The sequence below is a fragment of the Streptomyces sp. MMBL 11-1 genome (assembly GCF_028622875.1).
In the GTDB taxonomy this organism is placed as follows: Bacteria; Actinomycetota; Actinomycetes; order Streptomycetales; family Streptomycetaceae; genus Streptomyces.
In genome coordinates, this window is sequence record NZ_CP117709.1 from 4158752 (window position 1) to 4389437 (window position 230686).

Here is a 230686-nt window from a genome sequence, read left to right on the forward strand (position 1 = left end):
CCCACGGCCAGTTCCCAGCAGAGCTCGTCCCTGCCCAGTTCGGCGGCCTGCCGCACCCCTGCCACCAGGGCGACGCGTTCCGCGTCCAGCAGTTCCATCGGCGGCACGGAGGGCGGCAGGCTCGCCTCCACCACTGCCGGCTGCCACCGGTCGGCGTCCCGCTGGAACATGTTCTGCCCCATGTGGTCGCGGTCGGCGATGTCGGTGAAGGCCAGGAGCGCGCTGAGGACGCGGACGACGGACCCGTCCCGGGCCTCCACCGGCTCCTCCGCCTCCGCGCGTTCCCGGGCGTACGCGCGGATCAGGTCGTGGAACCCGTAACGCGCCTGGCCGTTCGGCGCCCCGGTGACGTCGAGCAGGTGGACGTCGACCAGCTCGTCGAGGAGCTCCCGGGCCGCCCGCAGCCCGGTGTCGAGAGCGGCAGCGGCCGCCCAGAGCGGGAAATCGGGCGCCTCCAGCAGCCCGAGGAGCCGGAACAGCCGCCGAGCCCCGGGCCGGAGCCCCTCGTAGCTCAGCCCGAAACTGGCCCGTACTTCGAGATCGCGGTAGCGCAGGGCGTCCAGCCGGTGCTGCTCGTCGGCCAGCCGTGACACGAGATCCGCCGGCCGCCAGTGCGGCCGGGACACCAGGAGCGCCCCGGCGATCCGCAGCGCGAGCGGCAGCCGCGCACACAGCCGTACCAGGTCGGACAGGTCCGCCGGGGCGGCCGAGGCCAGCCGGCCGCCCGTGCTGCCGCGCAGCATGGCCAGGCTGTCGGCCTCGGACATCTCGCGCAGCTCGACCCGGTGCGCGCCGCCGAGACCGGCCAGCCGTACGCGGCCGGTGGCGATCACGCCACACGTACCGCTCGTCGGCAGCAGAGGCGCCAGCTGCTCCTCGTCGTACGCGTCGTCGAGCACCACCAGGATCCGCCGCTCCGCCAGCAGGCCCCGGTAGAGATCCGTGCGCTCCTGGGGGTCGTCCGGCACCGCGGTGGCGGGCACGCCCAGCGCACGCAGGAAGCGGCCGAGGACCGTGGCCGGTGCGACCCGCTGCGTACGCGCGCCGTCCAGCGCCGCGAACAGCTGACCGTCGGGGTACGCGGACCTCAGCCGATGCGAGGCCTGCACCGCGAGGGCCGTCTTGCCGACCCCGCCGGGGCCCGAGACCGTCACCGTCGCGGCCGGTTCGTCTGCGGCGCGGTCCGTGCGGAGCCGGGCCTCGATCTCCGCCAACTCCGCCCGCTGCCCGCTGAAGTCGCCGAGCGCCGGAGGCAGCATCCGGGCGACCGCGGTGCTCCGCCGGCCCTGTTCCCCGTCCCCGGCCTCCCGGTCCAGCGCGGGGTCCTCGCCGAGAACGGCCCGGTGGAGTTCCCGCAACGGGCGCCCGGGTTCCAGACCGGTCTCCTCGGCGAGGACCTGGCGGACCTGGAGGTAGGCCAGCAGCGCGTCCGCCCGACGGCCGCAGCGGTACAGCGCGAGCATGAGCTGGGCCCACATCCGCTCGCGGAACGGGTGCTCCATCGTCAGCGCCGTCAGCTCGCCGAGAAGCTCGCCGTGCCGGCCGAGCCGGAGATCGACGTCGATGCGCTCCTCGAGTACGCCGAGCCGCAGTTCGTCGAGGCGTGTGGCCTCCGGGCCCAGCGCCGGGAGATCGGCGATCCCGGCGAACGCGGGGCCCCGCCAGAGGCCGAGGGCCTCCGCGAACAGCCGCCGCGACCGCTCGCGTTCACCGGCCGCCAGCGCCGCCCGGGCCGCGGCCGCCAGGTCCTCGAAGTGTGCCGCGTCCACCTCGGCACGGTCGGCCCGCAGCACGTAGCCACGGCCCTCACGGGCGATGCGTCGCGGGTCGCCCAGGCGGTGCCGGAGCCGGTGGACGTAGGTCTGTACGTTCTTGGCGGCGCTCTTCGGCCGGTCCTCGCCCCAGACCGCTTCCACCAGCGCGTCGTCGGAGACCGGCCGGCCCGGCCGGCTCAGGAGGACCGCCAGCAGGACCCGCGCTTTCGGCGTGCCCAGTTCCAGTTCCCGTGGCAGGCCGGCCTGCCGCACGGTCAGCGGACCCAGTACCCCGAAGTCCACAGCTGCCCCCCGCCTTCGACGGCCACTGTAACGGCCACGGGCTGCGGCCGGCAGCGACCAGCGACGATCGGCAGTGACGGGCAATGACGGGCGGTGACCAGCAGCGACCGGCCGGGCGGAGTCGCCGGGCGGTACGGGCGGGCGGTTCGGGCCGGCCGTCCGTCGTGGGGTGGGGCTGATGCTCCGGGACCCGCGCCCGCCAGTAGAGTTCGATGCTTGTTCGATTCGACACGAGGTGGGGGGACGGATGGCGGGCGCACAACTGAGAGACACCGCAGAGGAGTTGGCGACGGTGTTGTGGCGGGAGCACACCGTGTACCGGGAGCGGTCCGGGGGGATGGTCATCCGGGGCGAGCACGTACGGCGGTGGATCAGCCTCGCCCCGGCGGGCGGCCGGGACGAGATCCTCGTACGCGCGGGGCGCATCCTGGACGGCGGAACCACCGCGCCGGCGCGTTCGGAGGCCGTGGTGCCCCTCTCCGCCGGTACGGGCGCGCTCGCCACGACCTGTCGGCGCCTGCTGGCCGACGCGGCCGCCGACGCGTCGCGGCCCGCGCCGGACCGGACGGACACGGGGCGGCCCGGGAAGTCCCGTCAGCCCCGTCGGTCCCGTAGGTCCCGCCGGTCCGCGCGGCGGAACGGCGGCGGCAGGCACACGAGTTTCAGCTCATGGGTGATCCTCGTGTGCGTCGCCGCCGTGATCGCCTTGTTCGCGTACAGCTCCGCGACGCACGGCTGACCGGCATCCGGACCGCGCGGGGCGTCGGCCGGCGGTGACGGGCCCGCCCTGTGGCGGGCCGGTGCCGGCGGCACCGGCCCGGGAGCGCGGTCAGGCGGAGGAGCCGCCGTCGATGACCAGATCGCTGCCGACCACCGAAGCGGCGTCCGGCGAGGCCAGATACAGCACGGCCGCCGCGACCTCGGCGGTGGAGGAGACCCGGCCCAGCGGGGACGCGCCCTTCATCCGGGCGGCCCGGTCGGCTTCGGTCTCGCCCGGCTGCAGCGACATGGTGGTGGCGGTCGCGCCGGGGCTGACGACGTTGATCCGTATCCCGTCGGCGATGTGGTCCAGGGCGGCGGCCCGGGTCAGGGCGGAGACGGCCGCCTTGGTGGCGATGTAGCCGGCCACGCCCGGGATGCGGCTGTGCGCGCCGAGGTTGGAGGCGATGTTGACGATCGCCCCGCCGTGGGGCTGGTCGCGCATCCGGGCGATCTCGGCCTGAAGGCTGAGGAACACACCGGTGACGTTGATGTCGAGCAGGGTGCGCCAGTCCTTTTCGGAGAGGTCGGCCAGGGCAGCGCCGCCCCGGAAGACGCCCGCGTTGTTGACGGCGACATCGAGGCTTCCGAAGTGTTCGACGGTGCGGTGGACCATCGTCCTGACGTCCTCGGTGCGGCTCACGTCCGCGGTGACAGCGACCGCCGACCCACCCTCCTTCCCGATCAGGGCGACCGTCTCGTCGAGCGAAGCGGCGGTACGGCCGGCCGCGACCACCGAGGCCCCTTCGGCGGCGAAGGCGAGCGCGACGGCCCGGCCGATGCCTGATCCCGCGCCGGTGACGAGGACGGCTTTTCCGGTGAAGCGTGCGGACATGGTGATGACTCCCTTGGACGGCGCGTGGTGCGCGGTTACGTGGTCACTCGGCAATGTGGTCACTGGGCAACGGGGTGGCTTTGTTGCTCGGGTACTCGGTGCGGAGGCTGATGGCCGCGGCGACGGTGAGAAGGACTGCCGTCGCGGCGAGTGAAGTGCTGTCGGAGCCGAGCGTGAGCAGGCCGGGGAGAAGCCCGTTCGCGTAGGAGTGGTGGGGTTCCAGCCCTGTGAACGCGATCAGCGCGAGGCCCGTGGCGGCCCCTGCCGGTCCGGCGGTGAGGGCGCGACGCCCACCGAAACGGTCGGCGACACGACCGCCGAAGAGCAGGAGCCCGGAGAAGGCCAGTCCGTAGGCGGAGGTGAGGAGGATCAAGTCGGTCCGGTCGAGCGAGAATGCACGGCCTATCCGGGGCAGCGGCACGACGAGCGAGGTGAGCGTGAAGAGCAGCGACATCTGGACGATGCCGAGCAGCGCGAAGGCAGGGCCGGGTGCGGGCCCGGACGGGGACGCGGGCCCGGCCCCGGGTGCGTCCCCGGCCGGGCCGGCCGCGATCGTGGCGTTGCAGCTCTGCGGCTCGGTCACTTCTCCCCCGATACTTGACTGAACGTTCTGTTATGCGGCCATGAAGGCACCTCCCGCAGGGGGGTGCTGTCCGGAGTGCTGCCCGGGAGTGCTGTCAGAAGGCGCTGTCAGGGGGTGCTGCCCGGAAGCGCTGTTCGGCCGCCCTCCCGCGAGAGACGGTGTTCAGTCGAGCAGGCTCAGCGCCTGCTCGGCGGCGTCCCGCGCCCGGCCGGGCCCTGTCGACGCCTTGCCGACGACCCGCAGCCCCTGCATCAGCACCAGGAGCATCCGTGCGAGCGCCTGCGGATCGCGGTCCGCGGGCAGCTCGCCCTGCGCCTGTGCCCGGGTCAGCGCCGAGTGCAGCAGTGTCTCGAAGTGGTCCCAGCTCGCCTCGACCCGACGGGCCGCCGCCGGATCGTGGGGGCCCAGCTCGGCGGCCGTGTTGGTGATGAAACACCCTTTGGCGCGATGGGCGTCGGCGTTCGCCTCGGCCGCGAATCGCCGCACCGCCGTGCGTACGGCGGGCAGCGCGGGCCCCGGCTGGGAGAGTTCGCGCAGCAGGTCCGCGTCGCCGTTCTCGCGGTAGCGGTCCAGGGCCTTCAGGTACAGCTCGTGCTTGTTGCCGAAGGTGGCGTAGATGCTGGCGCGCCCGATGCCGAGGTGTTCGACGAGGTCCGCCATCGAGGTCGCCTCGTAGCCGCGCCGCCAGAACAGCTCAAGGGCTGACTGCAGCGCGGCTTCGGGGTCGAATTCCTTGGTTCTGGCCACGGTCGAACCCTAGGCGATAGTGAAACGATCGGTCAAATATTATCTCGGTGGTGGCGATGGGTACCCGGCGGAGGGGGCAGCACAGCTGCACCGCAGCACCACAGCACAGCAACAGAGCAACAGAGCAACAGAGCAACAGAGCAGTGTCAGTGAGGCATGGCACCGTGGCGTCCATGACCGCGATCGCACATGAAGCCGTCCGTGAGACCATCCGCGATGCCGGGCGGGCCCTTGGCGTCCCCGGACCGGTCGCCGAGGCGTTCGTCCGCCTTCTGCGCCCCTGCGTCTACCTCTGCCCCTTCGAGCAACTGCCGGAGGAATTGCGGAACAGCGCCCGTCCGGCCGCCCGGGCAGGCGGCTCCGCCCACCTGCCGGAGGGTGTGGACGTGCCCGCGTACGTGCCGCACCTGGTGACCGTCGACTGCGCGGCCATACCCACCGGCGTCCTCGACATCGACTTTCCCGACGACGGCCAGGTGGCTGTCCTCGCCGAAGTCACGGACCAGGACGAAGGCTTCGTCATTTACGTGCCCACGGGGACCGAAACCGTCGAACGTCACCCAAGAGAAGCGGAGCAGGACGCCCCGAAGTCCAGCGAATCGTTCCCGCTCTACGCGGTGGCCGGGACCACCATGCCCGGCGCGCTCCACCGGTCGCATGTGGCGGAAGCGGTCGACTACGCCGAGGGGGACGCCGAACGGGCCCGCCGTGTGGACAACCTGATAGATGAGATGGGGGCGATCCTTGCCGTGCGCTGGGGTTACGGCATTCAGCTCGGTGGCTTCGCCCGCGCCTGGCACGACCCATTGGAGGACCGCGGGAACGTACTGTTCCTGTCCATACCGGAGAGCGCGGTCTTCGGCGGGGACTGCATCACCTTCGTCTCCGGTTCTCGGGAGCAGATCGCGGAGCGCCGCTACGACGAACTCGAATTCGATGTCGAGTCCTGACCCGAAGCCGCGGTTCGGGCGCCGCGGCGGCGGCTCAGAGGTGACCGTCCAGGAACTCCCGTACCTCGTCGATGGTCATGGGCCCCGTGCCGTGCGCCACTGCCTCCCCTTCCTTCAGCAGAACGCAGGACGGGGCGCCGGTGATCCCGTATCGCTCGGTCGCCGCCGGGCAGCGCGTGATGTCGGTGCGGACGACCGTCAGGCGGCCCACGCGGTCGTCGGCGATGTCGCCCATGACGAGGTCCATCACCCGGCAGGGCTCGATGGCCTTGGGCCATGCCCCGGTGAAGTACGCGAGGACCGGGATCCTGCTTTTCCCGAGAATGAAGTCGAACTCCGCGTCCTCGCGAGGGCGGTGAACCAGCTGTGCCACGGAAGCTCCTGACCTCACGTTTCGTACGGCATCCCATCATCCCTCGCGCGGTGCGCCGGGCCGGTCGGCCCCGGTGGGTCTCCGGACGGCGGTAGGCGGAGGGCGGGCGGCGGATGCCGGGTGACGGGTGGCGAATGACGGGTTACGGGTGCCGGGTTACGGGTGCCGGGTTACGGGTGCCGAGTCAGGGGTGCCGGGTGGCGGGTCAGCTGCCCCGGAGGCCGACCGCCAGCGTCAGTTCAAGGACCCGGTGTGGTGACGCGAGATCGGGGAACAGCTCCCGCAGCTGCGCCATCCGGTACCGGACGGTCTGCGGGTGGACGAACAATGCCGACGCCACCGCGTCCCGCCTGCCCTGGTGCAGCAGCCACGCCCGCAAGGTCTCCTCCAGCCGTCGCGCGGTTGCGGCGGGCAAGGTCCGCAACGGTGCGAGGGCTCGGGCGCGCAGGTCTGCGAACGCGTCCGCGTCGGCGCTGAGCACCAGGTCGGGCAGGTGGTCCTCGGTGTCCCGGATGTCGGAGGAGAGGGAGCGCGCGCGTACGGCTCGTGCGTACGACGCGGACGCACGGGTCCATGGCCGGGCCGGGCCGACCACGGCGGCGCGGTCGGTCAGCTGCCGCAGGAGACGTGGCCGGTCGGCGTCGGGGACCAGGAGCACACCGGTGGCATCCGGCAGATCGTCGAGGACGAGGGTGCTCGGGTCGAGTGTCCGGTAGGCCGGGCGGGCCTGGGCGGCGGGCAGCAGGACGGCGGTCAGCGACACCGGAGGCTGCCACCTGGCCCGTTGACCGGAGGCCAGCAACACGTCCGGGCTCGCGCCGGCGAGGAGGTCGCGGGCCAGGTGCTCCAGGTGGCGCTCGTGGGCCCTGCCCCGGGCGGCCAGCCCGTCGGCGTGACCCGCGGCGCTCGCGGCGGAGAGCTCGTCGATGTAGGCGAAGGTCAGCTCGGCGAACTTGGCGACCTCGGCGGCGGGCAGGCCGGCGGGCACGGCACCCGCCGCGAGGCATCGCCAGGCGACGCGGGCGCCGACGCGGTAGGCGCTGAGCAGGGCGTCCATCGAACGGCCGTCGCGTACCTCGCCGCGGCCCAGCTCGTAGGCGGCGTCACCGGCGTCGCCCCCGGTGGCTTTCCCGCTCGCGAGGTCCAGATAGTGCCCCAGGGCGGTGCGGACGGCTCTGCGGATGGTGGCGCCCATGCGACCCGCTAGGGCATTGGCGTACGGAGGGACCTCGTCGATGATCGCCTGGACGACTTCGTCGGCGGTGGTCCTCAGTGCGGCCCGGAGCGCGGTGACCGTTGCTTCGTCCAGGGTCAGCTCGCTGGCCCTCCGGATGGCATAGCTCATTTTCCGTTCCCTGCGGACTTTGTTCCCTGCGAACAATTCGGTTGACCAGTTTTACGTCCTGTGGTTAGGACTTTACGCCGTGAGGCGCAGCAAGCTGGAGTCATGACGAGTGCAGCCCTCCGTAGCAGGGCGTGGAAACTGCTGGAGATGGTCACGACGCCGCTCCTGCCGTCGGACTACCTCGACCTGGTCAGCCCGCTGCGTGCGGGCGCGGACCTGTGCGGGCGCATCGAGGCCGTGCACTCCGAGACGGGTGACGCCGCGACCGTCGTGATCAGGCCGGGGCGGGGCTGGCGCGGCCACACGGCCGGTCAGTACGTGAGGATCGGGGTCGACGTCGACGGCGTGCGCCTGTGGCGTGCCTACTCCCTCACCTCGCCGACAGACCGCCGGGACGGCCGGATCACGATCACCGTGAAGGCGGTCCCGGACGGCAAGGTCAGCAACCACCTGGTCCGCAGGGCGAAACCGGGCACGCTGATCCGGCTCGACCAGCCGACCGGTGACTTCGTACTGCCGCGGGCCAGGCCCGCCAAGGTGCTCTACCTGACGGCCGGCAGCGGCATCACGCCCGTGATGGGCATGCTGCGCGACACCGAGCTCGACGACGTCGTCATGGTCCACTGCGCGCCACAGCCTCACGACGTGATCTTCCGCAGCGAACTGCACGGCCTGGTCGCGGACAAGAGGCTCCGGCTCACCGAGGTGCACACCGACACCGACGGCAGGCTCGACATCGCGCGTCTCGACGACCTCGTGCCCGACTGGGCCGAGCGCGAGACCTGGGCCTGCGGGCCCGGGGGCCTGCTCGACGCCGCCGAGGAGCACTGGGCCGAGCACGGCGTCCGAGAACGCCTGCACACCGAACGGTTCCAACCCGGCATCCTCGTCGCCGGTGACGGCGGTGACGGCGGTGAGGTCACGTTCAGCACCACCGGCAGGACCGTCGACGCGGACGGCGTCACGCCGTTGCTGGACGTCGGCGAGGAGGCCGGCGTGCTCATGCCCTCCGGGTGCCGCATGGGCATCTGCTTCGGCTGCGTCACACCACTCAAGGCGGGCGCCGTCCGCGACCTGCGCACCGGCGAGATCACCGAGGCCGAGCCCGGCGTCCTCATCCAGACCTGCGTGTCCGCCGCGGCGGGCCCCTGTGACATCGAACGGTAGGAGCACCTTGACCGCCATCGACCCCACCGCCCACCTGACCGCGGAGCAGATCGAGGAGCTGGGCCGCGAGCTGGACGCGATCCGTGACGAGGTGATCGCCGGCCGCGGCGAGAAGGACGCCGACTACATCCGTAAGGTCATCTCGGCGCAGCGCAAGCTTGAGCTGGTCAGCAGGGGTGTGCTGCTGTTCTCGATCTTCCCGCCCGCGTGGCTTCTCGGCACCGCCGGGCTGTCCGTGGCGAAGATCATGGACAACATGGAGATCGGCCACAACGTCCTGCACGGTCAGTGGGACTGGATGCGGGACCCGAAGATCCACTCCACCACCTGGGAGTGGGACCACGTCTCGCCGTCCGATCAGTGGAAGCACTCGCACAACGAGCTGCACCACACGTACACCAACGTGATCGGCAAGGACAACGACCTCGGCTACGGCATCATGCGCGTCGACGAGGACCAGAAGTGGCACCCCTTCCACCTCGGCCAGCCGCTGTGGAACTTCCTCAACGCCTGCTTCTTCGAGTACGGCATCGCAGCGTACGACCTGGAGCTCGGCAAGAACCTCCCCAAGGAGCGCCGCAGGAGCCCGGAGTTCCGCGCGCGGGCCAAGGCGGTGGGACGCAAGATCCGCAAGCAGGTGCTCAAGGACTACGTGATCCACCCGCTGCTGTCGGGCCCGTCGTTCCTCCCCACCCTCGCCGCCACGTTCACCGCGAACCTGGTCCGCAACGTCTGGACCCACTCGGTGATCATGTGCGGGCACTTCCCCGAGGGCGTACAGGTCTTCGAGCGCCGGTCGATCGAAGGAGAGACGCGCGGCCAGTGGTACCTGCGCCAGATGATGGGCTCGGCGAACATCAGCGGCGGCAAGGCCATGCACTTCATGACCGGCAACCTGTCGCACCAGATCGAGCACCACCTGTTCCCGGACCTGCCGAGCAACCGGTACGCCGAGGTCGCGGTGAAGGTGCGCGCGCTGTTCGAGAAGTACGAGCTGGAGTACGTCACCGGCCCGCTGCCCAAGCAGGTGTTCTCCGCGTGGCACAAGGTCTTCCGGCTCGCACTGCCGAACAGGCGGCCCAGGGTCGAAACGCCGGACCGCGAGCGGGATCTCGTCGCCGTCTGAACGCCGGCACCGGTCGGGACTCTTCGACAGGTCGGACTCTTCGGCAGATCCGCGGGGCGGGCACGGGCTTGCGCACCACCCGGCCCGATCCCGGCCGGCACCGCTCCTCGACGGGCGGGCCCGCCAAGGAGGCAGGTCATGAGCGGGGCGCCGTCGCCGGGGCCGGAAACACGAGGATGCCCGGGGCCCCCGCGCCACTGATCGCCACCGGTCAGGTCCCCGGCCACCGGGGGACGCTTTGCGCCATGTGGCGTTGAAGTGGCGTGAACAGATATTGCCCGTCCCGCCACGCCATGCGCACTGTGGAAGCGCGGGAGCGCTCCCACACCTCGTCCCCCGCCGGGTTCCCCGGCCCCCCACCGAAGGAAGAGATCATGAATTGTCATGTACGCGACACTAAAATGTGGCGCATTCCCACGCTCGTCCTGACCACGGTCGCGGCGGTGCTTCTCAGCATGACCGCCTGGAGCGGCACAGCCGCGGCTCACGGGTCGGTCATCGACCCGGCCTCACGCGCCTACGACTGCTGGCAGCGCTGGGGCAGCGATTTCCAGAACCCGGACATGGCGCAGCAGGACCCGATGTGCTGGCAGGCGTGGCAGGCCAACCCGAACGCCATGTGGAACTGGAACGGCCTGTACCGCAACGGCTCCGGGGGCAACTTCCAGGCGGTCGTACCGGACGGCCAGCTGTGCAGCGGCGGCCGGACCGAGGGCGGTCGCTACAACGCGCTGGACACCGTGGGCGCGTGGAAGACCACCGACATCACCGATGACTTCACCGTCGAGCTGTACGACCAGGCCAGCCACGGCGCGGACTACTTCAAGGTCTACGTCAGCCGGCAAGGCTTCGACCCCACCACCCAGGCGCTGGGCTGGAATGACCTCGAACTGGTCGCGGAGACCGGCAGGTACGGGCCGAGCCAGAACTACTCGATCCCCGTGAGCACGTCCGGCTACACCGGTCACCACGTCGTCTACACGATCTGGCAGGCATCGCACATGGACCAGACGTACTTCCTGTGCAGCGATGTGAACTTCGGCTGACCTCAGCGCACACCGGGTGATCCCGCCGGTCGGCACGCGCCCGGTGGGACTGCCGCACACCGGGTGATCCCGCCGGTCGGCACGCGCCCGGTGGGACTGCCGCACACCGGGTGGTCCCACCGGTCGGCACACGTCCGGTGGGACTGCCGCACACCGGGTGATCCCGCCGGACGACACACGCCCGGCGGGACTCCTCGTGTCCCGCGCCCTTCCCTATACCGACGCCACCGCCGCATACCGACGCCACCGCCGCGCAAGCGTCCTCGACTCCGGAGCCGACATGTCGCGACACCGCTGGACCGGGCAGATCCTGCTGGCCCTCCTGCTGACCGCTATCACCGCACTGCCCGCCGCCGCCCAGTCGCTCGCGGCGCCCCCTCCCGCGACGGCGGCCGCCACACCGGCCGACGCGGCGGCGAACTCCTCCACCGTCCCCCTTCCGTCGCTCCGCGCGACCACCACCCAGGTCGCGCACGGACTGAGACGGCCGACCGCCGTCGTCGCACCCGACGACGGCACGGACCGCTTGTTCATCACCGAGAAGTCCGGAACCGTACGGGCCTACCACCCCCGTACCGGCCTGAACCCGGAGCCGCTCATCGACATCACGTCGGCCGTGGACGAATCGGGCAACGAGCGCGGCCTGCTCGGCATCGCCGTCCCGCCCGACTTCGACGACAGCCGCAGCGTGTACCTCGCGTACACGGCACTGCCCGACGGTGCGGTGACCGTCGCCCGCTACCGGCTCGACGATTCCCGCCTGGAGGTCCTGCTCTCCCAGCCGCACTCCGAGTTCAGCAACCACAACGGTGGCCAGCTGGCGTTCGGCCCGGACGGCCACCTGTACTGGAGCATCGGTGACGGCGGCGGTTCCGCGGACCCCCTCCGGGCCGGGCAGCGACTGGACACCCTGCTGGGCAAGATCGTGCGCATCGACGTAAGCCGCAGTTGCGGCGGGCTCCCCTACTGCGTTCCCGCGGACAACCCCTTCGTGGACACCCCCGGCGCCCGCGCGGAGATCTGGCTGTACGGGCTGCGCAACCCGTGGCGCTTCTCCTTCGACAGCGTCGACGGCTCGATGTGGATCGGCGACGTCGGCCAGGGCCGGTGGGAGGAGGTCGATCACATCGGGCCCGGACAGGGAGGCCTGAACCTCGGCTGGTCCTGCTACGAGGGACTGGAGAGGTTCAGCGGCGGCGACTGCGACCCCGGCGAAACGTACACCGCGCCGGTCTTCACCTACTCCCCGTACACCGGCGGCTGTTCGGTCATCGGCGGTCACGTCTACCGGGGCCAGGAGCACGCCGGCATCGTCGGCGGCACGTACATCGCCACCGACTACTGCTCGTCCACCGTCTGGGCGCTGCGCCCCGATGGCGAAGGCGGCTACGAGCAGGCCGAGATAGGGGAGATGCCCACCCAGGTGACGGCGATCGGCACGACCGTCGACGGCGAGTTCTACGTGGTCAACGACCTGCCGGGCGGCCTGCACCGCGTGTCCTTCACCCAGGAGGAACCCACCTGCCGAGTGGACAGCACAGTGCGGGCATGGGGCACCGGTACGACGGTCGACCTGACGGTCACCAACACCGGCAGCACTCCGGTGAACGGCTGGACACTGGAGTTCCCGCTGGCTCTCGGGCAGACCGTCACCTCCGACTGGAACACCGACCTCACCCAGGGAAGCAACACGATCAAGGCCGCCAGCACCTCGCACAACGCCACGATCGCTCCCGGCGCGAGCATCACCCTCGGCTATCTCGCCACCCATACCGGCGATGCGTCGTCCCCGCCGCGGTTCATGCTCAACGGGGACGCCTGCGCGGTCGGCCGCTGAGATCAGCCGCCGCGACCGGATCTCGTCGGCGCGGCCCTGGAGGATCAGGAGCGGCTCGGCTCGGAGCCCAGGGACTCCAGGGCCTGCCGCTTCGTCCTGAAGCGGTGAGTGGAGCCGTGCCGGTGCGAACAACTGGACACAGACGTCGCCACGGCTGCGGACCACGCAAGCAGAGGACGAGAACATCACGATAGGGACCCCGCTTCTCGGCCGACCGCCCGACCAGCCGGCCGGCCGGCCGCGTCGCGGGGCCCTGTCGTGTGTCGTGACGGCTCGCTCGGGCCGGAGCGTGCGCCCGGCCGCCGGGGGTGTCTGCGCCCACCACCCCGAAGTGAGCGGTGGGGGCCTATGGGTCTTGCAGCAGGGTGTGCAGCGGATGAGCGGCCGCGTGCGCGGGGGGACGTGACAGGTGCAGGGCCGTGTGGAAGTGGCCGTCGGTCTCCTTGCCTCGGGGGTCGTTGCCGGCCGCGGACGCCGCGGCGATGGCGTAGCGCTGTTCGTCGGCGTCGGTGAAGCGCCGCTGTGGGTAGGTGCGGGACGTGTCCTTCTGCGTGGTCAGGCCGAACTCGGTCAGGGCGTCGGAGGTGTCCTTGTAGGGAACGGTCCGCAGGACGAGGGCGGCCACCCAGGGTGGTTCCTGCCTGCCCTTCAGGAGCGCCCGATAGGTGAGGGCCGACAGGAAGGTCGCCCCGCCGGTCACGGTGATCAGGCGGGTGTCGCGCGTGGCCTGGTGCAGGGCCGGGCTGGGCGGACCGGTTTCCAGGTTCTCGGCGAACCCGTCATCGAGCAGGCCGACCGAGCGGGCGTAGGCGATGGCCGGCGCGGAGATGTCGAGACCGATGACGGGCACGGCGTCGGTGCGGCGTCGTGCCGCGTAGAACTCGCGGTCCTCCTTGATCAGTTCGTCGGTCGTCAACTGGGCGACCTGCGGCGAGGTGTAGTGGTCGTACAACTCCCGAAGCGTCACGTGATAGTTGAGCAGAGCCGCGTTGATGCCGTACGAGCAGCAGATGTCCAACACCGTGGCCCCCGGCACGCCGTCCCGGCCGGCCCGGCGAGCGTGGTCCTCGGGAAAGCCGGCGAAAGGCAGAAGGCGGCGGAAGAGACGCTGGGCGTGATGGGGTGCCTGATAGTCCAGTGGTCCCAGGGTCGCGAAGTACGAGCGTGGGTCCGGCCGGCCGTAGATGTCGTCGAAGTGGGTCATCTGCGCGGGTGTACCCGATGCGTGAGGTTTCCGAGCCGTGGTCACCAGGGCCTCCTTAGGCGATCAGGCAGGCATAGCGCATCGCGCCGCCGGCAGGGAAGAGCGCCCGGCTCCGGCCGCTCGGCTTCAGCCACATCGGTGCAGCCTGACCGGCGAGACCGACGACCGGGCTGCCCTGGGCGGGGCCCGGGCCGGCCCGTGCGCGAGGCCACCCCGGCGTCTCGCGGCCACAGGCGGCCGATCGGTCACACGACCCGAGTCCAGGTCCAGCCGAACGCCATTCCCGGCGACGAGGTTGGAGAGGTGCTGAGCCGCGCTGTTACGTCGGTCGCCGGATGGACATGGTCTGCGGAAGCCGTACCTGACCGCTATTGTCCAGCTCCGCTGGGCACGGATGGGGCATGAGCGGGAAGGCTGGGCGCCAGCACCGTAGATGCCCGGCTTTCGGCCGGTGGGAGCCGAATCCGCAGCCGGCCTTCACGGCATCACAACGGCTGGTCCTCGGAGCAATGGTGTGCCGCGCATTGGTGCGGTTCTGCGTCGTACCCCGGACGCTGATGTCGCATCTGGCTGGGCTACGGCTTTCGTCGCATAGCCGGAGACGCTGTCTGTGAGCTTGCGCGCCTCCGCGGCTTGATCGCTGGAGAGCGTGACGGTGACGCGGGTCGTTGAGGATATCGGACAGAGGATCTCAGTTCGGCGCATCGGAGAAGGGGTGGGCAGTTCCTCCCCAAGTGAATGTGAACTGGCGTTCCGCGACCTCATACCTGACGGTAGCGCCTGAACTTTCCATATCAAATCGCTCATGAAGCCACCCGTCCATGGCCAAAGCCGCCGCCTCGGCCTGGTAGTCGCTCAGGGGGTAATCGAGTGAAGATACGTGAATGAAAATTCCATCGGGCAGGAGTTCGCTCAGGGCGTGAGCATTTAGGGAAACCCCGAACGCCAGCCAGGCGGCGTCTTTCCAGTGCAGGCCGGATGCGGGTAGGCTGAGCCAGACTTTTTTATAGATCTGCATGCTGTGTGGTGGGATCCCGTCGACCAGTGTGGCGGCTTCTGCCTTTAGGTTGACTGCGATCCCACCTGCTGGACCTCGGAAGCGGAACTTGAATACTTCGGTCATGATTTCCTTCAGTCGCCGAAATTGAGAAGATCGAAAATTCGCCTGTGGAAGTAGTGTTCGTCGCCCATCCCTGTGTGGCCGCGGATATAGTCGAAGTCGTGAGGCTTTCCGTCTCCGTATAGGCGACTGTACCGGTCCATGAACGCCTCTGCCTCAGCAGGAGACATCTCCACGACATCGGCTTTATGTAGCGACGAGAAATCTGAGTCGGATATTCTGAATCTCAGAACTTCGACGTCGGCTCCACGGCCGCGGAGCCGTTCCGCGTAGCGAGCTGCTTCCTCCGCTGACCCCCATGAGTAGACACCTTCTCCGTATTGTCCACGAATATCTTCTGTCGGCCAGGGTGTTCCGTCTCCTCGCAGACGAGTCGCGTTGGCAGCATCCTGGACCGAGTAGAACTCGTGATATTCGGGAGCGAGTCCGAGTGGGTCCGCCCAGGTGTGAGGGTTGTGGACATAGGTGGACGGATTCGGAGCGGGAGTCAGCCCCAGAGGGTCCGGCGTGAGGTAGCGAGCGGTCTCGGGATCATAGTGACGGTGGTGGTTGTAATGCAGGCCGGTTTCGGGATCGAAATACTGCCCCGGGAACCGTAGCGGAGTGTAGGTGGTGCTGCCCTTGGCCCAGGCTGTCGTACCCCACAAGGCCGTGCGACTGCGCCAGGCAAGGGTGCCCGCCTCGTCAACGAGTTCGGTGGGACTGCCCACAAGGTCGGTGGCGATGGCGAAGAAGCGTTCGTCGATCGCTTCCTGGGATGCCTCCGCGTCCAGGAGACGTTCCGTCTGTGCCAAGGGGCGGGTGCCCTGATGGTCCCAGGTCAGGGTGACGGTGTGAGGCAGATCGGCCGATTCGGTGGACTGTTCGCAGAGGGTGGTGCCGTCCCAGGTGAAACGGGTCTCCTCCAGCACCGTCTCGCCGTCCTGGGAGAGACGCTGCTTTGCTGTGCGGCGCCCCAAGGGGTCGTACCGGTAGCGCCAACGGGTGCCGTCGGGCGTGACGGTGGAGACCAAGCGGTTCTCCGCGTCCCATGCGTAACGCCAGGTGTCGGGTTTCCGGGAGAGCCGGGCTATCTGGCGCAGGACGATACGCCCGGCTGCGTCGTGTTCGTAGCGCACCTTGCCGGCCTTAACGAGGGTCGTGCCCGTGTATTCGCGCGCGCCGGCCGCATCGCTGCCGGGGTGGTACGAGGGCCAAGAGGCTGAGGTCTGATTGCCCGCGGTGTCGTACGCGTATGTCTCGGTCCAGTTGGCGGCGGTGACCTCGGTGACTCGGCCTGCCTCATCGAGGCCAAAGCGGTGAAGGCCGCGCGAGGCGTCGTCCATCGCCTCGAGATGGCCATCGGCCCGGTAGCTGTAGGAGCGGCGGTTCACCAAGCGGTCGCCCGCCAGCAGGTGCTGCGCGGACAGGCGGCCTGCCTCGTCCCAGGCCGAGGTCAGGGTGACCGTGTCACCAAAGGCGCGTTGTACCTCGCGACCGGTGGCGTTGTAGGCGAAGGTGACGCGGTGGTCGCCGCTGTTCAGGCCGGTGAGACGTCCGGCCGAATCGTACTCGCGGGTGGTGCGCTTCCCGGTGGGAGTGGTCCGGTGGGTACGGCGGCCCAAGGCGTCGTGCGCGAAGGTGAGCACACGACCGTCGGCCAGTTCCGTCTTGACGTGCCCCCCGCGGCCATACTGGTACATGAGGTCGCCGTCCGGCCCGGAAGCCTCCACCAGACGTCCAGCCCGGTCATAGGTATACGCGGTGACCCGGCCCGCAACGTCTTTTCCCACCACCCGGCCGAGTGAGTCGTGCGTGTAGGTGATGGTCTCGCCAAGCGGATTGGTGCGCGCGCTGATCTGTCCGGCGGAGTTCCGGTGGTAGACGTGGACACGCCCGTCGAAGTCCGACTCGGAGACGAGCCGCCCGGCATCGTCATAGGTGTACGACCAGTTCAGGCCCTGCGGATTGGTGACCTGGGTCAGCCGCAGCTCCGCGTCGTGGGTGAACTCGTAGCGCGCGCCGTCCGGGCCCGTGCGTGCCTTGAGCAGGTCGAAGTGGGTGTATTCGAAACGGGTGACACCGCCGACCGGGTCGGTATGGGTGAGGCGGTTTCCTTCACCGTCGTATGTCCAGGTCTCCGTTGTGCCGTCGGGTCCAGTGCGTTGCGCGAGATGGCCGTCGGCAGACCATGTGAAGACGGTGACCGTCCCCACCGGGTTCGTCACGCGCACGGTGCGGCCCAGGGAGTCCCGCTCGTGGCGGGTCACTCCACCCAGGGGGTCGGTGACCTCCAGTGGCAGCCCGGCCGGATCGCAGCTCACCTTGGTGACATGTCCCAGCGGGTCGCTGACCGAGACGAGACGGCCCTGTGCGTCGAAGCCGTAGCGAGTGCTCTGCCCGGCGGGGTCGGTCACAGCGACGCGATTGCCCCGGTCGTCGAACTCCTGCTCCCAGCGGGCGCCGTCGGGCCCGGTGAACCGGCTGGGTAGACCGAGCTGGTTGCGGTCCGTGCGCTGTTCGCTGCCGTCGGGTCGGATGATCGAGGTGAGTCTGCCCGCCGCATCGTAGGCGAAGGCGGTGGTGTGCCCGACGGGGTCGGTACGGGTCAGTTGACGGCCCGAGTCATCGTAGGAGAAGTGTGTGGTGTTGCCCAACGGATCGGTGGTGGCCAGGATGCGGCACGCGCCATCGATCAGGTGCTTCGTACTGCGCCCGTCGGCCGTGGTCAGCGTGGTGAGCCGTCGACCGGTTGAGGGATCCGGCTCGCCATGGGTGAGAGTGAGCTGGAAGTGCCCTGCCTCGCCCCCTTCGGCGACCACCCGGTCTTGGTCGTCGTAGGCGTACGCGTAGCGCGAGCCGTTGGAGTCGGTCCACGAAGTGACCCGGCGGCGGCCATCGTAGGTGAACGTGAGTGACGCGCCCGACGGCTTAGTGACGGTGACGAGGTTGCCATCCGCGTAGCCGTACCCCATGAGGCGCTTCGGCGCGTCACCGTCGACGTGGTCGCTCGCCGTGCGCGGTGAACCGACGAGGTCGAGCGCGGTGACGAGTCCGGAGGCCGTCGTGGTCCGGATCTGGTATCCCGCCGCATGCACGAGCGCCAGGGGGGTGCCGTCCTCGGTGCGGTCGATGGAGATGGTCTGCCCGTTCCGGTCGGTGATCTGGACGAGCCAGGCAGCACCGTCTCCACCGGGTTCGCATCCGGGCGGAGCGGCGAAGTGGCGTACGAGACCGGTTGAGGGATCGGCGACGGTGTAGTCGCCGTCTACGTCGCGGCCCAGGACGCCCCGCGTGGTCCCGGAGCCCGGGAGCGTGGGTAGCCCTGGCACGGGATGGGGGTAGGTGATCAGCAGTCCGTCGTCGGTGACGTGGATGACGCCGGCCGCGTCGATCTCCAGGCGTTCGTCGACGGTGGAAGACCAGGAGGGGCCGAAGAACCGGCCCGCGGTGTAGCTCGATTCCACCCGGCGGGTGAAGGAGAGGGGCAGCACGCCGGGCAGGACAACGTCGGTCTGGGGCAGGAACATGCGCCCGGAGGCGAGGTCGACCGGGTCGGTGCCCTGGATAGTGCGAATGCCGTCAGGGCGGTTGTGGGTGCCGTCGGGTGCGGCGCGCTCCAGTCTGCGTGCGTCGGAGGCGAGGTCGGCAGCTTCCTTCACCACCCGAGCGCCCTTGACACCGGCCCCGGCACCGCCGGTCGCGGCGGTGAGGGCCAGGTCGGGCAGGAGCCTTCCGAACCCTTCGGCGGGGTCCTTCATGAACCCGTCGATCATTTGCTTGCCGGTTCCCCAGGGGTCGTTGGCGACCCGGACGAGCCCGGCGGCGGTGTTGTTGAGCGCGAGCGCGTACTCCGCTGGATGCGTGATGTTGTACGGATCGGTCGGGTTGACGCTCCGCGCGAAGTTCAGGATGCCCGCCGCGCCCTTGACGACGCCGCCCGCGATATGGGTCTTGATCACCTGGTATTCGGCGAGCCCGTCCATGGCCTGCTCGGCGTACCGGGGCTTCGGCGGCGCGGTGTCACGGGCCGCGGTGACGGCATTGCGCGCGGTCTCAGCTGCCGTGTTGCGCTGCTTACGAGCCTCCGCGAGGAGTTCCTGGGCCTCCTCCATCCGGGCGGTGCCCGGGTCACTGAACGCGCCGGGCTTGGGCGGCAGCGAGGAGGGATCACGCTGGTCGGAGGGCTTGGCGTTGTAGGCGTCGACGGCCGTGTTGTACGTGGTCGTCTTCTCGTTGTACGCGTCCCTGGCGTCCTCGGACGCCTTGGTTCCGGCCTTCCACTTGTCGATCGCGGTCTGCGCCTGCCCCTGCGCCCACTCCACGGTCCCCGCGAACGAGTCGAGTGCGCCCGCGGCCTTCTCGAAGGCGTCGGCGGCCTTGAACCACTTGGGCGGCTCGATGGACACGGAGTCCCGGAAGGCGTCGGCGGCCTGCCCCTTGATCGCGGAGGAGTCGACTCCCTTGAGACCACCACCCACCTGGTCGAACGACTCCTGCAACTTCCTCAGATGGGTGGCGGAGGCCCGAATCTTGGACGGACTCCCGTAGATGAGCTTGGTCTTGTCCTCGGTCTGCCCGAGGTCCATCTCGTCGACCTCGGCGCCCATCCGGTTCGCGACGGAGCGGGACTTCTCCCGGACCCAGTCCGCCCCGGACTCCCAGCCGGCGTCATCCAGCCGGTCACCGGCCCAGTTCCCGGCGTCCTCGACCCGGTCACCGGCCCACTCGACACCGTCCTCGACCGCGTCCTCGACGACATCGGGCGTGATGTCGCTGACGAAATCCTTGAACCCCATGCCCTAGTTCCCCCCGCCGCCCTGCTGCTCCTGCTGCTGCCGGGCCCGCTCCTCGGGCGATGGCCCGAACACGTCGTCCACGGACCGGTCGAACGCCTGTTGATCCACGCCGAACAGTTCGTTCAGCTGCTCCGCCCGACGCCCACCGTTCCCTTCCGTGACGAGGGCCCGTCCGGTGTCCTTCCAGGTCTGCCCGGCCTCGTCCGACGTTCGCTCGAACGACTCACGGCTGTAGTCGGGGCTCAGATAGTCCGGGGTGAGCACATCGCCCCACCCCTGCTGGACGATCTCGTCCTCCGACGCATGCGGGTTCCCGACGCCCGCGTTCACGGCGATCTTCAGCGTGCCCTGGACGTACTGGTCCTCCTCCCACACGATCCCCGCCGCCAACCCCAGTTTCGCCGCTATCGCGTTGGCGTCCTGGACCAGCGCCCGCACCCCCCACTCCCACCGCTCGCAGAAGTCCTCGAAGTCCACGGACAGCCCGTGATGCCCGGCTTCCATGCCCGTCATCGACAGGTCCGAGAGCCCCTTGCCGAGCACGGCCCCCGTACCGGTGCCGATCTCCTTCAACTCGGCCACGGCCCCACGCAGTCCGCTGGTGATCTGCTGAACACTGACCGGATCGACGTTGAGGTCTTCAGCACCCGTACCGCTCACAGCCCCCGCCCCCCGCTGGGTACGTCGGCATTGGCATCGGCATCGACGGCGACGGCATCCGGCACGATCCCCACCACCGGCGGGAACAACATCGCCCCGTCCGGATCAGCTACGTTCACCGCGACCCCGGCCGGCACCCCCATCGCCGGAATGACCTCATCCAGCAACCGCGCCCCACGAAACACGGCGTACTCCCAACTCCTGGAGGCGGCCCCGGCCGTCCCCTCCACCACGGCCCGCTCCTCGGCGAACCGGGCCAGAGCGGCCTCGTCGGTGAACCCGCACACCCACCGGATCCCCCCGAACTCGGCGGTCCACAGCCCACCCCGGTCGTACGGCACGAGCACGAGGGCCCGCCGCAGCTCACCCAACAAGGCCCCGGGGTCACCCACCCCGGCCCGCCGCTCGGCTATCCGATCCGCCAGCGCTGCCCCGTCACCCACTGGAAGCCCTTCCCGTACGTGGCCTGTCGCCCTTCACCACTGCACACGCTAGGACACCACGCATGCCCACACCCACGTGGTTCCGGCCGTCCCCACAGCCTCCACACCATGGGTCGGCACCGAACACAAGAAGGGCCCCGGTCTCCGACCGGGGCCCTTCTGAAAGAGCGGGTGACGAGAATCGAACTCGCGCTCTGAGCTTGGGAATCAGCGGTGCTTGAGTCACCGGAAGGGCTCTGACCTGCACTTCCCTGCGCGGAAGCTGGGGTCGCCATGGCCTCTGGAGGCTGTATTTGACCGCTGTTGTCCGATCTGCTGGGCACGGATGGGGCACGGGGGCGATACAGCTGATCCTGCCAGGGGGCGTGCTCGGCGTGGGCCGGCGCGTCAGAGAGGGATGATGCGGACCTGGTTTCCGCAGACTCCGGTCATGTCGTCGCTGTCGGAGGTGAGGAGGGCGACGGGTTTCGGCTGGCGCAGGGCGACCTCGGCGACCGTGGCGTCGATGGCGTACTTGTGTCCGTGCAGTCCGGCGTCTTTGAGAAGCTCAGCCGCCGCCTTCGCCGCCTGTTCAGTGACTGGCTCCACCTTGACGCCGGACAGAGCCCAGTTCGGCTCCCATGTCGTGGAAGACCCGCAGCATCGCGAGGAGCTTGCGCGCCCAGCAGTCATCCCGGTGAACGTCCGTGGTGGGGGCCCGATACCGGCCTCCGCGAGGTTGCAGTCCGGCGCACGGGAACAGCGCGGCCCGGCGACGGGCTGTGGGGGGCGCGGTCGTGGCGGCGGGCCGTGCGGCCGGGGTCTGCTGGTGCTGATCCTGCCGCTGCTAGACGGCCACGTTCCGCTTGCGGGTGGAGATGGAGGTGGTGACCGTCCGGCGGTCGGTGAGGCGCACGAACGGCTGGGTCGGGGCCGCAGACCACGGTGTTGCCGAGGAGCTGAGGGAACCGCTTCGGCGCGAGGGGCGAAGGACAGGTGAAAGCCCAGTAGTCGAGCATCGTCCCTGGGACGAGAGGAGCCCCGATGGCCATCGGAGCAGGTGTCTGCATCGGCACCGCGCGTGCCGATGCAGAGAGCGACGCCTCAGTGATCGCGCGGTCCCGGGATGAGCCCGAGGTGTTTGCCGTGCTCTTCGACCGGCATTTCGACGCCGTGCACCGCTACACGGCCCGCCGCCTTGGCAACGAGGTCGCCGATGACGTCGTGGCGGAGACCTTCACCACCGCATTCCAGCAGCGCCATCGCTACGACCCGGCCCGCGGCACTGGCACCGATGCCCAGCCCTGGCTGTTCGGCATAGCTACGAACCTGATCAGCCGGCACCGGCGGGCCGAGGCTCGCCGGTTCAAGGCCATGGCCCGGGTCCCGGCCCTCACCGATCACGACGAGCCGCTGGCCGACCGTGCCGCGGACCGGGTGATGGCGCGGGCCGTACGCCGCGAGCTGGCTGCGGCGCTTGCCGCGCTGCCCGCTCGCCACCGGGACGTGCTGCTGCTGGTCGCCTGGGGCGGTCTCAGCTACGAGGAAACTGCCCAGGCCCTCGGCATCCCCGTGGGTACGGTCAGATCACGGCTACACCGGGCTCGAGGCAAGCTGCGCGAAGCATTGGGCGGATCAAACCCGACGGCACTGCGAGAGGTATCCGACCATGAATGACGAACTCGAACTCGTGAGGGAGTGGGACGCGGACGCGACCCCGCTCAACGGCCCGGCCAAGGCTCTGGCCCGGCACCGGCTGCTCAACGCGGTGGCCCACGCGGACGAGCGCACCGGCACCGGCCTCGGTCGCCGCAATGCACTGCGCTTTGTGGCAGCTGCGGTGGTCGCCACGGCGGTCACGGGGACGGCAGTGCTGATCGGCACGGACGGCTCCGACGAGGGCGGCGCACCGGCTGCGAGCACCCCACGGTTGGAGTACGCCGCCGTCACGGTGCTGAACGGGGCGGCGGCGTCGGAGCGAGAGCAGGAGAGGGAGCCGGTGGCGCCGCGCGACGACCAGTTCGTCTACTCAAAGCGGATCATCAAGGAGACGGAGCAGAGGACCGGAAAGGTGCGGACCTACACCGACGAGATGTGGGACTCGGTGGGTGGCTCCAAGCCCTCCCTGTCCATGGAACTGGGCCGCGAGATGTGGGAGGAGCCCGCAGGAAAGGGCAACGGGGTGTGGCCGCCCCGGAAGTGGAGGGAGCTGAAGAAGCTGCCTCAAGACCCTGAAAGGCTCGTCCTGGCCATCCTCGCCTCCGGCTCCCGCCCCGACGGCCGGTCGATCAGCGATCTCGACGAACCCCATCGGTATGAGGCCTACTGGCTGCTCGGCGAGCTCCTGAAGAACCCGGTACTGCCCCAGGGGCTGCGCCCCGCGGCATACGAGGCTCTGGCCCACGTGCCCGGCGTCAAGACGATCCCGGGAGTGAAGGACTCCGCGGGGCGGACCGGCGTGGGGATCGCCCACACCGGGCACGGGTCCTACAAGGGCAAGTACCTGATCTTCGACCCGGTGTCGTACGAGTTCCTGGGCTTCCGCGACGAGCGGACCTCGGCCTCGGGGAAGGAGACATACACCCAGCTGTCGCATGTAGTTGAGTGGGGGATCGTCGACCGGTTGAGGCAGCGACCGTAGCCCTCTGTCACGGGGCGGGGACCCGCAGGACCGCGCGCGCTGGTCACTTCCTGACTGCTCCGACAGGCTCGCACTTGGGCGTCGGGATCCGTGGTGCGGGACCCGGCACCGGGGGCAGGGCCGCCACCGGCACCAGGGACCCAACCGTAGGCAAGGAGCCCCGGACCTCGCCCGCCCACTCATACGGCGCGGTCTGCACCAGACCCTGTTCCCGCGTTCTCACACCAGGGGACCTTGCAGTCCGGTCACGGTCGGTTGAGCACGCGGTCCGGGCGGCACTTCGGTCAGGGAGGCGCACCTAGACAGGTCCAGACAACAAACAAGGCCCGGGTCGATGACCTGGGCCTTAGTCGTGGAGCGGGTGACGAGAATCGAACTCGCGCTCTGAGCTTGGGAATCAGCGGTGCTTGGATTGGCGAAGCACCCCTGACCTGCATGTTTAACCGGTCCAGGTGAGGTCGGCGTGGTCTAGGGGCGCCGTGCTTGACCGCTGTTGTCCGCTCCGAAGGGCACGGATGGGGCACGACGGCCGAGAGGCAATCAGTCCCTCTCGCGAACTGCGGCCTGTCGTGTAGTGGGCATGCGGTCAGGCCATCAGTCCTCGTGCGGGGATCCGAGCTCGTGAAGTCGTCCCCCGATGTCGTCGGCCCAAGTCTGTCCCCCCTGAGGCAGCCAGCTGATTGTCACCTCGTCGAGTCCGCAGGCGGCGAACTCCGTATCGTCGCCGGAGCCTCCTAAATTCACCCGGTGCGACTCGTGACGGACGGTGCTCCAGGCCGAGCCACCCTCGCGGGCTCATCGTGCGGGAGCATGCTCATTTGGTCGATTAGCGGCACAACGGCAGAGTGGAGGTCGTCTCCTGCGGGGTTCGGCACTCCGGCATGACGCTCCGCTACCGCGTACCCGGCCCCGGACAACAAGTCCGCGAGCTGCAGTGACGGATGCTCCACAGACTTCCCTCGCCGGAGATGGCCCAGATGCAAGCCGCGGGACAGGTAGCGGAACTCCGGATGTCCGCGGTCGCGTATATCCGTCTCGATGTCGTCGAGATTCACATCGGTCAGAGCCCTCTGGTCATCGACCAACATGTTCACCCTGCCTAGCTTCCGCGACCAGATTTCGGTGACCGCACGGACGGTCGGGATGAGCGGCTCGAGTGCTTGCGGGAGCGTGCCATGGGGCTCGAAGGCGTCTCGGACGTACTCCGTTGCTTCCTGTCTGGTGGTGCGTAGCAGGGCCAGCGTATCTGTGACGTTGCGTCGGTGAGAGCGGGTCCACGCTTGCTCGATGACGTCGAAGAAGTCGTCGGGCGTCACCCGCTGGTCCCGGTTCTTCTGGGAGGTGAAGGCCACGGTCGATGCCAGCAGGCGGTCGAAGAGTGGCGCCCCCAAAGCGCGCGGCCCTTCGGTGAACAGGCTGCGGGCCATCTTCCGAGCCTGGCCTGAGCCACGGATGTCACGGCCCTGCTTGTAGAGCTTCTCCTCGACGAACAGGTCGATCAGTTTGGCAACGACGAAGTAGTGCTTGTCGATGAGATAGACCGAGGCCCGGCCATGCAGAGCACCGCCCGGCGCCAGCAGGCTGGAGAGAATCGGACGGCGCGTGCCATTTTTCGAGCCGGCGAACGCTCCGGAGAACTTCAGCTCCGGAGCCTGCAAGCGAGTGGCCTTGCGGATCTCTTCCACGATGGACTCGGCATCGGCGTCGCTGATGGCCACCGATCCGACCGAGAGGTAACGGCTGCGCGGCGCTCCGTGCAGCTGATCACCATCCCAGCCCGATTCGTCCGCAGCCACCCACCGCCCGTCTTCGGCTGCATCAGCGGTGGGATTGATCTGGTTGCGGCGGGCGTACCTTGGCCCCCGCAGGCCGGTGCCTGGGTTGGGTTGGCGATCGTATTCATTCATACGGCGAATAGTGCGGCACGCCACTTCTCACCGGCAAGGTGCAGGCAACGCTCAGGCCGGGATGCTCGGAATCGAAGTGCCGCCGGCGCTTCAGGCCGCTGCGCACGGTTCGTGCGCTCCGCCATGACTCTCAACCTCCCTGCTGTCACTGAACTCAGGCGGAGGGGGGCTTAATTCCCTCTGGCGAGTACTGAACGTCTACAATACTGACGTCACCTACCCATTCTTTGAGAGTCTCCAAAGCGCTGGAGGAAAGATGAGTTGTAAACAGGAGGACGAGATCTTTTTGAGCGCGCGAGCATGCTACATAGAACAGGTTGCGCGATCTTTCGAAGCGCCTTCTGCCCTGCGCGCTCAATGAATCCCGCTGAGAGAAGTTAGCCAACATGTCCGGAAAGTTGTACTGGGTCCAGCCGCCACCAAAAACGGCTAGAACGCGCGGATACTCGGCTCCCTTGACACCGTGCTGGGTGGAAAAAGGCGTGTTCTCTTCAACATAATCGCGCAGCGCGATAACCTCGCGATAGTCGACGCTTCTGAACTTTCCATAGCTCGCCAGGCGACGAGGTTCAGTAATTTCTTGCCCATCCTCGAGGTCCCGTAGGGCAAGTTCCCAATTGCGGTGCCTGTTGGTGACTGATTGCGGGAGAGAAAAATATTTCTGTTGAAGGAGAATGTTCAAGACGTCTCCGACGGTTCCTTTCGCTCTAGCAGCATTGATCGTTTTGAAAAGATCCGTCCAGCCGGTCTTATCGCTACGTTGTACCATGCGAGGTCTGGAGCGTTTCAAGAGATCGAACATGGGGCCGTACTGCTTGCTATTGAAGAAGTCGCAACAGGGTTCGATGACGTCCAGCAGAAATGCCACGACGTCATCGTTCTTCCGTACGAAATCCTCGTTGCGACTAAAAGACCGATCGATATTGATGAAGCCTAGCTCGGAGGCAATCGAGGAGTGAGTCAGCATCAGCACCTTGGGGTGCCCATCGGCGTCCCAACTCTTCTGCCGATGCAGCCGATCCTCTGTAATCCAGCGAAGTGTTTCTTTAAGGACGTCGTCCGGGATTTGCCCCTTCTTTGAGTGGGTGCCTCGTGGCCCAGTCCAACTATTTGTGTGATATACGGTTACGGATCCAGGCTCGGCATCGCTCACCGCCGCCTGGGGCAACTCCGGGCGCATATGGTTGAGGACGTCGACGACGGCTTGACTGGATCGCCAGTTCGCACGCTTCTGAATCAACGCTACAGGTAGATGATCAATCGATCCACAGGTCTTATCGTAAATCTGCTGCCAATGATCGCCGAAGAATCCGTAGGAGGATCCGAACGAGGAGAGCGCATGCTCTCCAATCATGACCTCGGCCAATCCGGAGGGAGTGTCCTGATATTCATCCACAAGAATGATGGGAAATCTGTCGGATACCAGGTCCCGAAACTTTTGGTTGACGAAAAGACGTATAGCGAGGGCAGGAATGTCATCGTGATGGAGTCGAACAGTATTCTCGTGTATTCCTCGGAATCCAAGGTCGTAGGAGATGTCACACGCCTCCAGGCTGGCCTGTCCCTCCAAGATTCTATCCCAGCCGGACAAATGTGGGATTTCGCGCAGCAGTGACTTCCTGAAAGGAGAGATGATTTCCCAGAGGAATCCGTGAATGGTTTCGGCGAAGATGTGAGGGCTGCCATCGGTGCGACGAATAATTTCGTTCCGGGCAACGTTTGTGTATGTAATACAGGCTACACGCTGCCCCTGGCGCGGAAGAAACCGGCGTCGATTTATCAAAATGTGTCGGAGGGCATCGACTAGGGAGTGGGTTTTTCCCGCCCCGGCTCCGGCCTCCAACTTGAAGTTGCGCCCGTCACTCAATGCCGCAAGGATGCTCTGCAGCGTTTCCTTGCTCTCCTCCTCGGCCGTCGTGACGCTGACACCCATCTGACTCATCGGACCGCCACCTGACCGACCGAAGGAACCTCGCCGAGGGATGCCGTGTCCTCATCGTTTTCCGGTGCGGCCGCCTGATCGAGTAGCCATTCGAGACCACGCTGGATGTAGCGTGGTACCTTCCAATCTTTCTGTTCAATGGCGAAGGTGAGAGCGAAGTCGCTTTTTTTGTACTTCCTCGCCTCTTCGCGAGCGTCCAGTTCGATCTGGGAAGTGGGTTTACTTTCGGCGCTCGGCAGGTTGAATTTTGTCGGGTTAGCCAAAATGAAGGCGTCTTCGAACGTGCGCCCACACGGACCGTCGATGGTGGTTTCGGGGATCTGATAGGCAAGGCCGCGCCTGCCGATGACTGGAGTACCGTGCTCGGCGTTCTTGAGCAGGTCGGCAGGGGATAGTTCGGAATATTCGAACCATTTTTTAATGGCTTGATTAGTTGTCGCTGTACCCTCATGGACGCAGCAAGCCTCGAGGCGCTGCGAGCTGGATCCTACCTTCGCTGGATCCAGGTCAGTGATGACGAGCGTCTGCAAACCGAGGAAATCAAGGAACGGGTAGAAGATGTGCGCGTGTGCGCCGCCTACCTCCATAACGCTCACGTATTGACTCGAAAGACTAATACTTCCATTCTCCTGTTTGGCGTCGTCGAAGTCGGCAATCGCAGCAGGGATAAAAATGCGTTCGGTCGTTCCTTCGATGAGGATTGCCTTATCAGCGAAGAAAAGGTCAGCGCGAGTGAGCGTCAGGTACTTGTGCAGGAAGTCCTTATCAACTCCCGGAGCCTCTGCTAGATTGAGGATTGTTGAGCTGCTTGCCTCGTGCACATCTTCACTCTCACACAAGCGAAAATACCTAATGGCAGGGAATCCGGCTCTATTGGCAATGTGCGCAGAGTGCGTCGTTACTAGGAACTGGGCGTTCCAGCTCTGATCTTCCCCATCCGCAGTCGGAAACTTATTCTTGAAGACGCCCAATTGATGAATGAAGATTTCTTGCATCTGCGGATGGAGGTGCGCCTCAGGCTCCTCGATAAACACCAAATGTACGGACGATTTGCTACCCCGAGCCGAGTACTCCCGATAGTAACTGAAGAGTGTTAGGAGGATCATCAAAAGGTTACGCGACCCGAGCCCGCTGTATGACTCGGGGAGCTCCACGCCGGCCGAACCGGGATACTTGATGCTGGTGAAGTTCGACAGAAGACGCTTGGGGTCGAGAGTGGTCCGCGTTGAAAAGTTTTTGTTTCCCAAGCCTGGATAGCCGAATTCAGAGACAGTCGGTGCCATCCTGCTGTACATCTCCTGCAAGTGAGTGTTTAGCTTTTCGACGATCTCTTCCAAGGCGTTTTCGGTACTATTTGCGAAATCCTTCAGGATGGATCCATCGTCGGCCTTGGCGGCTACCATAAATAGCGATTCAAGAATCTTGCCGATCTGGTCCTTGGGGCGTTCCTTTTCGTCATCGAGACCCCGCTGTGCCTTTACGAAATCGACCTTGATGGCACGGGCGACGTCTGTCATCGAAATGTCGCGAAAATTGGTCATGTCGGTCGGGTCGATGGCAATCGCTGTGCGCTCGTAGAGGTGGGGAATCCGTGGGCCGACGAGGGATAGTAGCAGGGATTCGCTCCATTCTCCTGTCAGCGTTTTTGGTGCATCACGGAAGAAGTCCTTCATCGCTCCAGGCTTGAGTGCGTAGCGAATGGCGATAATGGCCTGAGTGCAATCCGGGTCAAGGTCGACGATGAGAGGACCCAGATCTCCGTATTCGCCCGCACTGTTGTCGTAATCCAGGAAGACTTTTGTAGAGATTTCGGGTAGCAGTGTCCTGGCCTCGGCCTCGTCGCCTTTAGAGAACCTTCGATACGCTTCGGCGAACTCTATATATGATTCTGCGGAGAAGTCCTCTAGGCGTAGGCTAATTTCACCGGGACGCAAAAACCTGCTGAGCACCTCGGCGAGGGAAGTCTTCCCTGTATTGTTTCTGCCCACGCATACAGTAACGTCCTCATCGAAAGTCACGCTCACCTCCCGTAGTAGGCGAAAATTCTTGACTTCGACCCTGGTTACGGCTGGTGGCCGCTCGTGCTGCTGAGGCTGTGCTGGCTGACCTACGCTCACCGATCGCTCCTGACGTGCACATGCTTCCGTCCGCGGTCGCACGTGTTCGCACGTGGTGAAGCCGTGGGCGCAGAGAAAGGCTTGTAAGCAGATAACTTGCGTTACCGATGGGGCAGTTTGTCACGGTGGGCGATGTGCGACTGGCTCTTTGCCACAAGACGTGGGATCGAGCTGCGAACTATGGCGCGCGGCGACCACTTAGCCTTCGCGGGGCTGGCCGTCCGGTCATGGAGGGAGTAGCCAGCCATCAACCCGATCAGGCATGCAGCCGGCGGATGGGCTTGCAGCGGGGCGGAGACAGGAGCCCAGGCCCGGGGGGCGCCGCACGGGCTGTACCGCCGCGCGGCGGGTGCCTTGACGCAGTAGATAGATCGTGCTCGGAGTGAGGGCTTGACATACCTATCCACGCGATGGCGGCCCTAAGTTACGGCCGCCGACCGCACCTCATGGGGCGCGGCCGGCGGTGCGTTCAGCGGGCGTCAGACTGCGCCAGCAGCCTCGCGCCCTCTACGAGTCCTGCGGTGGAGGATCTCGTCGAAGGTGGCGCGAACACCCGTGGAATCGATGTAGTGCATTGCCAGGAGGGCGGCGATGACGGCGCCGACCAGGTCGTTCTGGACCTCGGACCAGTCGTGGTCGTCGCCGCAGGTGGTGAGGCCCTTCAGGCCGTGGAGGGCGTGCATGGCCTCGCCGGCTTCCTCGGCGACCTTGCCGACCTGGAGGGCTTTCAGCTCCTCGTCGGGGAGGTGGGCGCCGGCCGCTCGGCAGACGGCGGAGAGCTTCTCGATGTTGTCCCACAGGGTGTCCACGTCGGACCTCCGATCGATGGGTTCGGCTATTCCTGTGCGGGTCGTCCGAGCTGGCGTACGGTCCATCCGGCCATGCGCCAGGCGTCGGCGTCGATGAGGTTGCGGAGGTCGACGAGGACCTGGTCCGCGACCAGTGGGGCGAGGGCCTTGGGGTCGGCCTCGCGGAAGTGGGGCCATTCGGTGGCCAGGACGATCAGCTCGGCCGCCTCGACGGAGTCTTCGAGGGTTTCGCAGTAGTCGAGTTCGGGGTGGCGGCGCAGTGCTGTGGGCACGGCGTGCGGGTCGTGGACGGTGACGGTCGCGCCGCGCTGGTGCATCAGTGCGGCGATCGCCAGGGCCGGGGATTCGCGGACGTCGTCGGTACCGGCCTTGAAGGAAGCGCCCCAGACCGTGATGCGTACGCCGTCGACGGGGCGGCCGAGCGTCTGCTCGATGAGCCTCAGCGCGGCGTTGGGTCGGGATTCGTTGACCTCCTCCGCCGCGCGCAGCATGGTCGCTGCCTCGGCGGCGCCCAGGGTGCGGGCGGAGGCGGTGAAGGCGCGGACGTCCTTCGGGAGGCAGCCGCCGCCGTAGCCGGGGCCGGCGTTCAGGCCGCCGCGGCCGATGCGGGGGTCCAGGCCGATGGCCTCGGTGAGCTGCTGGACGTCGGCTCCAGCGGCGGTACACATGTCGGCGACGCCGTTGATGAAGGAGATCTTCATGCCGAGGTAGGCGTTGGCGGCGCCCTTGATGAGTTCGGCGGTGGCGGGGTCGGTGACGAACAGAGGGATGCCGTTCGCCAGGAGGGGTGCGTAGACCTGGCGTACCGCGTCCTCGGCGCGGGCCGAGGGCACGCCCACAACGATCCGGTCGGGTCGCAGGGTGTCGTCGATGGCGTGGCCTTCGCGCAGGAACTCGGGGTTCCAGACGACCTCCACGTCCTCACCGGCCGGAGAGAGGCGGGCGAGGAGAGCGCCGAGGTCGCGGGAGGTGCCGACGGTGACCGTGGACTTCCCGACGATGACGGTCGGGCGGGTCAGGTGCGGGGCGAGGGCGCGGGCGGCGCCGAAGACCTGCCCGGTGTCGTAGCTCCGCCCGTCCGCGTCGATCGGCGTGCCCACGGCGAGGAAGTGGATGTCGGCGAACTCGGCTGCCTCGGCGAGGCTGGTGGTGAACCGCAGGCGGCCGGTGGCGGTGTGGGTGCTGAGGAGTTTGGGCAGGCCGTCCTCGTAGATGGGGCACTCGCCGGCGTTGAGGCGGTCGATCTTCGCCTGGTCCAGGTCCACGCCGATGACCTCGTGGCCGATCTCGGCCATGGCAGCGGCGTGGGGAATGCCCAGGTGACCACAGCCGATGACGGATACGCGCATGGGTCGACGCTCCTTTCTTTGCCTCTCGCCCGCCCAGGGGAGTCCGGGCCGGCCGGGTGCGTCACGCTAGCGCCAACACCCGGCGCGGCCCTCTTCGTGCAGGTGGCTCAACCTCGCTTCTGCTTCAGGACGTTGACGAGAGCGGGCAGCGCTTCGGCGGCGGTGGCCCGGCACACCAGGTCACCGTCCTGGGGCCCTTCCAGCGGGTACGGCATGAACTGGCCGTCGCGCCAGAAGCCCTCCGGGTCCAGGTAGACGACCTGCATGCCGCGAGCGCGGGCGCGTGCCTGGACCTTGCGGCGGTCGGCGTGCAGGCCGACGACGAGGAGAGCCTTGGCGCCGTCCACCCACTCGACGTCGGGTACGGCCTGGTCGTAGCGGCGCATGAAGCACTCGTCGAGCCCGGCGCGCGCCGCGAGCACGTCGAAGTTGTTGGTGATGACCGGGCCGACGAGGTGACCGGCGTCCTTCAGTTCCTTGAGCGCCCACATGGCCGGAGTTGGTTCGGCCAGGAAGCAGGCACGGAACATCTCCACGAACTCCGCCGTCTTCTCCTCCGGCTCCGTCAGCACCTCGTGGAGGAGCGTGTCCGCGGTCGGGGAGAGGGTGAAGCTGTGCTCCCTCGGCTCGTGACCCTGGCGGTCGGTCACTCGATAGATCTCGTGGAGCCGGTGCAGGGGCGGGATGCCCGCCTCGACCGACGTACCGCATCCGATCTCCACCTGGAACGGCAGCAGGTCCGCGAGGACGGACAGGTCCGGGACGCGGGTCGGCGTACCGGGGCGGTCCTTGCACCTGATCCCGGTGGACAGGACGTTCCACGGCAGTTGCCGGACAGCGGGCGGCGGCGCGTAGGACACCGAGGCGATCTGCACGTCCAGGCTCCGGTAGCCGACGGGGAGGGTACGGCCCGCCGCCGCGTCCTGGGGGTGGGCGTCGTGCTCGGTGATCCGGCACTTCAGATCCCGGCGTGTCCATAAGAATCCGCCGGGAGCCTCCTTCCAGCCGCCGGTGGCGAGCGAGTCCCACAGGGCGTCGTGGTGCGCGTCGATCTCATCCGCTGGAGCGGTAGCGGAGTGGTAGAGGTACAGGTCGGTCAGGCCGATGGCCGGCGCGGCGGTGGTGGGGACCAGGCCGTACCGGTAGCGGTAGTGGATGATCCGCCGCCGGGCGTCGTCGGCGGCCGTCCAGCCGCTCTGGTCAGCCGTGGCCTTCTCCTGCGTACGGCGCCAGATGCCTTCCTCGATGTAGCGGGGTCGGTCGGCGTCGCCGAAGTAGGTCTTCCAGACCTGCTGTTGGTCGGGGGTGAGCTGGTCGATGACGATGTACGGGATGTCCACGATCTCTCCCTGGAGAAACACGCCTGGATGTTCCGGGTGCATGGCAGGTCCCGTTGGCCGGGAAGGTGGGGTGAACGACCCGGACAGCGGAGTTGTGTCAGTGGTCGGAGGGCGGGCTCGCGTCCGTTGAGATGGCGGCGGGCTGGTGACCGAGGCTGTTGAGGAGCGGGGCAGCCTGCTCACGCAGTGCCCAGGCCGGTCCCGCCGGGCCAGCGACCGCCAGGAGCGTGAGCGCGATGCCTCCGTTTTTGGGGCGTACGGAGCGCGGCGCGGCCTTTCGGGCGTGGCGTCGCCGAGGCTCGGTCACGGGGTGCCGCCGAGGGCGCGTTCGTGTGCGTCGACGAGGCGGCTGGTCTGCTGGTGCAGCCACACCACCTCGGCAGAGGTGAGGATGAGCGCGCCATCAAGGGTCGAGCCGTCATCCAGGTGGAACTCGATGGGAACCGATCCCTGTCGAGCCCTCGGGTCATAGACCGCGTCCCGTCCGGCCGAGAGCGTGGCGTGGGTTGCCCTCACCGGCACGGAACTGAGCGTAGTTCCGGCGGCGGGCGCGGACCAGGGGGCCCCGCCCCCGGGCGGACGCAGGTGGTACGTCGTAGCGGAGCCCTCACCGGGGAGAGCGACCACGACCCCGACACGGCCATCGTGAGCGCTGTCCGTGGCGAGGTCGCCGAGCCGTGGAACGAACGGTGCTGCCGTACCTAACTCGGCACCCTGCGAGCGGAGATGAGAAGAGCGTCGTCGCGTCATGCCCCGAAGTTAGGGACACGACGAGCCTCGAATATGAGCCGGAGGAATACGACCCCTATCCGTCCAGGTGAAAGCGGTCGGACATGTGCCGCAGCTTCTCCCTTGTGGCTGCTCGTTCCGCGTAGACGATGCTGCGGAGCGTTGAACGGGCGATGGGGTGGTTCCGTACGAGCTGCGGCGCGATCCGCTCAGCCGTCTCCAGCTCGGTGAGGGCCTTTGCTCGGTTCCCGTCCCACAGCCAGGCCCGCGCCACGTCCATGTGGTGGTGTCCCTGACGGGAGTTGGGGAGTGCCCCGACCAGGCTCGGGCTGGTGCGGCGGTTTATCTCCAGAGCTTTGCCCTGCTTGCCCATCTCCAGGGCCACGCTGATCGCGTGGATCTGCACGTTCCCGGCGGAGAACGTCAGCGAATGCCGGTCGTACACCGGTGCGCCGACGTACGCGTCCATGCGTTCCGCCGCGTCCTTCGCGTGTCCGATCCGGTCCTCCGCTTCCGATGGGCGGTTGGCCCGAGCGGCGGAGATGGCCGCCCGAAGCTGAAGCGTGCCCCAAGCCCGTACGGCCAGCGGATCACCATGCTGGCTGTTGCACCGAGGCGATCGCCTTGTCCGAGAGGGTCAGAGCGTCGGTCCAGTCAGCCGTCGCCCACATGTCCCAGACGCGCATCCAGTCGGCGACGGCAGGCAGCACCGGATCTCCCGACAACCTGGCAGACCACGCGGCCCGTTCGCACGCCATGGCCACAAGCTCCGGGTGCCCGAGGGCGTGCGCGGCGGTGTGCGCGAACTTGCAGCACACGGCGTAGACGGCGTACGCCTCTTCCCGCTCGTGGCCGTCCGAGTCCTCCGCCAGAGCCCGCGCTTCCCGGAACAGATCTGGGAGAACTCGGAGGATCGCTACGTTGGAGGCGGTGTCCCGCAGGCGGTGCAGCCGGGTCACCTCACGCCATAGCTGTGAGGCCGGTCGGGGGACCCCGTCGAAGACGGGGACGAGGTCGTAGCGGCGCAGCTCGCGCAGGATCGACGAGGCGGCGATCTGCCACTGGCTGTCGTCGGGGGAGCTGCTGTACGGGCGTCCGATCAGGTCGTTGGGATGGACGTGTAGTTCCGCGGCCACCTGGTTGAGCAGCCCGACCCGGTCCAGCTCGATCAGGCCACGCTCCATCTTCGACACCCAGCCCTGCGACTTTCCGAGGGCCGTCGCCAGGTCGGCCTGCGGCATGCCCAGTCGCAGCCTCGCCCTGCGAGCGCGCTTGCCGATCTCCTCGGCTTCCTCCAGCATCAGGACACCTTCCGGCCGCCGGACGATCCGGCGCGGCCGGTGGTCTGTCCGTACAGAGTTCGTCTCCTGCACGGTACCCATGACGCGGCTTCAGGTTGAGACGAGCTGCAAGGACCGTCGGGGCCGCAGCCCGTGTACCGCTGTCCCGTCCTGAACGGCGAGTTCGAGACCGGAGGCACTTCTGTCCGCCATCAGTGCCCAGACGGCCATCAGGCATTGATTCCGAAGCCGCCGGTGCCGAGCGACAGCGGATCATGGAGATCAGGAACACTCCACGTCGCGCACCGCCGGAGCAGCCAGTGATCACCGTGACCGTCCTCCACCCTGGAACCATGGGCGCGGCGATCACCGCCGAGCTCGTGGCCGGCGGCCATGAGGTGCTGTCGGTGACCAAGGGCCGCAGTGAGGACACCTGGCTACGCGGGAGGGAAGCCGGTGCCACGGCGTACGACTCGCTCGCGGGAGCGCTGTCCCGAAGCGCCGTCGTTCTTTCAGTCTGCCCACCACAGGCGGCGGAGGACGTCGCGGCGGCGGTGGCCGCGCACGGTTTCGCGGGGGTGTACGCCGATGTGAACGCCATCAGCCCTCAACGCGTACGGCGCATCGCCGACGAGATCCGCCCCGGCTCCGCAGTTGTCGACGGTGCCGTTTTCGGTCAGCCGCCAGGTGAGGGGCGTGCCACACGGCTCTATCTCGCAGGGGCCGACTCCGCCGTCGAGCTGGTGGCGTCGTTGTTCACGGACTCTGTGCTGCACGTGTGCCGGGTCGGGGACACACCCGGCTCCGCTTCCGCTCTGAAGATGGCCTTCTCCAGCTACCAGAAGGCCGCTCGTACCCTCGCCGGCATCGCTCACGCGCTCGCCGACGCCCATGGAGTCGGTGATCAGCTCACGGCCGAAGCCGAGATCATGATTTCCGCGATCCTCTCCGATCCGGAGTATCTACCGAGCGTGGCAGCCCGAGCCTGGCGCTGGGCACCCGAGATGGAGGAGATCGCCGACACCCTCCGCGCGGCCGACCTGCCCCCGGACATGGCCGAGGCCACGGCTCGGGTACTCGCCTTCTGGGAGCAGGACAAGGACCAGTACGACTTGCCGGTCGCGCACGCCCTCGCTCAGCTTCGGTCAGGGAGGCGCACCTAGACAGGTCCAGACAACAAACAAGGCCCGGGTCGATGACCTGGGCCTTAGTCGTGGAGCGGGTGACGAGAATCGAACTCGCGCTCTGAGCTTGGGAAGCTCATGTTCTACCATTAAACTACACCCGCGAAGCGTGCCGATCACCGGCGCTGCATCGTTCCACACTCTACCCCATGCCAGGCCCCCGGCGGATGAGCCGTGGGGCCTCCGTGTTGTGTGTCCGGTGGGAGGGGGAGAGTGGACGGGGGTGTGATGGGCGGGAGTTGGGGGCGTAGCGTGGGTGGTCGGAGTGCCGCGTGGAGTGGCGTCCTGTTCATCCCCTAATGTGGCTTTCTCGTCCATGTGTGGTTGGGGAAGGGACTTGATGGAGTCGATGGAGCGCACCGTCGTCCGTTGTGCCGAAGGGCATGTTTTCGCTACCTCGTCGTTCCCGATGCAGCAGCTCGGGGCCGGCCGGATCGGGCCCGGGCGGTTGATCCGGTGTCCCCGGTGTGCGCGGTTGCGGCAGGCCGTGCCGGTGGCGTTCGAGAAGCGGTAGCAAGCGGCCGCGGGAGAGAGGAAGCGGGCGGAGGTGTTCCGCAGGCGCGCGGGTGGTCCGGTTGGGGCGGGCTCGCGCGTTCTGCGTATCCTCGGGACGTGCTTCTCTCAGACAAGGACATCCGGGCCGAGATCGACGCCGGCCGAGTCCGTATTGATCCGTACGACCCTTCGATGGTGCAGCCGTCGAGCATCGACGTGCGGCTGGACCGCTACTTCCGGGTGTTCGAGAACCACCGGTACCCGCACATCGATCCGGCCGTCGAACAGCCCGATCTGACGCGTACGGTCGAGCCGGAGGGCGACGAGGCGTTCATCCTGCACCCCGGGGAGTTCGTGCTGGCGTCCACGTACGAGGTGATCTCGCTGCCCGACGATCTGGCCTCGCGGCTGGAGGGCAAGAGCTCGCTCGGGCGGCTCGGGCTGGTGACCCATTCGACGGCCGGGTTCATCGACCCCGGGTTCTCCGGACATGTGACCCTGGAGCTGTCGAATCTCGCGACCCTGCCGATAAAGCTCTGGCCGGGTATGAAGATCGGGCAGCTCTGCCTGTTCAAGCTGACCTCGTCCTCCGAGTTCCCGTACGGCTCCGAGCGGTACGAGTCGCGGTACCAGGGGCAGCGGGGCCCGACGGCCTCGCGGTCGTTCCAGAACTTCCATCGGACCCAGGTGTGATCAACCATGGCGAGTGACGTGCGGGAAAACCTTACGTACGAGGGCTTCGGGCGGGCGGTGCGCGAGCTGGCGCAGGCCGTCGCCGACGACGGGTACGAGCCCGATGTCGTGCTCAGCATCGCTCGGGGTGGTGTGTTCGTCGCCGGTGGGCTTGCCTACGCGCTCGACTGCAAGAACATCCATCTGGTGAATGTGGAGTTCTACACCGGGGTCGGGACGACCCTGGAGATGCCCGTCATGCTGGCGCCCGTGCCCAACGCGATCGACTTCTCGGACAAGAAGGTTCTGATCGCGGACGATGTCGCTGATACGGGCAAGACGCTCAAGCTCGTCCACGACTTCTGCGTCGACCATGTCGCCGAGGTGCGCAGCGCCGTCATCTACGAGAAGTCCCACTCGCTCGTGAAGTGCGAGTACGTGTGGAAGAAGACCGATCAATGGATCAACTTCCCGTGGAGTGTGGAGAAGCCCGTCGTGCGGCGGGACGGGCAGGTTCTCGACTCCTGACCTCGCTTACCCGCGCAGCGCCGTCAGCCGTGAGCAGTGCGCCGTGCGCCGAGTCCGTATGTGAGAAGGCCCCCGGGAGCGTGTTCTGTGCTCCCGGGGGCCCTCCGTTCGCGTGGTTCCTCAGATCGTGCCCAGCTTGATGATCGACAGCAGCGCGATCAGCTGGATCGCCGATGCTCCCAGCGCCTTCGGCCACGGCAGGTCGTGCGACTTGCTGACCATGGACGTGAACAGTGCGCCGGCCGCCAGCCAGGTCAGCCAGCCCACGATCTGGACCAGCGAGTTCTCGCCGCCCAGGAAGACGGCGAAGAGGAGGCGCGGGGCGTCGGTCATCGACATGATCAGCATCGACAGGCCCACCGTCGGCTGCCACGAGCCCGTGCCGCCGAGCTGGCGGGCCAGGGTGTGGGTCACCGCGCCGAGGACCAGGCCGCCGAGGACGAAGCCGACGCCGGTGAACAGGACGTACGGGATGGCCGTCGAGATCGTCGCGTTGATCGCTTCGTCGCGCGCCTGGTCGAAGCCGAACAGGGCGAGCAGGCCGTAGAGGAATGTGACGACCAGCGCCGGGCCCCAGACCGGGTAGTCCCGCATCTGCCAGAACGTCGGCCCCGGGCGCGCCACGATCCCGGTCAGCAGCTCCTTCCAGCGCAGGCGCGGGCCTGCCGGCTGGGCGGGCGCGGAACCGGCCTGGTAGGTGTTGCCGCCGCCGTAGAGGTCGTCGTCGACGCGGAACGCCTGCGTGTGACCCGGGTTGTTGGCGTACGGGTCATGGGGCGCGGGGTCCGCGTACGGGTCGCCGAAATACTCCGGTTCGCCGTGACCGCCGTGACCGCCGTGACCGCCGTGACCGTGAGGGCCTTGGCCGTGTCCGCCGTGTCCGCCTGGCCCGGGGCCCGCGTAGCCGCCGCCGGTGTTGTACGGGGCGCCCTGCGGGGGGCCGTACGGCGGTGGTGCTCCGCCGTTGCCCGGACCTCCTGCCGTCGGCCACGGCTGTGCACCGTACGGCGGCTGTGGTGCCTGCCCTCCGTACGGCTGCTGCCGCTGCTGCTGCGGTTGTTGCGGGGTGCGGTTGTCCCGGCCGCGTCCGATCCTGAATCCAGCCACCCGTCGAACGTACCTGGTCCCCGGGGGCGGGGAGTGGGGGCCGGGGGAACCCGCCCGCCATTGCGGCCGACCTGTGACATCCCCTAGGGCTCCTCGGGGCCCCGGGGGAGGGGCAGCTCAGGGGAAGCTCAGGGAGAGTTCAGGGGAGTTCGGGGGAGTTCAGGGAGGAGCAGCGTTGCGGAGAGGGTGAGGAGCGGGCGGTCTGTCCGTGCTGCCACTCCCGGGTCGATGAAGCCGACCGGGGAAGACGGGTCAATGAAGCCGACCGGGGAAGACGGGCCGGGGACGCCGACCGGGGAAGACGGGCCGGGGAAGCCGAACCGGGGAGCCGGGTACGGAAAAGCGGCCGGTCCTGCCCCCGAGGCAGGTCCGGCCGCTCATCGCGTCGACGCGTTACGTCACTTTGCCGGTTCCGGCTCCGGCGCGTCCACCTGTTCCGGCTCGCCCGCCGGATCGGCCGGGGTCTTCACGGACTCCAGGAGGAGCTGGGAGACGTCCACGACCTGGATGGACTCCTTTGCCTGGCCGTCGTTCTTCTTGCCGTTGACCGAGTCGGTCAGCATGACGAGGCAGAACGGGCAGGCGGTGGAGACGATGTCCGGGTTGAGGGAGAGGGCTTCCTCGACGCGCTCGTTGTTCACGCGCTTGCCGATCCGCTCCTCCATCCACATCCGCGCGCCACCGGCGCCACAGCAGAAGCCGCGCTCCTTGTGGCGGTGCATCTCCTCGTTCCGCAGCCCCGGGACCTTCGCGATGATCTCGCGCGGCGGGGTGTAGATCTTGTTGTGGCGGCCCAGGTAGCACGGGTCGTGGTACGTGATCAGGCCCTCGACCGGGGTCACCGGGATCAGCTTGCCCTCGTCGATGAGGTGCTGGAGCAGCTGCGTGTGGTGGATGACCTCGTACTCGCCGCCGAGCTGCGGGTACTCGTTCGCGATGGTGTTGAAGCAGTGCGGGCAGGTCGCGACGATCTTCTTCGACGACTTGGGCTTCTTCGTCGTCGTGTCTTCATCGTCCTCGCCGTACGCCATGTTCAGCATGGCCACGTTCTCCTGGCCGAGCTGCTGGAACAGCGGCTCGTTGCCCAGGCGGCGGGCGGAGTCACCGGTGCACTTCTCGTCGCCGCCCATGATCGCGAACTTGACGCCCGCGATGTGCAGCAGCTCCGCGAAGGCCTTCGTGGTCTTCTTGGCCCGGTCCTCCAGGGCGCCCGCGCAGCCGACCCAGTACAGGTAGTCGACCTCGGTGAGGTCCTCGACGTCCTTCCCGACGATCGGGACCTCGAAGTCGACCTCCTTGGTCCACTCGACGCGCGCCTTCTTGGCCAGCCCCCAGGGGTTGCCCTTCTTCTCCAGGTTCTTGAGCATCGTGCCCGCCTCGGACGGGAACGAGGACTCGATCATCACCTGGTAACGGCGCATGTCGACGATGTGGTCGATGTGCTCGATGTCGACCGGGCACTGCTCGACGCAGGCGCCGCAGGTGGTGCAGGACCAGAGGACGTCCGGGTCGATGACGCCGTTCTCCTCGGCGGTGCCGATGAGGGGGCGCTCGGCCTCGGCGAGGGCGGCCGCGGGTACGTCCTTGAGCTGCTCCTCCGTGGCCTTCTCGTTGCCCTCCATGTCCTTGCCGCCGCCGGCCAGGAGGTAGGGCGCCTTGGCGTGCGCGTGGTCGCGCAGCGACATGATCAGGAGCTTGGGGGAGAGGGGCTTGCCGGTGTTCCAGGCGGGGCACTGGGACTGGCAGCGGCCGCACTCGGTGCAGGTGGAGAAGTCGAGGATGCCCTTCCAGGAGAACTGCTCGACCTGGGAGACGCCGAAGACCGCGTCCTCGGCCGGGTCCTCCCAGTCGATCTCCTTGCCGCCCGACGTCATCGGCTGGAGCGCGCCGAGCGCGACGTCGCCGTCGGCGTTCCGCTTGAACCAGATGTTCGGGAAGCCGAGGAAACGGTGCCAGGCGACACCCATGTTGGTGTTGAGCGAGACCGTGATCATCCAGATCAGCGAGGTGCCGATCTTGATCATCGCGGTGAAGTAGATGAGCGTCTGGAGCGTGCTGAGGCTCAGCCCCTTGAAGGCGAGGACCAGCGGGTACGACACGAAGTACGCGGCGTCGTAGCTCTCGACGTGGTGGATCGCGCCCTCAAGGCCGCGCAGCACCAGGATCGCGAGGCCGATGATCAGGATGATGTACTCGACGAAGTACGCCTGCCAGGCCTTCGAGCCCGCGAAGCGCGACTTGCGGCCGGCCCGGGAGGGCAGGTTCAGCAGCCGGATCGCCATCAGGGCCACGATGCCGACGACCGTCATCAGGCCGATGAACTCGATGTACATCTCGAACGGCAGCCACCCGCCGATGACCGGCAGCACCCAGTCGGCCTGGAAGAGCTGCCCGTACGCCTGGAGCAGCGTGGGCGGCAGTGTCAGGAAGCCGATGGCGACGAACCAGTGGGCGAAGCCGACGATCCCCCACCGGTTCATCCGGGTGTGGCCGAGGAACTCCTTGACCAGGGTGATCGTCCGCTGCTTGGGGTCGTCGGTGCGGCTGCCTGCTGGTACCGGTTGTCCGAGACGGACGAAGCGGTAGATCTGCGCGACGGCTCGGGTGATGAGCGCAACGCCGACGACCGTCAGCACCAGCGACACAATGATCGCGGCGAGTTGCATTTCGGGGCTCCTCGGGCCTGCGAGAGCGGGGTCCAGTTGCTACTACCCACTACTACTAAGCAGTAACTTAATTAGTCTGTGCTGACACTATCCACTTATTCCACCGTGCTGTAGCCGGGGCGTCGGTGATCTGCGTCGCTCAGGTGTGCCTTGGTTCGGCGGGCCCTCCGGAGCCGCGTCCGCAGGGGGGCGCGTACGGCTTCGGCGAGGATCGCCAGGTCGAGCACTACTCCATGGTGCTCCGCGTAGTGCTGGTCCAGCAGGGCGGGGTCGTCCCACGGCATGCCGGAGCGGGCGCGCACCTGTGCCAGCCCGGTCAGTCCCGGCCGCAGTTCCTGCCGCCACTGCCGGGCGCCGGGCCGCGCGGCCCGTGGGTCGCCCGGGGCCAGGGGGGCGGGTCCGACCAGGGAGAGTTCGCCGCGTACGACGTGGGGCAGGCGGGAGCACAGGTCCAGCCGGAGCCTGCGGGTGCGCAGGGTGCGCAGCTCGAAGACCCGGCCGCCGAGACCGGTCCGGAGCCGGCTGTCCCAGGCGCCGCCCGGAGTGTGGCGCGCGCCCAGGGCGAGGGCCGCGACGGCGACGGCGGGGGCGGTAAGGACCAGCAGGACGGTGCCGAGAGCCAGGTCCAGGACCCGTTCGGCCGGTGCGCGGGGGAGGAAGCGGTCCGCGAACCGTCCGGCCCGGTCGGTGAGGCCGGCCAGGCGTGCAGCGGGGCGCGAGGGGAACTGGCCCCTGACCGTTCCCGCCACTGGCCTGTACGGGTATGGGGACGGGCGTGAGCGCGGGGGTGGGGGCGGGGTCTTCTGGCTTCTCTGGTTCTTCTTTCGCCGTACGCGCGGCTTCCTCGCGTTCTGCATCGCGCCCGCCCGGGGTTCGAGGTCCGATGGTGTGACGATCCACGGTGAAACCTGCCGGTCGGTGACGGTTGTGACCGCCTCACGGCATTTTGTGACAGAACGATCCCATGGTGAGACCGTGGGTCGGGTGGTGTGTGAGGGGCGTGGCGTGCGCGGGTGCGGCGAGGGGTGCCCAAGGAGGGCGGAAGCGCCTTGGGTGTGTTCTCCGTGTGCACTTAAGTTGAGCGTAAGGGACTCAGGTCTGTTGACTCTGGAGGGGGCGTCGTGCATCCTTGAGTCAGATCCGCTCAAGTAGTCAGTTGGAGGAATTGAAATGGCACGTGCGGTCGGCATCGACCTGGGCACGACTAACTCCGTCGTCAGCGTTCTCGAAGGCGGCGAGCCCACCGTCATCACCAACGCCGAAGGCGCCAGGACCACGCCGTCCGTCGTCGCCTTCGCCAAGAACGGCGAGGTGCTCGTCGGCGAGGTCGCGAAGCGCCAGGCGGTCACCAACGTCGACAGGACCATCCGCTCCGTCAAGCGCCACATGGGCACTGACTGGAAGATCGACCTGGACGGCAAGAGCTTCAACCCGCAGCAGATGAGCGCCTTCATCCTGCAGAAGCTGAAGCGCGACGCCGAGTCCTACCTGGGCGAGAAGGTGACCGACGCGGTCATCACCGTCCCGGCGTACTTCAACGACTCCGAGCGTCAGGCGACGAAGGAGGCCGGCGAGATCGCGGGCCTGAACGTCCTGCGCATCGTCAACGAGCCGACCGCCGCCGCCCTGGCGTACGGCCTCGACAAGGACGACCAGACGATCCTCGTCTTCGACCTCGGTGGCGGCACCTTCGACGTGTCCCTCCTGGAGATCGGCGACGGCGTCGTCGAGGTGAAGGCCACCAATGGTGACAACCACCTCGGTGGTGACGACTGGGACCAGCGCGTCGTCGACTACCTGGTGAAGCAGTTCGCCAACGGGCACGGCGTGGACCTGTCCAAGGACAAGATGGCTCTCCAGCGTCTCCGCGAGGCCGCGGAGAAGGCGAAGATCGAGCTCTCGTCCTCGACCGAGACCACGATCAACCTGCCCTACATCACGGCGTCCGCCGAGGGCCCGCTGCACCTGGACGAGAAGCTCACGCGCTCGCAGTTCCAGCAGCTGACCGCGGACCTCCTGGACCGCTGCAAGACCCCGTTCCACAACGTCATCAAGGACGCGGGCATCCAGCTCTCCGAGATCGACCACGTCGTTCTCGTCGGTGGCTCCACCCGTATGCCCGCCGTCGCCGAGCTCGTCAAGGAGCTGACCGGCGGCCAGGACGCCAACAAGGGCGTGAACCCGGACGAGGTCGTCGCCATCGGCGCCGTGCTCCAGGCCGGTGTCCTCAAGGGCGAGGTCAAGGACGTCCTGCTCCTCGACGTCACCCCGCTGTCCCTCGGCATCGAGACCAAGGGAGGGATCATGACCAAGCTCATCGAGCGCAACACCACGATCCCGACCAAGCGCTCCGAGATCTTCACGACGGCCGAGGACAACCAGCCGTCCGTGCAGATCCAGGTCTACCAGGGCGAGCGCGAGATCGCGGCGTACAACAAGAAGCTCGGGATGTTCGAGCTGACCGGTCTGCCGCCGGCCCCGCGTGGTGTCCCGCAGATCGAGGTCGCCTTCGACATCGACGCCAACGGCATCATGCACGTCACGGCCAAGGACCTCGGCACCGGCAAGGAGCAGAAGATGACCGTCACCGGCGGCTCCTCGCTGCCGAAGGACGAGGTCAACCGGATGCGCGAAGAGGCCGAGAAGTACGCGGAGGAGGACCACGCCCGCCGCGAGGCCGCCGAGTCGCGCAACCAGGGCGAGCAGCTCGTCTACCAGACGGAGAAGTTCCTCAAGGACAACGAGGAGAAGGTCCCGGCCGACGTGAAGACGGAGGTGGAGACCGCCGTCGGTGAGCTGAAGGAGAAGCTCAAGGGCGAGGACTCCGCCGAGATCCGCACGGCCACCGAGAAGGTCGCGGCCGTCTCCCAGAAGCTCGGCCAGGCGATGTACGCCAACGCCCAGGGCGAGGGCGCGACCCCGGGCGCCGACGCCCCGGGCGACGGTCAGGCCAAGGCCGACGACGACGTCGTCGACGCCGAGATCGTGGACGACGAGAAGGACACCAAGGGCGGTGCGGCGTGACCGAGGAGACTCCGGGCTTCGAGGAGAAGTCCGACGTCCCCTCCGGCGCCGCCCCTGATGACGCCGAGCCGAAGGCTGCCGACTCCTCCGAGGAGGAGACGGCGGCCCCGGCCGGGGACCTCGACCCGACCGTCGGTCTGACCGCACAGCTGGACCAGGCACGCACCGCGCTCGGTGAGCGCACCGCGGACCTCCAGCGGCTCCAGGCCGAGTACCAGAACTACCGTCGCCGCGTCGAGCGGGACCGGGTCACGGTCAAGGAGATCGCTGTCGCGAACCTCCTGTCCGAGCTCCTGCCCGTCCTCGACGACGTCGGCCGCGCGCGGGAACACGGCGAGCTGGTCGGCGGCTTCAAGTCGGTGGCCGAATCGCTGGAGACCACCGTCGCGAAGCTGGGCCTCCAGCAGTTCGGCAAGGAGGGCGAGCCCTTCGACCCGACGATCCACGAGGCCCTGATGCACAGCTACGCGCCGGACGTCACCGAGACGACCTGCGTGGCGATCCTCCAGCCGGGGTATCGCATCGGCGAGCGCACCATCCGCCCCGCGCGGGTGGCCGTCGCCGAGCCGCAGCCGGGCGCCACGCCCGCCGCGGCCAAGGAAGAGAAGACAGACGACGAGGAGAGCGGTGGCACCGAGGAGGTCTGACGGCAACGCGTCTGACCACCAGGGTGCACACCGACCGGCCCGGCGGCCGGCCCACGGGCCGGCCGCTCGGCCGATCGTCCGGAAGGAGGGACGTCGATGAGCACGAAGGACTTCGTCGAGAAGGACTACTACAAGGTTCTCGGCGTCCCCAAGGACGCCACCGACGCCGAGGTCAAGAAGGCGTACCGGAAGCTCGCCCGCGAGTTCCACCCGGACGCCAACAAGGGTGACGCCAAGGCGGAGGAGCGCTTCAAGGAGATCTCCGAGGCGAACGACATCCTCGGTGACCCCAAGAAGCGCAAGGAGTACGACGAGGCGCGCGCCCTCTTCGGCAACGGCGGCTTCCGCGCCGGCCCCGGTGGTGCCGGCGGCAACTTCAACTTCGACCTGGGCGACCTCTTCGGAGGCGGCGCCCCGGGTGGCGGCGGACAGGGCGGCGGCTTCGGCGGCGGCGGCGGGGGCGGTCTCGGCGACGTCTTCGGCGGGCTGTTCAACCGTGGCGGCGCGGGCACCCGCGTTCAGCCGCGGCGCGGCCAGGACGTCGAGTCCGAGGTGACGCTCAGCTTCACCGAGGCGGTCGACGGGGCCACGGTCCCGCTGCGGATGTCCAGCCAGGCGCCTTGCAAGGCGTGCTCCGGCACCGGCGACAAGAACGGCACCCCCAGGGTCTGCCCGACCTGTGTCGGCACGGGCCAGGTCTCGCGCGGCAGCGGCGGCGGCTTCTCGCTCACCGACCCCTGTGTGGACTGCAAGGGCCGGGGCCTCATCGCCCAGGACCCCTGCGACGTCTGCAAGGGGAGCGGCCGGGCGAAGTCGGCGCACACCATGCAGGTGAGGATTCCGGCGGGCGTCACCGACGGCCAGCGGATCCGGCTGCGCGGCAAGGGCGGTGCGGGCGAACGCGGCGGCCCGGCCGGCGACCTCTACGTCGTCGTCCACGTCGACGCCCACCCGGTCTTCGGCCGCAAGGGCGACAACCTCACGGTCACCGTGCCCGTCACCTATCCGGAGGCGACGCTCGGCGGCGAGGTCAAGGTCCCCACGCTCGGCGGCCCCCCGGTCACCCTGAAGCTTCCCGCCGGCACCCCCAACGGGCGTACGATGCGCGCCCGGGGCAAGGGCGCGGTGCGCAAGGACGGCACCCGCGGAGACCTGCTGGTCACCGTGGAGGTCGCGGTCCCCAGGGACCTGGGCCAGGAGGCCCGGGACGCCCTGGAGGCCTATCGGAAGGCGACCGCGGACGAGGACCCGCGGGTGGAACTGTTCCAGGCTGCGAAGGGAGCTTGAGATGGACGGCCGTCGACGCAATCCGTACCAGCTGACCGATGAGACACCGGTGTACGTGATCTCGATCGCGGCCCAGCTCTCGGGCCTCCATCCGCAGACACTGCGCCAGTACGACCGTCTCGGCCTGGTCTCCCCGGACCGTACGGCCGGGCGCGGCCGGCGCTACTCGGCCCGCGACATCGAGCTGCTGCGCACCGTGCAGCAGCTGTCGCAGGACGAGGGCATCAACCTGGCGGGCATCAAGCGGATCATCGAGCTGGAGAACCAGGTCGCGGCGCTCCAGCAGCGCGTCGCCGAGCTCTCGGCGGCGGTGGACGGCGCGGCGGTCGCCATGCGGCAGCGCGAGGCGCAGGTGCACGCCTCGTACCGCCGGGACCTGGTGCCGTACCAGGACATGCAACAGACCAGCGCGCTGGTGGTCTGGCGTCCGAAGCAGAAGCGGCCGATGGACTGACCGGCACGGCCGGCGTGAGCCCCGGGGCCGGGAGAGCGGATGACGCTCTCCCGGCCCCGTCGTCGTGTGTCCCCCCGGTGCCCGACGTGGCCCGGTCGCCGTACATCCAGTGGCCGAAAATCTCCGGGGTGTTCCGGCGGAATACGGTTGGCACCAAGTAGCCCGCCGCATGCAGCAAGTTGACAGTGATCACCCCTGGTACGGGCACGTGTCAGTGGCAAGCTTGTGGGCGTCGGCGAGGGAAGCCGGCGAGCCACATGACGTACGGGGAGGAACACATGGGCGTCTGCGCGTTCACCAGGAGGATGGTCGGTACCGGGGGGATGATCCTGGGGCTGGTCGTCGGGGCGGCCGCCGTCCCGGCCCACGCCAGTGCCGGGACGGGTGTCGTGTCCGGGCACGGCGGGGCGGCCACGCTGCCGTGGGGGGTCTCGCACGCCGTGTCGGAGAGGACCGCCGCGGTCTCCGGGTTCCTCTGCGGCCTACCGCTGCCGAAGACTCTCGGAGCGGACAGGGGCAAGGTCCAGTGCGTCAACGGCTGGCAGTAGACGGTCCGGTCGAGGCCGAGGTCGTGGCCGAGGTAGTAGCCGAGGTCGTGGTTGTGGTGGTCCGGGCCGCCGTGCCCGCCGTGCCCGCCGCGCCCGCCGGGACCGCGGTGCTCCGGCTCCTCGGGATGCTGCCCGCGCACTGGGAGTGCGCCCAGCGCATCGAGGAGGACCGGATCACGGTCCTGGTCCGGGGCGGCGGGCGGCAGGACGTGCGGGAGCGCTGCGCCGAGGCGCTGAAGGACCGGACGCTGGAGGGCTGGGCGCTGGAGGACGGCCGGCGGGCCCCTTAGGCCGTGTCCGCACAGTCTCGTCCGGCCCGAGGCCGGACGACGATGCCTTGCGGACGCTTCCCAGGGCGACGGGACGGGCCCTCGCCCGTGTGGTGCCGGGGCTCAGATCCAGCCCCTCTCACGGGCCAGCAGGGCCGCGTGCGGGCGGCTGGTCGCGTTCAGGGTGCGGAGGACGTCAGCGACGTGGCGGCGGTACGTCCGTACCGAGATGTCCAGGTTACGGGCGCCCGTCTCGTCCTTCGTGACCCGGCACATCTCCTCCATGACACGCTGCTCCATCTCCGAGAGCACGCCCGTCGGCGCGGGATCGGTGTCGATCAGGGCCGCGAGGTCCGTGGCCCCGGCCCAGATCTTCTCGAACAGGGCCAGGATGTTGGAGACCAGGCCGGCCTGCTGGGTGACCAGTGCGCCGCTCGACGTGTCCGCCGGGTCCACGGGCACCAGGGCCGTCCGGCGGTCGTAGACGAGGATGCGCTCGGACAGGTCGTCCGCGGCCCGGATCGACGCGCCCTGTGCCCTGAGCTCGCGGAGGTAGGCGACGGTGGGCGGGTGGTCGAGCGCCTCCCGCAGCACCACGCTGCGGATCCGCACGCCCCGGCGCAGACACCGGGTGTCGAGCGGGCGCGCGTGCGCGATGTTCTCGGGGGTGAGGGTGGTGTACGGCTCGACGGAGAGGATCTCCTGCCGGGCGAAGAAGGCCAGGTCGTCGATCCGGTCGCGGATGTGCCGCAGGACTTCGAGCCGCTCCACGCCCTGCGTGGCGAGGGGGCGGGCCTGTTGTTCGGCGGTCAGGTCGGCCACCAGATGCCGGGACCTGGTGACCTGGTGGAGCTGTTCGTGCAGCTCGCGCAGCCGCATCTCCGTGAGCCGCTCGATCGCGGTCTCCGGATCGGTCGCCGTCGCCGCGCCGTGTTCGTCGGTACGCAGGAGGCACAGCTCGTCGAGCCGGGCGAGGGCCTTCTCCACGTCCTCGCGCGGGCGGTGGAGGAGGATGTCGATGTCCTCGGTGCTCGTCCCGGGATTGCGCAGGAAGTACCGATAGACGCGTTCCTCCGTAGCGTCGATACCGAGTATCGACAGACTTCCGTCGTTCACCGCTGCCGCCCCCCGCGTGCCGCACAACAACTGCCGGCGCGTCGGCATGGGTCAGATGCCGCGCGCCCGTCGAACTGACGGCTGGGGCATGGGTCAGATGCCACGCAGCCGTCGAACTGATGAGGGAAAGGGTAATCGAAGGGTAAAGGCGCAGGTGGTCCCGGCCGGTCGAGGAACGGACGCGGGACGGACAACAGACGACAACAGTGGATGATCACAACTAGGGGGCCGCTGTGACGGCGATGACCGACCGACAGGTACTGGATTTCACCACGCTCACGGAACGCGAGCGCGAAGTGCTCGCGCTGCTGGCCGGCGGCGAGCAGAACCGCTGGCTCGCCCGGAGACTCGGCATCACGGAACGTACGGTCCGGGCGCATACGTCGAGCATCGTGCGGAAGCTGAACCTGAAGTCCCGGTTCGAGGCAGCGATCGTGTCGAACCTGTACGCGGAGGACATCAGGGGCCTGCGCCCGTGACCTGACCTTCTCCCGGGCCGGCCTCCGGGTGCGGCGCGACAGCCGAAGTCCCCTGCGGGAATCCCTTCCAGCAGGGGACTTCACGTGTGGCCGCCGGCCGTGTGCTCAGCCGGGCAGCGCTGTGCTGATCGCGTCGACCAGCATCATCCACATCGGCTGGCCTCCGGTGCCGAACGCCGCGGACAGCGCGTAGCCGACGGCCGCGTCGAGCGGTTCTATGGGCCCGGCGTCCTCCCGCCACTCGGCGATCACCCGGCGGTCGCCGTCCGACGAGAAGTCCCCGAGGTGCTTCCCGTCCCGGGTCAGCCGGCTGCAGGGGATCGAGTCGGGGACGAGCCGGTAGCGCGTGCCCGCGCAGACGACGTCGACCCGGTAGGACTGCCTTCGCAGCCTGCCCTTGGCGGGCTTGATCGTCGCGGCCTCGCCGTCCACCGTGATCGTGAGGTGCCGGGGGTCCCGGGTGCCGATGACGATGTGGTCGTCGATCTCGGCCTCGGGCGCGCGGACGATGGTGATCGTGGGAATCCGCTCGCCGCTCACGACGAGCTTCTCCCGCTGCTCGCCGAGGAGTTCGACGGCGATGTCGCCGTAGTGGTCGTCCTCGGTCGCGGCGGGCAGAGGCAGGGGAGTGGTGTCGGTCATCTGGATCCTTGAACCCTTCGGTCGTGCTGAGGGGGGTGTTCAGCGAGAGAGTTGTTCGACGAGCGGATATGCGGTTCCGGCGGTCCCGGCGGTCCCGGCGGTTCCGGCGCACGGAATTCTCGCAGGGCGCGGCAGCCGCCCGGACGCTCAGTGAGGCGCCGACGATCCGGCGGGGGTCAACTGCGTGGCGGTGAGGTCCTGATAGAGGGCGCTGCGCTCCAGCAGCTCCTCGTGCCGTCCGTGATCGCTGACCCGGCCGTTCTCGAACAGGACCAGCCGGTCCGCCGAGGTGACCGTCGAGAGCCGGTGGGCGATGAGCAGCACCGTGCAGTCCCGCGCCGCCTCCTCCACGGTCCTGCGCAGCGCGGTCTCGCTGAGCCCGTCGAGATGGGCGGTGACCTCGTCCAGGAGCAGGACCTGGGGGCGGCGCAGCAACGCGCGGGCGATGGCCAGCCGTTGGCGCTCGCCGCCGGAGAGCGCCAGGCCGCGGGAGCCGACAGCCGTGTCGAGACCGTCCGGGAGCGAGGAGACGAAGTCGTCGAGCAGGGTCCTGCGGAGCACGTCGGCGACGGCCTCGTCGGTCGCGTCGGGCGCGGAGTAGAGGAGGTTCTCCCGGAGCGTGCCGGCCAGCATGGGGGAGTCCTGCTCGACATAGGCGATACGCCGCCGGAGCTCGGCCCGGCCGAGGGTGCGGATGTCGGTGCCGTCCAGCAGGATGCGCCCGGCCTCGCTGTCGTAGAACCGCTGGATCAGGGAGAACACCGTCGTCTTGCCGCTGCCGGACGGGCCGACGATCGCGGTGACCTTCCCCGCCGGTGCGACGAAGGTGGTGTCGTCCAGGACGGGAGTGCGCCCCTCGTAGGCGAAGGTCAGGCCGTCGACCGTGACCCGGGGCGGCGGGCCGGACGGCACCGGCGGCGTACCGTCCACGTCGTCCTCCGCCGCCATGGACCGCACCTCCTCGATCCTGGCCAGGGCGCCGAGCCCCTGCTGGAGGGCCGTGGTCCCGCCCACGAGCGAGAGGACCGGGCCGCCCAGGTTGAAGAGGTAGAGCAGGAAGCCGATCAGCGCGGCCAGTTCGAGGGTGCCCATGGCGACCAGTGCGCCGCCGAAGCCGATGACGGCGAGGAAGGACGCCTGGACGATCAGCCCGGCGAGCACGGCGATCAGCGCGTGATAGCGGGCCCCCTTGAGGCCGGCCCGGTAGGCGCGTTCGGCGGCGTCGGTCGCCCGCTCGGTCTCCTTCGCCTCGGCCCCGTTGGCCTTCACGGTCCGGGCCGCGCCGAGCGACCGGTCGAGCGCGGCGCCGATCTCGCCGACGGAGGTCTGGGCCTCGGTGGTCACCCTCTTGATCCGGGGCATCACGACGCCCATCGCGATGCCCACGACCACCAGCACGGCGGACGTGATGCCGAGCAGCGGCAGGCTGACGATGCCCATCAGCACGATCGTGGCCAGGAGGTGGATCGATCCGTCCACGAGCTGGATGAGACCGCCCGTCGCCGCGTGCTGGACGAGCGTGCTGTCGGACGTGACGCGAGTGGTCAGGCCGCCCGGTTCGACGCGGTCCAACTCCGCCGTGCGCAGGCGTATCAGGCGCGCTATGAGGCCGCGGCGGACCTGGAGCACGACCCGCTCGGCGGTCCGCTCGCTGAGCCAGGCCTGCACCCAGGTCAGCCCGATGGAGGCGACCAGCAGGCCGAACAGCAGGAGGAGGTCGTCCCGCAACCCCTCGCCCGTCATGAGCTTCGCCAGGACCGACTGGATGACCAGCGGCTGCGCGAGACCGGCGGCACTGCCCAGAAGGGTCAGTGCCAGAACGGTGAGGAGGACGCCGCGGTGCGGACGCGCGTACGAGAGCAGCGCCCGCAGCGCGGGCCGCTCTGCCGGAGACTGTTCTGCTGCGTCAGGTGTGTTCACCCTCGTAGTTCTATCCCCTTCTTCGTGTGCGGGGGAACTGTCGCTTGCGGCAATGCCGCAAGAGTCAATGGTGCGGGCGATGCGTCGCGGGTCATCATTCTTTCTGTCCGCAACGGACGCCGGGCATCGAAGAGATGACCGGCCGTCATATCCCATTCATGGAGAGAAACCTGATGCAGAACGTCACCGAGCAGGACCTGTTCGACGGCTACACCGCCTACACCTCCGCCGAGGAACTGGGCCTGCACGACGGCAAGGACGCCGCGCCGGCGTTCAGCCCCACCATTCCGTGGGCGATCCGCGCCACGATCATCAGCGCGCGTTCCTCGCAGCAGTGCGCCGCCGCTCTCGGCTCGCTCGCCGCGAAGACCGTCGAGAACAAGTGCTGACCAGGCTCTCTTCGTAGTGAGCCGCGGGGTCCGGCCGGAGTGCACACTCCGGCCGGGCCCCGGCCCCAACGCGCACAGGAGGCGTCGTGGAGGAACAGCAACGGGACTTCGAGCGCATTCTCGTCGTGGGGACGGGAGCCCTCGGCGTCGCCTTCCTGCCGTTCTGGATCAACTGGCTCGGGAACTCCTTTCCCGATGTGGAGAAGCGGGTGGCGCTGACGCGCTCCGCGTGCCGGTTCGTCTCACGGGACGCGGTGGCCGTGCTCTCCGGAAAAGAAGTGCTCATCGACGACTGGAACACTTTCTCCGGCGTCGACGTGCCCCATGTCGAACTCGCGGAATGGGCGGACCTGATTCTCGTCCATCCCGCCACACTGAATTTCGTCGGCCGGTACGCGCTCGGCGTCGCCGACACACCGCTGATGGTCGCGCTGCACACCACCCGGGCCTTGGTGGGTGTCGCGCCGTCGCTGCCGCCCGGTGCGCTCGGAAGCCCGGTCGTCCGCGAACACCTGGCGGTGCTGCGCGAGCGGCCCGGTGTGGTGCTCGCGCCGACGATCCCCGCGCGGAGCGCGCGCACGGGTGAGGTGGCGGACGGCGGCTCCGCCCCGCTGAACGAGCTGTACGACCTCTGCGTCGCGCGCCGGAAGGAGAGCGGGGGCGGCGGCGCTCCGAGAGCCGCGTGCGGCGACGGGACCGGGACCGGACCGGCGCCGGGCCGCCCCGACGCGGCCGGGGACCGGGAGCGTGACCGGGACCGGGAGCGGGAGCGGGACCGGGAGCGGGAGCGGGCGGCGTGACCGGAACGGACCCCCTGGCCGGGATGGACCCCCTGACCGGAGCGGGCCCCCTGACCGGAGCGGCCGTCCTCGTGGCGGAGCACGGTACGGGCCTCCAGGCCACCCGGGTGTACGAGGAACCGGACGGCGGCTTCCTGTGGTGGCACGGCCCGGGGCACCGTTACGCCGGGCCCCTGCGTGCGCCCGGCCGGCTGGTCGCGCTCGTCCCCGGCGAGGAAGCCGTCGTGGGCGGCGCGCTGCTGTCCACCGGGCAGACGCACGGATCCGGGCTGCTCCACCGGGCCGCCGGCTCCGCCTCGGCCGCCGCCTGGCTGCGGGACCCCCGCCCGCAGGCCGGGCGGCTCGTCGCCCACTCCCTCACCGCCGCCGCCCGGGCTCTGCGAGCCCTGCACGGCGTCCCCCTGCCCCAGGGCCCCGCACCGGCCCCGCCGCCGGGCCTGCGGCGGCTGCGGGAGTGGGCGAGCGGGACGGTTCCGCTGGCCCCCGCCGCTGAGCGGCTCCGGCGACACGCGCTGGAGGTGTGGGGCGGCGCCCGCACGGCGCGGCTCCTCGACTGGGCGGACGACGCCGAACGGCCCACGGGCGTGGGGGCGTCGGCCGTGCTCCTCCACGGCTGGGCCTCGACCGGTGCGCTCGTGCCGCCGAGGAGCCGCGGCAGGGTGGCGCTGCTGACCGGCCACGACCTCGGCGCCGGGCGCCGGGAGCTGGACCTGGGCTGGATGCTCGGCGACCTCGTCGAGCTGGCATGGTCGTCACCGCTCTACCGCGCCGCGCACGACGGCGCCGGGGCTCCGGGCGAGGGCGCCGGGCTGCCGTCCGCTGCCGTCCTCCAGCACGTGTTCCTGGGCGTGTACGGCGAGGGCACCGGGAGCACCGGGAGCTCCGGGGGCGGCGGCGACGGCGACGGCTGCGGACGCGGCGACCGCGCCGGCGGCCGGGGCCCGGTGTACGACCCGGCGGCCGTGGGGCGCTGCGCCGTGCTCCGCGTCGTCACGCACATGCGGGACTTCGCCACGTACTGCGAGTGGAGCGACGAATTGCTGGACTACCTCGCCTTCACCGCCGAGTTGATCGATGAGGAGGGCCGCCGGGCGGTCCCCCGAGGAGTGTCATGACGACCACGACGAACCAAGAGCCGGCGCTGATCCGCTACCGGCCGACCGGCCTCGACGCCGCACCGGAGGTGAACGCGCTGCTGGAGCGGCTGGGCCTCGGCCCCTTCGCGCCGGAGGGGCTGACCGCCTTCGGCGGCCGCAACGACAACTGGGCCGGGACGACGACCCGCGGTCACCGGGTCTTCGTCAAGACGGTCGCCCGGTCTTCCGACGGCAGCCGCCCCGAGATCGACCGCGCGCTCGCCTTCGAGGCGTCGGCCGCACGTCTCCCGGCCGGTTCGCCGCTGCGTACGCCCGAACACCTCGGGACCGATCGGGCCGCCGCCGTCAGTGCCTTCCGGCTGCTCCCCGGGGCCCGTTCGGGCTCGGAGGTCGCGCTGGACGGCGACTTCGACGAGGAGCTGTGCCGGGAGGCGGGGCGTGCCGTCGCCACCCTGCACGCCATGGAGCCGGTGGGCGGCCCGGCGAGCACGGGACAGGCCCCGGCCGTCGGCGCGGCGGAGGTGGTGATCGACACGGGTGAGGCTCCCCTGCCGCCGATGCGCTGGCTGCGGGCCTTTCCGTGGAGCGAGGTCCAGGACCGCAGCATGGCGCAGATCGCCGCCTGGAAGCTGGTCCAGGACGACACCGAGGTCGTCGCCGCGCTCCACCGGCTGCGCGAGCGGGAGCGGACGGCGCCGCACACCCCGGCCCACTGCGACCTGCGTTTCGACCAGTTCATCGTCCACGGGGGCTCGCTCTACCTCTGCGACTGGGAGGAGTTCAGGTGGGCCGATCCGGCCCGGGACGTCGGAGCGTTCGTCGGCGAGTGGCTCTTCCAGGCCACCTACTCCGTCTTCGCGCCGACGGGCGAGGCCGCCGCCGGGGACACCGTCGCGCTCGGCTTCGACCTCACCCACCAGGAGATCGTCGAACGCGGCACCGCCGGGCTGCGCCGCCACATCCCCCGGATCGCCGCCTTCTGGGAGGGCTACACCAGCTGCCGGACCCCGGACCGGGAACTGGCGGAGCGGGCCGTCGGGTTCGCGGGATGGCACCTGTTCGACCGGCTCATCGCCACCGCGCAGGCGCACGCCGTCCTCAACCCGGTCGCGCGCGCCGCCGCCGGGATCGGACGGACCCTGCTGCTGAATCCGGCCGGGGCCGTGTCCACCCTCCGTCTGACCGCACCCGCCGCCGTGCCGCGCCGCACCGCCGCCATGTCCGGGAGCCCCCGATGACCCTCGACCGTCCGCCGCTGCCCCTCTCCGCCGAGCCGTCCCCGGCACCGCGTCTCACCGCCGCGCTCGACCTCGTGTCCGTACGGGCCGACGGTCTCGCGGCGGAGGTCGCCGGGCGGAAGCTGACCGCTGACAGCCCGCGCGACCTGCGCGGCCGGCTCACCAACGCGCTGTACGAGGAGTTCCACGCCGGGAACGGAGCGCACCGCAGGGACGCGGACGCCCCGCCCCGCAGGTCGCTGCGCGACTCCGCGCTGGAGCGCCGGCTCACCGAGGCCGTGCCGCACGCCAGGACCCCGGTCACGGGGCGGCTGGTCGAGGTCACGGACGCCGGCGAACTGGTCGTACGGCTGCCGGAGATCACCGCCCGGATCGGCGCCGACCGGCTCGTCACCCCCGGTACGCCCGCCCCCGGCGAGCTGGTCGAGGTCGCGCTGGAGGCGGCGCGCCCCGCTCTCTCACCCGGCTTCTTCTACGTCATGGGATCGCGGGCCCTGCCGTCCCCCGCGGGCCCGGTCCGCCGCCTCTTCCTGCACGCCCGCGACGCGGACGGGGCCGTCGCGCTGTGGGCCGCGGCGCTGGCCGCGCTGGAGGGGGCCGGGGCGCGCTACCACGCCAAGGTCCTCTCCGACGAGGACGACTACCCGCGCCGCGACAGCGTCGTCGTCTATCTGCACGGCGACCACGCACCGGCGGAACGGGCCGTGGTGGCCGCCGTCCGGGACCTGCCGGGGCTGGGCGCCGACACCTCGCTCTTCACCGCGCGGCTCGCCCCCGGTGTCGCCGCCGCGTGGGACCCGCGGGACCCGCGCCCCGGGCACGACGGCATGAGCTTCGGGCAGCACCGCAGCTTCGCGTTGGCCACCGCGCTCGTCGACCACGCCCTGGAGGGGGCCGACGACCTCGCCCGCCACGTCGTACGGGCCTTCCGCGCGGCGGGCATCGACCCCGCGCACCCCGAGAACAACCTCACCGCGAACCCCGAGCGCCCCGAGCGCCCCGAAAGCAACCTCACCGCGAACCCCGAGCGTCCCGAGACCGACCTCGCCGCGGACACCATGACCACGACCGCTGGAGTGTGAGCCCGATGACCACCGTCGACAGCACGGACACGACGACCGCCGCCGACAGCACGGACACCATGACCGCCGCCGACGCGTCGGACGCGACGACCACCGCCGGGACCACGGCGACCGGGGACGCGTCGGAGGCGGCCGAGGACGCGGGAGCCCCCGCCGGGGCAGGCGGCTTCGGTGCGGCGATCACCACCGCCTACAGCGACGCCCTCGCCGGGGTGTACGACGAGATCTACCCGAGCACACCCGACCTCGACGACATCGGCACCTACCTGCTCACCCTCACCTCGCCCGGCGCGAGCGTCCTCGAACTCGGCGTCGGCACCGGCCGGGTGGCGCTCCCGCTCGCGGAGCGCGGCTTCGACGTCCACGGCGTCGAGACCTCGGAGGGGATGCTGGCCCGCCTCGCGGAGAAGGACCCGGAGGGGCGGGTGACCCCGGTCCACGGCGACTTCTCCGGTCTCGATCTCGGTCGCACCTTCGACGTGGTCCTCGCCCCCTTCAACGTGCTGTGCTGCGCGATGGCGGTCGACGAACAGATCGCGCTGACGCACGCGATGGCGCGGCACGTGGCGGCGGACGGGCACGTGGTCATCGAGACGTTCGACCCGAGCGACTACCACGTACAGAAGAAGAACGAGGTCAACACGTATCCGATCGGCGCGCGCGGGGCGCTCATCGAGTCCGTGGGCGTCCTGCCCGCCTCGCAGAACATGATGCTGCAGAGCACGCTCTTCCTGGACGGCGACGCACCCCGGTCCGCCACCACCGTGATGCGCTACGTGTGGCCGGGAGAGCTCGACCTGCTGGGCGCCATCGCCGGTCTGGAGCTCGTCGGCCGGTACGCGGGCTGGCGCGAGCAGCCCTTCGACGGGGGCGACAGCCGGAAGATGTGCGTGTCCGTGTTCCGGCCGCTGGCATGAGCCCGCACGCGACCGCCGCCGCCGCCCCGGACGCGGCCGCGGGGCGGGTGAGCGTGCTCGCCAACGGACTGCGGGTGTGCGCGGAGGCGGTCCCGCAGTACGGGCGCGGCCTCGCCGCCGTCGCCCTGACCGTGGCGGCCGGAGGGGACGACGACCCCGCCGGGCGGCACGGCACGGCGCATCTCGTCGAGCACCTGATGTTCCCCCGCTCCGGCCCGGGCGCCGGCGACGGGGGAGGCCACGCGGCCCTGGTCGAGGGCGCGGGCGGGGTCTGCAACGCCGAGACCCACCGCGACCACACCGTCTTCCACACCACGGTCCCCGCCGGTCTCCTGCCGGCCGTCCTGGCGGCGGAGGCGCGCCGCCTGCTCGGCTTCGCGCCCACCCGGGACGTGATCCGCACCGAGACCGCCGTCATCGCCGAGGAGATCCGCGGGGCGGGGCCCGGCGGCCGGTACTGGGAGGCGGCGCTGGACGGGCTCTACCCGGGAAGCAGGGACAGCTTCGGTACGGCCGCCGAGCTGGACGGCATCGGCGCCGACGAGGCCGAACGCTTCCAGCGCACCCACTACACGCCCCGGCGGATGGTCCTGTCGGTCGTCGGGGACATCGATCCCGCGCGCGTCACAGCGGCGGCGCACGAACTCTTCGCCCCGCTCGGCCCCCCGGCCGCGCACGGCTCCGGGGGGTCGCCCGTACGGTCCCGGCCGCCCGCCCCGGCCCCCGGTCCGCTCCTTGAGATCCGTACCGCGCCCGTGCCCGGCCCCACGCCAGGCGTGGTGATCGGACACCGTCTGCCCGCCCCGGTCGCCGAACGCCCCGCGTACCTCGCCCAGGTCGTTCTGGCGCAGGTGCTCGGCCGGTCCCGGCTGCCGGCGGTGGCGCGGTCGGCGCGGGACGGGCATCGCCTTACTTTCGCGACCGTCACCTGCGGCTACCACGGCCAGTGGCTCGCCTCGGCCGCCCCCGATCTGACCCTCGCGGTGCTCGGCCGCGCGCCCGGCACCGGCGTCGACGCGGCGGCCGGCGTCTGGCGGTCCGTCCTGCGGACGCTCGCGGACCGGCCGCCTTCCGAGGCCGAGCACCGGCGGGCGGTGAACTCCCTGCTGGTCGCCGTCCACCGGCAGACCGACTCGCTCCCCGCCCGCGCCGTCGCCCTCGGCCGCGCCGCCCTGCTCCTGCCGGGGTCCGCCGGGCCCGACGGGCTCCCCGAGGAGCTGCGGGCCACCACCCCCGCGCAGGTGGCGGACGCGGCCCGCGCCCTGCTGGACGGGCCCACCACCGTGACCGAACTCGTCGCCCGGGAAGGCGCCGCCGGATGAACCGCACCACCGCCGCCGTCCTGCCCACCGGGCTGCGCGTCCTCGCGACGCACGCCCCCGGCGCCCCCCTCGCGGAGCTGCGCCTCGTCATCCCCTACGCGCGCACCGAACCGGGCCTCGCCGCCGCCCAGGAGCTCCTCGCGGCCTGTCTCGGGACGGGCAGCCGGGACCGTGACCGTCAGGAGATCGCCGACCGCGCCGCCGACCTCGGCGCCGAGATCAGCACCGTCGTCACCGCCGAGTCCCTGATCCTCTCGGTCAGCGTGCTCGCGCCGGGCCTCCCCGGTGCGCTCGACCTGCTGGCCGAGCTGCTCGTACGGCCGCGGTACGAGGCGGGGGAGGTGGCCCTCGCCCAGCGCCGGGCGGCCGCCGCTCCCCGGGCCCCCGCGCGCCGCGTACGGCTGCGTCGTGCCGCGCTCGCGCACGGCTTCGGGCCGCACCCGCTGTCCTCCCGCTCCGGTGGTACGGCACCGCTTCTGGACGTGGTCTCCCTGGCGCCCGATGACCTCGGGGCCCTTCACGCGCGCGCCGTCGTGCCCGGCGGGTCGTCACTCGTCGTCCTGGCGGGCGCCGAGCCGGACACCGTGCTGCGCCTGGCGGGCGAGCGGCTCGCGCCCTGGACGGGCGGCCCGTCGGGTCTGACCCTCCCGCGCTTCACGCGTCAGGACCCCCGGCCGGGGCGGGTCCGGCTCGACGTCGTCGAGGGCGGTGACGGGAGCGGCATTGACGCGAGCGGCTGCGACGGGAGCGGCCGGAGCGGCGGCACCGGCGGCACCGGCGGGGGCCGTACGGCCGGGCCCGGTGACCAGGCTCTCGTCCTGGCCGTTGGTCCCTCCGTCCCCACCGCCGACCCGGAGCACGCCCCGTTCCACCTGGCTCAGCTGCTGCTGGGCGGTTACGCCTCCGGCCGCCTCGGCCGTCGGATCCGGGACCGGCACGGGCTCGCGTACGCGGTCTCCGCCCGGCTCCGCGAGAACGGGGCGGGCGGCTGGCTGGAGATCGAGTGCGCGGGCGCACCGGGCAGCGCGGACCGGATCTCCGGTGAGATCACCCGGTGCCTCCGGGAGCTCGCCGCCCGGGGCCCGTCCCCGGCGGAGGTGGACCGCGCCCGCGCCTACGCGACCGGCTTCACCCGCTTCGCCCTGGCGACCCGCGCCGAGGAGGCGAGCGCGCTGGCGGGCTTCGCCGCGGCGGGGCTGGAGCCGGACTGGCTCGACGGCTATCGGGACCGTCTCGCGGCCGTCACCCCCGCCCAGGTGGTGGCTGCCGCGCGCCGGCTGGACCCCGGCCGGGCCGTCATGGCGACATACGAGCCGGCCTCCGCCCCGGCCCCGGACCGGCCCCCGCACGGCCTGTCCGCCTCCGCCCCGGCCCCGGACCGGCCCCCGCACGGCCTGTCCGCCTCGGCCCCGGGCCGGTCCGCCGGAACCGGCGGCCCCGCGCTGCCCGGGGGTTCCGGCGGGCCTCTTGAACTCCGCGATCAGAAGGGTGACCACCGGTGAACCCGGCCGTTCTCTACCCGCTCCAGCCCGACCACCCCGAACTGGTCGCCCCCTTCGCGGCGCTCGTCGGGCGCTCGGAGGCCCGGCGCCTGTGGATGTGCCAGTCCTTCCGGGCCGAGACCCACCAGACGCTCGCCTATCTGGCGGGCGCGGGGCACACGGTCCCGGTCGGGATGAGTGTGACGCTGCTCCCGCTGCGTCACCCCTACGAGGCGGCGCTCCAGGCCCGGTCGCTGGCGCTGCTCACCGGCGAACCGGTCGTCGCGGGTTTCGGCATCGGCAACCCGGACTTCGTGGCCGGGCTGGCCGGGCGCCCCTACGCCAGCCCGCGCACCGCGGTCCGCGACTATCTGAGGTCGGTACGCGCCCTCCTGGACGGCGAGCCGGTGGCGGCCAGCGGCCCGTACCACCACCTCCACGGCACGTTGCCGGAGCTTCCGCACGCGCCGCGGGTCGAGGTGGGCGCGGGGGTGCTCCGGCCCGGCATGGCGCGTACCGCCGGTGAGGTGGCGGATGTCGCCGTCACGTGGATGACGCCACCCGCCTACGTGGCGGGCACGCTGCTCCCGGCGCTCCAGGAGGGCGCGGCGGAAGCGGGCAGGCCACGGCCGCCCCGCCTCGCGACCTCCGTCCACGTCGTCGTCGACCGTCCCGGCCGTGACGTCCGGGGCATGGCGTACGCCGCGACCGCCGGCCATGTGGCGACGCCGCACTACGCGGCGATGCTCCGTGCCGCCGGACTGGACCTGGATCCGCACGACCCGGCGGGCACCGTGGACGCCCTGCTGCGCGACCGGGTGGTGGTGGCGGGGAGCCCCGAGGAGATCGCCGGCACGCTCGACGAGTACCGGCGGGCCGGGGTGGACGAGGTGCTGCTCAACCCCACCGGGGTCCTGCTCGGAGAGGGTGTGCACGCGGCCGTGGCGGATCTTGAGGAGATCGTCGGAGCCTGTCGCAGCTTCCTGCCGGACCACCAGCAGGAAGCTGCGTCCGCCGGGCCGCCGGAGCGGCCCGGCGGCTGATTGGCTGAAGTCCCCCAGCGGTGACCCAGCAGGCGCGGTGCGCGGCCTGCGGCCGTGGCGACGGACAGCCGCGCCCGCGGCCGTGCGGCGCGTGGCCGTGCGCTCCGTGGGAGCCGAGCCCGTGGCCGTCCGGCCCGTGGCGGTCGCGCTCGTGGCCGCCGCGCTCGTGGCCGCGGCGCTCCGTGGCCGCGTCATCCGCAGGAGCCCCCTTCCCTCTCCCCACGACGACGGAACCCCCATGACCGAACAGCAGGACAGGACAGAACACGTGCGACCAGAACATCCGCCCCGGGCAGGCGGCAGCGTCGTCTTCTCCAACGTGACGAAGACGTTCGGCGGCCAGAAGGCACTCGACGACGTCAGCTTCGCGCTGCGGCCGGGCAAGGTCACCGGTCTGCTCGGCCCCAACGGCGCGGGCAAGAGCACGCTGCTGCGGATCCTGCTCGGGCTGGCCCGCCCCGACGCGGGGACCGCGCAGGTCCTGGGCGGGGAGCCGCTGTCCGTTCCGGAGCAGGCGCGGCGGGTCGGCGTGGTCATGGACGCGATCGGCTTCCACCCGCGCGTGACGGTCCGCCGTCAGCTGGAGATCTCGGCCCGTTCCCTGGGGCTGCCGTCCTCGCGCATCGCCGAGGTGATCGACCAGGTCGGTCTCGACGGTGCGGAGCGCAAGCGGGTGAAGGCGTGCTCCACCGGCATGCGACAGCGGCTCGCGCTCGCCGTCGCCCTGCTTCCCGATCCCGGACTGCTCATCCTGGACGAGCCGTTGAACGGTCTCGATCCCGACGGGATCCGCTGGATGCGCCGCCTCGTCGAGCGCTCCGCCGCCGATGGGCGGACCGTGCTGATCGCCAGTCATCTGCTCTCCGAGGTCGAGCAGAGCGTCGATGACGTGGTCGTGCTGCGTCGCTCGGTGCTGTTCACGGGTTCCCTCCAGGAGCTGGTGCGACGCGGCGGGGGACGCCTGGAGGACGCCTACTTCGCACTCGTCGAGGGTGCGTCCGCCGCGTCCCGTACGGAGGTCACCCATGCCTGAGATCCTGCGCAACCAGCTCTCCGCGGAACTGCTCAAGCTCCGCTCGGGCGTGGCGCTCCCCGTGCTGCTCCTGGTCGCCCTGGCCTTCTGCGCGCTGGGGCAGTTCGGCCTCGTGTACGCGGAGTCCGACCCCGCGTCCGCCGGGGCCGGGCTCACCGGGAACATCGTCGGCCTCGGCGCGTCCGCCGCCCTCTTCGGCGGGCTCTTCGGCGCCCTGCACGTGACCAACGAGTTCAGCTCCGGTTCGATCGGCCGCACGGTCCTGTACGCGCCCGGACGTTCCTCGGTCGTCGCCGCCAAGCTGCTGACCGCGGCCCTGTCCGGCCTGCTCTTCGGCATCGCGGCGGTCGTGAGCTCCTTCGCCGTCGGCTTCACCGCCCTCGCGGCCAGGGACGCCGAGCTCGCCGTGGACGGGGCCACCTGGACGACCGCCGCCGCCGTCCTGACGATCTGTACCCTGGCCGGCCCGTGGGGCGCGGCGATCGGGTTCGTCGTGCGCAGCCGCCTCGGCGCGGTTCTCGGCCTGGTCGTGTGGGGCACCCTCGGCCAGGTGCTGGTCCTCGGTCAGCTCCCGGAGGTGGGCCGGTTCCTTCCCGAGGGAGCGCAGTACGCCCTGCTCGGTGACACGTCGGCCTTCCCGGAAGCCCTGGCAGCCCCGTACGGCCTGCTGCTGATCGTGGGGTGGGCGGTGGCCGCGTCCCTCGCGGGCGGCCGTCTCTTCGTCCGGCGCGACATCTGAGTCATCTGAGGCATCTGAGGCGTCTGAGACATCTGAGAACCCGGCACCCGTACCTGTAGCTGTACCCGTACCCGTACACGTACCCGTACGTCCGGACGTACCCCTGGCTGTGCCTCCCCCTTCCTCTTCCCCTCCCCCTCCCCCCGGGCCGTTGCCGTGGACGTCGTCACGTCCCGGCGCCCGGGGGGATCGCGTGTTCGGGGCCCGATTCCAGGATTCCCGAACGTGCGATCAGATAGCCGAGCTGGGCGCGGCTGCTGCTGCCCAGAGCGGCGGAGAGTTTGGCCACGTGCGCACGGCAGGTCCGGACGTTCATGCCGAGCCGGCGGGCGATGGAATCGTCGACGTGCCCCTCGACGAGGAGTTGGGCGATGGAACGCTGAACGCCACTGATTCCCTGGGGCATGGGGTCGTACTTGACCTCTTCGAGGAGAGGCGCGGCACGGGTCCAGAGTTGTTCGAAGACCTTCACGAGGTATTCGACGAGGCCGGGGTGGCGCAGTTCGAGGGCGACCTGGCGGTCGTCCTGCGCGGGAATGAAAGCGACCGTGCGGTCGAAGACGATCAGGCGCTCGATGAGTTCTTCGAGCGTCCGGATCTCCACGTTGTCGTTGGCTATGCGCTCGGCGTAGGCCAGGGTGCTGGGGCTGTGGCGCACCGTGTGCTGGTAGAGGGTGCGGATGCGTACCCCGCGGTGGACGACCGACAGCCCGCGCTCCAGCGACTTGCTGAGCTGGTCCTCGTTCCGGCCGCCGCCCGGCTGGACGGTGAGCACCTCGGCCCGGCACTCCGTGGTCGCGAGGTCGAGGGCCGCGTTGATCCGGTTGACGCCCTCCAGCACGGTGATGGCGTGCGTCGTGGGCGGGCCCTGGGCGCTGATGTCCATGAAAGGCTCGAAGCACTCGGTCAGTTCCACCGAATGCCGTCGGCGTTCCTGTATCTCGCGTTCTATGGGATGCAGGTGCTGGGCCAGCGCCGCCGACGGCGGCACCGGCCGGAGCCAGCCCGGGTCGTCCGGATCGGGATGGAGCAGGGCGAATTCCATCAGGCACGGAGCGGGTTCCAGCTCGCATCGGGCGATGCGGCCGGACCGGAGTGCGGTGGCGTAAAGACGTCCCCCCGCTTCGCACAGTTCGGTGATCCCGTGAGGATGTGTCGCATTTGTGTGGCTTGTGGTCATTTCTCCACCCCCCAGGTTCCTGAACATTCAGGAACATGATGCATCGACCCGGTGGTGTTCGCGTGCCCAGGTGGGACATCGTCTTAGGTGCGGGGGAGAAGAATCCACAAGTGAGGACGAAGCCGACTATGTACAAGCGAATGCTTCGCTCGGCGCTTGCCGCCTCGTTCGTCGCGGCCCTTGGACTCGGGCTGACGGGCGTCGGCGTCATGGGCGGCAGCGGCGAGCAGAAGGCTGTTCAGGCTGCAGCACCCGGTGACATCGGCTGGAACGCGCACGCCGCGGCTCCGGGTGACATCGGCTGGGCCGCACCTGCCGCAACCCCGGGTGACATCGGCTGGTTCGCGCCCGCCGCCGCCCCGGGTGACATCGGCTGGGTCGCTCCGGCCCGTACGGTCGCATGACCACCCCGCCGGACGACCGCACCTTCCGGCGCGAGATGGCAACCGCCTATCGCTCAGGGTGGCATTTCATCGATCTGCTCACGGCCCTCCCCCGCCGTGGCGACTCGTTGATGGTCACCCTGTTCGGAGAGCCGATCGTCGTGGTGATGGAAGAGGACGAGGACGTCCGCGCCTATCGCTGTCTCCGCCGGCCGCGCGGTGCGCCGCAGCCGGTCCGCTGTGCCGTCAGGTACGGCATGATCTTCGTCAATCTCGATCAGCGGGACCACGAGCTGTTCGACGCAGAACCCCTTTCCGCCACCCCCCGCAGTGCCTGAGCGATTCCCCCGTCGTCACCTATCGCTCCGGCGCTTCCCCCACACAGCGGCGTCACCGTGACCTGAACACGGTGGCGCCGTTGTGCTGTTCCCGTACGGGCGCTGTGCTCTTCTCCGGCACGGGGTGGCGTCCGGGGGCGCGTCAGGCCTTGCCGAGCGCCCGGTCGAGGGTGATCTCGATGACGACCCGGGTGGGGTTGATCCGCGGGGGGCGTCCGTAGCGCGCCTCGTGGCGGGCCTCCGCGTCCGCGACGGCCTCCGGCTCCGTGCGGATGACCGCGACGCCCTCCAGGGTCGCCCAGCGGGCCCTGTCGATCTGGCAGACGGCCACGCGCGCCCCGCCGGGACCCGCGGCCCGGATGTTGGCGACCTTGCGGCTGCCCCCGTCGGTGATCACGCGCGCCACCTTGGCCTCCGGGTCGTACGTCACGCACACCGGCACCACGTGCGGCGTGCCGTCCGGGCGGGGCGTCGTCAGGGTGGACAGGTGGCTCTCGCGCCAGAACGCGACGTATGCGGGAGCGGGGTCGTGTACGTCTGCCATGGGGGCAGCGTACGAGGGCGGCTCCGGAGCGCCCGCGGCGCGTCTGCGTAACGGGGAAACCCGGCGCCTGCGCCCGCAGCGGATGCGCGCCCGGCCTTGAGTGGAATAGACTCAACTTTGTGTACGTTGTTGAGGTCAACGCTTCAGTCACCAGCTGCGAGGAGGAGTAACCACACGTGGACGCCGAGCTGACCAACAAGAGCCGGGACGCCATCAACGCGGCCACCACCAGGGCCGTGAAGGACGGGCACGCCGATCTCACGCCGGGGCACCTGCTCCTCGCGCTGCTGGAGGGCCAGGACAACGAGAACGTCATCGACCTGCTCGCCGCTGTCGAGGCCGACCAGGCGGCGGTGCGGAGCGGGACCGAGCGGCTGCTCGGGGGCCTGCCCAGCGTCACCGGTTCCACCGTCGCCCCGCCGGGGCCCGACCGCGAGCTGCTCGCCGTCATCCAGGACGCCGCCCAGCGGGCCAAGGAGCTGGGTGACGACTACATCTCCACCGAACACCTGCTGATCGGCATCGCGGCCAAGGGCGGCCGGGCCGGTGAGATCCTCGACGGGCAGGGCGCCAGTGCCAGGAAGCTGCTGGCCGCATTCGAGACGAGCAGGGGAGGGCGCCGGGTGACCACACCCGACCCGGAGGGCCAGTACAAGGCCCTGGAGAAGTTCGGCACCGACTTCACGGCCGCCGCGCGCGAGGGCAAGCTGGACCCGGTCATCGGCCGCGACCAGGAGATCCGCCGCGTCGTGCAGGTGCTGTCGCGCCGGACGAAGAACAACCCCGTCCTGATCGGTGAGCCCGGCGTCGGCAAGACCGCCGTCGTCGAAGGGCTCGCCCAGCGCATCGTCAAGGGCGACGTGCCCGAGAGCCTGAAGAACAAGCGGCTCGTCTCGCTGGACCTCGGCGCGATGGTCGCCGGCGCGAAGTACCGCGGCGAGTTCGAGGAGCGCCTGAAGACCGTCCTCTCCGAGATCAAGGAGAGCGACGGCCGGATCATCACGTTCATCGACGAACTGCACACCGTCGTCGGCGCGGGCGCCGGCGGCGACTCCGCCATGGACGCGGGCAACATGCTCAAGCCGATGCTGGCCCGCGGCGAGCTGCGCATGGTCGGCGCGACGACGCTCGACGAGTACCGCGAGCGCATCGAGAAGGACCCCGCCCTGGAGCGGCGCTTCCAGCAGGTGCTGGTCGCCGAGCCCTCCGTGGAGGACACCATCGCGATCCTGCGCGGGCTCAAGGGCCGTTACGAGGCCCACCACAAGGTCCAGATCGCGGACTCGGCGCTGGTGGCCGCGTCCACCCTCTCCGACCGCTACATCACCTCCCGTTTCCTCCCCGACAAGGCCATCGACCTGGTCGACGAGGCTGCCTCCCGGCTCCGTATGGAGATCGACTCCTCGCCCTTGGAGATCGACGAACTCCAGCGCTCCGTCGACCGGTTGCGCATGGAGGAGCTGGCGCTCAAGAACGAGTCCGACCCCGCCTCCAAGGAGCGTCTGGAGAAGCTGCGCCGCGACCTCGCCGACAAGGAGGAGGAGCTGCGCGGCCTCAACGCCCGCTGGGAGAAGGAGAAGCAGGGCCTCAACCGGGTCGGTGAGCTGAAGGAGCGCCTCGACGAGCTGCGCGGTCAGGCCGAACGCGCCCAGCGTGACGGCGACTTCGACGCCGCCTCCAAGCTGCTGTACGGGGAGATCCCGGGCCTGGAGCGGGAGTTGGAGGAGGCCGCGGAGGCGGAGCAGGAGGCCTCCAAGGACACCATGGTCAAGGAGGAGGTCGGCCCGGACGACATCGCGGACGTGGTCGGCGCCTGGACCGGCATCCCGGCCGGACGGCTGCTGGAGGGCGAGACCCAGAAGCTGCTGCGGATGGAGTCCGAGCTGGGCAAGCGGCTGATCGGGCAGAGCGAGGCCGTGCAGGCCGTCTCCGACGCCGTACGCCGCACGAGGGCCGGCATCGCGGACCCCGACCGGCCCACCGGGTCGTTCCTCTTCCTCGGGCCCACCGGCGTCGGCAAGACCGAGCTGGCCAAGGCGCTCGCGGACTTCCTGTTCGACGACGAGCGGGCCATGATCCGCATCGACATGAGCGAGTACGGCGAGAAGCACAGCGTCGCCCGTCTCGTCGGGGCCCCGCCCGGCTACGTCGGCTACGAGGAGGGCGGCCAGCTCACCGAGGCCGTCCGCCGCCGCCCGTACAGCGTCGTACTGCTGGACGAGGTCGAGAAGGCCCACCCCGAGGTCTTCGACGTCCTGCTCCAGGTCCTCGACGACGGCCGGCTCACCGACGGCCAGGGCCGCACGGTCGACTTCCGCAACACCATCCTCGTCCTCACCTCCAACCTCGGCTCCCAGTTCCTGATGGACCCCCTGGTCAAGCCCGAGGTCAAGAAGCAGCAGGTGCTGGAGGTGGTGCGGGCCTCCTTCAAGCCGGAGTTCATCAACCGGCTCGACGACCTGGTGGTCTTCTCCGCCCTGTCCGGCGACGAGCTCGCGCACATCGCCGGGCTCCAGATCGACCGGCTGGCGGCCCGGCTGGCCGACCGGCGGCTCACCCTGGAGGTCTCCCCCGAGGCGCTGGCCTGGCTCGCCGAGGAGGGCAACGACCCGGCGTACGGGGCACGGCCGCTGCGCCGGCTGATCCAGAGCGCGATCGGCGACCGGCTGGCCAAGGAGATCCTGTCCGGCGAGGTCCGCGACGGTGACACCGTACGGGTGGAGCGGGCCGAGGACGGGCTGACCGTCGGGCCCGCCTCGTAACCACCGGTCATGAGGCGTCGCGGTCTGTCGTCGCACGTCCGCGACGCCGTCCGGGCCGGTGCCCGGCGGCTCCCGTCCCCCGCGCTGTCTGTCAGCTTGTGGCGGATCGGGGCCGTCCGGGCTTGCCATGCCCCGCCCGCCATGGGAGAGGATGGCCGTACTCGTCACGAAGGGAAATAACGGTGAGCATCGATCCGTCCTCGATTCCTAATTTCGGGGGCCAGCCCGAACCGCAGGCGGCAGGACCGGAGGGCCCCGTCGTCCCTGACCAGGACCTCGTCAAGCAGCTCCTGGACCAGATGGAGCTGAAGTACGTCGTCGACGACGAGGGCGACCTCGCGGCGCCGTGGGAAGAGTTCCGGACGTACTTCATGTTCCGGGGCGAGGACGAGCAGCAGGTCTTCTCGGTCCGTACGTTCTACGACCGCCCCCACGCGCTCGACCAGCGTCCGGTCCTGCTGGACGCCATCGACGACTGGAACCGCCGCACGCTGTGGCCCAAGGTCTACACCCACGCCCACGAGGGCGAGGAGGGCGAGGCGGGTTCCGTCCGGCTGATCGGTGAGGCGCAGATGCTCATCGGCACCGGCGTCAGCCTGGAGCACTTCGTCTCCTCGACGGTGAGCTGGGTCCGCGCCTCGATCGAGTTCGACAAGTGGCTCGTCGAGCGCCTCGGCATCCAGCCCGCCGAGGGCGGGACGGAGGGCGAGGCGCCCGCGGGCGCCTGACCCCACGGTCCACGGCAGCGGCCCGGGCGGCGGTCACCACGACCGCCGCCCGGGCCGTCCGCGTACTCAGCCCAGCCGTGCCAGCCGCTCCACCGCCTCCTCCAGGACCTCGTCCTTCTTGCAGAAGGTGAAGCGGACCTGGCTGCGGCCCGCCTCCGGGTCGTCGTAGAAGACCGAGTTCGGCACGGCGGCCACCCCGCAGCGCTCCGGGAGCGCGCGGCAGAAGGCGCCCGCGTCCTCGTCGCCGAACGGGGAGATGTCGGTGGTGATGAAGTACGTCCCCTCCGGTTCGTACACGCGGAAGCCCGCGGCGCGCAGTCCCTTCGCCAGCAGGTCCCGCTTGCGGCGCATGTCCTCCCGGAACGCGGTGAAGAAGGCGTCGGGCAGGGCGAGCGCCTCGGCGATCGCGTACTGGAACGGCCCCCCGCTCACGAAGGTCAGATACTGCTTCGCCGCGCGCACGGCGGCCACCAGCGGCGCGTCCCCGGTGACCCAGCCGATCTTCCACCCGGTGTACGAGAACGTCTTGCCCGACGAGGAGATTGACACCGTGCGCCCGCGCATCCCGGGGAGCGCGGCGATCGGGTGGTGCGCCCCCGCGAAGACCAGGTGTTCGTACACCTCGTCCGTGACGACCAGCAGGTCGTGCTCCACCGCGAGGGCCGCGATCCCGGCCAGCTCGTCGGGGGTGAGCACCGCGCCGGTCGGGTTGTGCGGGGTGTTCAGGAGCAGGAGGCGGGTGCGCGGGGTGATGAGGGTGCGCAGCTCGTCGAGGTCCGGCCGGAAGTCCGGGGCGCGCAGGGTGAGGGGGACGCGCTGCGCGCCCGCCATGGCGATGCAGGCGGCGTACGAGTCGTAGTACGGCTCGAAGGCGATGACCTCGTCGCCCGGTTCGAGCAGGGCGAGCAGGGAGGCGGCGATCGCCTCGGTGGCCCCGGTCGTCACCAGGACCTCCGTCTCCGGGGACCAGGTCAGGCCGTAGAAGCGTTCCTGGTGGGCGGCGACGGCGGTGCGCAGCTCCGGGACGCCGGGGCCCGGCGGGTACTGGTTGCCGTGCCCGGTGCGCAGCGCCCGGACCGCCGCCTCCCGGATCTCCTCGGGTCCTTCGGTGTCGGGGAAGCCCTGGCCGAGGTTGATGGAGCCGGTCCGCACGGCCAGCGCGGACATCTCCGCGAAGATCGTCGTGCCGAACGCGGCGAGGCGGCGGTTGAGCAGTGGCCGCCCGTCCGCCGGGGTTCCCTGGGTCGCTCGTCCCTGTGTCATGGGCGCCATCCTGGGCCGAAGCTCTGGAGTTGCTCAAGTCCGCTTTGGCGCGCGGAGGACCTGGGAATCCCCCTGTCACAACAACGGGGAAGCGGTGGGGGACCTCGCTTCGGGGGAAAGAAAGGCGAGTGGGGAACATGAACGTCTTCATCGCTGTGCTGGTTTCGGTGGTCGTCATCGGAGCGCTGCTGGCCGGTCTGCGGGTCACCGGCGGGCGTGGGCCGGCCGCGCCGCGCGCCGGGCGCCGGCGCTCCGCGAGCGGGGCCTCCGCCGATGGCGGGGGCTCCGGTGGCGGCTGGTGGGCGGGTGGCACCGACTCCGGCACCGACTCCGGCAGTGGCGGCGGGCACTCCTGCGGCGGGGGTTCGTCGTGCGGGGGCGGCGGCGGGGGCGGTTGCGGCGGGGGCGGCAGCTGACCCGGCAGCCACCGGCGCGCAGTCACCGAACGTGACATGACTTCGGGCGTCCGGAGGGTGAACTCCCTACGGACGCTCTTTTGTTGAGCGACGCGGACGTTTTTGGTTGAACAAGTGAACCGGTGGGCCCCCGGGGGGATGGAAACCACGGCAAGTTGGGCGAAAACGCTGTGAGTGGTCGTACTTCGTGATTCCCTCGTTGAAGAGAACAATCAGCCCTCGGACCCCAGTCGGACCAGATCGGGCGCTCCCCACCTCCCACGTGCGGCAACCCGGGGCGTCCTGCTGTCCATGTGTCCATGTGTGTTTGCGGAGCCCACCCATGCTCACCACCCTCCAGACGGCCTACTCCGACACCCGCGCCGCCGACCTGGCCTGGATGCTGGGACGGGAGCCGCTGCCTGCCCTGGCGGTCCTCGATCTCCAGCTCGGCGGCGCCGAACTCCAGTTGAGGCTGCTCGGCGCCTCTCATCAGGTCCTCCTCCAGGAGGACCGCGGCGTCTGCTCCGAGACCGTGGCCTGTATGCCCGGCAGCAGCACCCCCCTGCCCCTCGGCGTCGCGAAGCGGCTCGGGGACTGGGAGTACGAATTCGCGGCACGTGTCGAGACCCTGACGCAGGGACAGTTCGCCGGGCGGGCACAGGAGTTGCTCGCCCTGGTGAGCGACCACCCGCACGGTCTGGCGGGCACTTTTCCCGGCAGCCCGTACGCCTTCACCGCGATGCTCGCCCAGCGCACCGAGGGCCAGGTGCGGTGGCGCACCTGGCACGCGTACCCGCAGGAAGGGCAGTTGGTGGTGACCCGGACCAGGGTGGGGGTGCGCATTCCCGCGCCCGCGGCCTGACCGGCGGCGGCACTTGCACCCGTGTGGGTGACAGGCCGCGACGATGCGGTGACGTAGCGTTCGCATCATGATCGACCAGCAGATATCGCCGCGAGGGGGCGCGGCGCGGCTTCCCGTACGGCCGAGGACCGGTCGGTTCCTCGTGCTGGCCGCGGTCTTCGTCTGCGCCGCCTGCGGCCTCGTCTACGAGCTCGAACTGGTCGCGCTCGCCTCCTACCTGATCGGTGATTCGGTCACCCAGGCCTCCGTCGTGCTCTCCGTGATGGTGTTCGCGATGGGCATCGGCTCCCTTCTCGCGAAACGTTTGCGCTGCCATGCCGCCGTCGGTTTCGGGATGGTCGAGGCGGCCCTCGCGCTGATCGGCGGCTCCTCCGCGCTGGTGCTCTACGCCTCGTTCGCCTGGCTCGGCGACTCGCAGTACGCCCTGGTGGGGTTCTCGCTGGCGATCGGGGTGCTGATCGGCGCGGAGATCCCGCTGCTGATGACGCTGATCCAGCGCGTCGACCGGCAGGACGCCGGCGGGGCCGTCGCCGACCTCTTCGCCGCCGACTACGTGGGCGCGCTGGTCGGCGGGCTCGCGTTCCCGTTCCTGCTGCTGCCGGTGCTGGGGCAGTTGACCGGTGCGCTGTTCACCGGCGCGGTCAACGCGGCGGCGGGCGGCGCCCTGGTCCTGTGGGTGTTCCGGCGCGACCTCAGCTCCCGCTCCCGGTGGCTCCTCGTCCTGGTCAACGTCCTGGTGATCGCGGTCCTGGCCACCGCCACGGTGCTGGTCGACGACTTCGAGCGGGCGGCGCGGCGGGCGGTCTACGGGGACCAGGTGCGGGTCGCCGTGCAGAGCGGGGTGCAGGAGGTCGTCCTGACCGGCGCCGACCGCGCTTCCCTCGACCTCTATCTGGACGGCAGGCTGCGGGTCAGCGCCCGCGACGAGTACCGCTACCACGAGGCGCTGGTGCACCCCGCGATGAACGGGCCCCGCGCCCGCGTGCTCGTCCTGGGCGGCGGCGACGGGCTCGCCGCCCGCGAGGTGCTGCGCTACCGGGACGTCCGCTCGGTCACCGTCGTCGAGCTGGACCCGGCGGTCACCCGACTGGCCCGCACGGACCCCGCCCTCTCCGAGCTGAACGGCCACGCCTTCCGTGACCCCCGCGTCACGGTGGTCGGGGCGGACGCGTTCCCCTGGCTCCGGTCCGACCGGGGGCGCTACGACGTGGTGATCTCCGACCTTCCGGACCCGGGCATCACCGCCAGTACGAAGCTGTACTCCGCGGAGTTCTACGGGCTGGTCGCGGAGGCCCTGGCCCCGGACGGGCGGCTCGTGGTGCACGCCGGGCCGCTGGGGACCCGGCCGCGGACCTTCTGGACGGTGGAGGCCTCGGTGCGCGCCGGCGGACTCGCGACCTGCCCGTACCGCGTCACCGGCCGGTACGCGGGCCTCGCCGCGAGCCCGGACCGGGGCGGCGGCGAGGACCTGGAGCGGGAGGACTGGGGCTTCCTCCTCGCCGGACCGGGCGCCGCGCCGCAGCCCGCGCTGGCCGACGGAGGGCCCGTACCGCGGTCGCTGGGCGGCGGGGAGCTGCGCGAGGGGGCGCGCGCGGCGGACGACGCCCGGCTGCCGGGGCTGATTCCGTCGACGCTGATCCACCCCCGGTACTGGGAAGAGGTGTGAGCCCGTCCGGGGTGCCGGGCGGGGTGCGGTCGGTGGCCGACCAGGCGGCCGGCCCGACGGCCGCCCCGGTGGCCGTCCCGGCGAGCGGACCGGCTTTCGGCGGGCGGAAGCGCTGACGTCCGGGCCGGGGCCGATTAGGCTCGGTTTCCATGGAGCATGAGGTGTTCGTTCCGGTTCCCGTCCCGACCCTGCTGCGCGCGCTGGGCGACCCCGCCCGGGTCGCCCGCTGCGTCCCCGGCCTCCAGCAGGACGCCGACGCGTCGGCGTCGCCCCTGGTGGGCCGGCTGAAGCTGCGGGCCGGCGGTCACACCATCACCTACCGGGGCGAGCTGCGGCTCACCGGCCCGGAGGGCCCCGGCGGTCCGGAAGGGCAGCGCTTCTCGGTGACCGGGCAGGGCGTGGAGGCCCGGGGCGCCGGTGCGGTCGAGCTGGCCCTGACCATCGGCCTCACGGAGGCGGACGGCGGGACGGCGCTCGCCTACAGCGGCACGGCGAGCGGGGACGGGCGGCTGGCCGAGCTGGAGGAGGGCGCGGCGCTCGCGGCCGCCCACCGGCTCCTGGACCGCTTCACCCAGCAGCTGGTGACGGAGTCGCTGGCGGTACGGGACGAAGGCGCGGGCGAGGACGCGGGCGTGGACGCGGGCGTGGAGAGCGGCGGCGACGACGCGGACGGCACGGTGGTCGCCGAGGGGCTTGAGGGCGACGAGGACACGGCCGATGACGCCGGGAGCGATGACGCCGGGGGCGAGGGTGCCCGGGGCGGAGGTGCCGGGGGCGAGGGTGCCCGGGGCGAAGGCGTCGGTGCTGTGGTCGGCGACGCCGATGCGGAGGAGCCCGGGGCCGTGTTCGACGCGCCCGTGCCGCCGCCCTCGCTCGACCCGGTCGCCGGCGTGGAGTTCACCGTTCCGGACGAACCGCCCGCCGAGGCCGCGCACGCCCGCCGCACCATGATCGGGCGCAGCGCCGAGGAGGTCGACCACGCGCCCCCACGGGGCCGCTACGCCCCCGTGCCCTCCCCGGAGGCGGGCGGTGCGAGCACCGCCCTGCGGTGGGTCGCCCCCGCCGCCGCCCTCGCGCTCGCGTCCGCCGTGGTGCTGAGCCGGGCGTTGCGACGCCGGAGGTGACGGGCGTCGGAGGCGGCGGGCACGAGAGGCACCGCGCGCCGGAGGCGGGCGCGGGCCAGTAGGGTCGTCGGGTGAGCAGGAGCGAAGAGAACGTCAGACTGACCGTCGGCGACGCCGAGTTGACCGTCGACCCCGTGCACGGCTGCCGGATCAGCAGCCTGCGGATCGGGGGCGCCGAAGTGCTCCGCCAGGGCGAGCGGTACGGCTGCTTCCCGATGGTGCCCTGGTGCGGGCGCACCGGGAACGGCGAGTTCCGCAACGGCGACGAGCTCCACCGGCTGCCGCTGAACTCCCCGCCGCACGCCATCCACGGCACCGGCCGCGACACCTCCTGGCAGCCGGCGTTCACGGCCGCCGAGCTGGAGGAGGGGCGGGCCGCGTTCTACTACGACCTCGCCGAGCCCTGGCCGTACCGGGGCCGGGTGACGCAGACCTTCGAGCTGACCGGGGACGCGCTGACGCTGGGCCTCGCCGTCGAGACGTCACGCGACTCCTTCCCGGCCCAGGCCGGCTGGCACCCCTGGTTCCACCGCACCCTCGACGGCGTGGACGTCGAGCTGTCCTTCGACGCCGCCTGGCAGGAGGAGCGCGGCGCGGACCATCTGCCCACCGGCCGACGCATCGACCCCCTGCCCGGTCCGTGGGACGACTGCTTCGGCATGCCCGACGGCGTGGACGTGAAGCTCACCTGGCCGGAGCGGCTGGAGCTGACGGTGAAGAGCCGCAGCGAATGGGTGGTCGTCTACGACGAGCAGGACGAGGCCGTCTGCGTCGAGCCGCAGTCCGGGCCGCCGAACGGGCTGAACACCGCGCCCCGGCTGGTGACCCCGATCGACCCGCTGGAGATCACGACGACCTGGAGCTGGGCGCGGCCCGGCGCCGGTCCCCGGCCGTAGGCCCGGCCCGTACCGCTTACCCTCGTGGACATGACTGACGTACGCGCTGACCTGCTCCAGCAGATCAAGGACAAGGCCGTGGTGCACGGCAAGGTGACCCTCTCCTCGGGTCTGGAAGCCGACTGGTACATCGACCTGCGCCGGATCACGCTGGACGGCAAGGCCGCGCCGCTGGTCGGTCAGGTCATGCTCGACGCCACCGCCGAGCTGGACTACGACTGCGTCGGCGGGCTGACCCTGGGCGCCGACCCGGTCGCCACCTCGATGCTGCACGCCTCCGCCGCCCGCGGTGCGAGCCTGGACGCGTTCGTCGTCCGCAAGGCGCAGAAGGCGCACGGGATGCAGCGCCGTATCGAGGGCACCGACGTGAAGGGCCGCCGCTGCCTGGTCGTCGAGGACACCTCGACGACGGGTGGTTCGCCGCTGACCGCCGTCGAGGCGGTGCGCGAGGCGGGCGGCGAGGTCGTCGCCGTCGCCGTGATCGTCGAGCGCGGTGCCGCCCCGGCCATCGCCGAGGCCGGTCTGCCCTACGTGCACGTCTACTCGGTGGCCGACCTCGACCTGGGCTGAGCCCGGGGCGGACCCTGTTTCACGTGAAACAGGGTCCGCCGGGTGGAGCCGGATGAGGAGTCTGGGAAGATGGGGGCGACGATGACGTCGCCCCCAGGTCAGGGACTCACAGCCTGCACACCCGCACATCCCAAGGAGCGGTCAGATGCCCATCGCAACCCCCGAGGCGTACGCCGAGATGCTCGACCGGGCAAAGGCGGGCAAGTTCGCCTACCCGGCCATCAACGTCACCTCGTCCCAGACCCTGCACGCCGCCCTGCGCGGCTTCGCGGAGGCCGAGAGCGACGGCATCATCCAGATCTCCACCGGCGGTGCGGAGTTCCTGGGCGGCCAGCACAACAAGGACATGGTCACGGGTGCGGTCGCCCTGGCCGAGTTCGCGCACATCGTCGCCGCGAAGTACGACGTCACCATCGCGCTGCACACCGACCACTGCCCCAAGGACAAGCTGGACGGTTACGTACGTCCGCTGCTCGACGTCTCCGCGGAGCGCGTCGCCAAGGGTCTGAACCCGCTGTTCCAGTCCCACATGTGGGACGGTTCGGCCGAGACCCTCGCCGACAACCTGGCCATCGGCCAGGAGCTGCTGGCCAAGGCCGCCGCCGCCAAGATCATCCTTGAGGTCGAGATCACCCCGACCGGCGGTGAGGAGGACGGCGTCACGCACGAGATCAACGACGAGCTGTACACGACCGTCGACGACGCGCTGCGCACCGCCGAGGCGCTCGGTCTGGGCGAGAAGGGCCGCTACCTGCTGGCCGCCTCCTTCGGCAACGTCCACGGCGTCTACAAGCCGGGCAACGTCGTGCTCCGCCCCGAGCTGCTGAAGGACCTCCAGGCGGGCGTCTCCGAGAAGTACGGCAAGCCGGCCGGCAGCCAGCCGTTCGACTTCGTCTTCCACGGCGGCTCGGGCTCCACCGCCGAGGAGATCGCCACCGCGCTGGAGAACGGCGTCGTGAAGATGAACCTCGACACCGACACCCAGTACGCCTTCACCCGCCCGGTCGTGGACCACATGTTCCGCAACTACGACGGTGTCCTGAAGGTCGACGGCGAGGTCGGCAACAAGAAGACCTACGACCCCCGCACCTGGGGCAAGGCCGCCGAGGCGGGCATGGCCAAGCGCGTCACCGAGGCCTGCGGCCACCTGCGCTCCACGGGTACGAAGCTGAAGTAACCACCCGTCCGCACGGACGTACGGTGTCGGGCCCGGTCCTCCTTCAGGGGGCCGGGCCCGTTGCCGTACCGGGAGAGAGAGAAGAGGCCCCGTTGTGGGTGCGACTTACGATTTCGACGCCGTCGTCGACCGCCGGGGCACCTGGTGCGTCCAGTGGGACGGGGTCGCTGACCGGTTCGGGGCCGACGGGCTGCTGCCGTTCACCATCTCCGACATGGACTTCGCCACGGCCCCCGAGGTCCTGGCCGCGCTCCGGGCCCGCCTGGAGCACGGGGTGTTCGGCTACACCACCTGGCAGCAGGACGACTTCCGCTCGGCGATAGCCCACTGGTACGCCACCCGGTACGGCACCACGATCGACACCGGGCAGCTGGTCTACGGGCCGTCCGTGCTCAACCAGCTCTCCCAGCTGCTCCGGATGTGGACGGGGGAGGGGGACGGCGTCGTCGTCCACACCCCCACGTACGACGGCTTCCGCAAGGCGGTCACCGGGCTCGGGCGCGAGCTGCGGGGGGTGCCGGTGGGGGACGAGGAGGCGCTGGAGCGCGAGCTGTCGCGGGCGGACGCGAAGGTGCTGGTGCTGTGCTCGCCGCACAACCCGACGGGCCGGGTGTGGACGGCCGACGAGCTGGCCCGGACGGCCGCGCTGGCCGAGCGGCACGGGGTCGCGGTGATCAGCGACGAGATCCACGCGGACTTCGTGCACGACGGCGGAGTGGGGCGCGTCCATGTGCCGTGGACGCGGGTGGCGGGCGCCGGGCGCTGGGCGCTCGTCTCCTCCGGTTCGAAGGCGTTCAACTTTCCGGCGCTGACCGGTTCGTACGGGCTGATCGGCGACCCGGCCGACCGGGCGGAGTTCGTGCGCCGGATGGAGACGGGGGAGGGCCTGGCGTCGCCGGCCGTCCTGTCGTTGACCGCGCACATCGCGGCGTACCGGGAGGGGGCGGCGTGGCTGGACGCGGTACGGGCGTACGTGGCGGGGAACCTGGATCACGTCGCGGAGCGGCTGGGGGCCGCCTTCCCCGAGCTGGGGTGGGAGCCGCCGCAGGCCGGGTACCTGGCCTGGATCGACCTGCGGCCGCTGGGGGTGGACGACGAGGCGTTGCAGCGGGAGCTGGTGGAGCGGGAGAAGGTGGCGATCATGGGCGGCTCCGTCTACGGGGCGCCCGGGTTCGTCCGGCTGAACGTGGGGTGCCCTCGGGAGAAGGCGGTGCGGGGGGTGTCGGCGTTGGTGCGGGCGGTGGAGGCCGTGCGGTAGGGGTGGCCCCGGGGGCGTTGCCCCCCCGGGGACCCGTTGCGGGGGCGTTGCTCCCCGGCCCCCGTTGCGGGAGCGTGCCCCCCGGCCCCCGTTGCGGGGGCGCTGCCCCCGCGCCCCCGCTCCTCAATCGCCGGAGGGGCTGGATGTGTGCCCCCGGTCCGTCCAGTGCGGGCCCAGAGGTGGTGAATGGTTCGGTCACGGGCTTGATGAGCGGGGCAGGGCAAGTCGGGGCAAGCTGCTTCCATGGCTGATGCCCCCGCGCCCGGAGAGATCCGGGTCGTCTCGCCCGTCGGGCGGTGGGTCGTCCTGACCACCGTGCTCGGCTCCAGCATGGCGATGCTGGACTCCACGGTCATCAACGTGGCCCTGCCCCGCATCGGCGAGGACCTCGGCACCGGCATGGCCGCGCTCCAGTGGACCGCCAACGCGTACATGCTCACGCTCGCCGGGCTGATCCTCCTCGGCGGTGCGCTCGGGGACCGGTACGGGCGGCGGCGGGTGTTCGTCGTGGGGGTGGTGTGGTTCGCGGCGGCCTCCCTGCTCTGCGGGCTCGCGCCGAACGCGGCGGTTCTCGTCGCCGCCAGGGCCCTGCAAGGAGTGGGGGGCGCGCTGCTCACCCCGGGGTCCCTCGCGCTCATCCAGGCCAGTTTCCATCCGGACGACCGGGCCCGGGCCGTCGGGCTGTGGTCCGGGTTCGGCGGAGTCGGGGCGGCCGTGGGCCCCTTTCTGGGCGGGTGGCTCGTCGACGGGCCCGGATGGCGGTGGGTGTTCCTGCTCAACCTGCCGCTCGCCGCCCTCTGCGTGCCCGTCGCGCTCCGGCACGTACCGGAGTCGCGGGATCCGGCGGCGCACGGCCGGTTCGACGTGCTGGGGGCGGCCCTCGGGGCGCTGGCGCTCGCCGGGGTGACGTACGCCCTGATCGAGGCCCCGGGGCGGGGCGCGTCGCCGGCGGTGCTCGGGACGGCCCTCGGCGGCCTCGCCGTCGGAGTGGCGTTCGTCCTGGTCGAGCGGCGGCGGGCGGATCCCATGCTGCCGCCGTCGATCTTCCGCTCCCGCCTGTTCACCTCGGTCAACCTGGTGACCTTCTGCGTCTACGCGGCCCTCGGCGGCTTCTTCTTCCTCTCCGCGATCCAGCTCCAGGTGGTCGCCGGGTACTCGGCGCTGGGGGCCGGTACCGCGCTGCTGCCGACCACGGTCCTGATGCTGCTGTTCTCCGCCCGGTCGGGGGAGCTGGGGCGACGGATCGGGCCGCGCATCCCGCTCACCGCGGGGCCGCTGCTGGCCGCCGCCGGGATGCTCCTGATGCTGCGGGTGGGGCCGGGCACCCCGTCCGTCGGTTCGTACGTCCGTGAGGTGCTGCCGGCCGTATCGGTGCTCGGCGCCGGGCTCGTCGTGGTCGTCGCGCCGCTCACCGCGACCGTCCTGGCCGCCGTGGACGCCGGGCGGGAGGGGCTGGCCAGCGGCATCAACAACGCCGCCGCGCGGGCCGCGGGGCTCATCGCGGTGGCCGCCCTCCCGCTGGTCGCCGGGATGGGGCCCGAGGCGTACCGGGACGCGGGCGAGTTCGCCACGGCCTTCCGGCGGGCGATGCCGATGTGCGCCGGGCTGCTGGTGGCCGGTGCGGCCCTCGCCTGGTGGACGGTGCGCACTCCGGCCGCCGCCGTCCGCGGCGGTGAGCGGCCCGCGTGCGCGGTGCACTGCGGGGTCGCCGCCCCGCCGCTGGAGCCGGAGCGCGCTCCGGACACCGAGCGGTGACCCGGGCCCCCGGGCCTGCGCACGCCGAGCGGTGACCCGTTCCTGGCGGGCGGCCCGGGCCCTCGCGCGACCGGGCCCGGCCGGGGCGCGATGTGTCAGGGGCAGGTGCCGGGGCGTGGTGCCGCCGGGCCGTCGCGGCAGGCACACTTGAGCCATGTCCATCCACGAGAACCTGCTCGGCGGCCCCGCCCCGACCCACCTCCCCGACGACCCCGAGCCGCGCGAGCTGCTCGCCGCCGGCACCCCGCCCGCCGAGGTCGCCGCGAAGTACCCCACCTCCTCGCTCGCCTGGGCGCAGCTCGCCGACGAGGCGTTCGAGGGCGGCCGGGTCGTCGAGTCGTACGCGTACGCCCGTACCGGCTACCATCGCGGCCTCGACTCGCTGCGCCGGGCCGGGTGGAAGGGCCACGGCCCCGTCCCGTTCGAGCACGAGCCGAACCGCGGCTTCCTGCGCGCGCTGCACGCCCTGGCGCGGGCCGCCGGGTCGATCGGCGAGACCGAGGAGCACGAGCGCTGCTCGGCGTTCCTGCGGGACTCCTCGCCGACCGCCGCCGACATCCTGAGCTGACTCCCGGGCGTCTCCCCGCCCGGGCGGGCCGGGCGGGGAGCCGCTTAGTATGCGAGCAGGGGACCGGAGCTCCATCACCTCACGGAAGGGGCGGACCGCTACCCGGAAGCTCGTGTCGAGGAGACAGAAATGTCGACGAATCACCCCGACCCCGAAGCCACCGGTGCGGAGACCCCGCACCTGGACTTCGCGGGAACGACTCCGTACGAGGACTATGTCCAGGCGGATGTCCTGACCCACCTCCAGCACCTCCGCTCGGACGATCCCGGCGAGATGGTCTTCCTGGTCACCACCCAGGTCATGGAGCTGTGGTTCACGGTCATCGTCCACGAGTGGGTGACCGCGACCCGTGCCCTGCGCGAGGACCGCATACCCGTCGCGCGCGACGCCCTGAAGCGTTCGCTGCGTGAGCTGGAGGCGCTCAACGAGTCCTGGCGGCCGCTGGCCGGACTCACCCCCGCCCAGTTCAACTCCTACCGGGGGGCCCTCGGCGAGGGCTCCGGGTTCCAGTCGGCGATGTACCGGCGGATGGAGTTCCTGCTCGGCGACAAGTCCGCCTCCATGCTGGTACCGCACCGGGGCGCGCCCCGTGTGTACGCCGAGCTGGAGAAGGCGCTCGGGGAGCCCAGCCTGTACGACGAGACGCTCGCCCTGCTGGCCCGGCGCGGGTACGCGATTCCCGAGGCGGTCACCGGCCGGGACCTGACCCAGCGGTACGAGCCGTCGCCCGAGGTCGAGGCCGTCTGGGCGGAGATCTACGCCTCCGACGACCAGAACGACGAGCTGGTGCGCCTCGGCGAGCTGCTCACCGATGTCGGCGAGCTCGTCTGGCGCTGGCGCAACGACCACCTCGTCGCCACCCGGCGCGCGATGGGCTCCAAGACCGGCACCGGCGGCTCCGCCGGGGTGGCCTGGCTGGAGAAGCGCGCCACGAAGAACGTGTTCCCCGAGCTGTGGACGGCGCGCAGCCATGTCTGAGACCACCCGCGCCGTTCCGCGCGCCGACCTCCGGGAGCATGCGGACCCCCGGGAGCGAGCGGACCTCCGGGAGCGAGCGCTCGTCCTCGACGCCGCCGATCCGCTCGCCTCGCGGCGGGAGCTCTTCGCGCTCGACGACGGCGTCTACCTCGACGGCAACTCGCTGGGCGCGCTGCCCGTCCACGTACCCGCCCGGGTCAGGGACGTCCTCACCCGCCAGTGGGGTGAGCTGCGCATCCGGTCCTGGGACGAGAGCGGCTGGTGGACCGCGCCCGAGCGGATCGGCGACCGGATCGCCCCGCTCGTCGGGGCCGCCCCGGGCCAGACCGTCGTCGGGGACTCGACCAGTGTGAACGTCTTCAAGGCCGTCGTCGCCGCCGCCCGGCTCGCGGGCGAGGGACGCGACGAGATCCTGGTTGACGCCACGACCTTTCCCACGGACGGGTACATCGCCTCCTCCGCCGCCCGGCTCACCGGTCACCGGATCGTGCCGGTCGCGCCCGCCGATGTCCCGGCCGCGCTCGGACCCCGCACCGCCGCCGTGCTGCTCAACCACGTCGACTACCGCTCCGGGCGGCTGCACGACCTGCCCGGACTGACCGCCGCCGCCCACGAGGCGGGAGCGGTCGCGGTGTGGGACCTCTGCCACAGCGCCGGCGCGCTGCCCGTCGGGCTGGACGAGCACGGGGTGGACCTGGCGGTCGGCTGCACCTACAAGTACCTGAACGGCGGCCCCGGTTCGCCCGCGTACCTGTACGTCGCCGCGCGTCACCAGGCCGCGTTCGACTCGCCGCTGCCGGGCTGGAACTCGCACGCCGACCCGTTCGGCATGACCCCCGACTACGCCCCCGCGGACGGTTCCGCACGGGGCCGGGTCGGCACGCCCGACATCGTCTCCATGCTGACGCTGGAAGCGGCGCTGGACGTGTGGGACGGGGTCTCCGTCGACGTGGTGCGGGCCAAGTCCCTCGCCCTGACGGACTTCTTCCTGGAGTGCGTCGAGGCGTACGTCCCGGCGGGCCGGGTCACCTCCGTCACCCCGGCCGCGCACGCCGAACGCGGCAGCCAGGTCGCCCTGCGCTGCGACGGGGCGGAGCCCGTGATGCGCCGGCTGATCGAGCGGGGCGTCGTCGGTGATCTGCGGCGGCCGGACGTGCTGCGGTTCGGCTTCACCCCGCTGTACGTGGGATTCGCCGACGCGGAACGGGCGGCGCGGATCCTCGCCGAGGTGCTCGCCGAGGTGTCCGACGGGGACACCGTCGGCTGACGGGTCGTCACCGTCCGTCCGGCCGGGCGGGGACGGTGCCGAGTGCTGGTACCGTCCCCGCAGGTCAGCCCAGTTGGGCGAGAACACAGGCACTGGACACAGGCATAGGACGGTTGAGCAGCATGTCGGATTCTGCCGCGCGTGATCGGGACGTCGCCGAGACGGAGTCGGCGTTCGCGCATCCGGAGGTCGCGCCCGACCGGTCCGCCGCCTACGGGGACCACCCCGACCAGGTCGTCGACTTCTACGCCCCGCGCGACGGCCGCACCGGCGCCCCGCTCGTCGTCCTCCTGCACGGCGGCGCCTGGCGGGCCCCGTACGACCGGGCCCATGTCTCCCCGCTCGCGGACTTCCTGGCCCGCCGGGGCTTCGCCGTGGCGAGCGTGGAGTACCGGCGCGGCGGGGACGACATCCCGCGGCAGCGCGGCGGGGAGAGCGCCCGGCCGGGTGGCGGCGACCCCGTGGCGGGGCGCTGGCCGGAGACCTTCGACGACGTGGCGGCGGCGATGGACGCGATGCCCGTGCTGGCCGCCCGCGAGCTGCCGGGGGCCGATGTGCGGCGGATCGTGGTCACGGGGCACTCGGCGGGCGGGCACCTCGCCCTGTGGGCGGCGGCGCGGCACGTCCTGCCCGAGGGCTCGCCGTGGCGGCTGCCCGCCCCGCCGCCGCTGCGCGGGGTCGTCGCCCTGGCCCCCATCGCGGACTTCACGGCGGCGGCCGAGCTGGGGGTGTGCGGCGGTGCGGTCGCTCAACTCCTGGGCGAGGAAGCCGATGCCGAGGCCCGGGCGGCGCAGGCCGACCCCGTGCTGCTGCTGCCGACCGGCATCGCCACCGCGATCGTGCACGGCGTCGAGGACGTCGTTGTCCCGCGTGCCGTCTCCGAGGCGTACGTCGACGCGGCGGCCCGGTCCGGCGAGATGGTGGGGATGACACTGCTCGGCGGCGTCGGCCACTTCCCGCTGATCGATCCGGCCGCCGACGCCTGCGCCGTCGTGGCCGAGGAGATCACCCAGCTCGCCTGGTGAGCCGGTGCCGGCGCCGGTGACGTTGCGGGTGCCGGTTGTCGGATGGCCGGGGGCCGGGGGCCGGGTGGCCGGATGGCCGGATGGCCGAGTTGCGGACGGAACGTGTCCGCAAGGGTCTCTACGTTGGTCCTGTTGCCGCTCACACGGAGCCGGAACCGACGAAGGAGACCTCATGACGATCCTGGTGACCGGAGCCACGGGAACGGTCGGCCGCCGCGTGGTCGAGCAGCTGCTGGAGCGCGGCGAGCACGTCCGGGCCCTGACCCGCGACCCGGCGCGGGCGGATTTCCCGGACGGGGTCGACGTCATGCGCGGCGACCTCACGGACCCGGCGTCGCTGCGCCCCGCGCTGGACGGGGCGAGCGGGCTGCACCTCATCACCTTCGGCGGTGAGTTCTTCGCCCCGCTGGAGACCGGGGAGGAGATCCTCGACCTGGCCCGGAAGGCCGGTGTGCGCCGCGTGACCGTGCTCCACGGCGGCGGGGAGAGCCCGATGGAGGCGGCGGTGCGCGCGAGCGGACTCGCCTGGACCGTCGTGATGCCGGTGGAGTTCATGGCGAACGCCCTGGAGTGGGCGCCCGGCATCAGGAGCGAGGGCGTGGTGCGCGAGCCCTTCGTCGACCGGCTGAGCGCGATGGTCCACGAGGCGGACATCGGCGCGGTGGCGGCCGCCGCACTCACCGAAGACGGTCACGGCGGCCAGGAGTACCTGATCACCGGACCGCAGGCGCTGACCGTCGGCGACAAGGTGGCGGCCGTCGCCGCGGCGCGCGGCGCGGACGTCGAGCTGGTCGAGCTGACCGAGGAGCAGGCGCTGGAGACCTGGCGGGGCCAGGGCATGCCGGAGGACGTGATCGCCTTCCTGATCGACGTCTACCGGGACACCCCGCCGGAGGGCCGGACCGTGACCGACACGGTGGAGAAGGTCACCGGGCGGCTGGCGCGAACCTTCGCCCAGTGGGCCGGGGAGCACGCGGACCATTTCCGCGCGCAGGCCTGAAAGGGCCGCTGAGCAGGGGGTTCTCCGGTCCCTGGCGCGGTACGGCGGAGGCGGGTAGTCCTTGAGACGGACGCCCCGGAATCCGTAGCGATGGTGACGACCCGCCGTGCGCCGCCGCCTACCGTGGAAGCGTGACCGAGACCCAGACAAAGACCAGCAGCCCGGAGTTCCGGGCAGCCGCAGGGGCGATAGACGGCCTGCGGGAGGACCTCCTGCGCCAGGTGTTCGCCTACCGGCCCCTGCCGCCGCTGAACCCCGACGGACGGCTGATCCGGCGGCTGCCGGAGGGCATGCGCAGGCTCGTGGTCTGGATCCCGCACGCCCTGGTGCTGTTCGCCGCCTTCCTGGTGATGATGGCCGGGTTCGCGGAGTGGGACTACCGCTTCCTGATGGGCGTGGTGCCCGCGATCCCGGTCGCGATGACCCTGATCCGCCCGGTCGCCGCGTTCTGGGGATCGATGCTGGCGACCGTCTTCTGCGGGGTTCTGGGCGGCGATCTGTGGAATCCGAGCTCCTTCATGGCCCAGGTGGTGGTCATGGTGGTCGTGGCCGCCCGGACCCGGCCCCGTACGGCCGCGTGGATGTGGCTCCTGACCCTGCTGTTCGGGGTGCTGGTGGAGGCCGGGGACCCGTCGGTCACCGCGCCCCTGGCGACCCTCTCCGCCTTCGCGCTGCTCGTCGTCGCCGTGGTCCAGATCCGGCGCGACGCCGAGCGCGAGGTCACCGTGCAGCGCACCGTCACCGCCGTCGAGCGCGACCGGCGCACCCTGCTGGAGGAGCGCACCACCATCGCCCGGGAGCTGCACGACGTGGTGGCCCACCACATGTCGGTCGTCGCGATCCAGGCCGAGGCCGCCCCCTACCGGGTCGAGAACCCGCCGCCGGAGCTGGAGCAGGCCTTCGTCACCATCCGGGAGAACGCGGTGGCCGCCCTCACCGAGCTGCGCCGTGTCCTCGGCGTCGTACGGGCGGAGGACTACGAGGCCCCCGACGCCCCGCAGCCCACCCTCGCCGCGCTCGACGGGCTCCTGGACAACGTCCGCGAGACGGGCCTGGAGACGGAGAAGGTGATCACCGGGGCCGTCCGCGACCTGCCGCAGGGCGTCGAGCTGTCGGCGTACCGGATCGTCCAGGAGGCCCTGAGCAACAGCCTGCGGCACGCGCCGGGCGCCTCCGCCCGGGTCGAGCTCGGCTATGTCCTGGGCGGGCTCGGGCTGCGTGTGGTCAACGGGCCCCCGCGCGGTCTGGTCAAGCCCTCGCCGGGGGCCGGGCACGGGATCACCGGGATGCGGGAGCGGGTCGCGATGCTGAACGGCGAGATGACGGCCGGGGCCACGGAGGACGGCGGATACGAGATCGCCGTGTTCCTCCCCGTACCGCTGTCGGACGGGCCGGAGCCGCGGGAGACGGCCGGCGGCACGGCGGAGACGACGGGCGACGCGGACACGGTCGTCGTCGAACGGGGCGGCGGCGCATGAGCGGCACCGACATCCGCGTCCTGATCGTCGACGACCAGATGATGGTCCGCGAGGGCTTCTCGGTCCTGCTCAACGCGATGCCGGGGATCACCGTCGTCGGCGAGGCGGTCGACGGACGTCAGGCCCTCGCCCAGGTCACCGCGCTGCGCCCGGACGTGGTGCTGATGGACATCCGCATGCCGGAGATGAACGGCATCGAGGCGACCCGCGAGATCGTCGCGCGGGACGCCGACGCGAAGGTGCTGGTGCTGACGACCTTCGACCTCGACGAGTACGTCTACCAGGCGCTGCGGGCCGGGGCCTCGGGCTTCCTCCTCAAGGACGCCTCCGCCCGGCAGCTCGCCGACGGGGTACGGGTGGTGGCCTCGGGCGAGGCGCTGCTCGCCCCGACGGTGACCCGGCGGCTGATCACCGAGTTCTCCAAGCTCGCGGAGACGCCGCGTCCGCCCGCCCTGGCCCGGATCGGCGATCTCACCGAACGCGAGACGGAGGTGCTCGTCCTGATCGCGCAGGGGCTCTCCAACGCGGAGATCGCCTCGCACCTGATCGTCGCCGAGTCCACGATCAAGACGCACGTCAGCCGCATCCTGGTGAAGCTGGGGCTGCGCGACCGGACCCAGGCGGCGGTGTTCGCGTACGAGGCGCGGCTGGTCACGCCGGGGTAGCAGGACGTGCGAGGCGGGCGTTCAGGTGGGTGACATGCACGTGTCCTTCGACCGTTCCTGACCAGAGCACATCAGTGGGTCTTGGGTCCACTGATGTGCTCTGGGCGCATCCCGAACGGTTTTGGGTGCGCTGGGTTGCCGCTTTCGCGTCCCGTTCGGCGGCACGTCTCTGTGGGCGTGGTCCGTTGCGGGTGGGCGGGTTCCCTCGCGCTCTTGTGCACCTGGTGCGGCCTGGGCGGTCCGATGCCCCACATGATCACTCCGGTCGTGTGGGGGCGGTGCCGTCCGACGCCGGATCGGGTGTCCGAGGGCGCGTCTCCCGATGGCGATACCGGCGGCATCGTGACGGGACATCTTTCGTCGGGGTGTGGTCAGCGGTTTCTGCCAGTGCTGGCCGCCCCACTTGGAGGTGTAGGCGGGATCGACAGCGATGATCGCCATACCCTGTTCCGCGGCCATCGATACCAGCCGTGCCTTGAGTCTGCTGGTGGGGATGCCGGAGACCAACTGCCGGAACCTTTTGCGGCGGCCGTGCTTCTCCCGGGTCTTCTCCGCGCTGAAGTCGAGGTCCTCGATACCGATCCCGGTGACGCCGGTCTGTTTGGCCCAGTGCAGGAGCGGGGTCAGGGCGTGGCGTATCTGCGCATCACGGTGGTGGCTGGTGCCGGAGAGGTCGTAGGCGAAGTGGTGTGGTTCGCCGACGGGGTTGCCGTGCTGGTCGAGGTGGTAGGCGGCGAAGTGGTCGGCGTTGGTGTCGACACCGATCACACTCCCGGCCCGGGCAGTCTCCCACGGGATGTTCTGCACGAGAGGGCGTTGCCAGGACGCGGTCAGATACCAGCGGCCCCGGGCGGTGTCTAGGTGGACCCGGTAGGCGACAGCCCGGTTCGCCTGGATGCGGTCGGCCCATTCCACACCCCGGTGTGCGAAAGCCACTGTCGGTGCGAGGGTGTAGCGCCGGTGCTTGGTGTTGGCCAGGTGGGCCAAGGCGGCGGGCAGTATGATGCTGACTTGGCCGTCGGGGGTGACGCGGATGGTCTCGTTCCCGAATCGCTTTCCCGACTCACCGTTCGCAGTCAGGGACCAGCGTTCCGCCTCCCACCGCTCCCGCCATCGTTCCTCGGTGAGCCCGGCGTCCGCGAGGTGGTGGCGGGTGTTGAGGAGGCGTTTGCCGCCGCGCACGACCCGCACCCGACCCGTACGCCAGTCCGCCACAGTGGCAGCATGCTGTGTCTCCAGGTCCGCGAGCCGGCGGGACTTGCGGAACCACTCGCCCTTGGAGCGGTATCCGCCCGCCGCACGCTTGGTGCCCTTCGCCCCGATCGGGAGTGACAACCGGTACTTCAGCGTCCGGATCCCGTCCTCCATCGACCGGATGTGCGCGGCCTGACAGCGACGGGCGAGCGCCCACTGATCGTTACTGGTCTGGGTGATCACCCCGGCGATCCGCGACGACGTCACCTTCGTCAGCTCCCGCTTACGCGACGCCCAGGTACCAGCACCATGTTCCAGGCCGTCCGCGCAGCGAATCTTCAGGTCACGCGAAGCGAGCGCGCCTTGGTGCTCACCGACCGCCCGCAGCACCCGCTCATCCTCGGCAGTGAGGAGCTTCAGGCGGTCCCGCACCGCCACCCCCGAAGGACTCGATACCACAAACGGCGCCGCCAACGCGCGCACACCCACCATCACACCTCCGCCCCAACGCCGGACAACCCGTCACCCAACCCAACGAGCAACCCTCGTCGAGGTCACCCATTCGGCTTCAGAACTCCTGTTCCTAGCTGTGCGCCCGGGCGCTACAACAGACTCATGCACACCAAACCGGCAGCAGCCTTCGATCCCTGGTCGCCCGCGTTCGTCGCCGATCCCTACCCCGCCTACACCGCGCTGCGCGCCGCCGGCCGGGCGCACTGGTTCGAGCCGACGGGGCAGTGGCTGATCCCGCACCACTCCGACGTATCGGCCCTGCTGCGCGACCGGCGTCTCGGCCGGACGTATCTGCACCGCTTCAGCCACGAGGAGTTCGGCCGGACCCCGCCGCCCGCCGCGCACGAGCCGTTCACCACGCTCAACGGGCAGGGAATCCTCGACCTGGAGGCCCCGGACCATCCCCGGATCCGGCGGCTGATCTCCAAGGCGTTCACCCCGCGTACGGTCGAGAACCTCGCCCCGACCGTACGGCGGCTGGCGGCCGGGCTGGTCGACGCCTTCGTGGCGAAGGGCGGCGGGGACCTTCTCGCGGAGGTCGCGGAGCCGCTGCCGGTCGCCGTGATCGCGGAGATGCTGGGGGTCCCGGAGGCGGACCGGGGCCTGCTGCGGCCCTGGTCGGCGGCGATCTGCGGGATGTTCGAGCTCAACCCGTCGGAGGAGACGGCCGAGGCCGCAGTCCGGGCCTCCGTCGACTTCTCCGCGTATCTGCGCGGGCTCATCGCCGAGCGGCGCGCCGACCCCGGCGAGGACCTGATCTCGGCCCTCATCGCCGCCCACGACGAGGGCGAGCGGCTGACCGAGCAGGAGATGATCTCGACCTGTGTGCTGCTGCTGAACGCGGGCCACGAGGCGACGGTGAACACCACGGTCAACGGCTGGCGCACGCTCTTCCACCACCCGGAACAGCTGGCCGCCCTGCGCGCCGACCCCGCGCTGCTGCCGCGCGCGATCGAAGAACTCCTGCGCTACGACACCCCGTTGCAGATGTTCGAGCGCTGGGTGCTGGACGACATCGAGATCGACGGTCAGGTGATCCGGCGGGGCGCGGAGGTGGCGCTGCTGTTCGGCTCGGCCAACCGGGACCCGGAGCGGTTCGCGCGCCCGGACACGCTGGACCTGACCCGGGAGGACAACCCGCACATCACCTTCGGCGCGGGCATCCACTTCTGTCTGGGCGCCCCACTGGCCCGGCTGGAGCTGGCCGCCTCCTTCGGGGAACTGCTCAGCAAGGCGCCGGCCCTGCGGATGACGGCCGAGCCCGCGTGGCAGCCGGGGTATGTGATCCGGGGACTGAAGGAGCTGCGGGCGGAGGTGTAGTGCGCCCGGGGTTCCTCGACCCCGGTCTCAGCAGGGCGAGCCGCAGTCCCGCACCGCCTGCGTGCCGGCCAGAACGTCGAAGACGTACCCGAAGGCGGCGATCCCCGCGACGGCCGCCACCAGCCCGAGCGCCGGGCGCCACCGGCCCCGCACGAGGGCGAAGGCGGCCAGGGCGGCGGCGGCCCCGCCCACGGCCATGACGGGCAGGCCCAGCCAGAAGACGTCCGGGTTGGTCTCGCTCTCGAAGCTGCCGAAGAGGCCTCTCCTGCCGTACGGGAGCCAGACCGCGATGCCGGCGAGGGTGCCGAGCACGGCGGTCAGACAGCCGGCGGTTCCGACGACGGCTTCCCGCCGTGAGTTCTGGATCTCCATGCCCGGGGGGACGCGCCGGGGCGAGGGCGCGGTTCCGCCTCCGGAGGAACCGCCCCGGGCGCGCCCGGCCCCACCGGCGATCGAGGAGCGGGGCGGGGAGGAACCCGGGCCCTACGTCAGCGGGTACGACGACCTGCCCGACGCCTCGTCGATCTCGTCGTGCGCCTTGGTCAGCAGTTTCATCGCCAGTTCGTTGAGCGCCCTGGCCCCCGCGATCTCCTCGCCGACCCGCTGCTGGTCGGCGTCCGAGGGATGGCGGCTGGCGTAGCCGTGGGCGCGTACCTCTGTTCCGTCGGAGAGTCGGACGAGCGCCGCCGCGCGGGTGCGGTGGGTGTCCTCCTCGAATTCGAGGTCGATGTGCCATCCGACAGCGATCCTGGTCATGACGGTCACCTCCGGGACGTCTCGGGCCGTCTTCTACCAGCGTGCGCCCGCGCTCCCGCCCGCGCTCGCCGGGCCCGGCAGCATCAGCCCCCAGGCGCCCGCCCTCACCGTCCAGGTCCGGGTGCGGACCGGCCCCCCGGTCTGTATGTCCGCCCGGTAGCGGAAGTCCGCGCCGGAGACCGTGACGGCCTTGGCCTCCGCCGTCACGTCCTCGCCCGAGGAGGTGCGGACGACGACGTCGGCGAGGCCCCCGCCGCCCTGGGACGTCACCGAGACGCCCCGTACCGGCATGTCCAGGTCGCTCAGCAGCACCCCGTCCGCCTCGACGCGCAGGCGGTGCGTGCCCGGGTGCGTGCCGGCCGCGACCGGGGCCGGGCGGACCAGGGAGGTCATCAGCGAGCGGCAGGTGTCCCAGACGGCCGTGACGCCCGAGTGCGGGCCTCCGGGGCCGGGCGGCGGCGGGGCCGGGGCGGGGATGCGCAGGTGGCCGAGGACGACGCCGTCACTGTCGTCGACCAGCAGGTCCAGGCGCCGCACCGCACCGTCCAGCGCGGTCCGCGCCGCCGCCACCGCGCCCCGGGGGACGCCGAGCGCGTGGGCCACCTCCAGGGCGTGCGCCGCGCCGACCGGGATCAGGGAGAGGACGCCGGTGGCCAGCTCCCGTTCGCGGTGGAGCTGGGCCACCGCGCGCAGCAGCGCGTGGTCGTCGCCGACCACCACGGGGCGGCGGGAACCCCGCCGGGACAGGGCCCGCGCGAACTCCTCGGGGGTGTCCGGAAGACAGATCTTGGCGTGCGAGCCGGCGCTCAGCACGTCCTTGGCGATACGGACGGACTCGCCGTCGGTCCGGCGGGCGACCGGGTCGATGACCACCAGGAGCTGGTCGTCGCCGTCGCCGGGGGGCTCTGCAGCCGACACCTCGGTCCTTCCTCGGGTAGCATCTTGGTGCAAGAGCCCCTTGCGCTATTGCGCCAGGGGCTTCGTCTATTCCGGGGCACCCGGTTCGACGGCTCAGGCTTTGCCGTACATCGTCGTACGGCAGGTACGACCTTGACGTACGCCCCCTGGCCTTGGACATGCCCCGCCCGGAAGGGGTGTACGCCTGTGCCCGCACTTGTGCTGCTCGGTGCTCAGTGGGGTGACGAGGGCAAGGGGAAGGCCACCGATCTCCTCGGTGGATCCGTGGACTATGTCGTGCGATACCAAGGCGGTAACAACGCCGGTCACACGGTCGTCGTGGGCGACCAGAAGTACGCACTGCATCTCCTCCCCTCCGGAATCCTGTCGCCGGGTTGTACCCCGGTCATCGGGAACGGTGTCGTGGTCGACCCGGCGGTCCTGCTCTCCGAGCTGAGCGGTCTGAACGAGCGAGGCGTCGACACGTCCAAGCTTCTGATCAGCGGCAACGCTCATTTGATCACTCCGTACAACGTCACGCTCGACAAGGTGACCGAGCGCTTCCTGGGGAAGCGCAAGATCGGCACGACGGGCCGGGGCATCGGCCCGACGTACGCCGACAAGATCAACCGGGTGGGGATCCGCGTCCAGGACCTCTACGACGAGTCGATCCTGGAGCAGAAGGTGGAGGCGGCCCTGGAGCAGAAGAACCAGCTCCTGGCCAAGGTCTTCAACCGCCGGGCCATCGAGGCCGGCAAGGTCGTCGAGGACATGCTCCAGTACGCGGAGCAGATCAAGCCGTTCGTCGCCGACACGACCCTGATCCTGAACGATGCCATCGACGAGGGCAAGGTCGTGCTCTTCGAGGGCGGCCAGGGCACCCTGCTCGACGTCGACCACGGCACGTACCCCTTCGTCACCTCGTCGAACCCGACGGCGGGCGGCGCCTGCACCGGTGCCGGTGTCGGCCCGACGAAGATCAGCCGCGTCATCGGCATCCTCAAGGCCTATACGACGCGGGTCGGCGCCGGTCCGTTCCCGACGGAGCTGCACGACGAGGACGGCGAGGCGCTGCGGCGCATCGGCGGCGAGCGCGGTGTCACCACCGGCCGTGACCGCCGCTGCGGCTGGTTCGACGCCCCGATCGCGCGGTACGCGACCCGGGTCAACGGCCTGACCGACTTCTTCCTCACCAAGCTCGACGTCCTCACCGGCTGGGAGCAGATCCCGGTCTGCGTGGCGTACGAGATCGACGGCAAGCGCGTCGAGGAACTCCCGTACAACCAGACCGACTTCCACCACGCGAAGCCGATCTACGAGAACCTGCCGGGCTGGTCCGAGGACATCACGAAGGCCAAGACCTTCTCCGACCTGCCGAAGAACGCGCAGGGTTACGTGAAGGCCCTGGAGGAGATGTCGGGCGCACCGATCTCCGCGATCGGCGTCGGCCCCGGCCGGACCGAGACCATCGAGATCAACTCGTTCCTGTAGGAACGACTCCCGGGAGCGGCCGGGCGGCATCGCGGCGGCGGACGACGGGCATGACCCGTCGACCGCCGCCGCACCCGTCGGGGCGGCGGCGATTTCTTTTCCGCGTGCTCTCCGCGACGGGCATCATGGAACATCATTCCGGGGTCCGCTTGCCGCTCCCCGGAATCCGGCCCGCCCGCATCACGTGCGACGCCCCGCATTTCCGGTTGCTGTTTTGCCCAGCTGCCGGAATGCGGTGCGGAATTCGCATTCCGCTTGTTGTCGAAATGCGCTCCACGGCTCGCGGCAGGAGCCGGCCCGGGTCGGACGAATTCTTCTACACCGGTTTCAGTGACGGCTCTCGCGCGGCGGAATCCGGCTGTGCGGCGCTGTCCTTGGCGAGAAGTACGGCGATGAGTACGGCGCCGAGAACGAGCAGCCCTGCGGCGATGGTGAGCGTCAGCGAAAAACCCTCTGTCGCCGCGCGCAACGGGCCGACGGAATCGGTCAGATCCTCGCTGCGCCGGGTGGCCACGGAGACCAGGACGGCCAGGCCCACGGCGCCGCCGATCTGCTGCACCGAGCTGAGGATCGCCGAGCCGAGTCCGGCGTTCTCCTCGTCGGTGCCCCAGACCCCGGCGATGGCGAGGGCGGGGAAGCCGAGGCCGGAGCCGAAGCTCACCACGAGCATGCCGGGCAGCACGCCGAGCGCGTAACTGTCGTTCGGCGACACCCCGGAGAGCAGCAGGAGTCCGCCCGCGCTGATCAGGAACGCCAGCACCAGGGTCCACCGCAGCCCGAGTCTGACCACGACGCGGGAGGAGCACCAGACTCCGGTGAGGATGCCCGCGCCGTAGGGCAGATAGCCGAGTCCGGCCTTGAGCGGGCCGTATCCCAGCACCGTCTGCAGGTGCAGCATCAGCAGGAAGGAGAGGGAGAAGAAGGCGGCGGTGAAGAGCAGGCCCGCGGTGTTGGAGACCGCGCGGATCCTGACGGAGAGGAACGACAGGGGGATCAGCGGATCCGCCGTGCGTGCCTCGACCACCACGAAGAGGGCCCCCAGGGCGACGCCGAGCAGCAGCGGCGCCAGGACCGACAGGTCGCTCCAGCCCGCCTCCTCGGTCTGGAGCAGGGCGTAGACCAGGGAGACGATGGCACCGGTGCCCAGCAGCGCTCCCGGGACGTCCAGCCGGGTGGGGCGGTCGGTGCGGCTCTCGCCGACCAGGCGCGGCAGGATCGCCAGGGCCAGGACGGCCACCGGCAGATTGATCAGGAAGATCCAGCGCCAGGACGCCAGGCCGGTGAGCGCGCCCGAGATCACCACCCCGGTCGTCCCGCCCAGGCCGGCGATGGCGCCCCAGATGCTGAGCGCCTTCGCGCGCTCCTTGCGGCCGGGGAAGAGCAGGGTGATCAGCGCCAGGGCCGCCGGGCTTGCCATGGCCGCGCCCGCGCCCTGGGCGAAGCGTCCGGCCACCAGTTGCCAGGGCTCCTGGGCGAGTCCGCAGAGCAGGCTCGCGGCGCCGAACAGGGTGACGCCCCAGAGGAAGACCCGGCGGCGGCCGATCAGGTCGCCGAGGCGGCCGAAGAGCAGCAGCAGCCCGCCGAAGGCGAGGAAGTACGCGTTGGCGACCCAGGTCAGGTCCGTGGTGCTGAAGCCGAGGTCGCTCCTGATGCTGGGGAGCGCGACGTTCACGACGGTGTCGTCCAGCACCAGCATGAACTGGACGAAGCAGAGAACGACGAGTGCGGCCTGCCGACGGCCGGGTGCGGCGGGGGTGGAGACCGCTGTCATACGGAGTCGTCCCTACGACGCCTGGGTGGGGTGGGCGCGTTCGTGCGGCCGGGGCTTCTGTGGCGGGGGCGCTTGGTCATCACCCGACGACGCTATGGAGGAGGCGTTGCCGACCGCAATACGATACCCAGCCAAACATACCCGGTGCGGGTATCTGGCCTGGGGAGCTGAACGGTTCGGGAGCGCGGTGGCGACGGGGCCTGACGTCGGCGGGGAGGTGGCGTCGGCGGCCGGCGAATCCATCCGGCGATGGCATCGGTTTTCAGCCATTCTGGGGTTTCGCGAGCGTGGCTGTGAGGTGTTTCCGGCACCGGAGAGCGGTATCCCGCGGGAATGTTCCTGTGTTCTGTGCCGGTGTGCGAAGCGGTGCTTCATGATTCACCTGCTTTGCGGTCAGGTGATGTCGGTGAGATCTTGACCTGTTCGGTAGGGCGGCATAATCTTTCTACTCGTGTAATTGATTCAAAATCTTCGCGAGATGAGGTTTGGTTGGGCGGATGTGCTGCGGCAGGAACTTCGACTCCGGATGTCAAGAGGCCGACCGTATGTCAACGGTTGCCCCATCTGGTTAATGAGTGCTCATTAATACGGATCAGCTTCATCTGCTGGTCAAGCCCTGCGGTGCTTCTCGCATTAAGGATCTCTCGATGACGGCGATGCAGCTCAGTACACGGCAAATAGAAATCCTTTCCCTCATCGCGGCGGGCTACCGCGACAAACAGATAGCCCAGCGCCTGGGCATGTCGGTCCGGACCGTCGACTCGCACCTGCAGCGTCTGTACGACCGGTACGGAGTCCGGAGCAGGGCCGGGATCGTCGCCAAGTGGCTTCTGGAGGGCGGGGTCCGGGGCCTGAAGCAGGCGGGGGCGACCTCGCTCATGGAGGCCTGCGCGTGCGACGAGCGCAAGCGGCGTCAGTGCGGTGAGCGGCGTGGGGGCGAGTCCGAGCCCGTCGCCGGCGGTCAGCTGGTGGAGGGGTCGCTGTCGCTCCGGTGACCGGACGGCGCCTTCGCCCGCGCGGCGGTGCGCAGCCCGTCGGCGCGGTGACCCCGCGCGGTGTTCCTACTATGGGTGCGGAGTCGACAGAAGGGACCTCCGCCCATGAGCACGCGGGACACCAGGGCAAGCACCAGGGGCTCACGTCCGCGGCGCATGGGCCGGCCGCCCATGGCCGACCGGGAGGCCATCATCGCCGCGGCGCTCGGGATCGGGTTCGCCCGCCTGACGATGCCGGCCGTCGCCGAGCGGATGGGTATCTCCCACTCGACGCTCTACCGGTACTTCCCGAGCCGCGACGCGCTCGCCGCGGCCGCCGCCGACCACGCCGTCGACGCGATCGCGTGGCCCGAGCCCGAGGACGACTGGCGCGCCTTCCTCACGGCGACCGCGTGGGCCCACTGGCAGTTGTTCGCCACCCGGCCCGGCCTGGCGCAGGAGATCACCGCGCTCCGGCTCACCGGCCCCGGGCTGGTGGGGCGCGAGAACCGGACCGGGGTCGCGCTGCTCGGCTACGGGTTCTCCGCCGAGGACTCTGTTCTCATCATGGACATGCTTGCGGAGCTGGTCACTCAGGCGTTCCTCGCCGTGCTGCCGCAGGGCAGCGACGACTCCGAGCCCGGCGACGACTCCGAGCCCGGCGGCGGCCCCGACGAGGGGGCGGCGGCGATCGAGGCGGTCCGCCGCCGCCGCCGTGAGCTGATCGGTCCGTGGATGCACACCTTCGACCCGCGGCTGCGCGGTGTGCTGGCCGACGCCGTCGCGGGCTCGCCCGCGGCCTGGTTCGAGCGCAAGCTCGACCTCTTCCTGGACGGGGTCGCCGGCCGCCGCCACTGAGCCGGTTCCGCGACGGGGCCGCCCGCCGCCGTCACTGAGCCGGATCTGCGGGCGGGGCCGCCGGGCCCCGTCACCGCGCTGTTCAGCACACCCTCAACTCCCTTGTGAAACAGGGCTCGGCAACTTTCCGACACTGTGTTATAAAGTAAGTGTCATACGGTGCTCGGCCCGTACCTCCAGGTGCGGGCCGACTGCCGACCACTTGCCTGCACAGGGCCCGGCCCGCCGCTCCGCGGCCTGCCGGAACGGAACGCCACGTCTCACCGGGAGCGCTGACAGCGCATCAGCGGCTCCCCGGTGAACCCGCGCTTCGGGCCGACGTGCCTCCCGAGCCTCTTGCCGGGAGTCTCCATCCGGCGTGCCCGGCGCCAGCCGCTCAGACACGCTGCCAACTCAAGCGAGGACCGATGTCAGACTCGGATGTCCGCGAATCCGGAGCAGAACGACCGGTGGCCGACGGGGGTGACCCCCGGCGCTGGCGCGCGCTGTGGATCATCGTCGCGGCCCAACTACTGGTCGTACTCGACGCCTCGGTGGTGAACATCGCCCTGCCGTCGGCCCAGTCGGCGCTGGAGATGTCGGACTCCAGCCGCCAATGGGTGGTCACCGCCTACTCCCTGACCTTCGGCGGGTTCCTCCTGCTCGGCGGGCGGGTGGGCGACCTCAAGGGGCGCAAGAAGCTCTTCATCGCGGGCCTGATCGGCTTCGCGGTGGCGTCGGCCGTCGGCGGCTTCGCCGTGAACGAGGCGATGCTGCTGCTGGCCCGAGCGGCCCAGGGTGTGTCCGCCGCCTTCCTGGCGCCGGCCGCGCTGGCCCTGCTGACCACGCTCTTCACCTCGCCCGCGGAGCGCGCCAAGGCCTTCGGTATCTTCGGCGCGGCGGTCGGTACGGGCGGCGTCGTGGGCATGATCCTGGGCGGAGTGCTCACCGAGTACCTGTCGTGGCGCTGGTGCCTCTGGTTCAACGTTCCGGTGGTCCTGCTGCTTCTCGGTCCGGCGATGCGCGGACTCACCGAGAGCAAGGGGGCCGAGTCCTCCAGGCTCGACGTGCCCGGGACCCTGACCGCGACGCTCGGCGTCGGTTCGCTGATCTACGGCATCTCCGAGGCCGTCGAGGTCGGCTGGCTCGGCACCAGCACCCTGGTGTTCGGCGGTGCGGGTCTGCTGATCCTCGCCCTCTTCGTCGTGATCGAGCACCGGTCGGCGGAGCCGATGATGCCGCTGCGGATCGTGCTGCACCGGGTGCGCGGCGGCGGCTACCTCGTGGTGGTCCTCATCGCGAGCGGTCTCTACGCGTACTACCTGTTCCTCACCTACTTCCTCCAACTGGTCAAGGACTACTCGGCGTTGATGACCGGCATGGCCTTCGTGCCGATCGGTGCCGGCATCCTCTTCGGCTCCATCGCGACCGGCAAGATGCTCGCCGGGGTGAGCGCGCGCGCCGTCATGATCGGCGGGCTTCTGCTCGGCGCGGCCGGGTGTGCCCTGACCGGCACCATCCAGCCGGACACCGGTTTCTGGACCGTCCTGCTCCCCTCGCAGCTCCTGATCGGCCTCGGTATCGGTGCGGCGTTGACGACCGTCATGCGGCTCACGCTGGACGGGGTGGCGCCGGAGGAGAGCGGGGTGGCCAGTGCCCTGACGAACGCGACCCGGGAGATCGGCGGCGCGATCGGCATCTCGGCGCTCAACGTGGTCGCGATCTCCGTCGCCAACGGGGACCGCGGGAAGGACGCCATCACCGACGGTTACGCGGCGGCGTTCCTGGGCGGTGCCGGGCTGTTGCTGCTGGCGACCCTGATCGTCGTCGTCATGGGCAGGACCCGGCCCGCCGCCACCGCGTAGGCGCGGGACGGGGAGGCACGGGACGAGGAGGCGGCCGGATGGCGACGAGCGGGGAGACCATGGAGAGTGAGGACCGGGCGGCGGGCGGACGGCCCGCCGGAGCCCTCGGGGAACTGCTGGGGCCGGTGCGCGGGCGGCTGATCCTCGGCGTCGCGCTGCAGGCCGTCGCCTCGGTCAGCTCCCTGGGGTCGTTCATCGCGATCTATCCGCTGGCCACGGCGCTGCTGGCACAGGACGACGACCGGGCGTGGCGGGTGGTGCTGTTCGCCGCCGTCACCCTGATGGTGCGGTTCGTGGCCCAGTCCCTGAGCTACCTCCTCATGCACGACGCGGACATGGAGTTCCAGCTCCGGCTGAGGCGGCGGCTCGCCCGCCGCCTCAGCCGGCTGCCGCTGGGCTGGTTCTCCTCCCGCAACAGCGCTGCGGTCAAGAAGACCCTCGCCGACGACGTCGAGGCGCTGCACTACCTCGTCGCGCACTCGCTGCCGGATCTGACGATGGCGATCGTGGCCCCGGTCGCCTCCCTGGTCTATCTCCTGTCCCTGGACTGGCGGTTGACCCTGTTCACCCTGGTCACCATGCCGGTCTTCGGGGTGCTGTTCCGGGTGACGGGGCGGCGCAGCGGACGGCAGGGCGAGCGGCTGGGCCGGGCGATCGTCGGCGTCAACGCGGCGGTCATCGAGTTCGTGCAGGGCATCACCGTGATCAAGGCGTTCGGTCAGCGGGGCCGGGCGGACGTCCGGTACACCGCGGCGGTCGACGACTACATGGCCACGCTGAGCGCGGTGAAGGGGCCGATCCTCCGGCTGAGTTCGATCGCGTACGCCGTGGTCAGTCCGGCCACGATGCTGCTGGCCTCCCTCGGCGGCGGCACGCTCTTCGTCGCCGCGGGCTGGACCCGGCCGGTCGATGTGCTGCCCTTCGTCCTGCTGGGGCTGGCGATCGCCGCGCCGCTGGTCGTGGTGACCTACGCGCCGCAGGCCGTCAACCAGGCGAGGCAGGCCGCGACCCGGGTCTCGGAGTTGCTGAACACCCCGGTCCTGGCCGAGCCGGAGCGGCCGGCCCTGCCGTCCGGGAACCGGGTGCAGTTCACCGACGTGACGTTCGGCTACACCGCCGACAAGCCCGTTCTGCGGGGGTTCGGTCTCACCCTGGAGCCCGGCACCGTCACCGCGCTGGTGGGCCCCTCCGGCGCGGGCAAGTCGACCGTGGCCGCGCTGCTGCCCCGGTTCTTCGACCCGGAGCACGGGGCGGTGTCCATCGGCGGCGTCGACGTACGCGAGATGACCTCGCAGGAGCTGTACCGCCGGGTGAGCTTCGTCTTCCAGGACGTCCGGCTGCTGCGGGCCACCGTCGCCGACAACATCAGGATGGCCCGCCCCGACGCGCCGATCGCCGATGTGGAGGCGGCGGCCCGGGCCGCCCGCTGTCACGACCGCATCATGGAACTGCCCCGGGGCTACGACTCGGTGGTCGGTGAGGACGCCCGGCTCTCCGGCGGCGAGGCCCAGCGCGTTTCCATCGCCCGCGCGCTGCTCGCCGACACTCCCGTCCTGGTGCTCGACGAGGCCACCGCGTTCGTCGACCCGGAGGCCGAGGCGAGCATCTACGACGCACTGTCGGTCCTGGTCGCCGGCCGCACCGTGCTCTTCGTCGCGCACCGGCTGCACACCATCGTGGAGGCCGACCAGATCGTCGTCCTGGACAAGGGGCGCGTCGTGCAACGCGGCACGCACACCGAACTGGTCGCCCGCGAGGGCCCGTACCAGGGGCTGTGGGACGCCTACACGGCGTCCGGCGCCGATCTGGCCGCGTACCCGAACCGCTGACCCGGAGGGAGCACCGTGCACAGCCAACTCGTCCGAGTCCTCGGCTCGGAACAACTGCGCCCGATCAGGAAGCACCTGATCGCCGTGATCGTCTACGCGGTACTGCAGGGGGTCGCGTTCGCCCTGCTCGTACCGGTACTGAGCGCCCTGCTGGACGGTGACGCCGGGCGGGCGGGGGCCTGGCTGGGGCTGCTCGCCCTGGTCACCGCGGCGGCCGGCGCCGCCTACTACGTCCAGGCGCTGCTCGGCTTCACGACCGCCGTGTCCACCACGGGCCTCCTCTACCACCGGCTGGGCGAGCGGCTGGGCCGGCTCGGCGTCGGCTGGTTCTCGCGGGCCAGGCTCGGGCCCCTGACCCGGCTCGCCACGGGCGGGGTCGGCGAGGTCACCCAGCTCTTCGCCCATCTGCTGGCGCCCCTGATCATCTCCATCGTCAGCCCGCTGACCGTGCTCGCCGTCATGGTCTTCCTCGACTGGCGACTGGCCGCGGCGATGGCCGCGGCCGGGCCGCTGCTCTTCCTGGCCTACCGCTGGTCGGCGTCGGCGATCGGCCGTACCGACGCGGTCGTCGACGACGCCATGGCACGGGCCAACGACCGGATCTTCGAGTTCGCCCAAGCGCAGCCCGTCATCCGGGCCTTCGGCCGCGGGGACACCCGGAACGACCGGCTCGACCAGGAGATGGAGCGCCAGCACGACATCGGGCTCAGCCGGCTGCGGAGGGCGTCCCTGGCGCGGGGCGCCTTCGGCGCGACGGTCCAGCTCGTGGTGACAGCACTGCTCGCCCTCGCCACCGCACTGGCCCTCAACGGTTCCGTCGGCGCGGCCGAGCTGATCGCCCTCGCGGTGCTCCTCGTACGCTTCAGCGAGCCGGTCGGTGCGCTCAGCGACGCCGGGGGAGCCCTGCGGGCGGTACGGAACCGGCTGGACCAGCTGGACGAGATCTTCCGCACGCCGCCGCTGCCGGAGCCGGACGAACCGCTGCACCCGGCCGACGCGACGATCGAGCTGTCCGACGTCCGGTTCCGCTACCCCGGCTCCCCGGGGACCGAACCGGTACTGGACGGGGTGGACGCCCTGCTGCCCGCCAACACCATGACCGCGCTGGTCGGCCCCTCCGGGTCGGGCAAGACCACGGTCACCCGGCTGATCGCCCGCTTCTGGGACGTGGACGGCGGCTCGGTGCGGATGGGCGGAGTGGACGTCCGGGACATCGACGCCACCACCCTGGCCGCCCATGTCGCGATGGTGTTCCAGGACGTCTACCTCTTCGAGGGCACCATCGAGGACAACGTGCGCGTCGGCCGCCTCGACGCGACCGCGGACGAACTGGCGGACGCGGCCCGGCTGGCCCGGGTGGACGAGATCGTCGAGCGGCTGCCCGACGGCTGGAACACGGCCGTCGGAGAGGGCGGGGCCTCCCTCTCCGGTGGCGAACGGCAGCGGATCTCGCTGGCCAGGGCGCTGCTCAAGCGGGCGCCCGTCCTGATCCTCGACGAGGCCACCTCAGCACTCGACCCGGTCAACGAGATGGCGATCTCCGACACCCTGCGCACCCTGGCCGGGCGCTGCACCCTGCTGGTCATCGCGCACCGGCTGCCGACGGTGGTGGCCGCCGACCGGATCCTCGTCCTCCACGAGGGGAGGGTCGCCGAATCGGGGACGCACACGGATCTGCTGGCCGGGGACGGGATCTACCGGCGCTTCTGGCAGGAGCGCAGCCGGGTCCAGGGGTGGCGGCTCCGCTCCGGCGCGGACCGGGCGGGGGCGTAACCGTGCCGGGCCGCCGCAACGGGCAGCCGGCGCCGGAGCGGTCAGGACGAGGGCGCCGGGGTGCGGGGGCGCCGCGCCGTCGTGACCTCGTCCGCCAGGAAACCGGCCACCGCCTCCAGGGTCTCGCCGGGCCGCTCCAGATGGGGGGAGTGCCCGCAGCCCGCCGGCTCGATCAGGCGGACGGGCCCGGCGACGCCCTGCTCGATGGCGAGCAGCTGGCGGACGGTCCCGTACTGGTCGCGCTCGCCCTGGACCAGCAGGACCGGGTCCACGACCCCGCGCAGCTCGCCCTCGATGTTCCAGTCGCGGAACGCGGGGGAGAGCCAGACGTCCGCCCAGGTGTGGAAGACGGTGTCCGGATCGTCGTGGAAGCCGGCCAGCCGGCCCGCCAGCGGCCCGTTCCGGTACGACTCCCGGGCGGCCACGATCCCGGCCAGGGTCTCCGGTTCGACGAAGACGTGCGGCGCGATCAGCACCAGACCCGCCACCGGATGCCCGGCCGCGTGCAGCAGGGCGATGGACGCCCCGTCACTGTGCCCGACGAGGACGGGGCGTTCCAGGCCGAGGCGGTCCAGCAGTTCCGGCAGGACGTCCGTGGCCTCCTCCCGCAGGTAGGAGACCGGGCGCGGGGTCCGTGCCGGGCCCGAACCGCCGTACCCGTGGCGGGAGTAGATCACCGCGGGCCGGCCGCTCGCCCGCGCGAGGGCGTCGGGGAACCGGCCCCACATCGCGACGCAGCCGAGCCCTTCGTGCAGGAACACCAGCGGGGCGAGGTCGTCCCGCCCCGCGATCCGCCGGTACTCGACGGGGCCGCGCTTCAGCTCGATCTCCGGCACAGCGGGTCCTCCTCCTCACGGTCGGCGTTCTGGCCGCCGGCCGACGGTCTGACGGTCGGCGTTCTGGCCACCGGCCGACGGTCTGACGGTCGGCGTTCTGGCTACCAGTCGAAGTTCTGGGCGTTGAACATGTTGAAGCCGAGCGTCGACTTGCCCACGTACTCCAGGCACTCGTCGGGCTTCGCGGGCATCACGGCACAGAACGCCGCCTCCCGCAGGAGCCGTTCCAGCGGTCCGCTGGTGCGCAGCGCGCCCGCTCCGCAGATCCGGGCGGCGCCGAGCGCGAGCCGGGGGGCGAGTTCGCCGATGCAGTACTTCGCCGCGTGCACGGCGGTGTTGGCCTCCAGGCTTCCGCGTCCCTCGTCGACCTGTCGTGCGGCGGAGTGGACCAGGGCCCGCGCGGCCCGCAGCTCCACGGCGAGGCGGCCCACCTCGGCCTGGACGACGGGGGAGGTGCGGCGGCCCTCGTTGTCCCGGAGGAGCCGGACCATGTGCTGCAGGATCGATTCGGCGATGCCCAGGTACGCGCCCATGTAGCCGGAGACCATCCAGTGCGGCTCCCGTACGAGCTTGAACAGGGAGAGCCCCTCGACACCGAGGAACAGCCGGTGCCGGGGGACCTCGACCTCGTTCATCGTCATGGTCGCCGTCTGGGTCCCGCGGAGCGCGGCGCCGTCCCAGACGCCGGAGAAGGCGACGCCGGGATCGTCCCTGGAGACCACGAAGTGCGACACCTCGTCCGCCTCCGACGTGCCGTCCTCACGGGCGGCGACGACATAGTGGTCGGCGATGCCGGCCAGCGAGACGAACGCCTTGGTGCCCTTCAGGATGTAGCCGTCGCCGGACGCCCGGTAGGTGGCCTGGAGACGGCGGAGCTTCGCCCCGGAACCCGTCTCGGAGGTCGCCGAAGCGAACATCCGCCCGTGCTCGACGACTTCGCCGAACACCCAGTCCCGGAACCGGGAGGCGCTCTCGGGAAGGCCGGTGCCGCCGGTCTCGCAGAGGGCGCCGATGGCCACGTTGTGCATGTTGAAGCCCAGGGCCGTGGCGCCGTCGCCGGTGGCGAGGGTCTCCAGGACCTTGGTGTAGTCGAGGAACGAGAGGCCCGCGCCGCCGTGCTCCCGGGGGACCAGGAGGGTCAGCAGGCCTGCCTCCCGCACCAGCCGGTAGCTGTGGTGCGGGGTGAGGGTCCCCCGGTCGACCTTCGCCGAGAGGAGCCTCAGCTCCTCGGCGGTGCTCCGTACCCGGTCGAGGAGGGGTTCCGCGGGTGGGGTGTCCGTGGCGTGCATGTGATCCTTTCTGTCCGATCCTGGCAGGTCTGTCCGGGGCTGCCGGGCCTGTCGGTGGCTGCCGGGCCTGTTCGGGGCTGTCCGTCCGGGCGGGAGGTCAGTTCTCCACGGGCAGCCCCAACTCGCGCGCCACGGTGATGCGCAGCAGGTCGTTCGGGCCCGCGTAGGTCGACGCCGCCATGGGGCTGGTCAGGTCGGCGGTGAGCCCCGAGTCCTCGATGAAGGAACGCACTCCGCCGAGCCGGGCCGCCTGCTGGCTGAACAGCAGGTAGTCCTCGGCCACGGAGATCTTGGTCAGGGCGGCGTCGGCCGCGAGCTGACGCGGTCGTTCTCCGGCGTCCAGGCGCGCGGCCATGCGGTAGACGAGCTCCCGGGAGCGGTACAGGGCGAGCGCCATGTCCGCCACGCGGGCCGCCACGATGTGGCTCGCTCCCATGCGGCGTCCGAAGTGCTTCCGGGTCGTGCTCCACTCCACGGTGCGGTCGAGCACCCGGCGCATGGGGCCGAGTGCGTAGGAGAGCAGCAGGGCCCGTTCCCACGCGGTGGTGAGCGTCAGCAGCCCCAGGCCCGCCCCCTCCTCGCCGACCATGCGGTCGGGGCCCAGCCGTACCCCGTGGAACGTGAGGGACCCCATGGGTACTTCGGTGAGGGCGGTCTTGGGGAACGGGGCGCTCTGTTCGACGCCGGGGGAGCGCAGGTCGACCAGGAAGGCGGAGAGCGCGAAGGGGCTGCGTTCGGCGGCCGTCCGGGCGAAGACGAGCGCGACGTCGGCCACCGGGGCCGCCGTGACGAACGACTTCGTCCCGGTGAGCAGATAGCCGCCGTCCTTCTGCGGTTCGGCCCGGGTCGACATCGACAGGGGATCGCTGCCCCCGCCCTCCTCGGTCAGGGCGTGGCAGAGCAGTACGTCTCCGCTCTCCGTGTCGCCGAGGCGGCGCTGCCCGTCCTCCCCGAGGACGGACCGCAGGGGGAACTGGATGCCGAACCGCTGGGAGGCCATGGCGTAGCAGAGTCCGGCGGCCGTTCCGGCCCGGCCGATCCCCTCGACCGTGGCCACGGACCTGGTCACCGGGCCGAGCCGGCCGGCCCCGGCGTCCGGGGCCGGGGCCGCGTCCCAGACGCCCCGGGCCGCGAACGCCTTCCACCGGGTACGGAAGTCGGCGCCGCCCGCGTCGGCCAGGGCGGATTCGGCCAGCCGGGCCGCGTGGGCGACGGTGTCCTCGATGTCCGTACGGAGGGCTCCTGGTGTCATGTCACCGGGCTCCCGTCGCCGGCGGCGGCCCGAGCCTTCTCGACGGCCGCCCAGAGGGAGTCGGGTGTACGGAAGTTGGCCGCCACGAGCGAGGTCTCCGGGAAGGAGATACCGGTGCTCGCCTCGACCCGCGCCACGATCCGCATGATGGTCAGGGAGTCCAGGAGCCCCGACACGAGCAGAGGTGTGTCGGGCTCCACCTTCTCGTCCAGAGCGCCGTGGGATTCCGAGACGATCTCCTGGACCAGGCCGCACAGTTCATTGACGTCTTCCATGATCCCTTTCCTGGGTCGGCGCCGCCGAAGCCAGCGCTTCGCGGTCGATCTTTCCTCGGCCGGTGAGTGCCAACCGGTCGACGAGATGGATGGCGTCGGGCACCATGTGCCGCGGCAGCGCCGCCGCGACGGCCTGACGCAGACGGGTCTCCGTCATGCTGTCGGCGACCGCGTAGAGGGCGATGCGTCCCTCGCCCGGGGCGGGCTCCGTCCACACCGCCGCGCAGTTGTGCACCGCCGGGAACTCCCGCACCACGCTCTCGATGTCGAACAGGTCGATGCGGTAGCCCCGGCGCTTCACCTGGTGGTCGCGGCGTCCGCGCAGGTGGATCTTTCCGTCGGCGCCGTAGTGGCCGAGGTCGCCGGTGAGATAGGCGGGGGAGCCGTCGCCGGGGGTGATGCGGGTGGTGAGCGGGCGCAGCTCACCGCCGATGAGATAGCCGAGGAAGACCGTCGGGCCGGACACGGCGATCTCGCCCTCGTCCCGGGTGACCCGGCCCGCCGCGTCGACGAGTTCGACGCGGACGCCCTCGATCGCCCGGCCGATGGAGAGGCCGTCCCGGGGGTCCCAGCAGTGGTCCACCTGCTCGAACGTGCAGACGTTGGTCTCGGTGGGGCCGTAGAGGTTGTAGAACTCGGCGCCGGTGAACAGTTCGGTGTACCGCTTGAGGTCGCCGGCGGGGAAGGGCTCCCCGGCGAAGGCGATGATCCGCAGGCCGGGCAGTTCCGCGCCGGTGGCTCCGCCCTTGTGCAGCATCGACTGGTACAGCGTCGGTACGGCGTAGAACACCGATATCCGCTCGGTCCGCAGCCACTCCACCACATCGCGCGGGAAGCCCTTGAGCACATCGGGCAGCAGCACCAGACAGGCGCCGGACAGCGCGCTGCCGAAGAGGTCGAAGGTGCTGAGGTCGAAGGTCAGCGACGACTGGGAGCCGATCCGGTCGGCCGGGGTGACGCCGAACCGCTCGACGGTCCACCGGACGAAGTGGAGGACGTTCTCGTGGGAGAGGAGCACCCCCTTGGGCCAGCCCGTGCTGCCCGAGGTGAAGAGCACGTACCCCGCGCCGGCCGCGCCGTCGAGCGGGGCCGACGGGCAGTCGACGGGGACGACGCCCAGGTGCCGCCCGAGAGGCCGGAGGTCCGCCGGAGCGCCGTCGGCGCACTCCTTCACCAGCTGGACGGTGGCGGTGTTCGACACCGAGGTGACGAGGAAGGTGATGCCCGCGTTCTTCACCATCCTGGCGGCCCGCTCCGGGGGCACCGCCATGTCGAGCGGAGCCGCGACAGCGCCGGAGCGCAGGACCGCGTAGATGCCGAGGACGGCCTCGATGCTCTTGGGCAGATGGATGCCGACGCGGTCGCCGGGACGGACCCCGGCGGCGGTGAGGGCGTCGGCCAGTTCGGTGACGGCCCGCTCCAGTTCCGCGTAGGTCAGGGTCCGTCCGCCCGCCGTGACGGCGGGCCGGTCCGGGTGGTCGCGTGCCGCGTCCGCCAGGAGCCGGTCGAGGCGGTTCGCGGCGGGGGAGGGGTTCATCCGGCCGACCCGTCCCGGAGCGAGGCGGCCAGCACCTTCTTGTCGATCTTCCCGACGGGGGTCAGCGGCATCGCGTCGAGCGTCCGCACTTCGGCGGGCGCCTTGTAGGCGGCCAGCCCCCGGTCGGCGAGGAAGGCCGACAGCTCCCCGCGGTCCGGCGCGCTCTCGCCGGCCGGCACGATGAAGGCGACGGGCCGCTCACCGAAGTCGGGGTCGGGTGCGGCCACCAGGGCGACGGACCGGATCCCGGGGTGGGCCAGCAGATGGTCCTCGACCTCCGTGGCCGGGATCTTCTCGCCGCCCCGGTTGATCTGGTCCTTCGACCGTCCCACCACGATGAGATGACCGGACGGCAGCTGCCGGACCAGATCGCCGCTGCGGTAGAACCCGTCCGGGGTGAAGCTCTTGGCGTTGTGCTCCGCCGCCCGGTAGTAGCCACGCAGGGTGTACGGGCCACGGGTGAGGAGTTCGCCCTCCTCGCCCTCGCCCACCTCCCGGTCGTCGGGGCCGACCACCCGCACCTCGTCGGCCGGGGAGATCGGCCGGCCCTGGACGGTGTTGATGATCTCCGGAGGATCGGTGAGCCGGGTCAGACAGAGCAGGCCCTCGGCCATCCCGAACACCTGCTGGATGGTGCAGCCGAACCCGTTGGACATCCGCTCGGCCTGCTCGTCGGCCAGCCGGGCGCTGCCGATCTGGAGGACCCGCAGCGTGGACAGGTCGGCGTGGGTCATCGACGCCTCGTCCAGCCAGACGGGCGCCATCTGCGGGTTGATGGCGGCGATGGTGACGCCTTCGTCCTCGATCAGGTCGAAGCAGTAGTCCGGGTCCGGGTTGCTCGCCAGGACGACCTTCCCGCCGACCCCGAGTGTCCCCAGCACGCCCGGACAGTTCATCGTGTAGTTGAACGCCACCGGCAGCGCCGCGAGATAGACGGACCGGCTGGTCAGCTCGCAGACCTCGGCCGCCGCACGCCCGTTGTAGAGGTAGTCGTCGTGGGTACGGGGGATGAGCTTGGGCAGCCCGGTGGTGCCCCCGGAGAGCAGCAGGAGCGCCATGTCCTCGCCCCGGGCGCGGGACTTCGGCGTCCGGGCCGCGGGCCGGTCCGTCAACAGGTCGGTGAAGGGGGTGAATCCGGTGCCGTGCCCCGGGTCGCCGACCACGACGACGTGTTTCAGGGCCGGGCTGTCGTTCCGTACGGCCTGGGCCAGCAGCCGGTGGTCGAAGCCGGCGTGCTGGTCGGGGATGACATAGGCCACCGCCTCGGAGAGCCGCGCCAGATGGGTGATCTCGCTGCTGCGATGGCCCGGCTGGGTGTGGACCGGCACCGCGCCGGTCTTCATCAGCCCGAACCAGAGGAGCAGGAACTCCACGCGGTTGGGGAGCTGGACCAGCACCCGGTCCCCGGCGGCGATCCCGAGGTCCGCGAGCCCTCGCGCCACCCGGTCGGAGCGCTCGTCCAGCTCGGCGTAGCTGAGCCGGATCCGGTCGTCGACGACGGCGATCCGGTCGCCGTACGCCCGGGTCCGGGCGCTCAGGAAGTGGGCGAAGGACTCCCCTCGCCAGTATCCGGCGCGCCGATATTTCTCGGCATCCGCGGCCGGCCAGCCAACCACATCGACGGTCATGAATGAGGCTCCTTTCGGCGACACCATTCAGGCGGCGCAACGTTCGTGGGCGAATCCGCCATGGAACGGAATGTGATGCCACGCAATTATCGGCGCCGGGTGCGTGGAATGCGGATGCAGCAGTGCTTGTGCGTCCCGCTGTTTCGCCGGATGAACGTAGCGCACGCCTCAATCCGAGGTCAACGGCGTATGTGCGCCGCCGGCTCGGTGGTGGCCCGGGGCCTGCGGGTGCCGGAAAAATACTGCAGAGAAATCCCTGTCGCACAAATACCTAGGGGAAATTTCCTCATGTGTTTCTACAGGCTTGCGGGTACTCGTTGACATCGAGAAAGGCCCTGTCGTACGGTCAAGCGGCCGGACCACCCGTAATTCCGCCAGGGAAATCTGCCGCTCTCCGGCAGGGGCGGGAATTACCGACAGCGGTGGCCCGTCCATTCAGCTCCAAATTTCGGGCCTCTGTGCCCAAGCTCCGGGAACGCCGTGCCAAACGTGGAGGGATCCGTGGGAGACGTCGTGTTGGGTCAAGAAGATGTCCGTGCCCTGGTGGCCGGCGAACTGGATGTGGACCCGGCAGCGATCGGACCGGACGACGACCTGGTCACTCTGGGGCTCCACTCCATGCGGATGATCAGGATCGCCGCGAGTCTGCGGCGGCGGGGTGTCCGGGTGAACTTCTCCGACCTCGCCCTGCGGCCCACGGTCCTGGCCTGGTCCGAACTGATCGAGGAACGCCTCCGTACGGAGAAACCCCGGCCGTCCCGGCCGGCGCGGCCCGCGGAACAGGAGAGCGCCGCCGGGGAGCCGTTCGGGCTGGCGACCATGCAGCACGGCTACTGGATCGGCCGCGCCGACGGCCAGGCCCTCGGCGGTGTCGCGGCCCACCTGTACGCCGAGTTCGACGGACAGGGGGTCGAGCCGCGGCGGCTGGAGCGCGCGGTGGTGGATCTGGTGAACCGGCACGGCATGCTGCGCAGCCAGTTCCTCGACGACGGGACCCAGCGGGTCCTGGACCAGCCGGGCCACCCGGTCTGGACCCTGACCGATCTCCGCGAGGTGCCCGAGGCGGAGGTGGAGGGCCGGCTGGAGGAGATCCGGCGGCAGAAGACGCACCAGCGCATGCGGGCCGATCTGGGGCAGGTCCTCGACGTCTCGCTGACCCTGCTGCGCGACGGGCGGACCAGGCTGCATGTGGATGTGGACATGCTCGCCGCCGATGCCCTGAGCTACCGGCTGATGCTGGCGGACCTCGCCGCCTTCTACCGCGACGGCGGGAGCGGCCTCGCCCCGCTCTCCTACGACTACCGCAGCTATCTCGCCGACTACGACGCGATGAACGCCACGGCGCGCGAGGAGCAGCGGGCCTGGTGGCAGGAGGTCCTGCCCGAACTGCCGGACGCGCCCGCGCTGCCCCTGGTGCCCGAATCGGAACGCGAGGACCCGCTCCGTACGGTCCGCTACGAGCACTGGCTCGACCCCGAGCACAAGCGCCGGCTCATCGACCGCGCCCACGAGCGGGGTGTCACGCCTGCCACGGTCCTGGCCTCCGTCTTCGCCGATGTCGTCGGCACCTGGTCGAGCGAACAGAAGTTCCTGCTCAATCTGCCGCTGTTCAACCGGGAGCCCCTGCACCCCGATGTGGAGCGGCTCGTCGGTGACTTCAGCAGCTCGGTGCTGCTCGACGTGGACGTCACCGAGTCGCTCTCCGTACTCGAACGCGCCCGGCGCTTCCAGCGGAACCTGCACACCAAGGCCTCGCACGTCGCCTGCCCGGGCCTCGATGTGCTGCGGGACCTGGGACGGCTGCGGGGCGAGCCGGTCCTGGCGAACGTCGTCTACACCAGCGGTCTGAATCTGGGCGAGCTCTTCCAGGACACCGTCATCGACACCTTCGGCGAGCCGGTGTGGATCATCTCGCAGGGCCCGCAGGTCGTCCTGGACGCCCAGGTCGTGGAGTTGCGCGGCGGCCTGCTCTTCAACTGGGACGTACGGGAGCAGGCGTTCCCCGCCGGAATGATGGACACGATGTTCCGGCGCAACCGCGAACTGCTGGAGGAGCTGCTCGCCGACGAGGCCGACTGGGGTCTCGTGGCGTCCAGGGGCCTGCCCCCGGCCCAGGCCGCGACGCGCGAGAAGGCCAACGCCACGGACCGCCCGGTCTCGGGACGGCTGCTGCACGAGGGGTTCTTCGAACACGCCCGGTCGACGCCTCAGCTGCCCGCCGTGGTGTGGGGCACCGACGGGGAGCTGACCTACGGCCGGCTGCGGGAACGCGCCCTGCGCGTCGCCGGCGCACTCGTCGCCCAGGGCGTACGGGCCGGTGACGCGGTCTCCATCCAGCTGCCCAAGGGCCCCGACCAGGTCGTCGCCGCGCTCGGGGTGCTCGCCGCGGGAGCCTCGTACGTCCCGATCGGGGTCGAGCAGCCCGACGCCCGGCGCGACCGGATCGAGCGGACCGGGGACGTGGTCCTCGCCCTGCGCGGCGCCGGGAGCGCCCCGGCGGCGGGCGGGGTGCCGTCCCTCGACATCGGTACGGCGATGAACTGTGCCGAGCCGCTGGAGAATCCGGTCCCCGTGGACCCGGAGAGCATCGCCTACGTCATCTTCACCTCCGGTTCGACCGGGCTGCCCAAGGGCGTCGAGGTGGCGCACGCCGCCGCGATGAACACGGTCGACTGTCTGAACGAGCGCTTCGGGATCTCGACCGGAGACCGGTCGCTCGGGGTGTCACCGTTCGAGTTCGACCTCTCCGTGTACGACATCTTCGGCCTGCTCTCCGTCGGCGGCTGCGTGGTGCTCCCGGACGACGAGAGCCGCCGTGACGGCCAGCGGGCCGCCGGGCTCGTCCGCACGCACGGGGTCACCGTCCTCAACTGTGTGCCGAGCCTGCTCGACGCGATCCTCGCGGGCGGTGAGGCGGCGGGGCTCGGGACGAGCCTGCGGGTGGTGGTCCTCGGCGGCGACTGGGTCGGCGTCGATCTGCCCGAGCGGCTGCGGCGGCTGGTGCCCGGGTGCCGGTTCGCCGGGCTCGGCGGCACGACGGAGGCGGCGATCCACTCCACGGTCTGCGAGGTGACCGGAGCCGTCCCGTCGCACTGGAAGGCCGTGCCGTACGGTGTTCCGCTCGGCAACGTCCGCTGCCGGGTGGTCAACGCGGCCGGGGCGGACTGCCCCGACTGGGTCCCCGGTGAACTCTGGATCGGCGGCCGGGGCGTCGCGCACGGCTACCGCAACGACCCCGAGCGGACCGCGGACCGGTTCGTCCTCCACGAGGGGCAGCGCTGGTACCGCACCGGTGACATGGCCCGCTACTGGCCGGACGGCACGCTGGAGTTCCTCGGCAGGAGCGACAGCCAGGTCAAGGTCCGCGGCTATCGCATCGAACTGGGCGAGGTGGAGGCGGCGTTGCGCGCCCTGCCCTCCGTGCACCGGGCCGTGGCCGACGTGGTGGGGGAGACCACCCGCAAGCTGGTCGCCACCGTCACGCTCACGGACGCCCCGGCCGACGCGTCCGAAGCGTCCGACGCGTCCGAGGCGTCCGAGGCGGTCGAGGCGGGTCTGCGGGAGGCCCTGGAGGGGCTGCTGCCCCCGCACATGATCCCGGAGCGGATCACGGTCCTCGACGCCTTCCCCCTGACCCCCAACGGGAAGCTCGACCGGAAGGCGGTCCGGGCGATGCTGGACGCCGGGGCGCCCGGTGAGCGGCCCCACACGGAGCCCAGCGGCGACCTGGAGACCGTCCTCGCGGACATCGTGGGCTCCGTGCTCGGCGCCGGCCGGGTGAGCGTCGAGGGCGACTTCTTCGCCCTGGGCGGCGACTCGGTCCTGGCGACCAAGGTGATCGCCCAGATCCGGCAGTGGCTGGACACCTCCGAGCCCACGGTGACGGACCTCTTCGCCGCCCGCACGGTCCGGGAACTGGCCGTCCGCCTGGCGAAGCGGCAGAGCTCACCGGGCCGTATCGAACTGGCCGCGGGGATCTACCGCGAGGTCGCCGCGATGAGTCTCGCGCAACTCGCCGAGTCCTGACGGCCCGCGCGGCCCCAGACCCCGGCCCTCTCCCCCTTCCCCTTCCTCTCCTCCCTCTCCTCCCTCTCCATCTCCCTCCCGACTGGAAAGGACCTGTGCAGGTGACTGCTCCGTCTCTTCTTCGCTCCCTCCCTGGCATCGACCCCAACGAGATCGTGAAGGAGTTCGCCGCCAACCGGGCGTTCCGGGCCGCGGAATGGGAAGAGCTGACGACCGAGGACAACCCCTACCGGCGGCCGGTCCGCCCCGACGACCTGGCCTGGCTCGACTACTCGGGCCCGATGCCGGCCGCCAAGGCCCTCAAGCTGAGCGCGCTCCTCGGGCATCGCATGCTGCGGAACGTCTACGACCTCGACGCCCTCTATCTGCCCCCGGCGCGGACCCCGGCCGTCGCGCAGGACCAGAAGGCGTTCTACTCGCACGACAACCGGATGCTGAGCGCCCTGGCCAAGCCCATCCTGGAGAACCACCTCTTCTCCTTCCTGGCGGAGGGGCGCACACCGCTTGACCGTCCCGACGTCGCCACCGCCACCCGCCATGTCGTCGACGCCTTCGAGCAGCGCAAGGCGTCGGGGAACAAGGCGATCGACGCCGTCGAGCGGACCGTGGGAAAGCGTGACGCGGGCACCTTCCTGATGCTTCAGCTGAGCGCTTTCCTGCCCGCCATGAACGCGGCGGTCGGCCGCGCCGCGCTGGGTGAGTACGATCTCGCCTGCGATTCCCTGCGGCCGTTCCTGGTCGACGAGTACCGGTCCTGGGTGAATTCCTCGTCCGCGTACGGAAAACTGCTCGACGGCGGCGGTCTGAAGACGCCCGCCGCGGCCTACTGGCAGCTGTATCTGACGACTTCGCTGGCGCGGGGAAATCATCTTCACCATCTCGCGGTGAACCGGGAGAACCTGTTCGCGTTCCTCGGCGCCCTCGTCCACAAGAAGATGGACGAGAGCCTCACCCGTGACCGGTTCGCGGATGCCTTCGCCACCTGTCTGACCGCCGACACCGACTACTTCGGCACCGCCCCCGCCCTCACCGAGGACGGTCTGCGGGCGCTGGTCGGCCGGCTGCTCACCCCGCTGGTCGCCCGGTACGGGGACGAGGTCGTCGAGGGCTTCCACCAGGGGTTCGAGGACGCCGCGCGCTTCGCCGGCCTCTGGGAGGCCGACATGGTGGAGCAGGTGACCTGGGCGGACAGCATCCAGGAGTACCAGGACAAGGCGATCCGGATCGACAAGTACCTCAGCGACAACAACATCGTGGTCGATCTCGACACCTTCGTGGAGTCGAACGAGGAGACCTCGACCACGCATGTCCACAACGAGCACCGGCTCGTCATGATCGAGGCCGGGCAGATGCACTTCTGGAACAACGTGACGCACAAGATCGAACTGAACCAGGGCGACAAGATCCTTATCCCGGTCTCCCGGCTGCACGGATCCACGGTGCTGTCCGGGGAGTGCACCTATCACCAGCCGATCATTCCTGACGACATGCTCAAGCAGATCTTTTGAGTTCGTCGAGTCGAACGTCGGGCGAGAGAGGGAGCATGCGTATGTTGTCGGCGAACACCCTGCCGTCCCCCGGGGGTTTCACCTCCCAGGTGATCGGCGAAATTCCCGCATGGGGAATGTCCAGCGTGACGGAGCTGATGGAGAGACTGACCTCCTCCACCGCGCCGTTCCCCTGCACTTTCGCGGTCTCCGCGGCGAAGAAGTCCTCGCTGCGATTCGGCTTCATCGAAGATCTCGACGACCAGGAGACCTGGGCGGCGCTGCCCGGGATCATCACGTCCTACCTGGAGACCTACCAGCAGATCGCCCGGGAGACCTCCCTCATCGCTCTCTTCCGCCCCGAGCGGGAGACGGGCGACGTCGCGTACTACTACCGGAAGTTCTGGGACATCCTGCAGTACCTGCACCAGCACGACCCCGAGTCCTGGCCGGACGGCATACCCGAGGACCCCGAGGACGGCCGCTGGGAGTTCAGCTTCGCCGGCACCCCCATCTTCGTCGTCTGCAACACCCCCGCGCACAAGCGCCGGGCGAGCCGGTCGAACCCCGCCTTCATGATCACCTTCCAGCCGCGCTGGGTGTTCGAGGAGCTGGACTCCACCTCACCGCGGGGTATCGCGGCCCGGCGCGTCATCCGCAAGCGGCTGCGCGCCTACGACAGCGAACAGCCCTCGCCGGAGCTGGGGAGTTACGGAGACCCGGAGAACCGGGAATGGCGGCAGTACTTCCTCCCCGACGACAACGCGGAGAAGCCCGGTCGCTGCCCCTTCCGCCACGGCGCGCACGGCGGCACCCCCGCGGCACAGGGTGAGGGCTCCGGTGGCTGAGGAGATCCCGACCCGGGACGGGGCGGATCCCGGGCGGCCCGAGGACGCGGCGACGGTCCGGCAGCAACGTATCCGGCGCATGCTCGCCGAGCGGGGCTACGGACCCGCGGGCGGCGCCACCGCGCCGAGCGGCTTCTCCCGGCTCGGCCCCGGCCCCCATCCGCTCTCCGCGGCCCAGCGGCGGATGTGGTTCGCCCAGCAGCGCGATCCGCGCAGCGCCGCGTACAACATCTGCGCCGGCTTCGTCATCAGCGGCGAGCTGGATCCGGAGCGGCTGCGCCGTGCCTTCGAGGCGGTCATGGCGCGCCAGGACATCCTGCGCACGGTCTACCGTACGGACGAGGACAGCATGCCCGTGCAGCTCGTCCTCCCCTCGGTCGAGCTGCCGTGGAGGACCGCGGACTGCCAGGACGCCTCCTACGGCGACTGCCGGGGGGCCGTTCCGGACGGCCGCGCCCTGGACGAGGTCGACCGGCTGGCGTCCGCGTTCGGCCGGGAGCCCTTCGACCTCGCGGCCGACTGTCCGCTGCGGCTGCTGCTCGTCCGGGTCGCCCCGGACGAACACGTCCTGGTGCTCGTCGTCCATCACATAGCCGTCGACGATCTGAGCTGGGCGCCGCTCTTCCACGAGGTCTCCGCCCACTACCGTGCGGAGACCGAGGGCCTCGCGCCCGACCCGGGTGCCCCGCTGTCGGTGCGGTACGCGGAGTTCGCCCGGTGGGACCAGGAGCGCGCCTCGTCCGGGCACTTCGCCGAATCGCTGGAGCACTGGCGGCGGGCGCTCACCCCGTGGCCGCCGCCGGTCGGTCTGCCGGCCGAGAGCGAGGCGGCGGGGAGCGGCCCGGACGGGGAAGGCGTACGGCGCAGGGTGCTGCTCTCCTCCGGGACCAGCACGGGCATCGCCGACCTGGCGAAAAGCTCCGGGGCGTCCCTGTTCATGACGACCCTGGCCTGTGTGACCGCGGTGCTCGGCCGGTACTCGGGGGCCGAGGACATCACCGTCGGCACGGTCACCGTGAACCGCTCGCGGCCCGAACTGGAGCCGCTGATCGGTAACTTCGGCAACACCGTCATGCTGCGGACCGCCATCGGGGACAACCCTCGCTTCCTCGATCTGCTGACCGCGGTGCGCGAGGTGTGCGTCGACGCCTTCGGACAGCAGGAGGTCCCCTTCGACCAGGTCGTGGAGGCGGGCCGGCCACCGCGCCGGCGGGACGGCGCGGGGCTGTTCAACGTGATGTTCACCCAGCGGGGGCAGACCCTGCCCTGCGATGTGGACTTCCCCGGCCAGCGGTGGCGGGAGTACCCGGTCTTCAACGGCAGCACGCGCTTCGACCTCGCCGTCGAGGTCGTCTCGGGCGCCGACGGGCGGCTCACCGTCACCGCGACCGGATCGCACCGGATCTTCGACGCCGAGGGTCTCGACCGGCTGCTGGGCCATGTGTCCACGCTGATGGACGGGGTGGTGGCCGATCCGTCGCGGCGGCTGGCCGACCTGCCGCTGATGCCCGCCGCCGAGTACGAGCGCGTGGTCCACGACTGGAACGCGACCGACAGGGCGGAGTATCTGCCCCGCACCACCCTGTCCGGGCTCTTCGACGAACAGGTCCGCACCCGGCCGGACGCCTGCGCGCTCGTCGATGGCGACCGGCGGCTCGACTATCGCGAACTCGACGGCAGGGCAAACCAGTTGGCCCGACGGCTGGCCGGGGCCGGTGTCGGCCCGGGCGACTTCGTCGGGGTGCTCCTGGAACGCTCGGCGGAGCTGGTCGTCGCCATGCTCGCGGCACTCAAGGCGGGCGCCGCGTTCGTCCCGCTGGATCCCGCCTGGCCCGCTCTGCGCAAGGGGGAGCTGATCGCGGCCGCCGGCCTCGCCGCCTGCGTCACCACCGGGGCGATGCTGTCGAAGAGCGAGCTGGCGGCCATGTCGGCGGACGCCGCGCATGTGGACCTGGCCGCCGAGGCCACCACGATCGCGGGCCTGGACCGGAGCCCGCTGGGCGTCGAGGCCGCGCTGGACGACATCGCGTACGTCATCTACACCTCCGGCTCCACGGGCGTCCCCAAGGGGGCGATGATCACCCACCAGGGCATCGTCAACCGGCTTCCCTGGCAGGCCGACCTGCTGAAGCTCTCCGGGTCGGACGCGGTCCTGCACAAGGCCCCGGTCAGCTTCGACATCTCCATCAACGAGATCTTCCTGCCGCTGACCAGCGGCGCCCGGCTCGTCCTGGCCAAGCCCGGCGGGGAGGGCGACGTCTCCTACCTGCTCTCGGCCATCGCCGAACACGAGGTGACCTTCGTCTACCTCGTCTCCTCCATGCTCGACCTGATGGTCGAGCGGGACGACGCGGAGGCCGCGCTGCGCGGCCTGCGGCACGTCTGGTGCGGCGGGGAGGTGCTCACCGCGGACCTGTACGGCCGGTTCCGGCAGCGCTCCGACGCCCGGATGTACCACGGCTACGGGCCCGCGGAGGCCACCATCGGGGTCACCTGCCGGGTCTACGAGAGCGCCGACCACGTCCGGGACATCACCATCGGCAGGCCGAACCCGAACACCCGCATCCATCTGCTGGACCGGTACGGGAACCCGGTGCCGCCCGGGGTCGCCGGGGAGATCCACATCGGCGGGCTGCCGCTGGCCCGGGGGTACCTCAACGACCCGGACCGCACCGCCGAGGTCTTCGTGACGGACCCGTTCCGGGCCGGCGAGCGGCTCTACCGGACCGGTGACCTGGCCCGCTACCGCCGGGACGGCCAGATCGAGTTCGTCGGCAGGACGGACAACCAGGTCAAGATCAACGGCCGGCGCATCGAGCTGGAGGAGATCGAATCCAAGATCGCCGCCCACCCCCTGGTCCGGCAGGCCGCCGTGCTGACCCGGTCCGAGGGGCCCCGGGGCGACCAGCTGGTGGCCTTCGTCGCCGCCCCGGAGACCGGTCTCTCCCCGGACACCCTGCGGGCCTGGCTGGGCGAACGCCTCCCGGCCGCCCTGGTCCCGCCCACGGTCGTCCAGCTGCCGGAACTGCCCCTGCTCAGCTCCGGGAAGCTCGACCGCAAGGCCCTGGCGGCGGCCCCGGTTCCCACGGCCCCCCGCAGGACCGCGGCCGACGTACCGCCCGAAGGGACGCTCCAGCGGTCGATCGCCGCCATCTGGGCGCGGACCCTCGGCGTGGAACAGGTGGGCGCCGAGGAGAACTTCTTCGATCTGGGCGGGCACTCCCTCCTGGTCGTGAAGGTGCAGAACGAGATTCTCCGCGAACTGGGGCACGACATCGCCGTCGTCGCCCTGTTCGAGAACCCCACGGTCGCGTCCGTGGCCCGCTTCCTCGAAGCGAGTCCGGCCGCCGCCGACGACGAGGAGGCACGGCAACTGGCACGGGTCCGTGAACGGGCCGACCGGCAGCGACGCGTCCGGGCCGGGCGCGGCCGGGCGAACCAGGCGAGGGAGGCCACATGAGCGCCGACACGGGCGTCGACAGCGCCGAGTCCGACATCGCGGTGATCGCCATGGAGGGCCGGTTCCCCGGGGCTCCCTCGCTGCGGGATTTCTGGGAGCTGCTGCGCGAGGGGCGGGACTCCATCCGGCCGGTGGCCGACAGGGACTTCCTCGCGGCCGGGGGAGCCGAGAGCCGGCTGGGCGATCCGAACCATGTCAGGGTCGAATGCACCCTGGACGACCCCGACCTGTTCGACGCGGAGTTCTTCGGCATCAAACCCGCCGAGGCCGAGCTGCTCGACCCGCAGCACCGGGTCTTCATCGAATGCGCCTACCACGTGCTGGAACAGGCCGGGTGGGTGCCCGGACGGCAGGAGGGCGCGGTCGGCGTCTACGCCGGGGCGTCCACGAGCCAGTACTACCTGGACCATGTGTACCCCTCGATCGCCCGCAGGCCCGGGACCGTCGACGGGTTCATCGGATCGGTGGCCAACGCCGGAAGCGCGCTCGCCACCCGGGTGTCGTACCTGCTGAACCTGACCGGTCCGAGCGTCGCCGTGCAGACGGCCTGCTCCACCTCGCTGGTCGCGGTCCACCTGGCCTGCCAGGATCTGCTGAACTACCAGTGCGACATGGCGCTGGCGGGCGGTTCGACCGTCAACCCGGCCGCGCGGCTGGGCTACCAGTTCGTGCCCGGCGGGCCGTTCTCCCCGGACGGCCACTGCCGTCCGTACTCCTCGGACGGGGCGGGCATGTCCCCGGGCGACGGGGTCGGTGTGGTGCTGCTGAAGCGGCTCTCCGACGCGCTCGCCGACGGCGACCACATCCGCGCCGTCATCAAGGGGTCGGCGGTCAACAACGACGGAGCCAGGAAGATCGGCTTCACCGCGCCCAGCGTCCAGGGCCAGCGCGACGTCATCGTCGCGGCCCAGGCGACGGCCGGGGTGACGGCGGACGCCATCGGCTACGTCGAGGGGCACGGAACCGCCACCCCGGTGGGCGACCCGATCGAGGTGAGCGCGCTGACCAAGGCGTTCGCGTCCACCACCGACCGCACGGGGTTCTGCGTCCTGGGCTCGGTCAAGTCCAACCTCGGGCACCTCGACGCCGCGGCCGGGATCGCCGGGCTGATCAAGACCGTGCTGGCGCTGGAGAACGAGCTGATCCCGGCGACGCTCCACTACGCCGGGCCGAACCCGCTGATCGACTTCGACGCTTCCCCGTTCGTGGTGTCCGGCGAGGCCCGCCCGTGGCCGAGGTCCGGCACGCCCCGGCTGGCGGGCGTGAGTTCCTTCGGTGTGGGCGGCACCAACGCGCACGTCGTGCTCGCCGAGGCGCCTCCCCGTACGGCCCCGCTGCCGACGGGACGGCCGGAGGCGGTCCTGCTGTCGGCGGCCACCCCCGGCGCGCTCGCCGAACTCGGCGACGAACTGAGGGCGGACGTCTCCCGGAACACCGCCGTCGACGTCGGCGACATCGCGCACACCCTGCAGCAGGGCCGGCGGCCCTCGCGGGCCCGGCGGGCCCTCGTCGTGTCCAGTACCGGCGAACTCGCCGAGGCGCTCGGGCACCCCGCGTCCGGGGTCCACGGCGACACCGGGGGAACCCCGCGCGACGCCGCCTTCCTGTACCCCGGCGCCGGCAGCCAGTACCAGCGCATGGGACAGCGGCTGTACGAGACCCATCCGGTCTACCGGCGCGAGATGGACCGCTGCGCGCGGATCGTCGCGTCCGCCGGCGATGTGGACCTGCTCGGCGTGCTCTACCCGCCGGGGGACGCCGCCCCGAACCGGGAGAACATCGATGTCCCCGACGGCCGGTACGCCACGATCCTCGCCACCGAGTGGTCCCTGACCGCGCTGCTGGCCTCCTGGGGCATCCGCCCCTCCGCCATGATCGGGCACAGTCTCGGCGAGTACACCGCCGCCTGCGTCGCCGGGGTGATGGAGCTGGAGGAGGCGCTTCCGCTCGTCATGACACGGGAACGGCTGATCCGGAAGGCCGGCGGCCTGACGCTCAGCGTGCTGCTGGACGAGGCGGACGTCGTCGGGCACCTGCTGCCGGGGACCTCCCTGGCGGGCGTCAACGCACCCGGCATGTGCATCGTCTCCGGCCGCGCCGACGCGATTCTCCAGCTGGAGAAGAACCTCATCGAGGAGGGCGTCGACCAGCACCGGCTCCGTACGCCCGGGGCCGTCCACTCGGAGGCGCTCGACCCGGTGCTCGACGAACTCCGGGAGGCGGTGGGGCGGGTGACCCTGCGGGAGCCGTCCGTTCCGATCCTCTCCGGTCTCACCGGCCGGCAGCTCACCGCCGAGGAGGCGCGGGACCCCGAGTACTGGGTCCGGCACACCCGGGAGCCCGTACGGTTCCGGGCCTGCCTGGAGGCGCTGCCGACGGACCGGCCGCCCGTCCTCCTGGAGGCCGGGCCCAGCGGCGGGCTGGTGAAGCTGGCCCAGTACACGCTGGGCGACGCGGCGGTCACCGCCTCCGCCGTCCGGCACGCCTTCGCCGAGGAGCACGACCCCCGTGTGCTCCTCAACGCGGTGGCCCGGATGTGGGTCCACGGAGTGGAGGTCGACTGGGAGGCGGTACGGGAGGGCCGCCCCGGCCGTACGGTCCCGCTGCCCGGCTATCCGTTCCAGCGCCGGCCCTTCTGGGTGGAGCGGGTGGATCCGCTGATGCCGCCCGAGCCGGAACGGGTCGAGGACGTCGCGCTGAGCGCACGGGTCTGGAGCGGCTCCGGCCTGCCCCGCCCCCCGGCCGGTACGTCCCCGGGCTCCGGGGCGCAGGCGGGCTCCCGTACGTCCCCGGGCTCCGGGGCGCCGACGGGTTCCCGTACGTCCCCGGACACGGTCCTGGTCGTGCTGGGCCGTTCGGAGCTCCAGGACCCGCCCGCCGGACTGCTCGGCGCGGACGGCGGACGTCTCGTCACCCTTCGGTTCGCGGACGGGTTCTCCTCCCCGGGGCCGGACTCCTACCGGCTCGACCCGGCCCGCCCGGACGACGTCCGGGCCCTCGTGGCGAAGCTCTGGCCCGGGGGAGCCGCCGACGCCGGGGTGCGGGTGCTCGATGTCGGCTCCGCCGCCGAACCGGCCGACCCGCTGCGGGAAGCGACCGAGTCCGGGCTGTTCGCCGACGCTCTGGTCACCGCGCTCGGCGAGGGAGCCGAGCCGCCCAGGACCGTCGTGGTCAGTCAGGGCGCCTTCGCCCTGACGGGCGAGGACTCCCCGCCGGAGCGCCGACTGGTCCACGGACCGGCCGGCCGCCGGCCGGAGGGGGACACGCGGAGCGCGGTCACGGCCGTGGACCTCGGCGAACCGCTCCGCGGGCGCGTCGACGACGCGCTGTGGCAGCTGCTCCTCGGTGAACTGCGGGCCGCCGAGCCCGCGTCGACGGTCGCCTTCCGGGGCGGACGCCGATGGGTCGCGGGCACCGTGCCGGTGACGGAACCCTCCGCCGGGACGGGGGCGCTGCCGCGTGGCTGGGTCGTCCCCGGCGCGCTGCGGGCGCCGATGCTGCCCTACGCGTCCTTCCTGTCCGGCGTCTTCGACGGCGCGGTGACCATCAGCGAGTCGGCCGTCGCGACCGACGGGCCCCGCCCCGGGTTGCTCCGATCGCTCGGCGGGGGAGCGGCCCAGGACCCGTCGGAAACCCTGGCCGGGCTCGGGGAACTGTGGCGGCAGCGCGCGGCCGAGCCGTTCGGCGCGGTCGTACTCATCGACCCTCCGGAGGACCGGCCGTCGGTGGAACGTTCCCTGGTGAGTGCCTTCGCCGAGGCGTGTGTGGAGGCCGCGGCGGCCGAGGGGCTGCCCTGGCGGCTGCTGCGCTGGCGGACCCGCCCGCCGGGGAGCACGCCGGTCGACGGTTCGGAGGAGGCCGTCCTCCGCCGGGGCGCCGACGCCCTCGCGGCGGCGCTGGGCGCCACCGGGCACCCCGTTCTCACCGTCACCGTTCCGGGCACGGAGACGACGGACCCGGCCGCCCCGGAGCGGGTCGCCGCCGGCCCCGTACCGCCGGGGACGGACGGGGGGAGTCTCCCGTCCCGGCCGTCCCCGGACAACGGGCGGGCGCGCCCCCCGCTCAGCACTCCGTACGCCAAGCCGCGCAACGACGTGGAACGGCGGGTGACCGAGATCTGGCGCGAGGCGCTGGGCCTCGACGACATCGGGGTGGACGACAACTTCTTCGAACTCGGGGGTGAGTCCCTGCTCCTCATGCGCATCGTCGCGCAACTGCGGGAGCAGTTCGCCGTGAACATGTCCATCCGACAGCTCTACATCAACGACCGCCTGACTGTTTCCGGGATAGCCACCGTGCTGGAGGAGAAAACACCGTGACCTCGTCGAATGCCGCTGACCCCGTTCCGGCCACGCTGCGTGTGCGTGAGCTGATGACCGCCGGTCTGCTGTCGCACGCCATCGGCGTGCTGTGCGACCTGGGGGTGCCCGACATCCTCGACGCCCCGCTGACGCACGAGGACATAGCCAAGGAGGTCGACGCCCACCCCGAGGGGCTGCTGTCGTTCCTGCGGGCCGCCGCCGCGGCGGGAGTCCTCGCCGAGTCGAAGCCGAGGACGTTCGAACTGACCGAGCTGGGGCAGGTGCTGCGCGCCGACGACCCGCGCAGCATCAAGGCCATGTGTTCGCTGACCTGCCGGGACGAGTTCAGCCGCACCTGGTCGGACTCCCTCCACACGGCCCGCACGGGTGAGCCGAGCTTCGCCATCGGGCACGGCACGTCCTTCTTCGAGTACATGGCGTCGAACCGGGAGTTCGCGACCCTGTTCGACAGGGCGATGCAGTCCTCCGCCGCCGTGGACAACCTGCTGGCCGGGTACGACTTCTCCGGGGCCGGCCATGTCGTCGACGTCGGCGGCGGCCGGGGGACGATGCTGGCGGCCGTCCTCAAGCGCTACCCCACCCTGCGGGGCACGCTGGTGGACCTGCCGCATGTCGTGGGCAACGCGCAGAAGACGTTCGCCGACGCGGGCGTGGCCGACCGCGTCACGCTCGTGCCGGGCAGCTTCTTCGAGCCGGTCCCCGAGGGCGGGGACGTCTATCTGCTCTCCCGGGTGATCGGGAACTGGAACGACGAGGACTCGCTGCGCATCCTGCGGACGGTGCGCGCCGCGATGCGCGCGGACAGTGAGCTGGTCGTGGTGGGGATGATGCCGAGCGGGAACGACCGCACGTACTACCCCCAGCAGCTCGACCTGTACATGTTCGCCCTGCTGGGCGCGCGGCTGCGCTCGTACGAGGAGTACCAGGACCTGTTCGCGCAGGTGGACATGGAGGCGACGGGCTGGACCAACTACCCCGACAGCGAATCGGTGTTGCGGGCCCGCGTGCTGTGAGGCGGCTGCGGGGGCCGGCGGGCGCGCCACTCCCGGGTGGTGGGTCCGCCGGCCCCCGCGCCCCTGTCCCCGACCGGCCCGCGAACGTGAGGAGTCACCTGCCGTGAGCCCCGACCCCCAGCCCGCCGCCCGTTCCGCTTCCGCCCGTCCAGCCCCCGTTCGCCCCGGACCCGCGCGCTCCGCCCCCGCCCGGCCGGCCTCCGCCGGGCCCGCCCCCGTCCGTCGGGCGCCCGACATCCGGCCGCTGATGGCGGAGTTCCCCAGCGGGGTCAGCGTGGTCACCGCGATCGCCGGGGACGGCGCGCCCCGGGGCATGACGTGCACCTCGCTGTGCAGCGTCTCGCTCGACCCGCCGATCGTGCTGGTCTGCCTGGGGAGTGGCAGCAACACCCTGAAGGCGGTCCGGGAGAGCGGGTCCTTCGCCATCAACCTGCTGCACGCGCAGGGCCGTTCGACCGCCGAACTGTTCGCGTCCGGTGCGCTCGACCGCTTCGACCGCGTCGCCTGGCGGGCCGAGGCCGGTGACGCGGGGCCGCATCTGACGGAGGACGCCCACATCATCGCGGACTGCTCGGTCGTCGGCGACCAGGTCGTCGGGGACCACGCGGTGCTCATGGGCGAGGTCCGGGCGGCCGTCCCGGTACGCCGGGAACCGCCTCTGCTCTACGGGCTGCGTCGGTTCTCGGTCTGGCCGCACCCCGTGGACGCGTCCCAGGCGGTCCGCGACACCGTCGGCTGACGCGGCTGTCGCGGCTGACGTGGCTGACGTGGCTGTCGCGGCTGTCGGCAGCGTCGGTGTGGCGGGCGGGGCCGGTGGGGCGACGGGGCCCGGACTCCTGGTCGCGACCGCCGGGACGGCCGCCCGGAACCGTCCGCATGCTGGGCGGGCCGGAAGATTTTACCTTCGGTTCCGCGCCCGGCCGCAGAGGGCCCGGACGGAAACCTCCCGGAATAGCGGCTGTTGAGCGCCCTCTTGACACGATCACCCAGGGCGGCGGCGGCCGGAACCGGTGGAACCGGCACCTTCTTCGAGGATGGTCTAGACCTTGACAGGTCCAGACCATCCTCGCTTGAGTGTCGGCACCCCCCACGGCGGCGCAGGCCGGACGTCGCGCCGCGTCTAAGGAGTGTGATCACGTGATCCGACGTGTCATGAGTCTGCTGGTCGCGCTCGGCGCGCTCGTCGCGGCGCTCGTCGTCCTTCCCGCCGCCACCGCGCAGGCCGCGACCTGCGCCACGGCCTGGAGCTCCTCCTCCGTCTACACGAACGGTGGCACGGTCTCCTACAACGGCCGCAACTACACCGCGAAGTGGTGGACCCAGAACGAGCGTCCGGGCACCTCGGACGTCTGGGCCGACAAGGGGGCCTGCGGCACCGGCGGCGAGAACCCGGGCGAGAACGGCTTCGTCGTCAGCGAGGCGCAGTTCAACCAGATGTTCCCGAACCGGAACTCCTTCTACACGTACCAGGGTCTGACCGACGCCCTGAGCGCCTTCCCGGCCTTCGCCAACACCGGCAGCGACGAGGTGAAGAAGCGCGAGGCCGCGGCCTTCCTCGCCAACGTCAGCCACGAGACGGGCGGGCTGTACTACATCAAGGAAGTCAACGAGGCGAACTACCCGCACTACTGCGACACCACGCAGTCCTACGGCTGCCCGGCCGGCCAGGCCGCCTACTACGGCCGCGGCCCGATCCAGCTGAGCTGGAACTTCAACTACAAGGCCGCCGGTGACGCCCTGGGCATCAACCTGCTCGCCAACCCGTACCTGGTGGAGCAGAACGCCGCCGTGGCGTGGAAGACCGGCCTCTGGTACTGGAACACCCAGAACGGCCCCGGCACCATGACGCCGCACAACGCCATCGTCAACAACGCCGGCTTCGGCGAGACGATCCGCTCGATCAACGGCGCCCTGGAGTGCAACGGCGGCAACCCGGCGCAGGTCCAGAGCCGCATCAACAAGTTCACGCAGTTCACGCAGATCCTCGGCACCACCACCGGTCCGAACCTGAGCTGCTGACCGCGCACCGCACCCGGAACGGGGGTGCGTCCGGCTCACTGCCGGACGCACCCCCGTTCCGGCGTTCCCGCGCCCCCGGTTCCTGGGTACTCCCGTTCCGGGGCACGGTCACACCAACTGAGGCTTCACCGACATCAACAGGTGCCGGTGGACGTCCGTGCCGGCCTCGTCCGTGAACAGCGCGCGCTGTCCGGCCCCCAGGAGCAGGACCCGCAGGGACGGCTCCGTGAAGGAGGCCAGGGCGTCCGCCAGATAGCCGGGGTTGAACGCCACGGTCAGCTCCTCCGCTCCCTCCAGGGCGGCCGACAGCCGCTGGGACGCCACGTCGTCCTCGTACCCCGCGCGGAGCGTTACGGAGGCGTCGGCGCGGGAGAAGGCCATCTGCACCGGGCTGTCCCCGTCGGCGACGACGGAGACCCGCTTGACGGCTTCGGCCAGCCGGGCCCGGTCCACCACCGCGACCGCCGGGTCCGCCATCGCGAACAGCTTCTCGTGGCGCGGCAGGCGGCCGTCCAGCAGACGCACCGTCGTCCGCATCCCGGCATGCTCGAAGCCCGCCGAACCGGCGTCCAGGGCGACGCTCACCAGCCCGGACCGGCCCAGGGAGCGGGCGATCTCGGTGAGGCGGCGGGCGGAGACGATGACATCGGCGGCCTCGCCGGGGGCGGCGGCCTTCCACGGGAGGGTCCGTACGGCGAAGCGGTAGCGGTCGGTCGCGGCGAGCGTCATCGTGTCGCCGTCGAGCTCCAGCCGGATTCCGGTGAGCGCGGGCAGCGTGTCGTCGCGCCCCGCGGCCACCGCCACCTCGGCCACGGCCGCCGCGAACAGCTCCGCGTCCACCGCGCCCCGGACCCGCGGGAGCGGGGGCAGCGCCGGGTAGTCGTCCAGCGGCAGCACGGAGAGGCCGAAGCGGGCCCCGTCGCCCGACACCGTGAACCGCGAGCCCTCCACGGCGCACTCCACGGGCCCGTCGGGCAGCACCTTGCAGATGTCCAGCAGCCGCCGCCCCATGACGAGCACCTTTCCGGGCCGCGCGACCTCGGCGTCCACGTCGATGCGCGCGGACGCCTCGTAGTCGAGCCCGGAGATCCGCAGGGGCCCGGGGCCGCCGCCCCCGCCCTCGGTGTCCAGCAGCAGCCCGCCCAGCACGGGGACGGGCGACCGCACGGGCAGGACACGCGCCGCCCAGGACACGGCGTCGGTCAGGGCACTGCGTTCGATACGGAACTCCATGGGCGGGGACCTCTCCTGGCTCGTCGAAAGCCGAAAGCCGAAAGCCGAAAGCCGGAGCCCGGCTCCCGGCCCGGCTCCCATGACCTCGACGATAGGAGGCACCACTGACAGTCAGCGCCGGACGGAGCGGGAGCGAGCGGGCCGGGCCGGGGCGGACCGGGCGAGCCGGGAAAGGGCGGGCGACCCGGGAAAGGGCGGGAAGGGGCGGGAACCGACGACAGCGACCACCCCCGTGAGCCGCTGCCGCCCCGTTCCCCCGTGTCCCGCGTCCCTCTGTTCCACAGCCGTCCCCCGACGGACTGGAACACGTTCGGACGATAGAACGCAGGGTAGGGAGACGGGAGATTCAATGCGCCCAGTGGGGCGGCCCCGGGGGTATCGGTCCGCACAGTCACTCGTGCGGGGCGGTCCACCGGCGCTACGGCCGTGTCCGGGGCGGGAACGGGGAGACAGGTGCGAGCACGGGAGCGCGCGGACGACCTTCTGCTGATGCACCGGCTGGCCCGCACGGGCGGAACCGCCGAGCTGCTGCGCTGGCTGGCCGGACGGGCCGGGGGCTGGGCCGGGCTCGTCGGCCCGGACGGGACGGTGCTGCACGCGGCGGCCCGTACCGCGCGGACGGTGGTCCCCGACGTCGCGGGGCTCGTCGCCGAGGGCGCGAGGGCCCTCGTCGAGCGCGGGGCCCGGGCGTACTCCCTCGACACCGGCGGGCACACCGCCCTGCTGTTCCCCCTGAGCGCCGACGACCGCACCGCCCCCGTGCTCGCCGTCGTCACCCCCCGGCCCGTGGCCGCCGGGCTCGCCACGCTGCTCGCCGATGTGGTCCTGCCGTTGTCCGTGTGCCGGCAGGCCGAGACCCTGGAGCGCAGACGCCGCCGGGTGGACATCGCCGAGTTCCGTGGCCGCGAGGCGGTGCTGCACCTGCTGATGACGGGCCAGCTCTCCATCGCCCAGCAGGTCGCCGGCGCGCTGCGCCCCCGGCTGCCCGATCCGGTACGGGTGTGTGTCGTGGAGTGCTCGGGCGACGGCCGCGACGAGGTGGCCCGGGTCTGCGCGGACGCGGACGGCGGCCGGTCCTGGATCGTGCGCTGCCCGGTCTACGCCCGCCATCTCATCCTGGTGATGCCCGCCCGGGAGCCGGGGGAGGCGGAGCCGGCTGCCGCCCCGACCGACGAGACCGTCGCCGCCCGGGTCGGCGACTGCGTCGTGGGCGTCAGCGAAGCCGTGCCGCTGGCCGACACCGCGACCGGCTACCGCCAGGCCTTCCACGCCCTGGCCGTCGCCCGCGAACTGCCGTCCCGGCACGCCCGGTTCGGCGTCTCACCGGACCCCGCACTCGTCGTCGGACCGGCCGGACGGCAGTGGGCGAACGACCTGCTGACCCCGCTCCTGACCCATGTCCCGCGCCGCGCGCAGGACCCCGGCGCCCAGGAGCTGGTGGCCACGGCCGGCTCCTGGCTGGCGTTCTCGTCGCACGCGACCGACCACCTCAAGGTCCACCGCAACACCCTGGCCGCCCGGCTGCGGCTCATCGGCGAGCTGCTCGCCCTCGACCTGCACCGGCTGGCCGACCAGGCCGCCCTCGACCTGGCGCTGCGCGTCCGCGCCGCCCCCGCCCCGGCGTGCGCCCCCGAGCCCGCCCCGTACGCCCCCTCCGGATCCGGTACGCGAGAGGCGGCGCGGGGACTCGACGAGATCCTGCGCCGCCCTGCCGTACGGGACTGGGCCGACCAGCAACTGGCCCCCGTCCTCGGCTCCGAGGAGACCCTGCGCACCTGGCTGCGCTGCGAGGGCCGCCTGGGGCCGGCCGCCGTCGAGCTGGGCATCAGCGTGCCCGGCGCCCGCAAGCGCCTCACCCGGCTGGAAACGGCCCTCCAGCGCTCGCTGCTCCGGCCTCCGAGCGCCCGCTACGACCTGTGGCTGGCGCTGAGGTCCCGGGACCTGGCCGCCGCCTAGAGGTGTCCTCGGCGGGCGGTAGGCCGAGCGGCGGGCGTGCAGCGGTAGGTCGAGCGGCGTGCGGTCGGCCGTGCGGCCGGATCGGTCCTCGCGTGGTCGGGAGGCGGCGTCACCCACCGCCGTACGACGAGCCGCGCCGCCGCCCCTGCGCCACCTCACGCCCGAGCGGGGTCAGGGCGTGCACCACTTCGCATCCCCTGCGCGTACTGGTGATGAGCCTCGCGTTGCGCAGCACCGACGCGTGCTTGCTCGCGCTCGCGATCGACACGCCGATCCGCAGGGCCAGTTCGCCCGTCGAGCAGGGCGAGGCCAGAGCGCACAAGGCCATGGCCCGGGTGCGGCCGAGCAGTTCGGGCAGGCCGTCGTGAGTCTCCGTACTGCCGGAGCGACGGTTCGCGGGGTAGACCAGAACCGGTGGCAGGCCGGGGTCGATGAGCGTGATGGCACGCCCCGTGCAGAAGAAGGACGGGATGAGCGAGATACCGCGACCGCGCAGGTGGAGGTCGCCGTCGCGTGGATAGTCGGCGACCAGCGTCGGCGGCTCCCAGCGGATGGCGGGAGACAGCGTGCTCAGCAGCCGTTCGGCGCCCCCTTCCAGCAGATCCCGGCTGCGGTACGCGCGGTCGCTGTGCACCATGTCGTCGATCAGCTGCCGCTGCGGGAGGAGGAGTTCGCGGAAGTAGACGGCGAGGGCGGCGTCGAGCTCCTGCCGGGCGGCGCGGTCGCCTTCGGCGAGCCGCCGGAGCCCGTCGGACGGCGTCCGCTGCGAGCAGCACGCGGCCAGTTCGGCGCGCACACGGTCCGTCGGTGTGGCGAGAATCAGGTCACGGGCGACCTCCATTCCGCCTCGGTGGGGTGGCGTCAGGAAGTCGGGGAACTTGCCCCGGGCCGGCACCAGCGTGGTGAGCAGGCGGATCGGCTCTCTCAGGTCGCTCCTGGCCAGCCGTCTGCGGACGTGCGCCAGCCATGGCGCGTGTTCGGGGGTGGCCCGGGGGGCCTGGAGTGCGTGGAGGCTGTTGACCAGCTCCCACATGGGGTCGGGGCGGGGAGCCACCGTGATGCGTGTCAGGTCGTCTGCGGTGAAATGGATACGGAGTTCCATGGATCCCCCGAATGAACACGTCCGTTTGCCGTGCGATGAAAACCCTTGGACCCGTATTCACGGGCCTCTTCATCATCGTTGGAGAAGCTCCCAAAGGAGCGATGAAGGACCCAAGACCGACCAGATGGGGGAAAACGCGCATGCGTCAGTTTCGGAGGACCATCAAGAGGACAGCGATGACCGCCACGGCGCTCGCCACCGGCGCCGTGCTCACGTTGGGCGGATCGGCCACCGCGGTGGAGTCGGCAGCCACGATCCACGGCTGCCCGTCCGGGGCCGTCTGCCTGTATCCGAACGCGAGCTGGAACGGCGACAGGCCGAGCCACGCGTTCTACTCGTACGGGGTCCACAGGATCTACGACCAGTACGGCATGAAGCGCTGGTTCAACAACCAGACCGGCGGAGCCAAGGCCTACCGGTGCACGGGCTCCAACGGCACTGGCTGCGGGGGCAACCAGGCGGCCGGCACGTACTACGACTACGACTTCACGCCGATCAACTCCGTGAAGCTGGCTCCCTGACGGAGTCGCGCCTTCCGTAATCGGCCTGCCTCCTGGCGTCGTGGTGACGCGCGCCAGGAGGCAGGCCGCCGTGACGATGGGGCCGGGCTGTCAGCCCGTCCAGCCGAGGAACGCGGACCAGGCGTCCGGGGCGACGGCGAAGGCGGGCCCGTCGGGCACCTTCGAGTCACGGACGTGGACGGCGTGGGGGCAGGCGGCCACCTCGACGCAGTCGCCACCGCTGGAGCTGCTGTAGGAGGACGTGTGCCAGGCGAAGGCGACCTCGATGCAGTTGCCGCCGCTGTCGCTGCTGTAGCTCGACGTGAACCATCGGAGGGTGCTGCTCATTCCGCTACTCCTGCCAACCGCTTGATGAGGTCCAGCGATTCACGAGGACCCAGGGCCTGTGACCGGATCTTCGCATAGCGCTGAGCGTACGTGCTCACCTTTGCCGGGTCACTGATCAGCAGGCTCTCGTCCTGCGGCTCCAGATAGACGAGATGCTCGTGCGCCGGAGTCTCCACCAAGTTCATCTCGCCACGGGCTCCTGCGTACTCCCCGTACTTCCCGGCGTCCAGCGGCAGCACCAGAAGCGTGACATTGCGGCGGCGGGCGCACTCCACGAGATGGAGCAACTGCTCCCGCATGACCTCCTCGCTGCCGATGGTCCGGCGCAGGACGGCCTCGTCGATGATGATCTCGATCATCGGGAGCGGATCGCGGTCGAAGAGGGCCTTGCGCTCCATCCGCAGCTGGACCAGCTCCTCCACCCGCTGGTCGGAGAGCGGCGGGTAGCCGCCGCCGATCAGCGCTCGCGCGTACGCCTCCGTCTGGAACAGCCCGTGGATGACGTTCGTCGCGAACAGCTGGAGGCTGACCGCTCCCTGCTCCAGCAAGGCGTAATCCTGGAACTGGCGCGGGTACTTCTCCATCCGCATGAACCGCCGCGCGGTCTCGAACACGCCGGTCCCGTTGCCGAGTACGCGTTCGAGCTCCACCAGCATCGCGTCGCTCGCGGGCTGTGCGCACGTCTCCATGGCGCTCACGGCCGCTGCCGAGTAGCCAATCTCATGGCCGAGCTGTTCCTGTGTCCACCCCCGCTGGATACGCAGTGTGCGGGCCACTTCGGCGACCATGAGGGCCATCGGGCTCGCGGTCTGCTTGTTCTCAGCACTGGCCATTACGCGATCTCTTTTCGACTCAACCGAACTCAACCGGTCATTACTCGAAGTCGTTGAAATCCACCCCACTTCAGAGAAGTTCGAGCAGGTCAACGGCTGTACGACGCACCTCGGCAGGTACGGAGAACGCTAGGTGATCGGGGTCACAATCGTCTCGTGAACGCACTTAATGACGGGCTGAGGTCCGAGTGGATTCCGGAGTCCGGATTTCACCTTCGCAAGGCGGGCGTGCAATTCGACGCCGTCCGCGTGGACGGCGACGACGGGCGGCGGCTGGCCGACCTGATGGAGGAGTTGGTCGGCGGCGAGCCGGGACCCGTCGTCACCGAGTCGAACGGCCGGCGCGGGGTGTACTTCCTCGTCCCGGCGGGCTCGACGGCCGGGCGGCCGTGGCCGCGTGCGGTGACGCAGCTCAACGCGGCGACGGGCCGCATCAGTTACGTCCCCGTACCGGCGCTCGGTGGTGACACCTGGCCGCTAATGTGGCGGTACCCGCCCACGCGGCCGGGGCGGTTCGTGCACACGCTGATCCTGTTCAACGCGGCATACGCGTTACTGAGTTGAGCGGCCCAGATACGTCACGGGGCCCGCGTCCGGAACCGCGATCTCGTGGAAGCCGAGGCGGTCGTAGAAGGCGCGGGCCCGGGTGTTGGCGGTCAGCATGGCCAAGTGAACGGCCTTGACGCCCTGTTCGTCCAGCGCGGCGAGGAAGGCCTCCATGAGCCGTCGCCCGTGCCCGGACCGCTGGTGGGTCGGGAGCAGGTCGATGTGCAGGTGGGCCGGATAGTCGGCCAGCTCCGGCACGATCATGCGCTCGGGGTCGTGCATCAGGGCGGTCATCCGCTCGGTGGGGGAAGCGGGTTCGCGTACGGGGGCCGGGTAGCGCTCCGCGAGGCCGGGAAGCCATTCGGCGCGGTAGCGGTCGACGAAGGACGCGGTGTCCGCCGTACCGAGGATGTAGCCGACCGCGCGCCCGCCGTCCTCGACCACGAACGTCAGCCCGGGCTCCAGGACGGCGTAGGGCGCGGCGAAGATGTTCGGCAGCAGGGCGGGGTCCGGGTAGAGGTGACGGGCGTCCCCGCCCTCGTGCCCCGTGCGTACGCAGATGTCGAAGAGGGCCTCGCGGTCCTCGGGTCGGTACGGACGCAGCACGGGCGACGGAGGAGTCATGCGGGGATCCTTCAGGTGCGGGAGCGCTCCCGCAAGGGTTTGAGCGGCACGGGGGCGCGTGATCGCGCACTGGCCCGGGGTGTCGCCGTCGGCGGGCGTGAGGGCAACGCCAGTGCGCACGCTCGTGGTTGACAGTAGTTACTTGCACATGCAAGATTTGGTTCCGCAGGGCAAACCGCCAACGGGGCACTGCGGCAGTCAATCGCTTGCATGTGCAGGCAAATAGCAAGGAGAAGGCCAGTGCGCGGCAACTCGGGAGGGCGAACTGCTGATGGGTGGGCGGCGATCACACAAGCGCCCTCGCTCTGAGCACCTCCCCGCGCTGGCAGCCGGACTGTCGGCTCGCCCCGCTCGCCCTGCTCGCCCCGTTTCCCTGTCCCCCCATTCCCTGTCCCCCCATTCCCTGTTCATCCCGCCCGTTCACCGTACGGAAGGACCTCTCATGCACTGGCTCCATCTCGCCATCGCCGTCGCCTTCGAAATCCTGGTCGCCATCGCCGCCGGAAAGGCCGAGGGCTTCAAGAACCGCAAGTGGACCGGCATCACTCTGGCCAGCGGCGCAGCCGCGACCTTCTTCCTCAGCAAGGCGCTGCTGACCTTCGACGTCGGCGTCGGCTACGCCCTGTGGACGTCCGTCGCGGGCGTCGGCATCACCGTCCTCGGCGCGCTGTTCTTCGGTCAGCGCCTGAACGCGAACAAGGCGATCGGCATCCTCCTCGTCATCGGTGGGGTCGTCGGCCTGCAACTGAGCGGCTCCGCCTGAGCTTTCGGAGCCCCGAAGCCCCGAAGCTTCTGAGCCGCTGAGCCCCTCAGCCCTTGAGGGTGACTACTCCCGACCTTGCGCAACCCGCTCGTCCGCTCGTCCGCTCGTCCGCTCGTCCGCACGTCCGCACGTCCCGCCCCCATCGCGCCTCGCGCGTCCCCCTGACGGCATCCCTGAGAGAGGACCCACCTCCCATGTCCAACGCAGCCAAGAACTCCACCAACGCCTGGCTCTCGCTCCTCCTCGCCGGAGTCTTCGAGATCGGGTACGCGCTCGCCGTCGGCGGCAGCGAAGGCTTCACCGTCCTGACCTGGTCCCTGGTCGCGGTGGTGTTCTTCCTGCTGACCCTGTACGCGCTGAGCCTCGCCCTCCGGACGATCGACGTGAGCATCGGCTATGCCGTCTGGGCGGGGATCGGCGCGGTCGGCGCCGCAGTGCTCGGCCCGCTCTTCTTCGACGAGACCCTCACCCTGGCCAAGGGCGTCTGGCTGGCCGTCATCATCGTCGGGGTCATCTGGCTCAAGCTCGCCGACCGCACGAAGCCCGAGGCGGTCGCCGCCCCCCGCCCCGAGCCGGTCGCGGACTGCCCCGGCGCGCTCCAGGTCTGAAGCTCCCCCCCCTCCGCCGTACGCCGCAGGCGCCCGCCGCCCCTTCACGAGGGGGCCACGGGCGCCTGCGGCGTACCGGTCGGATCGGCGAGGCGCTGCTGGATCGGCCTGGCCGCCGAAGCCGGCCGGGTCGCCTGAGTGGGCTGCCCAAGTAGGTCATCGTCTGTCCTATAGGGCCTCTAGTCTGCGGTTTATGCAGAAATACGAGGACGGCGTCGAGATCCTTGTCCCCGCGAGCCCGGCCCACCTGGAGGCCTGGCTCGACATGCATCACAGGGAACGGACCGCGCTCTGGGTGAAGATCGCCAAGAAGCACACCGGCATCCCGTCGCTCACTTGGGAAGAGTTGGTCGACACGGTGCTCTGCTTCGGCTGGATCGACGGTCAGCGGCGGGGCTTCGACGACTCGTACTTTCTGCAGCGCACGACACCCCGCAGGCCCCGCTCCGCCTGGTCGCAGGTGAACGTCGACAAGGCCGAGGCGCTGATCGCGGCGGGCCGGATGCGCCCCCGCGGCCTTGCCGAGGTCGAGGCGGCGCGGGCAGACGGCCGCCTGGCGAGGGCATACGCCTCGCCGAAGAACGCCACCGCACCACCGGATCTCGTCGAAGCCCTCGATGCGAACCCGGCAGCGCGGGCGTTCTACGACACGCTCGGCAAGACCGACCAGTTCGCGTTGTACTTCGGTCTGGTCACCGCCCGTACCGAGAAGACGCGGCTGGCCCGCCTGGAGCGGATGGTGGCCTCGATGGCACGGTCCGAGCGGCCGTCGTGATCGACCACTCGGTCGACGCGTTTCGCGTCTCAGTGAGGGAACTTCGCCTCATCCCCATCACCCCGAAAGCAACAGGGAAGCACGATGATCAATTCTAACGATTTCCCGGAGCCCGCCATAATTTCGGTCAACGGCGTGGAACTCGAAGTCTTCGAAACGGGACGAGAAAACAAGGGAAAGCCCATCGTGCTCTGCCACGGCTGGCCTGAGCTCGCGTACTCCTGGCGTCACCTGATGCCCGCCCTCGTCGAATCCGGCTACCACGTCATCGCACCGAACCAGCGGGGTTTCGGTAACTCATCCTGCCCGGCCGAAGTGACGGAATACGACATCGAGCACCTGTCGGGCGACCTCGTCGCGCTCCTTGACCACTACGGATACGACGACGCCACCTTCGTCGGCCATGACTGGGGTGCGTTCGTCGTCTGGTCGCTGGCCCTGCTGCACCCCGACCGTGTGAACAAGGTGATCAACCTGTCCTTGCCTTACCAGGTGCGCGGTGAAACGCCGTGGGTCGAGGTCATGGAACAGTTCCTCGGCGGCGACTTCTACTTCGTCCACTTCAATCGGCAGCCGGGCATTGCGGACGCCGTGTTCGATGCGAACACACGCCAGTTCATCCGCAACCTTTATCGGAAGAGCGTGCCTCCGGCACCCCCTGAGCCGGGCATGGCGTTTATCAACCTCGCCCTGGCGGAAGCGCCGCTCGGTGACCCTGTCATGAGCGACAGCGACCTGGCCGTCTACATCTCCGGGTTCGAAACGTCGGGATTCACAGGCGGCATCAACTGGTACCGGAACCTCGACCGTAACTGGCACCTGCTGGCGGACGTGGACCCGATCATCAAGCAGCCCGCCCTCATGATCTACGGCGACCGGGACTTGGCGGTCCCGAGGTCCGAGTCCCTGACAGAGTTCGTGCCCGATGTGGAAGTGGTCGGCCTGGACTGCGGTCACTGGATTCAGGAGGAGATGCCGGAGGAGACAAAGCAAGTGATTTCAAAGTGGCTGGAACAGCAGGATGCCATCAGTCTGCACTGAGAGGGCTCGCTGGACGTCGGAGACGTCGGACAACAAGGGCAGCGTCAAGGTGCCTTGAGGAGATCGCGGAGTCCGGCGATGTAGGCACCGATGTCGGGAGCGTGGGGAACCTGGCCGGTGTCGACGGGCTCTTCGGCGGTGCTGGAGGTGTGGGCGGTGCGGCAGGGGCGGCAGAGGCCGTCGGGGAGGGCTTCGGGGCGGCCGGGGGCACCGCATTCCGCGCATTCCACCAGGATGCGGCGGGTGGGGGTGCCGGGTGCGGCGGGCTCGGCAGGCAGCCGGGGCGGGATCTTGTCGGTGAGGCGGCGGCGGACGAAGCCGACCGGGGAGTCGACGTGCGCGGGGAGCCCTGCGGTGAGGGCGGCGGTCAGGTAGTCGGCGTCGACGCCCCGGGCGAGCCATTCGGCCGCCTGGGCCTCCAGGGCTGCGCAGTCGTCGGCGGAGAGGCCCAGGCGGTGGTCCGCGCGGCCGAGCCGGGCGAGGGCGAGGTAGGCGGGGGAGTGGGACGCGGTCGGCCCCGGTGTCGGAGTGGCCGCCGGAGCGGTGCCCCGGGCCGGGCCCGGCGCGGGCGCCCTGTCCGAGAGGCCGGCCGGGGTGCGCTGGTGCGGTACGGGGACGAGGGCCGAGGGCTTCGCGGGTTCTGTGTCCTCTGCGGGCTCCGGGGCGGCGTCCGTGCGAGGGAACTGCGGGGCCTGCCGGGCGGGTTCGCCTCGGGGAGCCTCCGGCAGTGAGGGCGGGGGCGGGTTCTCCGCCGGGGCCGCCTCCGGGGGTGAGGGCGGCGGCGGGTTCTCGGCCGGGGCCCAGGGAGGCGGAGGGGCGGCGGCGGAGGAGGCCGTGACGTCCGGTGCGGGGGCGGTGTCCCGGGCGCTCTCGGCGGCGAGGTAGGTGTTCCACCACTCGTTGTCGCGGGCGGTGCGGGACCAGAAGGTGCGGAAGGCCCAGCGGGTCGTCTCGCCCTGGCCGACCGCGCACCGTACGCGCCGCAGGTGCCCGGCGACGGAGAGGGCGGTCAGGGCGGTGGAGATGGCCTGCTGCCCGTAGAGGGGGAGTTGCTTGGCGAGGGTCTTGACGCTCATGGCCGCGCCCTCGGGGAGGTGGTCGACGAACCCGGCGACGTACCGCTCGCGGGTCGGCAGTAAGGCGAAGTCATCGGTGCGTCGCGGGAGTTGCCCGGGAGCGGACCGCTTGCCGTAACCGGGCGTCGCCATCGGGTACGGGGGCGAGGATGCGGGGGCGTGCGGGGCAGGGCTAATGTGCTGGGTAGCCATGAGATCGGCTTTCTGGGTTGGGATCTTGTGGTGAGACCCCGGCCTGGTGCGTAAACACCGTGCCGGGGTCGTTTGGTTCTCGCACCGTAAGCAGTCGCGACGGCGCGCCGCAAGCTGTCACGATTAGTCATACTTGCTGGCCGTGACGGGGTCGGGAGGGTGGGGAGGTTTCCCCAACCTCCCTCTTTTTCCTACCGGTTACAGAGGAGGCTCGAAGCCCGGACCTCGCGTCCCGACACCCGCGACCCGGACCCCGAGCTTCGGGCCCGGACCTCGTCCAGATACCCCCGCACGAGTGAACGCCCCGCTCCGGCGCTCGCGTCCTGGACGCCGAGCTCCGAGCGCCGGGTGCCTGTGCGGGGAGGTCCTGGTCGCGGTGCCACACCGGAAGTTTCACCGTGCTGCCGTGCACACGTCGGGCGTTGGCGAAGCTGTCGGCGGCGGGCCCCTGGTGGTCAGCGTAGCCAGGTAGGAGGGTCCCGGGGGTGTGGTCGCAGGGGACCCGGGTCCTGGAAAGGAACCCCGAACATGCAAAGAGCGGCGGGAGGCCCGGTCCGCCCGGACGCGTCCCGCCGTCAGTCGTGGTCGTGTCAGGCGGCGCTGCGCAGCGCCTGCACCGCGCGGGCGAGCTGGTCGTCGGAGCTCGCGGTGTTGAGGGCCGAGCTGAGGACTTCGGCGTAGGTGGCGCGGGCGTCCTGGTAGTGCTTGCGGCCCGCGTCGGTGATGACGGCGTAGACGCCGCGCTTGTCGTCGGCGCAGGTGTCCTTGTACGCGTAGCCGGCGCTCTCCAGCCGCCCCACCAGGCGGGTCACGGAGCTCTGGCCCAGCCCGATGCGGTCCGCGAGCTCCTGCATGCGGCGTTCGCTGTTCTCGGCCTGGGCGAGAACCTCCAGGGCGCGGTACTCGGAGAGGCCGACGCCGAAGCGGCGCTGCAGGGTGTGCGCGAGCTGACGTTCCACGAAGGCGTGCAGACCGAGAACGGCCTCCCACATGGTCTGGTCGGAGGCGGCGCGCGGCTGCTTGTGGATCGTCATGGAACGGCTCCCCTTCTCGACTGCGATGCCTACCAAGGTACATGCCCATGCAATTATCTGAAGGGGGTGACGTGAGGGTGACGCCGTGGTCGAGCTTCCTGCGGGGCGCCGGCGACCGAGGTGCGGTGATTGTAAGTGCAAGTAAAGAGGGGCGGATGAGTCAGGGTCGGTGGCGCATGCCCATCAGGGTGCCGCAGCTGTCCGGGTCGCCGGGGCCGACGCCGTGATCCGCGCGATCGCCTCGACCGTCAGGGCGCGCTCGTGGGGCTCGGTCTCCAGGGCGCGGTGGATCGACAGTCCTTCGATGAGCGCATCGAGCTGACGGGCGGTGGCCGGGTCGAAGTGCCATTCCAGGGCGCGGCGACTGCGGCCCATCCAGGTGCGGGTGAGCTCGCGGTAGGCGGGCCTGCGCGCGGCGAGGGTGTAGAGCTCATGGGTGAGGATGAGCTCGCGCTGGTTGCCGCCGGAGAGGTGGTGGACGAGATCGGCGACGGCCTCGCGCGCCTCGTCGGGGGTGCTCGCGGCGCCGAGGCGGTCCTCGAAGACGGCGACGATCGTGCCGGAGAACCGGGTGAACGCCTCGTGCAGCAGCTCGTCCATGCCGGAGAAGTGGTACGTCATCGAGCCGAGCGGCACGCCAGCGCGGGCGGCGACCTTGCGGTGCGAGACACCCGCGACGCCCTCGTCGACGATGAGGTCCAGCGCGGCGTCGATGATGCGGTCCCGTCGTTCGGGGTCGGTGCGCCCTGTCGCCACGCGGGGCCTCCTCGGTGGGCTCGGTCCTTCTCGCAGCATAGAGCGCGGGGGAGGGGTGGAGGCGGGGCCGGGAGGGCGACCGGGAGAGGGGCCGGGAAGGGAGTGTACGAACGTACGCCTTGGGCGTACGCTCGTACGCCTGCACACCCGTACGTCTGCGCACCCGTAGACCCGTATGCCTGCACGCCCGTAGACCCGTACGCCTGCACACCCGTACGCCCAGGGCTCGCCCTCTCCTCCCGTACCCGTCGATCTGCCGAGGCCCGACTCCCATGAAGAACCCGCCCGTCATGGACGCCACCACCCGCCGCTGGCGCGCGGCGCTCTTCCTTTTCATGCTCGCCACCGGGGTGAGCATGGCGTCCTGGGTCGCCCGCACCCCGGCTGTCCGGGACGCGCTGGACGTGACGACCGGAGCGATGGGCCTGGTGCTGTTCGGGCTCTCCGTCGGGTCGATGGCCGGGGTGCTGGTCTCCGGCGGGCTGGTGCGCAGGCACGGCGGGCGGCCGGTGATGGCCGTCGGGGCGGGGCTGCTCGTGGCGGGGCTGCTGGTGATCGCCGGGGGTGCGTCGCTGGAGGTGTCGGCCGGGGTGTTCTGCGGACTCGCGCTGTTCGGCGCCGGGATGGGTCTGGCGGAGGTGGCGTTCAACATCGAGGGCGCGGCCGTCGAACGGGTCCTGGGCCGCCCGGTGCTGCCGGTGCTGCACGGCTGCTTCAGCCTGGGGACCGTGGTCGGCGCGCTGCTCGGGATGGGGCTGACGGCGGTCAGGTTCCCGGTCGGCTGGCACCTGGCGGCGGTCGCCGTCGCCGTCGCGGCGGCCGGTGCGTGGACCGTACGGGCGGTGCCGGCGGGCACGGGGCAGGAGGGGCCGGACCCCGAGAGCTCGGCGGACCCCGAGGGCGCGGTGGGCTCCGCCGCTGGAGCCGCTGGAGCCGCTGGAGCCGCTGGAGCCGCTGGAGCTGCCGGAGCTGCTGGAGTCGCTGGAGCTACCGGAGCCGCCGACTCCGAGGCCGGTGGCGGGGCGCGGCGGCCGGGCGGAATCCGTGGGCAGCTGGAGGTCTGGCGGGACCGGCGGCTGGTGCTGATCGGCCTGATCGTGCTGGCCATGGCCTTCGCGGAGGGTTCCGCCAACGACTGGCTGCCGCTGCTGATGGTGGACGGCCACGGGACGAGTGCGACGGCCGGTTCGCTGACGTTCATGCTGTTCGCCGTCGCGATGACGACCGGCCGGTTCACGGGCGGGCCCCTGCTCGTGCGCTACGGCCCGGCGGCCGTGGTCCGGGCCAGCGCGCTGGTGGCGGCGGCCGGTGTGGCCCTGGTGGTCTTCTCCGAGAACGCGCTGCTCGCCGGGGCGGCGGTGGTGCTGTGGGGCCTCGGAGCCTCGCTCGGTTTCCCGGTCACGATCTCGGCGGCGGGCGAGGGCGTGCGGAACGCTTCGGCCCGGGTCGCGGCGGTCTCGACGGCGGGCTACGCGGCGTTCTTGGTCGGCCCGCCCTCGCTGGGCTTCCTGGCCGACCACGTGGGGCTGCGGAACGCCATGGTGGTGGTCCTTGTGCTGCTGGGCGGCGCGGCGCTGATCACCCGGGCTCTGCGGACACCGTCCCCCGGGGCGGACGCGGAGCCGCCCGGCACACCGGCTCGTGGAGCCTGTCAGTCGGACTTGGTGTAGATCAGGCTCTCGCCCGTCCCGGCCGTCGACCGGCGCAGGTCCCCGCCCGGGAGCAGGGTCAGTTCGGTGGGCTTCCCGGGCGTGCAGGAGGAGGCCGGGCGGCCGGAGGACACCGTGGAGGGGCCGATGCGGACCGGGCCGTCCCCGGTCGGCGGGCTGGAGAGGGCGGCGGTGAACACGCAGTGGTAGGTGGATCCGGAGGCGAGGGGCCCCTCGGCGGTGAGGACGAGGACCTCGTCGCCCACCTTGCCCTGCCGGATGGTCAACTTCCTTGAGGAGGGGCCCTGTTCGCCGGGTATGGAGCCGGTCCAGGTGCCCAGGAAGCCCTTCGGGACGGCTCCGCCGCCGCCCTGCTCCCCACCGCCGGAGCCGCCGGAGCCGCCCGGGCCGCCCGAGTCACCGGAGCCGGCGGAGCCCGACGGGCCGGGGGAGGCGGTCTTGCCCGGAGTGCCGCCGTTCATGAACGCGTACACCGATCCGCCCGCCCCGATCGCCACGACCACGGCGACGGCGATGAGCGCGACGGTGGCTCCGGCGGAGCGGCGTTCCCGGGCGGGCGGGGGAGGGGTGGGGGCGAAGTAGGAAGGGGGGAAAGGCTGTTCGGCGGTACGGCCGGGGGCCGGGGCGGCGGGGCCGCCGTACGGGGCGTACTGCCCCCCGTACGGGTGGGGCCCCGGCGGTATGGGGGTGGCGGGTGGCCGTACAGGGCTTTCCGGTGGCTCCGGGCTCGTCCGGAAGGCCTGCGGGTGCTGTGGGTGCAGCGGCTGCTGTGGGTGCTGTTGGGCGGGGGGATGCTGCGGATGCCGGGCGGGCCGGGGGCCGGGCGGGGCTTCCTGGCCGCGTAGGTCCGCCGGGGCCGCCGGGGCCGCCGGGGCCGCCGGGGCCGCCGTGGCATCCGAGGCCTCCGAGCCCTCCGGTTCCTCCGGGTCCTCCGCGTCGAGCAACCCCACGGCGTGGCGGCCGAGTTGGGCGATGAGGGTGGCGGGCAGCCAAGGTTCGTCCGCCCCCGCCTCGCCCAGGCGGGCCAGGATCTCGCCGGTGCCGGGGCGGGCCGCCGGTTCCTTGGCCAGACAGTCCCGGACGACGTCGGCCAGGTCCTCCGGAATCCCGGTCAGGTCCGGGTCCTCCTGGGCGATCCGGAACATCAGGGCGTGGACCCCGCCGCTCTCCGTCGTACCGAACGGCAGCCGGCCCGAAGCGGCGTACGCGAGGACGGACCCGAGACAGAACACGTCGCACGCGGTGGTCACGCGCTCGCCGCGTACCTGCTCCGGGGCCATGAAGCCGGGTGAGCCGACCAGGGCGCCGGTGCGGGTCAGGTCGCCGTCGGGCACGGAATCCAGGGCGCGAGCGATGCCGAAGTCGATGACCCGGGGCCCGTCGATGGTCAGCAGGACGTTGGAGGGCTTCAGGTCCCGGTGTATGAGCCCGGCCCCGTGGATGTGCTGGAGGGCGTGGGCGAGCCCGGAGCCCAGGAACCGTACGGAACGCAGGGGCAGCGGCCCGTACGCTCCCGAGTCCGTGACCGGGGCGCCGGGGCGGCCCGAGACGATGCGCTGGAGGGAGGGGCCGGCGACGTAACCGGTGGCGACCCAGGGGACGGGGGCCTCGGTGTCGGAGTCCAGCACCGGTGCGGTCCACGTACCGCCGACCCGGTGCGCGGCACGGACCTCCTGGCGGAAACGGGCCCGGAACTCGGGCCGCTCGGCCAGCTCCTGGCGGACGAGCTTGAGGGCGACGGTGCGGCCTCGGTCGGAGCGGGCGAGGAAGACCTGGCCCATGCCGCCCTCGCCGAGGCGGCCGAGGAGACGGTACGCACCGATGCGGTGCGGGTCGTCGGACCCGAGCTTGTCCATGGTGCGCTCCTCCCGGTGCGGCGGCCCGCACGAGGATAACGCCGCCACCCGGCGCCGCCCCCGGGCTCCCGGTCTAGGACACGACGCGCCCGCCTTGCGGTTCCCCCGCGCCGCCGGCCTGTTCGACGTCCGCCGGCCGGTCGGGCGACGCGGACGCTCCGGCCCGCCCGGCGCGCGAGGGCGGACCCGTCGACCGGACGGGCGCGGGCGCGCACCCCGGCCCGTCCGGGGTTCGAGGACGGAACCCTTGATCGGCCAGGCGCGACGCACGCGACAACACACCGGTGCCCGGAGGTGCCGGCCAGGCAAGGCCGGGCCCCGACACCGGGGCGGGTTCCGACCTCTCGGGCGCCGTAGGGGCTTGAATCGGCTCGGAAGGTGGCGAAGCTCCCGGACAACTGCTGTCAGGGGCGTTGGGCGGAGGGGTGCCGGGCGAGGGGGTAGCCGATGTCGAAGGTGTCGGCTGACATGCGGGTGTCGTTGATTTCGAGGACGGCGCCGTCGGGGCCGGTGGTGGTGCGGGTGATGCGCAGGAGCGGGACGCCTTTGGGGAGGCGCAGGCGGGCGCTTTCACTGGGGGTGGGCATGCGGGCGCTGACGGCTTCCTCCCAGGACAACGGGGCGTGGCCCATCTGTTCGAGGAGGTCGTAGATACCTCCGGGGCCCGTGTCCTGCTGGGCGAGCCGGGTGCCGCGGGCGAGGGATGCGGGCAGGTAGCTGGTAGCCAGCTGGAGCGGTTCCCTGGTGGCGGCTTCTCCCATGACGCGGTCGCGCACCAGCACCTCCTGCTGCCCCCCGCCTTCGGGGAGCCCGAGGAGGGTGGCGATGTCGCGCGGCGCGGGTGCCCAGGTGATGGCGGGTGGTTCGAGGGCGATCCAGGGCTGGGCCGAGGCGTCGAAGTAGTAGCCACGTTCGTCGCGGAGGACCTGACGGCCGCGCGTGAGGCGTCGCCGGACGGGCTGGGCGCGGACGACGGTTCCGCGACGGCGGGTGACGTCGACCAGGCCTTCGGCTTCGAGCTCGGTCACGGCTTCGCGGGCGGTCTGTTTGGCAACCCCGTACTGCTGGGCAAGGTCGATGATCTTCGGCAGGGTGCCGCCTGCGGGATAGGTCCCGTCCTCGATGGCGGCGCGCAGTTCAGCGGCCATCTGCCGGTAGGCGGGGCTGCTCATCCGTACCTCCTGCTTTCCTTCGGATCCGGACAATCTCACTCGATAGTCCTAGCTCTATTGACGCTCTATCGAGTGCTGCCGAAGATAGTCCTAGTTCTGACGCGACGTCAGTGGCGTGGTGCATCCCGCTGCGGACCGCCTCTGGTCCCCGTCGTCTCACCTGGGGGTGACGCATGCTCCTCGCTGTCGTACGCCATGCCGAGTCGATCGAGAACGCGAATGTACTCCTCGCGGTACCGGCGAGCCCTGGGCGCCACGGTGCCGGCGCTGCCTGGGCAGGCCGACGGGCCAGGGTTCGCCGGATGCCGAACGCGGGGGTTCTGGTCCACGAGCGGCGCGGACGTCGCTTCCGCGGGGTCGGCGTCGCCGAGCCCGGCTGCTGAGGGGAGAACGCGTGATGAACAGCGTCGTCTACTTCAACGGGCCAGTGCAGAACGGTGACTTCACCTTCGCTGAGCGACCGGGCAAGGCTGCGGGGATACGGATTGCTGAGGCGCTGAACGCCCTGCTCGGTCTGGTGCCGGTGCCGCACCTGTGGAACACCGTCACGCTCGCCGGGGACGTGCGCCACCGCTGCGCAGCAGACCGGGACACGGTGGGCAGGCAGCAGCGTGAGCAGGAGGCACTCCTGGCGAAGTACGCACCCGGCCCGATGCCGACGGGGGGCCTGCGCACCGACGCCGATCATCAAGTGGCCGGTCTGGCACTGGACATGACCAGAAATCTGCTGGCCGACGGAACGCTGACCGTGCGGGACCTGCCGGTCCGGCTCTGCACTCGCTGCGGGTACATGGCCGGCGGGGGTGCGGCAGGCGACTGCCGCTCCTGCGGCCACGGTGGCGGCCGGGTGACGCGCCGTCCGCTGCTGGTCTTCGACCGTACCGCGTACGGCCCCGTCCTCGGGCGGGACGACGTACACGCGGCTGGGGCCCGAACCCCGTCGCACCTGTTCACCATCGCCCACCACGCACCTCAGCTGCTCGTGCTCTCCCGCACCCGGGATCACGGAGTGGATCTGTCACCGCTCGGGCTGGAGGGCATGGTGCTGGACCCACGGGCCGGGCTGCACGTCGCGGTGCTGGCCGCCGCAGGCGCGTTCGGTGCCGTGCGGCCGGTGATGACGGTGACCGAGAACGCCGCGGCCCACGTGGCGGCCTACGGTGCCCCGTTCCGCCGGCACGGGCCGGTCAGGCTGCGGTACGCGCTGCACGGAAAGATCCCCTACGAGGCCGCGGCGAGCGCCCAGCTGTACGAGGTGCACCGTGCCCAGGAGGTACAGGACCTCTTCACCGACTGGTACCTGCCGCTGTGCGCCGCTCGCGAGCGGGCCGGTATCAGCGCCGCCCGGATCCCCGCCCTGCTGAAGCTCCTGCGCCGGGCCCACCTCGCCCGACCGGCGACTCCCCCGGGTGACCTCCTCGCCGACCTGCGGCACTGCGCCGCGGCAGGTGATATGCGCTGGGTGACGGGCGCTCGGGCGCTGGCCTGCGCCCTGTCCGACCGAGAGGACACACGCGGTCCGATGGGCCCGACGAGAGGAGCACCCTGATGGATCTGGCCGACTGGCGGTTCGTCAAGACGCGCACAGCCGATGCCGACGGGGTGGTCTACGTCTCGGCCGACGGCACCCGATATCGGAGGACCGGCGGTACGGCGCTGCGGCGCGAGGCGGCGTTCCAGCAGATGGCCGCCGCTCTGGGCTACCCGGTACCGCAGGTGCTTGACCACGGCGAGACGAGCACCGGCACGTTCTTCGTCGACGAGGAATCCCTGGGCGGGCAGTCGCTGCACGAGAAGGCGCTGGCGTCCCTGGACGGCGGACGGGAGCTGTCCGACCAGGTGGTCGACCAGCTCGCCGAAGTCTCCTCCCGACTGCTTGCCGCCCAGGCCGCACACCCCGTCGACCGGGGACCCGACGCTCTACGACGGTGGGTCGAACAGGCGGGTTGGACGCGCAACGTCTTCACCGAGAACCCCGACCTCGGCACCCACCGCACCCGGGCGGCCCTCACCCGGGTGACGGACGAGCTCGCCGGCACACCCATGGTGTGGGGCCACCTCGACTACGGCCTGCCGAATGTCCTGCCCGCAGGGGTCATCGACTGGCAGCACCACGGCGTGACGCCCCCGGGATACGACGTCGTCCTGGCCCTGGAGGTCATCCCCTTCAAGGGGGGCGCCAAAGGCTACGCCGCCACCCCACAGCAGCGCGAGCGGTACCTGGGCGTTCTCGATTCGGCAGCCCGGGCCGCCGGCCACCCGCCGGTCAGTCCGCACCAGGGGGCCTTTCTCCTGATCAAGAGCCTGTTCTTCCTGGCGCTGATGCGCCCGACCGATCCCGCCCGGGCCGACAAGCACCAGAAGTGGCAGTACCGGCGTCACCTCTTCCTGAAGGGACTCGAGCAGTATGAGCGCACCGGGAACATCGATACCGCCCTCTTCCCGACCCTCGACAGTTTCGCCACTGGGCAGGGCCCTGCCGTTCGTCCGTGACCGGGACTACCTGCTGGACCGGTCCGGCGTCATCTTCAAGGTGATCGGCGACGTCCATCCGGGCTCGCACTGGCTGGGATACGTGAAGTACTACCCCGACGAGCGCGGTGACCGGACGCTGTTCGGAAGGACCTACCGGCAGAACACGGTGGTCTCCAAGGCGTTCGGGATCCTGGCCGACCGCCCCGAGTGCTATGTCTACTCGCCCGCGATCGGATGTGTGATCACCGGCGTGCCCCGCGAGGACGTGGTGATGCACTACTCGTGCCGACAAGCCCTGGCCGCTCTGCACGAGACGCCGGACCTGCTGGACGGCTCCGCGGTGAGTGAGGATCTGCTCGCCGTCATCGGCTGGATCGTGGACCACGAGGTCGACCACGTCATCGGCGTCACGGGCTCTTTCCTCGTCGGTGTGGCGGGCGCACGCTCGGACATCGACCTGGTCTGCTACGGGCCCCGTGGCTACGAGGCAGCCCAGAACCTGTTCACCGAGCGGTCACTGATCCGCCCGTACGAGGGTGAGGCCCTGACCCGGCTGTACCTGCGCCGTGCGAAGTACATGGCCGGATCGTCCTTCGACATGCTGCTGCGACAGGAAGCCCGGAAACTGCAAGGACTGACCACCGGTGCCGGGGCCCACATCAACTGCGAACCGCTGCGCGCCGACGGCGACCGGACCTTCCACGACGTGACCGCGTGGGAGGTCGGGCACATCAGCGTGCTCGCCCGGATCACCGACCACCAGGAAGGCCTCGCGACACCGGCGCTCTACGGCATCGCCGTCGAAACCGTGATGGCCTCCACGATCGACGAAGCCGAAGTCTTCGCCCGCCGCATCACCCAGCTGCGCAGCTACCTCGGCGCCTACACCGGCGCGTTCCGCGAGGGCGACACCGTCCACCTGTCCGGGCGCCTCGTCCACATCCAGGGCCCTACCGGCACCGGTGGATTCGGCATCGAGCTGACCCCCTGGAGCGCCACCGAGAGCTACCTCGCCAACCTTGCCCGCTGACCCCAGCCCCGCGCCTTCCCGTCCCGCCGTTCCCGCCCGCCCGGCGCCCGCCTTCCTCTTCCGGCCCGCCCGGCGCGCGAGGGCGGACCCGTCGACCGTACGGGCGCGGGCGCGCACCCCGGCCCGTCCGGGGTTCGAGGACGGAACCCTGATCGGCCAGGCGCGACGCACGCGACAACGCCGGTGCCCGGAGGTGTCGGCCCGGTAGGACCGAGGCCCGAGACCGGGAGGGTTCCGCCCTCAATGGGTGGTGAGGGGGCCCGCCGCCGCCCCGGACCCGACACCCTGCCGATCCTTCCGCTCCAGGCCGTACAAGGTGGCCATTGGGGCCGCCGCCACCAGCGCCTACGCTCGCCGCATGACCCCTCATGCCCCTCATGCCCCGTCCGCCGACCCCGCGGCCGGTGCGGCCGTGAAGGCCGCGGACCGCGCGCACGTGTTCCACTCCTGGTCCGCCCAGGGCCTCATCGACCCGCTCGCCGTCGCCGGCGCCGAGGGGTCCTACTTCTGGGACTACGACGGCAACCGCTACCTCGACTTCACCAGCGGGCTCGTCTACACCAACATCGGCTACCAGCACCCCACCGTGATCGCCGCGATCCAGGAGCAGGCGGGCAGGCTCGCCACCTTCGCTCCCGCGTTCGCGATCGAGGCGCGCTCCGAGGCCGCACGCCTCATCGCCGAGCGCACCCCCGGTGACCTGGACAAGATCTTCTTCACCAACGGCGGGGCGGAGGCCGTCGAGAACGCCGTCCGCATGGCCCGGCTGCACACCGGCCGCACGAAGGTGCTCTCCGCCTACCGCTCGTACCACGGGGCCACCTCCACCGCGATCAACCTCACCGGGGACCCGCGCCGCTGGCCCTCCGACAACGGCTCGGCGGGCGTCGTCCGCTTCTGGGCCCCGTTCCTCTACCGCTCCCCGTTCCACGCGGCGAACGAGGCCGAGGAGTGCGCCCGCGCCCTCCAGCACCTGGAGGACACCCTCGCCTTCGAGGGCCCGGCCACCATCGCCGCGATCGTCCTGGAGACCATCCCGGGCACGGCGGGCATCATGACCCCGCCGCCGGGCTATCTGGCGGGCGTCCGCGAGATCTGCGACCGGTACGGGATCGTCTTCGTGCTCGACGAGGTGATGGCCGGATTCGGCCGCACCGGCGCCTGGTTCGCCGCCGACCACTTCGACGTCGTGCCGGACCTGCTGACCTTCGCCAAGGGCGTCAACTCCGGTTACGTACCGCTGGGCGGCGTCGCCATCAGCGCCGAGATCGCCGCGACCTTCGAGACCCGCCCCTACCCCGGCGGCCTCACCTACTCCGGACACCCGCTGGCCTGCGCCGCCGCCGTCGCCACCATCGGCGTGATGGAGGACGAGAAGGTCGTCGAGCACGCGGCCCGGATCGGCGAGACCGTCCTCGGCCCCGGCCTGCGCGAACTCGCCGACCGCCACCCCTCGGTGGGCGAGGTGCGCGGCCTCGGCGCGTTCTGGGCACTGGAGCTGGTCCGTGACCGGGAGACCCGCGAGCCGCTCGTCCCGTACAACGCGACGGGCGAGGCCAACGCCCCGATGGCGGCCTTCGGGGCGGCGGCGAAGAAGCAGGGTCTGTGGCCGTTCATCAACATGAACCGAACCCACGCCGTCCCCGCTTGCAACGTCTCCGAGGCCGAGGCCAAGGAAGGGCTCGCGGCCCTGGACGTCGCTCTCTCCGTCGCCGACTCGTACACGGTCCAGGGCGCGTAACGCCGCTCCCGGCCCGTACGCCGGGTGACCGGACGAACCGCTTCCCTGCGCGATCGACGCTGTGCCCATCCCCGCCGTGCCCGGAATCGGGCACGGCGGCGGCCCTGGCTTAAGGTGACCCGAGCCAGTGGTGACCCCCGCCGGAAACGGTCGGCGAACGGGGACGGAGAGGTACGGACGGATGGGGGCCGGTATGAGTCCGAGCGGAGGTGTGACGCGCAACACCCTGCGCCAGCAGATCGCCGACGCGCTGCGTGACGAGGTGCTGGCAGGGCGTCTTCCGCCGGGCCGGGAGTTCACCGTCAAGCAGATCGCCGAGCAGTACGGGGTCTCCGCGACGCCCGTCCGCGAGGCGCTCTTCGACCTCTCCGCGCAGGGGCTCCTCGTCTCCGACCAGCACCGCGGCTTCCAGGTGCGCGAGTTCACCGTCGCCGACTTCCGCGCGATGGCCGAGGCCCGCGCCCTCGTCGTCGAGGGCCTCTTCCGCGCCCCCGCCGAGAGGGTCGCCGTCCGGCCCGAGACTCTCGCCTCGATCCGCCGCCGGGCCGCGGAGGCGGTCCGCGCGGCGAAGGGCGGCGACCTCGACGTGCTGATCGGGTACGACCTGCGGTTCTGGCGGGAGCTGGGGCAGTTCATCCTCAACCCGTACGTCACCGACTTCCTCGCCCGTCTCCGCGTCCAGGCCTGGGTGTTCGCCGTGCACCGGCTGCGCCGCGACGGCATGGACGAGGACGTGCTGTGGTTCGGCCACGAGGACCTCGTCGAGGCCATCTCCCGGGGCGACCACGAGCAGGTCCACGCCGCCATGCACTCCTACTACGCGCACGCGCTGGCCTGGGCGGACCGGCTGGAGGCGCGGGCGGCGGGGGGAGACGCGCCGGTGCCGCCGGAGTCCCCGCAGGCCCCGGGGCACTGTGCGTGAGGTTCGCCCCGCATTACGCTGTCCCGACGATCGCCCGAACCTGTTGGAGAGCGAGACTTCGTGGCCTGTGACCTGTGGCTGGTCCCCCTCGTCGATGTGCTGTGCCACAGCGCCGACAATCCGTTCGCCGAAGAGATCGCCGTCTACGACAAGGCGCTGAACGACGCCGGGCTGCCGCCCGTTCCCGTCTACGCCTACATGCCGGGCCTCAACGGCGAGGTCGCCCCCGTGGCCGGCTTCGACTACGACGCCCTGCACTTCCTGCGCCGCGCCTACCTGCTCCAGTTGAGCGGCCTCGCCGTCACCCCCGTCGCCGGTCTCGACGGCGACTACGAGCAGCTCCTGGAGATGTTCGAACAAGGCGCCCAGCAGTCGCACCTGGTGTGGCACTACGACCACGCGGGGGCGTACGTCCCGGTGGACTTCCCGGTGCCGCTCTCCGACGACGCGCTGCTGGCGGGCGGCGGGCCGCTGGGCTCCTCGCACGGGCTGCTGCGCGAGCTGCAGTTCGTCGCCCCGTCCATCGGCATCGACCCGGCCAACCCGCCGGCCGCCCCGCAACCGCCCTCCGGCCCCACGGCCCTGGAGGAACCGGCGGAGGCGCCCCCCTACGACGACAGCCCGTTCGCCCGGGAACGCCACGTCTGGCTGGGTCTCCACGCGGCGGCGACCCGCAGCCTGGCCCAGGGCTCGATGATCATCTTCAGCTAGGCCGTGTCCGGCACGGCACACGTTGCATTCAAGCCCGTCCGGCGATGGAGGACCGGGGGTCCGGGGGCAGCGCCCCCGAGGAGCCACCCCGCACCCCCGGCACCCACCGCCCCGCACCACCAGCACCCCCCTGCCCCGGCCCCCGGCACCCGTCGCCCCGCCCCGGGCCCGGGGTCCTCACCGCGGTGACTCCGGCGGCCGCTGCCGCGGCATGTTCGGCCGCGCCGCCACCGACGGCATCGAGAACCGCCCCGGCGCCGCCCCCGACTCGCCGCGCCCTCCGGCGCTCCCCGTCGCCAGGGCCTGCGTGCCCATCGGCGCCGGGCCCGCCCGGAACTCCACCATCCAGTCCGCCGTCTCCGACCGCACCAGCTCGGTGATGTCCTCGGAGAACCTCCGCAGCACCCCCAGGCACCGTTCGGCCGCCTCGCTGGCCGTGCCCTCGGTCGGCCCGAGCGTCTCCCGTACGCACTCCGAGGCCCAGTCGAACTGGAGCACCTGGAGCCGCCGCTGCACTGCCTGGGCCGTGGCGAGATTCCTTATCCACCCGGAGGTGAGACCGAAATACCGGTCGCCGGCCATGCAGGCGGCCCCCAGCAGCAGGGACAGATAGCCCCAGCCCGCCGACCCGCTCAGGACGCCGGTCAGGTCGAGCAGCGGCAGGGCGGCCCCGGCGACCCCCCCGATGGCGGTACCCATCCGCAGGGCCCTGGCGGCCCGGCGCTTGCGGACCCGGTCGTTGAGATACCAGTCGGCCGTGTCCAGCGCGCCGGTCTCGACCCAGCGGTAGAGCTCGTCGAGCCGCTCGGCCGGCTCGCCCCAGTCGCCGAGGGGAAACGGGCGCCCGGTCAGATCGCGCCCGGCGGGGCGCCCCCTGGCCGGGCCGGAAGCGGAATGCTCAGCTCCGTTCTCACCGGATCCCGCATCGGTCTCTTTGCGGGGCGGCCCCTCGGGCTGCATCTCCGGCTGACTCACCGGGGCACTCCTCTGCACTCTGACGGACGGGACGACGCGTAGGGCCTCCCGGAACCGGACCCGGCCGGCCCGGAGAGGGCGGGGCGGTCCGCGCGACCGAAAACCCCTGAGGGGTAACTCTGCGTCACCGCACATGCACGCTCGTGTTTCGATGTGCATGCCCTTCCTACCGCCGAATGGTGGGCCGTGGGGTCGGAATCGCGGGATTCCCGCCTGCGCACGGCCGCTGGTCAGGTATAGGAGCACTCACGCCGGTTCCTGAATCTCACCCGAAAGAGTTGGTCCCTGGTGGGTGGAGCGCGGTGACCGGGGAGCACGTAGGCTCGGCTTACCGAAACATTTGTCGTCGAAATGCCAGGAGTGACCGTGATTCCCGGTGGTGGCCAGCCCAATATGCAGCAGTTGCTCCAGCAGGCCCAGAAGATGCAGCAGGATCTCGCCACGGCCCAGGAGGAACTGGCCAGGACCGAGGTCGACGGACAGGCGGGTGGCGGTCTCGTGAAGGCCACGGTGACCGGCTCCGGCGAGCTCCGCGCCCTGGTGATCGACCCGAAGGCGGTGGACCCGGAGGACACCGAGACGCTCGCCGACCTCGTCGTCGCGGCCGTCCAGGCGGCCAACGAGAACGCGCAGGCGCTCCAGCAGGAGAAGCTCGGCCCGCTGGCGCAGGGCCTGGGCGGCGGGGGCGGCATCCCCGGCCTGCCGTTCTGACCGGCCCCCAGGCCTGACCGGCCCAGTCCCGTTTACCGCCCGGCCCGGTCCGGTCCCGTACCGCCGGCCCGGTCCCGGGCGGGTCCGCGGGCCTACTGGTACCGACCCGTACCCACTACGGTACGGAGCAGGAAGCAAAGAAAGGCGTTCCGTTGTACGAAGGCGTTGTTCAGGACCTCATCGACGAACTGGGCAGGCTGCCCGGCGTCGGTCCCAAGAGCGCGCAGCGGATCGCCTTCCACGTGCTGCAGGCCGAGCCCACCGACGTACGCCGGCTCGCGCACGCCCTCCTGGAGGTCAAGGACAAGGTCCGGTTCTGCGAGGTGTGCGGCAATGTCGCGCAGCAGGAGCAGTGCGGGATCTGCCGGGACGCGCGCCGCGACCGGAGCGTCATCTGCGTGGTCGAGGAGCCCAAGGACGTCGTGGCGATCGAGCGGACGCGTGAGTTCCGGGGCCGCTACCACGTCCTGGGCGGGGCGATCAGTCCGATCGAGGGCGTCGGCCCGGACGATCTGCGCATCCGCGAGCTGCTGGCGCGGCTCGCGGACGGCTCCATCACGGAGCTGATCCTCGCGACCGACCCCAATCTGGAGGGCGAGGCCACCGCGACGTACCTGGCGCGGATGGTCAAGCCGATGGGCCTCAGAGTGACCCGGCTGGCCAGCGGTCTGCCGGTCGGCGGCGACCTGGAGTACGCCGACGAGGTCACCCTGGGCCGCGCCTTCGAGGGAAGGCGGCTGCTGGATGTCTGACACCACCGCAGTACGCCCCCGTCACGCATCGCGGCCCGCTCTGTCGCCCGCTCCGTCGCCGCTGTCCCCTTCGCCGTCGCCTTCGCTGTTCCCTCCGCAGTCCCCTTCGTCGTCCGCTTCACCGTCTGTGACCGCGCCCACGGGAGGTCCCCTCGATGTCTGACGCCACGCTGAACTCCGTCACGCAGGACCCGGGCGACTTCGCCGTCCAGATCGCGGACCAGATCAAGACGTTCATCGTCGCGGTCACCGAGGTGTCCAAGGTCGACGAGCCGGAAGAGGCCGTCCCGGTCCTGCTCCTCCAGGTCTCGCAGCTCCTGCTCGCGGGCGGCCGCCTCGGCGCGTACGAGGACGTCCTGCCCGACGAGCGGTACGAACCGGACCTCGGCGCCGAGCCGGACGCGGACGGCCTGCGCGAGCGGTTCGCGGCGCTGCTGGAGCCGATCGACGTCTACTCCGAGGTCTTCGACCCGTACGAGCCCCGCAAGGCCCCGGTCCCGCACCGGATCTCCGACGACCTGGCCGACCTGGTCACCGACCTCGGCCACGGCCTCGCGCACTACGAAGCCGAGCGCACCGCCGAGGCGCTGTGGTGGTGGCAGTTCTCGTACTTCTCCAACTGGGGCTCCACCGCCTCCGCCGCCCTCCGCGCCCTCCAGTCCCTGGTCGCCCACATCCGCCTCGGCCAGCCCCTGGAGGAGCTGGACGGCCTGGACACCGACCAGGACCCGGGCGAGGAGGACCTCGCCGAGGCGGCGGGCCGCGTGATGATCGAGGAGATCGCGGGCCCGCTGGGCCTGCGCCCGGTGAAGTAGCGCCCGCTGCCCACCGGAACGCGCCCGCTGTCCACCGGAACGCGCGGGCGGTTACCGGAACGCCGGGCGGCTACCGGAACGCGCGGGCGGTCACCGGAACGCGTCGGCGTTCTCCTCGGCCCAGCGGCGGTAGGGGCGGGCGGGCGAGCCGGTGACCCGGGCCACGGTGTCGTGCACGGCCAGCAGCGCGTCGTTGACGTCGCCGCCCATCAGGTCGAGGACGCTGTCCGCGACCTCGGCCCCCATCGTCGCGGCCATCGGCGGGTAGGCCTCCTCCCGGGTGACCCCGACGCAGGCCACCTTCCGGCCCAGCACCCGCCCCAGTTCGCCGGCCTGCTGCCGCGGGCTGATCCGCTGCGGCCCGGTGAGCGGGTAGGTCCGCCCCCGGTGACCCGGCCCGGCCAGCGCCGCACGGGCCACCGAGGCGATGTCGGCGGGGTGGACGGTCGGCAGCCCGACATCCGCGTACGGCACGCGCACCACGGATTCGTCGCGCACGGACTGCGCCCACCAGAGGGTGTTGGAGGCGAACTGCGTCGGCCGCAGGACGGTCCACTCCATCCCGCTCTCCCGCAGCCGGCGTTCGACGGCGAGATTCGCCCGCGCCGGGCCGAGGTGCGGATGGGTCATGACGGTGATGGAGGAGACCAGCACCACGTGCTCCACCCCCGCGTCCCGGGCGGCGTCGAGCACTCCGGCGTCGTCGCCGACGCCCGGGATCAGGAACAGTGAACGCACCCCTCCCAGCGCGGACTTCAGCGACTCGGCCCGCCCCAGGTCACCCTCCGCGACCTCGACCCCGTCGGGCACCGCGGCCCCGGCCCGCGCCGCGTCCCGGCTGAGCGCCCGGACGCCGATTCCGTGCCCGGCCGCGTGCAACTGCCGCACCAGCTCGCTGCCGACGTTCCCGGTCGCACCGGTCACCAAAATCATCGCTGAGCGCTCCTCTGTCCGGTCATGGCCTGTTCGATGAGGGGAACGCTAGGACCTCAACCGGCCTTGAGATCAAGCCGGTTGGTCGGTTCCTGGGTGAGCGCGCTGAACCGGGCAGGTGTACGAGCTGGGGATGTTCTGGACCGACGGCGACGGTCGCCGGACGTTCCGCTTCACGGAACTGCTGCCGTGCCCGGCGGTCATCCACCGGCTGTCCGTCAGGGAAGGGGACGCCTGCATGCTGTACGACCGGCACCCCGCCGCGCACTCCTGGGACGTGAGGGATCCGCTCGCCGATCTGATGACGGAGCGGATCCGGGAGGACGTACGACGCGACCGCGACCGCGACCGCGACCGCGACGGCGGCGGGATGGCGTCCTGACGCCCCGTGTCCCGCCCGGGCGCGATCCCGCAGGTCCGCCCGAAGCTCAAGCCCCGAGTCGCGAGCACCGGGCTTCGAGCTCTCTCTGTAGGAAGGGGTGGTGGGGTTCAACCCACCCACCCTCCCTACCCACTCCCCGACAAGGTTCCGAACTGCCCTGTGGGCTGCGCGAATTCGACCAGAAGTGACGGTTGGTGACCGGGTTGCGCCGGAGCGTACGCACGCTCTAGGTTCACGATCAGCAACCCACTATCCGTAAAACGGACAACCCCGGTGGTGCTACCAACACCGACCGGGGTCTGACCGTAAGAGATCGAACCCCTTAGAAAGACGATCCCCATGGCTTCCGCCAACCTTAGTGCCGCCCTGCGCGCGCCCGCCCACCCCATGGCGAAAGCCGGGTACGGGAAGCGTCACGCCCCCGACCAGGACCCGCCCCGCGCCCACGACTTCGCCGGTCTGGAGCCGCGTGAGGCGGCCATCGCCGCGTACATCGACCGGCTCCCCGAAGGCGCGGGATCGGCTACAAGGTTCTTGCCGAGGAGCTGCCGGACTACGGGCAGCAGGCGTGCCGCAGCGCGCTCGACCGGCTGACCCGGGCCGGGCACCTCCGGCGCATCAGGGTCCATGTCGCCGTGGCCGACGGCCAGATGCGCTGGGTGACGCGCACGTACTTCTCCCGGACCGCCCGCGACGCCGACTGGTGGGCCGCCCATGTGCGGTTCGTCCGGGGCCTGGACGCGCCCGGCCAGCCCCCGGCCCCCGCTGCCCCCGCTGCCGCCGAAACGGTCGAGGAGCCCGAGCCCGGCGTCCGGGCCGCGCGCTCGGAGGCGTACGACGTCCTCGCCGGGCTCGGCCGCCGCGAGCCCCGGCTCCAGCTCTCCGAGGGCGACTGCGTGGAGCTGGAACACCTGGTCGGCGAGTGGCTGGCGCGCGGCGTCGGCCGCGAACAGATCACCCAGGCCCTGACCTCGGGCCTGCCGGCGTCCGTGCACTCCGCCGGACCCCTCCTCCGTACACGACTGGAGACCAAGATGCCGCCGAGCCCCGCACCCCGGCCGGAGAAGGACCACCCGGGCGAGCAGATCGTGCGCATGGTGATGATGTGCCTCTTCTGCGACGAGGACGAGACGACGACCAATCTGGACCACGGCGTGTGCTCCGACTGCCGCGCCCAGGTCGCCCGCGACGAGGCGGCCGGTCTGACCGGCGACGTCCCCGACACCTTCCTGGCCCGCCCGCGCGCCGAGGTCGACGTCGCCGCCCGCATGGCCGAACTCCGCTCGGCCACCGTCCGTCCGGTCCTCCCGGCTCCGAGGCCGCGCCGGTGAACGTGCGGGAGATCCCGGTCGGGGCACCATGGAGGCAAGGAGGCGACCCCATGGCCCCCAGGACCACCGCCCAGCCGCAGATGAGTGTCGAGGAGTTCGAGGAACTCGCCCGCCGAGCCCCCGAACTGGTGCGGCTGGAGTTCATCAACGGAAAGGTCCAGGTAAAGCCCGCGCCTGACGGCAATCACGGGGCGATCGTCATGTGGCTGCTGAGGCAGTGCATGCAGCGGCGTCCGGAACTGTCGCTCTTCCCTGACCAGGGCCTCGCGATCGAGGCGTACCGCGGGGGCCGGGCCCGCCCCGACGGCGTTCTCGCACCTGACGAGCACTTCGCCGGGGCGGGGGAGTGGGCCGACCCCACCGGCGTACTGATGACCGTGGAGGTCACCTCCCGTGACGCCGACACCAACCGGCGCGACCGGGTCGAGAAGCCCGACGGCTACGCGGCGGCCGGTATTCCGGTCTACCTGCTCGTCGACCGCGAGGCGTGTTCGGTCACCGTCTTCACCGAGCCGGAGAAGGGCGCGTACCGCTCCGCCACCACCCGGCCCTTCGGCGCGGTCGTCGAGCTGCCCGGGCCGGTCGGCTTCCCGCTCGACACCGAGAAGCTCAAGGAGTACGCCGACTGAAGGTGCGCATCATGGCCGCGCAGAACCCCAGGTCGTCGTGGAGACGCTGACGACGGGCTGAGCCGGTTGTTCCGGCGTGCAGATATTCCAGTGGCGGTGTCGCGTCCGGTTGTTAGCCTCGCTCAGCTCTTGATCTCCGATCTTCAAGGGCAGAACCGGGGAGGGAACGCGCATGACAGGACGTACAGGACAGGGACGAGCGAGACGAGTGAGACGGGCGGCCGTGGCGGCCGTGCTCGCCGCCGGGACGGTGCTGGCGACGCCGGGCACCGTTCTGGCAGCGGCCGGAGGACTTCCGCCGACGCAGCCGCGGACCGCCGATCTGGCGACGGAGTACTCGGCGTGCGTATCCGGCGGGGAACGGCCGTACGTGGGGTCCGTGCCGCGGCTGACGGCGCGGCTGTACGGGCCCGGCGGCGGGCAGCCCGGTGAAGAGAGCAAGGTCCGGGGCGAGTTCGAGGCGTGGTGGCAGGGCGAGGGCGGCGTCGAGGAGCGCGTGACCACGACCACCAGCACGCTGCTCGACACCGCTCCGTTCAGCTGGCAGCTGCCGGACACCATCCCCGACGAGACCGTCGTGTCCTGGCGGGTGCGGGCCGTCAACGACGCGGGTGCCTCCGCCTGGAGCAGCGAAGCGCCGGGCGCGCCCTGCGAGTTCGTGTACGACCGCACCCACCCCGACGCCCCGGTCGTCACCTCCTCCGACTATCCGGACGACAACACCTGGACGCCCGGCGCCGGAGTCCGGGGGACCTTCCGCTTCGCGGCGCGGGCCGAGGACGTCGTCGCCTTCGCCTACGAGTTCATGGGTGAGCCGCCGCACACGGCCGACGTCCGGCCCGACGGTTCGGCCGAGATCAGCTTCGTGCCGAAGAAGTCCGGCCGCCAGGTCCTCGCCGTTCAGGCGCAGGACCGGGCGGGCAACCGCGGCCCGCGCACCAGCTACACCTTCCTGATCGGGGAGGGGCCCGCCCCGGTGGCCCGGTGGAAGCTCGCCGACGCGACGGGGGCCCGTTCGGCCGCCGCCGAGAACGGCACCGCGGCCCGGGCCGGTGCGGGGGTCGCGTTCGGCGCGCCCGCGCCCTCCGGTACCCCGCTCACCTCCACCGCCTCGCTCGACGGATCGGGCCACGGCTTCCTGACCCCGGGCGCCCCGGCCGTCGTCGACACCGCGAAGGACTTCGCGGTGGGCGGCTGGGTGCGGCCGGCGCGCGTCGACGGCACCCGTACGGTCCTCTCGCAGGACGCGGGCACGGGGCGAGCGTTCACCCTGGGGCTGACCCAGGCGGGCTCCGCCCCCGCCTGGTCGTTCGCCGTCGGCGGGGCGCGGGTCACGGGCGGGCTGCCCGAGACCGGCGACTGGGCGTACGTGCTCGGCCAGTACGACGCCGGGACCGGCACGGCCCGGCTGTACGTGAACGGCCGCGCGGTCGGCGAGGAGGCCGCCGCCGTCCCCGCGGCGGGCGAGGGCGCCTTCCAGATCGGCCGGGCGCGCGGGGCGCTGGGCTACCGGGACCGCTGGCAGGGGGAGATCGGTGACGTTCGGGCGTACGACCGGATCGTGGTGCCGGAGGAGCTGACGGCCCTCGCGACCCGTGCCGCGCGGCGGGCCGGCCACTGGGCGCTGGACACCGCGCCCGACGGCCTCGCCCCGGAGACGGGCGGGGGCGCACCCGTGAAGCTGGGCGCGGGCGCCTCGGTCTACCGCCTCGACCACCCCTGCGACGTCTTCGACCCGGACTGCGTCCAGGACTGGCCGCTGGAGGGCGACGGGCACCTCCGTCTCGACGGCGTCTCGGGCCACGCGGCCACGGACGCGCCGGTGGTCGACACCTCGGGGAGCTTCACCGTGAGCGCCCGCGTCCGGCTCACCGACGACGCTCCGGCGGGGCCGATGACGGCGATCTCCCAGGGCGGGGAGCACGGCGACGCCTTCAAGGTGCGCTTCGACCCGGAGAACTCCAGCTGGGACCTGGTGCTGGCGCACGCCGACGAGCCGGGTGCGCCGGAGACCGTGCTCCGCCGGATCGAGTGGCCCGACGGTGACATCGGCGCGGGGCACCGGGTGACCGTCGTCCACGACGCCTCGGCGAACCAGATGTCCTTCTACGTGGAGGGGTGGAAGGAGTCCGAGGGCGGCACCGCGGCCTTCGACACCGCCTGGAGGAGCACCGGTGGGCTCCAGCTCGGCCGGGCCCGCACCGCCGACGGCTGGGGCGAGCACCTGAAGGGCGTCGTGGACAGCGTGTACGCCTACGAGGGCGTGCTGTCCGAGACGGAGATACAGCGGCTGCCGTAAGCCGCGGCGGACGCGCCCGCCGGACGGGTGAGACGCGCCCGCCGGACGGGTGAGGGGGCCCGCCCCTCATCCGTCCGACGGGTCCCGACTCGCGCGTTTCCCGCCGACGGTGTGGGCTGGGACACAAACGGGAGTGCTCCCGCGCTGCGTGGGCAACAGCCCCGTACGAGCGGTTCGGGCGACACGCCGTACCGGCTGGTGAGCGGGACATCTCATCAGCTGATATGAGCGGGTCGATTCCGGGCTGCTCGTTAGACTGAGCCGACCGCAGTAATGACTGAGCGAGGAGCGCACGTGGGCCTTGTCGTGCAGAAGTACGGAGGCTCCTCCGTAGCCGATGCCGAGGGCATCAAGCGGGTTGCCAAGCGAGTCGTCGACGCCAAGAAGAACGGCAACCAAGTGGTTGTTGTGGTGTCCGCGATGGGCGACACGACGGACGAGTTGATAGACCTCGCCGAGCAGGTGTCTCCGATGCCTACCGGCCGTGAATTCGACATGCTGCTGACCGCCGGCGAGCGGATCTCCATGGCCCTCCTGGCGATGGCGATCAAAAACCTGGGCCACGAGGCCCAGTCGTTCACGGGCAGCCAGGCCGGTGTCATCACCGACTCGGTCCACAACAAAGCGCGCATCATCGATGTCACGCCGGGCCGCATCCGGACCTCGATCGACGAGGGCAACATCGCCATCGTCGCCGGGTTCCAGGGCGTGAGCCAGGAGGGCAAGAACATCACGACCCTCGGCCGCGGCGGGTCGGACACGACCGCCGTCGCGCTGGCCGCCGCGCTGGACGCCGAGGTCTGTGAGATCTACACCGACGTCGACGGCGTCTTCACCGCGGACCCCCGGGTCGTGAAGAAGGCGAAGAAGATCGACTGGATCTCCTTCGAGGACATGCTGGAGCTGGCCGCGTCCGGTTCCAAGGTGCTGCTGCACCGCTGCGTCGAGTACGCACGCCGTTACAACATCCCGATCCACGTCCGCTCGTCCTTCTCCGGACTGCGCGGCACCTGGGTCAGCAACGAGCCGCAAGGGGACCAGCAGGTGGAGCACGCGATCATCTCCGGAGTCGCCCACGACGTCTCGGAGGCCAAGGTCACCGTCGTCGGCGTCCCGGACAAGCCCGGCGAGGCCGCCGCGATCTTCCGGGCCATCGCCAACGCCGAGGTCAACATCGACATGGTGGTGCAGAACGTCTCCGCCGCGACGACCGGCCTGACGGACATCTCCTTCACCCTGCCCAAGGCGGAGGGCCGCAAGGCCATCGACGCCCTGGAGCGGACCCGGAGCACCATCGGTTTCGAATCGCTCCGCTACGACGACCAGATCGCGAAGATCTCCCTGGTCGGCGCCGGTATGAAGACCAACCCGGGCGTCACGGCCGGGTTCTTCGAGGCGCTGTCCGACGCGGGCGTGAACATCGAGCTGATCTCGACATCCGAGATCCGCATCTCGGTGGTCACCCGCGCCGACGACGTCAACGAGGCCGTGCGCGCCGTGCACACCGCCTTCGGGCTCGACAGCGACTCCGACGAGGCCGTCGTCTACGGAGGCACCGGCCGATGACCGGACACCGCCCTTCGCTCGCGGTCGTCGGCGCGACCGGGGCGATCGGCGGTGTCATGCTCCGGATCCTCTCGCAGCACGCGGATGTCTGGGGCGAGGTCAGACTCGTCGCCTCGCCGCGCTCGGCCGGCCGCAAGCTGGCCGTGCGCGGCGAGGAGAGCGAGGTCCTCGCGCTCGCCGAGGACGTGTTCGACGGCATCGACGTGGCCCTCTTCCTGGTGCCGGAGGAGGTCTCCGCCCGCTGGGCCCCGATCGCCGCCGCCAAGGGTGTCGTCGTCATCGACGACTCGGCGGCCTTCCGCCTCGACGACGACGTGCCGCTGGTCGTCCCGGAGATCAACCCCCATGCCGCCCGGCTCCGGCCGCGTGGCATCGTCGCGTCCCCGAACTGCACCACGCTGTCGCTGATCGTCGCGGTCGGCGCCCTGCACGCCGAGTTCGGGCTGCGCGAGCTGATCGTCTCCTCCTACCAGGCGGTCAGCGGCGCCGGCCGGGACGGCGTCGCGGCCCTGCGCGAGCAGCTGGCGCTGGTGGCCGGCACGGAGCTCGGCACCCACCCCGGGGACGTACGCCGGGCCCTGGGGGACGGTACGGAAGCGACGGCGAGCCCGTTCGCCGCACCCGTCGCCCTGAACGTCGTGCCCTGGGCGGGCACGGACGCCGGGGACGGCTGGTCCTCCGAGGAGATCGCCATCCGCGAGGAATGCCGCAAGGTGCTGGGACTGCCGGATCTCAGGACCACCGCGACCTGCGTGTACGTCCCCGTCATCGCCACGCACTCGATGTCCGTCCACGCCCGCTTCGAGAACGAGGTCGCCGTCGACAGGGCGCACGAGATCCTGGCGACCGCCCCCGGCGTGGTGCTCTTCGACAGCCCGGCGTCCGGAGATTTCCCCACCCCGTCCGATGTGGTGGGCACCGACCCGACGTGGGTGGGCCGCGTCCGGCGTTCGATGGACGATCCGCATGCCCTGGAAATGTTCCTTTGCGGTGACAATCTCCGAAAAGGTGCGGCTTTGAACGTGGCACAGATCGCCGAAACGGTCGCCGCCGAATTTCCCCGCACATGATCGAACCTGTTTTGTAGGATCTGTGAACGCCCTATGAGCAATTTGCTGGTCTGAACCCCTTGAGCTGGGGCGTTGTCATATCCGACGATGAACTCCCGGCCATCTGCAACCGCACCTCGGCCGGGCTGCGTCTATGCGGTCACTTCTTGCGTGGCCAGACGCGATGACGGGGCATTTGGGGAAGAGCAGGTACGTATGAGGGCATGTCGCACAGCGTCGAACGTGGCGCCGTACGCGTACAACCCTGACGGGGGGCAGCGTGTCCAACAGGCGTGGCAGCAGAGGTTCTCGACATCACAGTGGTGGGCCCGTTGCGAGGCGCGCCGGCGCGTCCGCTCCGGCGGCCCCGTGCGCCCGGCGGCATGCCGGTGATCGCGCCCATGTCCGCCGCCCGTGCGGCACAGTTGCCCTCGCAGCGCGGGGGCGCTGAGGAGACGGTGGCAGCGGGAACCACGGTCGACCATCTCACCGAGACCTATCGCGCCCATTACCGCTCCCTGCTCGGCCTCGCGGCCCTGCTGCTGGACGACACCGCGTCCTGCGAGGACGTGGTGCAGGAGGCGTTCATCCGCGTGCACTCCGCGCGGAGCCGGGTCCGCGAACCGGAGAAGACCCTCGCGTATCTCCGGCAGACGGTGGTCAACCTCTCGCGCTCCGCACTGCGCCGCCGCATCCTCGGGCTGAAGCTGCTCTCGAAGCCGATGCCGGACATGGCGAGCGCGGAGGAGGGCGCCTACGACCAGCTGGAGCGGGACGCGCTGATCAAGGCGATGAAGGGGCTCCAGCGACGCCAGCGCGAGGTGCTGGTGCTGCGCTACTTCGCGGACATGACGGAGGCCCAGGTCGCCGAGACGCTGGGTGTCTCGCTGGGCTCGGTCAAGGCGTACGGTTCCCGGGGTATCGCGGCGCTGCGCGTCGTGATGGAGGCCCAGGCATGAGCGGGCCCGAGCAGCGCGACGAGCACAGGCACGAGGATGACCCGACGGGAAACGGAACTGTGAACCACGGGCCGGAGCAGACTCCGCACACCGATCCGGACCGCCCGCACGGGAGCGCGGGGCCCGAGCCGGACGCGACCCCCGAAGCCGTGCCGCCCGCTGTGGCGGACAGCGAGGCCGCCGAGGACCCCGACGAGCGGGACCCGGGGGCGGCGGAAGCAGCGACGGACACGCACACGGGTACGGCGACGGGTACGGCGACGGATTCGGATACGGGCCCGGTTACGGGGACCGCCGTGAGCGCCGAGACCGACGCCGACGCCGGCGAGACCGGCTCCAGCACGGACACCGTCAACGCTTCGGGCTCCGGCAGGACTTCGGGCTCCGGCAACGCTTCCGGCTCCCGTGAGGTCCCCCGTTCCGGTGAGGTTTCCGGCTCCGGCAGCTCCTCCGAGGGGCCGGACGACACCCTCGTCGGCACGCTCACCGACCTCTTCGGCCGTGACCGGGGCGCGCCCGCCTCCGACGAGCTGGACGAGGTGGCCCTGCGCCGCATGCTGCACGGCGCGGTGCGGGAGCTGGCCCCCTCCGAGGGCACCCTCGACCACCTCCACCGCGCCGTCCCCGCCCGCCGGGCCAGGCGACGGCAGGCCGTCGTCGGGGTGGCCGCGGCGGCCCTGCTGATCGGCACCGCCGTCCCCGCCTTCGTCCACGTCGCGACCTCGGACGGCCCGTCCAACGCCCGCCCCGCCATCGCCGGACACGGCGAGCAGGCCCAGGGCGGCAACGGGGACGAGACCGGCCCCGAGGCACCCGGCCGGCGGACCGTGGAACCCACCGAGCGGGAGAGCGAGGGCAGCGCCGGCGAGGCCGCCCCGGCGCCCAGCCCCACCCGGGGCGAGGGCAGTGACCCCGACGGCGCGGTGACGGGCGAGGAGACCGGCTCCCCGAGCGCGGATCTCGCCTCCCTGCCGGTCTGCGACCCGAGCCAGCTCGGCGTCGCGTCCGCCGGTACCGACGCACCGGGAGCCGACGGCACGGTCTACGGCAGCTTCAGGATCGCCAACGTGTCCGGCACGGACTGCACGGTCAGCAGCAACGGCACGGTCGGCTTCACCGCCATCGGCGCGGCCGACCCGCTCAAGATCGGCGTGGTCCAGCACGCGGCGGGCGACGCGGCCCCCGGGCTGCCCGACCCCTCGCAGGAGCCGGGCACGGTGCTGTTGAAGCCGACCATGGCGTACGAGGTGCGGTTCGCCTGGGTGCCGACCGACACCTGCCCGACCGTGGGACCCTCGCCGAGCCCGACCCCGTCGGCGGACGGGGCCGGAGGATCGGTCGGCGAGGGCGGGACCGATCAGCCCTCCGGCGTCGACACGCAGGCGCTGAACGAGGACGGCGGGGGCACGGCGGAGGGCAGCGTCGCGGTGACGCACACCCCGGAGACGGGAGCGCCCACCGCGGAGACGAAGATCCCCAACGCCTGCTCCGGCACGATCTACCGTACGGGCGTGCTCGCCACGTCGTAGTCCGGCGAGCCCGGCCCGCCGGTGCGGCAGGGGGCCCTCCCGGGGCCGCGGGGATCTCGGAGGCCGCCCGGGCGGGCCGACAGGCCCTTCGGGCCGCCGGGTCCTACGGGGCCGCAGGGGCCTTCCGGGCCGCCTCGGCATCCGTGGCTCCCGGGCCTTCCGGGGCGGCCGGGTTCTCCGGTACGAGGCCGAGCGCGATGTCACGCTCGGCCTCGGCCTCGCGGCGCACCAGCCGGAACCACATGAAGAGCACGAAGCCCGCGAAGACGAACCACTCGCCCGTGTACCCGAGGTTCTGGAAGGCCTTCAGATCGAGGCCGCTGCCCTCGGGGGCCGCCGCGGGCACCGGCTTCATCGCACCGCCCGTACCGCCCGCCTCGGCCTCGGGAAGCGTCACCCAGGCGTCGTACACGTCGTACGGCACGAGGTTCACCAGGGTCGCGGCGCTGATCATGCCGACCTGGCCCCCGGGCAGCCCGCCCCGGGCGTTCACGCCCTTGCTGCGGGCGTTCTCGGAGGCCTGGAGGTCGCCGGTCACCGTGACCTCGCCCTCCGGCGCGGCGGGCACCCGGGCGCCGCTCGCGGACCCGGGCAGCCAGCCCCGTACCACCGGCAGGGCCTTGCCGCTGTCCGTACGCAGCATGTTCAGGACGTAGAAGCCCCGGCGGTCGTCCAGCTCGCGGCCGGGCACCAGGAACTGGTCGGCGTACGTGCCCGTGGCGACGGCCGGGCGGCCGGACGTCACCTTGTCGACGGGCAGCAGCTCGTCCAGGGGCTTCGCGGCCCGGGTGCCGGGATCGGGTTGCTTCTCCGCCTGTTCGTGCGACTGCACGCGGTCCTCGAAGCGGCCGAGCTGCCAGGTGCCCATGAACACGCAGAACGGGATGGCCAGCACGACGAAGAGGTTGATCCCCCACCATCGCGGGGTCAGCAGGAACCGGTACACCCCTCAAAGGTACGGTTCCCCGCCCCGGACTCCCGGAGCGGGGTCCGCCATTTATTCGGCCCTTACGCCCGCCTCGGGGCCCGGGGAGGCGGCGACGACGCCTCCCCCCAGGTGCTTGAGGGCGAACTCCAACTCCAGCCGCACCTGCTTGATCCGCTCCTCCACCACCAGCGAGCCGTGCCCGGCGTCGTACCGGTACACCTCGTGGACCGCGCCGCGCGCCGCCAGCCGGTCCACGTAGTTCTCCACCTGACGGATGGGGCAGCGCGGATCGTTGACGCCCGCCGAGATGTAGAGGGGGGCGCGCACCGCGTCGACGTACGTCAGCGGCGACGAGGCCGCGAAACGCTCGGGAACCTCCTCCGGCGTGCCGCCCAGCAGCGTGCGGTCCATCGCCTTCAGGGCCTCCATCTCGTCGTGGTAGGCCGTGACGTAGTCCGCGACGGGTACGGCCGCCAGCCCCAGCGCCCAGGAGTCCGGCTGGGTGCCGAGCCCGAGCAGGGTCAGATAGCCGCCCCAGGACCCGCCCGCCAGGACCAGGCGCTCCGGGTCCGCGAGCCCCGAGGCCACCGCCCACTCCCGTACGGCGGCGATGTCCTCCAGCTCGATCAGGCCGACCCGGTGCTTCAGCGCGTCCGTCCAGGCGCGGCCGTAGCCGGTCGAGCCCCGGTAGTTGACCCGGACGACCGCGAAGCCGTGGTCCACCCAGGCGGCGGGGCCGGAGGCGAACGCGTCGCTGTCGTGCCAGGTCGGCCCGCCGTGGATCTCGAAGACCGTGGGGAAGGGCCCCTCGCCGGCGGCGGGCTTCTGCACGAGGGCGTGGATCCGGCCCCCCGGCCCCTCCACCCACGCGTCCTCGACGGGCACCGAGGGCGGGGCCTTCGCGCCGGGCGGGTCCAGGACCACCGCGCCGCTCGTCGACCGGACCGCGGGCGGCTGCTCGGCCGAGGACCACAGGTACTCCACCGTGCCGTCCGGGCGGGCCGTGGCGCCCGACACCGTGCCGGCGGGCGTCTCCACGCGCACGGGCTCCGCGGCCCCCGGCTCGTACCGCCACAGCTCGCTGCGGGCCTCGAAGCCGTGCTCGATCAGCAGCGCGGAGCCGTCCGGATACCACTCGGCCCCCACATCGCCCGGCAGGTCGACCGGCAGCGCGGTCTCCGTGCCCGCGACCGGGTCCCAGATCATCGGCTCCCAGCGGCCCCGGCGCTGGTGCCCGACGAGGAGCCGGGTGTCGCCGGCCACCGGGGCGAAGCCCAGAACGGCGAGCCCCAGCTCCTTCGTGCCGCCCTCGGTGTCGTCCAGCTCGGCCACCGTGGAGCCGTCGGGGCGCACCACGCGCAGCGCCGAGTGCATCGCGTCGCCGTGCTCGGTGTGCTCCAGCGCGATCAGGGTCCCGTCGTGGGAGAGGTCCCCGACCCCCGCGGACTCCCGGTGCCGGTAGATCTCGACGGGCTCGGCGCCCGGCGCCCGCACCAGGTGGACCGTCGTGCCGTCCTCGTCGGTCGAGCGGCCGATCACCGCCGAACCGTCCCGTCCGATGGCCAGGCCCGCCGGGTAGGAGGGGGCGAGGCCCGGGGCGGCCGGCTCGTCCTCCCCGCCGTCGAACGGCTGGCGCATCCACACCCCGAACTCGTCGCCGTCGGTGTCGCTGAACCACCAGATCGCTTCGCCGTCCGGCGTCAGCACGCCGTCCGTCGTGCCGTTCGGCCGGTCCGTGACCTGGCGCTGCCGCCCGCTCGCCCGGTCCCACGCGTACAGCTCGTAGGTCCCGGTGGCGTTGGAGACGAACAGCGCGCGGTCGGGGGCGTCCTCGGCCCAGTCGGGCAGGGAGACGCGCGGCGCACGGAACCGCATCTCCCAGTCGGGCACAGCTGCTGCATCAGTCGTCATGCCCCCATCCAACCCGATGCCGCGGCAGGCCCGTGACGGGATTCGGACGACGTGAAGCCGAGGTAAAGCAGACGTGTGGTCGCCGTAGTGCGCCTGGATTCCCACGCGGCCCGCACGTACGGACCGAAAGGAAAGCGAAGTCGTCCTTCCGGGCGCCCGTGCCATCGCCGGTGGACGCGTTCACCGGGGAAATCGAGAGCGGCTTCTTTCGCGCGGGACGGAAAACGAGAACGAGCAATTCCGGCATGGCCGGCCCAGGTGGACGGGCGGTCGGCCGGACCGGGACCGAGCGCTGGCGAGCGCCGGATATCCACTCGCGCCCTCCCCGGGCCAGTGGGTAGCTTCCGGACATGTACTCTCCGACTCCGGACGACTGGCGCGACACGAACCGCGCGCGCTGGGACGAACGCGTGCCGATCCACGTGGCGAGCGACTACTACGAGCTGGACGCGTTCCTGGCGGGCAAGGACGTGCTGCGCGCCTTCGAGCTGGCCGAGGTCGGCGACGTGACGGGGAAGACCCTGCTGCACCTCCAGTGCCATTTCGGCCTGGACACCCTCTCCTGGGCGCGGCGCGGCGCCGCGCGGGTGGTGGGCCTCGACTTCTCCGAGCCCGCCGTCGAGACCGCCCGGGGCCTGGCCAGGTCGCTGGAACTGGGCCCGGACCGGGCGTCGTTCGTCGTGGCCGACGTGTACGACGCACCGGCCGCCGTCCCCGACTCCGCGTACGACATCGTCTACACGGGCATCGGCGCGCTGGGCTGGCTGCCCGACCTCGACCGCTGGGCCGAGACGGCGGCTTCGCTGGTCGCGCCCGGCGGATTCCTCTACCTCGCGGAGTTCCATCCGCTGACCGACTCGATGGACGAGACCGGATCGGTCGTCACCGACGACTACTTCAGCCGCGACGCCTGGGTGGACGAGACGCCGGGCACGTACGCCGACCTCGACGCGCCGACCGTGCACAACCGCAGCGTCGAGTGGCAGCACCCGGTGGGCCGGGTGGTCACGGCGCTCGCCGCGGCCGGCCTGCGGATCGAACTCCTCCATGAGCACGATTCCTCGCTCGTCCAGCGGTTCGGCACGCTGGAGCGCCACGCGGACGGCCACTACCGCTTTCCGGCGGACCGTCCGAGAATCCCGCTGATGTACTCGATCAAGGCGTCGCGCCCCGCGCGGTATCAGGGATAGCCGCGGGCGGCGTCGGTCCTCGGGGCTTCTCCGGCCGATTGTCAGTGGCGGGGTACAGACTCTTTTCCATGACCGACATGACAGGCGGAACGGCGGGCGGAGCCATGCCCGGGACGGCTTCCGGCAGCACGGGCGGGGCGGCTTCCAGCACCGCGCCCGGGGCGGCTTCCGGCAGCACGCGCGGGACGACGACGGCCGCCCTGCGCGGGACGGTCGAGGCGTACTGGTCGGCGGCCGAGGCACGCGACTGGGGCGCGTTCGGGGCGACCCTCGCCGACGACGTGGTGTACGACCTGCCGCAGACACGGGAGCGGATCCTCGGCAAGGAGCGGTATCTCCGGTTCAACCAGGAGTATCCGGGCGACTGGCACGTCCGGGTCGAGCGGATCGTCGCCGACGCGGAGGGCCGGCAGGCCGCCGCCCGGACCGGGTTCACGGTGACGGGGAATCAGCCGGGGGAAGCGCCGGAGGAGATGGACGCCATCCACTTCTTCACGTTCGACGAGAAGGGGCTGATCACAGGGGTGACGGACTTCTGGCCCGAGTCGTACGAGCCTCCGGCCGGCCGCGAGCACCTGGTCGAGCGCTACTGAGCCGAGAACGGCGGCCCACCGGCCACCCGGTGAACCGCCGCCCCGTACGAAGAACTGAACCGCCGCGCTGCACAGAGGCGCTACACCGCCGCGCTACACCGCCGGGCTACACCGCCGAGCGGAAGGCGGGGAGATAGCCGCCCGACTGCCCCGCGGCCTTGGGGTGGTACGAGTTGTGGATCGGCACCGTGACGCTGTGGAGCCAGGCGTCCCCGGAGCACAGCTCGTGCCCGGTGAATTCGTCCACCACGCCGGAGAAGGTGAACCCGGCGTCGGCGGACCGCTTGGCGAGGACGTCGTTCAGTACGTCCGACGCGTTGTTGATCGCGGCCCGTTCCTTCTCGGTGAGCCCGGCGAAGCAACTGCCGGAGAGCCGGTAGAAGCGCGGGTAGCCGAGGACCACGACCTGGGCCTGCGGGGCGCGGGCCCGGATGCCGTCGTAGAGCGCATCGAGGCGGCCGGGCAGGGAGTTGTTCATCTGCGCGATGGCGTTGTTCACGCTGTTGACGCAGGTGGCCTCGCTCGACAGCACGCAGTCCTGCATGACGGCGGCGAACCCGACGTCATTGCCTCCGGCGGTGACGCTGACCAGGGAGGTGGACCGGTTGAGCACGCCCAGCTGGCTGCTCGCCACGGACGAGGTGGTCGCCCCCGAACAGGCGACGAAGTCGAACGAGGCGGGGGAGTTCGCCGCCTGCCACAGATACGGGTAGGCGTTGGCGCTGCGCCGGCAGTCGCCGCTGTCGGAGAGGTAGTTGCCGGCGCCGACACCCGAGGAGTAGGAGTCGCCGAGCGCGACATAGCCGCCCGCGGCGGCCGAGTCGGTCGCGGAAGCCGGTCCCGCGACGCCGAGAGCGGCCACGGCGGCGAGCGCCAGCGTGATGACCGATGCGCGAATTCTGCGTACTGACATGGCTGCCAGCCCTTCGAAGTGTGGGGGGATGAGGGGGAGGACGAGCTGTGGGGGACGGGTGGGGGGTTGGGGGAGCGATGCAGTTTCTAGCAGCTCGCGGTACCCGCCGGTAATGCCCGCGCGAGAAGTCGTCTGATATGCCCGGATGATCGTTCGGTGGCCCATGCTCCGCGCGTAGATAAACCCTCAACTCGCGGCAGGAAGCGGCAAGTTCAGGCTATTTCAGGCGCCCCGGCGAGGTCGGGAGTGCGGGAACGCGCGGTGCGGGAGGAGCCTTGCCCGGCCCGTCCGCGTCGCGCGGTTTCATCCGTACGGGGCAACCGGTGCTCGGCTCCCGTCGACGGCTCACCACACGGGCCGGATCAGGGGCCGTACGGGCCCCGCTCGGAGATACTGGTGGCCCACCAGATGTGAAGCGTTGGAGCAGGGGGCGTAAACGTGCTGGAAGGAAGAGCCGAAGAAGGCGTGACCCGAGCAGGCGCGCGGATACGCGTGCTTCTGGCCGAGGACGTTCCTTTGATCCGTCAGGCGCTGACCGCGTTGTTGTCCCAGGAACCCGACATCGACATCGTGGAAGCGGTCGACAACGGCGACCTCATCGTTCCCGTCGCTCTGCGCACGCTGCCGGATGTGGCGGTTCTCGACATCGACCTCCCCGGTACGGACGGGATCACCGCCGCGCAGGACCTGCGGCGCGACTTACCGTCCTGCCGGACCCTCCTGCTGACCAGCGTGGCGCGGCCGGAACACCTGCGCCGCGCGTTGGCGGCGAAGGTCTTCGGGATCATCCGCAAGGACGCGCCGACCTCGCGGCTCGCCGAGGACATCCGACAGGTGGCGCAGGGGCGTCGCGTGCTGGACCCCGAGCTGGCGATCGCGTCGGCCTCGGTGATGGACAACCCGCTGACGCCGCGTGAGGTGGCGGTGCTGCGGCTGACGGCGCGGGGGGAGTCGACGCGGGACGTGGCCGCGCAGCTCTACATCTCGGTCGGGACGGTGCGCAATCATCTGGCGTCCGTCGTGGCCAAGACGCAGGCGCGCAGCCGGGTCGACGCGGTCAGGATCGCGACCGAGGCAGGGTGGCTCTGACCCTGTCATCGCTCCAGTGGCCCACCAGGTCGCGGTAGAGGTGCGACTGTTCCAGGACTTCGTCATGTGTGCCGATGACCACCCGGCTGCCGTCCATGAGAAGGATCCGCTGCGCGCGGAGTGCGGAGCTGATGCGGTGGGCGACCACGACGAGTGACCCGGGGCGCCGGGCGAACGCCTCTTCCGCACGCGCCTCGGAGGCGGGATCGAGGTGACAGGTCGCCTCGTCCAACAGGACCAGGGGGGCCGGCGCGAGATAGGCGCGGGCGAGCGCGATCTGCTGTCGCTCGCCCGCCGAGAGGGCGACGGGATCGATGTCGGCGCCGAGTCCGCCGAGAGCGGCGACCAGCGGTCCCGCGCCCACCGCGTCGGCGGCGGCGGTCACGTCCTGCTCGGAGGCGTCGGGGCGCAGGTAGCGCAGGTTCTCCCTGAGCGTGCCCGAGAACACGTACGCCTCCTGCGGTACGAGGACGCGCCGTGCGGACAGGTCGGCCGGGGCGAGGGAGGCGGGGGGCGTGCCGCCGAGCCCGACCCGGCCGCTGCCGGGTTCCAGGACCCCGCTGATCAGGCCGGACAGAGTGGACTTGCCGATTCCGCTCGGGCCGACCACCACGAGGTGCCCCCCTTCCTCCAGTACGAGGTCGAGGTCACGGAAGACGGGATCCGCGTGCGGGCCGTAGCCGAAGGTGACGGCGGTGAGCTCGATGTCGTACGCGACGCCGTACGGGAAGGCGCGCGTGGGGGAGACAGGGGAGACGAGGGAGGCGGGGGAGGCCGGGGGGACGGGGGAGGCCTTATGCGGTGGCCGCCGCCCGTCGGCGGTCGCGCGGAGCTCCTGCCCGGTGGGCGCGGCCGGCCGTGGCGACGCCTCGTGGATCCGGCGCAGGGCCACCGCCAGACGCAGGCCGCTGCCGCCCAGCCCCTGGATGAGCGAGCGGACCGCGGGTTGCAGCCCGCCGGTCACGTAGGTCGCCGCGCCCAGGATCGCGCCGGTGGTCAGCCCGTCCGCGCGGAGACCGGGCGCCGCCGCCAGGAGCAGGATCAGGGGGAGCCAGCCCGCGACGGCCAGGCACAGCACCCGTACCGGCATCAGGGCGGCGAGGCGCCGGGCGGCGGACTCCTGGGCGCCGAGGCGGTCCATCAGTTCCGCCCGTACTCCGTCCTCGGCGCCGCAGGCCACGATGTCCCGGCCGGCCGCGTGCGCGGCGCCCGCCGCCTCCGCGATGTGTTCGTCCGCGACGATGACATCCCGCTGGGCCGAGGCCATCCGGCGCAGCAGCACCAGGAAGAGACCGAGCCCGGCGAGGAACGGCGGCACGACGAAGAGCAGGGCGGGCGGAGCGAGGAACACCAGGCCGAACAGGGCTCCGCCCACCGTCAGGAGGAACCCGCGGACGACCATGAGGACGCCCGCGTACGCCTCGCGCACCATTTCGACCTGGAGGGTGAGGCGGGAGACGCCCGACGCGTCGACGGGCCGGCCCGACACCGCCTGGTCCAGGGAGCTTTCGGTGACCTGGCGCACCAGGTCGTCCCGGAACGGTTCGACCACGTCGGCGAGGAGCGGGTACGCCTGCCGGGTTCCCCACGCGCCGACGAAGATGCCGACCCCCATCAGCGCGAGCCAGGCGAGACCGGTCAGCGGGGCTTCCGCGGCGAAGCCCTGGTCGACCGCCCGGGCCACGAGGTGACCGGCGAGCAGGGCCGGAGCGGCTTCCACCAAGGACCACAGGACCAGTCCGACCAGGAGCCCCGGGCGGGCCGTGAGGGGGGCCACGAGGAGCGGGAGCAGCGCCTCACGCCGGGTCCGGTTCCTCGCATCCCCCCGCGGCTCCCGTCTCACGTGGGCACTTCCTCGGCCGCGGTGGCGCACCCGAAGACCTGCCGGTAGTCCGGTTCCGTGCGCCAGAGTTCGCGATGCGGCCCGGTCCGGCGGACCCGGCCGCCGTCGAGCCACGCGACGGTGTCCGCGCGGGCCGCGGTCGCCGCGCGGTGAGCGACGACGATCCGGGTCCGGTCCCGCAGGGTTTCGGTGATCACTGTGCCGACGCGGTGCTCGGTGACCGTGTCCAGGCTGGATGTGGCGTCGTCGAGGACGAGCAGCCGCCCGGAGTGCGCGAACGCCCGGGCGAGGCCGATGCGTTGCGTCTCGCCTCCCGAGAGGGCGGCTTCCGCGAGAGGGGTCGCGTAGGCGTCCGGGAGCCGACGGACGAAGCCGTCCACGTCGGCGGCGCGTGCCGCGAGTATCGTCCCGGCGGCCGGCACGGCCCGGGCCGGCCGGCCGGTTCCCCGCGCGATCGCATCGCCCAGCGTCTCCCCGAAGAGGGCCGGCCGCTCGAAGGCATGGCCGACGGCGGCCCGCAGGTCGTGGCGGGTGAGCCGGTCCAGCGGTACGCCGTCGAGCAGGACCGTCCCGGCCTCCGGGTCGGCCAGACGTCCGGCGACCGCGGCGAGCAGGGTCTTCCCGGATCCCGATCTGCCGACCAGCGCCATGCACGAGCCTCCCGGGACCGTCAGGTCGACCCCGTCCAGGACGCGCCGTCCCCCGGCGGTCATCTGGACGTCCCGCAGCTCCAAGTGGCCCGGCCCTGGCCGCAGTCGCAGGTCGCCGTACTCCATGGCGGGCTGTTCCAGCACCCCCCGGACCCGCTCCGCCCCTGCCCGGGCCCGGGCCAGCCTGCCCAGGAGCATCGTCGTCATGCCCAGGCCGCTCCCGATGGCCACGTACTGTGCGGCGGCCAGCATCTCGCCCACGGTGATGCGCCCGCCGGACAGGGCGAAGCCCGCCACGGACAGGACCGCGATCTCCAGGAGCGGGGTGATCACGGCGGACCGCCCGGCCACCTGGGTCTGTGCCTGCCACGTCCCACGGCCCAGCCGGCCGAGTTCGGGCAGGACGCGCAGGACCCTGCGTACCTCCGCCCGCGCCGTGCCGGCGGCGGCGATGGTGCGGCGGCCCGCGAGGGCTTCCAGCAGAGCGGTCGCGAGGCGTCCCTGCGTCTCCAGGTACCGGGTGGACACGTCGGAGATGCGACGGGTGAACGTACGCAGGAGCCAGATGACGGCCGGAAAGCCGAGCAGGAAGGTGCCGGCGAGCCAGGGATCGATGAGCCAGAGGGCGACGACACTGCCGACGGCGGGCACGACCGACAGCGCCGCACGCACGAGCACGGCGGCGACGCCGCCCGCCTCTCCCGCCGCCCCCACCAGGCGGCTCACCATGTCACCCGTGGTGGTGCGAGGGCGTCCGGGGCCCGGCCATGTGAGCAGGGGCCCGAGCAGCGACCGCCGCAGCCGGGCCGTGCCACGGGCGGCGGCGATTCCGGCGGCCCTCTCGAACAACGCGTCGGCCAGGACCATGGAGGCGATGGCCACGGCGCAGCCGGCCACCCAGCCGCCCGTGCCGTTGTCGGAGAGCGCGGAGTCCAGGGCCTTGCCGAGGAGGGCCGGGAACAGGATCTGTGCGGCGGTGGAGACAACGGCCGTGACGAGCAGGACCACGGTCCAGACGCCGCCGTCCCGGGCGGTCCGCAGCAGAACGCGGTCTGCCGCGCGGTCCGGTCCCCGGGATACGGTGGGCGTCGGATGACTCGCGGTCAATGCTCTGCTCCCTGGCGGAGGACCGAGGTGTCGCTGGACGGAACACGGCCCGGCCGGCGGGTGATTGCGACACCCGCCGACCGGAACCGCTCACGGCCTGGAAGCCGTGCATGACGTTCTCAGCCCGCTGTGCACGGGCCCGACGCGTCCGGGTTTAGCAGAAGACCCAGCTGGCGTCGGAGCAGTGCTGGCTGCGACCGCTCCCGAGCAGCTCCTCCTCGGGAGACTCGACGGGCAGTTCCATTTCCTGAAGGTCGAGCACGGACATGATGCTTCCTTTCGTCGATGTTCATCGGATACGAGGCGGGCCGGCGAGCGGCCCGATGCGGCCGGGTTCAGCAGAAGACCCAGCTGGCGTCGGAGCAGTGCTGGCTCCGGCCGCTCCCGAGCAGCTCCTCCTCGGGAGACTCGACGGGCAGTTCCATTTCCTGCAGATCGAGCAGAGACATCTTCCAATCACCTCCTTTCGGCGCGGATGCGCGTGCCCGCGTGGCGGGCGCCCTCCGTCGTCGGTGGGCAGGTCTGGGTGGCGCGGGGGATCAGAGGGCCCGGCCGGCGGCGTCGGAGCCGACGCCGCCCGTCGGTCGCGGGCGGAGGAACGGCAGGTGGACCGGGTCACTGTGCAGTGCGGACCCGAGCGCGAAGAGCACACCGGCGGATCCGGTCGCGAAGTCCATCGAGAGCCTCAGCAACTGCTCGCCGGGGAAGGCGAGATGACCCTCGAATTCCAGCGCGTGCCAGTTCAGCGCCTCGATCTGTGCGGCCACGAGCGGATCGGCGGAGGGCGTGGGCTCCGGTGACACGGCGGCGAGATGGGCGAGGATGCCCGCGCGGCCGTTGAAGAGGCCCGACTGGACGTAGAACTGGGAGCCCGACGAGATCAGCGCGCCGGACGCCGCCGTCCGGAAGCGCTCGTCGTCCCGATGGGCGAGGTACTCGTGCACCGCCATGGCCACGCCCGCGCTGCCCTCGGCGAGGTACGGCAGCGAGCGCCAGCCCTCGTTGACGTGGAGGGCGCCGTCGTCACGGACCACGCAACGGCGGAGGTCCTGGCGGAGTGCCGTCGCCGCGAGGTCGAGGAACGTCTCCTCGCCGGTGGCTTCGTAGCAGCGGACGAAGAGCAGGGCCGGGCCCGACGAACCGTGCATGAGGCCCGCTTTCGGGTGGGGCCCGCCGCTCGTTTCGGGAACGTCCGTCTCCGAGCCGATGCGTTCCGCCACGGTGCCGGCCACGTCGAGGGCGGCGTCCCGGAGGGCGGCGTCGCCGGTAGCTCCCGCGAAGTGGAGCAGGTTGAGTCCGACTCCGGCCAGGCCACTGAAGAGGTCCGTGCCGAGGCGCTGCCACTTCTCGGCCGTACACCGGTCGAGGACGCTCCGGGCGTCGTCGCGATGTCCCAGGTGGTCCAGGGCGAAGGCCACCCCGTGGAGTCCGTCGTAGAAGCCGATCCTGGCCCGCTGTTCCTTGCGCAGCGCTCGTTCGCGAAGCCATCTGCCGTGCTCGGGCCGATGGTCGGCTCCGGTGACGTCGAGCGCGTACAGGACGCCCGCCGCGCCGTGGGCCATGTTGAGCGCCCCGGTGGTGAACTGCGCGATGTCACCGGGGAACAGACGGTCGTCGCGGTCCACCGTGGCGCTGGCCAGAATTCCCGCCGCCAGTGAGTCGCGTACGGAGGGCCAGCTCTCCCGGTCGGCGCGGGGGCGGGCCGACCGGGAGAGCCGGTCCGTGACGCCGCCGCGGACGCTCTCGTCGGCGTCCGCGGCGGAGCTGTCGCCGAGGATCTTGCGGACAGCGGAGTCCAGGAACTCCCTCGGCACCGGGAACCGTGCGGCGATCTCGTCGGCCAGTTCCGCGGCCTTGCGCAGGTCGTGCCGGAGCAGCGCGGTCAGCGGCAGGAACACCGCGAGTTCGATGCAGCCCAGGGCGTAGGTGTCCGCAGCGAACCCCTCACGGTCCCGGGGCGCGGCGTACGCGGGGTGCCCCAGCATCCGGGCCGCTCCCGCCTCGGCCGGAGCCGCGACCTCGAAGTCGATCAGCCCCACCCTGCCGTCGTCGCCCACGATGATGTTGTACGGGTGCAGGTCGCCGAAGACGATGCCGCGCTCGTGCACCGAGGCGACCGCACGCTCCACGGCCCGGCAGACGCCCATCGCCCATTCCGTGTACGCGGCGAGCTCCGCCGGATCGGCCCGCGGTCCGGTCTCCGGGTACTTCAGGCCGAAGAACTTGCTCAACGGGCGTCCCTCGATGAGCTCCTGGGCGAGGAAGTGGTGGCCGTCCACGGTGAAGTGGCCCAGCAGCGCCGGAACGGCGTCGAGGCCGGCCAGCTGCTCCAGGACGTCCCGCTCCTGCTTGAGCCGGCTGACCGCGTCCCTCCCGTCGGCGGTCAACCCCGCGTACGGGCGTGCCTCCTTGAGGATGACCTCCCGGCCGGTGCGGACGTCCTCGGCCAGGTAGACACCGCCCCCGTTGGAGAAGTGCACCGGGCGGCGGACGGTGTACGGCAGGTCGGCCAGAGAGGTGGCGCGCCGTGCCTCGGCGTGCGGCTCCAGGAACTCCGGCAGGGTCACCCAGTCGGGGACGTGGAAGCCGGGAAGGCGGCGATCGGGTACGAGCGTGCCGTCGGGCCGCTCGATGGCGGGCTCCAGGACGCCCTTCCCGGAGACGACGTGGCGCTCGACGAATCCGCCGTAACGCACGTACAACGGGCCCTGGTTCCAGCGCAGATCGCTCAGGATGTACGGGCCCGGCTCGCCCCCGACCACGGTGTCGATCCCGTCGAGCACCTCGCGGAGTTCCGCCTCGTCCGCCGGGTAGATCGTGACCAGCTTGCCGCTGGCTCCCCGGGTCGCGTACTTCATGTTCCGCAGCTGCAGGATGTGCTGGCCGCGCAGGAACTTGAACGGGATGCCACGGGGGACGCAGTAGTTCCAGACGGCGTCGAGGATCTTCTCGGCGTTGTCCCTGTGCCCGGAGGCGTGAACCTTCCAGCCCTGGGCCGGCCGGCGGGCGCCCTCCGGTGTGCAGACGAGCCAGTCGTCCTGGCCGACCCTCTGCCACCCGTGGGGGAGCTCGCGGCCCGCGGCGGTGAAGGCGTGTCCGTCGTCCTGAGCCGTCGAGGGCGAGTCGAAGAACGTCCGGTCCACCATGCAATACGCCTCGTACCGCATTTCCGCATCCCCCGTATCTCTGGCGCCTGCATGCGAAGTCGTCTGCATGCGAGTCGTCTGCGTGCAAAGTCGTCTGCATGCAAAGTCGTCCGCATGGGAAGTCGCCTGCATGCGAAGTCGCCTGCATTCGATTTACTCGAACGACTCGAAATCTTTCATGGGCGAAATGGCTTCGCCAGTACACAACACACAAGTCAAACCGTGAAGAACACATGGTCCGGGGTGGTGGAATCGGCCAAAACCCTTGGTCGACAAGGGAGTTGGTGAATATTCTCATGAGCTTCGGTAGGCTACCGCTACCCGGATCGGGAGAATCCATTTTTGCTCGAGAGGTGTCTGTGTTCCGACTCGCATGGCGGACCCTTTCGGGCCGCAGGGCAAGCTGGGTGGCGAGTTTCGTTGCTCTTGTCCTCGCGCTGATCATGACGACGGCATGTGCCGTTCTCCTTGAATCGAGTACGCGCGGAAGCTCTCCCACCGAGCGGTATTCGGGGACGGACGTGGTCGTGTCCGGACAGCCCTTCGTGCCCCGGGCCGAACAGCTCGGTGCGGCGCTGGAAGGGCTGCCCGGCGTCGAGCGGACCGTGTCCGAGCTGTCGTTTCCCACCACGGCGGTGGACGGATCCGGTGAGCTGGTCGAGGCGCCGTGGGGCGGCCCCTCCCTGGGCCACTCGTGGGACAGCGCGGTCCTCGGCTCCTTCGCCCTCCGGGAGGGGCGGGCCCCCGCCGGGGACGGGGAAGTCGTGCTGGACGGCGCCCTCGCCGAACGCCTCGGCAGTGGCATCGGGGACTCCGTGCGGCTGGCCGGCCCCGAGGGGCCGCACGTGTACCGCGTCGCGGGCATCGCCGACCCGCCGGCCCGCCTCGTCCGCCAGTACGCCGTGTTCCACGCGCCCGGGGAGGCGGAGCGGCTCGCGGACTCCGCCGAGCCGGTCCGTGCCGTCGGCGTCCTCGCGACCGCGTCGACGGATACCGAAGCACTCCGGCGGCAGGTGGAACGGCGGGTCGACCGCTTCTACGGGGACGGCGGCGCGGGGGTCGTGGTCGCCGCCGGGGCGGAAAGGGCGGTGGCGGAGTTCTGGAACGTGCCGGATCCCGGGTCGGTCCTCTCCTCCCTCGTCGGGACCTTCGGGGCGCTCGCGCTGTTCGTGGCGGGGTTCGTCGTCGCCGGCACCTTGTCGCTCGCCGTCGCCGGCCGGATGACCGAGATCGGTCTGCTGCGGGCCGTCGCCGCCACCGCGGGCCAGATCCGCCGGATGATCGCCGCCGAGGCGCTCCTGGTGACCGTGGCGGCGGCACTCGCCGGCGTACCGGGCGGCATCGGTCTCGCACTGCTCCTGCACCGGCTCCTGGTGGACGGAGAGGTGCTGCCCCCTTCGTTCACCCTGTCCGTGGGGCCCCTCGCCCCCTGGCTGACCCTCGCCCTGACCGTGATCGTCGCCCAGGTCGCGTCGCTCACGGCCGCCCGGCGCGCTTCGGGGGTGCGCCCGGTGGAGGTGCTGCGCGAGTCGGCCGCTCCCGCGCCGGGCATCGGGTGGCGGCGCGTGCTGGCCGGGGTGTGCGTGCTCGTCGCGGCGGCCGGCGCACTGGGCGCGGTGGCCACCGGACGCCTGGACGGCGACGGCGGTACGGCCGAGAGCATGGTCCTGGTCCTGATGGTCGGGGTGGCGCTGCTGGCACCCCCGATCTGCCGGGGAGCGGGCGCGGTGCTGCTGGTCCCCGTACGTCCGTTCCTGCCGTTGGAGGGCCGCTGGGCGGTACGGAACCTGCGGGGGCAGAACGCCCGGCTCACGTCCACCGTGTCGCCCCTGGTGCTCGCGGTCTCCCTCACCGGAACGCTGCTCTGCGCCCCACTGATCACGTCACAGAGCGTGGAGCAGGCGGAACGACAGCGTCTCCTCGCCGACCATGTCGCGACGTCGACGGGCCAGGCGATCGCGCCGGGGTTCGCGGAGCGCGCCGCCCGGATACCCGGAGTGGCAGCCGCCTCGGGGCAACTGTCCGTGGACGGCGCGCTGCGGCGCGCGGACGCCGACGAGAGCGACGCCCGCTCCGTCATCGGCGGCAGGCTGATCGCGATGCGCACCGATGCCGTACCCCACCTGCTCGACCTCGGTGTCCGTACGGGCTCGGCCGACCGGATCGACGCGGGGTCCCTGGCACTCGGGGCCGGCGCGGCCCGGGACCTGGGTGTCGGGGCCGGGGACCGGGTCCGTGTCGACTGGGACGACGGCGCCCACGACACGTTCCGCGTCGCCGCCGTCTACTCCCACGACCGTGGGTTCGCCGACGCGCTGCTCCCCCGTGCCTCAGCGGTACGGCACGCGCCGGCCGCCCTGGAGGACGCCGTCCTGGTCCGTACCGCGGCGGGCGCCGACCGAAGCGGCGTCGAGCAACGGCTGAAGGCCCTGGCGGCGCAGTACCCGGGGGTCCGGGTCGACGGCGGAACAGGACGGACCTCGCCGGGCGCGGACGGCGACGCCGGGGCCGCCGGGGTGTTCGTTCTGCTCCTGCTGTTGATGATCAACGTGTTCACCGCCATCGCCGTCGTCAACACCCTGGGCATGGCGACGGCGAACCGTCGGCGGGAGTTCGCCCTGCTGCGGCTGGCCGGCGCGCAGCCGGCCCAGGTCCTGCGCATGCTCGCCTGGGAGGCCGTGCTCACCTGCGCGGTCGCGCTGGCGCCGGCCGCGCTGATCTGCGCGGCGGTGCTGGTCCCGCTCAGCCTCGCGCTCACCGGCTCGGCCGTCCCGGCCCTGGCCGGATGGCCGTTGGCGGCGCTGGTGGCCGGAGCACCCGTGGTGACCGCCGCGACGGCCGTACTCGTCGGCAGGACGGTCATGCGGCGTGCCGCGAGCACACCCGGCGGGCTGGCCAAGGCCGTCTCCTGACGGTCACCCCTGTCTGGACATCCCGTCCGGCCTCATGGCCCGGGCGCCGAGGCCGCTGTCAGGACGCGCGTCCCGGCCCGTACGAGGCAGCGTGACCGAGAGCCGGAACTCACCGTTCCCGTCGGCCCCGGCGGTGAGCAGGCCTCCCTGCTCCGCTGTCCGCTCACGCAGGTTGCGCAGGCCGCTGCCGCCAGGGCCCCCGGGCAGCGCGCTGCCGGGTACGGCGGGCCCCCCGCCGACGGGGGCCCCGTCGTTGGAGACCTCCAGACACACCCAGCCACGGTCGTCCGGGCCGTCGCCGACGGTGAGGCGGATACCGCAGTGCCGGGCCTTGCTGTGCCGCAGCACATTGGTGACGGACTCCCTCACCACGATGGCCAGCATCCCGCAGGCCTCCCCGGACATGGGGCTCCCGGCCAGGTCCACGTCGACGGTCACACCGAAGGATTCGAGCAGCTCGGCCGCCGACCGCGCCTCCCGCTCCAGGGACAGCACCCGGTATCCGGCGGAGACGGCCCGCATCTCGGAGAGTGCCTGCCGCGCGAGGTCCTGCGTCCGGATCAGCTCCCGCTCGGCACGGTCGGCATCGCTGTGGACGTAGCGCTGGATCCCCTCGCACTGGAGGGCGACGGCCGTGAGCGAGTAGCCGCCCAGATCGTGCAGATCACGAGCGAACCGCAGCCGTTCGTGGTCGACGGCTCGCTGTGCCAGTTCGGACCGGGCGGCCTGCAACTCCTCGGCGAGATCCGCGAGCCGCGCCACCCCGAAGAGGGCCAGGCCGCCGACGGCGTGGGACACCACCGCGTTGACGCCCTGGCTCATGGTCTCCCCCAGCGCGAGCGTCAGCGGAGCCTGGAGACAGACGAGCGCGGCGAACCCGGTCCATGCGTGAGGCAGGGGCGTGGTCAGGAGGACCGCGGCGGCGAAGGACCCCGGAATGCCGACCCAGGTGTCCTGGAAGAAGAGGTACGGGACATAGGTCACGACCCCGTGGGCGACGAGCGACCACGGCCACCACGGCTTCCGGCGGCGGACGGTCACGCGGGCGGAGTGCCGCAGATGAAGACCCAGGGTCGCGGCCAGAATGGCCGAGGAGGCCACCAGCGGCCCGAGCCCCTCCCTGTTGGCCGCCGTCGCCGCCACCGCCGCGATGCAGAAGCCGACAGCGACCAGGCGCACGATGACCCGCGCAAGCCGCGGGCTGTTCCCGTCCTCCAGCACGTTTCCCCCTCGGCGTTCCCTGCCGCAACACTGGCGAGGATACGCAACGGGGCCTGACCGCAAGGGCTGAGCGGCCGACCGCCCGCCCGGCCCCAAGCACGGCGGAGCCCGTCCGCGATCCGGTGGCACGTGCGGGTGGAGAACGGGGCCGGCGGCGGCGCCCTGGCCATCATGGACGCATGGGCGAGAAACGAAGGGCTGGGACACCATGAAAGAGAAGACCCCCCGTGCGAGGACGCCCCGTGCGAGGACGCCCCGTGCCTCGGGCGGAGAGGCGGCTCGCACCTCCCCGTCGGCCGCCGCGTCGGACGCTCCGGTCATCCTGAGCAACGAGCCCGGTTCGTTCGCCCGGGGTGTGCTGGCCGAGCGCCACCCCGCTCTCATCCAGCAGGTGCGCGACGCCTTCCCGTACGACCCGAGCCGGCACGAAGCCCTCGACGCCCTGCTGGACGAGATCACCAACGGTGTCGTCGAACGGCTTGCCCCCACGGAACGCGACCACGAGCGCTGGGCGGTCTCGGGGCAGGAGCACTTCGGCCGCTCCTGGTACGACGCTCCGTTCCTGTGGGCGGAGAGCTACTTCTACCGCAGGCTCCTCGGAGCGGTCGGGTACTTCGGCGCCGGTCCCTGGCAGGGAGTCGATCCGTTCGCGCCGTTCAAGAAGGCCGAACTGGGAGGCGGCGCGGTGGAAGAGGAACTGCGCGCCCTGGACGCGCTCGCGAACGTGCCGGCCGAGGAACGGGCCACGGCCCTGCTCCACGCCTCACTCTGGGGCAACCGCGCGGACCTCGGCTTCCGCGTCACGGCGGGAGAACCGGAGGCCGCAGAGGCCGCCCCCGCGCTGGTCGCCGACGACAGCGCCCTCCTGTGGCGGCTTCTGCCCGCCGGAGCCGACGCCACGGTCGCCGTGGTGGCGGACAACGCGGGCCGAGAGCTGATCCCCGACCTGATCCTCATCGACCACCTCCTCGAACAGCGGCATGCCGACCGGGTCGTACTTCACGTGAAGCCCCACCCCTACTACGTCTCCGACGCGATGACGGCCGACGTCGTCGACTGCCTCCGCCGCCTCGTCGAGGCGCCGGGTGAAGCCGGCGGCATCGGCGGCCGGCTGTGGAAGGCCATGGCGGCGGGAAACCTGGAGGTCCGCACCCACCCGTTCTTCTGCGCTCCGCAGCCGTACGGCGAGATGCCGGAGGACCTGCGCGGCGAGTTCGCGGGCGCCGCGCTCACCATCCTGAAGGGCGATCTCAACTACCGCCGCCTGGTGGGCGACCGACGGTGGGACGCCACGACACCCTTCGCCGATCTCACCGCGTATTTCCCGGGGGCGGTGGCGGCGCTCCGGACCCTGAAGTCCGACGTCGTCGTCGGCCTGGAGGAGGGAACGCTGGACGCTCTCGAGCACTCCGGGGACACCTGGCGCACGCGCGGCACCCACGCGCTGATCCAGGTGCGGCGGTAGCACGGACGAGCGGTTCCTTCTCGGGCCATGCGGACCGCCTCTCGGGCCTCGGATGAAAAGGGGGAATACGTAACCACGGACATACGGGCCTAATATGAGGACCGCCTCGGCCGTTCGAGACTCGCTTGGCCGCCTGTCCCGGACGGCCGAGCGCCTTTCCGCGCGAGCCCGGCCGACGGTGAACGACTCGGCGGAGTGGCACCCGGGTGCCATACGATTGCGGCGGCTTGCAGCTCCGGCCGTCACCATGCGTGACACGGTTGAGCGCCCCTGTGCGGTCGCGCCTGCTGCACCCTCCCGACTTCGGTCCGCCGCGGGCACTGCCGCCGGCGCCAAACGTACGAAATGGAGCATCCAAGGATGGCTCGACACCTGGTAACCAGCGCGCTTCCCTACATCAACGGGATCAAGCACCTGGGCAACATGGTCGGGTCGATGCTTCCGGCGGACGTGTACTCCCGGTACCTCCGCCAGCGTGGTCACGACGTCCTGTACATCTGCGCGACCGACGAGCACGGAACGCCGGCCGAGCTGGCGGCCAAGGCGGCTGGGGCATCGGTGGCGGAGTTCTGCGCCCGGGCCCACGACGCGCAGAAGGCTGTGTACGACGGGTTCGAGCTTGCCTTCGACTACTTCGGCCGCAGCTCTTCGCACCAGAACGTCGAGATCACGCAGCACTTCGCGCGGAAGCTGTGGGAGAACGGCTTCATCGAGGAGCGGGCGATCCGCCAGGTGTACTCGCCGGTCGACGGCCGTTTCCTCCCCGACCGTTACGTCGAGGGGACCTGTCCGCACTGCGGTTACGACAAGGCGCGCGGCGACCAGTGCGAGAACTGCACCCGCGTCCTGGACCCGACGGACCTGCTGGAGCCCCGCTCGGCGATCAGCGGCTCCACGGAGCTGGAGGTCCGCGAGACCAAGCACCTTTTCCTGCTCCAGTCGAAGCTCCAGCACGAGGTCGAGGCGTGGGTGGCCCGGCACGAGGCCGACTGGCCGCAGCTGTCCTCCTCCATCGCCCGCAAGTGGCTGACCGAGGGTCTCCACGACCGGGCGATCACCCGCGACCTGGACTGGGGCGTGCCGGTCCCGGCGGACACCTGGCCGGAGCTGGCGGCCGAGGGCAAGGTCTTCTACGTCTGGTTCGACGCCCCGATCGAGTACATCGGCGCGACGAAGGAGTGGGCGGACGCCGCCCCGGACGGCGAGAGGCGCGACTGGAAGTCGTGGTGGTACGAGGCCGACGACACCGTCCGCTACACGCAGTTCATGGCGAAGGACAACGTCCCGTTCCACACGGTGATGTTCCCCGCCACCCAGCTGGGCGTGCGCGAACCGTGGAAGAAGGTCGACGTCGTCAAGGGCTTCAACTGGCTGACGTACTACGGCGGGAAGTTCTCCACCTCGCAGAAGCGGGGCATCTTCACCGACGCCGCGTTGGAGACGCTGCCGGCCGACTACTGGCGCTACTTCCTGATCGCCAACGCTCCCGAGTCCGACGACTCCTCCTTCACCTGGGAGCACTTCGCCGCCACGGTCAACAAGGACCTGGCCGACACCCTCGGCAACTTCGTCAACCGCGTCCTGTCCTTCTCCCGCAAGCGCTTCGGCGACGAGGTCCCCGAGGGCAACGCGGCAGGCGAGCCGGAGGCACGGCTGGGCGGCGACATCGCCCGCCTCCTCGCCGAGTACGAGGAGCACATGGACACCCTCCAGTACCGCAAGGCCGGTGCGGCGCTCAGGGCCCTGTGGTCGGCGGGCAACTCCTACCTGGAGGAGAAGGCCCCCTGGCTGGAGATCAAGACCGACCCGGAGGGCGCGGCCCTGACCCTGCGCACCGCGATGAACCTCATCCACCTGTACGCAATCGTCTCCGAACCCTTCATCCCTGCCTCGGCGGCCGCGATGCGGGGCGCCTTCGCCCTGACCGCCGACACCGCGACCTGGGTGACCGCCGAAGAGGCGAAGTCCCTGGCCTCGGTCCCGGCCGGCACGCCGTTCACGGTCCCGCCGGTGCTCTTCGCGAAGATCACGGAGGAGGACCTGGAGTCCTACAGGGAGCGCTTCGGGGGATCCGACGCCTGACTGCGTCTTCGGCGCCCGTACCGACTGCGGCTTCGTCCGACGGTACGGGCGCGGAAGCGCCCAGCCGGTTCATGTCGGCTCGGACTCAACCAGGGCGGGGGGCTACGTAGGTGCCGCTCTGCTCACCTGCTGCACTGGCCCGTAGTGCTCAGGCCACGGCCGGACTTGCCCCATGGCGTTCGTAGAGCCGTTTCACCTGCGTAATCCAGAACTCGAACTTCTCGTCTGCGGATGCACTCATAGGCAGAAGCCGGAGGTCTTTGGCCAGCTGGTAGAAACCGGATCCGGCGTCGTTGGCACCCAGATAGTTCACCAGTGCCGAGAGCATGACAGGAGGGTCGGAAGGGGTGATCTCCTGATCCCGTTCCACGATCAATCCGAGCAGATGCCCCACGGCCGCGCGCTCATCAGCCCGGTCGAAGTCGAAGGCGCGGCAGCCGGTTCGCTTGGCCAGGGTGACGCTGAGCTCTGTGTAGGAGGTGAGCTTGCCAAGTTTCGCGCGCTCGACGAGGAATCCCCGTCCGGCGTCTACGAGCACGTCCCACTCGCTGTCTGCGCGGCCGTATCCAGGCATCCCGTCCCCTCCGAGCCAAGCCGATCCATACGCGGAAACGTACAGTGACGGCGCGGGTCCCACAATCGCTCGTTCGGTGGCGAATGAGTGCGAAGTCAGGACAACCCTCTTTGCCCATCTTGCCCTTACGGTAAGGCGAGTTGGCAGGCAACCTCGGAGGGCATATGAGCAGCACTCAGACTCACGCTGAAATTCTCAGCGAGGCCATCCACGCCCTCTATGGGACCTGGGACGCTGAACGCGCCTTGGCGGCCCTGTTCGGAGCGGGATACCGTCCAGCTGATGTGGCGACCGGGAAGAAGCGGGCACGCCAGGTGCTCCGAGAGCTTGCCGACGCCGGTGTCATCGTGAAGGTGAGTGCGAGGCCCGTGGAGTATCGACGCACTGACAGCTGATCTGTTGCCGACTGGGCGCGGCGCGCCCTGCTAGATACCGCCCACGGGGCCAGGTTGGCCCTGCCTGCGTCGTGGAGCGCCGCAGTCCCCTCCATAGTCAGCCCGCCCGGTGAGCGGGATCGGCCCCGGCAGCCGACCGGCAACCATGGCGAGACTTTCCCCTCTGTCCCTCGCCCGCCTGGCGGCTTAGGTCGAGCGCTCCAAGCCCAGGGCATGTGCGGCCTTGGTCATAGCAGCCCCGCTCCGCGGTTGGCCTCCCCGCATCCCTCTGGGAGCCGACGGGGAGCCGCCTCCCGTGCTTGGCTCCCAAACGGCTCCCAAGATGACCCCAGGAACGAGTCAGGGGCCTGATCCACTAAGTGGATCAGGCCCCTGGCCTGGTGTTTCAGCTGTCGGGGTGGCGGGATTTGAACCCACGACCTCTTCGTCCCGAACGAAGCGCGCTGCCAAGCTGCGCTACACCCCGATGTCCACCGGACTCCCGGCGACATCGATTACTTTAGCCCACCGGCGGCCGGAGGCGAAATCCGGTTTCTCCGGTGCTGGAACCATCCCGCCACGTTCGGCCGGAGACGGTCCACGGTGGTGATCAGGATGCCCAGGGCCGCGAAGAGGAGGCCGAGGGCGAGGGCCTGGGTGAGGGCGCCTGCGTAGCCGTACGTGTCGATACGTGTCGACGTCGAGGAACGGGTACGGGTAGCGGGCCGGGGCGCCGGGGGAGAGCAGGGCGCCGCAGGCCAGGGTGAGGGCCAGGTAGGCCGCGGGGCGGACAGCCAGAGCGGGATGCGGGCCGGGCGCAGGGTCCGGGGGCCGTCAGCAGGAGCCAGCGCGCGGCGATGGTCAGGGGGCGCCGTGTGGAGCAGGGGGCTCGCGGCGGCGGGCCAGCAGGCTCCTGGGGGCGGGCAGGCCCGGGGCGGGGTCATGATGTGACCGTGGGCGGGTGGGAAGACCTCCGCGACGCGTCCGCCGGCCCGCATGCCCCCCGCCCCGACGGCTCGGCGTCAGGGGCTCCGGCCCGCGTGCCCCCCCGCCCCGACGGCTCGGCGTCAGGGCCCCCGGCCCCGGCCCGGGGGCCTCGCTCAGGCCTTCGGCGTCAGTGTCAGCAGAGTGGCCTCGGGCGGGCAGGCGAAGCGGACCGGGGTGTAGCGGTTGGTGCCGCAGCCCGCGGAGACGTGGAGGTAGGCGCGCCGGTCGCCGACCGTGTGGCTGGACAGGCCCTTGACCCGGTCGGTGTCCAGGTCGCAGTTGGTGACCAGCGCCCCGTAGAACGGGATGCACAGCTGGCCGCCGTGCGTGTGGCCCGCCAGGATCAAGGGGTAGCCGTCGGCCGTGAAGGCGTCCAGGGAGCGCAGGTACGGGGCGTGGACCACGCCGATGGAGAGGTCGGCGCCGCTCGGAGGGCCGCCCTGGACCTCGGCGTAACGGTCCCGCTTGATGTGCGGGTCGTCCAGGCCGGTGAACGCCAGCTCCAGGCCGTCGAGCTTGAGCCAGCCCCGGGTGTTCGACAGGTTCAGCCAGCCTGCCTTGTCGAAGGCGTCGCGCATCGGCTCCCACGGGTTGTGGACGACGCCGACGGCGGGGGCGTTGCCGTTGAGGCCGTGCTTGCCCCGGGCCTTCTCCAGGAGGTAGCGCGCGGGGTTGCGGAGCTTGGGGCCGTAGTAGTCGTTGGAGCCGAAGACGTACACCCCCGGGAACTCCATCAGCGGGCCGAGCGCGTCGAGCACCTCCGGCACGGCCTCCGGGTCGGAGAGGTTGTCGCCGGTGTTCACGACGAAGTCGGGGCGCAGCCCGGCGAGCGACTGGAGCCAGGCGCGCTTCTTGCGCTGGCCGCTCACCATGTGGATGTCGGAGACCTGGAGCACGCGCAACGGACGTGCCCCGTACGGGAGCACGGGAACGGTGACGCGTCGCAGGCGGAACGAGCGGGCCTCGAACCCGGCGGCGTAGGCGAGTCCGGCCGCGCCCACCGCCGCTCCGACTGCCGTGACTTTCAGGGGTACTCCGTAGCGTGCGCGCATGCGCCCATCGTCGCAGAAGCGGAACCGTGAGCGGAAAACCGGTGGGGCGGCCGGAAAACCGGTGGGCGGCCCGGGCCCCGCACCTGTCACAATCGCGGCATGACCACGCTCAAGTCCAAGCTCAAGGAAGACCTTCACACGGCCATGAAGGCGCGTGACGAGCTGACCTCGTCCACCCTTCGGCTCACCCTCACCGCGATCACCAAGGAAGAGGTCAGCGGCAAGTCGGCGCGCGAGCTCTCCGACGACGAGGTGCGGAAGGTGATCGCCAGGGAGGCGAAGAAGCGCCGGGAGGCGGCCGAGGCCTTCGCCCAGGGCGGCCGGACCGAGCAGGCCGAGCGGGAGAAGGCGGAGGGCGAGCTGCTCGACGGCTACCTGCCCCAGCAGCTCTCCGACGACGAGCTGAACGCGATCGTGGCGTCCGCCGTCGAGGAGGCGAAGGCCGCCGGGGCCGAGGGGCCGCGTGCGATGGGCGCCGTCATGAAGATCGTCAACCCGAAGGTCGCCGGGCTCGCCGAGGGCGGCCGGGTCGCCGGCGCGGTGAAGAAGCTCCTCGCCGGCTGAGGTACGGGGGAGGCTGTGAAGCCCACGACCTTCACGACGCCTTGATCCGGTCCAGGTCTCCGGCGACCGACGTCACGGCGGCCGGAGACGACGCGGAAAAGGGGTGGGCGCCCCGGTCCAGGACCGGGGCGCCCACCCCTTTTCTCTGCGCTGTCCGTACGGGTACGGGCAGGGGTACGGATGTGGGTCAGGGGCCGTTCTGGCCGCGCCCGCCACCGCCCGGTCCGCCGATCATGCCCTCGGGGAGTTCGATGCCGGGGAACCGGTCGTTGCCGCGGTCGGGCTTGGCGTCATCGCGGTCGTCGTCGTCGCCGCGGTCGCGGTCCCGGTCGCCCTTCTCCTCGTCCTTCTCCTTCTTCTCCTTGCCCCGGGGGACGGCGACCTGGTTGAACCCGGGGGTCTCCGACGCGTCCAGCGCTCCGGTCATCGCGATGCGCCAGATCGGACCGGGCAGACAGCCGCCGCAGACCTTGTCGTAGTACTGGCCGCCGATGGTGACGTTGAACATCGAGCTCTTCTCGCCGACGTCGTCACCGACCCACACCGCGGTGGAGAGGTTCGGCGTGTACCCGACGAACCAGGCGTCCTTGCGGTCGTTGGTCGTACCGGTCTTGCCCGCGTTGTCCCGGTCGCTGAGTCCGGCCCGTGTGCCGGTGCCGTCCTCGACGACGCCCTTGAGCATCTGGTTGATCGTGTCCGCGGTCTTCTCGCTCATCGCCCGCGAGCAGGACGTCTTCGGCACGGGGATCTTCTTGCCCTGCGGGTCCTTGATGGACTCGATGGCGATCGGCGTGCAGTACGTGCCCCGGTTGGCGAACGCGGCGTAGGCGCCGGCCATGGAGAGCGGGGTGCTCACCTCACTGCCGAGTGTGATCGACGGGTTCTCGACGACCTTCTTGCCGTCGCCGCGCTCGTAGCCGACCTTCTTGGCCATCTCCACGGTCTCGCAGAGGCCGGCCTTCTGCTCCAGCAGCGCGAAGTAGGTGTTGATGGACTTGCCGAGCGCGCTCGTCATGTCCCAGGTGCCCTTTTCGGACTCCAGCTCGTTCTGCAGGGGCCAGTCCGCGTAACCGGCGGGGGAGCCGGAGCAGTTCCGGAAGTCCCGCTCCTTGAGCGTCATCTTCCAGTCCGTCGAGAACGTCGTCGCCGGGCTGATGCCCTTCTCCAGCGCCGCGGCCGCGGTGAACGGCTTGAACGTCGAGCCGGTCTGGAAGCCGTAGGTGCTGCCGCCCATCTTGTTGCTGACGGCGAGGTTCAGCACGGTCTCGTTCTGTTTCTGGTCCAGGCCGTAGGGGCGGGACTGGCCCATGGAGAGGATCTTGCCGCTGCCCGGCCGGACCTGCACCACGGACGCCGCGAACTTGTCGTCCTTGTTGACCTTCGCGGTGGCCGCCTCGTTGGCGGCCTTCTGGGCGCGCGGGTCCAGCGTGGTCCGGATGGTCAGGCCGCCGAGGTTCCAGAGCTTGGCCCGCTCCTCGTCGGTCTTGCCGAAGGCGGGGTCGGTGAGGATCGTCTTGCGGACGTAGTCGCAGAAGAAGCCGGAGCCGCTGACGGCGGTGATGCAGCCGTTCTTCGGCCGGGAGACCTTCAGCTTGATGGGCGTCTCCATGGCCTTGTCGGCCTCGGCCCGCGAGATTTCCTTGACCGCGGCCATCCGTGCCAGCACGACGTTGCGGCGCTTGGTCGCTTCCTCGATGTCGTTGACCGGGTCGTAGCGGCTCGGTGACTGGACGAGGCCGGCGAGCAGCGCGGCCTCCTCCAGCTTGAGGTCCTTGGCGCGCTTGGAGAAGTAGCGCTGGGAGGCGGCCTCGATGCCGTACGCCTGCTGCCCGAAGAACGTGATGTTGAGGTAGTTCTCCAGGATCTTCTTCTTGCCGAGCTCCTCCTCGACCTGGATCGCGTACTTCAGCTCACGGACCTTGCGGCCGAGCGTCTGCTGCGTGGCTTCGGCGACCTTCTCCGGGTCGTCGCCCGCCTCCTCGACGAAGACGTTCTTCACGTACTGCTGGGTGAGGGTCGACGCGCCCTGCGCGGCCCCGCCCGCCTGCACGTTGCGGTTCATCGCGCGGAGGATGCCCTTGAGGTCGACCGCGCCGTGCTCGTAGAAGCGGGAGTCCTCGATCGCGATGATCGCGGCCTGCATGTGCGGGGAGATGTCCTTGAGCGGGACGACCGTGCGGTCACGGGAGTACACCGTGGCGATGGTGCCGCCGTCGCGGTCCTGGATCGTGGTCCGCTGACTGAGCGGTGGCGTCTTGAGGTTGGAGGGGATCTCGTCGAATCCTTCGACCGTCCCCTTGGCGGCGAGCCCCAGCGCTCCGGCTGCGGGCAGCGCGATGCCTGCCAGGACAGCTCCGGAGAGCGCGGCGACACCGAGGAACTTGGCGGCCTGCTGGGTCGTGGTGAGACCCCCGCCCGAGCGCTTCTTTGGCATAGGGGGCAGCCTAATCCGTAGTGATGATCGTGTCGCAGGAGCAGGGGTCTCTCGGAGCGTTCGGGTACCGGACCGTGACATCCGGGCGGGTCCCGCCACCTGTCGTCCGCCTGTCGACCGCTTGTTGGCGCATCCCGCCGTCGGCCGTCCGCCTGTCCGGCGTCGGCCCGGCGGACCGGCCGCGGCCTTTCCGGCGGGAGCGTGCCGGGCCTCGCGGCGCGGGTGCGTGAACGCGGGGCGCCCGCGTTCTCAATCGCCGGACAGACGGACAGGCTCTGGCCTAAGCTGTTCTCAACTGTCACAGCAGTCCGGTTCCGTATCAAGTCCCGTGCATGCCCATGCGCATCTTCTGGTCATTCTTCACCCGGCGGATGAGCAACCGCATTGTCCTTCGCGTAGCCATCGAGGCGCTCCCGAAACGCCCTGTATGTCACGAGAAGTCCCTGGCAACTTGAGTGCACTGTCCTCTTTTCGCAGAGATAGTCGCGCATGTCCTCGGCTCACTCCCCTGGGTGATCTGCCGCATACGCATAGTCCGTTCGGACCATTCAAGATTGGGCCCGAAGGGGGTGTTGTGCTGTCCCCACCTTCCGTAACGTCCTCAACTGGCAGCGGTGAATATGCCGCTTCCGCCGTGGGGGAGCCTCGATTCGGGAGAGGACGGCGCCGGCATGGGCTGGGTAACCGACTGGAGTGCGCAGGCAGCCTGCCGCACTACCGATCCGGATGAACTGTTCGTACAAGGGGCAGCGCAGAACAGAGCCAAGGCGGTGTGCACCGGATGCCCGGTGCGGACCGAGTGCCTGGCCGATGCGCTCGACAATCGCGTCGAATTCGGCGTGTGGGGCGGAATGACGGAGCGGGAGCGCCGCGCACTGCTGCGGCGCCGGCCCACCGTCACGTCCTGGCGCCGACTGCTGGAGACCGCGCGCAGCGAATACGAGCGGTCCACCGGCATTCTGCCCGGAGTCATCGGGCTGGAGGACGAGGAACTGCACGAGACGTACGCGGCCGTCGGGTAGGCGTCGACGCCGCTGGGCCGGCCCGTGTGCCGCCAGGCCGGGGCCGCATTGCACCTGGTCAGAGCGTCAGGGCCGCTTTGGTACCTGCGCGGGGCCGCTGTGCCGCCTGGTCGGGCCGCGTGCTCCGGAGGGTGCACCAGCTGCCTCGGTGGCGGTGTTACGCCGCCCCCGTGAACGGTGTCTACGCCGCTCCGGCAGGGGCCGGCGCGGAACCGTCCGCCAGGCGGTCGCCGATGGCCCGGAGGCCGTCCAGGTCGTGGACGTCGCCGGGCAGCGCTGCCACGGCCGTCACCGGCACCTCGGGGTGCAGCGCGGTGAAGCGGTCGCGGGTGCGGTGCTCACGGGCGACGAGCTGCATGCGCTCGGCGTGCAGACGCAGCAGACCCGCCGTCAGTTCCTCGACGCCCACGCCGACACCCACGTCGGCACCGACGCCGACGGCAACGTCGGCGATCTCGTCAGTGGTCGCTTCGGCGGGGCCGGTCGCGGGAGTCGCGATGTTCTCGTGGGGCGGCTCGTTCTCCGTCGTGTCCTGGTGCTCGGCTGCGGGCTCGGGCCCGGACGCCCGGCCGGCCTCGGGGGAGAGGAGCGGCTCGGTCGGTCCGGAAGCAGTGACCGCCGGGTCGGGGGCTTCCTGGTCACCAAGGCCAGCTTTCCCGGCCCTCTGATCCACAATGCGGCTGTCGTCAAGATTTTCCGCGGCGGCCAGAGCCTGCTCGGCGGAGAGCCGCGAAGCCTCGCTGCCGTGCACACGGTTGAGCACCAGACCGGCCAGCGGCATCTTCTCGGCGGCCAGCCGTTCCACGAAATAGGCGGCCTCGCGCAACGCGTCCTGCTCCGGCGTCGCCACCACGAGAAAGGCCGTGCCGGGCGCCTGGAGCAGCTTGTACGTGGCGTCCGCGCGGCTGCGGAAGCCGCCGAACATGGTGTCCATCGCGGCGACGAACGTCTGGACGTCCCGCAGGAACTGCCCCCCGAGCAGCTTGCCCAGGGTGCCGCTCATCATCGACATACCGACATTGAGGAATCTCATCCCGGCCCGGCCGCCCACCCTCGCGGGTGCCATCAGCAGCCGGATGAACTTCCCGTCGAGGAACGACCCGAGCCGCTTCGGCGCGTCCAGGAAGTCCAGCGCGGAGCGCGAGGGAGGGGTGTCGACGACGATCAGGTCCCACTCGTCGCGGGCCCGCAGCTGCCCGAGCTTCTCCATCGCCATGTACTCCTGCGTACCGGCGAACCCGGCCGACAGGGACTGGTAGAAGGGGTTCTCCAGGATCGCCCTGGCCCGTTCGGCGTCCGCGTGCGCCTCGACGGTCTCGTCGAAGGTCCGCTTCATGTCGAGCATCATGGCGTGCAGTTCGCCCTCGCCGTCGATGCCGTCGACCCGCCTCGGCACGTTGTCCAGCCGGTCGATGCCCATGGACTGGGCGAGCCGGCGGGCGGGGTCGATGGTGAGGACGACGACCTTCCGGCCGCGTTCGGCGGCCCGTACGCCGAGGGCGGCGGCGGTCGTGGTCTTGCCGACCCCGCCGGAGCCGCAGCACACGATGATCCGGATGCCGGGGTCGTCCAGCAACGCGTCCGTGTCCAGACCCGCCCCGGCCGCGGCCGTACCGGATGTGTCCGCTGTCATGCGTCCCCCTCTTCCCCCGCGCCCTGCTTACGGAGCTCCGTGGCCAGGTCGTGCAGCGTGGCGAGATCCACCCCGTCGCCGATCAACGGCAGCTCCGCCGTCGGCAGCCCGAGACCGGCCAGTACCGCGCGCTGCTCCCGCTCCAGGCCGACCCGCTCGGCGTGCTCGGCCGCCTGCTCCACCAGGGGGCGCACGAGCGCCGCGGAACCGGTGACTCCGGCCCGGGTCAGCGTCCTGGCGATCTCCTTGCGGCGGCCGTCGGCGGCGGTGCGCAGGGCCTCCTCGTCGAGCAGGTGAGGGCGGACCATGTTCACGAAGACGCTGCCCACGGGCAGTTCGGCGGCGCGCAGCTCGGCGATGCCGTCCGCGGTCTCCTGGACCGGCATCTCCTCCAGGAGGGTCACCAGGTGGACCGCGGTCTGCGGGGACTTCAGGAGCCGCATCACGGCCTGGGCCTGGTTGTGTATGGGGCCGATCCGGGCCAGCCCGGCGACCTCGTCGTTGACGTTCAGGAAGCGGGTGATCCGGCCGGTCGGCGGGGCGTCCATGATCACGTGGTCGTAGACGAACCGGCCCTGCTTGTCCTTGCGGCGTACGGCTTCGCACGCCTTGCCGGTCAGCAGGACGTCCCGGACCCCGGGCGCGATGGTGGTGGCGAAGTCGATCGCACCGAGCTTCTTCAGCGCCCGGCCCGCGCTGCCGAGCTTGTAGAACATCTGGAGGTAGTCGAGGAGCGCGCGTTCGGCGTCGATCGCCAGCGCGTGCACCTCGCCGCCGCCCGGCGCGACGGCGATCTTGCGCTCCTCGTAGGGGAGCGCGTCGGAACCGAAGAGCTGGGCGATGCCCTGCCTGCCCTCGACCTCGACGAGGAGGGTGCGCCTGCCCTCGGTCGCGAGGGCGAGCGCGAGGGCGGCGGCGACCGTGGTCTTACCGGTGCCGCCCTTGCCGCTGACGACCTGGAACCTGCTCACGTATTCGAGCCTAACCAGTCCGGCCCCGGCCTACGCACGGGACCGTACGTGCCAGGCGTTACAGTCGGGCCCATGACCAAGTGGGAATACGCGACCGTGCCGCTTCTCGTGCACGCGACCAAGCAGATTCTGGACACCTGGGGCGAGGACGGCTGGGAGCTGGTCCAGGTCGTTCCCGGCCCGAACAACCCCGAGCAGCTCGTGGCCTACCTGAAGCGGGAGAAGGCGTAGTGGCGGGCGCCGTCGAGGCGCGGCTCGCCGAGCTCGGCCTGACCCTGCCCGCCGTCGTGCCGCCGCTGGCCTCGTACCAGCCGGCCGTGCGGTCCGGGGCGTACGTGTACACCTCGGGCCAGCTGCCGATGGTGGACGGCAAGCTCGCCGTCACCGGCAAGGTCGGCGCCGAGGTCACGCCGGACGAGGCGAAGGAGCTCGCGAAGACCTGCGCGCTCAACGCGCTGGCCGCCGTGAAGTCGGTCGCCGGCGACCTGGACCGGATCAAGGGCGTCGTGAAGGTCGTGGGCTTCGTCGCCTCGGCCTCCGACTTCACCGGCCAGCCCGCCGTGATCAACGGCGCCAGCGAGCTGCTGGGCGCGGTCCTCGGCGACAAGGGCGTGCACGCCCGCAGCGCCGTGGGCGTCGCCGTGCTGCCGCTGGACGCGCCGGTCGAGGTCGAGGTCCAGGTGGAACTCGTCGACGGCTGAGTACCCCTCGTCGCCCGGCCCCCCGATCCCGTCCGGTCACCTCGACCGGGCGGGATCGGTCGTACGGGACCGGTCGTACGGGATCGGTCCCGTACGACCGGTCGTGCGGGTGCGGGGCATCCCGGGCGGGTACGGGGCATGGCGGGCCACCGCGACGATCGGGCAGCCTCTCGAACCGCGATCAGGAAGCCCCTCGAACATCGGCGCGGTTCCGGATAGCCTCCGGCCATGTCCCAAGGTCAGTGGTACCCCCCGGAATGGCCCGGCCTGATCCGGGCCCTCGCCGCCGGTGAGCTGACGCCCGCGACACCCCGGCGGGCCGCCACCGTGATGCTGCTCCGCGATCCGGACGGACCCGGGGCGGGCGGGACGGGTGGCGATCCGGGCGGGAAGGGCGGCGCGCCCGCCGGCCCTGTCGTGCACATGTTGCGCCGGCGGACCTCCATGGCATTCGCCGGAGGCGCGTACGCCTATCCGGGTGGCGGAGTCGATCCGCGCGACGACGACCGGCTGATCGGGTGGGCCGGGCCCCCGCTGGAGCACTGGGCCGCCCGGCTCGGCCTGGCGACGGCCCCCGAGGCGCAGGCCGTCGTCTGCGCTGCGGTACGCGAGACGTTCGAGGAGGCGGGCGTCCTCCTCGCCGGGCCGACCGCCCGGACCGTGGTCGGCGACACGACCGGGGAGGACTGGGAGGCCGACCGGGAGGCGCTGGTCGCCCGGGACCTGTCCTTCGCGGAGTTCCTGGACCGGCGCGGCCTGGTGCTGCGCTCGGACCTGCTGGGCGCCTGGGCGCGCTGGATCACCCCGGAGTTCGAACCGCGCCGGTACGACACCTGGTTCTTCGTCGCCGCGCTCCCCGAGGGGCAGCGCACCCGGGACGTCTCCACCGAGGCCGACCGCACGGTGTGGATCTCCCCCGCCGAGGCGGCCCGCCGCTACGACCGGGGCGAGCTGCTGATGATGCCGCCCACCGTGACCACCCTGCGGGCCCTCGCGCCGTTCAGGACGGCCGCCGAGGCGCTCGGGGCGGCCGACGGGCAGGACATGGCCCCGGTCCTCGCGCAGGCCCGCCTGGAGGGCGGCGAACTGGTGCTGAGCTGGCCGGGACACGACGAGTTCACCAAGCACGTACCCGCGGCGGGCCCGGCAGGCGGTGGAGCGTGAGCGACGCGGCAGCTCTTCCCGGACAGCCGCGCGGAACCGTGGTCTCCGGTCCCGCGACCACCCGTACGGTCAACGTCCTCGCGCCCAACCCGTCCGCGATGACGCTCGACGGGACGAACACCTGGATCGTGGCCGAGCCCGACTCCGGTCTCGCGGTCGTCATCGATCCCGGGCCGCTCGACGACGTCCACCTGAGAGCGGTGATCGAGGCGGTGGAGCGGTCCGGGCGGCGCGTGGGCCTCACGCTGCTCACCCATGGCCACCCGGACCACGCGGAGGGCGCGGGCCGGTTCGCGGAGCTGACGGGGACGAAGGTGCGGGCCCTGGACGCGGAGCTGCGGCTGGGCGACGAGGGCCTCGCGGCGGGCGACGTGATCACCACCGGCGGCCTGGAGCTGCGCGTCGTGCCGACGCCCGGGCACACCGCGGACTCGCTCTCGTTCCATCTGCCCGCCGACCGGGCGGTGCTGACGGGCGACACGATCCTCGGCCGCGGCACGACGATGGTCGCGCACCCGGACGGGCGGCTCGGCGATTACCTGGACTCGCTCAGGCGGCTGAGGTCGCTGACGGTCGACGACGGCGTCCACACGGTGCTGCCGGGCCACGGTCCGGTGCTGGAGGACGCGCAGGGGGCGGTGGAGTTCTACCTGGCCCACCGCGCGCACCGGCTCGCCCAGGTGGAGACGGCGGTGGAGGCCGGGCACCGTACGCCGTCGGAGGTGGTGGCGAAGGTGTACGCCGAGGTGGACCGTTCCCTGTGGCCGGCCGCCGAGCTGTCGGTGCGGGCACAGCTGGAGTACCTGACCGAGCACGGGCTGATCCAGAGCTGAGCCGGCCCGTGCACGGCGAAGGGCCCCGCCGGCGGAGGCACGGGGTACGTACCCGGCCGGCGGGGCCCTTCGCGTACGGAGACGGGGTCAGCGCGAACGCTTCGCCAGCCGCTCCACGTCCAGCAGGATGACCGCCCGGGCCTCCAGGCGCAGCCAGCCGCGGCCCGCGAAGTCCGCGAGCGCCTTGTTGACCGTCTCGCGGGAGGCGCCGACCAGCTGGGCCAGCTCCTCCTGGGTGAGGTCGTGCACGACGTGGATGCCTTCCTCGGACTGGACGCCGAAGCGGCGCGACAGGTCCAGGAGGGCGCGGGCGACCCGGCCCGGCACATCGGAGAAGACCAGGTCGGACATCTGGTCGTTGGTCTTGCGCAGCCGCCGGGCGACCGCGCGCAGCAGAGCGGTGGCCACCTCGGGCCGGGCGTTCAGCCAGGGCTGCAGGTCGCCGTGGCCGAGGCCGAGCAGCTTGACCTCGGTCAGCGCGGAGGCGGTCGCCGTACGCGGGCCGGGGTCGAAGAGCGACAGCTCCCCGATCAGCTCGCCGGGGCCGAGCACGGCCAGCATGTTCTCGCGCCCGTCGGGCGAGGTGCGGTGGAGCTTCACCTTGCCCTCGGTGACCACGTACAGGCGGTCACCCTGGTCGCCCTCGTGGAACAGCGCGTCTCCGCGCGCGAGGGTCACCTCACTCATCGAGGCGCGGAGCTCCGCGGCCTGCTCGTCATCGAGCGCCGCGAAAAGCGGGGCGCGCCGCAGAACGTCGTCCACGAATTCTCTCCTTGTCGGCCTGTCCAGGGAACCGTGGTCCCCATCATGCCGGACGGTAAAACAGTGCGATCAATCACAAACCAGTTTGACGCACGGGCGTGCCGGACCGTACGGCAGGGGGCCGATCGGGGGCGGATGCGCCGTGACAGCGGTGGTTGTCGGTGCCTGGCTCTAGGCTGGCCGGGTGTCCAGAACGCCGGGGAGAGCGCGGTCCAAGGGGGTCGACGGGGTGCTGAAGGGCGGGGATTCCGCTGTGGGCGAACAGCCGCGGTCGCGCCCCGAGAATGCCGCGAATGGCTCCCTCGAAGGCGCGCTCGGCTCCCCCGGAGAGCCGGGGAAGAAGCCGCTTCGGAAGTCGGCCAGGAGGTCCGCAGTGCCATCGTCGTCATCATCAAAGCCCGGCGAATCCGGTGAATCCGGTGAATCCGGCACTTCCGGTAGGCCGGGCGGGGTCGCCGCGGTACGCAAGGGGGCCGGGGGCCGCAAGGGGGTCACGGGCCGCAAGGAGGCCGGGGGCCGTGTGGGGGCCGGGGCCGCGGTGCGCAAGGCGCCGAAGGCGGAGTCGCACCTCGCGATGGTCCGCCGGGCGCGCCGGATCAACCGCGAGCTCGCCGAGGTCTATCCGTACGCCCATCCCGAGCTGGACTTCCGTAACCCGTTCGAGCTCCTCGTGGCCACGGTCCTCTCCGCCCAGACCACCGACCTGAGGGTCAACCAGACCACCCCCGCGCTCTTCGCCGCCTACCCCACGCCCGAGGACATGGCGGCGGCCGTGCCGGAGGAGATGGAGGAGATCATCCGGCCGACCGGGTTCTTCCGGGCCAAGACCAAGTCGCTGCTCGGCCTCTCGGCCGCGCTCCGGGACGAGTTCGGCGGTGAGGTCCCGGGACGCCTGGAGGACCTCGTGAAGCTGCCCGGCGTCGGCCGCAAGACCGCCAACGTGGTCCTGGGCAACGCCTTCGGCGTCCCCGGCATCACCGTCGACACGCACTTCGGCCGTCTGGTGCGGCGCTGGAAGTGGACCGACGAGGAGGACCCGGTGAAGGTCGAGGCGGTCGTCGCCGGGATCTTCCCCAAGAACGAGTGGACGATGCTCTCGCACCGGGTGGTGTTCCACGGCCGCCGGATCTGCCACGCCCGCAAGCCCGCCTGCGGGGCCTGCCCCGTCGCCCCGCTCTGTCCTTCGTACGGGGAGGGCGAGACCGATCCGGTGAAGGCCGCGAAGCTCCTGAAGTACGAGATGGGCGGCTATCCGGGCCAGCGGCTCAGCCCGCCCGCCGACTACCCGGGAAAGCCCGCACCCGCGCTCGGGGCGGAGTGAGGGTCACCCCCTCGCCTTCGCCTTCACTCCTCAGGACGGAACGGCTCGGAACGAAATGGCCGACGACAGGCGTTGTGACTCAACGGGGGTGCCCATGACGCACGCGTACACACCCGGCATGGCACGGGCCGGGAACGGCTCCGCCGAGTGGCTGAGGAACGGAAGCCCGGGAGGGCCGGGACCGATGGACGGGATGGCCGACGCCGGGGTCGCCGTGACCACCGACGGCATCCCCGCATGGCTCGACCCCGTCGCCCGCGCCGCGCGCAGCGTCCAGCCGCAGCAGCTCAGCCGCTTCCTGCCGCCCGCGAGCGGGGCGGGCCGGCAGTCCGCCGTCCTGGTCCTGTTCGGCGAGGGGGAGCGCGGGCCGGAGCTGCTGCTGATGGAGCGCTCCGGGACCCTGCGCTCCCACGCCGGGCAGCCGTCGTTCCCCGGCGGCGCCCTGGACCCCGAGGACGGCGACCAGGCCACCACCGGGCCCTTGCGGGCGGCGCTGCGCGAGGCCGAGGAGGAGACCGGGCTCGACCCCCGGGGCGTACAGATCTTCGGCGTGCTGCCCCGGCTCTACATCCCGGTCAGTGGCTTCGTCGTGACGCCCGTGCTCGGCTGGTGGCGCGCGCCCAGCCCGGTCGGTGTGGTCGATCCGGCCGAGACGGCCCGGGTCTTCACGGTCCCCGTGGCGGATCTCACGGATCCCGCGAACCGGGCCACGGCCGTCCACCCGAGCGGGCACAGCGGCCCGGCATTCCTGGTCGAATCGGCCCTGGTCTGGGGCTTCACGGCCGGCGTGATCGACCGGATCGTGCACTACGCGGGATGGGAACGGCCCTGGGACAGGGACAGGCAGGTGCCGCTCGACTGGCGCGCATGACACGCTGGCTGTCCTGCTGCGCTGTTCCGGGCCCGGCCCGGACCCCGTCACCACCGACGGGCCAGGTGACGAACTGCGAGGGTACAGACGGTGAACGTGCTGGACATCCTGCTGCTGCTGGCTGCCGTGTGGTTCGCGGTCATCGGCTATCGCCAGGGTTTCGTCGTCGGCATCCTGTCGGTGATCGGCTTCCTCGGGGGCGGCCTCGTCGCCGTCTACCTGCTGCCGGTCATCTGGGACCGGTTGACCGAGGACGCCGAGGTCTCCACCGCCGTCGCCATCGGCGCGGTCGTCATCGTGATCGTCTGCGCCTCGGTCGGCCAGGCCTTCACCACCCACCTGGGCAACAAGCTCCGCCGGTACATCACGTGGTCGCCCGCGCGCGCCCTGGACGCCACCGGCGGCGCGCTGGTCAATGTGGTGGCCATGCTGCTGGTGGCCTGGATGATCGGCCTGCTGCTGGCGGGCACCTCGCTGCCGACGCTCGGCAAGGAGGTCCGCAGCTCCTCGGTGCTGCTCGGGGTCGACCGGGTGATGCCGAAGCAGGCGCCCAACTGGTTCCAGGACTTCTCCTCCGTCCTCGCGCAGAACGGCTTCCCGCAGGTCTTCAGCCCGTTCGCCAACGAACCGATCACCGAGGTCAAGGCCCCGGACCCGGCTCTCGTGGGGAGCCCGGTCGCCGCCCGCGCCAAGAAGTCGATCGTCAAGGTCGTGGGTACGGCCCCGAGCTGCGGCAAGGTCCTCGAAGGCACCGGCTTCGTCTTCTCCGAGCGCCGGGTGATGACCAACGCCCACGTGGTCGGCGGCGTGGACGAGCCCACCGTCCAGATCGGCGGCGAGGGCCGGCTGTACGACGCGAAGGTCGTCCTCTACGACTGGCAGCGCGACATCGCGGTCCTGGACGTCCCCGATCTCCGGGCCAGGCCGCTGCAGTTCACCGACCCGGACGACGACGCGGAGACCGGCGACAGCGCGATCGTCGCGGGCTTCCCCGAGAACGGCGCGTACGACGTGCGTTCGGCCCGCGTCCGCGCCCGCATCGACGCCGACGGCCCGGACATCTACCACCGGGGCACGGTGCGCCGCGATGTGTACTCGCTCTACGCGACGGTGCGCCAGGGCAACTCGGGCGGCCCGCTGCTCACTCCGGACGGAAAGGTGTACGGAGTGGTGTTCGCCAAGTCGCTCGACGACCCGGAGACCGGCTACGCGCTGACGGTCGACGAGATCCGCGAGGACATCGAGATCGGCCTTGAGGCCAACCAGCAGGTCGACAGCCAGGGCTGCGCCCTCTGAGGGCTGTCCCGCAGCCCTGGTGGATCAGCCTCGCAGTCCCCGCAGTCCCCGCTGGATCAGCGCCGGAAAAGGTCAGTTACGAGGGTGGCGGAGCCGTGCCGAGACCCAGCGGGCCCGACGGCGGAGGATGCGCGGAATCCCGAGACGGGAACGGTGAAGGTCATGCACATCGTGCACCCGGCCGCGGGGGCCGCCCCCCTCATGAGTGCTCACACCGGCTGATGCGGTGGAGCGGCGGTTGCGTGCTTCGTCAGTGAAGTCGTGCGTCCAGCCCATACCCCGACGTGTGCCCGTGACCCAAGGTCGGTAATCGTGTGCGAGTCAGCCAATTGGCCTATGCGGCAGGCAATTGGCTGTTCGTCGGACACGCGTGCCCACGCGGGGCGGGCGGCTACCGATCGGGCTCGGGGTCCTTGAGCCAGTTGATGAGTTCGGTGGAGAAGCCGATCGGATCCTCCTCGTGGGGGAAGTGCCCGACACCGTCGAAAAGTCGCCACCGGTAGGGCGCCTCGACGTACTGGCCGGACCCGGCCGAACTACGGGTGCGGACCGCCGGATCGAGCGACCCGTGCAGGTGCAGCGTGGGAACCCGGACCGGGCGCTTCATCCGCCGGTTGAACTGGATGCCGTCCGGACGCGCCATCGACCGCACCATCCAGCGGTACGGCTCGATCGAGCAATGGGCGGTGGAGGGGATGCTCATCGCCCGCCGGTAGACGTCCAGGGCGTCCTCGTCGGGGAACTCCGGGGTGCGGGGGCCCGCCCAGTCCTGGATGAGGCTCCCGACCAGGGCGGCGTCGTCCGCGAGGAGCTGACGTTCCGGCAGCCAGGGGCGCTGGAAGCCCCAGACGTACGAACCGGCTCGCGACTGCGCGAAGTCGGACAGCATCGACGAGCGCCAGCGACGCGGGTGCGGCATGGAGGAGACGACGAGCCGGCGGACGAGCTTGGGCCGCATCACGGCGGCGGTCCAGGCGAGGTAGCCGCCGAGGTCGTGGCCGACCAGGGCCGCGTCGGGCTCGCCGAGGGAGCGGATCACCCCGGTGACGTCGAGGGCCAGGTTGGCGGGGTCGTACCCGCGTGGCGTGCGGTCGCTGCCGCCCACCCCGCGCAGGTCCATCGCGACCGCCCGGAAGCCCGCGTCGGCGAGCGCGGGCAGCTGGTGGCGCCAGGTCCACCAGAACTGCGGGAAGCCGTGGAGCAGGAGCACCAGCGGCCCCTCGCCCATCTCCGCGATGTGGAACCGCGCACCGTTGGCCGCCACGTCGCGGTGGGTCCAGGGCCCGGCGATGCGCACCGGGCCCCCGGTGGCCCCGGTGGCCCCGGTGGCTCCGGTGGCGGCCCGGCCCACCGGGCTCGTGGCCGGGGCGCCCGGACCCTCCGGGGCCACCGGACCCGTCGGGCGGAATGCGCTGGAATCGGGAACCGTCATGTGGATGAGCGTGCCACAGCGTCGGCCCTGTCCTTACCGGAGCCGCCGCCCTCGATGCCCTTCTTCGCCAGGCTGCTGCCGGAGCGCTCGATGATCGCGTCGGCCGCGATCGACGGGCGCGGGTGCGGCTTGGCCTTCTGCAGGACGGCGGCCGTCTGCTTGGCGGAGGCGATGGACTTCTCCGGCGGCTTGATCTTCTTGAACTTCCGCAGGCCGATGAATCCGATCAGGGCGGCCAGGAGGATGAAGGCACCGGCCACGATCAGGAAGGACCACGCCAGGCCCAGGCCCAGGTTGTGGATCCCGTACGCGGCCGCGAAGCTCAACATCGGCATCGTGAACAGCAACAGCACGCCCGCGGCGATGAACGCCGCGCTGCCGATCGCCCCGCGCTTGACGTCCTGCCGTACCTCCGCCTTGGCGAGGGCGATCTCGTCGTGCACCAGTGCGGACATCTCGGCCGTCGCCGAGGCGACCAGCTGCCCGATGCTGCGGTCCGCACTGCCCGCGTAGTTGCCGGGGTCGCTCATCCCTGACTCCCTCTCCGTCTTCGACACATCCGATGTCAGATCATGCCGGACTGTTCGGCTCGTCGCGCGTTGCCCCCGCCCGCTCTTCGGCGAGACGGCGGTGTTCTGTCGCCTTTCGCTCCAGGATGGCGGCCATCCGCAGGTGGTATTCCGGATCGTCCTGCTCGTAGATGTCGGGTACCCCGGATTCGTCCTCGTCCAGCTCCTCGGCCTCGTACAGCTCCTTGTACTTGCGTACCCGAAGCTTGAGCAGTACGCAGGCGAGCAGGGCCGCCGTCAGCGAACCGAGGAGTACGGCGGCCTTGATCTCGTTGATCATCTCCGGGTCGCCCTCGAAGGCGAGCTCGCCGATGAGCAGTGAGACGGTGAACCCGATCCCGGCGAGTGCGGCGAGTGCCAGGACGTCTGCCCAGGCCAGATCCTTGTTGAGCTCCGCCTTGGTGAAGCGGGCGGCGAGGTAGGTGCCGCCGAAGATACCGACCGTCTTGCCGAGGACGAGACCGAGGACGACGCCGAGCGTTTCGGGCCGGGTGAAGACGCCGGCCAGCGCTTCGCCGTTCAGCGCGACCCCGGCCGAGAACAGGGCGAACAGCGGGACGGCGATCCCGGCCGACAGCGGGCGGACCAGGTGTTCGATGTGCTCGCCGGGGGAGTGCTTCTCGCCCTCGCGACGGCTGCAGCGCAGCATCAGGCCCATCGCCACACCGGCGATGGTGGCGTGGATGCCGCTGTTGTACATCAGGCCCCAGATGACCAGGGCGAGCGGCACGTAGACGTACCAGCCCCGGACGTTGAAACGGAGGAGCAGGTAGAAGGCGGCCAGGCCGAGGACGGCCCCGCCGAGCGCCAGGAAGTTCAGGTCCGAGGTGAAGAACACCGCGATGATCAGGATCGCGAAGAGGTCGTCGACGACGGCCAGGGTCAGCAGGAAGGCCCGCAGCGCGGACGGGAGGGAGGTGCCGATCACCGCGAGGACGGCGAGCGCGAAGGCGATGTCGGTGGCGGTCGGGACCGCCCAGCCCTTCGTCGAGCCGCCGCCGACGACCACGGTGAGGAAGTAGACGAGGGCGGGCACGGCCATGCCGCACAGGGCCGCCACCACCGGGAGGGCCGCGGCCTTCGGATCGCGGAGTTCGCCCGCCACCAGTTCGCGCTTGAGTTCGACGCCGGCGACGAAGAAGAAGACCGCGAGCAGCCCGTCCGCCGCCCAGTGCGCGACGGAGAGGTCAAGGCCGATGGCCTCGATGCCGAAGTGGAACTTGCTGACGGTTTCGTACGAGCCGCCGAAGGCGTTGGCCCAGACGAGCGCGGCGACCGCCGCAGCCAGCAGGAGCACCCCGCCGACCGTCTCGGTACGGAGCGCTTCCGCCACGTAGTTCCGCTCGGTGAGCGAGAGCCGGCCGAGCAGCGGGCGCCGGGGCGGCGCGGGCGGCGCGGGCGTGGGCGGGTTGGGCGGTGCCACGAGAGGACCTCCAGGTCAGGGGCGGCATGAGGGCATGACTGATGGACATGCCGACCAGACTTCCCGGCGCCCCTGTGGAGATGTTCTCTGCAGTTGTCGTGAAGCGCCCACTCTACCGGGGGCGTAAAGAGTGGGGCCGTATTAGGTGATCTTCAGACTAAATGCCCGATGGGCACCCGGCGCGTTGCGTTGCCGGATGCCCATCGGAGCCGTACTGCGTACTCATGCGTCTGTTCTGGCCTGTGCTGGCGGTCCTAGTCCTCGTCCTAGTCCTCGGACGAGGAAGACGGCAGCTGGGTGGTGATCAGGTCCATCACGGTCGAGTCAGCCAGCGTGGTGACGTCGCCCACCTCACGGTTCTCGGCGACGTCGCGGAGCAGCCGGCGCATGATCTTGCCGGAGCGGGTCTTCGGCAGCTCGGCGACCGGGAGGACCCGCTTCGGCTTCGCGATCGGGCCGAGCGTCGTGCCGACGTGGTTGCGCAGGTCGGCGACGAGCTCGTCGGAGGCGGTGGCCGTACCGCGCAGGATGACGAACGCCACGATGGCCTGGCCCGTCGTCTCGTCGTTCGCCCCGACCACGGCGGCCTCGGCGACCGACGGGTGGGAGACGAGGGCGGACTCGACCTCGGTGGTGGAGATGTTGTGCCCGGAGACGAGCATGACGTCGTCGACCCGGCCGAGCAGCCAGATGTCGCCGTCCTCGTCCTTCTTCGCACCGTCGCCCGCGAAGTACTTGCCCTCGAAACGCGACCAGTAGGTGTCGATGAACCGCTGGTCGTCGCCCCAGATGGTGCGGAGCATGGAGGGCCACGGCTGGGTGAGGACGAGGTAGCCGCCCCCGCCGTCCGGCACCTCGTTGGCCTCGTCGTCGACGACGGTGGCGGCGATGCCCGGCAGCGCGCGCTGGGCGCTTCCCGGCTTCGTCTCCGTCACACCGGGCAGCGGCGAGATCATCATCGCGCCGGTCTCGGTCTGCCACCAGGTGTCCACGATGGGGCACGTGTCGGCGCCGATGTTCTTCCGGTACCACATCCACGCCTCGGGGTTGATCGGCTCACCGACCGAACCGAGGACGCGGAGGCTGCTCAGGTCGAACTTGGCGGGGATGTCGTCGCCCCACTTCATGAACGTACGGATCGCCGTCGGGGCGGTGTAGAGGATCGTGACGCCGTACTTCTGCACGATCTCCCAGAACCGGCCCTGGTGCGGGGTGTCCGGGGTGCCCTCGTACATGACCTGCGTCGCCCCGTTGGCCAGCGGCCCGTAGACGATGTAGGAGTGCCCGGTGACCCAGCCGATGTCGGCGGTGCACCAGTAGACGTCGGACTCCGGCTTGAGGTCGAAGACCGCGTGGTGCGTGTACGAGGCCTGGGTGAGGTAGCCGCCGGAGGTGTGCAGGATGCCCTTCGGCTTACCCGTGGTGCCCGAGGTGTAGAGGATGAAGAGCGGCTGCTCGGCCTCGAAGGCCTCGGGGGTGTGCTCGGCGGACTGCCGGGCGGTGATCTCGTGCCACCAGACGTCGCGGCCTTCGGTCCACGCGGTGTCCTGGCCGGTGCGGCGGACGACGAGGACGTGCTCGACGTTCTCGAACCGGGAGACGGCGTCGTCGACGGCGGGCTTGAGCGCGGACGGCTTGCCGCGGCGGTAACCGCCGTCGGCCGTGATGACGACCTTGGCGTCCGCGTCCTTGATGCGGGCGGCGATGGCGTCGGCCGAGAAGCCGCCGAAGACCACGGAGTGCGCGGCGCCGATACGGGCACACGCCAGCATCGCGATCGCGGCCTCGGGGATCATCGGCAGGTAGACGGCGACCCGGTCGCCCTTGCCGACGCCCAGCTCGGTCAGCGCGTTGGCGGCCCGGGAGACCTCGTCCTTGAGCTCCGCGTAGGTGATGGCCCGGCTGTCGCCCGGCTCACCCTCGAAGTGGATGGCGACCCGGTCGCCGTTGCCCGCCTCGACGTGACGGTCCACGCAGTTGTACGCGACGTTCAGCTTGCCGTCCGCGAACCACTTCGCGAAGGGCGGGTTGCTCCAGTCGAGGGTCTCGGTCGGCTCGGTGTCCCACGTCAGGCGACGGGCCTGCTCGGCCCAGAAGCCCAGCCGGTCCGCCTCGGCCTGCTCGTACGCCTCTGCGGTGACGTTGGCGTTGGCGGCCAGCTCGGCAGGCGGAGCGAATTTCCGCTCTTCCCGAAGCAGGTTGGCCAGGCTTTCGTTGCTCACGACTTCTCCCAGTCCCAGGGTGTCCGTTGTGTCCCGGGGCATAGCTCATCAGGCGCGGGGCCAGGTGACAAGGGCCTGCCGGGAATTGGTTTAGACCTGTGTCTTCGTGTATGGAGTCATGATCCCGCTCCGCGGCCGGGGGACGCCGAACGACGCGTGGTGCACGGCGGTTACGTCCCCGTCGAGGCGCGTCGAGGCGCGTCGATGTGTGTCGAGGTATGTCGGGCGGGTCGAGGCGCGTCGGGCGGGTCGAGTTGGCGGGTGTGGTGGGTGTGTCGGGCGTGGCGGGTGTGGCGGGGTGCGAAGCGGAACGGGGTCGCCTGGATGCACGGGCCCGGGGCTCGCCCGGTTCAGACCGGAGGCGTTCGGGCTAGTCGATAACTCTTATCAGTGAATAGGCAGCTTTTCATTCGGTATGTCGCCCTTGCTGTGCGGAACAGCGTGCGAATTTGGCCGCGCCGTGTCGGCACTTCGACGCAAATTACCTGCAAGGAAGAGGGTGGGCGGATGATGGCCGCCACGAAGAGGATCGCCTTGGTCGCCATGTCCACGGCCTTGGCCGCCGTTCTCGCGGGCTGTTCCGGAGCCGGGTCCGGAGGGTCCTCGTCCGGGGGCGCCGGAGCCGACGCGGAGAAGGGGGCCCGCGGCGCCAAGGAGAATCCCCCGGCCGCCGCCCCGAAGAACGCGGTCAAACTCATCGGGGACGGGTCCACCGCTTTCACCGGGGACCAGCCGAAGGTGCCGGCCGTCGAACGCCTGGCGCCCGGCGAGAAGCCTCCCCAGTTCGTGGTGTTCTCGTGGGACGGTGCCGGAGAGGACAGTCAGAAGCTCTTCTCGCACTTCCGCGGCGTGGCCAAAAAGTACAACGCCAAGATGACGTACTTCCTCAGCGGCGTGTACCTGCTGCCGGAGGGCAAGAAGGACCTCTACCACCCGCCCCAGCACGCACCGGGCCGGTCCGACATCGGCTTCAACGACACCGAGGGCATCCGCGACACCCTCGCCGAGGTGCGTGCCGCCTGGCTGGAAGGCAACGAGATCGGTACCCACTTCAACGGCCACTTCTGCGGCAAGGACGGGGGCGTCGGGACCTGGTCCGTCGATGAGTGGAAGAGCGAGATCAGCCAGGCGAAAGCTTTCGTCAAGAGCTGGAAGACCAACGCTCCGGAGCTGAAGGACGAGGCTCCGCTTCCCTTCGACTACGACAAGGAACTGGTCGGCGCCCGCACCCCCTGCCTCGAAGGCCAGAAGAACATGGTCGCCGCTGCCCGGACCATGGGCTTCCGCTACGACTCCAGCGGCGTCGGCAATCAGGTCTGGCCCAAGAAGAAGGACGGGGTCTGGGACATTCCGCTCCAGCTCGTTCCGATGCCGGGCCGCGCCTTCGAGACGCTCTCGATGGACTACAACTTCATGGTCAACCAGTCCGGCACGGCCACTCAGGGGGACCCCTCCCAGCACGAGCACTGGGGCAACCAGATGCGGGACGGGCTGCTGCAGGCCTTCGACCGCTCGTACACCGGCAACCGGGCGCCCCTGATCATCGGCAACCACTTCGAGTCCTGGAACGGCGGCACGTACATGCGCGCCATCGAGGAGACCATCGCGACGGTGTGTACCAAGGAGGGCGTGCGCTGCGTCTCCTTCCGGCAGCTCGTCGACTGGCTGGACGCGCAGGACCCGAAGACGCTGGCCAAGCTCACCACGCTCGGCGTCGGCGAGGCGCCGAAGACGGGCTGGTCGTCCTACCTCGGCAACCAGCCGGCGGCCGCGCGGCCCGCGGAGAACGGCACGGAAGAGCGCGCGGAAAAGGGCACGGATAAGGGCGCGGAAGAGGGCGCGGAGAAGGTCCCGGACGGGGATGCCGGGGAGGCGCTGGGCCAGGATCCGGACAAGGCGGCGGGCAAGGGTGACGCAGGTTCGGCGCCTGCGGGAGCGACTGGCTGAAACACCGAAGGAACAACCGGTCGGAACGTCGGCCGACCGGGGGCACGACCATCTTCCGCCGACCATGCGCCGGCCACCTTCCTTTCGGTTGCCGGCGCATGTGTGGGGAGGGGCGGACGGAGTGGGGCGGAGGGGGACGGCGGCGAGCGCGGGGTGCGGGGCGTCGGGGCGACGAGGGGGTGGCGGCCTCAGTTGGCGAAGGTGGTGGAGTCGGCGAGAACGAGTCCGGCCCAGGGCGGGGTCTCGCCGCTGAACAGCTCCTTGCGCGTCACGTCCTGGCGGCCCCCCCCGTGCACACACGACGCGTCAGACGGGTGCGCTCGCGCCCGCTCCTGCGTGCCGTTCGTCGAGCACGAACGCGGGGTCGACCTGGGCGGCCAGGTCGGCGCCGGTCTTCTCGTTGCCCCAGCTCTCGGCGTTCTTCAGGTGGAAGTGCACCATCTGGCGTGTGTAGCGCTCCCAGTCGCGCAGCCCGTACGAGTCCTCGGCGGTGTCCTGCAGCGTCTGCAGGGCCATCCGGTTGTCGGCCTCCAGCAGCTCGAAGCGGGATGGCCGCCCCTTCTCCATCGACCGCACCCAGTCGGAGTGGCCGATCCCGATCAGCAGGTCGTCACCGACCTCCGCACGCAGGAACTCCAGATCGTCCGGGCCCTGCACCTTGTTCCCGACGACCTTCAGGGCGACGCCGAAGTCGCGTGCGTACTCCTTGTACTGGCGGTACACCGACACCCCCTTGCGGGTCGGCTCCGCAACCAGGAACGTCATGTCGAACCGCGTGAACATGCCCGAGGCGAACGAGTCCGAGCCCGCCGTCATGTCGACCACGACGTACTCGTCGGGACCGTCGACCAGGTGGTTGAGGCAGAGTTCCACGGCCCCGACCTTGGAGTGGTAGCAGGCCACTCCGAGGTCGGACTCCGTGAAGGGCCCCGTCGCCATCAGCCGGACGTCCCCGTCGTCGAGCCGCACCGTGCGCGCGCAGGCCGCGAAGATCGGGTTGTCCTCACGGACCCGCAGCAGCCGTGAACCCTCGCCGGGCGGAGTCGTCTTGATCATCGTCTCGGCGGAAGCGATGCGGGGGTTGGCGCCCCGTAGGTAGTCCTTGATGAGGGGGAGGTGCGCGCCCATGGCGGGCAGTGCGGCGGCCTCCGCCTCGTCCAGACCGAGAGCGGCCCCCAGATGCTGGTTGATGTCGGCGTCCACGGCGATGACGTGGGCTTCGTTGGCGGCGAGGTGGCGGATGAAGAGCGAGGACAGCGTGGTCTTTCCGCTGCCGCCCTTCCCGACGAAAGCGATCTTCATGTTCACCTAGGGTAGCGGCTCCATTGCGGTGCGCTGTCGTTGTTCGTGAAGATGGCCACTTGAGGGTGGTGCGGGTGCGGTGGGCGCGTAGCCTCGCTACTTATGAGTACGACTGCCTCAGACCCGCTCGCCGCGCTCGGTTCCCTGCCCGGCGTTCCCGATGCCGTGGACTCCGTGCGCAAGGCCGTCGACCGCGTCTACGGTCATCGCGTCATGCGGCGCCGCAGCAACGAGGTCACGGCCGAAGCCGCGCTGCGGGGTTCTCGGGGTTCGGCCGCACTGGCCGGTGCCGACTGGAACCTTGAGGAGGTGCGTCGGCGTACCGACTTCAGTGGTGAGGACGAGGCGCGTGTGATCGGCTCCGCGCTGAGGCTCACCGCGGAGGCTGGGCAACTCCTTTCCATCTGGCGGCAGTCGCCGCTGCGGGTGCTGGCTCGGTTGCATCTGGTGGCGGCAGGTGGGGCGAGTCCTGACGACGCGGTGGGGCGTCCTCGGCTGGCGGGCGAGTCCGTCGACGAGCCGCTGATCGAGGCCCCGCTTCCTGGGGCCGAGGAGGTCGCCGGGCGACTCGAAGGGCTCTCGCAACTGATCATCGCGGGCGGCAGCGCCCCTGCGCTGGTCACGGCCGCCGTGGTGCACGGCGAGCTGCTGGCGTTGCGTCCGTTCGGCTCGCACAACGGGCTGGTGGCCCGGACGGCTGAGCGCATCGTGCTGATCGGCAGTGGGCTGGATCCGAAGTCGATCTGCCCGGCCGAGGTCGGACACGCGGAGCAGGGCCGTGCGGCCTATGTCGCGGCATTCGAGGGCTACACGGCTGGAACCCCCGAGGGCATGGCCGCCTGGATCGCCCACTGCGGGCGCTCCGTCGAGCTGGGTGTGCGCGAGTCGACCGCGGTGTGCGAGGCGCTGCAGCGCGGCGCGGCCTGAAGGTCGACGTGGCCTCCCCGCGTGGCCTTCACGCGCGGCCCTCCCGCGTGGCCTTCACGCACGCGTGGCCTTCCCGCGGGGCTTTCTGAGGTGTATGCCGCCTTGAGGTTCGATCTGCCTCGACTGATGTGGCATCAGGCCCGATGCGGCGGGCATCGGACGGCGCGGAGAAAGTCGCCTCACGGGCGTCCGAAGGGCGATGGCGGCCCGATGGAGGGTGCAAGGGTCAAGGGTTGCGGCGGCACCGAGGTGCGGTGCCGCCGCTGACACGTCCGCCCAGTTACCAAGCGTCCTCGTAATGTGCCCATCAGGTCGGGTGCTTTGCCCGTCACCTGGTGCGGCTGGCCCGTAATCGACGGGTCGACGTCGCGTGGGTACTCGGCTTTCGTGCTCGGTCCGTGGGGCCGTTCTGCGTTACAGGTCATCCTCGCGGATGTCCTTGGTCTCGCGGGCCGTTACGTCCTTTGTACTCCAGGACCAGGGGAAGGGAAAGCCCTGGTCCCGCTTCTTTACTTTTAGGTTCAATCAAGGGCGAATCGGGCAGTGTGCGGCTTCATCGGGGTGCCCCCCGCCTTCCCCTTGGCCGCGCCTTGCCTCGACTCACCCGGGCGGGACGGCGCCGGCGATGCGCCGACGGCTGGCGTACCAGACCAGCCCTGCGGTGACCGCCGCCGCGCCGACCGCGGCCGCCGCCACGAGGGCGGGACGGGGCGGCATCGAGAAGGCGGGCAGCCGCTGCTTGAGCCGGACCGGGCGATTGAAGACGAGAATCGGCCACTCGCGAAGGGTCGCTTCGCGGCGCAGCGCGCGGTCGGGGTTGACCGCGTGCGGGTGGCCGACCGACTCCAGCATCGGTACATCGGTCGCGGAGTCGCTGTAGGCGTAGCAGCGCGAAAGGTCGTACCCCTCCGAGACCGCGAGCGCCCTCACGGCCTCGGCCTTGGTCGGCCCGTAGGCGTAGTACTCGACCTCGCCCGTGAAGCAGCCGTCGTCGCCGACGACCATGCGCGTGGCGACTACGCGGTCCGCGCCGAGCAATTCGCCGATGGGCTCGACGACTTCGGCGCCCGAGGTCGAAACGATGACCACATCACGCCCCGCTGTGTGGTGTTCCTCGATGAGGGTGGCGGCCTCGTCGTAGATGATCGGGTCGATCAGGTCGTGCAGGGTCTCGGCGACGATCTCCTTGACCTGCTGGACGTTCCACCCCTTGCAGAGGGCGGAGAGGTATTCACGCATCCGCTCCATCTGGTCGTGATCGGCGCCCCCGGCGAGGAACACAAACTGTGCGTACGCGGTGCGCAGTACAGCGCGGCGGTTGATCAGTCCGCCTTGGTAGAAGGACTTGCTGAAGGTCAGCGTCGAAGACTTCGCAATGACCGTCTTGTCCAGGTCAAAGAAGGCTGCTGTGCGCGGCGAGAAGCAGTTTTCCACAACGCTGAGCATAGGGGCCCACCATTCGGCGTAAACTCCGGCGTGTGGGTTTGCCTGAGAAGGCCCTCGGGTACACCATGGAAGTCACGGATCGTTCGCGACCGTGCTAACCCGGTCCGACTCCTCCCCCCCCCGAGTCGGCCGTGGGGACGACCCCCGCTCTCCCCCCCGGCGGGGGTCGTCGCATGTCCGGACGCGTTTCAGGGGTGGAAACCACCTGAGCCTCCCTTCCGGCCGCCATCGGCCTGATCGTGCGAGCCGGTCGTCGTGCACCTCGCTTCGTCACAGTGTGTAGCCAGAAGGCTGCGCTGCGGAAGTCGCTGGTTCGGGTTACGAAGTTATTCACAGTCCCGAAGTTGTCCACAGTTTTTCATCAAGATCCACATGGTTTTCCGCGGTGCTGCACGTTGATTCCACCCGCGAAGTCCGCGGGTGCCGGAATCGCGCATCTCGGAAACGCTCCGAGAACACCGCGAACCGCACTGAAGGGGCAGTGAGAAGGGGGCGGAGATCGTGGCTGGATCCATCGCAGGAGAAGGGGCGGCGGTCACCGAGGGGCGGCGCGGAGGCCCGCTGATCGTGACGGAGGACGTGGAACTGCTCGACGACCTGCTGCGGCTGTGCGCGGCGGCCGGAGCCGAGCCAGAAGTTCATCACGGGCCGCCCGGGCGTCGGGGCGGCTGGGAGCGGGCTCCGATGGTGCTGGTGGGAGATGACGCCGCCGCGCGTTGTCGGGGCGCGGGCCGCCGGAAGGGGGTGATGCTGGTGGGCCGGGACCAGGACGACCCGGACGTGTGGCGGCGCGCGGTGGAGATCGGGGCCGAATATGTGCTGCGACTGCCTGATTCCGAGAGCTGGCTCGTCGATCAGATCGCCAACGCCGCCGAAGGTGTGGGACGCCCCGCGCTCACCGTCGGCGTGATGGGCGGCAGGGGCGGCTCCGGCGCGTCGACGCTGGCCTGTGCCCTCGCCGTGAGTGCGGCGAGGTCCGGTGGGCGGACGATGCTGATCGACGCCGACCCGCTGGGAGGCGGGATCGACGTCCTGCTCGGCGGCGAACGCGCCGAAGGCATGCGGTGGCCGGATTTCGCGCAGTCGAAGGGCCGTCTCGGGGGCGGGGCCCTTGAGGACTCGCTGCCCGCGCTCCACGGGCTGCGGGTGCTGAGTTGGGGCCGGGACGACGAGGTGGTGATCCCGCCGCAGGCGATGCGTGCGGTGCTGGCAGCCGCCCGGAGACTCGGCGGTGTGGTGGTCGTGGACCTCCCGCGCCGGGTCGACGAGGGCGTCGCCGAAGCATTGGCCCAACTCGATCTCGGCCTGCTCGTGGTGCCGGGCGAACTGCGCGCGGTAGCAGCGGCCAGGCGCGTCGCGGCGACGGCCGGAATGGTGTTGGACGACCTGCGGGTGGTGCCCAGGGGGCCGTATGCGTCAGGTCTGGACGGGCGATGGGTCGCCCGGGCCCTCGGCCTGCCGCTCGTCGGCGAACTTCCGCCGGAGCCGGGCCTTCTGGTCTCCCAGGACGAGGGCACCCCGCCCGGCGGCAGTGCCCGGGGCCCGCTGGCCCGGTTCTGCTCGGCCTTCTGGGAACAGGTAGCGGCGGCCGGTGACACAAGCCCCGTGCCCGGCCCGCCCGGGGGAGGGACGGCATGACGGACGAACTGCTCGACGCCGTACGCCAGCGGCTGGCACGAAGCGGTGCCGCTCCCACCCCGGCCGGGGTGGCCGCCGCCCTGCGGGCGCAGGGGCGGTTGCTGGGGGACGCCGAGGTGCTCGGGGCCGCGGCAGAGCTGCGCGGCGAACTCGTCGGCACGGGAGTTCTGGAGTCGTTGCTCGCGGATCCGGAGGTGACCGATGTTCTGGTCTCCGCGCCGGACCGGGTGTGGGAGGACCGGGGCGGTGGGCTCCAGCTGACGGGCGTCACCTTCCCGGACGCGGCGGCGGTGCGGAGGCTGGCCCAGCGTCTCGCCGCGATGGCCGGCAGGAGGTTGGACGACGCACGGCCCTGGGTGGACGCACGACTGCCTGACGGCACACGGATGCACGCCGTGCTGCCCCCGGTGTCCGTCGGCTCGACCTGCCTCTCCCTGCGGGTGGTTCGGCCACGGGCCTTCTCGCTGGCGGAGTTGGTGGACGCGGGCACGGTGCCGCCGGGTGGAGACCGGATCCTGCGGGCCCTCGTGGAAGCGCGGATCTCCTATGTGATCAGCGGCGGCACCGGGGCGGGCAAGACGACGCTCCTCGCCAGTCTGCTGGGCGCCGTCGGCGCGAACGAGAGGATCGTGCTCGCCGAGGACTCCGCCGAGCTGCGGCCGGACCATCCGCATGTGGTCCGCCTGGAGTCCCGTCCGGCCAATCAGGAGGGTGCGGGCCGGGTGACGCTGCGGGATCTGGTGCGGCAGGCCCTGCGCATGCGGCCCGACCGGTTGGTGGTCGGAGAGGTGCGGGGTGCTGAAGTCACTGAGCTGCTGGCCGCGTTGAACACCGGACACGAAGGTGGGTGCGGCACCGTCCACGCCAACGCCGCCGAGCATGTACCGGCCCGGCTGGAGGCTCTGGGCACCGCGGCCGGTCTCGACCGGGCGGCCCTGCACAGCCAGTTGGCGGCAGCGCTCTCGGTGGTCGTGCATCTCGTGCGGGACCGCGCGGGGCAACGGCGGGTGGCCGAGGTGCACGTTCTGGAGCGGGACGCGGCGGGTCTGGTCCTGACCGCTCCGGCCCTGAGCTGGGGCATCGGCGGATTTGTTCCGGAGCGGGGATGGGAACGGCTGCGGTCGCTGATCGGGGGTGCGCTGTGACGGGGGCGACATCCGCGTACGCAGCCCATGCGGTGGCTCTCTGCGCGGGTTCAGCGGTGTGGCTCGCGATGGTGCGGGACACGGGCGTTCGGCGGGCGCGGACGCTGTTCGTGGACGCTCCCGCCGAGTCGCGTCCGACTTGGAGCCGGTGGCCATGCCTGCTCAAGGCCCTGGGGCGGGTGACGAAGGCGGTCCGGGGCCGTCGGGAGTGGTGGTGTGTTCCGGTCGCTGTGCTGCTCGCGGTGCTGGGTGGTTCGGTGCTGCCGCTGTTCGCGGGGGCCGTGATGGTTCCGTTGGTGCGCCGGTGGCTGCGGAGGCGGGCGGGGGCGCGGGAGGCGGAGCGGGCCGAGATCGCGGTGGCGGCGTTGTGCGGAGCCGTGGTCGGGGAGCTGAGAGCCGGCCGCGAGCCGGGCCAGGCGTTGCTGGTCGCGCTGCGCGAAGGTCTGGCGGAGGACGGCTTTTTGGCGGCGCCCGCTTCGGGCGGCCGACTGGGGAAGGCGGAGTCCGTGGTGCTGGCGGCGGCGCGGTTCGGTGGCGATGTGCCGGCGGCGCTGCGGCAGGCGGCGGAGGGGCCGGGGCTGGGAGGCCTGTCCGGGATGGCCGCGTGCTGGCGAGTGGCCGTGGACGGCGGGGCCGGGTTGGCGGCCGGTCTGGAGCGTCTGGAGGCGGCGCTGCGAGAGGACCGGCGCAGACGGGAGGAGTTACGCGCCCAACTGGCGGGGGCGTGGTCGACGGTCGTGGTCCTGGCACTGCTCCCGATCGCGGGCCTGGGGCTGGGCGCGGCGCTCGGAGCCGACCCCTTGCGCGTACTGCTGCACACCCCGGGCGGCCTGGCCTGCCTGGCGGTGGGGGCGTTCCTGGAGTCGGCCGGGCTGTACTGGGCCTGCCGGATCGTGCGCGGAGGGGAGGCGGTGTGAACGCGTCGGGCGGAGAAGTTCTCCACAGCCTGGGGATGTCGGCGGCGGTGCTGGGAGTGGCGGCGCAGCTGGCAGCCGTGATCGCCGCCGGATTGCGGAGACGGGCGGTTCGCTGGCGGGGCGCACTGTTGCTGGGTGCTGCCATCGTGGCACGGCCCAACAGATGGAGCCTGCTGGTCGCACCGTTACGGGCGAGCAGTGGTTCGGGTCTCTCCGAGGCCGCTCGGCGGTGGGCTGCTCCGGCCGGGGCCTGGTTGGCCGGATGGATTCTGGTCGGTGGCGTGATGGGCTGCGCGGTCGGTTCGGCCGCGGCGTACGGGACGTGGCGGTGGCAGCGAAGCCGGCCCCGCACGCGTCCCGGCGGTACCCATCGGGATCGGGCCGTGATCGCGGGGCAGCTGCCGCTGGCCGCCGATCTGCTGGCGGCCTGTATCGCGGTCGGGGCAGGCCCCCGGGAGGCGGCCGAGGAGGTGGGCGAATCCATCGGCGGCCCGGTCGGCGATCGGCTCGCCCGGACCGCCGCGGAGATCCGCCTCGGCGGTGAACCGGCCGAGGCGTGGGGTCGGTTCGGGGAGATACCGGGTGCGGGCCCGCTGGCCCGCTGTCTGCACCGGGCGGGTTCGACGGGGGCCCCGGCCGCAGAGCCGGTTGCCAGGCTGGCCAAGTCGATGCGCGCCGAACAAGGCGCTGCGGCGGTGACGCGCGCGCAACGGGCCGGGGTGCTGATCACCGCGCCGGTCGGCCTCTGCTTCCTCCCCGCCTTCCTGGCGGTCGGGGTGGCGCCGGTGATCATCGGCCTGGCCGGCGAGCTGCTCGCGACCGGCCGTCCGGGCCGGTGAGCCTGCGCGGTTCGCGGCCGGTGATGACCTGTCGCTGCCATTCATTTCGCTGTCATTCACGGGTGTTCCGTTCGGGCGCCCGCTCGTCATCGATGCTCATCGGGGGATGAAATGGAAACGAAGTTCTGGGACCGGGCCGTCGGCGTTCTGCTCGGAGGCCGGCTGTCCGCAGGTGTGCCGGGCCGGATGGCGAAGCGGGCCGCACGGTGGGCGGGGCGGCTCGACCGGTCCGACCGGGGGATGACCACGTCCGAGTACGCGGTGGGAACCATCGCCGCGTGCGCCTTCGCCGCGGTGCTCTACAAGGTGGTGAACAGCGGGCCGGTGCTGTCGGCGTTGCAGTCGCTGGTTGAGGACGCGCTCGATGCGAAGTTCTGAGACCTCGTCGGGGCCCTGCCCGGGGGAGGGGGCCGTGGCGTCGGACCGCGGCCTTCCCAGGGGGCTGCGGCGGCGCCCGGCCAGGAGCGGCTACGGGGGAGGCGACAGGGGCGCGGTGACCGCGGAGGCGGCCGTGGTGATCCCGGTACTGGTCGCCTTCGCCATGGCGCTGCTCTGGGCGTTGATGGCGGCATCGGACCAGATCCGGTGCGTGGACGCGGCGCGGGCGGGGGCGCGGGCGGCGGCCCGTTCGGAGCCGGAGGCGGCGGTTGTGGAAGCCGCGCGTGACGCGGCGCCCCACGGTGCCCGGGTCGAGGTGGGGAGGGCAGGAGACCTGTGGCGCGTCCGAGTGGAGTCCCCGACCCCGGGGCCGGACGTGCTGGCCCTGACGTTGAGCGCCGAGGCGGCTGCCCTGGCGGAGGACACGGTCGGGGGCGCCGTGCCATGAGGGCGAGGGGGGGGGGACAGAGGGCCAGGGGCGTGACGGGTGTCGATGGCGGGCCCGGCTTCAACTGTGGTGTTGGGGCGGGGAGAAGGCCGAGAACAAGGGCGAGGAGAGGGGTATGAGGCGGGACGTGGGGCGTGGCGCGGACCGAGAAGTGAGCCGGGGCGCGGGCCGGGGCGTGGGCCGGCGAATGGATCGGATCGGACCCCGGGGCGCACGCCGGATCGCTGTCCAGCGTGCGGGTCCCGGCGCGGATCGAGGTGTGGCGACGGTGTGGGTGGCCGTCACCGCGACCGGTCTCTGCACCGTGTTCGCCGTGGTGCTCGCGCTGGGACAGGCTGTGGCCTCCCGTCACCGGGCGGGCGGGGCCGCGGATCTGGCGGCCCTCGCGGCTGCGGACCGGGCGTTGGAAGGGGTGGCGGTCGCGTGTGAGACGGCCCGGCGGGTGGCCCTGGCACAGGGGGCCGTGCTCGTTCGCTGCGTGGTGCGGGGGGAGATCGCCGATGTGACCGCCCGCTCGGGGTTCGGGCCCTACCTACCTGCCGTCAGGGCACGGGCCGGGCCTCCCGCCGACCCTGGCGTCGGATCGCCGGTCGATTCCGGGGCGGGTCCTTCGGGTAGTCCCTGGGCCGGACCACGGGCCACCGGCTGATTGCCTGGCCGCGCTCGCCCGGGCCGAGCGTTCCGCGCCGGGCTCGTGCGGGCGCCCAGGGGCCCGGTGGCATCATCGACGCACGTGAAGACGCTACGGATTTCGACTGCGGTGGCCGTCCTGTTGGCCGCGGTGGTGGGGTGTTCGAGGTCGGACCTGCCCGCGGACGACGCTGGAGGGCCTGCGCCGCTGACGGCGTACGCTCCCGCGGACCGGGTGGCTATGCCGGAGATGGCGGGGGAGCGCGTCGATGGCGATGGCCGGTTCAGCCTGAAGGGGCTGCGGGGCAAGGTCGTCGTGGTCAACGCGTGGGCGTCGTGGTGTGGTCCGTGCCGTGCGGAGGCGCCGGGGCTCTCCCGGGTGCACGAGGAACTGCGGGGTGACGGTCTGCGGGTGGTGGGGATCAACGCGGACGTGTCGGTCGGCGAGGCACGCGCCTTCGAGCAGGACGCGGAGCTCCTGTATCCGAGCTTGCACGACCCGCAGGGCCGACAGCTCCTTCGGCTTCCGAAGGGCGTGGTGAACACCGCCGGATATCCCTTCACGATCATCGTCGACCCGGAGGGGCGGATCGCCGCGACACGGATCGGAGCGATCGGTGAGGCGGAGCTGAAGCGGTTGGTCATGCCCATGCTGCCGACCTGACAGCGCGCCGACCTGACAGCGCGCCGACCTGAGAGCGCGCCGACCTGACAGTGCGCCGACAGCCCGCGTGCCTCCGGACAGCGCGTCTCCACGGGCCGTGCGTCCGGGCAGAGCCTCTCAGCAGGGCGTTCTGTCAGGGACTCGTGGACGTGTCCTCGGCGTGGAAGCGTCCTCGTCGGTGGCCCGCTGTCCGGCGGTGCTGTTCTGACGGCTCAACCCTTCGGCGTGGTCGGTGCGTCCGGCGTGGTCGACTCGTCCGGCTCCGGGGGTGCGGCTTTGAGGAGTTCGGTGAGCAGGCGTACGGCTCCGCGTTTGTGCAGGGGCTCGTTGCCGTTGCCGCACTTGGGGGACTGGATGCAGGAGGGGCAGCCCGCCTCGCACTCGCAGGACGCGATGGCCTCCCGGGTCGCCGTCAGCCACGTACGGGCGGTGCGGAAGGCCCGCTCGGCGAATCCGGCTCCTCCCGGGTGGCCGTCGTACACGAAGACCGTCGGCAGCAGGGTGTCGGGGTGCAGCGGTACGGACACGCCGCCGATGTCCCAGCGGTCGCAGGTGGCGAAGAGAGGGAGGAGTCCGATCGACGCGTGTTCGGCGGCATGAAGCGCGCCGCCGAGGATCTCCGGGTTGACGCGCGCCGCGTCGAGCTGGTCCTCGGTGACCGTCCACCAGACGGCGCGGGTGCGCAGGGTGCGGGGCGGCAGATCGAGCTTGGTCTCGCCCAGGACCTCGCCGGTGATCAGTTTGCGGCGGAGGAAGGAGACGACCTGGTTGGTGACCTCGACGGAGCCGTAGCAGAGCCGCCCCTGGCCCCAGGGAATCTTGGTGTCGGTCTCCAGGACCGTGATGGCCGTGGTGTCGCGGGCGACTGTCGAGTACGGCGGTTCGGCCTGCTCGACCAGGGCCACGGAGTCCTCCAGGTCCAGCTTTCGGACCAGGTGGGTGCGGCCCTGGTGCAGATGGACGGCCCCCTCGTGGACGGTCGTGTGGGCGGCGGCCGCGTCGACGGTGCCCAGCAGGCGGCCGGTGCCCTCCTCGACGATCTGGACGGGACGGCCGCCCCCGCCCCGGATGTCGGCCAGGTCGGCGGCCCGTTCGCGCCGGGTCCAGTGCCAGCCCGACGCCCGTCTGCGCAGCAGCTTCGCGGCCTCCAGTTGGGGCAGCAGCTCGGGCACGGCCGGGCCGAAGAGGGCGATGTCGGACTCGGTGAGGGGGAGCTCGGCGGCCGCGGCGCAGAGGTGGGGAGCGAGGACATAGGGGTTGTCCGGATCCAGCACCGTCGACTCGACGGGCTGCTGGAAGAGCGCCTCGGGGTGGTGGACCAGATAGGTGTCCAGCGGGTCGTCCCGGGCCACGAGAACTGCCAGGGCGCCCTGCCCCGAGCGGCCGGCGCGGCCCGCCTGCTGCCAGAGGGACGCCCGTGTGCCCGGGTAGCCGGAGATGACGACCGCGCCGAGACCGGAGACGTCGATGCCCAGCTCCAGGGCGGTGGTGGCCGCGAGACCGAGCAGTTCGCCGGAGTGCAGCGCCCGCTCCAGGGCCCGGCGTTCCTCGGGGAGGTAACCCCCGCGATAGGCGGCGACCCGCTTCGGCAGCGAGGGGTCGACCTCCGCGAGGCGTTCCTTGGCGATCACCGAGATCAGTTCCGCGCCACGCCGGGAGCGTACGAAGGCGACCGAGCGGACGCCCTGGAGGGTCAGGTCGGTGAGCAGGTCGGCGGTCTCGGCCGTCGCGGTCCGGCGGACGGGTGCGCCCTTCTCGCCGTGCAGGTCGGTCAGCGGGGGCTCCCACAGGGCGAAGACCAGCTTGCCGCGCGGGGAGGCGTCGTCGGACACCTCCCGGACCGGCAGGCCCGTCAGACGCCCGGCTGCGACCGCGGGATCGGCCGCTGTGGCCGAGGCCAGCAGGAAGACCGGGTCGGCCCCGTACCGGGCGCACAGGCGACGTAGACGGCGCAGGATCTGGGCGACGTGGGAGCCGAAGACGCCCCGGTAGGTGTGGCACTCGTCGATCACGACGAACCGCAGGGCACGCAGGAAGGACGCCCAGCGGGGGTGGGACGGCAGGATCCCGCGGTGCAGCATGTCGGGGTTGGTCAGGACGTAGTTGGCGTACTGCCGCACCCATTCGCGTTCCTCGACCGGGGTGTCGCCGTCGTAGACCGCCGGCCTGATGGCGTTGCCGAGTGGTGCCGCGAGTGCCTTCACCGAGCGCCGCTGATCGGCTGCCAGGGCCTTGGTGGGGGCGAGGTACAGGGCGGTGGCCCCGCGGCCGTTGGGGGCCTCGGAGCCGTCCAGGAGGGTGCTCAGGACCGGCGCGAGGTACGCGAGGGACTTCCCGGAGGCCGTACCGGTGGCGATCACGACCGATTCGCCGTCCAGCGCGTGCTCGGACGCGACCGCCTGGTGCGCCCACGGATGGGCGATCCCGGCTTTTTCGATCGCCGAGATCACTTCTGGCCGGATGCGATCCGGCCAGATGGCATGGGTTCCCGATCGCGGGGGCAGGTGCTCCGTATGAGTGATGCGCGCGGCCCGGCCCGCCCCTGCGGCGAGCCGGTCGAGGATCATGGCGGGAGAGGGGCGCATGCCCCCACTCTCGGGTGGTCGTCCGGGACGGTGATTCTTGGCCATCGGCACCGAGTGTGTCACTGGCGTGACGGACAATGGTCCCAAGGCGTCGTGCATGGCTGCTGGTAAGTGATTGAATGCCATCGCGGCTGGCGATCCGTCCCCTGGCCTCCGTCGGGGAGAGCGAGGGGCGACCGCTCGATAGCAAGGTGCTGGAGGATCCGTGGACCTGTCCCTGTCGACTCGCAATGTGTCCGGCCCTGGTGGCGACCGTACGGTCGTCGAGGTCGGTGGCGAGATTGATGTGTATACCGCGCCCAAGCTGCGCGAGCAGTTGGTCGAGTTGGTGAATGACGGCAGCTATCACTTGGTTGTCGACATGGAAGGCGTCGACTTTCTCGACTCCACCGGCCTCGGCGTGCTCGTGGGTGGCTTGAAGCGTGTGCGGGCCCATGAGGGCTCGTTGCGCCTGGTCTGCAACCAGGAGCGCATTCTCAAGATCTTCCGGATCACAGGTCTGACCAAGGTGTTCCCGATTCACACCACGGTCGACGAGGCTGTCGCCGCCACCGACTGAGGTCGGAGCGGACCGGCCCCCGGGCCGGTCGGCAGGCAGTGAACAGGCCGACAGCGGCAGCACGTGGGCCGCGACGGGCAGGCGGTCGACCCTCGGGTCGGCTGTCGGCTTTGTCGGCTTTGGGAGAAGGAGAGCAGGGGTGCCGGGCGACACGCCCGGGGCCTCTGAGGCGTACGCCCGAACGTTCGAGGGGGATGGCATGGCCACCGTTGAACTCCGCTTCAGCGCTCAGCCTGAACATGTCAGGACGGCCCGCCTGGTGGCGGCCGCCGTGGCGCGCCGGGCCGGCGTCGACGAGGCGGTGCTCGACGAGGTCAGGCTCGCCGTCGGAGAGGCGTGCAGCCGCGCGGTCGGGCTGCACCGCAGCCACGGCATCACCGAGCCGGTCAGCGTCGCGTTGACCGAGGAGGAGAAGGCCTTCTCCATCGAGGTCGGGGACAGCGTTCCCGGCCCCGGCGGGGATTCCGCCGCCTCCGGGGCGCGTGACGGCTCCCATGCTTCCGGAGCGGGGCCGCACCGGCCCGACCCCGAGATGGACGGTGGCGAGGGCGAGGACGAGATGGGCCTCGCGGTCATCAGCGGTCTCGTCGACGACGTGGAGGTCCGATCCGGTGCGGGCGGCGGAGTGATCCGTATGAGCTGGCCGACGGCGGACGCCTCGGTACGCCCCTGAGAGGGCTGCACCTGCTGCACCTGCTGCTCCCTGCGTCTGCCCCGTGCCTGCATCTGTTACCCCTGTCCCTGTCTCTGCCCCTGTGCCTGCGCATGTTCCTCTGCGTCGTCTGCTGCTACCAGGTCTGCGCCCCCGTTCCCCGCGCCGCGCCGCAGTGCGTGCTCGTGGAGTGTGGCCGGGCCCTCGGTGCCTCTATCCGTGATTCCAGGTGCTGAAGGCTGTGTCTGAGGTGCTGCGGCGCTGAGAGGCGTCCTGCGGTCTTGAGACGTCGAGAGCCGCGAGCTATGAGGCGCACGATTGGTGTTTCGTTTCCCCGGGCCCTGCTGAGCAGGGCCTTTTTTCTTGATTCTCTTCGTGTAATCCGCCTGCCTCATTACTGCATTCGAGCAGAATCTCTCCGCTGATCTCTTGGCGTTGGGGGGAGAGGGATCAATTCTCTTCCCATCCACTGTTCTGATCAGGTTCCGCTCCCTACAATCCGTCCACGACTTGAGCGATGAGCGTCAAGGAGGACGTATGGCGGAGTTCTTCACCACCCCCATGGCAGCACTGACGCAAGAATCCGCGTTTTCCGACCGACCCGTCTCCCTCGCGGCGGCGGTACTCACCGACGGCAACCGGCTGATCGTCATCTTGGTGGCGGTCGTCGCCGTCGCCGCGCTGATCGTCGCCCAGCTGCTCGTACGCCAGGTCCTGGCGGCCGGCGAGGGCACCGAGCGCATGAAGGAGATCGCCGCAGCGGTGCAGGAAGGCGCGAACGCCTATCTCGCCCGACAACTGCGCACGGTCGGCGTCTTCTCCGTTGTTGTGTTCTTCCTGTTGTTCCTGTTGCCGGCCGACAACTGGTCGCAACGCGCGGGGCGTTCCCTCTTCTTCCTGGTGGGTGCGCTTTTCTCGGCGGCGACCGGATACATCGGTATGCGACTCGCCGTACGGAGCAATGTGCGGGTGGCCGCGGCCGCGCGTGAGGCGACCCCAGCGGAAGGGGAACCGGAAAAGGATCTCACCGCGGTCTCGCACAAAGCGATGAAGATCGCTTTCCGTACCGGTGGCGTGGTCGGAATGATCACAGTGGGGCTCGGTCTGCTCGGGGCCTCCTGCGTGGTGCTCGTCTATGCCGCCGACGCGCCCAAGGTGCTGGAGGGGTTCGGTCTCGGCGCGGCGCTGATCGCCATGTTCATGAGGGTCGGCGGCGGGATCTTCACCAAGGCCGCGGATGTCGGCGCCGACCTGGTGGGCAAGGTCGAGCAGGGCATCCCGGAGGACGACCCGCGCAACGCCGCCACCATCGCCGACAACGTGGGCGACAACGTCGGTGACTGCGCGGGCATGGCGGCTGATCTCTTCGAGTCGTACGCCGTGACGCTCGTCGCGGCGCTCATCCTCGGTACGGCTGCGTTCGGCGACTCCGGTCTCGCCTTCCCCCTGATGGTCCCGGCGATCGGCGTCGTCACCGCGATGATCGGGATCTTCGCGGTGGCCCCGCGCCGCGCCGACCGCAGCGGGATGACCGCGATCAACCGGGGCTTCTTCATCTCCGCGGTGATCTCGCTCGCCCTGGTGGCCGTCGCAGCCTTCGCCTATCTGCCCTCCTCGTACGCGGAGCTGGACGGGGTCACCGACGAAGCGATCGCCGGACATGGCGGCGATCCGCGCATCTTCGCCCTGGTCGCGGTGGCCATCGGCATCGCCCTGGCCGCGCTCATCCAGCAGCTCACCGGCTACTTCACCGAGACCAACCGCCGCCCGGTCAGAGACATCGGGAAGTCCGCGCTCACCGGCCCGGCGACCGTGGTGCTGGCGGGCATCTCCATCGGCCTGGAATCGGCCGTGTACACCGCGCTGCTGATCAGCCTCGGTGTCTACGGGGCGTTCCTGCTGGGCGGTACGTCAATCATGCTGGCGCTCTTCGCGGTCGCGCTCGCCGGGACGGGGCTCCTCACCACGGTGGGCGTCATCGTGGCCATGGACACCTTCGGGCCGGTCTCGGACAACGCCCAGGGCATCGCCGAGATGTCCGGGGACGTCACGGGGGCCGGCGCCCAGGTGCTCACCGACCTGGACGCGGTCGGCAACACGACCAAGGCCATCACCAAGGGCATCGCCATCGCCACCGCCGTGCTCGCGGCGGCGGCCCTCTTCGGGTCCTACCGTGACGCCATCGCCACGGCGGTCGACGAGGTCGGGGCCGGGGCGGGCGAGCTGGGGCTGAGCCTGGACATCTCGCAGCCCAACAACCTCGTCGGCCTGATCCTGGGCGCCGCTGTCGTGTTCCTGTTCTCCGGGTTGGCCATCAACGCCGTGTCCCGGTCGGCCGGAGCGGTGGTCTACGAGGTCAGGCGGCAGTTCCGCGAGCGCCCCGGGATCATGGACTACTCGGAGAAGCCCGAGTACGGCCGCGTCGTCGACATCTGCACCCGGGACGCCCTGCGCGAACTGGCCACGCCGGGACTGCTGGCGGTGCTGGCGCCGATCGCGGTCGGCTTCACCCTCGGCGTCGGCGCCCTCGGCTCGTACCTCGCCGGCGCGATCGCCACGGGCACGCTGATGGCCGTGTTCCTCGCCAACTCCGGCGGGGCCTGGGACAACGCCAAGAAACTCGTCGAGGACGGCCACCACGGCGGCAAGGGCAGCGAGGCCCATGCCGCGACCGTCATCGGGGACACGGTCGGCGACCCGTTCAAGGACACGGCGGGCCCGGCGATCAACCCGCTGCTCAAGGTGATGAACCTGGTCGCCCTGCTCATCGCCCCGGCGATCGTGCAGTTCAGCTACGGAGCGGACGCGAATCCCTGGGTGCGGGCGCTGGTGGCCGTCATCGCCATCGGCGTCATCGTCGCCTCGGTCTACGTCTCCAAGCGGCGCGGCATCGCCGTGGGCGACGACGACGCCCCGGGGGACGGCGGCCCCTCGGTCCCCGCGCCGGATCCCGCGGCGGCCCCGTGATCCGGATCCGTACCTGCATGCGGGCCCGTGAGGCGTATGTGCGGCGGCGCGCCGCCGTGAGACGTACGCGGGAGGGAGGGGAGCCCCGCGTCGGCCGACGTGACGTGTGATCAAGGGGTGGGCGGACGGCTCGTGCTGACGTGCCGTCCGCCTTCGTCTCTTTGTCATCGCCCTCCTCCGCTCTCCTGAGCCCTCCTCCGTTCTCTTCGCGCCGCCTCCCGGCCTCGTCCGGGATGAGCGCCCGATCGTGTGAGTGACCGATCGTGTGTCCGATTCTCTGTGCGAGTGGCATCTCCCTCATTTCCCTTGGTGCAAATGGCTTCAAAAGCATGCACACCGGATGACCGGCACCTGGCTGTCGCCCCCTCGGCGTGTAAGTTCCGGGGCCGAGAGCATTGGAAGGGACCAATCCGGTGAACAAGAAGCTCGCAGCCGCACTGTCCGGCGGTGCGGTACTCGTACTGACGCTGTCGGGCTGCAGCGACGACAGCGACAACAAGGTCAACGACTGGGCCAAGAAGGTCTGCGACCAGGTTCAGCCGCAACTGCAGAAGATCGCCAACGCCAACGCCTCCATCCAGCAGCAGACCGCGGACAACAGCAAGCCCGCCGATGTCCAGAAGACCGACTCGGCCGCCTTCCAGCAGATCTCCCAGGCATACAAGTCGCTGGGCGCCGCCGTGGACTCGGCCGGCCCGCCGCCGGTCGACGACGGTGAGACCACGCAGAAGGAAGCGGTGAAGGAGCTCAACGCCTCCTCCAAGGCGTACGCCGACCTCAAGACCGAGGTCGACGCGCTCGACACCAAGGACCAGGCGAAGTTCGCCGACGGACTGAAGGGCATCGCCGACGAGCTGAACAAGATCAGCACCAGCGGTGACCAGGCTCTGAAGAAGCTCCAGTCCGGCGAGGTCGGCGTCGCGATGTCGAAGCAGAAGGGCTGCCAGAAGCCGACTGCCTCGACCGGCCCCTCCGGCTCCGGGGCGGCCGGCTCCGACGAGGCCCCGGAGGGCACGGCCTCCGACAAGAAGGACTCGACGGAGAAGGACCCGACGGAGAAGGAGTCCACGGACAAGGACTCCTCGGAGAAGGATTCCGCGGAGAAGGATTCCGCGGAGAAGAAGGACTGAGCGCCGTTCTCCCGGCCCGGACACCCGGTGGGTGTCCGGGCCGCTGCCGTTGTCGGTGGGAGCGGACACAATGGGTGGGTGAGTAAGAGCAGCCTTCCCGCACCCGTCCACGCCGCCGCCCTCCGTGAGGCCCTGCTCGCCGCGGACTTCACCGCGGACGGGCTCCTCGACCGCCTCGGCGCGCCCGCCTATGCCGCCCTCGCCCGCAGCGAGACGGTCCCCGCCCTGCGGGCCACCCGGGGCGACGCCCCGCTCGACACGCTGGTGCGGCTCTTCCTTCTGCAGCGTCCCGTCGCCGAGGAGCGGGCCCGTGCCGCCCTGCCGCTCGCCGAGTGCGTCGCGGACGGCTGGGTGAGCCATGCCGACGGGACGGTCCGCGCGTGCGTCGACGTCCGGCCGTACGGGGGGCCGGACGGCGAGGACTGGTTCATCGTGTCCGACCTCGGATGCGCGGTCGGCGGTGCGGGCGGGATCGGCTCGCGCGAGGAGGGCGTCGTCCTCGGGGTCGGCGGGGCCTCCACCACCCTCGCCGGGATCACCGTCCGGGCACCGGTCGCCTCGGCACTCGACCTCGGTACGGGCTCCGGCATCCAGGCGCTGCACGCCGCCCAGCACGCGACCCGGGTCACCGCCACCGACCTCAACCCCCGTGCCCTGGAGTTCACCCGGCTCACCCTCGCCCTGTCCGGCGCCGCCCCCGCCGACCTGCGCGAAGGCTCCCTCTTCGAGCCGGTGGGCTCCGACACGTTCGACCTGATCGTCTCCAACCCGCCCTTCGTCATCTCGCCCGCCGCCCGCCTCACCTACCGGGACGGCGGCATGGGCGGCGACGACCTGTGCCGGGCGCTGGTGCAGCAGTCCGGCGACCACCTGAACGAGGGGGGTTACGCCCAGTTCCTCGCCAACTGGCAGCACGTGGAGGGCGAGGAGTGGCAGGACCGGCTGCGTTCCTGGGTGCCGTCCGGCTGTGACGCCTGGATCGTCCAGCGTGAGGTCCAGGACGTCACGCAGTACGCCGAGCTGTGGCTGCGCGACAGCGGCGACCACCGCGGCGACCCCGCCGCGTACGCCGAGCGGTACGAGGCGTGGCTCGACGCGTTCGAGGCGCGGGGCGCCACGGCCGTCGGATTCGGCTGGATCACCCTGCGCAAATCGGCCGCCGCGGCGGCCGGGAACCCCTCGATCGTCGTCGAGGAATGGCCGCACGCGGTGCAGCAGCCGCTCGGGCAGGCCGTACAGGAGCACTTCGCCCGCCAGGACTACCTCCGCGACCAGGACGACGCGGCGCTGCTCGCCGGACACTTCGTCCTCGCCGCCGAGGTGGTGCAGGAGCAGGTCGGCCTGCCGGGCGCGGAGGATCCCGAGCATGTGGTGCTGCGTCAGCACCACGGCATGATGCGGGCGACCAAGGTCGACGCGGTGGCGGCCGGGTTCGCGGGCGTGTGCGACGGCTCGCTGCCCGCGGGGCGGATCCTGGACGCCATCGCACAGTTGATGGCGGAAGATCCGGTGCTCCTGCGTGACCGCACCCCGCAGGCGATCCGGCTGCTGGTCGAGGAGGGCTTCCTGGAGCCGGCGCCCGACGTCGTACCGCGGGGCCGGTAGACCGCCGAGTGCGCGGAGGTACGGCGACCGGCGACCTGGAGTCCGTGCCCTGCGACCGTGACCGTGACCGCCTTCCGGTACGGAGTGGGGAGGCTCCCCGGTCGGGCGGTGTCGTCCCTGTCGCCAGTGCGTTCCGGATCGGCGCGCTCTCCGGTGCGCCCGGGCCGCGCATTCCGGTCGTGTACGGCCGCCGCGTGCTCCGTATGCGGCCGATGGTGTTCCGCTGGGCGGCGGGAGAGTGCTGTTCATCCCGGGTTCGTGTGGGCGATGCCCCGGGGTGACAACCTCCCCGTGCCGGGCCGTCGAGGTCCGGCTCCGGGACCGGCCGGCCGGTCCCGGGCGGTTCGCCACGACGGTCC

Annotated in this window: 190 protein-coding genes, 2 tRNA genes and 5 pseudogenes (1 of these 197 only partly in view); 120 read left to right on the forward strand and 77 right to left on the reverse strand. The window is 71.1% G+C overall.

What is annotated here, in order from left to right:
• Nucleotides 1-2057, reverse strand: partial view of an AfsR/SARP family transcriptional regulator gene (locus PSQ21_RS18295; protein ID WP_274031617.1) — the 5' portion only. It extends 931 nt beyond the left edge of the window; only the first 2057 of its 2988 coding nucleotides appear in the window; the start codon lies at nucleotides 2055-2057; its stop codon lies beyond the left edge, outside the window.
• A 247-nt stretch (nucleotides 2058-2304) separates the two neighbouring features.
• Here PSQ21_RS18295 and PSQ21_RS18300 point away from each other — a divergent pair, with 247 nt between their 5' ends.
• A complete protein-coding gene (locus PSQ21_RS18300; RefSeq protein ID WP_274031618.1) occupies nucleotides 2305-2796 on the forward strand; it encodes a hypothetical protein in 492 nt (163 codons plus the stop codon).
• A gap of 90 nt (nucleotides 2797-2886) precedes the next feature.
• On the opposite strand, the gene PSQ21_RS18305 is transcribed toward PSQ21_RS18300, so the two are convergent.
• The 3 genes from PSQ21_RS18305 to PSQ21_RS18315 form a co-directional block, all read right to left on the reverse strand.
• Nucleotides 2887-3651, reverse strand: a complete 765-nt coding sequence (locus tag PSQ21_RS18305) for an SDR family NAD(P)-dependent oxidoreductase (RefSeq protein WP_274031619.1) — start codon at nucleotides 3649-3651, stop codon at nucleotides 2887-2889.
• A 43-nt stretch (nucleotides 3652-3694) separates the two neighbouring features.
• Entirely contained in the window at nucleotides 3695-4234 is a 540-nt protein-coding gene (locus tag PSQ21_RS37825) for a hypothetical protein (protein WP_337961676.1), read from the reverse strand.
• 162 nt (nucleotides 4235-4396) lie between these two features.
• A complete protein-coding gene (locus PSQ21_RS18315) occupies nucleotides 4397-4981 on the reverse strand; it encodes a TetR/AcrR family transcriptional regulator (RefSeq protein ID WP_274031620.1) in 585 nt (194 codons plus the stop codon).
• 173 nt (nucleotides 4982-5154) lie between these two features.
• On the opposite strand from PSQ21_RS18315, the gene PSQ21_RS18320 reads away from it, so the two are divergent.
• Nucleotides 5155-5931, forward strand: a complete 777-nt coding sequence (locus PSQ21_RS18320; RefSeq protein WP_274031621.1) for a hypothetical protein — start codon at nucleotides 5155-5157, stop codon at nucleotides 5929-5931.
• Nucleotides 5932-5965: 34 nt separating this feature from the next.
• Here the strand turns inward: PSQ21_RS18320 and PSQ21_RS18325 are convergent, their stop codons facing one another.
• Nucleotides 5966-6304: a thioredoxin family protein gene (locus PSQ21_RS18325; RefSeq protein ID WP_274031623.1), complete on the reverse strand. Its 339-nt coding sequence runs from the start codon at nucleotides 6302-6304 to the stop codon at nucleotides 5966-5968.
• A 205-nt stretch (nucleotides 6305-6509) separates the two neighbouring features.
• Nucleotides 6510-7649 carry a PucR family transcriptional regulator gene (locus PSQ21_RS18330; protein WP_274031625.1) on the reverse strand — a complete coding sequence of 380 codons (1140 nt, stop codon included), beginning with the start codon at nucleotides 7647-7649 and terminating at the stop codon, nucleotides 6510-6512.
• Between the two features lie 147 nt (nucleotides 7650-7796).
• Between PSQ21_RS18330 and PSQ21_RS18335 the strand changes: the two genes are divergently transcribed.
• From PSQ21_RS18335 to PSQ21_RS18350, 4 genes are all read left to right on the forward strand, one after another.
• The gene (locus PSQ21_RS18335) at nucleotides 7797-8816 is read left to right on the forward strand and encodes a ferredoxin reductase (RefSeq protein WP_274035823.1); all 1020 of its coding nucleotides are present in this window, start codon (nucleotides 7797-7799) and stop codon (nucleotides 8814-8816) included.
• A 7-nt stretch (nucleotides 8817-8823) separates the two neighbouring features.
• On the forward strand, nucleotides 8824-9942 hold the full coding sequence (locus PSQ21_RS18340; RefSeq protein ID WP_274031627.1) for a fatty acid desaturase family protein: 1119 nt from the start codon (nucleotides 8824-8826) through the stop codon (nucleotides 9940-9942).
• Nucleotides 9943-10316: 374 nt separating this feature from the next.
• Nucleotides 10317-10988, forward strand: a complete 672-nt coding sequence (locus PSQ21_RS18345) for a lytic polysaccharide monooxygenase auxiliary activity family 9 protein (RefSeq protein WP_274031628.1) — start codon at nucleotides 10317-10319, stop codon at nucleotides 10986-10988.
• Nucleotides 10989-11268: 280 nt separating this feature from the next.
• Entirely contained in the window at nucleotides 11269-12825 is a 1557-nt protein-coding gene (locus PSQ21_RS18350) for a PQQ-dependent sugar dehydrogenase (RefSeq protein ID WP_274031629.1), read from the forward strand.
• 346 nt (nucleotides 12826-13171) lie between these two features.
• On the opposite strand, the gene PSQ21_RS18355 is transcribed toward PSQ21_RS18350, so the two are convergent.
• The 6 genes and pseudogenes from PSQ21_RS18355 to PSQ21_RS18385 all read right to left on the reverse strand — a co-directional run bounded on the left by PSQ21_RS18355 (nucleotide 13172) and on the right by PSQ21_RS18385 (nucleotide 21673).
• Complete coding sequence (locus tag PSQ21_RS18355) at nucleotides 13172-14029, reverse strand: hypothetical protein (RefSeq protein ID WP_274031630.1); 858 nt, start codon at nucleotides 14027-14029, stop codon at nucleotides 13172-13174.
• 691 nt (nucleotides 14030-14720) lie between these two features.
• Nucleotides 14721-15152 (reverse strand): hypothetical protein, encoded by a 432-nt coding sequence (locus PSQ21_RS18365; RefSeq protein WP_274031631.1) that lies wholly within the window; start codon nucleotides 15150-15152, stop codon nucleotides 14721-14723.
• Between the two features lie 8 nt (nucleotides 15153-15160).
• Nucleotides 15161-19927 (reverse strand): putative T7SS-secreted protein, encoded by a 4767-nt coding sequence (locus PSQ21_RS18370; RefSeq protein WP_274031632.1) that lies wholly within the window; start codon nucleotides 19925-19927, stop codon nucleotides 15161-15163.
• A gap of 3 nt (nucleotides 19928-19930) precedes the next feature.
• Complete coding sequence (locus PSQ21_RS18375; protein ID WP_274031633.1) at nucleotides 19931-20587, reverse strand: hypothetical protein; 657 nt, start codon at nucleotides 20585-20587, stop codon at nucleotides 19931-19933.
• On the reverse strand, nucleotides 20584-21030 hold the full coding sequence (locus tag PSQ21_RS18380) for a hypothetical protein (protein ID WP_274031635.1): 447 nt from the start codon (nucleotides 21028-21030) through the stop codon (nucleotides 20584-20586). Before PSQ21_RS18380 ends, PSQ21_RS18375 begins: the two co-directional genes overlap by 4 nt.
• A 387-nt stretch (nucleotides 21031-21417) precedes the next feature.
• A pseudogene (locus PSQ21_RS18385) lies at nucleotides 21418-21673 on the reverse strand (hypothetical protein).
• Between the two features lie 380 nt (nucleotides 21674-22053).
• On the opposite strand from PSQ21_RS18385, the gene PSQ21_RS18390 reads away from it, so the two are divergent.
• Entirely contained in the window at nucleotides 22054-22686 is a 633-nt protein-coding gene (locus PSQ21_RS18390; protein ID WP_274031636.1) for an RNA polymerase sigma factor, read from the forward strand.
• On the forward strand, nucleotides 22679-23650 hold the full coding sequence (locus tag PSQ21_RS18395; RefSeq protein WP_274031637.1) for a CU044_5270 family protein: 972 nt from the start codon (nucleotides 22679-22681) through the stop codon (nucleotides 23648-23650). Before PSQ21_RS18390 ends, PSQ21_RS18395 begins: the two co-directional genes overlap by 8 nt.
• 740 nt (nucleotides 23651-24390) lie before the next feature.
• Here the strand turns inward: PSQ21_RS18395 and PSQ21_RS18400 are convergent.
• The 8 genes and pseudogenes from PSQ21_RS18400 to PSQ21_RS18435 form a co-directional block, all read right to left on the reverse strand.
• Entirely contained in the window at nucleotides 24391-25557 is a 1167-nt protein-coding gene (locus PSQ21_RS18400) for a hypothetical protein (RefSeq protein ID WP_274031639.1), read from the reverse strand.
• 154 nt (nucleotides 25558-25711) lie between these two features.
• Nucleotides 25712-27490 (reverse strand): UvrD-helicase domain-containing protein, encoded by a 1779-nt coding sequence (locus PSQ21_RS18405; protein WP_274031641.1) that lies wholly within the window; start codon nucleotides 27488-27490, stop codon nucleotides 25712-25714.
• 5 nt (nucleotides 27491-27495) lie between these two features.
• Complete coding sequence (locus PSQ21_RS18410; RefSeq protein ID WP_337961677.1) at nucleotides 27496-29658, reverse strand: ATP-dependent nuclease; 2163 nt, start codon at nucleotides 29656-29658, stop codon at nucleotides 27496-27498.
• 437 nt (nucleotides 29659-30095) lie between these two features.
• Nucleotides 30096-30425, reverse strand: a complete 330-nt coding sequence (locus PSQ21_RS18415) for a MazG-like family protein (RefSeq protein WP_274031645.1) — start codon at nucleotides 30423-30425, stop codon at nucleotides 30096-30098.
• Nucleotides 30426-30451: 26 nt separating this feature from the next.
• Complete coding sequence (locus PSQ21_RS18420; RefSeq protein WP_274031646.1) at nucleotides 30452-31774, reverse strand: UDP-glucose dehydrogenase family protein; 1323 nt, start codon at nucleotides 31772-31774, stop codon at nucleotides 30452-30454.
• A gap of 107 nt (nucleotides 31775-31881) precedes the next feature.
• Nucleotides 31882-33114, reverse strand: coding sequence for a hypothetical protein (locus PSQ21_RS18425; protein WP_274035824.1), 1233 nt, complete (start codon nucleotides 33112-33114; stop codon nucleotides 31882-31884).
• A 303-nt stretch (nucleotides 33115-33417) separates the two neighbouring features.
• The gene (locus PSQ21_RS18430; RefSeq protein WP_274031647.1) at nucleotides 33418-33636 is read right to left on the reverse strand and encodes a hypothetical protein; all 219 of its coding nucleotides are present in this window, start codon (nucleotides 33634-33636) and stop codon (nucleotides 33418-33420) included.
• Nucleotides 33637-33919: 283 nt separating this feature from the next.
• Nucleotides 33920-35144: pseudogene (locus tag PSQ21_RS18435) on the reverse strand (helix-turn-helix domain-containing protein).
• A 299-nt stretch (nucleotides 35145-35443) separates the two neighbouring features.
• Here PSQ21_RS18435 and PSQ21_RS18440 point away from each other — a divergent pair.
• Nucleotides 35444-36286 (forward strand): NAD(P)-dependent oxidoreductase, encoded by an 843-nt coding sequence (locus PSQ21_RS18440; protein ID WP_274031648.1) that lies wholly within the window; start codon nucleotides 35444-35446, stop codon nucleotides 36284-36286.
• A gap of 51 nt (nucleotides 36287-36337) precedes the next feature.
• On the opposite strand, the gene PSQ21_RS18445 is transcribed toward PSQ21_RS18440, so the two are convergent.
• Nucleotides 36338-36411, reverse strand: a tRNA-Gly gene (locus PSQ21_RS18445).
• Between the two features lie 508 nt (nucleotides 36412-36919).
• On the opposite strand from PSQ21_RS18445, the gene dcd reads away from it, so the two are divergent.
• Together dcd and PSQ21_RS18455 are read left to right on the forward strand one after the other, a co-directional pair.
• Nucleotides 36920-37495 carry a dCTP deaminase gene (dcd, locus tag PSQ21_RS18450; RefSeq protein WP_050358434.1) on the forward strand — a complete coding sequence of 192 codons (576 nt, stop codon included), beginning with the start codon at nucleotides 36920-36922 and terminating at the stop codon, nucleotides 37493-37495.
• A gap of 6 nt (nucleotides 37496-37501) precedes the next feature.
• Nucleotides 37502-38002 (forward strand): phosphoribosyltransferase, encoded by a 501-nt coding sequence (locus tag PSQ21_RS18455; RefSeq protein ID WP_274031649.1) that lies wholly within the window; start codon nucleotides 37502-37504, stop codon nucleotides 38000-38002.
• 120 nt (nucleotides 38003-38122) lie between these two features.
• Here PSQ21_RS18455 and PSQ21_RS18460 read toward each other — a convergent pair whose 3' ends face one another.
• From PSQ21_RS18460 to PSQ21_RS18470, 3 genes are all read right to left on the reverse strand, one after another.
• The gene (locus PSQ21_RS18460) at nucleotides 38123-39109 is read right to left on the reverse strand and encodes a Yip1 family protein (RefSeq protein ID WP_274031651.1); all 987 of its coding nucleotides are present in this window, start codon (nucleotides 39107-39109) and stop codon (nucleotides 38123-38125) included.
• 398 nt (nucleotides 39110-39507) lie between these two features.
• Nucleotides 39508-41775: a (Fe-S)-binding protein gene (locus PSQ21_RS18465; RefSeq protein WP_274031653.1), complete on the reverse strand. Its 2268-nt coding sequence runs from the start codon at nucleotides 41773-41775 to the stop codon at nucleotides 39508-39510.
• 95 nt (nucleotides 41776-41870) lie between these two features.
• Nucleotides 41871-42524, reverse strand: coding sequence for a sugar transferase (locus PSQ21_RS18470; RefSeq protein WP_274031655.1), 654 nt, complete (start codon nucleotides 42522-42524; stop codon nucleotides 41871-41873).
• A 421-nt stretch (nucleotides 42525-42945) separates the two neighbouring features.
• Here PSQ21_RS18470 and dnaK point away from each other — a divergent pair, with 421 nt between their 5' ends.
• The 6 genes from dnaK to PSQ21_RS18500 all read left to right on the forward strand — a co-directional run bounded on the left by dnaK (nucleotide 42946) and on the right by PSQ21_RS18500 (nucleotide 48025).
• A complete protein-coding gene (dnaK, locus tag PSQ21_RS18475; RefSeq protein ID WP_274031656.1) occupies nucleotides 42946-44799 on the forward strand; it encodes a molecular chaperone DnaK in 1854 nt (617 codons plus the stop codon).
• Nucleotides 44796-45446, forward strand: coding sequence for a nucleotide exchange factor GrpE (gene grpE / locus PSQ21_RS18480; protein WP_274031657.1), 651 nt, complete (start codon nucleotides 44796-44798; stop codon nucleotides 45444-45446). The genes dnaK and grpE overlap by 4 nt, the downstream gene beginning before the upstream one ends.
• Before the next feature lie 96 nt (nucleotides 45447-45542).
• A complete protein-coding gene (gene dnaJ / locus PSQ21_RS18485) occupies nucleotides 45543-46733 on the forward strand; it encodes a molecular chaperone DnaJ (protein ID WP_274031659.1) in 1191 nt (396 codons plus the stop codon).
• 1 nt (nucleotide 46734) lies between these two features.
• Nucleotides 46735-47187: a heat shock protein transcriptional repressor HspR gene (locus PSQ21_RS18490; protein WP_274031660.1), complete on the forward strand. Its 453-nt coding sequence runs from the start codon at nucleotides 46735-46737 to the stop codon at nucleotides 47185-47187.
• A 257-nt stretch (nucleotides 47188-47444) separates the two neighbouring features.
• Nucleotides 47445-47735 (forward strand): hypothetical protein, encoded by a 291-nt coding sequence (locus PSQ21_RS18495; protein ID WP_274031661.1) that lies wholly within the window; start codon nucleotides 47445-47447, stop codon nucleotides 47733-47735.
• Between the two features lie 23 nt (nucleotides 47736-47758).
• A complete protein-coding gene (locus PSQ21_RS18500; protein WP_274031662.1) occupies nucleotides 47759-48025 on the forward strand; it encodes a hypothetical protein in 267 nt (88 codons plus the stop codon).
• A 102-nt stretch (nucleotides 48026-48127) separates the two neighbouring features.
• Here PSQ21_RS18500 and PSQ21_RS18505 read toward each other — a convergent pair whose 3' ends face one another.
• Nucleotides 48128-49120 (reverse strand): helix-turn-helix transcriptional regulator, encoded by a 993-nt coding sequence (locus tag PSQ21_RS18505; RefSeq protein ID WP_274031664.1) that lies wholly within the window; start codon nucleotides 49118-49120, stop codon nucleotides 48128-48130.
• A 242-nt stretch (nucleotides 49121-49362) separates the two neighbouring features.
• Here PSQ21_RS18505 and PSQ21_RS18510 point away from each other — a divergent pair, with 242 nt between their 5' ends.
• Nucleotides 49363-49599, forward strand: a complete 237-nt coding sequence (locus PSQ21_RS18510) for a helix-turn-helix domain-containing protein (protein ID WP_257138450.1) — start codon at nucleotides 49363-49365, stop codon at nucleotides 49597-49599.
• Nucleotides 49600-49704: 105 nt separating this feature from the next.
• Here the strand turns inward: PSQ21_RS18510 and PSQ21_RS18515 are convergent, their stop codons facing one another.
• Both PSQ21_RS18515 and PSQ21_RS18520 read right to left on the reverse strand, forming a co-directional pair.
• Complete coding sequence (locus PSQ21_RS18515; RefSeq protein WP_274031665.1) at nucleotides 49705-50241, reverse strand: hypothetical protein; 537 nt, start codon at nucleotides 50239-50241, stop codon at nucleotides 49705-49707.
• Between the two features lie 147 nt (nucleotides 50242-50388).
• Nucleotides 50389-52161, reverse strand: a complete 1773-nt coding sequence (locus PSQ21_RS18520) for an ABC transporter ATP-binding protein (RefSeq protein ID WP_274031666.1) — start codon at nucleotides 52159-52161, stop codon at nucleotides 50389-50391.
• Between the two features lie 173 nt (nucleotides 52162-52334).
• On the opposite strand from PSQ21_RS18520, the gene lxmA reads away from it, so the two are divergent.
• From lxmA to PSQ21_RS18575, 11 genes are all read left to right on the forward strand, one after another.
• Nucleotides 52335-52550, forward strand: a complete 216-nt coding sequence (gene lxmA, locus PSQ21_RS18525; RefSeq protein ID WP_018960897.1) for a lexapeptide family class V lantibiotic — start codon at nucleotides 52335-52337, stop codon at nucleotides 52548-52550.
• Nucleotides 52551-52636: 86 nt separating this feature from the next.
• Nucleotides 52637-53350, forward strand: a complete 714-nt coding sequence (locus PSQ21_RS18530; RefSeq protein ID WP_274031667.1) for a flavoprotein — start codon at nucleotides 52637-52639, stop codon at nucleotides 53348-53350.
• Nucleotides 53347-54465 (forward strand): hypothetical protein, encoded by a 1119-nt coding sequence (locus tag PSQ21_RS18535; RefSeq protein WP_274031668.1) that lies wholly within the window; start codon nucleotides 53347-53349, stop codon nucleotides 54463-54465. The genes PSQ21_RS18530 and PSQ21_RS18535 overlap by 4 nt, the downstream gene beginning before the upstream one ends.
• Nucleotides 54462-55685, forward strand: coding sequence for a class V lanthionine synthetase subunit LxmK (gene lxmK / locus PSQ21_RS18540; RefSeq protein WP_274031670.1), 1224 nt, complete (start codon nucleotides 54462-54464; stop codon nucleotides 55683-55685). The genes PSQ21_RS18535 and lxmK overlap by 4 nt, the downstream gene beginning before the upstream one ends.
• A complete protein-coding gene (locus PSQ21_RS18545) occupies nucleotides 55682-56767 on the forward strand; it encodes a T3SS effector HopA1 family protein (protein ID WP_274031671.1) in 1086 nt (361 codons plus the stop codon). Before lxmK ends, PSQ21_RS18545 begins: the two co-directional genes overlap by 4 nt.
• A gap of 5 nt (nucleotides 56768-56772) precedes the next feature.
• Nucleotides 56773-57684 carry a class I SAM-dependent methyltransferase gene (locus PSQ21_RS18550; RefSeq protein ID WP_274031672.1) on the forward strand — a complete coding sequence of 304 codons (912 nt, stop codon included), beginning with the start codon at nucleotides 56773-56775 and terminating at the stop codon, nucleotides 57682-57684.
• Nucleotides 57681-59006 (forward strand): M16 family metallopeptidase, encoded by a 1326-nt coding sequence (locus PSQ21_RS18555; RefSeq protein WP_274031673.1) that lies wholly within the window; start codon nucleotides 57681-57683, stop codon nucleotides 59004-59006. The genes PSQ21_RS18550 and PSQ21_RS18555 overlap by 4 nt, the downstream gene beginning before the upstream one ends.
• On the forward strand, nucleotides 59003-60508 hold the full coding sequence (locus PSQ21_RS18560) for a M16 family metallopeptidase (protein ID WP_274031674.1): 1506 nt from the start codon (nucleotides 59003-59005) through the stop codon (nucleotides 60506-60508). Before PSQ21_RS18555 ends, PSQ21_RS18560 begins: the two co-directional genes overlap by 4 nt.
• Nucleotides 60505-61530 (forward strand): F420-dependent peptide dehydroalanine reductase LxmJ, encoded by a 1026-nt coding sequence (gene lxmJ, locus PSQ21_RS18565; RefSeq protein WP_274031676.1) that lies wholly within the window; start codon nucleotides 60505-60507, stop codon nucleotides 61528-61530. Before PSQ21_RS18560 ends, lxmJ begins: the two co-directional genes overlap by 4 nt.
• A 121-nt stretch (nucleotides 61531-61651) precedes the next feature.
• Entirely contained in the window at nucleotides 61652-62563 is a 912-nt protein-coding gene (locus PSQ21_RS18570) for an ABC transporter ATP-binding protein (RefSeq protein ID WP_274031677.1), read from the forward strand.
• Entirely contained in the window at nucleotides 62556-63302 is a 747-nt protein-coding gene (locus tag PSQ21_RS18575; RefSeq protein ID WP_274031678.1) for an ABC transporter permease, read from the forward strand. Before PSQ21_RS18570 ends, PSQ21_RS18575 begins: the two co-directional genes overlap by 8 nt.
• Nucleotides 63303-63468: 166 nt before the next feature.
• On the opposite strand, the gene PSQ21_RS18580 is transcribed toward PSQ21_RS18575, so the two are convergent.
• Nucleotides 63469-64509: a helix-turn-helix transcriptional regulator gene (locus PSQ21_RS18580; protein WP_274031679.1), complete on the reverse strand. Its 1041-nt coding sequence runs from the start codon at nucleotides 64507-64509 to the stop codon at nucleotides 63469-63471.
• 101 nt (nucleotides 64510-64610) lie between these two features.
• On the opposite strand from PSQ21_RS18580, the gene PSQ21_RS18585 reads away from it, so the two are divergent.
• A complete protein-coding gene (locus PSQ21_RS18585; RefSeq protein ID WP_274031680.1) occupies nucleotides 64611-64886 on the forward strand; it encodes a 5'-nucleotidase in 276 nt (91 codons plus the stop codon).
• Complete coding sequence (locus tag PSQ21_RS18590; protein ID WP_030588701.1) at nucleotides 64883-65203, forward strand: hypothetical protein; 321 nt, start codon at nucleotides 64883-64885, stop codon at nucleotides 65201-65203. Before PSQ21_RS18585 ends, PSQ21_RS18590 begins: the two co-directional genes overlap by 4 nt.
• 142 nt (nucleotides 65204-65345) lie before the next feature.
• Here the strand turns inward: PSQ21_RS18590 and PSQ21_RS18595 are convergent, their stop codons facing one another.
• Nucleotides 65346-65747 carry a TIGR03618 family F420-dependent PPOX class oxidoreductase gene (locus tag PSQ21_RS18595; protein ID WP_274031682.1) on the reverse strand — a complete coding sequence of 134 codons (402 nt, stop codon included), beginning with the start codon at nucleotides 65745-65747 and terminating at the stop codon, nucleotides 65346-65348.
• Between the two features lie 176 nt (nucleotides 65748-65923).
• Between PSQ21_RS18595 and clpB the strand changes: the two genes are divergently transcribed.
• Together clpB and PSQ21_RS18605 are read left to right on the forward strand one after the other, a co-directional pair.
• Nucleotides 65924-68509 (forward strand): ATP-dependent chaperone ClpB, encoded by a 2586-nt coding sequence (clpB, locus tag PSQ21_RS18600; RefSeq protein WP_274031683.1) that lies wholly within the window; start codon nucleotides 65924-65926, stop codon nucleotides 68507-68509.
• Nucleotides 68510-68691: 182 nt separating this feature from the next.
• Entirely contained in the window at nucleotides 68692-69237 is a 546-nt protein-coding gene (locus PSQ21_RS18605; RefSeq protein ID WP_274031684.1) for a YbjN domain-containing protein, read from the forward strand.
• A gap of 66 nt (nucleotides 69238-69303) precedes the next feature.
• Here the strand turns inward: PSQ21_RS18605 and PSQ21_RS18610 are convergent, their stop codons facing one another.
• Complete coding sequence (locus PSQ21_RS18610) at nucleotides 69304-70500, reverse strand: pyridoxal phosphate-dependent aminotransferase (protein ID WP_274031685.1); 1197 nt, start codon at nucleotides 70498-70500, stop codon at nucleotides 69304-69306.
• Between the two features lie 137 nt (nucleotides 70501-70637).
• Between PSQ21_RS18610 and PSQ21_RS18615 the strand changes: the two genes are divergently transcribed.
• The 16 genes and pseudogenes from PSQ21_RS18615 (at nucleotide 70638) to PSQ21_RS18690 (ending at nucleotide 87187) form a co-directional block, all read left to right on the forward strand.
• Nucleotides 70638-70916, forward strand: a complete 279-nt coding sequence (locus tag PSQ21_RS18615) for a hypothetical protein (RefSeq protein WP_274031687.1) — start codon at nucleotides 70638-70640, stop codon at nucleotides 70914-70916.
• Nucleotides 70917-71238: 322 nt separating this feature from the next.
• Nucleotides 71239-71760 carry a DUF2617 family protein gene (locus PSQ21_RS18620; protein WP_215111745.1) on the forward strand — a complete coding sequence of 174 codons (522 nt, stop codon included), beginning with the start codon at nucleotides 71239-71241 and terminating at the stop codon, nucleotides 71758-71760.
• 67 nt (nucleotides 71761-71827) lie between these two features.
• Nucleotides 71828-73426, forward strand: coding sequence for a polyamine aminopropyltransferase (locus PSQ21_RS18625; RefSeq protein WP_274031688.1), 1599 nt, complete (start codon nucleotides 71828-71830; stop codon nucleotides 73424-73426).
• 149 nt (nucleotides 73427-73575) lie between these two features.
• Nucleotides 73576-74550 carry an SRPBCC domain-containing protein gene (locus tag PSQ21_RS18630; protein WP_274031689.1) on the forward strand — a complete coding sequence of 325 codons (975 nt, stop codon included), beginning with the start codon at nucleotides 73576-73578 and terminating at the stop codon, nucleotides 74548-74550.
• Between the two features lie 71 nt (nucleotides 74551-74621).
• Nucleotides 74622-75446, forward strand: a complete 825-nt coding sequence (locus tag PSQ21_RS18635) for an aldose epimerase family protein (RefSeq protein ID WP_274031690.1) — start codon at nucleotides 74622-74624, stop codon at nucleotides 75444-75446.
• Nucleotides 75447-75476: 30 nt separating this feature from the next.
• Nucleotides 75477-76016 (forward strand): orotate phosphoribosyltransferase, encoded by a 540-nt coding sequence (gene pyrE, locus PSQ21_RS18640; RefSeq protein WP_274031691.1) that lies wholly within the window; start codon nucleotides 75477-75479, stop codon nucleotides 76014-76016.
• 145 nt (nucleotides 76017-76161) lie between these two features.
• Nucleotides 76162-77193, forward strand: coding sequence for a class II fructose-bisphosphate aldolase (gene fbaA, locus PSQ21_RS18645; protein WP_274031692.1), 1032 nt, complete (start codon nucleotides 76162-76164; stop codon nucleotides 77191-77193).
• A 94-nt stretch (nucleotides 77194-77287) separates the two neighbouring features.
• On the forward strand, nucleotides 77288-78451 hold the full coding sequence (locus PSQ21_RS18650) for a MalY/PatB family protein (RefSeq protein WP_274031694.1): 1164 nt from the start codon (nucleotides 77288-77290) through the stop codon (nucleotides 78449-78451).
• A gap of 243 nt (nucleotides 78452-78694) precedes the next feature.
• Nucleotides 78695-80206, forward strand: a complete 1512-nt coding sequence (locus tag PSQ21_RS18655; RefSeq protein ID WP_274031695.1) for a DHA2 family efflux MFS transporter permease subunit — start codon at nucleotides 78695-78697, stop codon at nucleotides 80204-80206.
• Nucleotides 80207-80360: 154 nt separating this feature from the next.
• Complete coding sequence (locus PSQ21_RS18660; RefSeq protein ID WP_274031696.1) at nucleotides 80361-80774, forward strand: DUF3151 domain-containing protein; 414 nt, start codon at nucleotides 80361-80363, stop codon at nucleotides 80772-80774.
• Between the two features lie 129 nt (nucleotides 80775-80903).
• Nucleotides 80904-81752, forward strand: a complete 849-nt coding sequence (locus tag PSQ21_RS18665; protein ID WP_274031697.1) for a tryptophan 2,3-dioxygenase family protein — start codon at nucleotides 80904-80906, stop codon at nucleotides 81750-81752.
• Nucleotides 81745-83019 carry a kynureninase gene (gene kynU, locus PSQ21_RS18670; RefSeq protein ID WP_274031698.1) on the forward strand — a complete coding sequence of 425 codons (1275 nt, stop codon included), beginning with the start codon at nucleotides 81745-81747 and terminating at the stop codon, nucleotides 83017-83019. The genes PSQ21_RS18665 and kynU overlap by 8 nt, the downstream gene beginning before the upstream one ends.
• A 122-nt stretch (nucleotides 83020-83141) precedes the next feature.
• Nucleotides 83142-84044: an alpha/beta hydrolase gene (locus PSQ21_RS18675; protein ID WP_274031700.1), complete on the forward strand. Its 903-nt coding sequence runs from the start codon at nucleotides 83142-83144 to the stop codon at nucleotides 84042-84044.
• A gap of 80 nt (nucleotides 84045-84124) precedes the next feature.
• Nucleotides 84125-85044: pseudogene (locus tag PSQ21_RS18680) on the forward strand (SDR family oxidoreductase).
• Nucleotides 85045-85175: 131 nt separating this feature from the next.
• Nucleotides 85176-86522 carry a sensor histidine kinase gene (locus tag PSQ21_RS18685; RefSeq protein ID WP_274031703.1) on the forward strand — a complete coding sequence of 449 codons (1347 nt, stop codon included), beginning with the start codon at nucleotides 85176-85178 and terminating at the stop codon, nucleotides 86520-86522.
• Nucleotides 86519-87187, forward strand: coding sequence for a response regulator (locus PSQ21_RS18690; RefSeq protein ID WP_274031705.1), 669 nt, complete (start codon nucleotides 86519-86521; stop codon nucleotides 87185-87187). Before PSQ21_RS18685 ends, PSQ21_RS18690 begins: the two co-directional genes overlap by 4 nt.
• A gap of 21 nt (nucleotides 87188-87208) precedes the next feature.
• Here PSQ21_RS18690 and PSQ21_RS18695 read toward each other — a convergent pair whose 3' ends face one another.
• Nucleotides 87209-88873, reverse strand: coding sequence for a transposase (locus PSQ21_RS18695; RefSeq protein WP_274031706.1), 1665 nt, complete (start codon nucleotides 88871-88873; stop codon nucleotides 87209-87211).
• Nucleotides 88874-88996: 123 nt separating this feature from the next.
• Here PSQ21_RS18695 and PSQ21_RS18700 point away from each other — a divergent pair, with 123 nt between their 5' ends.
• Complete coding sequence (locus tag PSQ21_RS18700; RefSeq protein WP_274031707.1) at nucleotides 88997-90214, forward strand: cytochrome P450; 1218 nt, start codon at nucleotides 88997-88999, stop codon at nucleotides 90212-90214.
• Between the two features lie 27 nt (nucleotides 90215-90241).
• Here the strand turns inward: PSQ21_RS18700 and PSQ21_RS18705 are convergent, their stop codons facing one another.
• From PSQ21_RS18705 to PSQ21_RS18715, 3 genes are all read right to left on the reverse strand, one after another.
• A complete protein-coding gene (locus PSQ21_RS18705; RefSeq protein ID WP_274031708.1) occupies nucleotides 90242-90586 on the reverse strand; it encodes a hypothetical protein in 345 nt (114 codons plus the stop codon).
• A gap of 111 nt (nucleotides 90587-90697) precedes the next feature.
• A complete protein-coding gene (locus PSQ21_RS18710) occupies nucleotides 90698-90970 on the reverse strand; it encodes a DUF1876 domain-containing protein (protein WP_073800077.1) in 273 nt (90 codons plus the stop codon).
• 33 nt (nucleotides 90971-91003) lie between these two features.
• Complete coding sequence (locus PSQ21_RS18715) at nucleotides 91004-91888, reverse strand: diacylglycerol kinase (RefSeq protein ID WP_274031709.1); 885 nt, start codon at nucleotides 91886-91888, stop codon at nucleotides 91004-91006.
• Nucleotides 91889-92074: 186 nt separating this feature from the next.
• Here PSQ21_RS18715 and PSQ21_RS18720 point away from each other — a divergent pair, with 186 nt between their 5' ends.
• Entirely contained in the window at nucleotides 92075-93358 is a 1284-nt protein-coding gene (locus PSQ21_RS18720) for an adenylosuccinate synthase (RefSeq protein ID WP_030082081.1), read from the forward strand.
• Between the two features lie 316 nt (nucleotides 93359-93674).
• Here the strand turns inward: PSQ21_RS18720 and PSQ21_RS18725 are convergent, their stop codons facing one another.
• Nucleotides 93675-95129 (reverse strand): MFS transporter, encoded by a 1455-nt coding sequence (locus tag PSQ21_RS18725; protein ID WP_274031711.1) that lies wholly within the window; start codon nucleotides 95127-95129, stop codon nucleotides 93675-93677.
• 647 nt (nucleotides 95130-95776) lie between these two features.
• On the opposite strand from PSQ21_RS18725, the gene PSQ21_RS18730 reads away from it, so the two are divergent.
• From PSQ21_RS18730 to PSQ21_RS18750, 5 genes are all read left to right on the forward strand, one after another.
• Nucleotides 95777-96124, forward strand: a complete 348-nt coding sequence (locus PSQ21_RS18730; RefSeq protein WP_274031713.1) for a response regulator transcription factor — start codon at nucleotides 95777-95779, stop codon at nucleotides 96122-96124.
• A gap of 105 nt (nucleotides 96125-96229) precedes the next feature.
• Nucleotides 96230-96961, forward strand: coding sequence for a TetR/AcrR family transcriptional regulator (locus PSQ21_RS18735; RefSeq protein ID WP_274031714.1), 732 nt, complete (start codon nucleotides 96230-96232; stop codon nucleotides 96959-96961).
• Between the two features lie 449 nt (nucleotides 96962-97410).
• Nucleotides 97411-98805, forward strand: coding sequence for an MFS transporter (locus PSQ21_RS18740; RefSeq protein ID WP_274031715.1), 1395 nt, complete (start codon nucleotides 97411-97413; stop codon nucleotides 98803-98805).
• A gap of 38 nt (nucleotides 98806-98843) precedes the next feature.
• Complete coding sequence (locus PSQ21_RS18745; RefSeq protein WP_274031717.1) at nucleotides 98844-100634, forward strand: ABC transporter ATP-binding protein; 1791 nt, start codon at nucleotides 98844-98846, stop codon at nucleotides 100632-100634.
• A gap of 15 nt (nucleotides 100635-100649) precedes the next feature.
• Nucleotides 100650-102407, forward strand: a complete 1758-nt coding sequence (locus tag PSQ21_RS18750; RefSeq protein WP_274031718.1) for an ABC transporter ATP-binding protein — start codon at nucleotides 100650-100652, stop codon at nucleotides 102405-102407.
• Between the two features lie 41 nt (nucleotides 102408-102448).
• Here the strand turns inward: PSQ21_RS18750 and PSQ21_RS18755 are convergent, their stop codons facing one another.
• From PSQ21_RS18755 to PSQ21_RS18780, 6 genes are all read right to left on the reverse strand, one after another.
• Entirely contained in the window at nucleotides 102449-103243 is a 795-nt protein-coding gene (locus tag PSQ21_RS18755; protein ID WP_274031719.1) for an alpha/beta fold hydrolase, read from the reverse strand.
• A 101-nt stretch (nucleotides 103244-103344) separates the two neighbouring features.
• Nucleotides 103345-104532, reverse strand: a complete 1188-nt coding sequence (locus tag PSQ21_RS18760; RefSeq protein WP_274031720.1) for an acyl-CoA dehydrogenase family protein — start codon at nucleotides 104530-104532, stop codon at nucleotides 103345-103347.
• Nucleotides 104533-104629: 97 nt separating this feature from the next.
• On the reverse strand, nucleotides 104630-105784 hold the full coding sequence (locus PSQ21_RS18765) for an acyl-CoA dehydrogenase family protein (protein WP_274031721.1): 1155 nt from the start codon (nucleotides 105782-105784) through the stop codon (nucleotides 104630-104632).
• Nucleotides 105781-106059, reverse strand: coding sequence for an acyl carrier protein (locus tag PSQ21_RS18770; RefSeq protein ID WP_274031723.1), 279 nt, complete (start codon nucleotides 106057-106059; stop codon nucleotides 105781-105783). Before PSQ21_RS18770 ends, PSQ21_RS18765 begins: the two co-directional genes overlap by 4 nt.
• Nucleotides 106043-107596 (reverse strand): amino acid adenylation domain-containing protein, encoded by a 1554-nt coding sequence (locus tag PSQ21_RS18775; protein WP_274031724.1) that lies wholly within the window; start codon nucleotides 107594-107596, stop codon nucleotides 106043-106045. The genes PSQ21_RS18770 and PSQ21_RS18775 overlap by 17 nt, the downstream gene beginning before the upstream one ends.
• Entirely contained in the window at nucleotides 107593-109224 is a 1632-nt protein-coding gene (locus PSQ21_RS18780) for a (2,3-dihydroxybenzoyl)adenylate synthase (RefSeq protein WP_274031725.1), read from the reverse strand. The genes PSQ21_RS18775 and PSQ21_RS18780 overlap by 4 nt, the downstream gene beginning before the upstream one ends.
• 513 nt (nucleotides 109225-109737) lie before the next feature.
• On the opposite strand from PSQ21_RS18780, the gene PSQ21_RS18785 reads away from it, so the two are divergent.
• The 8 genes from PSQ21_RS18785 (at nucleotide 109738) to PSQ21_RS18820 (ending at nucleotide 126399) form a co-directional block, all read left to right on the forward strand.
• The gene (locus tag PSQ21_RS18785; RefSeq protein WP_274031726.1) at nucleotides 109738-113250 is read left to right on the forward strand and encodes a non-ribosomal peptide synthetase; all 3513 of its coding nucleotides are present in this window, start codon (nucleotides 109738-109740) and stop codon (nucleotides 113248-113250) included.
• Between the two features lie 101 nt (nucleotides 113251-113351).
• The gene (locus tag PSQ21_RS18790; protein ID WP_274031728.1) at nucleotides 113352-114758 is read left to right on the forward strand and encodes a hypothetical protein; all 1407 of its coding nucleotides are present in this window, start codon (nucleotides 113352-113354) and stop codon (nucleotides 114756-114758) included.
• 35 nt (nucleotides 114759-114793) lie between these two features.
• Nucleotides 114794-115585: a YqcI/YcgG family protein gene (locus PSQ21_RS18795; protein WP_274031729.1), complete on the forward strand. Its 792-nt coding sequence runs from the start codon at nucleotides 114794-114796 to the stop codon at nucleotides 115583-115585.
• A complete protein-coding gene (locus PSQ21_RS18800) occupies nucleotides 115578-119045 on the forward strand; it encodes a non-ribosomal peptide synthetase (protein WP_274031731.1) in 3468 nt (1155 codons plus the stop codon). The genes PSQ21_RS18795 and PSQ21_RS18800 overlap by 8 nt, the downstream gene beginning before the upstream one ends.
• Nucleotides 119042-123364: a type I polyketide synthase gene (locus PSQ21_RS18805; RefSeq protein ID WP_274031732.1), complete on the forward strand. Its 4323-nt coding sequence runs from the start codon at nucleotides 119042-119044 to the stop codon at nucleotides 123362-123364. Before PSQ21_RS18800 ends, PSQ21_RS18805 begins: the two co-directional genes overlap by 4 nt.
• Complete coding sequence (locus PSQ21_RS18810) at nucleotides 123361-124380, forward strand: methyltransferase (protein ID WP_274031733.1); 1020 nt, start codon at nucleotides 123361-123363, stop codon at nucleotides 124378-124380. Before PSQ21_RS18805 ends, PSQ21_RS18810 begins: the two co-directional genes overlap by 4 nt.
• Before the next feature lie 103 nt (nucleotides 124381-124483).
• Entirely contained in the window at nucleotides 124484-125119 is a 636-nt protein-coding gene (locus PSQ21_RS18815; RefSeq protein ID WP_274031734.1) for a flavin reductase family protein, read from the forward strand.
• Between the two features lie 398 nt (nucleotides 125120-125517).
• On the forward strand, nucleotides 125518-126399 hold the full coding sequence (locus tag PSQ21_RS18820) for a glycoside hydrolase family 19 protein (RefSeq protein WP_274031735.1): 882 nt from the start codon (nucleotides 125518-125520) through the stop codon (nucleotides 126397-126399).
• A gap of 108 nt (nucleotides 126400-126507) precedes the next feature.
• On the opposite strand, the gene dnaN is transcribed toward PSQ21_RS18820, so the two are convergent.
• Nucleotides 126508-127632 (reverse strand): DNA polymerase III subunit beta, encoded by a 1125-nt coding sequence (dnaN, locus tag PSQ21_RS18825; protein ID WP_274031736.1) that lies wholly within the window; start codon nucleotides 127630-127632, stop codon nucleotides 126508-126510.
• 489 nt (nucleotides 127633-128121) lie between these two features.
• On the opposite strand from dnaN, the gene PSQ21_RS18830 reads away from it, so the two are divergent.
• Nucleotides 128122-129588, forward strand: a complete 1467-nt coding sequence (locus PSQ21_RS18830; RefSeq protein WP_274035826.1) for a helix-turn-helix domain-containing protein — start codon at nucleotides 128122-128124, stop codon at nucleotides 129586-129588.
• Nucleotides 129589-129697: 109 nt separating this feature from the next.
• Here PSQ21_RS18830 and PSQ21_RS18835 read toward each other — a convergent pair whose 3' ends face one another.
• Complete coding sequence (locus tag PSQ21_RS18835; protein WP_274031737.1) at nucleotides 129698-130690, reverse strand: ArsR/SmtB family transcription factor; 993 nt, start codon at nucleotides 130688-130690, stop codon at nucleotides 129698-129700.
• 176 nt (nucleotides 130691-130866) lie between these two features.
• Here PSQ21_RS18835 and PSQ21_RS18840 point away from each other — a divergent pair, with 176 nt between their 5' ends.
• Nucleotides 130867-131211: a hypothetical protein gene (locus tag PSQ21_RS18840; RefSeq protein WP_274031738.1), complete on the forward strand. Its 345-nt coding sequence runs from the start codon at nucleotides 130867-130869 to the stop codon at nucleotides 131209-131211.
• Between the two features lie 90 nt (nucleotides 131212-131301).
• Here the strand turns inward: PSQ21_RS18840 and PSQ21_RS18845 are convergent, their stop codons facing one another.
• Together PSQ21_RS18845 and PSQ21_RS18850 are read right to left on the reverse strand one after the other, a co-directional pair.
• Entirely contained in the window at nucleotides 131302-131538 is a 237-nt protein-coding gene (locus PSQ21_RS18845; protein ID WP_274031739.1) for a DUF397 domain-containing protein, read from the reverse strand.
• Complete coding sequence (locus PSQ21_RS18850; protein ID WP_274031740.1) at nucleotides 131535-132371, reverse strand: helix-turn-helix domain-containing protein; 837 nt, start codon at nucleotides 132369-132371, stop codon at nucleotides 131535-131537. The genes PSQ21_RS18845 and PSQ21_RS18850 overlap by 4 nt, the downstream gene beginning before the upstream one ends.
• Before the next feature lie 156 nt (nucleotides 132372-132527).
• On the opposite strand from PSQ21_RS18850, the gene PSQ21_RS18855 reads away from it, so the two are divergent.
• Entirely contained in the window at nucleotides 132528-132935 is a 408-nt protein-coding gene (locus PSQ21_RS18855; RefSeq protein WP_274031741.1) for a hypothetical protein, read from the forward strand.
• Here PSQ21_RS18855 and PSQ21_RS18860 read toward each other — a convergent pair.
• Nucleotides 132924-133541: a GNAT family N-acetyltransferase gene (locus PSQ21_RS18860; RefSeq protein WP_274031742.1), complete on the reverse strand. Its 618-nt coding sequence runs from the start codon at nucleotides 133539-133541 to the stop codon at nucleotides 132924-132926. The genes PSQ21_RS18855 and PSQ21_RS18860 overlap by 12 nt on opposite strands.
• A gap of 442 nt (nucleotides 133542-133983) precedes the next feature.
• Here PSQ21_RS18860 and PSQ21_RS18865 point away from each other — a divergent pair, with 442 nt between their 5' ends.
• The 4 genes from PSQ21_RS18865 to PSQ21_RS18880 all read left to right on the forward strand — a co-directional run bounded on the left by PSQ21_RS18865 (nucleotide 133984) and on the right by PSQ21_RS18880 (nucleotide 136728).
• On the forward strand, nucleotides 133984-134304 hold the full coding sequence (locus tag PSQ21_RS18865; protein ID WP_274031743.1) for a DMT family transporter: 321 nt from the start codon (nucleotides 133984-133986) through the stop codon (nucleotides 134302-134304).
• A gap of 194 nt (nucleotides 134305-134498) precedes the next feature.
• Nucleotides 134499-134912 (forward strand): DMT family transporter, encoded by a 414-nt coding sequence (locus PSQ21_RS18870; RefSeq protein ID WP_274031745.1) that lies wholly within the window; start codon nucleotides 134499-134501, stop codon nucleotides 134910-134912.
• Nucleotides 134913-135105: 193 nt separating this feature from the next.
• Nucleotides 135106-135687 carry a YdeI/OmpD-associated family protein gene (locus tag PSQ21_RS18875; protein WP_274031748.1) on the forward strand — a complete coding sequence of 194 codons (582 nt, stop codon included), beginning with the start codon at nucleotides 135106-135108 and terminating at the stop codon, nucleotides 135685-135687.
• 84 nt (nucleotides 135688-135771) lie between these two features.
• Nucleotides 135772-136728 carry an alpha/beta fold hydrolase gene (locus PSQ21_RS18880; RefSeq protein ID WP_274031749.1) on the forward strand — a complete coding sequence of 319 codons (957 nt, stop codon included), beginning with the start codon at nucleotides 135772-135774 and terminating at the stop codon, nucleotides 136726-136728.
• 44 nt (nucleotides 136729-136772) lie between these two features.
• On the opposite strand, the gene PSQ21_RS18885 is transcribed toward PSQ21_RS18880, so the two are convergent.
• The 3 genes from PSQ21_RS18885 to PSQ21_RS18895 form a co-directional block, all read right to left on the reverse strand.
• Nucleotides 136773-137996, reverse strand: coding sequence for a MarR family transcriptional regulator (locus tag PSQ21_RS18885; protein ID WP_274031750.1), 1224 nt, complete (start codon nucleotides 137994-137996; stop codon nucleotides 136773-136775).
• Nucleotides 137997-138586: 590 nt separating this feature from the next.
• A complete protein-coding gene (locus PSQ21_RS18890) occupies nucleotides 138587-139030 on the reverse strand; it encodes a MarR family winged helix-turn-helix transcriptional regulator (protein ID WP_274031751.1) in 444 nt (147 codons plus the stop codon).
• 183 nt (nucleotides 139031-139213) lie between these two features.
• Nucleotides 139214-139786, reverse strand: a complete 573-nt coding sequence (locus PSQ21_RS18895) for a TetR/AcrR family transcriptional regulator (RefSeq protein WP_274031753.1) — start codon at nucleotides 139784-139786, stop codon at nucleotides 139214-139216.
• A 272-nt stretch (nucleotides 139787-140058) separates the two neighbouring features.
• Between PSQ21_RS18895 and PSQ21_RS18900 the strand changes: the two genes are divergently transcribed.
• Nucleotides 140059-141456 carry an MFS transporter gene (locus tag PSQ21_RS18900; RefSeq protein WP_274031754.1) on the forward strand — a complete coding sequence of 466 codons (1398 nt, stop codon included), beginning with the start codon at nucleotides 140059-140061 and terminating at the stop codon, nucleotides 141454-141456.
• Here PSQ21_RS18900 and PSQ21_RS18905 read toward each other — a convergent pair.
• On the reverse strand, nucleotides 141438-143312 hold the full coding sequence (locus tag PSQ21_RS18905) for a serine/threonine-protein kinase (protein ID WP_274031755.1): 1875 nt from the start codon (nucleotides 143310-143312) through the stop codon (nucleotides 141438-141440). The genes PSQ21_RS18900 and PSQ21_RS18905 overlap by 19 nt on opposite strands.
• 404 nt (nucleotides 143313-143716) lie before the next feature.
• The gene (locus PSQ21_RS18910; RefSeq protein WP_274031756.1) at nucleotides 143717-144484 is read right to left on the reverse strand and encodes a GntR family transcriptional regulator; all 768 of its coding nucleotides are present in this window, start codon (nucleotides 144482-144484) and stop codon (nucleotides 143717-143719) included.
• A 397-nt stretch (nucleotides 144485-144881) separates the two neighbouring features.
• On the opposite strand from PSQ21_RS18910, the gene PSQ21_RS18915 reads away from it, so the two are divergent.
• The 6 genes from PSQ21_RS18915 to PSQ21_RS18940 all read left to right on the forward strand — a co-directional run bounded on the left by PSQ21_RS18915 (nucleotide 144882) and on the right by PSQ21_RS18940 (nucleotide 151363).
• The gene (locus PSQ21_RS18915; RefSeq protein ID WP_274031757.1) at nucleotides 144882-146033 is read left to right on the forward strand and encodes a hypothetical protein; all 1152 of its coding nucleotides are present in this window, start codon (nucleotides 144882-144884) and stop codon (nucleotides 146031-146033) included.
• Nucleotides 146033-146977, forward strand: a complete 945-nt coding sequence (locus PSQ21_RS18920; protein WP_274031758.1) for an aminoglycoside phosphotransferase family protein — start codon at nucleotides 146033-146035, stop codon at nucleotides 146975-146977. The genes PSQ21_RS18915 and PSQ21_RS18920 overlap by 1 nt, the downstream gene beginning before the upstream one ends.
• The gene (locus PSQ21_RS18925; RefSeq protein WP_274031760.1) at nucleotides 146892-147989 is read left to right on the forward strand and encodes a hypothetical protein; all 1098 of its coding nucleotides are present in this window, start codon (nucleotides 146892-146894) and stop codon (nucleotides 147987-147989) included. Before PSQ21_RS18920 ends, PSQ21_RS18925 begins: the two co-directional genes overlap by 86 nt.
• Before the next feature lie 358 nt (nucleotides 147990-148347).
• Nucleotides 148348-149730: an aspartate aminotransferase family protein gene (locus tag PSQ21_RS18930; protein WP_274031761.1), complete on the forward strand. Its 1383-nt coding sequence runs from the start codon at nucleotides 148348-148350 to the stop codon at nucleotides 149728-149730.
• A 193-nt stretch (nucleotides 149731-149923) separates the two neighbouring features.
• The gene (locus PSQ21_RS18935) at nucleotides 149924-150652 is read left to right on the forward strand and encodes a GntR family transcriptional regulator (protein WP_274031763.1); all 729 of its coding nucleotides are present in this window, start codon (nucleotides 149924-149926) and stop codon (nucleotides 150650-150652) included.
• Nucleotides 150653-150712: 60 nt separating this feature from the next.
• Nucleotides 150713-151363: a hypothetical protein gene (locus tag PSQ21_RS18940; RefSeq protein WP_274031764.1), complete on the forward strand. Its 651-nt coding sequence runs from the start codon at nucleotides 150713-150715 to the stop codon at nucleotides 151361-151363.
• A gap of 177 nt (nucleotides 151364-151540) precedes the next feature.
• Here the strand turns inward: PSQ21_RS18940 and PSQ21_RS18945 are convergent, their stop codons facing one another.
• Entirely contained in the window at nucleotides 151541-152338 is a 798-nt protein-coding gene (locus tag PSQ21_RS18945; RefSeq protein ID WP_274031765.1) for an SLATT domain-containing protein, read from the reverse strand.
• A 366-nt stretch (nucleotides 152339-152704) separates the two neighbouring features.
• Between PSQ21_RS18945 and PSQ21_RS18950 the strand changes: the two genes are divergently transcribed.
• The 3 genes from PSQ21_RS18950 to PSQ21_RS18960 all read left to right on the forward strand — a co-directional run bounded on the left by PSQ21_RS18950 (nucleotide 152705) and on the right by PSQ21_RS18960 (nucleotide 154616).
• Complete coding sequence (locus PSQ21_RS18950) at nucleotides 152705-153049, forward strand: YbaB/EbfC family nucleoid-associated protein (RefSeq protein ID WP_097868468.1); 345 nt, start codon at nucleotides 152705-152707, stop codon at nucleotides 153047-153049.
• A gap of 152 nt (nucleotides 153050-153201) precedes the next feature.
• Nucleotides 153202-153801, forward strand: a complete 600-nt coding sequence (gene recR, locus PSQ21_RS18955; protein ID WP_274031767.1) for a recombination mediator RecR — start codon at nucleotides 153202-153204, stop codon at nucleotides 153799-153801.
• 155 nt (nucleotides 153802-153956) lie between these two features.
• Nucleotides 153957-154616, forward strand: a complete 660-nt coding sequence (locus PSQ21_RS18960; protein ID WP_274031768.1) for a DUF5063 domain-containing protein — start codon at nucleotides 153957-153959, stop codon at nucleotides 154614-154616.
• A gap of 90 nt (nucleotides 154617-154706) precedes the next feature.
• Here PSQ21_RS18960 and PSQ21_RS18965 read toward each other — a convergent pair whose 3' ends face one another.
• Nucleotides 154707-155549: an NAD(P)H-binding protein gene (locus PSQ21_RS18965; protein WP_274031769.1), complete on the reverse strand. Its 843-nt coding sequence runs from the start codon at nucleotides 155547-155549 to the stop codon at nucleotides 154707-154709.
• A gap of 124 nt (nucleotides 155550-155673) precedes the next feature.
• Here PSQ21_RS18965 and PSQ21_RS18970 point away from each other — a divergent pair.
• The 8 genes and pseudogenes from PSQ21_RS18970 to PSQ21_RS19010 form a co-directional block, all read left to right on the forward strand.
• Nucleotides 155674-155931: pseudogene (locus PSQ21_RS18970) on the forward strand (hypothetical protein); the annotation flags it as partial.
• A 339-nt stretch (nucleotides 155932-156270) separates the two neighbouring features.
• Nucleotides 156271-157262 (forward strand): annotated as a pseudogene (locus PSQ21_RS18980) (hypothetical protein).
• A 50-nt stretch (nucleotides 157263-157312) separates the two neighbouring features.
• Entirely contained in the window at nucleotides 157313-157891 is a 579-nt protein-coding gene (locus PSQ21_RS18985) for a Uma2 family endonuclease (protein ID WP_274031774.1), read from the forward strand.
• 172 nt (nucleotides 157892-158063) lie between these two features.
• The gene (locus PSQ21_RS18990) at nucleotides 158064-160190 is read left to right on the forward strand and encodes a LamG domain-containing protein (RefSeq protein ID WP_274031775.1); all 2127 of its coding nucleotides are present in this window, start codon (nucleotides 158064-158066) and stop codon (nucleotides 160188-160190) included.
• A gap of 294 nt (nucleotides 160191-160484) precedes the next feature.
• The gene (locus tag PSQ21_RS18995) at nucleotides 160485-161756 is read left to right on the forward strand and encodes an aspartate kinase (RefSeq protein WP_274031776.1); all 1272 of its coding nucleotides are present in this window, start codon (nucleotides 160485-160487) and stop codon (nucleotides 161754-161756) included.
• Nucleotides 161753-162826 carry an aspartate-semialdehyde dehydrogenase gene (locus PSQ21_RS19000; RefSeq protein ID WP_274031778.1) on the forward strand — a complete coding sequence of 358 codons (1074 nt, stop codon included), beginning with the start codon at nucleotides 161753-161755 and terminating at the stop codon, nucleotides 162824-162826. The genes PSQ21_RS18995 and PSQ21_RS19000 overlap by 4 nt, the downstream gene beginning before the upstream one ends.
• 362 nt (nucleotides 162827-163188) lie before the next feature.
• Nucleotides 163189-163764: a SigE family RNA polymerase sigma factor gene (locus tag PSQ21_RS19005; protein WP_274035827.1), complete on the forward strand. Its 576-nt coding sequence runs from the start codon at nucleotides 163189-163191 to the stop codon at nucleotides 163762-163764.
• Entirely contained in the window at nucleotides 163761-165293 is a 1533-nt protein-coding gene (locus tag PSQ21_RS19010) for a hypothetical protein (protein ID WP_274031779.1), read from the forward strand. The genes PSQ21_RS19005 and PSQ21_RS19010 overlap by 4 nt, the downstream gene beginning before the upstream one ends.
• Before the next feature lie 103 nt (nucleotides 165294-165396).
• Here the strand turns inward: PSQ21_RS19010 and PSQ21_RS19015 are convergent, their stop codons facing one another.
• Together PSQ21_RS19015 and PSQ21_RS19020 are read right to left on the reverse strand one after the other, a co-directional pair.
• Nucleotides 165397-166239, reverse strand: coding sequence for an SURF1 family protein (locus PSQ21_RS19015; protein WP_274031780.1), 843 nt, complete (start codon nucleotides 166237-166239; stop codon nucleotides 165397-165399).
• 51 nt (nucleotides 166240-166290) lie between these two features.
• Nucleotides 166291-168132 (reverse strand): S9 family peptidase, encoded by a 1842-nt coding sequence (locus PSQ21_RS19020; RefSeq protein WP_274031782.1) that lies wholly within the window; start codon nucleotides 168130-168132, stop codon nucleotides 166291-166293.
• Between the two features lie 350 nt (nucleotides 168133-168482).
• Between PSQ21_RS19020 and PSQ21_RS19025 the strand changes: the two genes are divergently transcribed.
• Nucleotides 168483-169322, forward strand: coding sequence for a class I SAM-dependent methyltransferase (locus PSQ21_RS19025; RefSeq protein WP_274031784.1), 840 nt, complete (start codon nucleotides 168483-168485; stop codon nucleotides 169320-169322).
• A gap of 200 nt (nucleotides 169323-169522) precedes the next feature.
• Nucleotides 169523-169915 carry a nuclear transport factor 2 family protein gene (locus PSQ21_RS19030; RefSeq protein ID WP_274035829.1) on the forward strand — a complete coding sequence of 131 codons (393 nt, stop codon included), beginning with the start codon at nucleotides 169523-169525 and terminating at the stop codon, nucleotides 169913-169915.
• Nucleotides 169916-170021: 106 nt separating this feature from the next.
• On the opposite strand, the gene PSQ21_RS19035 is transcribed toward PSQ21_RS19030, so the two are convergent.
• Complete coding sequence (locus PSQ21_RS19035; RefSeq protein WP_274031785.1) at nucleotides 170022-170828, reverse strand: SGNH/GDSL hydrolase family protein; 807 nt, start codon at nucleotides 170826-170828, stop codon at nucleotides 170022-170024.
• A gap of 465 nt (nucleotides 170829-171293) precedes the next feature.
• Between PSQ21_RS19035 and PSQ21_RS19040 the strand changes: the two genes are divergently transcribed.
• Entirely contained in the window at nucleotides 171294-171917 is a 624-nt protein-coding gene (locus PSQ21_RS19040; protein WP_274031786.1) for a response regulator transcription factor, read from the forward strand.
• Here PSQ21_RS19040 and PSQ21_RS19045 read toward each other — a convergent pair.
• From PSQ21_RS19045 to lanKC, 5 genes are all read right to left on the reverse strand, one after another.
• Entirely contained in the window at nucleotides 171886-173760 is a 1875-nt protein-coding gene (locus PSQ21_RS19045; RefSeq protein WP_274031787.1) for an ATP-binding cassette domain-containing protein, read from the reverse strand. The two genes, PSQ21_RS19040 and PSQ21_RS19045, sit on opposite strands and share 32 nt — an antisense overlap.
• Nucleotides 173757-175517: an ATP-binding cassette domain-containing protein gene (locus tag PSQ21_RS19050; protein WP_274031788.1), complete on the reverse strand. Its 1761-nt coding sequence runs from the start codon at nucleotides 175515-175517 to the stop codon at nucleotides 173757-173759. Before PSQ21_RS19050 ends, PSQ21_RS19045 begins: the two co-directional genes overlap by 4 nt.
• Before the next feature lie 154 nt (nucleotides 175518-175671).
• A complete protein-coding gene (locus tag PSQ21_RS19055) occupies nucleotides 175672-175785 on the reverse strand; it encodes a SapB/AmfS family lanthipeptide (RefSeq protein ID WP_274031789.1) in 114 nt (37 codons plus the stop codon).
• A gap of 67 nt (nucleotides 175786-175852) precedes the next feature.
• Entirely contained in the window at nucleotides 175853-175966 is a 114-nt protein-coding gene (locus tag PSQ21_RS19060; protein WP_274031790.1) for a SapB/AmfS family lanthipeptide, read from the reverse strand.
• Between the two features lie 90 nt (nucleotides 175967-176056).
• Nucleotides 176057-178663: a class III lanthionine synthetase LanKC gene (gene lanKC / locus PSQ21_RS19065; protein ID WP_397989397.1), complete on the reverse strand. Its 2607-nt coding sequence runs from the start codon at nucleotides 178661-178663 to the stop codon at nucleotides 176057-176059.
• A 296-nt stretch (nucleotides 178664-178959) separates the two neighbouring features.
• On the opposite strand from lanKC, the gene PSQ21_RS19070 reads away from it, so the two are divergent.
• Nucleotides 178960-181575, forward strand: coding sequence for an FtsX-like permease family protein (locus PSQ21_RS19070; protein ID WP_337961678.1), 2616 nt, complete (start codon nucleotides 178960-178962; stop codon nucleotides 181573-181575).
• 3 nt (nucleotides 181576-181578) lie between these two features.
• Here PSQ21_RS19070 and PSQ21_RS19075 read toward each other — a convergent pair whose 3' ends face one another.
• The gene (locus tag PSQ21_RS19075) at nucleotides 181579-182796 is read right to left on the reverse strand and encodes a sensor histidine kinase (RefSeq protein WP_274031793.1); all 1218 of its coding nucleotides are present in this window, start codon (nucleotides 182794-182796) and stop codon (nucleotides 181579-181581) included.
• Nucleotides 182797-183004: 208 nt separating this feature from the next.
• Between PSQ21_RS19075 and PSQ21_RS19080 the strand changes: the two genes are divergently transcribed.
• Together PSQ21_RS19080 and metG are read left to right on the forward strand one after the other, a co-directional pair.
• Nucleotides 183005-184261: a damage-control phosphatase ARMT1 family protein gene (locus tag PSQ21_RS19080; protein WP_274031795.1), complete on the forward strand. Its 1257-nt coding sequence runs from the start codon at nucleotides 183005-183007 to the stop codon at nucleotides 184259-184261.
• Nucleotides 184262-184621: 360 nt separating this feature from the next.
• On the forward strand, nucleotides 184622-186343 hold the full coding sequence (gene metG / locus PSQ21_RS19085; RefSeq protein WP_274031796.1) for a methionine--tRNA ligase: 1722 nt from the start codon (nucleotides 184622-184624) through the stop codon (nucleotides 186341-186343).
• Between the two features lie 148 nt (nucleotides 186344-186491).
• Here the strand turns inward: metG and PSQ21_RS19090 are convergent, their stop codons facing one another.
• Nucleotides 186492-186917 (reverse strand): hypothetical protein, encoded by a 426-nt coding sequence (locus PSQ21_RS19090; protein ID WP_274031797.1) that lies wholly within the window; start codon nucleotides 186915-186917, stop codon nucleotides 186492-186494.
• Between the two features lie 164 nt (nucleotides 186918-187081).
• Here PSQ21_RS19090 and PSQ21_RS19095 point away from each other — a divergent pair, with 164 nt between their 5' ends.
• A complete protein-coding gene (locus PSQ21_RS19095; RefSeq protein WP_164349541.1) occupies nucleotides 187082-187312 on the forward strand; it encodes a hypothetical protein in 231 nt (76 codons plus the stop codon).
• A gap of 392 nt (nucleotides 187313-187704) precedes the next feature.
• On the opposite strand, the gene PSQ21_RS19100 is transcribed toward PSQ21_RS19095, so the two are convergent.
• Both PSQ21_RS19100 and PSQ21_RS19105 read right to left on the reverse strand, forming a co-directional pair.
• A tRNA-Pro gene (locus PSQ21_RS19100) sits at nucleotides 187705-187778 on the reverse strand.
• A gap of 613 nt (nucleotides 187779-188391) precedes the next feature.
• Nucleotides 188392-189330 carry a metallophosphoesterase gene (locus PSQ21_RS19105; RefSeq protein ID WP_274031798.1) on the reverse strand — a complete coding sequence of 313 codons (939 nt, stop codon included), beginning with the start codon at nucleotides 189328-189330 and terminating at the stop codon, nucleotides 188392-188394.
• Between the two features lie 99 nt (nucleotides 189331-189429).
• On the opposite strand from PSQ21_RS19105, the gene PSQ21_RS19110 reads away from it, so the two are divergent.
• Nucleotides 189430-189894 carry a GatB/YqeY domain-containing protein gene (locus PSQ21_RS19110; protein ID WP_274031799.1) on the forward strand — a complete coding sequence of 155 codons (465 nt, stop codon included), beginning with the start codon at nucleotides 189430-189432 and terminating at the stop codon, nucleotides 189892-189894.
• A 187-nt stretch (nucleotides 189895-190081) separates the two neighbouring features.
• Here PSQ21_RS19110 and PSQ21_RS19115 read toward each other — a convergent pair whose 3' ends face one another.
• Nucleotides 190082-192328: a transglycosylase domain-containing protein gene (locus PSQ21_RS19115; RefSeq protein ID WP_274031800.1), complete on the reverse strand. Its 2247-nt coding sequence runs from the start codon at nucleotides 192326-192328 to the stop codon at nucleotides 190082-190084.
• 671 nt (nucleotides 192329-192999) lie between these two features.
• Here PSQ21_RS19115 and PSQ21_RS19120 point away from each other — a divergent pair.
• A complete protein-coding gene (locus PSQ21_RS19120) occupies nucleotides 193000-193350 on the forward strand; it encodes a WhiB family transcriptional regulator (protein WP_006126397.1) in 351 nt (116 codons plus the stop codon).
• Between the two features lie 181 nt (nucleotides 193351-193531).
• Here PSQ21_RS19120 and PSQ21_RS19125 read toward each other — a convergent pair whose 3' ends face one another.
• Together PSQ21_RS19125 and PSQ21_RS19130 are read right to left on the reverse strand one after the other, a co-directional pair.
• Nucleotides 193532-194983: an ArsA family ATPase gene (locus PSQ21_RS19125; RefSeq protein WP_274031801.1), complete on the reverse strand. Its 1452-nt coding sequence runs from the start codon at nucleotides 194981-194983 to the stop codon at nucleotides 193532-193534.
• Nucleotides 194980-195954 (reverse strand): ArsA family ATPase, encoded by a 975-nt coding sequence (locus PSQ21_RS19130; protein WP_274031802.1) that lies wholly within the window; start codon nucleotides 195952-195954, stop codon nucleotides 194980-194982. Before PSQ21_RS19130 ends, PSQ21_RS19125 begins: the two co-directional genes overlap by 4 nt.
• A gap of 72 nt (nucleotides 195955-196026) precedes the next feature.
• Between PSQ21_RS19130 and PSQ21_RS19135 the strand changes: the two genes are divergently transcribed.
• From PSQ21_RS19135 to PSQ21_RS19150, 4 genes are all read left to right on the forward strand, one after another.
• Nucleotides 196027-196185, forward strand: coding sequence for a DUF4177 domain-containing protein (locus tag PSQ21_RS19135; RefSeq protein ID WP_003967454.1), 159 nt, complete (start codon nucleotides 196027-196029; stop codon nucleotides 196183-196185).
• Nucleotides 196185-196655, forward strand: coding sequence for a RidA family protein (locus tag PSQ21_RS19140; RefSeq protein ID WP_274031805.1), 471 nt, complete (start codon nucleotides 196185-196187; stop codon nucleotides 196653-196655). Before PSQ21_RS19135 ends, PSQ21_RS19140 begins: the two co-directional genes overlap by 1 nt.
• Nucleotides 196656-196883: 228 nt before the next feature.
• Complete coding sequence (locus PSQ21_RS19145; RefSeq protein WP_274031806.1) at nucleotides 196884-197819, forward strand: NUDIX hydrolase; 936 nt, start codon at nucleotides 196884-196886, stop codon at nucleotides 197817-197819.
• The gene (locus PSQ21_RS19150; protein WP_274031807.1) at nucleotides 197816-198652 is read left to right on the forward strand and encodes an MBL fold metallo-hydrolase; all 837 of its coding nucleotides are present in this window, start codon (nucleotides 197816-197818) and stop codon (nucleotides 198650-198652) included. Before PSQ21_RS19145 ends, PSQ21_RS19150 begins: the two co-directional genes overlap by 4 nt.
• 87 nt (nucleotides 198653-198739) lie before the next feature.
• Here the strand turns inward: PSQ21_RS19150 and PSQ21_RS19155 are convergent, their stop codons facing one another.
• On the reverse strand, nucleotides 198740-199414 hold the full coding sequence (locus PSQ21_RS19155) for a Crp/Fnr family transcriptional regulator (RefSeq protein ID WP_003967450.1): 675 nt from the start codon (nucleotides 199412-199414) through the stop codon (nucleotides 198740-198742).
• 373 nt (nucleotides 199415-199787) lie between these two features.
• On the opposite strand from PSQ21_RS19155, the gene nth reads away from it, so the two are divergent.
• From nth to PSQ21_RS19170, 3 genes are all read left to right on the forward strand, one after another.
• Nucleotides 199788-200735, forward strand: a complete 948-nt coding sequence (gene nth / locus PSQ21_RS19160) for an endonuclease III (protein WP_397989399.1) — start codon at nucleotides 199788-199790, stop codon at nucleotides 200733-200735.
• Nucleotides 200736-200829: 94 nt separating this feature from the next.
• Nucleotides 200830-201606: an NUDIX hydrolase gene (locus PSQ21_RS19165; RefSeq protein ID WP_274031812.1), complete on the forward strand. Its 777-nt coding sequence runs from the start codon at nucleotides 200830-200832 to the stop codon at nucleotides 201604-201606.
• A 90-nt stretch (nucleotides 201607-201696) separates the two neighbouring features.
• Nucleotides 201697-202902 (forward strand): MarP family serine protease, encoded by a 1206-nt coding sequence (locus PSQ21_RS19170; protein WP_274031813.1) that lies wholly within the window; start codon nucleotides 201697-201699, stop codon nucleotides 202900-202902.
• A 72-nt stretch (nucleotides 202903-202974) separates the two neighbouring features.
• Here PSQ21_RS19170 and PSQ21_RS19175 read toward each other — a convergent pair whose 3' ends face one another.
• The 5 genes from PSQ21_RS19175 to acs all read right to left on the reverse strand — a co-directional run bounded on the left by PSQ21_RS19175 (nucleotide 202975) and on the right by acs (nucleotide 208590).
• Nucleotides 202975-203178 carry a hypothetical protein gene (locus PSQ21_RS19175; protein ID WP_073740733.1) on the reverse strand — a complete coding sequence of 68 codons (204 nt, stop codon included), beginning with the start codon at nucleotides 203176-203178 and terminating at the stop codon, nucleotides 202975-202977.
• A gap of 115 nt (nucleotides 203179-203293) precedes the next feature.
• Nucleotides 203294-204334, reverse strand: coding sequence for an alpha/beta fold hydrolase (locus PSQ21_RS19180; RefSeq protein ID WP_274031814.1), 1041 nt, complete (start codon nucleotides 204332-204334; stop codon nucleotides 203294-203296).
• Nucleotides 204331-204864: a phage holin family protein gene (locus tag PSQ21_RS19185; RefSeq protein WP_274031816.1), complete on the reverse strand. Its 534-nt coding sequence runs from the start codon at nucleotides 204862-204864 to the stop codon at nucleotides 204331-204333. The genes PSQ21_RS19180 and PSQ21_RS19185 overlap by 4 nt, the downstream gene beginning before the upstream one ends.
• 40 nt (nucleotides 204865-204904) lie before the next feature.
• Nucleotides 204905-206326 carry a Na+/H+ antiporter NhaA gene (nhaA, locus tag PSQ21_RS19190; RefSeq protein WP_274031818.1) on the reverse strand — a complete coding sequence of 474 codons (1422 nt, stop codon included), beginning with the start codon at nucleotides 206324-206326 and terminating at the stop codon, nucleotides 204905-204907.
• Between the two features lie 266 nt (nucleotides 206327-206592).
• Entirely contained in the window at nucleotides 206593-208590 is a 1998-nt protein-coding gene (gene acs, locus PSQ21_RS19195) for an acetate--CoA ligase (protein WP_274031820.1), read from the reverse strand.
• A 465-nt stretch (nucleotides 208591-209055) separates the two neighbouring features.
• On the opposite strand from acs, the gene PSQ21_RS19200 reads away from it, so the two are divergent.
• Nucleotides 209056-210495, forward strand: a complete 1440-nt coding sequence (locus PSQ21_RS19200) for a hypothetical protein (RefSeq protein ID WP_274031822.1) — start codon at nucleotides 209056-209058, stop codon at nucleotides 210493-210495.
• Nucleotides 210496-210801: 306 nt separating this feature from the next.
• Here the strand turns inward: PSQ21_RS19200 and PSQ21_RS19205 are convergent, their stop codons facing one another.
• Nucleotides 210802-211797: an ATP-binding protein gene (locus tag PSQ21_RS19205; protein WP_274031823.1), complete on the reverse strand. Its 996-nt coding sequence runs from the start codon at nucleotides 211795-211797 to the stop codon at nucleotides 210802-210804.
• Nucleotides 211798-211899: 102 nt separating this feature from the next.
• Between PSQ21_RS19205 and PSQ21_RS19210 the strand changes: the two genes are divergently transcribed.
• Nucleotides 211900-212724, forward strand: coding sequence for an oxidoreductase (locus tag PSQ21_RS19210; protein ID WP_274031825.1), 825 nt, complete (start codon nucleotides 211900-211902; stop codon nucleotides 212722-212724).
• Nucleotides 212725-213324: 600 nt separating this feature from the next.
• Here the strand turns inward: PSQ21_RS19210 and PSQ21_RS19215 are convergent.
• A complete protein-coding gene (locus PSQ21_RS19215; RefSeq protein WP_274031827.1) occupies nucleotides 213325-214170 on the reverse strand; it encodes an HAD family hydrolase in 846 nt (281 codons plus the stop codon).
• A 501-nt stretch (nucleotides 214171-214671) separates the two neighbouring features.
• Here PSQ21_RS19215 and ssd point away from each other — a divergent pair.
• From ssd to PSQ21_RS19255, 8 genes are all read left to right on the forward strand, one after another.
• Nucleotides 214672-215808 carry a septum site-determining protein Ssd gene (gene ssd, locus PSQ21_RS19220; RefSeq protein ID WP_274031829.1) on the forward strand — a complete coding sequence of 379 codons (1137 nt, stop codon included), beginning with the start codon at nucleotides 214672-214674 and terminating at the stop codon, nucleotides 215806-215808.
• Complete coding sequence (locus PSQ21_RS19225; protein ID WP_274031831.1) at nucleotides 215805-216953, forward strand: TadA family conjugal transfer-associated ATPase; 1149 nt, start codon at nucleotides 215805-215807, stop codon at nucleotides 216951-216953. Before ssd ends, PSQ21_RS19225 begins: the two co-directional genes overlap by 4 nt.
• On the forward strand, nucleotides 216914-217870 hold the full coding sequence (locus tag PSQ21_RS19230) for a type II secretion system F family protein (RefSeq protein WP_443334396.1): 957 nt from the start codon (nucleotides 216914-216916) through the stop codon (nucleotides 217868-217870). Before PSQ21_RS19225 ends, PSQ21_RS19230 begins: the two co-directional genes overlap by 40 nt.
• Nucleotides 217867-218709: a type II secretion system F family protein gene (locus PSQ21_RS19235; RefSeq protein WP_397992569.1), complete on the forward strand. Its 843-nt coding sequence runs from the start codon at nucleotides 217867-217869 to the stop codon at nucleotides 218707-218709. The genes PSQ21_RS19230 and PSQ21_RS19235 overlap by 4 nt, the downstream gene beginning before the upstream one ends.
• A gap of 111 nt (nucleotides 218710-218820) precedes the next feature.
• Nucleotides 218821-219087: a DUF4244 domain-containing protein gene (locus PSQ21_RS19240; protein WP_274031835.1), complete on the forward strand. Its 267-nt coding sequence runs from the start codon at nucleotides 218821-218823 to the stop codon at nucleotides 219085-219087.
• Between the two features lie 115 nt (nucleotides 219088-219202).
• Nucleotides 219203-219535 (forward strand): TadE family type IV pilus minor pilin, encoded by a 333-nt coding sequence (locus PSQ21_RS19245; protein ID WP_397992581.1) that lies wholly within the window; start codon nucleotides 219203-219205, stop codon nucleotides 219533-219535.
• A 187-nt stretch (nucleotides 219536-219722) separates the two neighbouring features.
• Nucleotides 219723-220184: an Rv3654c family TadE-like protein gene (locus tag PSQ21_RS19250; protein WP_397992567.1), complete on the forward strand. Its 462-nt coding sequence runs from the start codon at nucleotides 219723-219725 to the stop codon at nucleotides 220182-220184.
• Nucleotides 220185-220406: 222 nt separating this feature from the next.
• On the forward strand, nucleotides 220407-220829 hold the full coding sequence (locus PSQ21_RS19255) for a TlpA family protein disulfide reductase (protein WP_274035832.1): 423 nt from the start codon (nucleotides 220407-220409) through the stop codon (nucleotides 220827-220829).
• 212 nt (nucleotides 220830-221041) lie between these two features.
• Here PSQ21_RS19255 and PSQ21_RS19260 read toward each other — a convergent pair whose 3' ends face one another.
• Complete coding sequence (locus tag PSQ21_RS19260) at nucleotides 221042-223540, reverse strand: DEAD/DEAH box helicase (protein ID WP_274031840.1); 2499 nt, start codon at nucleotides 223538-223540, stop codon at nucleotides 221042-221044.
• 79 nt (nucleotides 223541-223619) lie between these two features.
• Between PSQ21_RS19260 and PSQ21_RS19265 the strand changes: the two genes are divergently transcribed.
• The 5 genes from PSQ21_RS19265 to PSQ21_RS19285 all read left to right on the forward strand — a co-directional run bounded on the left by PSQ21_RS19265 (nucleotide 223620) and on the right by PSQ21_RS19285 (nucleotide 230327).
• Nucleotides 223620-223973 (forward strand): STAS domain-containing protein, encoded by a 354-nt coding sequence (locus PSQ21_RS19265; protein ID WP_003967428.1) that lies wholly within the window; start codon nucleotides 223620-223622, stop codon nucleotides 223971-223973.
• A 199-nt stretch (nucleotides 223974-224172) separates the two neighbouring features.
• Nucleotides 224173-224646 carry an ATP-binding protein gene (locus PSQ21_RS19270; RefSeq protein WP_274031845.1) on the forward strand — a complete coding sequence of 158 codons (474 nt, stop codon included), beginning with the start codon at nucleotides 224173-224175 and terminating at the stop codon, nucleotides 224644-224646.
• A 516-nt stretch (nucleotides 224647-225162) separates the two neighbouring features.
• A complete protein-coding gene (locus PSQ21_RS19275; RefSeq protein WP_274031847.1) occupies nucleotides 225163-227592 on the forward strand; it encodes a sodium-translocating pyrophosphatase in 2430 nt (809 codons plus the stop codon).
• A gap of 413 nt (nucleotides 227593-228005) precedes the next feature.
• On the forward strand, nucleotides 228006-228722 hold the full coding sequence (locus PSQ21_RS19280) for a small secreted protein (protein ID WP_274031849.1): 717 nt from the start codon (nucleotides 228006-228008) through the stop codon (nucleotides 228720-228722).
• 78 nt (nucleotides 228723-228800) lie between these two features.
• Entirely contained in the window at nucleotides 228801-230327 is a 1527-nt protein-coding gene (locus PSQ21_RS19285; protein ID WP_274031850.1) for a class I SAM-dependent methyltransferase, read from the forward strand.
• Nucleotides 230328-230686: the final 359 nt, after the last annotated feature.

Coding starts and splice junctions, on each gene's coding strand:
- PSQ21_RS19275 (WP_274031847.1), top strand. CDS start 225,163: ATGGCGGAGTTCTTCACCACCCCCATGGCAGCACTGACGCAAGAATCC.
- PSQ21_RS18875 (WP_274031748.1), top strand. CDS start 135,106: ATGCAGAAATACGAGGACGGCGTCGAGATCCTTGTCCCCGCGAGCCCG.
- PSQ21_RS18835 (WP_274031737.1), bottom strand. CDS start 130,690: ATGGAACTCCGTATCCATTTCACCGCAGACGACCTGACACGCATCACG.
- PSQ21_RS19165 (WP_274031812.1), top strand. CDS start 200,830: ATGACGCACGCGTACACACCCGGCATGGCACGGGCCGGGAACGGCTCC.
- PSQ21_RS19115 (WP_274031800.1), bottom strand. CDS start 192,328: ATGCCAAAGAAGCGCTCGGGCGGGGGTCTCACCACGACCCAGCAGGCC.
- PSQ21_RS18365 (WP_274031631.1), bottom strand. CDS start 15,152: ATGACCGAAGTATTCAAGTTCCGCTTCCGAGGTCCAGCAGGTGGGATC.
- PSQ21_RS18775 (WP_274031724.1), bottom strand. CDS start 107,596: ATGAACCCCTCCCCCGCCGCGAACCGCCTCGACCGGCTCCTGGCGGAC.
- PSQ21_RS18675 (WP_274031700.1), top strand. CDS start 83,142: ATGTCGGATTCTGCCGCGCGTGATCGGGACGTCGCCGAGACGGAGTCG.
- PSQ21_RS18515 (WP_274031665.1), bottom strand. CDS start 50,241: ATGACCGACACCACTCCCCTGCCTCTGCCCGCCGCGACCGAGGACGAC.
- PSQ21_RS18300 (WP_274031618.1), top strand. CDS start 2,305: ATGGCGGGCGCACAACTGAGAGACACCGCAGAGGAGTTGGCGACGGTG.
- PSQ21_RS18960 (WP_274031768.1), top strand. CDS start 153,957: ATGTCTGACGCCACGCTGAACTCCGTCACGCAGGACCCGGGCGACTTC.
- PSQ21_RS18495 (WP_274031661.1), top strand. CDS start 47,445: ATGACGTACGGGGAGGAACACATGGGCGTCTGCGCGTTCACCAGGAGG.
- PSQ21_RS18610 (WP_274031685.1), bottom strand. CDS start 70,500: ATGACACAGGGACGAGCGACCCAGGGAACCCCGGCGGACGGGCGGCCA.
- PSQ21_RS18860 (WP_274031742.1), bottom strand. CDS start 133,541: ATGACTCCTCCGTCGCCCGTGCTGCGTCCGTACCGACCCGAGGACCGC.
- PSQ21_RS19105 (WP_274031798.1), bottom strand. CDS start 189,330: ATGCGCGCACGCTACGGAGTACCCCTGAAAGTCACGGCAGTCGGAGCG.
- PSQ21_RS18845 (WP_274031739.1), bottom strand. CDS start 131,538: ATGAGCAGCACCCTCCGATGGTTCACGTCGAGCTACAGCAGCGACAGC.
- PSQ21_RS19055 (WP_274031789.1), bottom strand. CDS start 175,785: ATGTCCGTGCTCGACCTTCAGGAAATGGAACTGCCCGTCGAGTCTCCC.
- dnaJ (WP_274031659.1), top strand. CDS start 45,543: ATGAGCACGAAGGACTTCGTCGAGAAGGACTACTACAAGGTTCTCGGC.
- PSQ21_RS18390 (WP_274031636.1), top strand. CDS start 22,054: ATGGCCATCGGAGCAGGTGTCTGCATCGGCACCGCGCGTGCCGATGCA.
- PSQ21_RS18330 (WP_274031625.1), bottom strand. CDS start 7,649: ATGAGCTATGCCATCCGGAGGGCCAGCGAGCTGACCCTGGACGAAGCA.
- PSQ21_RS19225 (WP_274031831.1), top strand. CDS start 215,805: ATGACGGACGAACTGCTCGACGCCGTACGCCAGCGGCTGGCACGAAGC.
- PSQ21_RS19180 (WP_274031814.1), bottom strand. CDS start 204,334: ATGACGGTTCCCGATTCCAGCGCATTCCGCCCGACGGGTCCGGTGGCC.
- PSQ21_RS18585 (WP_274031680.1), top strand. CDS start 64,611: ATGTACAAGCGAATGCTTCGCTCGGCGCTTGCCGCCTCGTTCGTCGCG.
- PSQ21_RS19080 (WP_274031795.1), top strand. CDS start 183,005: ATGAAAGAGAAGACCCCCCGTGCGAGGACGCCCCGTGCGAGGACGCCC.
- PSQ21_RS18880 (WP_274031749.1), top strand. CDS start 135,772: ATGATCAATTCTAACGATTTCCCGGAGCCCGCCATAATTTCGGTCAAC.
- PSQ21_RS19125 (WP_274031801.1), bottom strand. CDS start 194,983: ATGACAGCGGACACATCCGGTACGGCCGCGGCCGGGGCGGGTCTGGAC.
- PSQ21_RS19095 (WP_164349541.1), top strand. CDS start 187,082: ATGAGCAGCACTCAGACTCACGCTGAAATTCTCAGCGAGGCCATCCAC.
- PSQ21_RS18735 (WP_274031714.1), top strand. CDS start 96,230: ATGAGCACGCGGGACACCAGGGCAAGCACCAGGGGCTCACGTCCGCGG.
- PSQ21_RS18625 (WP_274031688.1), top strand. CDS start 71,828: ATGATCGACCAGCAGATATCGCCGCGAGGGGGCGCGGCGCGGCTTCCC.
- PSQ21_RS18915 (WP_274031757.1), top strand. CDS start 144,882: ATGAACAGCGTCGTCTACTTCAACGGGCCAGTGCAGAACGGTGACTTC.
- dnaN (WP_274031736.1), bottom strand. CDS start 127,632: ATGGAGTTCCGTATCGAACGCAGTGCCCTGACCGACGCCGTGTCCTGG.
- PSQ21_RS19035 (WP_274031785.1), bottom strand. CDS start 170,828: ATGTCAGTACGCAGAATTCGCGCATCGGTCATCACGCTGGCGCTCGCC.
- PSQ21_RS19135 (WP_003967454.1), top strand. CDS start 196,027: ATGACCAAGTGGGAATACGCGACCGTGCCGCTTCTCGTGCACGCGACC.
- lanKC (WP_397989397.1), bottom strand. CDS start 178,663: ATGGTGGACCGGACGTTCTTCGACTCGCCCTCGACGGCTCAGGACGAC.
- PSQ21_RS18400 (WP_274031639.1), bottom strand. CDS start 25,557: ATGAATGAATACGATCGCCAACCCAACCCAGGCACCGGCCTGCGGGGG.
- PSQ21_RS18745 (WP_274031717.1), top strand. CDS start 98,844: ATGGCGACGAGCGGGGAGACCATGGAGAGTGAGGACCGGGCGGCGGGC.
- PSQ21_RS18925 (WP_274031760.1), top strand. CDS start 146,892: ATGAGCGCACCGGGAACATCGATACCGCCCTCTTCCCGACCCTCGACA.
- PSQ21_RS18870 (WP_274031745.1), top strand. CDS start 134,499: ATGTCCAACGCAGCCAAGAACTCCACCAACGCCTGGCTCTCGCTCCTC.
- fbaA (WP_274031692.1), top strand. CDS start 76,162: ATGCCCATCGCAACCCCCGAGGCGTACGCCGAGATGCTCGACCGGGCA.
- PSQ21_RS18420 (WP_274031646.1), bottom strand. CDS start 31,774: ATGCGCGTATCCGTCATCGGCTGTGGTCACCTGGGCATTCCCCACGCC.
- PSQ21_RS18965 (WP_274031769.1), bottom strand. CDS start 155,549: ATGATTTTGGTGACCGGTGCGACCGGGAACGTCGGCAGCGAGCTGGTG.
- PSQ21_RS18905 (WP_274031755.1), bottom strand. CDS start 143,312: ATGGACAAGCTCGGGTCCGACGACCCGCACCGCATCGGTGCGTACCGT.
- PSQ21_RS19145 (WP_274031806.1), top strand. CDS start 196,884: ATGTCCCAAGGTCAGTGGTACCCCCCGGAATGGCCCGGCCTGATCCGG.
- PSQ21_RS19020 (WP_274031782.1), bottom strand. CDS start 168,132: ATGACGACTGATGCAGCAGCTGTGCCCGACTGGGAGATGCGGTTCCGT.
- PSQ21_RS18490 (WP_274031660.1), top strand. CDS start 46,735: ATGGACGGCCGTCGACGCAATCCGTACCAGCTGACCGATGAGACACCG.
- PSQ21_RS19250 (WP_397992567.1), top strand. CDS start 219,723: ATGGATCGGATCGGACCCCGGGGCGCACGCCGGATCGCTGTCCAGCGT.
- PSQ21_RS18885 (WP_274031750.1), bottom strand. CDS start 137,996: ATGGCTACCCAGCACATTAGCCCTGCCCCGCACGCCCCCGCATCCTCG.
- PSQ21_RS18760 (WP_274031720.1), bottom strand. CDS start 104,532: ATGCACGCCACGGACACCCCACCCGCGGAACCCCTCCTCGACCGGGTA.
- PSQ21_RS18780 (WP_274031725.1), bottom strand. CDS start 109,224: ATGACCGTCGATGTGGTTGGCTGGCCGGCCGCGGATGCCGAGAAATAT.
- PSQ21_RS18690 (WP_274031705.1), top strand. CDS start 86,519: ATGAGCGGCACCGACATCCGCGTCCTGATCGTCGACGACCAGATGATG.
- PSQ21_RS18935 (WP_274031763.1), top strand. CDS start 149,924: ATGAGTCCGAGCGGAGGTGTGACGCGCAACACCCTGCGCCAGCAGATC.
- PSQ21_RS18630 (WP_274031689.1), top strand. CDS start 73,576: ATGGAGCATGAGGTGTTCGTTCCGGTTCCCGTCCCGACCCTGCTGCGC.
- PSQ21_RS18890 (WP_274031751.1), bottom strand. CDS start 139,030: ATGACGATCCACAAGCAGCCGCGCGCCGCCTCCGACCAGACCATGTGG.
- PSQ21_RS18985 (WP_274031774.1), top strand. CDS start 157,313: ATGGCCCCCAGGACCACCGCCCAGCCGCAGATGAGTGTCGAGGAGTTC.
- PSQ21_RS18920 (WP_274031758.1), top strand. CDS start 146,033: ATGGATCTGGCCGACTGGCGGTTCGTCAAGACGCGCACAGCCGATGCC.
- PSQ21_RS18665 (WP_274031697.1), top strand. CDS start 80,904: ATGTCGACGAATCACCCCGACCCCGAAGCCACCGGTGCGGAGACCCCG.
- PSQ21_RS19025 (WP_274031784.1), top strand. CDS start 168,483: ATGTACTCTCCGACTCCGGACGACTGGCGCGACACGAACCGCGCGCGC.
- PSQ21_RS18370 (WP_274031632.1), bottom strand. CDS start 19,927: ATGGGGTTCAAGGATTTCGTCAGCGACATCACGCCCGATGTCGTCGAG.
- PSQ21_RS18590 (WP_030588701.1), top strand. CDS start 64,883: ATGACCACCCCGCCGGACGACCGCACCTTCCGGCGCGAGATGGCAACC.
- PSQ21_RS19175 (WP_073740733.1), bottom strand. CDS start 203,178: ATGGGCTGGACGCACGACTTCACTGACGAAGCACGCAACCGCCGCTCC.
- PSQ21_RS19120 (WP_006126397.1), top strand. CDS start 193,000: ATGGGCTGGGTAACCGACTGGAGTGCGCAGGCAGCCTGCCGCACTACC.
- PSQ21_RS18990 (WP_274031775.1), top strand. CDS start 158,064: ATGACAGGACGTACAGGACAGGGACGAGCGAGACGAGTGAGACGGGCG.
- PSQ21_RS18805 (WP_274031732.1), top strand. CDS start 119,042: ATGAGCGCCGACACGGGCGTCGACAGCGCCGAGTCCGACATCGCGGTG.
- PSQ21_RS18320 (WP_274031621.1), top strand. CDS start 5,155: ATGACCGCGATCGCACATGAAGCCGTCCGTGAGACCATCCGCGATGCC.
- PSQ21_RS18765 (WP_274031721.1), bottom strand. CDS start 105,784: ATGACACCAGGAGCCCTCCGTACGGACATCGAGGACACCGTCGCCCAC.
- PSQ21_RS19185 (WP_274031816.1), bottom strand. CDS start 204,864: ATGAGCGACCCCGGCAACTACGCGGGCAGTGCGGACCGCAGCATCGGG.
- pyrE (WP_274031691.1), top strand. CDS start 75,477: ATGACTGACGTACGCGCTGACCTGCTCCAGCAGATCAAGGACAAGGCC.
- PSQ21_RS19005 (WP_274035827.1), top strand. CDS start 163,189: ATGCCGGTGATCGCGCCCATGTCCGCCGCCCGTGCGGCACAGTTGCCC.
- metG (WP_274031796.1), top strand. CDS start 184,622: ATGGCTCGACACCTGGTAACCAGCGCGCTTCCCTACATCAACGGGATC.
- PSQ21_RS18830 (WP_274035826.1), top strand. CDS start 128,122: ATGCACCGGCTGGCCCGCACGGGCGGAACCGCCGAGCTGCTGCGCTGG.
- PSQ21_RS19240 (WP_274031835.1), top strand. CDS start 218,821: ATGGAAACGAAGTTCTGGGACCGGGCCGTCGGCGTTCTGCTCGGAGGC.
- PSQ21_RS18405 (WP_274031641.1), bottom strand. CDS start 27,490: ATGGGTGTCAGCGTCACGACGGCCGAGGAGGAGAGCAAGGAAACGCTG.
- lxmA (WP_018960897.1), top strand. CDS start 52,335: ATGCAGAACGTCACCGAGCAGGACCTGTTCGACGGCTACACCGCCTAC.
- PSQ21_RS18560 (WP_274031674.1), top strand. CDS start 59,003: ATGAACCGCACCACCGCCGCCGTCCTGCCCACCGGGCTGCGCGTCCTC.
- acs (WP_274031820.1), bottom strand. CDS start 208,590: ATGCCCCGGGACACAACGGACACCCTGGGACTGGGAGAAGTCGTGAGC.
- PSQ21_RS18655 (WP_274031695.1), top strand. CDS start 78,695: ATGGCTGATGCCCCCGCGCCCGGAGAGATCCGGGTCGTCTCGCCCGTC.
- PSQ21_RS18455 (WP_274031649.1), top strand. CDS start 37,502: ATGGCGAGTGACGTGCGGGAAAACCTTACGTACGAGGGCTTCGGGCGG.
- PSQ21_RS18710 (WP_073800077.1), bottom strand. CDS start 90,970: ATGACCAGGATCGCTGTCGGATGGCACATCGACCTCGAATTCGAGGAG.
- PSQ21_RS19210 (WP_274031825.1), top strand. CDS start 211,900: ATGAGTACGACTGCCTCAGACCCGCTCGCCGCGCTCGGTTCCCTGCCC.
- PSQ21_RS18595 (WP_274031682.1), bottom strand. CDS start 65,747: ATGGCAGACGTACACGACCCCGCTCCCGCATACGTCGCGTTCTGGCGC.
- kynU (WP_274031698.1), top strand. CDS start 81,745: ATGTCTGAGACCACCCGCGCCGTTCCGCGCGCCGACCTCCGGGAGCAT.
- PSQ21_RS19070 (WP_337961678.1), top strand. CDS start 178,960: ATGAGCTTCGGTAGGCTACCGCTACCCGGATCGGGAGAATCCATTTTT.
- PSQ21_RS18305 (WP_274031619.1), bottom strand. CDS start 3,651: ATGTCCGCACGCTTCACCGGAAAAGCCGTCCTCGTCACCGGCGCGGGA.
- PSQ21_RS19270 (WP_274031845.1), top strand. CDS start 224,173: ATGGCCACCGTTGAACTCCGCTTCAGCGCTCAGCCTGAACATGTCAGG.
- PSQ21_RS18705 (WP_274031708.1), bottom strand. CDS start 90,586: ATGGAGATCCAGAACTCACGGCGGGAAGCCGTCGTCGGAACCGCCGGC.
- PSQ21_RS18900 (WP_274031754.1), top strand. CDS start 140,059: ATGAAGAACCCGCCCGTCATGGACGCCACCACCCGCCGCTGGCGCGCG.
- PSQ21_RS18725 (WP_274031711.1), bottom strand. CDS start 95,129: ATGACAGCGGTCTCCACCCCCGCCGCACCCGGCCGTCGGCAGGCCGCA.
- PSQ21_RS18545 (WP_274031671.1), top strand. CDS start 55,682: ATGACCCTCGACCGTCCGCCGCTGCCCCTCTCCGCCGAGCCGTCCCCG.
- PSQ21_RS18660 (WP_274031696.1), top strand. CDS start 80,361: ATGTCCATCCACGAGAACCTGCTCGGCGGCCCCGCCCCGACCCACCTC.
- PSQ21_RS18795 (WP_274031729.1), top strand. CDS start 114,794: ATGCGTATGTTGTCGGCGAACACCCTGCCGTCCCCCGGGGGTTTCACC.
- PSQ21_RS18700 (WP_274031707.1), top strand. CDS start 88,997: ATGCACACCAAACCGGCAGCAGCCTTCGATCCCTGGTCGCCCGCGTTC.
- PSQ21_RS19010 (WP_274031779.1), top strand. CDS start 163,761: ATGAGCGGGCCCGAGCAGCGCGACGAGCACAGGCACGAGGATGACCCG.
- PSQ21_RS18550 (WP_274031672.1), top strand. CDS start 56,773: ATGACCACCGTCGACAGCACGGACACGACGACCGCCGCCGACAGCACG.
- PSQ21_RS18930 (WP_274031761.1), top strand. CDS start 148,348: ATGACCCCTCATGCCCCTCATGCCCCGTCCGCCGACCCCGCGGCCGGT.
- PSQ21_RS18350 (WP_274031629.1), top strand. CDS start 11,269: ATGTCGCGACACCGCTGGACCGGGCAGATCCTGCTGGCCCTCCTGCTG.
- PSQ21_RS19110 (WP_274031799.1), top strand. CDS start 189,430: ATGACCACGCTCAAGTCCAAGCTCAAGGAAGACCTTCACACGGCCATG.
- PSQ21_RS18695 (WP_274031706.1), bottom strand. CDS start 88,873: ATGGTGGGTGTGCGCGCGTTGGCGGCGCCGTTTGTGGTATCGAGTCCT.
- PSQ21_RS19255 (WP_274035832.1), top strand. CDS start 220,407: ATGCCGGAGATGGCGGGGGAGCGCGTCGATGGCGATGGCCGGTTCAGC.
- PSQ21_RS18770 (WP_274031723.1), bottom strand. CDS start 106,059: ATGGAAGACGTCAATGAACTGTGCGGCCTGGTCCAGGAGATCGTCTCG.
- PSQ21_RS19260 (WP_274031840.1), bottom strand. CDS start 223,540: ATGGCATTCAATCACTTACCAGCAGCCATGCACGACGCCTTGGGACCA.
- PSQ21_RS18345 (WP_274031628.1), top strand. CDS start 10,317: ATGAATTGTCATGTACGCGACACTAAAATGTGGCGCATTCCCACGCTC.
- PSQ21_RS18615 (WP_274031687.1), top strand. CDS start 70,638: ATGAACGTCTTCATCGCTGTGCTGGTTTCGGTGGTCGTCATCGGAGCG.
- PSQ21_RS19090 (WP_274031797.1), bottom strand. CDS start 186,917: ATGCCTGGATACGGCCGCGCAGACAGCGAGTGGGACGTGCTCGTAGAC.
- PSQ21_RS18575 (WP_274031678.1), top strand. CDS start 62,556: ATGCCTGAGATCCTGCGCAACCAGCTCTCCGCGGAACTGCTCAAGCTC.
- PSQ21_RS18840 (WP_274031738.1), top strand. CDS start 130,867: ATGACCGCCACGGCGCTCGCCACCGGCGCCGTGCTCACGTTGGGCGGA.
- PSQ21_RS19200 (WP_274031822.1), top strand. CDS start 209,056: ATGATGGCCGCCACGAAGAGGATCGCCTTGGTCGCCATGTCCACGGCC.
- PSQ21_RS19060 (WP_274031790.1), bottom strand. CDS start 175,966: ATGTCTCTGCTCGATCTGCAGGAAATGGAACTGCCCGTCGAGTCTCCC.
- PSQ21_RS18555 (WP_274031673.1), top strand. CDS start 57,681: ATGAGCCCGCACGCGACCGCCGCCGCCGCCCCGGACGCGGCCGCGGGG.
- PSQ21_RS18355 (WP_274031630.1), bottom strand. CDS start 14,029: ATGACCCACTTCGACGACATCTACGGCCGGCCGGACCCACGCTCGTAC.
- PSQ21_RS18395 (WP_274031637.1), top strand. CDS start 22,679: ATGAATGACGAACTCGAACTCGTGAGGGAGTGGGACGCGGACGCGACC.
- PSQ21_RS18510 (WP_257138450.1), top strand. CDS start 49,363: ATGACCGACCGACAGGTACTGGATTTCACCACGCTCACGGAACGCGAG.
- PSQ21_RS19205 (WP_274031823.1), bottom strand. CDS start 211,797: ATGAAGATCGCTTTCGTCGGGAAGGGCGGCAGCGGAAAGACCACGCTG.
- PSQ21_RS19215 (WP_274031827.1), bottom strand. CDS start 214,170: ATGCTCAGCGTTGTGGAAAACTGCTTCTCGCCGCGCACAGCAGCCTTC.
- PSQ21_RS18465 (WP_274031653.1), bottom strand. CDS start 41,775: ATGCAACTCGCCGCGATCATTGTGTCGCTGGTGCTGACGGTCGTCGGC.
- PSQ21_RS18865 (WP_274031743.1), top strand. CDS start 133,984: ATGCACTGGCTCCATCTCGCCATCGCCGTCGCCTTCGAAATCCTGGTC.
- lxmK (WP_274031670.1), top strand. CDS start 54,462: ATGACGACCACGACGAACCAAGAGCCGGCGCTGATCCGCTACCGGCCG.
- PSQ21_RS18335 (WP_274035823.1), top strand. CDS start 7,797: ATGGTCACGACGCCGCTCCTGCCGTCGGACTACCTCGACCTGGTCAGC.
- dnaK (WP_274031656.1), top strand. CDS start 42,946: ATGGCACGTGCGGTCGGCATCGACCTGGGCACGACTAACTCCGTCGTC.
- PSQ21_RS18620 (WP_215111745.1), top strand. CDS start 71,239: ATGCTCACCACCCTCCAGACGGCCTACTCCGACACCCGCGCCGCCGAC.
- PSQ21_RS18580 (WP_274031679.1), bottom strand. CDS start 64,509: ATGTTCAGGAACCTGGGGGGTGGAGAAATGACCACAAGCCACACAAAT.
- PSQ21_RS18850 (WP_274031740.1), bottom strand. CDS start 132,371: ATGGCCAGTGCTGAGAACAAGCAGACCGCGAGCCCGATGGCCCTCATG.
- PSQ21_RS19000 (WP_274031778.1), top strand. CDS start 161,753: ATGACCGGACACCGCCCTTCGCTCGCGGTCGTCGGCGCGACCGGGGCG.
- PSQ21_RS19230 (WP_443334396.1), top strand. CDS start 216,914: ATGGGAACGGCTGCGGTCGCTGATCGGGGGTGCGCTGTGACGGGGGCG.
- PSQ21_RS18910 (WP_274031756.1), bottom strand. CDS start 144,484: ATGAGCAGCCCCGCCTACCGGCAGATGGCCGCTGAACTGCGCGCCGCC.
- PSQ21_RS18730 (WP_274031713.1), top strand. CDS start 95,777: ATGACGGCGATGCAGCTCAGTACACGGCAAATAGAAATCCTTTCCCTC.